Genomic DNA, 230686 nt, shown 5'->3' on the forward strand with positions numbered 1-230686 from the left:
TCAGCGGGAGAGGGGTGACGGCGGGTATGCCCGCGCCGGCGGGGGCGACTGATTGCGCCATGACAGCTCCTGTGGGAACACGCGTCCCGTTCGTGGTGCCTCGGACGACCGGGGGCGGGTCTGACTTCCCGCGGCTTCGCGGGTACACAGTGGCGCGACCGTGCCGGATTCCCACCGGCTTCCGTCCACCCGTCGTCATGAACGAGGGGACCATACCGCTCGGCCGCCCCCACCGCCACGGCCTCTTTCGCACTGGACCGCGCCGGCCGGGCGTGATGTGGTGCTCATGACGAACAGAGGGTGGCGGGGCACCCCGGCGCCCGGCCACCGCCGCCGGACGGAGCACTGACGGTGACCTCTCCGACCCTGCGGGTGATGTTGGTCTCACCCGCCCTCAACGCGGCCCTGCGCGAAGCCCGGTTCGACGGGGACACCCCGCTCGACGCGGCCGGCGTCCGCGCGGCCCGGGCGGCCGCCCCGCACCTGCCCGCCGCCGACCGGTACGCCGCCGGGGGCTCGGCCCGCTGCCGCGCCACCGCCCGGGAGTTGGGCCTCCCCGCGCCCGGCGGCCTCGGGGTGGCGCCCACCGGCTGGGAGCTGGGGCGCTGGGCCGGGCGGCGGCTCGACGAGGTGGCGGCGGCCGAGCCGGCGGCGGTGGCCGCCTGGGCGGGCGACCCGGAGGCGGCCCCGCACGGCGGGGAGAGCCTGCGCGGACTGCTGGGGCGGGTCGGCGACTGGCTCGCGGCCGGGGCGTGGGGCGGGACCCAGACGCCGGCCGCGAGCCCCGTGCGGCTGCTCGCCGTGGTGGAGCCGGCCGTCGTCCGCGCCGCCGTCATCCACGCCCTGGACCTCCCCGCGCGCGCGTTCTGGCGCCTGGACACGGGCCCGCTGACGCTGACCACGCTCACCGGCCGCCCGGGGCGCTGGAACCTGGCGACCGGTCAGCCCCTCGCCCCGGCGGGGGCGGTACGCGGGGCGGGGTGACCGCTCCCCCGCCCCGGCCGCCCGGCGTTCCTGCCCGTGCGGGACGACCGGTCAGGCGCGGAACTCGGCGGGGCGCTCCGGCTGCGCGGCGTCCAGCAGCCGGCGGACCTCCTCGGCGTCACCCCGGCTGCCGTAGACGGGGGTGCCGGGCTGCTGGCGCCAGGAGTCGTCGAGGGTGCCCGTGTCGACGGTGTCGAAGCCGAGGGCGTCGATGAGGTCGCGGACGACCTGCTTGGCGGCCGGGTCGTCGCCCGCGACGGGCAGGGCGTGGCGGTGCGGGGTGCCGGGCTCGGTCCCGCGGTCCAGGAGGTCCTGGGCGTAGGTGCCGTTGAACGCCTTGACCACCGGGTGGCCGATCTGGGCGCTGACCCAGCGGCTCTCGGGGAGCCCGTCCTCGATGGCGTCGATGCGGCCGTCGCGCTGCCGCGGGTAGTAGTTGTTGGTGTCGACGACGACGGCGCCGGGCACGGCCCCTTCGAGGAAGCCCTCGGGCAGGTCGGGGACGTTCTTCAGCGGAACGGTGACCACGACCAGTTCGGCGCCGTCGGCCGCGTGCGCCGCCTCGGCCGCGGTGGCGCCGGTCTCCTCGGTGAGGGCGCTGAGCGTCTCGGGCGAGCGGGAGTTGGCGACGGTGACCTGGTGGCCGAGGGCGGTGAGGCGGCGGGTGAGGTTGCCGCCGATGTTGCCCGCTCCGATGATGCCGATCCTCATGTCAGACCTTCCGACGGTGCTGCGGTGGGCGGACGCCCGCACGGCGCGTCCTGCCGGAACCCCGGCGGGGGCTCCTGACAGGCCCTCAACAGCAAATCGCGGCGCACCTATTCCCGCCTTCTCGGGATTCATCACTCTTTTGAGGGGCGTGAGCGGCGCATCGGGCGCGCCGAGGCGGCGTACGGGCGTCGGCACGACCGTCCCGGGTAGGCCGTGGGGACGAGAGACCGCACCGGCGACCACAGGAGGCAGGGACCGTGCTGCACGGCATCGACATCAGCTCCCACCAGAAGTCGTTCGAGACCGACGGCGTCGACTTCGTCTTCATCAAGGCGACCGAGGGCAGGTCGTACGTCAGCCCGCAACTGGCCGACCAGACCAAGCGGGCCCGCGACGCCGGGTGCACGGTCGGCTTCTACCACTTCCTGTGGCCGGACAACATCAAGGCGCAGGCGGAGTATTTCCTCTCCGAGACCGAGGAGCGCGAAGGCGACCTGCTGGCCCTGGACTGGGAACGCACCGGCGACGGCACGGCCGCGAGCAACAAGGAGAAGGACACCTTCCTGCGCGAGGTCAAGAAGCTCCGCCCGGACCACCGCGTCCTGCTCTACTGCAACCGCGACTTCTGGCTCAACCGGGACACCACCTCGTACGCGGGCGACGGCCTGTGGATCGCGGACTACGTGGCGAAGGGCAAGCCCCGCATCAAGGCGGACTGGTGCATCCACCAGTACACGGACAGCCCGCTGGACAAGAACGTCGCCGCCTTCGGCGACCGGGAGGAGCTGACGGCCTGGGCCCGCCGCGGCTGACGGACGCGGCGGAGCGCGTCACCCCTTCCCGAACGGCAGGAGCCGGCGGCCCGCCGCGCCGTCCGGTGCGGGACGGCGCGGCGGGCCGGGGCGCGGCGGGCCGCCGGAAACGCTCGCGGCATCGGAACGTCTCAGGCGGCCGGTCACCGGCCGGTCGCCGCGAAGGCCCCGCCCGTCGCGGGCCGAGAGGCCGGACGCGTCACCGGGTGGCGGGCGTCAGCGGCGCCGCCAGGGCCGGTACCCCGGGTTGTCGACGCACTCGGACATGATCTCCTGCTTGGCCGTGCGGTCGATCGGGCACGCCCCCACGATGAACTCGCTGCGGATGCCGCCGGCGAAGGCCACCTCACGCTGCTCGGCCCACCGGTGGGTGTCGCCGATGGTGCGGTTGACGTCGATGCCGCCGGGCGCGTCGATGTAGTAGTTCCAGTCGCTCTTCCACTGCTTGTACAGGTCGTGGTCGTAGGAGGTGGAGACGTACGGGGACGGCTGGTTGACCAGGACGTACGCCTCCAGGTCGTACTGGCCGTCGACGGTGTCCTTCGGCAGGAAACCCTCGTGGAAGATGACGGCGGGCGCGCGGCCGTCGGCGCGGTAGAGCTGGGAGCAGTTGTCGCGCAAGGCCGGTGCGGGGGTGATGCGGCCCGCGTCCACCCGGCGGTCGGCGGCGGCGGCCAGGGGGTCGTCGACGACCGGGCAGTTCGCGGCGGCGCGCGGCGCGGCCGGGGCGGCGGCGGGGGTCGCGGGCTCGGCGGCGGAGACGGCGGGGGCGGCGAGCAGCGCGGACAGGGACAGGGTGAGCGCGGCGGCACGGCGGCGCAGGCGGGTCATGATCACGCGGGCACGATCAAGGACGCCTCGGTCGTGGGCGGGGACCGCCACCCGATGGTGGTGTGTCGCGGGCGCGGAGCTGACGACCGCCACCGGCCTCCCGTCCGGATCATGTCAATCGGCGGGTTTTCCGGGCTCGCGCCTGCCTTTCTTGCGGCGCGTGGCCGAACTCACCATAGATTCTCGACCAGGCGTTACCATTTGTCCGCATTCGTCCGCTAGGACGCTTTGGCCGCGAGGGCACCTCTCTGCCATAGTCGGGGACACGGCCCCCATTGACCCGGGCGAGGCTGTCCTCGACGTCGCGGACCACACCCCTTTGCCCGCGGCGTTCCCAGAAACCCCCGCAGCGCCCCACCGACGGCGACAGGGGGTTTCTGCGTGTCCGGACCCCTCAGCGGTCGACGACCCGCAGTTCGAACCAGACGTACTTGCCGATGGGCAGCAGGTCGGCGCCCCAGCGGTCGGAGAGCTTGTCGACCAGGAAGAGACCGCGCCCCCCGAGGTCGGTGGGGCGGACCGGCAGCACGCAGGGCAGGCCGCGCGAGGGGTCGCGTAACTCGACCTTGATCCGGCCGCGGGTACGGGTGATGCGAAGGGCGAAGCCGCGGGCGCCGGTGTGCAGCACGGCGTTGCCGACCAGCTCCGAGGCGAGCAGGACGGCGACCTCGCTCAACTGCGGACCGAGGCCCCATTGGTGGACGACGACGAGCCGGGTGAGCCGCCGCACGGTGCGCGCCGCGTCCGGCCGGGAGTCGATGTACACCTCGCCGTCCGCCGGGCTGCCGTACCGCGCCAGCGCCTCACGCGCCTGCTCGTCCTCCACGGCCGGCCCTCGCCGGTCCGCGACCATGCCGCCTCGTCGCTGCGGCTGCTCGATGCCCTCCAACCCCGCCATGCGCACCATCATGGCCGCCGATAGGGCCGTTCGGGCCCGTTCCCGGGGAATAGGACCCGCGCATCGCCACGGTGACGGACGGCTCCAGGCATGTGCCGCAGGCATACCAAGGGCGGTCATGTGCGCACTGACCTGCACTTACACACCGTCCGAGATCGGTCACCGGAGGTCACGGACGGGGCGGGGCCGGGAGGGGGCCGGGCCCCCCGAACGGGGGCACTCGCGCGCGGTTCACCCTTCGGGGCGTCAACTCCGTCCCGCGTCCGGGGAGTTGACATGCCCCCTCGGAGTGCCGCGCCCGGCCGCCGACCGACCGGAGAAGGGCCTCAGGCGCCGGGCTCGGACTCCCCGGTGCCTGAGGCCCCCGCGCGGGACGGATCAGAGGAACCGGGCCTTGCCCGGGCCCTCCTCGACGAAGCTGCGCATACCGCGTTCGCGGTCCTCCGTGGCGAACAGCCCGGCGAACCACGTGCGCTCGATGGTGAGGCCGGAGTCGATGCCGGTCTCCAGACCGCCGTCCACGGCTTCCTTGGCGGCGCGCAGCGCGATGGCGGGCCCCTCGGCCAGCCGCCCGGCCCAGGCGCGGGCCGCCTCGTACACCTCGGCGGCCGGGACGACCTGGTCGGCGAGGCCGATCCGTTCGGCCTCGTCGGCGCGGACCTGGCGGCCGGTGAAGATGAGGTCCTTGGCCTTGGACGGCCCGATGAGCCGGGGCAGCCGCTGGGTGCCGCCGGCGCCGGGGATGAGGCCGAGCAGGATCTCGGGCTGCCCGAACTTGGCGTTGTCGGCGACGATCCGGTAGTCGGCGCAGAGCGCCAGCTCGCAGCCGCCGCCCAGGGCGTACCCGGTGACGGCCGCGACGACCGGCTTCGGAATGCGGGCGATGGCGGTGAACGCCTCCTGGAGGCCGCGGGAGCGCGCGATCATCGCCGCGTGGTCCATCTCCCGCATCTCCTTGATGTCGGCGCCCGCCGCGAAGACCTTCTCGCCGCCGTAGAGGATCACGGCACGGACGTCGTCGCGGTGGGTCACCTCCTCGGCGAGGGACTTGAGCCGGTCCTGGACGGCGATGTCCAGGGCGTTCATCGGGGGACGGTCGAGCCGGATGGTGCCGATGCCGTCGGCGACGTCGAGATGCACAGTCATGGCGGGCAGGCTATCGGCCGCCCGGCGGCTCCCCGGTGGGGACCCGGGCACGCCCGTGGGCCCGGCGCAGGAGCGGCCGGGCCCACGGGAGAGGGTGGCGGATCAGCCCTCGGGCTGGGGGTTCCACTTCTTCCAGTCGAGGTTCCAGGCGTTGAGCCCGTTCCACCACTGGATCTCCTTGTCGTCGGAGTTCTTGACCACGACCACGTCGCCGATCATCGAGTTGTCGTAGAACCAGGCGCCGGGTGCCTTCTTGTCCCAGCCGCCACGGCTGTCGCGCAGGCCGACACAGCCGTGGGAGGCGTTGTGGTTGCCGAAGGCGCCGCCGGACCAGTAGTTGCCGTGGATGAAGGTGCCGGAGGTCGACAGGCGCATGGCGTGCGGCACGTCCTTGATGTCGTACTCGCCGCCGAAGCCGACGGTCTCCCCGTTCATCCGGGTGACCTGGTGCTTCTCGGTGATGACCATCTGGCCGTTGTAGGTGGGGGTGCCGGGGGCGCCCGCGGTGATGGGGATGGTCTTGAGCAGTTCGCCGTCCCGCTCGACCTTCATCGTCTTCTTCTTGGCGTCCACCGTGGAGACCTGCGAGCGGCCGATGGTGAAGGTGACCTTCTTGGCCTGCTCGCCGTAGACGCCGGGCCTGCCCTCGACGCCGTCCAGGTTGAGTCTGACGGTGACCTCGGTGCCCGGCTCCCAGTACTCCTCGGGCCGGAAGTCGAGGCGGTCGTTGCCGTACCACTGGGAGCGGATCTCCACCTCGGGCTCGGCGGTGACGGTGACCGCCCGCTCGACCGCCTCCGGCGCGGTGATGCCCCGGGTGAACCGGAGCGAGACCGGCATGCCGACGCCGACCTTGGAGCCGTCCTCCGGGGTGAAGTGCCCGACGAAGGTGTTCTCGGGGACCAGCGTCGTGAACGTCTGGTCCTTGGCGGACTCCCGGCCCTCACTGTCCTTCGCCACCGCGTGCACCTGGTACTCGGTCGCCGCCGCGAGGTGGTGGGCCGGCTTCCAGGAGGCACCGTCCTTGGCGACGGTCCCCTCGATCTCGTTGCCCTTGCTGTCGGTGACCTTCACCGAGGACAGCTTGCCCTGCTCGGCGGTGATCTTCAGCGCCCCGCTGGTCGCCACCGACTCGGCGCCGTCCTTCGGCGCGATCGACACGACCGCCTCCGACGGGGCCGTTCTGTCCGCCGCCGGCTTGCTCCCGCCGCCCTTGCCGTCCTCGGCCACGCCGTCCCCGCCGGAGCCACAGGCGGTCAGCGCCACCAGCATCGCCCCCAGCACCAGGCTCATCGCGCCCCGCGCACGCCCGGCGCGTACGCCAACCGACGCCCCCGATATCGGTCGCCCGTCCACAGTCTGTCTCCCCTCGCACGGCCTGCCCCCAGGCCCGCACTTGTGCGCCTGATCCGCGCCCGCCCAGCGCCGCGCCCGGATCGGTCACGGGGCGGCACTGGGTAGATAACCACACAGCTCAGGGGGGTGACCCCGGAGGGATGTCACCGTTCGGTCCCAACTGGCCGACGAGGGCCGCGGGTGACGCCGAGCGGGGTCAGCCGAGCGCCGAACCGGCTCGCCACTCGCGCCAGTCGAGGTTCCAGCCGCCCAGCCCGTTGTCGGGCGCCACGGTCCGGTCGTCGGAGTTGACCACCTCGACCACGTCCCCGATCAGGCTCCGGTCGTAGAACCAGCCGGCCGGGGTGGCGTGGCCGCCGCCCTTGACGTCGCGCAGCCCGACGCAGCCGTGGCTGACGTTGCTGCGGCCGAAGACCGAGTCCCCCGCCCAGTAGTTGCCGTGCAGGAAGGTGCCCGACCGGGTCAGCCGCATCGCGTGCGGCACGTCCGGGATGTCGTACTCGCCGCCGTAGCCGACCGTGGCCCCGTCCATCCGGGTGACGTCGAGCATCTCGGTCACCACCATGCGGCCGTTGTACGTGGTGGAGCCCGGCGCCCCGGCGGTGACCGGCACCGTCACCGGCTCCTCTCCCGCGCGGACCACCCGCATGGTGTGCGCGGCGGCGTCGACCGTGCTGACCTGGCTGCGGCCGACGGTGAAGGTGAACGCCTTGCGCTGGAGGCCGAAGACCCCGGGCGCGCCCTCCACGTCGCGCAGTCCTAGGGCGACGGTGACCTCGGTGCCGGGCTCCCAGTACCTCTCGGGCCGGAAGTCGAGCCGGTCACGGCCGAACCAGTGCCCGGCCACCGGCACCTCGGGGTCGGCGGTGACCCGCACCGCGCGCTCGACGGCCATCCGGTCGGCGATCTCCCGGTTGAACTCCAGCGAGACGATCATGCCGGTGCCGACCGTGGCGCGGTTCTCCGGCGTCACGTAGCCGATGAACCGCTCCCGGGGCACCACCGTGGTGAAGGAGGCGTGCCGGGCCGCCCGCCGCTCCCCGTCCGAGGCGACGGCGTGCACGGTGTACTTGGCGGCCAGCGCCAGCACGCCGTCCACCGGCCGCCAGCGCCGCCCGTCGCCGGACAGCTCCCCGGGCACCGGCTCCTTGCGGGCGTCGCGTACCCGGACCACCTTCACCGACTCCAGCCGCCCCCGCTCCACCCGCACCTCCAGCGGCCCGTCCGGCCCCACCCCCACACTGCCGTCCGAAGGGGTGATGGTGATCCGCACCGGCCGGCCGGGCCCGCCGCCCGCCGGGTCGTCGGCCGGGCCGCCGCCCGCCCCGCACCCGGCGAGGGCGGCCACCAGGGCCAGCACCGCCGCCGCTGCCGCTGCTGCGCGCCGAGCGCGCGTCCTGTCGTTCTTCACGACGGATGCAACGACAGGCCCCCGCCGGGGGAAACGTCACCCTGGTGCACGCCGCCACTTTCGGCCCAGCGGCAGTACGCAGGCTCCGGCCTGGGCAGGAACAGTGCAGCAGGACCGCGTACGGGCGGCGCCGGGACCCGTCGGCACCGTGCCGGTCCGTCGGAGTCGCGGGAGGCGGACAGGTGTCGAGCGCAGCCGAACAGCGAATCGTCCAGGACGGACCGGGACCGCCGTCGCCCGGCGCCTGTCCGCCCGGCCCGGGCCGCGGCCCGTCGGCCCCCGGCCCACCGGTCTGGCCCGGCGCCCCGCACCCTCTGGGCGCCCGCCCGCGCACCGGGCCCGGCGGGGTCACCGGTACCAACTTCGCGCTGTGGGCGGGCGGTGCCGAGGCCGTGGAGGTCTGCCTCTTCGACGAGGACGGCACCGAGACGCGCCGCCCGCTGCCGGAGTTCACGCACGGCATCTGGCACGGCTTCCTGCCGGAGGTCGGCGCCGGGCAGCGCTACGGCTACCGGGTGCACGGTCCCTGGGACCCGTGGACCGGCGCCCGCTTCAACCCGGCCAAGCTCCTCCTCGACCCCTACGCCCGGGCCGTCGACGCCCCGCGCGGCGCCGACTACCGGCGGCTGCCGCCGGAGGTCTACGGCCACGTCCGCGACTGGCCGCAGCAGGAGTACGCCGACACCGTCCGCGACGACCGGGACTCGGCGCCGTACGTCCCGAAGGGCGTCGTCGTGCGCGACGACGGGCCCGACGAGTGGCGCGACGACGTGCGGCCGAAGACGCCGTGGGCCGACACCGTCATCTACGAGCTGCACGTGCGCGGCTTCACCATGCGCCACCCGGACATCCCCGAGAAGCTGCGCGGCACCTACGCGGGGCTCGCCCACCCGGCGGCCGTCGCCCACCTGGTGGAGCTGGGGGTGACCGCGGTCGAGCTGCTGCCGGTGCACCAGTTCGCCCACGAGGACCACCTGCTGCGGCGCGGCCTGGGCAACTACTGGGGCTACAACTCGCTGGGCTGGTTCGCGCCGCACGCCGCGTACGCCGCGGGCGGCACCACCGGGCAGCAGGTCGGCGAGTTCCGTGCCATGGTCCGGGCACTGCACGCGGCGGGCATCGAGGTCATCCTCGACGTGGTCTACAACCACACCGCCGAGGCCGGGGAGCTGGGCCCCACCCTCAGCCTCAAGGGCATCGACAACGCCGGGTACTACCGCCTCCAGCAGGACGCCCGCCGCTACGCCGACTACACCGGCTGCGGCAACACCCCGCACGTGGTCCAGCCGCACGTGCTGCGGCTGATCACCGACTCGCTGCGGTACTGGGTCACCGAGATGGGCGTGGACGGCTTCCGCTTCGACCTGGCGGCGGCGCTGGCCCGCTCCTTCCACGACGTGGACATGCTCTCGCCGTTCCTCGCGGTGATCGCCCAGGACCCGGTGCTGCGCCGGGTCAAGCTGATCGCCGAACCGTGGGACGTCGGTACGGGCGGCTACCAGGTGGGGGCCTTCCCGCCGCTGTGGACCGAGTGGAACGACCGCTACCGCGACGCCGTCCGCGACTTCTGGCGCGGCGCCCTGCCCGACGTGCGCGACCTCGGCTACCGCCTCTCCGGCTCCAGCGACCTCTACGCCTGGGGTGGCCGCCGCCCGCACGCCTCCGTCAACTTCGTCACCGCCCACGACGGCTTCACCCTGCGCGACCTGGTCTCCTACGAACGCAAACACAACGAGGCCAACGGCGAGGACAACCGCGACGGCACCGACGACAACCGCTCCTGGAACTGCGGCGCCGAGGGCGAGAGCGACGACGCGGCCGTCACCGCCCTGCGCCACCGCCAGCTCCGCAACCTGCTGACCACCCTGCTGCTCTCCACCGGCGTCCCGATGCTCACCGCCGGGGACGAGATGGGCCGCACCCAGGGCGGCAACAACAACGCCTACTGCCAGGACGACGCGACCAGCTGGGTCGACTGGTCGCTGCGCCAGGAGCCGGCGTGGGCGGACCTGCTGGCCCTGACCCGCCGTCTGATCGCGCTCCGCCGCGCCCACCCCGTCCTGCGCAGCCGCTCCTTCTTCGCCGGCCGGGCCCAGGCCGAGGACGGGCTGCGGGACCTGGCCTGGTTCACCGCCCGGGGCGGCGAGATGACCGAGCGCGACTGGTACGCCCCCACCGGCACCCTCGCCCTCTACCTCTCCGGCCGCGACATCCCCGGCCGGGACGAACGCGGTACGCCGGTCACCGACGCCGGCTTCCACATCGTGCTGCACGCCGGGCACGCCCCCGTCGAGGTCACCCTGCCGGGCGCCCCCTGGGCCGAGGCGTACGAGGTGGCCGTCGACACCGCCGCCGAGCAGCAGACGGCCGAGCCGGGCACCGTGCATCCCGGCGGCGCGAGGATCACCGTGCCGGGCCGCTCGGTGCTGGTGCTGCGGGTCCGCGAGTGAGCCGGGGCGCACCCGCCGGCCGGGCGCGCCCCCTCACTCCCAGCGGAACCAGCGGATCGCGCCCAGCGACAGCGCCGCGCCCCACAGCGCGGCCACCGCCAGGTGCGACCAGGACGGCCAGTCACCGGCGGCGGCCTGGTCGAGGGCCTGCACGGCGGCGCCGAAGGGGGTGAAGGAGACGATCCGGGCCAGCACGTCCGGCATGGCCTGGATCGGGAGCCACACGCCCGCGGTGAACATCGACGGGAAGAAGACGACCGAGCCGATGGCGGTGGCGATCTTGGTGGTGGGGGCGACGGCGGAGATGAACGCGCCGAGCGCCAGCGCGCAGACGATGGCCAGCAGCAGGGCCAGCAGGTAGCCGGCGGCCTGCCCGGGCAGCGCCACGTCGAACACGGTCCGCCCGGCCACGATCACCAGCACCGCGGAGACCAGGGAGGCCCCGCCGTGCAGACCCATCTGCGCGCCGAGCACCGCCTGCGGGCGGACCGGGGTGACCGACATCCGGCGCAGGATGCCGCGTTCGCGGTAGCCGGTGATCACCGGGGGCATCGCCTGGAGCCCGGCCATGATCATCGCGAGCACCACGGAGACCGGCACGTACAGCTCGATGATCCGCTGCCCGCCGTTGGCCGGGTCGGGTTCGCGGAAGCCCGGGATGGCGCCGAGGATCGCGAGGAGCAGGACGGGGAAGCCGAGGATCCAGAAGAGGCTGCCCGGTTCGCGCAGGAACAGCCGGGTCTCGGTGCGCAGCACGGCTCGGCCGGGCGACGCCTTGCGGGCGGGGGCGGCGGCGCTGCTCATGCGGCTTCTCCTGTCAGGTCGAGGAAGGCGTCGTCGAGGGTGGCCTCGACGATCCGCAGCCGGTGCGGGGTGGTGCCGGTGCGGGCGAGGAGGGCGAGCAGGCCCGTCACCGTCTCGTCGGTGCCGGTGAGGGTGAGCGCCCCGTCGCGCTCCTCCCGGGAGGCGAGCCCCGGCAGCGCGGCGAGGTCGGCGGCGTCCAGCGGCGCGGAGGGCGTGAAGGAGACGACGACGGCTCCGGCCGCGCGGCTGACCAGCCCGGCCGGGGTGTCGAGGGCGGCGACGCGGCCGCCGTCGATGACGGCGATCCGGTCGCAGAGCCGCTGGGCCTCCTCCATGAAGTGGGTGACCAGCAGGACGGTGACGCCGCTGTCGCGGACCTCCTCGATGAGCGCCCAGGTCTCCCGGCGGGCGCGCGGGTCGAGGCCGGTGGTCAGCTCGTCGAGGACGACGACGCGCGGGTTGCCGATGAGGGCCAGGGCGATGAACAGCCGCTGCTTCTGCCCGCCGGAGAGCTTGGCGAAGCGGGTGCCGAGCTTCTCGGTGAGACCGAGGCGTCCGGCGAGGGCACGCCAGTCCGCGGGGTCCGGGTAGCAGGCGGCGTAGAGCTGGAGGGCCTCCCGCACGGTGATCTTCGGCTGGAGCTCGCTCTCCTGGAGCTGGGCACCGAGGACCCGGGTGACGGCGTCCCGCTCACGCACCGGGTCGTACCCGGCGACGCGGACCGTTCCGGCGTCGGGGTGGCGCAGACCCTCGACGCACTCGACGGTGGTGGTCTTCCCGGCGCCGTTGGGGCCGAGGATGCCGAAGATCTCGCCCTCCTCCACGGTGAAGGAGATTCCGTCCACGACCACGCGGCCGCCGTACGCCTTGCGCACTCCGCTGACTTCGATGATGGGCATGGACGGGAGTCTGCCGTCACCGTGTGACGCGAGCCTCATCCGATCGGATGACGTCCGGCCCTGGGCGTCCCCGGAGGCGCGGGGCCCGGGTGCCAGGGGCAGGTCCCGGGGCCGAGCCCGGCTGGGTCAAAAGTCGCTGGTCGGTGTCAGGTGCGAACCGTACGCTCACTGCTGATGTCTGACTCTCCTTCGCTCCCCGAGACCGCCCCGGCGGCCGCCTCCGGCGCGCCGCCCGGAAGACCCGAGCCGTCGGCGGTGCGCTCGCTGCTGCGGCTGTGGCCGTACGTCCGTCCCGCCCGGGCGCGGCTGGTCACGGCCGTCTTCGTCGCCATCGTCGCCTCCTGCGTCAGCCTGGTCATCCCACTGGTCCTCAAGTGGATCGTGGACGGCCCGGTGGCGGGCGGCGATCCCGGCGGAGTGTGGCTGGGCGCCCTGCTGCTGCTCGGCATCGGTGTCGCGGAGGCACTGCTCTTCGGCTTCCGCCGGTGGCTGGTGGCGCGTCCGCTGGCCCGGGTGGAGGCGACGCTGCGCGGCGACCTCTTCGCCCACATCCAGCGGCTGCCGGTCGCCTTCCACGACCGGTGGGCCTCGGGCCAGCTCCTGTCGCGCGGCACCACCGACCTGATGATGCTGCGGATGTTCCTCGCCTTCCCGCTGACCTTCCTGGTGGTCAACGGCGCGACGATCCTCGTCGGCATGGCCGTCCTGCTGGTGCAGGAGTGGACGCTCGGCCTGGTGCTGCTCCTCCCCGTCCTGCCGCTGATCGCGGTCTGCTCGCTCTTCGAGTCCCGTTACGCGCGGGTGGCCAGGCAGGCCCAGGACCAGGCGGGCGACCTGACGACGGTGGTCGAGGAGAGCGTCCTCGGCATCCGGATCATCAAGGGGTTCGGCCGCCACCGCAGCCAGGCGCGGGCCTTCCGCGAGCAGTCCCGGCGACTGCGCGCGACGGAGCTGGCCAAGGCCAGGCTGCTCGCCTCGATCTGGGCGGTCATCGTGATCCTCCCGGAGCTGGCGCTGGGCGCGGCGCTGGTCCTCGGCGTCGTCCAGGTGGCCGACGGCGGCCTGTCGGCGGGCACCCTGGTGGCCTTCCTGACGACGGCGCTGGCGCTGCGCTGGCCGGTGGAGTCGATCGGCTTCCTGCTGGCGATGTGCCAGGAGGCGGCGACGGCGACCCGGCGGTACTTCGAGGTGATCGACACGGCCCGCGAGTCGGAGGGACCGGACACGCCCCGGGACACGAGGCCGGCCGGCGTGGCGCCGGAGCCGGCCGGGCCCGCCGACGGCCTGCGCTTCTCGGGCGTCGTCTTCCGCTTCCCCGACGCGGCACCGGACTCCCGGCCGGTGCTGGACGGCGTCGACCTGCACATCCGCTCCGGAGAGACGATGGCGCTGGTCGGCGCGACCGGCAGCGGCAAGACGGCGCTGACGGCGCTGGTGCCCCGGCTGCACGAGATCACGGCCGGGCGGATCACGCTGGACGGGCAGGACATCACCGCGCTGACCCGGGCCGAGCTGCGGTCGCGGGTGGCGCTCGCCTTCGAGGAGCCGACCCTCTTCTCGGCGACGGTCGGGGAGAACGTCCTGATGGGCGCGGACGGTTCGGCCGGCCAGACCGAGTTGCGCGGCGCGCTGGAGGTGGCCCAGGCCGACTTCGTCGACCGGCTGCCCGGCGGCACCGCGACGCAGGTCGGCGAGCAGGGGCTGAGCCTCTCCGGCGGTCAGCGGCAGCGCCTGGCCCTGGCCCGGGCCGTCGTCGGAGGACCGCGCTTCCTGGTGATGGACGACCCGCTCTCCGCGCTCGACGTGCACACCGAGGCCCTGGTCGAGGAGGCGCTGCGCCGGGTGCTGAAGGGCACGACGGCGCTGGTGGTGGCGCACCGCCCGTCGACGGTGCTGCTGGCGGACCGGGTGGCGCTGCTCTCCGGCGGCCGCGTCACCGCCGTCGGCACCCACCAGGAACTGCTGCGGGAGAGCGCCGAGTACGCCTGGCTGATGTCGGGCGCGGACGCGCCTTCGGACCAGGACGCGACGGGCCCGGCCGAGACGGCGAAGGGAACGAACAGATGACGACCGAGTCCCGCCCGCAGGAGGACCCCGCCGAGCGGACCGGGCCGGACGGCACCCGCCCTCCCGGCACCGCCGCTCCGGCCGCCCCGGTGCCGCCGGACGCGCCCGCCGTCCCGGCGCCCGACCCGTTCGACCAGGACGACCTGCCCACCCCGCCCGGCGCGACGGGTTCGCTGCTGCGCTCCCTGCTGGCGCCCATGCGGGCCCGGGTCGGGTTCGTCGTCCTGCTGCTCCTGCTCCAGCAGGCCGCCATCCAGGCCGGTCCGCTGCTGGTGGCGTACGCCATCGACCAGGGGGTGCCCGCGGTGCGGGAGGGCCGGTGGGGGCCGCTGGTGGCGGTCGGCGCCGGATACCTGCTGTGCGCGCTGGCCGGCGGGCTGCTCCAGTACGCCTTCCTGATCCGGTCGGCGGTGGTCAGCCAGGACGTCCTGCTCGACCTGCGGGGCCGGATCTTCCGGCACGGGCAGGCGCTGAGCCTGGACTTCCACGAGCGGTACACCTCGGGGCGGCTGATCTCCCGGGCCACCACCGACGTGGAGTCGCTGCGCGAACTGCTCGACGAGGGTCTCCAGGAGCTGGTGATGGTCCTGGTGTCGTTCGTCTACATCGGCGGCATGCTGCTCTGGCTGGACCTGGGCGTCGGCTCGGTGGCGGTCCTCTCCTTCGTCCCGCTGTACCTGCTGGTGCGGCTCTACCGGCGCCGGGTGGGCCGGGTGTACGCCCGCAGGTCGACGGCGATCGCGCGGGTCATCGTCAAGTTCACCGAGACGGTCAACGGCATCCGCCCGGTCCGCGCCTTCCGCCGCGAGCAGGCCAACGACCGGGAGTTCGCGGAGCTCAACCGCGCCCACGAGCGTTCCAACGGCGACGCGCTGCTGGAGATGGCCCGGTACGTGATCGGCTCCCGGCTGGTGGCCAACACGGCGGTCGCGGGCATGGTGCTGTGGGGCGCCTGGCGGGTCGCGGACGGCGCGCTCGCCCTGGGCGTGCTGGCCGCCGCGGTGCTGTACATCCGTCGGCTGTACGACCCGATCGACCGGATGGCGATGTTCCTCAACGCCTACCAGTCGGCCGCCGCCTCCCTGGAGAAGATCGCGGGCCTGCTGGCGCAGCGCCCGGCCGTCCCCGAGCCCGAGGCACCGGCCTCCCTGCCCGCCCTGGCGGGTGCGGCACCCGGGCGGACCGTGGAGTTCGCCGGGGTCTCCTTCGGCTACCGCACCGGCGGTGAGGTGCTGCCCCGCTTCGACCTGCTGATCCCCGCCGGACAGACGGTCGCCGTGGTCGGCTCCACCGGAGCGGGCAAGTCGACGCTGGCCAAGCTGCTGGCCCGCTTCTACGACCCCTCGGCCGGCCAGGTCCGGCTGGACGGCGTGGACCTGCGGGAGCTGGCCACCCCCGAACTGCGCCGCGGAGTGGTGATGGTGACCCAGGAGGCGTTCCTGTTCTCCGGCACGGTCGCGGAGAACATCGCCATCGGCCGCCCCGACGCCACCCGCGCCGAGGTGGAGGCGGCGGCCCGGGCCATCGGCGCCCACGCGTTCATCACCGCGCTGCCCGACGGCTACGACACGGACGTGCGCAAGCGCGGCGGGCGCATCTCGGCGGGCCAGCGCCAGTTGGTCGGCTTCGCCCGCGCGCTGCTCGCCGACCCGGCGGTGCTGATCCTCGACGAGGCGACCAGCTCCCTGGACATCCCCGGCGAACGGGCGGTGCAGCGGGCCCTGGACACGGTGCTGCGCGGCCGCACGGCCGTGGTGATCGCGCACCGCCTGTCGACGGTGGAGATCGCCGACCGGGTCCTGGTGATGGAGGGCGGCCGCGTCGTCGAGGACGGCACCCCGGCAGAACTCCTCTCGGGCACCGGGGTGTTCGCGGGACTGCACCGGGCGTGGCGGGAGAGTGTGGTGAGCTGACGGCCCGTCGCCGTCCTCGGCCGCGCGGGGTGCGCGGCCCCGTCCCCCGTCGCCTGCCGGGGGGACGGGGCGGCCGCCCGCGGAAGGGCCGGTGGCCGGGGTACCGGCCATCGGGGCTCGCCCGCGCCGGGGCGCCGGTCCGGGCCTCCAGGCGTACGGCTCTCCTCCGCGGCGGGGCCCGGTTCCTGGTGGACGAGTGGCGCGCGAACGGCCCTGCTCGTGGGTGGACGCCCCGGGACAGGCGCCGCATAGCGGACTCCGGCCACCTCTGGGCGGACGATTTCCGGCCAACCTCCGGCCGATGCATGGCATGTACACGCCATGAATGGCACGCTTCCTCCGCACGGACCGCACGGTTCACACCGACCGCACACCACGCACCGCAACCGCACCACCGCAGCACGCACCCGCCCGGAGCGCCCCACGCATACCGGTCGGGGCGAACAGACGTACCCGCACCGCTACTTCCCCACCCGGACCGCAGCCATGCGGCCCGGTCCCCCACATCCGGCCCGGACGCCCGCCGTCCTGACCGGTCCTCACCAGGGAGCGCGCGTGACCCCCCACATATCCCGCCGCCGTACCGGCCTCGCCCTGTCCACCGCCGTCGCCGCCGGCGCACTGCTCGCCGCCGGGCTCTCCTCCGGCGGGGCCGTCGCCCAGCCCGCCGCCGACAAGGTGCCCGCCGCCGCCCCGGCCGCCCTCTCCGCCAACGCCAAGGCGGGCCTGCTCGAAGAGGCCGACTCCGCCAAGGCGGCCACCGCCCGGTCGATCGGCCTCGGCAGTCAGGAGAAGCTGGTCGTCCGTGACGTGGTCAAGGACCGCGACGGCAGCCTGCACACCCGGTACGAGCGCACCTACCAGGGCCTGCCCGTGCTCGGCGGCGACCTCGTGGTGCACACCGACGCGTCCGGCGCCACCGACGGCGTCACCAAGGCCGTCGAGGCCGAGCTGAAGGTGGACACCGTCACCACGGCCGCCACTCCGAAGGGCGCCCGCAAGGTCGTCTGGGCCGCCCAGGGCACGCCGAAGCTGGCCTTCGAGAAGGTCACCAGGGCCACCAAGAAGGACGGCACGCCGCAGGAGCTGCACACCGTCACCGACGCGGCCACCGGCAAGCGGCTCTTCCAGTGGGACGCCGTCCACGCCGGCACCGGTGAGAGCCAGTACAGCGGCACCGTCGAGATCGGCACCACCGCCTCCGGCAGCGGCTTCGAGCTGACCGACGGAGAGCGCGGCGGCCACAAGACGTACGACCTGAAGAACGGCTCGTCCGGCACCGGCACGCTCTTCACCGACGACGACGACAAGTGGGGCGACGGCACGCCGGGCGACCCGGCCACCGCCGCCGTCGACGCCGCCTACGGCGCGGGCGCCACCTGGGACTACTACGAGCAGGTGCACGGCCGCTCCGGCATCAAGGGCGACGGCGTCGGCGCGTACTCGCGGGTCCACTACGGCGACAACTACGTCAACGCCTTCTGGACCGACAGCTGCTTCTGCATGACCTACGGCGACGGCGACGGCAACGCCGCCCCGCTCACCTCGCTCGATGTCGCCGCCCACGAGATGACGCACGGCGTCACCTCGGTGACGGCCGGGCTGATCTACTCCGGCGAGTCCGGCGGCCTCAACGAGGCGACCAGCGACATCTTCGCCACCGCGGTGGAGTTCCACGCCGACAGCGAGGGCGACGTCCCGGACTACCTCATCGGCGAGAAGATCGACATCAACGGCGACGGCACCCCGCTGCGCTACATGGACGAGCCCTCGAAGGACGGCTCCTCCGAGGACTACTGGTACGACGGCATCGGCAACGTCGACGTCCACTACTCCTCGGGCGTCGCCAACCACTTCTTCTACCTGCTGTCCGAGGGCAGCGGCGCCAAGGAGATCAACGGCGTCTCCTACGACTCGCCGACCGCCGACGGTGAGCCGGTCACCGGCATCGGCATCGAGAAGGCCGAGCAGATCTGGTTCAAGGCGCTCACCCAGTACATGACCTCCACCACCGACTACGCGGCGGCCCGCGAGGCCACCCTGGAGGCGGCGAGCGAGCTGTACGGCGCGGACTCGGCCGAGTACCAGGGCGTCGATCGCGCCTGGGCGGCGGTCAACGTCAGCTGACCTGAGCCGGGGGAGGGCCGCGGCCCCGCCCCGCACGGACCGCGGCACCCGGGGCTGAGCGCTCGCCCCGGGTGCCGCTCCGTCGTGGTCCGCGCCCGCGCGGGTCAGCGCAGCAGCACGCCCGCCTCCTGCCCGGCCGCCTCCGCAGGGACCGCGATCAGCCCCATCTCGGCGCCGGAGGCCAGCAACCGGTGGCTGGGCAGCACCCGGACGGTGTAGCCGAAGCTGCCGGTGCGGTCGAGGGCGAGCGGGCCCTCGAAGGTCCAGCGGCCGTCCAGGTCGGGGCCGCCCGGCGCGGGCTTCAGCGGCACCCGGGTGGCGCCGCTGATCCGGTCGTCGCCGTCGACGTGCCCGGAGACGGCCTGCACCTCCACGTCCTCGGGCGCCAGCCCACCGAGACGGACCCGCACCCGCAGGGCGAGGGTGGCGCCGAGCTGGGCCGGGGACTCGGCGCCCTCGGGCCCGTCGGCGCCCGCGTCCACGTGCTCGACCGCGACCTGGGCCCAGCCGGCCCGCACCCGCTCCTTGTACGCGGCCAGTTCACGTGCCCGCTCGGGGCCGAGCGCGCGGTGGGCGCGGGCGGCCGGGGCGTACAGGGTCTCCACGTACTCGCGGACCATGCGGCCCGCGATGACCTTCGGGCCGAGCCGGGTCAGGGTCTCGCGGACCATGCCGATCCACCGGTCCGGCAGGCCCTCGCGGCCGCGCTCGTAGAAGCGCGGGGCGACACGCTCCTCCAGCAGCTCGTAGAGGGCGGCGGCCTCCAGCGCGTCGCGGCGCTCGGTCTCCTTGGCGGTGAGGTGGCCGTCGCCCTCGGCGGTGGGGATGGCCCAGCCGAAGTCCGGGTCGTACCACTCGTCCCACCAGCCGTCGAGGACGGAGAGGTTGAGGCAGCCGTTGAGGGCGGCCTTCATCCCGGAGGTGCCGCACGCCTCCAGCGGGCGCAGCGGGTTGTTGAGCCACACGTCGCAGCCCGGGTAGAGCTTCTGGGCCATCGCCATGCCGTAGTCGGGCAGGAAGGCGATGCGGTGGCGGACCCCGGCGTCGTCGGCGAACCGCACCAGTTCCTGCACCAGCCGCTTGCCGCCGTCGTCGGCCGGGTGCGCCTTCCCGGCCACCACGATCTGCACCGGCCGCTCCGGGTGGAGCAGCAGCGCCCGCAGCCGGTCGCGGTCCTGGAGCATCAGCGTGAGCCGCTTGTACGAGGGCACGCGGCGGGCGAAACCGATGGTCAGCACCGACGGGTCGAAGGCGGTGTCGATCCAGCCCAGTTCGGCCGGGCCCGCGCCGCGCTGGCGCCAGCCGGCGGCGAGCCGGGTGCGGATCTCCTCGACCAGTTGCCCACGCAGGGTGCGGCGCAGCTCCCAGATCTCCTGGTCGGAGATCTGCCCGATGGCGTCCCACCGGTCGGGGCCGCCGACACTGAGGGCCTCCTCGGCCCGGCCGGGGCCGATCCGGCGGGCGCCGAGCCGCAGCACCTCGGGGGCGACCCAGGTGGGCGCGTGCACGCCGTTGGTGACCGAGGTGATCGGCACCTCCTCGGCGTCGAAACCCGGCCACAGCCCGGCGAACATCTCCCGGCTGACCTGGCCGTGCAGGGTGGAAACGCCGTTGGCGCGCTGCGCCAGGCGAAGGCCCATCACGGCCATGTTGAACAGGCCGGGGTCGCCGCCCGGGTACGTCTCGGTGCCCAGCGCCAGGACCCGCCCGGTGTCGATGCCGGGCAGTTCCGCGCCCTCACCGAAATGACGGGCGACCAGGGAGCGGTCGAAGCGGTCGATCCCGGCGGGCACCGGGGTGTGGGTGGTGAAGACCGTTCCGGCGCGCACCACCTGGAGGGCCTGGTCGAAGTCGAGGCCGGGGCCGTCGGGCGCGGGCGCACCCAGTTCGTGGACGCGCTCCAGTCCGAGGAAGCCGGCGTGGCCCTCGTTGGTGTGGAAGACCTCGGGGGCCGGGTGGCCGGTGAGGCGGCAGTAGGCGCGCACCGCGCGGACGCCGCCGATGCCGAGCAGCATCTCCTGGTGCAGCCGGTGCTCGCTGCCGCCGCCGTAGAGCCGGTCGGTCACCTCGCGGGCCGCGGCGTCGTTGTCCTCGACGTCGGAGTCGAGCATCAGCAGCGGGACGCGGCCGACCCTGGCCTGCCAGACGCGGGCGCGCAGCACGCGGCCGCCGGGGAGGGCGAGGCGGATCAGGGTGGGACTGCCGTCGGCCTCACGCAGGAGGGTCAGCGGCAGCTCGTCCGGGTCGAGGACGGGGTAGTGCTCCTGCTGCCAGCCGTCCCGGGAGAGGGACTGGCGGAAGTACCCGTGGCGGTACAGGAGCCCGACGCCGATCAGCGGGACGCCGAGGTCGCTGGCGGACTTGAGATGGTCCCCGGCGAGGATGCCGAGGCCGCCGGAGTACTGCGGCAGGGCCGCGGTGACGCCGAACTCCGGCGAGAAGTAGGCGACGGCGGCGGGCAGGGAGCCCTCCTGGCGCTGGTACCAGCGGTCGCCTTGCAGGTAGTCGGTGAGGTCGTCGACGGCGGCGGCCACGCGGAGCCGGAAGCGCCGGTCGGCGGCGAGGGTGTCGAGGCGTTCGGGCGGGACGGCGGCGAGCAGCCGGACCGGGTCACCGGTGGCGGCCCAGCGGGCCGGGTCGACCGACTGGAAGAGCTCGCGGGTCTCCGCGTGCCAGGACCAGCGCAGGTTGCGGGCCAGGTCGCTGAGGGGGCGGAGGGGTTCGGGGAGGACGGGACGCACGGTGAATCGACGCATTGCCTTCACGGTTCCACCTTCGCAGGATTCGTCCGCTTTTGCGGCGCGGCTCGCATCATCGGACGTCAGGACCGGACGGCGACAGGGTGCTCGGGGGGAGCACGCCACGGCCTGACGGTGCGTCGGCGGCGACCGCGGGGGCGCTCGCCGCACGGGCTCGCCCACCCCGGCCGTCGCAACAATTGCACAACCTTTACCAGTGCTTCACGACGTATTCGCCCCGTTCTCCCCCTTCTTGGCCCGTTGCCCGGGCGGGGTCGGCCCGACACGCTGACGGGCAGACACCGCCGGGTCCGCGATGGGCGGGCCCGCGGCGTCGACAGGAGGAGGGGACTCGCAGATGAGCGAGGTCATACGTATGCCGCGCCGGACGGTGGCCGTGGCCGCCGCCGCGGTCGCGGCGCTGGCGGCGGGCACTCTGCCCGCCCAGGCGGCGCCCGCGGGGCCGGGGGGCCCGAAGCTGAGGCTGGGGACGGTCCGTCAGGCCGACAACCCCCGCGACGTGGTGCGCGGCAGTTACATCGTGACGCTGAAGTCCGGCACCAAGGCCCCGTCGGCCGCCGGTGCCCGGATCGCCGCCCGGTACGGCGGCAGGATCAGCCACACCTACACCCGCGCCCTCAACGGGTACGCGGTCGAGCTCGGCCCCGTCCAGGCCCGGCGGCTCGCGGCGGACCCCGCCGTGGCCTCGGTCGCCGAGGACGTCCGGCTGCGCGCCTCGGCCACGCAGACCGACCCGGTCTGGGGCCTGGACCGGATCGACCAGCCGGCCCTGCCGCTGGACAGCCGGTACACCTCGCCGAACGGCGGCGGGGCGGGCGTCACCGTGTACGTCGTCGACACGGGCGTCCGGATCAGCCACAAGGAGTTCGGCGGCCGGGCCCGCAACGGCTACGACTTCATCGGCAAGGACAAGGTCGCGCAGGACTCCAACGGCCACGGCACCCATGTCGCGGCCACCGCGGCCGGCGCCACCTACGGCGTGGCGAAGAAGGCCAAGGTCGTGGGCGTGCGCGTGCTCAACGCCAACGGCGAGGGCACCCTCGCGCAGGTCATCGCGGGCATCGACTGGGTGACCAAGAACGCCGTCAAGCCCGCCGTGGCCAACCTCAGCCTCGGTGGCGGGGTCAGCGTCGAGCTCGACAAGGCGGTCCGCGCCTCGATCGCCTCCGGCGTCACCTACACGGTGGCGGCGGGCAACGAGGGGATTCCGGCCGGGGCGCTCTCGCCCAGCCGGGTGAAGCAGGCCATCGTCGTCGGGGCGACCAACCGCTGGGACGAGCGGTCGTACTTCTCGAACTGGGGTCCCGCGGTGGACCTGTTCGCGCCGGGTGAGGACATCAGGTCCGCCTCGCACAAGAGCGACACCGGCACCGTGTCGTTCGACGGGACCTCGATGGCGGCGCCGCACGCTGCCGGGGCGGCCGCGCTGTACCTCGCGGCCCACCCGAAGGCGACGCCCGCGACGGTCGAGAGGGGGCTCGTCGGCAAGGCCGCCGCGGGGCAGATCCGCGACAGCCGGATCGGGTCGCCCAACCGGCTGCTCCAGGTCTCGCCCTAAGGGGCGGGCCGTCGGCCCGCGGGCCCGGGGGACGTCCAGCTCCCGGCCCGCGGGCCGTCGCCTGTTCCCCCTCCCGCCGGCCAGGACCGGGACCTCCCGGCCGGGCCCGGCTTCGACGCGCCCCCGCTGCGACCGGACGGTCACCGGTGGGCCCGGGGAGGCGCGCCGGGACGGCCCCCCGGACCGAAGCTCGCCGGCCGGCTCGGGCGTGCCTCCGGGCCCGGGGGCGGCGGGCGGCGGGCGGTGGCGCCTCTTCCGTCACCTCGGGCCCAGGGGGCACAGCGGTTTCCACCTGGAGTTCCTCCTGAGGGCACATGCCAGGGGCAGCGGAGGCCGCGGATTCCGGGGTACGTGTCAGCAGGCCGGCGGGAAGCGGATTGCCCGCCCTTCGGGTGGGGCAAGGCTGTTCCGTACTCCCGCGCACCGCTCTCCCGCGCGGCCCCGCCGGCCCCGTCCGGCCCGGTGCGGCGGTCTCGCCCCAGGCACCCGGCGCACGCCCCGGCGCGTCCCCCGACGCGCGGTCGCAGCCACCGGCAAGGAGCCTCCATGCCCCCAGCGCGTCCCCTCTTGAGAACCCCGGCCCTCCAGAGCGTCAAAGGGACGGCGGAAGCTGCCGATACAGAGGTCGACGGCCGGGACGCCCGCGTGCCCGGCCACCCCCGTACCCGCACGATCCACAGGTGATGCCGTGAATTCCCCCATTGGACGCATCCCCGTCCTCGACGTCCGGCCGCTCGTCCACGGCGGCAGACGCCCCGCCAAGTCGGTGAGCGGCGAATCCTTCGAGATCACCGCCACCGTCTTCCGCGAGGGGCACGACGCCGTCGCCGCCAACGTGGTGCTGCGCGGCCCCGACGGCCGCGGCGGCCCCTGGACGCCGATGCGCGAGCTGGCGCCTGGTACCGACCGCTGGGGCGCGGTGGTCGCCCCCGTCGACGAGGGGCACTGGACGTACTGGGTGGAGGCGTGGGGCGACCCGCTGACCACCTGGCGCCGTACCGCCGCCGTGAAGGTCCCGGCCGGGATCGACACCGAACTGGTCCTGGAGGAGGGCGCGCGGCTGCACGAGCGGGCCGCCGATGGCGTGCCGAAGGCGAAGGGCCGCCGGGAGTCGGTGCTCGCCGTCGCCGACGCGCTGCGGGACACCTCGCTCGGCGCCGAGCAGCGCCTCGCGGCGGCCCAGGAGGCGCAGGCGGTGGCGGCGCTGGAGCGGTACCCGCTGCGGGAACCGCTGTCGGCCTCCGAGCCGCTGCCGCTGCTGGTGGAGCGCAGGCGGGCGCTGTTCGGCTCCTGGTACGAGTTCTTCCCGCGCTCCGAGGGCGCCGTGGTGCCCGAGGACGGCGGTCCGCCGGTCTCCGGCACCCTGCGGACGGCGGCGGCCCGGCTGCCCGCCGTCGCGGCGATGGGCTTCGACGTGGTCTACCTGCCGCCGATCCATCCCATCGGCACCACCCACCGCAAGGGACGCAACAACTCCCTCACCCCCGGCCCGCACGACGTGGGCGTCCCGTGGGCGATCGGCTCGGCCGACGGCGGGCACGACGCGATCCATCCGGAGCTCGGCACCTTCGAGGACTTCGACGCGTTCGTACGCACCGCCACCGAGCTGCGGCTGGAGATCGCGCTGGACTTCGCGCTCCAGTGCTCGCCGGACCACCCGTGGGTGACGGAGCACCCGGAGTGGTTCCACCACCGGCCCGACGGATCGATCGCGTACGCGGAGAACCCGCCCAAGAAGTACCAGGACATCTTCCCCATCGCCTTCGACAAGGACATGGACGGCCTGGTCGCGGAGACGCTGCGGGTGCTGCGGCTGTGGATGGGGCACGGGGTGCGGATCTTCCGCGTCGACAACCCGCACACCAAGCCGGTGGTCTTCTGGGAGCGGGTGATCACCGAGATCAACCGGACCGACCCGGACGTCGTCTTCCTCGCCGAGGCGTTCACCCGGCCCGCGCTGATGCACGCGCTGGCCGCGGCCGGCTTCCAGCAGTCGTACACGTACTTCACCTGGCGCAACGGCAAGCAGGAGCTGACCGACTACCTGACCGAGCTGAGCGGGGACGCGGCCGCGTACATGCGGCCGAACCTCTTCGTCAACACTCCGGACATCCTGCACGCCTACCTTCAGCAGGGGGGCCGGCCGGCCTTCGAGGCGCGGGCCGTGCTGGCGGCGACCCTCTCGCCGAGCTGGGGGGTCTACGCCGGCTTCGAGCTGTGCGAGGCGCGTCCCCTGCGCGAAGGCAGCGAGGAGTACCTGGACTCGGAGAAGTACCAGCTGCGTCCGCGTGACTGGGCGGCGGCCGAACGGGAGGGCCGCACGCTGGCCCCGCTGCTGACCGCGCTGAACCGGATCCGGCGCCGCAATCCGGCCCTCCAGCAACTGCGCGACCTGCACTTTCATCACACCGACAATGACGCGCTGCTCGCCTACAGCAAGCATTCGGGTGGCAATACGGTCCTGACGGTCGTCAACCTCGACCCGCACCACACCCAGGAGGCGACGGTCTCGTTGGACATGCCGCGCCTCGGCCTCGGCTGGGACGACACCACACCGGTGCGCGACGAGCTCACCGGCGAGACCTATCACTGGGGCAGGGCCAACTACGTGCGTCTGGAGCCGGGCGTCTCGCCCGCGCACCTGTTCGTCCTGCGACCGTCCTCACCGATCGGAGGGTCACCCACACCATGATCGTCAACGAACCCGTTCAGGACACCTTCGAGGACACCCCTGCCAAGGACCGTGATCCCGAGTGGTTCAAGCGAGCCGTCTTCTACGAGGTGCTCGTCCGGTCCTTCCAGGACAGCAACGGCGACGGCATCGGCGACCTCAAGGGCCTCACCGCCAAGCTCGACTACCTCCAGTGGCTGGGAGTGGACTGCCTCTGGCTGCCGCCGTTCTTCCAGTCGCCGCTGCGCGACGGCGGCTACGACGTCTCGGACTACACGGCGGTGCTCCCGGAGTTCGGCGACCTCGCCGACTTCGTGGAGTTCGTCGACGCGGCCCACCAGCGGGGCATGCGGGTCATCATCGACTTCGTCATGAACCACACCAGCGACCAGCACCCGTGGTTCCAGGAGTCGAGGCGCGATCCGGACGGCCCGTACGGGGACTACTACGTCTGGGCCGACGACGACAAGCAGTACCAGGACGCCCGGATCATCTTCGTCGACACCGAGGCCTCGAACTGGACCTTCGACCCGGTGCGCCAGCAGTACTACTGGCACCGCTTCTTCTCCCACCAGCCGGACCTCAACTACGAGAACCCGGCCGTCCAGGAGGAGATCCTCTCCGCGCTGAAGTTCTGGCTGGACCTCGGCATCGACGGCTTCCGCCTCGACGCCGTGCCCTACCTCTACGCCGAGGAGGGCACCAACTGCGAGAACCTCCCCCGGTCGCACGCGATGCTCAAGCGCGTCCGCGCGGAGATCGACGCCCACTACCCGGACACCGTCCTGCTCGCCGAGGCCAACCAGTGGCCGGAGGACGTGGTCGACTACTTCGGCGACTACGCCGAGGGCGGCGACGAGTGCCACATGGCGTTCCACTTCCCGGTGATGCCGCGCATCTTCATGGCGGTCCGCCGCGAGTCGCGCTACCCGGTCTCGGAGATCCTCGCCAAGACCCCGGCCATCCCCTCGGGCTGCCAGTGGGGCATCTTCCTGCGCAACCACGACGAGCTGACCCTCGAAATGGTCACCGACGAAGAGCGCGACTACATGTACGCCGAGTACGCCAAGGACCCGCGGATGCGGGCCAACATCGGCATCCGGCGCCGCCTCGCCCCCCTGCTCGACAACGACCGCAACCAGATCGAGCTCTTCACGGCCCTGCTCCTGTCCCTGCCGGGCTCACCGATCCTGTACTACGGCGACGAGATCGGCATGGGCGACAACATCTGGCTCGGCGACCGCGACGCGGTACGCACGCCGATGCAGTGGACGCCGGACCGGAACGCCGGGTTCTCCTCCAGCGACCCCGGCCGGCTCTTCCTGCCCACGATCATGGACCCGGTCCACGGCTACCAGGTGACCAACGTCGAGGCCGCCATGTCCTCGCCCTCGTCCCTGCTGCACTGGACCCGGCGCATGATCGAGATCCGCAAGCAGAACCGTGCCTTCGGACTGGGTTCGTACACCGAGCTGCCCTCCACCAACCCGGCCGTCCTCGCCTTCCTGCGCGAGGCCCCGCCCGGACCGGACGGGGAGGAGGACGACCTCGTCCTGTGCGTGCACAACTTCTCGCGGTTCGCCCAGCCCACCGAGCTGGACCTCCAGTCCTTCGCCGGTCGCCACCCGGTGGAGCTGACCGGCGGGGTGCGCTTCCCGGCCATCGGTGACCTGCCGTACCTGCTGACCCTGTCGGGCCACGGCTTCTACTGGTTCCGCCTGCGCAAGGAGGCCGCGGTCGCGGCCGCCTCGCCCTGACCGAGGCGCCGGCCGCCCGAGGTGTCCGGTGCGGGACGGTTACGGCCCTCCCGCACCGGGCACGCGTAACCGCACACGCGCGCAGAATCCGGGCGCGGCGGGTTCGGGGAGCACCTTCCCGGACCCCGGCCCGGAGCACCGAGCCCGCCCCTCCCACGCTCCCCCGCCCCGCACCGTCCGGGGCACCGTCACCGCCCCGTACGCCCGCGTCTGCGGCCGATGAGGGGACCGGGCGCACCGCCGGACCGTCAAATGCCGCAATCCGGGTCACTGGCAGGCGATATTGGGGTGTACCCGGGGAAAGGACGCGACGCCGCCAATGTCGGATGCCTCCAGCACGCTCGTTCCTTCCCCAGCGTCCGGGGGGCTGCTCGCCTCCCTGGACCCGCTGCTGCGCCCCTGGCTGCCGAGGCAGCGGTGGTTCGCCGGAAAGGGCCGCCCCGTCACGGGCTTCACCCTGGTCGCCGCCACCGAACTGCTGCCGGGCGGCCCGTCCGGGCAGGACGGCCCCGGCCTGCTCCACCTCCTGGTCCGCGCCCAGCAGCCGGCCGGCCCCGGCCCGGGCGCCGCCACCGACCCGGGCGACACCTACCAACTCCTCATCGGGGTCCGCCGGACCCTGCCGCCCCGCCTGGCCCCCGCGCTGATCGGCCGGCCGGCCGACGGGCCGCTCGCCGGCCAGGCCGTCTACGAGGCGCTGCACGACGCCCGCCTGACCGAGGTGCTGCTGGAGCGGCTGCGCCTGCCCGGGCGGCTCGGGGCGCTGCGCTTCGCCCGCGCCGGAAAGGCGGACATCCCGGCCGGGCTGCCGGCCCGGGTGCTCGGCGCCGAGCAGTCCAACTCCTCCCTCGTCTACGGCGAACGGCTGATCCTCAAGCTGTTCCGCCGGGTCGTCCCCGGCGTCAACCCGGACCTGGAACTGCCCCGCGCGCTGGCCGCGGGCCGTTCCACCCGGGTGCCCGCACCGCTGGCCTGGCTGGAGGCCGACGGGGGCGACGAGCCGCTGGTCCTCGGCGTCCTCCAGCCGTTTCTGCGCGGCTGCGAAGACGGCTGGGAACTGGCGCTCGGCGCGCTCGCCCGCGGCGAGGACTTCGCCGGCGAGGCGCGGGCGCTCGGCCGGGCCACCGCCGAGGTGCACGCGGCGCTGGCCGAGGCGCTGCCCACCGTGACGCTGGGCCCGGCCCGGCTGGCGGCGCTGGCCACGCAGATGGCCGAGCGGCTGGACGCGGCCGCGCAGGCGGTCCCCGCGCTCCACCGGCACGTGCCGGGTCTGCGTACCGCGTTCGAGGCGCTGGCCGGTCCGGGCGTGGCCGACAGCGCGCTGACCGCCCAGCGGGTCCACGGCGACCTGCACCTCGGGCAGTGCCTGCGCGGCCCCGACGGCCACTGGTCGCTGATCGACTTCGAGGGCGAGCCGGTGAAGCCGCTGGCCGAGCGCCGGCTGCCGCAGCCTCCGGTCCGCGACGTGGCCGGCATGCTCCGCTCCTTCGACTACGCCGCCCGCTCCCACCAGCCGTGGGCGCCCGAGTGGGCCGACCGCTGCCGGGACGCGTACTGCGCCGGCTACGCGGAGGCACACGGCCACGACCCGCGCGACGAACCGGTTCTCCTGCGCGCCTACGAGACCGACAAGGCGGTCTACGAAGCGCTCTACGAGGCCCGGCACCGGCCCGACTGGCTGCCCGTCCCGCTGGCGGCGGTGGAGCGGCTGGCCGCCCCCGTCCCGGTGGGGGCGCGCGCCGCCACGGACGGACCGTTCGGCTACGGCCTGGACTGATCCGTACGGCCGGTGCCGCTCCCCCGCCCTCGTCGCGCCGGGTCCCCGCCCCGGTCTCCGCCGGAGCGGCCCGCCCGCGCGCCGCCCACCGCCCCCTGCCACCCGATCCGCCCCGGTCCGGCCCCGAGCCGGTCACCGCCCACCGTGCCGAGGAGGCCCTCCCCGTGACCCCCCGTCCGCCCGCCCCCGAACCCTCCGACGCGGCCGAGCCGCAGACTCCCCTGGTCCCCGCCCCGGCCCGTGGGGAGGACCGGGACACCGAGACGCCGGCCGCCGCCCCCGGCCCCGAGGGCGCCGCGAGCACCGGTACCGGTCCGACGGCCGCCACCGCCACCCGCACCCGCCGGGCCCCGGCTCCCGCACCCGGCACCGACAACGAGGACGTGGCCCGCGCGCGCACCGGCCGCCCCCGCTCCACCAGGTCCGGCAGCGCGGGCAAGCCCGCCGAGGCGGGCGCGGAGACGTCGCGCGAGCCGGCCTCGGCGCCCGGGGAGCCGGCCGCCGGGGACGCCGCCCCGAAGACCAGGACGACGTCGCGGACCAGGACCAGGACCACCGCCAAGGCCGGCACCGCGACCACCGCGAAGGCCGCCACGGCGGCCGGGGCGAAGGGCACCGCCAAGGCCACCGCGAAGAGCGGCGCCAGGACCGGTGCCCGGACGGGGGCGAAGACCGGCGCCAAGACGGCCGCGAAGGCCGGCGCCAAGGCCGAGGCCAAGGCCGGCCCGGAGCCGAAGGCCCCGGCCAGGTCCCGGGCCACGGCCCCGGCGACGCCCGGCCGCACGCCCGCCGCCCGTACCCGGCGCCCCCCGCTGGCGACCCCGCCACCCGCCTCCCCCTGCGCGCCGCACCCGGACGACCGGGACCGCCTGCTCCACGGCCACCACCACGACCCGCACAGCGTGCTCGGCGCGCACCCGGTCGAGGGCGGTGTCGTGGTCCGGGCGCTGCGCCCGTACGCCACCGGTGTCACGGTCGTCGCCGAAGGGGAACGCGTCGCGCTCACCGACGACGGGGACGGCTTCTTCTCGGGCCTGCTGCCGGCCGGCGCGGTGCCCGACCACCGGCTGGAGATCACCTACCCGGAGCCGGAGGGCGGCGGCAGCCACACCCTCACCACCCCCGACCCGTACCGGTTGCCGCCCTCGCTCGGCTCCTTCGACCTGCACCTGATCGGTGAGGGCCGGCACGAGGAGCTGTGGCGGGCGCTGGGGGCACGCCCGATGACCCACGAGGGGGTGACCGGCACCCGGTTCACCGTCTGGGCGCCGAACGCGCGCGGCGTGCGGATCATCGGCGACTTCAACTTCTGGGACGGCACGGCGTACCCGATGCGTTCGCTGGGCTCCAGCGGCGTCTGGGAGCTGTTCGTGCCCGGGGTCGGCGAGGGGGCGCTGTACCGGTTCGAGATCGCCCGGCCGGACGGCTCGCTGACCCGCCGCTCCGACCCGATGGCCCGCCGCACCGAGGTGCCCCCGGCCAACGCCTCCGTGGTCGCCGACTCGCACCACACCTGGGGCGACGGCGCGTGGCTGGCCCGGCGCGGGCAGACCCCGGTGCACGAGGCGCCGTTCTCCGTCTACGAGGTGCACCTCGCCTCCTGGCGGCCGGGGCTGACCTACCGCGAACTGGCCGAGCAGCTCCCCGCGTACGTCAAGGACCTCGGGTTCACCCATGTGGAACTGATGCCGGTCGCCGAGCACCCCTTCGGCGGCTCCTGGGGCTACCAGGTGACGGGCTTCTACGCGCCGACCGCCCGGCTCGGCACTCCGGACGACTTCAAGTACCTGATCGACGCCCTGCACCAGGCCGGCATCGGGGTGCTGATGGACTGGGTGCCGGCGCACTTCCCGCGCGACGACTGGGCCCTGGCGGAGTTCGACGGGCGGCCGCTGTACGAGCACCCGGACCCGCGGCGGGCGGCGCACCCGGACTGGGGGACGCTGGAGTTCGACTACGGCCGTACCGAGGTGCGCAACTTCCTGGTCGCCAACGCGGTGTACTGGTGCGAGGAGTTCCACATCGACGGGCTGCGGGTCGACGCCGTCGCCTCGATGCTCTACCTCGACTACTCGCGCGAGGACGGCCAGTGGTCGCCCAACGAGTACGGCGGGCGGGAGAACCTCGACGCGGTCGCCTTCCTCCAGGAGATGAACGCGACGGTCTACCGGCGGGCCCCCGGCGTGGTCACCGTCGCCGAGGAGTCGACGGCCTGGGACGGCGTCACCCGGCCCACCCACCTGACCGGCGAGGGCGGCCTCGGCGGCCTCGGCTTCGGGCTGAAGTGGAACATGGGGTGGATGCACGACTCGCTGGAGTACATGGCGAAGGAGCCGGTGCACCGCAAGTACCACCACGACGAGATGACCTTCTCGATGGTGTACGCCTACAGCGAGAACTACGTGCTGCCCATCTCGCACGACGAGGTGGTCCACGGCAAGCAGGCCCTCGTCTCCAAGATGCCCGGCGACTGGTGGCAGCAGCGCGCCGGCCACCGGGCCTATCTCGGCTTCATGTGGGCCCATCCCGGCAAGCAACTCCTCTTCATGGGGCAGGAGTTCGCTCAGGGCTCGGAGTGGTCGGAGGCGCACGGCCCGGACTGGTGGCTGCTCGACGAGGCGTACGGGGCGGCGGCCGACCACCGGGGCGTGCGCGACCTGGTCCGCGAGCTGAACACGGTCTACGGCGCCACTCCCGCGCTGTGGCAGCGCGACACCGACCCGGGCGGCTTCGCCTGGGTCGTCTCCGACGCCGCCGAGGACAACGTCCTCGCCTTCCTCCGCCTCGACCACCGGGGCGCGCCGCTGCTGGCGGTCAGCAACTTCTCCCCGGTGGTCCGCCACGGCTACGCCCTCGGCGTGCCGGACGCCCACACGGTGTGGCGGGAGGTCCTCAACACCGACCAGGAGCGGTTCGGCGGCGGGGGCGTCGGCAACCCGGAGCCCCTCGGGGCCGAGGAGCCCGGCGCCCACGGCCGCCCGGCCGCCCTGCGGCTGACCCTGCCGCCGCTGGCCACCCTCTGGCTGCGGCCGGCCTGACCCGCCCGGTACGCGCGGCCCGGCCCCGCCCCGTCTCGGGCGCGGGGCCGGGCCGCGGCGTGTGTCCAGGTCAGCGCCCGAGGGCGCGCCGCAGGGTGAGCCCGTGGTGGACGCGCAGGCGGCGCAGCTCCCACAGCGCCAGGCAGGTGACGGTGAGCGGACCGCCCCAGAGCAGGAAGGCGGCGACCTTCTCGGGGGCGTCGCCGTACTTGCCGGTCACCAGGTCGACCACGAGGTTCACCCAGACGAGGGCGACCGAGACCAGCGGAGGCACCACTTCGTGGACGTCGGCCGTGCGGAAGACGTTGGCCACGGAGTTGGCCAGGGCGCCGAGGCCGAAGAAGACCAGCCAGGCCATGGCGAGGACCAGCCAGAGCCCGCTGCCGGTGACGTCGCCGCCCGGCTGGGTGAAGGCCACCGCGAGGACCGCGACGAGCGAGACGAGCAGCGAGAGCAGGACGCAGAGCGGCCCACGCGCCCGGCGCAGGTAGATCCGGCGCAGCCCCGGCCGGGCCGCCTTGACGAAGACCGCGAGCGTCACGGGGACGACCAGGACCAGCACGACGCAGTTCTGCACCAGCTGGACCCAGGGCGCGGTGACCGCCTCGACGGCGTCGGCCACCTGGTAGACCAGCGCGACCCCGAGCACCACCACGAACCCCGCGAACGCCCGCATCCGCTGGACCACCCGGGTCGCCGGGTCGTCGACCCGGTCGGGGCGCGAGGGCCGGCAGAGCCGCCGCGCGGCGACCGGCGGCAGCAGCCACCCCAGCCAGGTTCGCAGGAACCCGCCCCGGGAGGGCACCACCAGCGGGGCGTCGGCGGGACCGGGCGGCGCGTACGGGACCTGGGCCGGGAAGCCGTGGCCCGGGTAGCCGTGGTGCCCGCCGCCGGGAGGCCCGTAGGGGCTGCCCTGGCCGTACGGGGCGTACGGACCGTACGGATCGCCGCCGGGTGGGTAGGGTCCCGGCCCCGCTCCTGGTCCGTTCGTGGTGGGTCCCGCCATCGTTCCCCCGAGTCCGTGGCCGCCGTGCCGTGCCGTGCCGCGCCCGGGCCGCCTGACGGGGCGGTCGCGGACGCGGCCAGAGGATAGCGCGGGCGGCCGACGGGGCGTCAGCGGGTTTCGACCGTCCCCGGGTCGGCGAGGGCGGCGGGCAGGTCACCGGTGTGCAGCAGGCCCAGGGTGCGGGTGGCGCGGGTCAGCGCCACGTACAGGTCGCTGGTGGGGACGGCGGCCGGTTCCACCACGAGGACCGCGTCGAACTCCAGCCCCTTGGCCTGGCGCGGGGTCAGCAGCACCACCGGCCTGGTCAGGTCGGGCTCGCCCCCGGCGGTGACGTCCAGCCTGGCCGCGAGCGCCTCGTGCAGGGACGCCGGGGCGATCACCGCGAGCCGCCCCTCCTCGGGGGCGTCGGCGCGGGCCGCCTCGGCGACGGCCGCCGGGAGACCCTCGGGGGTGGTCCGGCGCGACCAGGGACGCCGGCCGGTGGAGCGGACCGAGGAGGGCGGGGTGAAGCCGGGGTCCTCGGCGCGCAGCAGGGCCCCGGCGACGGCCATGATCTCCTCGGGCGTGCGGTAGTTGACGCCGAGCCGGGTGTACTCCCAGCGTCCGGGGACGTACGGGTCGAGGATGGCGCCCCAGTCGCCGAGGCCGCCCCCTTCGGCGGTCTGGGCGGGGTCGCCGACCAGCGTCATGGAGCGGGTCGGCGAGCGGCGCATCAGCAGTCGCCAGGCCATCGCGGAGAGTTCCTGCGCCTCGTCCACGATGATGTGGCCGAAGGCCCAGGTACGGTCGGCGGCGGCCCGCTCGGCGGCCGTGCGGTGGTCGGCCTCCTCGTGGCGTTCGGCCATCCGCTCGGCGTCGATGACGTCGTGGGCGCCGAGCACCTCGGAGTCCTCGTCGTCCTTGTCCTCGAACTCGTAGGTCCGGGAGGCGTAGGCGACCTCCAGGACGCCCTGGGCGTAGGCGATGCGTTCCTGCCGTTCGGCCTCGGCGGCGGCGCGGGCGGCCGAGTCGTCCTCGCCGAGGAGTTCGGCGGCCTCGTCCAGGAGCGGCACGTCGGCCGGGGTCCACTCCCCGCCCTCGCGGCGGATCGCGGCGGCCTCGCCCTCGGGCAGGTGGGTGGGGTCGGCGAGATAGCCCGTGAGGAACTCCTCGGGGGTGAGCTGGGGCCAGAGCGAGCCGATGGCCGCGTGGACCTCCGGGCTGGCGGCGATCTCCTTGGCGAGCTGGGCCACGTCGGAGGCGTCCAGCAGGTTGGGGCCGCCGTAGGGATCGGCGCCGAGGCGGTCGGTGAGCTGGGCGGTGAGCGCGTCGATGATCCGGAAGGCGAAGTGCGGGCGGGCCAGGTTGTGCGGCAGTCCGGCGGCGCGGGCCCGCTCGCGCGCCTCGGTGGCCGTCGCGCGGTCCAGGTGGAGGGTGCCGTAGTCGTCGTGGTCGATCTCCAGCACCTCGTCCGGCACGGCCTGCCGGTCGGCGACGGCCCGGGCCAGCGCCTCGGCCATCTCCGGCCGCCCCTTGACCTCCGCGGCCCGGGCGGTGTCGGCGCCCCGTGCCTGGACGCCGGGGAACAGCTCGCCGAGGGTGGCGAGCCAGACGCCGGTCTCGCCGAGCGAGGGCAGTACCTCGCCGATGTAGCCGAGGAAGGCCGGGTTCGGGCCGACGACGAGCACGGCGCGGCGGGCCAGTTGCTCCCGGTGGGCGTACAGGAGGTAGGCGGCGCGGTGCAGGGCGACGGCGGTCTTGCCGGTGCCGGGGCCGCCCTCGACGACGAGGACGCCCTGGTGCGGGGCGCGGATGATGCGGTCCTGCTCCGCCTGGATGGTCTGCACGATGTCGGCCATCCGGCCGGTGCGGGCGGCGCCGAGCGCGGCGAGCAGGACGGCGTCGCCGTTGGGGTCCTCGTGGCCGGTGCGCCGCTCGTCGCCCAGGTCGAGGATCTCGTCGTGCAGCGCGGTGACCGCGCGGCCCTCGGTGGTGAGGTGGCGGCGCCTGCGCAGCCCCATCGGGGTGTGGCCGGTGGCCAGGTAGAAGGGCCGGGCGACCGGTGCCCGCCAGTCGATGAGGACCGGAGTGCGTTCGGCGTTCTCCTCCCGGATTCCGATACGGCCGATGTGCCGGCTGGTCCCGTCCCGGAAATCCAGCCGGCCGAAACAGAGCCCGGAATCCACGGCGTCCAGCGCCGCCGCGGTCAGCCCGTGCTCGGTGACCGCCACGTCCCGTTCGAGCCGGGCCTGCTGCCCCGTGGTGACCTGCGACAACGACGTTCGGACGGCGTTGTCCTCAGCGGCGCGACGGGCGTCGAGGAGGGTGTACAGGTGGGTGACGAAGGACTGCTCCGCCCGCAATTCCGCGTCGTCCCCGCGCTCTGCGCGATTCCCCTGCCGCTCGGTTGACAATGCGACTCCTCGCCGGTTAAGATGGCTTCATCAGGTGTTTTTCTGCGCCCATTCGAAGGAAAGCAGAAACATCGAATATACGCAGCGAAAGCCCCTGGACGTCAAATCGTCCGGGGGCTTTTTCTTCGCTCTTCGGCTCTTCCTCCCTCCGCCGCCCGCGCGAGCCGCCGGGTGTCCGCGACGCGGTCACCGGGGGCGGTGGGTGCGGGGTGCAGCTATCCTGCGCGGTCGGCTCCCTCGGGAAAGACGGGCCACCATGGACGGGACCCCCGGCGACCGGCGCGGGCGCGTCGTCGCCGCGCTCGACGGCGCGAGCATGTCGCGCCACGCCACGGGCCAGACGGTCCTCGACAGCGTCGACTGAACCGTCCGGGCCGGCGAGCACTGGTCTCTGCTCGGCCCCAACGGTGCCGGGAAGACCGGCATCCTGCGCCTCGTGGGCGCGACCGCCTTCCCCACCACGGGCACGGTCGAGGTCCTCGGCGACCGCCTCGGCCGCGTCGACGTCCGGGAACTGCGGGCCCGCATCGGCCACGTCTCCACCTCGCAGCGCGTCCCGCGGGAACTGCCCGGCCACGCCGTGGTCCCTCACCGGGCACACCGGCACGGTCCAGCCGCTGTGGCGGAAGTACGGCGACGACGTCCGCGAGCGCGCCCGCGCGCTGCTCGCCGAGCTCCGGATCACGGAGCCGGCCGACCGGACGTACGGCGTGACGCCACGCGAACGCCCCCGGCGGGGGGTCCGGGGGCGTTCGCGGGCCGGGCGGTGGGGGGGGATGCCCGGTCCGGGGCGCGCCGCGCCTCGGGGGGATGTGAGGCGCGGCGCGAGGTGTGGGTCAGGTGCTGGACTTCTGGAGGGGGACGCCGCCGTCGGCCGGTCCCGCGGCGGGCTCGGGGGTGTCCTGGGCCAAACCGTCCTTGACCGGCGGCGCCTCGACGTCCTCGGGGGCCGGACCGCCGTGGCCGTCGTCGACCAGGGTCTTCTCGTCGAAGGGGATCTCCCCGGCGAGGACCCTGGTGACGCGGTCGCGGTCGATCTCCTTGGTCCAGGTGCCGATGAGCAGGGTGGCCACGGCGTTGCCCGCGAAGTTGGTCATGGCGCGGGCCTCGGACATGAAGCGGTCGATGCCGACGATCAGGCCGACACCGTCGACCAGCTCGGGCCGGTGCGACTGGAGACCGCCCGCCAGGGTGGCGAGCCCGGCGCCGGTGACGCCCGCCGCGCCCTTGGAGGCGATGATCATGAAGAGGAGCAGGGAGACCTGCTCACCCACGGAGAGCGGGTTGCCCATCGCCTCGGCGACGAAGAGGGAGGCCATCGTCAGGTAGATGGCGGTGCCGTCGAGGTTGAAGGAGTAGCCGGTCGGGACGGTGATGCCGACGACGGGCTTGGAGATGCCCAGGTGCTCCATCTTGGCGATGAGGCGGGGCAGCGCCGACTCCGACGAGGAGGTGGAGAGGATCAGCAGGAACTCGCGGCCCAGGTACTTGAGCAGCTTGAGGATGTTGACCCCGGTGCAGATGCGCAGCAGCGCGCCGAGCACGACGACCACGAAGACCAGACAGGTGACGTAGAAGCCGATCATGATGACGGCCAGCGACTTCAGCGCGTCGACGCCGGTCTCGCCGACCACCGCCGCGATGGCGCCGAAGGCACCGACGGGGGCCGCCCACATGATCATGGCGAGGACCCGGAAGACCAGCCGCTGGATGTGGCCGATGCCGGCCAGGATCGGCTCACCGGACTTGCCGAGGGCCTGCACGGCGAAGCCGACCAGGAGAGCGATCAGCAGGGTCTGGAGGACCTCGCCGCCGGTGAAGGCGGAGACCATGGTGGTCGGGATGATGCCGATGAGGAAGTCGACGGTGGACTCGCTGCCGTCGCTGGCCTGGGCCTCGCCGGCGCCGCGCAGCTCGTCGGTGAGCTGCATACCGTGGCCCGGCTCCAGGAAGTTGCCGACGACCAGGCCGATGGCGAGGGCGACGGTCGACATCACGATGAAGTAGCCGAGGGCGAGACCGCCGACCGCACCGACCTTCGCCGCCTTACGGACCGATCCGACGCCCAGCACGATCGTGCAGAAGATGATCGGCGAGATCATCATCTTGATGAGGTTGACGAAGCCGGTGCCGAGCGGCTTCAGCTCGACGGCCAGCGACGGGGCGGCGAAGCCGACGAGGATGCCGAGCACCACCGCGGCGATCACGGCGATGTACAGGTAGTGGGTTCTGTCCCGTTTGGCGGCAGCAGCCACGGGGGCCTCCTTGGACGTCGTCGTCGGGATGCGGACCTGCCTCGGGCGGCTGCCCGGCGCAGGACGTGCAAGCGACGCTCCAGGCCCGGGGCGGGTGAGCGGGACATGCCTGCACAACGCTCAGTGCGTGCGGCTCACGTGCTGGCGGTGCCGCGACTCTTTCGCAGGCTGTGAGGGCGGTCACCCTTGCGTTCATTTAGTTCGCGCACTTCCGGCCAGGCAGACTGTCCGGCATGCCCCTCCGTCGTCCCCGCAGCCTCGCCGGTCAGCTCTTCGCGATGCAGGTGTTCCTGGTGGGCCTGCTGATCCTCGGCTGTGTCCTGTTCGCGTTCCTCTCCGACCGGCGCCAGGCCGAGGAGGCGGCGGGCCGCCAGGCGGGCGCCACGGCCCGCGCGGTCGCCGACTCCCCCTCGGTACGCGAGGCGATCCAGGCCGGCGGCGACCCCTCGCGCGTCCTCCAGCCGTACGCCGAGGAGGTCCGCCGGGACGCGGACGTCGACTTCGTCACCATCATGGACACCGACGGCATCCGCTGGACCCACCCGGACGAGGGGCAGATAGGCGAGCGCTTCCTCGGCCACACCGAGGAGGCACTGAGTGGCCGGACCCTCCAGGAGACGTACACCGGCACGCTCGGGCCCTCGGTGCGGGTGGTCACCCCGATCCGGGCCGACGGCGAGGTGATCGGGCTGGTCAGCGCGGGCATCACGGTCGACCAGATCGCGGCCCGGCTGCGCGACCAGGTGCTGACGCTGCTCACGGTGGGCGGGCTGACCCTGGCGGTCGGCGGGGTCGGCACGTACGTCATCAACGCGCGGCTGCGCCGCCACACCCACGACATGGACGCCGCCCAGCTCAGCCACATGTACGCCTACCACCAGGCGGTCCTGCACGCCGTGCGCGAGGGCCTGGTGATGCTCGACGGGCAGCGCAGGATCGCGCTGATCAACGACGGGGCGCGGGAGCTGCTCGGGCTCGCCCCGGAGCACGGCGTCGGCGACCGGGCCGACGAGCTGGGCCTGCCCGCCCCGCTGACAGGGGCGCTGCTGGCGGCCGAGCCACGCGTCGACGAGGTGCACCTGAGCGCCGACCGGGTCCTGGTGGTCAACACCTCGCCGGTCGCCGCCGGTGAGCAGCGCGGCACCGTCGTCACCCTGCGCGACCACACCGAGCTCCAGGCGCTCACCGGCGAGCTGGACTCCGAGCGCGGCTTCTCGCAGGCGCTGCGCTCGCAGGCGCACGAGGCGGCCAACCGGCTGCACACCGTGGTCTCGCTGATCGAGCTGGGCCGGGCGGACGAGGCGGTGGAGTTCGCCACCGCCGAACTGGAGCTGGCCCAGACCCTCACCGACCAGGTGGTGCAGGCGGTCGGCGAGCCGGTGCTGGCCGCGCTGCTGCTGGGCAAGACGGCGCAGGCCAACGAGCGCGGCACCGAGCTGACCGTGCACGAGGACAGCCGCCTGGACGACGGGGTGCTCCCGCCGGAGCTGCCCGCCCGCGACCTGGTCACGGTGCTGGGCAACCTGATCGACAACGCGATGGAGGCCGTCTCCGCCACCCCGGGGGCCCGGATCGCGGTCACCGCCCGTGCCGAGGCCGACGGGCTGCTGCTGCGGGTCGCCGACAACGGCCCGGGCGTCCGCGACGGCGAGGAGGTCTTCCGCCGGGGCTGGTCGACCAAGGACGGCGGCGGCCGGGGCCTGGGGCTGGCGCTGGTCCGGCAGACGGCCGAACGGCACGGCGGTACGGTCAGCGTGGGCGAGGCCCCGGGTGGCGGCGCCTCCTTCGAGGTACGCGTCCCGTTCTCCTCCCCCTCGGCCGGGCCCCCCGCGCGCACCGGCGCGGGCCCGCCCGCGACGGCCCCGCAGCCGACCCCCGCCCCGACCGACGAAGCCCCCTTGGAGAGCCGCAGATGACCGCCCACCACGACCGGCCCGCCGGCTACGACGGCGCGGGCGCGCCCCGCGGCGGGCAAGGCGGTCCGGGCCCGGTACGGGTGCTGGTGGTGGAGGACGACCCGGTGGCGGCCGACGCGCACCGGACGTACGTGGAGCGGGTGCCCGGGTTCACCGTGGTGGGGGTGGCGCACTCGGGGGCCGAGGCGCAGCGCGCGCTGGAGCGGTTCCCGGTCGACCTGCTCCTGCTCGACCTGTACCTGCCGGACGGGCACGGTCTCCAGCTGGCCCGCTCCCTGCGGGCGGCCGGGCACCGGGCGGACGTGATAGCGGTGACCTCGGCCCGCGACCTGGCGATCGTCCGCGAAGGGGTGTCGCTGGGCGTGGTCCAGTACGTCCTCAAACCGTTCACCTTCGCGACGCTGCGGGACCGCCTGGCGCGGTACGCCCAGTTCCGCACCGCCGTCGGGGAGGCCAGCGGCCAGGCCGAGGTGGACCAGGCCCTGAGCGCCCTGCGGGCCCCGCAGCCGGCCGTCCTGCCGAAGGGCCTCAGCGCCCCCACCCTGGAACGGGTGACCAGCGCCCTGCGCGGGGCGCCCGAGGGCCTGACGGCGGCGGCCACCGGCGAGGAGGTCGGGATCTCCCGCATCACCGCCCGCCGCTACCTGGAGCACCTGGTCACCGCGGGCCGCGCGGTACGCGCCCCGCAGTACGGCACCGTCGGGCGTCCGGAGCTGCGCTACCGCTGGCAGTGAGCGCCACCCGGGCGTCCCGTGTTCGCGCACGCGAGGACGGCGGCGCACCGGACATCCTGGCGCGCCGCCGTCGGCGGTGGTCGGGGAGCGGTTCAGAAGACCGATTCGGCCTCGTCCATGCGGTCCTGCGGGACGGTCTTGAGCTCGGTGACCGCCTCGGCCAGCGGGACCATCTCGACCCGGGTGCCGCGCAGCGCGGTCATCCGGCCGAACTCCCCGTGGTGCGCGGCCTCCACCGCGTGCCAGCCGAAGCGGGTGGCGAGGACGCGGTCGTAGGCGGTGGGGCTGCCACCGCGCTGGACGTGGCCGAGGATGACCGGGCGGGCCTCCTTGCCGAGGCGGTGCTCCAGTTCACCGGCGAGCGCGTTGCCGATGCCGTGGAACCGCTCGTGGCCGTACTGGTCGATGGCGCCCTTGCCATAGGCCATGGTGCCCTCGGCCGGGTGGGCGCCCTCGGCGACGCAGATGACGGCGAACTTCTTGCCGCGCGCGAACCGCTCCTCGACCATCTTGACCAGGTCGGCCGGGTCGAAGGGCCGCTCGGGCAGGCAGATGCCGTGGGCGCCGCCGGCCATGCCGGACTCCAGCGCGATCCAGCCGGCGTGCCGGCCCATCACCTCGACGACCATGACGCGCTGGTGCGACTCCGCGGTGGTCTTGAGCCGGTCGATGGCCTCGGTGGCGACACCGACGGCGGTGTCGAAGCCGAAGGTGCGGTCGGTGGCGGAGATGTCGTTGTCGATGGTCTTCGGTACGCCGACGACCGGCATCCCCGCCTCGGACAGCAGCCGGGCCGCGGTGAGCGTGCCCTCGCCGCCGATCGGGATCAGCACGTCGATGCCGAGTTCGCGGGCCAGTTCCGGGGCGTTCTCGCAGGCCTCGGCGAGACGGCCGCGCTCCAGGCGGGCCGAGCCGAGGATGGTGCCGCCGCGGGCGAGGATGCCGCTGACGGCGTTGAGGTCGAGGGGTCGGTAGCGGCGGTCCAGGAGGCCCTTGTAGCCGTCCTCGAAGCCGATGACCTCGTCGCCGTGGTGCGTGACGGCGCGGTGCACGACCGAGCGGATCACGGCGTTCAGGCCGGGACAGTCGCCGCCTGCGGTGAGGATTCCGATACGCATCGTGCTGTCTCTCCTGCTCGATACTGGCCGTTCGTCCGTGTCGCGGCCCGGGCCCGGGTCCGTCCGGCGCGGCTGCGGCGGAGCGGCCGCCGGGGAGACGGACCGGTGCGAATTCTGACACGGCGGCCTTCCCGTCCGTGTCCCAGGTCACGTGCGGCGCACCTGGCACCGCCCGGCCGGTCGCGCGGGGTCCGGGCTCCGCCGCGCTCCACCGGCCGCCTGCCCCGGCCGCGGGCCCTCACCCCTGACCGGCGGAGCGTCCACGCCGCCGAACAGGAGCCGCCGCCCGCACACCGGTATCGTCGGAGTGCATACCGTAGCAAAAGCGGCACCACTCCACTCCGGGTTCCGGAAGGCGGCCCCTCGTAAGGATCCGGCGGCGGCAGGGGTCGCGTCCGCCGAGGATGGGCAGGCGACCGGAGGAGCACAGACGTACGCATCGGGCTCCCGGCCGGCTGCGGCGCGGGACCAGCGGAAGGAGCGGACGCGTGGCACGCAGCGTGTACCTCGGCAGCACCGACCGGGGCGACGGCCGCCAGGTCTTCGAACTCGGTCTGATGGAGCTGCTGACCCGCCGGGTCGACCGGGTGGGGGTGTTCCGGCCCCTGGTGCACGACGGTCCCGACCGCCTCTTCGAGGTGCTGCGCGGCCGCTACCGGCTCAGCCAGGACCCGGCCACCGCCCACGGCATCGACTACCGCGAGGCCGCGGGCATCCAGGCCGAGCAGGGCACCGACGCCCTGGTCTCGCGCCTCGTCGACCGCTATCTGGCCGTCGCCCGGGAGTACGAGGTGGTCCTGGTCCTCGGTACCGACTACGCCGACACCCAGCTCCCGGACGAACTGGCGCTCAACGCCCGTCTCGCCAACGAGTTCGGCGCCTCCGTGCTGCCGGTGGTCGGCGGGCGCGCGCAGAGCGCCGAGTCGGTCCGCGCGGAGGCCCGCAACGCCTACCGCGCCTACCACGCGCTCGGCTGCGACGTACTGGCCCTGGGCGTCAACCGGGTCGCGGCCGGGGACCGCGAGGCCGTCGAGGAGTGGCTGCGGGCCCGCCTCCCGGTGCCGTGCCACGTCCTGCCCGACGACCCGGCGCTCTCGGCGCCGACCGTCCGGCAGATCACCCGCGCCCTGGACGGGACGGTCCTGCTGGGCGACGACACCGGGCTCGCCCGGGACGTGCTCGACTTCGTCTTCGGCGGCGCCACCCTGCCGACCTTCCTGCACGCGCTCACCCCGGGCTGCATGGTGGTGGCCCCCGGCGACCGGGCGGACCTGGTGGTGGGGGCGCTGGCCGCGCACAGCGCCGGCACCCCGCCGATCGCCGGGGTGCTGCTGACCCTCGGTGAGCGGCCGGGGGCCGAGGTGCTGACCCTCGCCTCGCGGGTGGCGCCGGGCACGCCGGTCGTGTCCGTACCGGGCAACAGCTTTCCCACCGCGACCCGCCTGTTCACCCTGGAGGGCCGGCTGGACGCGGCGACACCGCGCAAGGCGGAGACCGCGCTCGGCCTCTTCGAGTCCTGGGTGGACACCGAAGAGCTGCTGGACCGGATCTCGGTCGGCTCCACCGACCGGGTCACGCCGATGATGTTCGAGCACAAGCTGCTGGAGCGGGCCCGCGCCGACCGCCGCCGGGTGGTGCTCCCGGAGGGCACCGAGGAGCGGGTGCTGCGCGCCGCCGACGTGCTGCTGCGCCGTTCGGTCTGCGACCTGACCCTGCTCGGCCCGGTCGACACCATCCGCAAGAAGGCCGCCGACCTCGGCGTGGACATCGGCGGGGCGGAGCTGGTCGATCCCCAGGAGTCGGAGCTGCGGCGGCGGTTCGCCGAGCGGTACGCCGCGCTCCGCGCCCACAAGGGCGTCTCCGAGGAGCTGGCGTACGACGTGGTCGCCGACGTCAACTACTTCGGCACGCTGATGGTCGAGGAGGGGCTGGCCGACGGCATGGTCTCCGGTTCGGCGCACTCCACGGCCGCCACCATCCGGCCCGCCTTCGAGATCATCCGGACCCGCCCGGACGCCACCCTGGTCTCCTCGGTCTTCTTCATGTGCCTCGCCGACCGGGTACTGGTCTACGGGGACTGCGCCGTCAACCCCGACCCGAACGCGGTGGAGCTGGCCGACATCGCCGTGCAGTCGGCGCTGACCGGCGCCCGCTTCGGTGTCGACGCGAAGATCGCGATGCTGTCCTACTCGACCGGCAGCTCCGGTGCGGGCGCCGACGTGGAGAAGGTGCGCGAGGCCACCGAACTGGCCCGCGAGCGGCGCCCGGACCTGCTGATCGAGGGGCCCATCCAGTACGACGCGGCCGTCGAGCCGACCGTGGCGGCGGCCAAGCTGCCCGGCTCCCAGGTGGCCGGGCAGGCGACGGTACTGATCTTCCCGGACCTCAACACCGGCAACAACACGTACAAGGCGGTGCAGCGTTCGGCCGGGGCGGTGGCGGTCGGCCCGGTCCTCCAGGGCCTGCGCAAACCGGTCAACGACCTCTCCCGGGGCGCGCTCGTCCAGGACATCGTCACCACCGTCGCGATCACCGCGGTGCAGGCCCAGGAGAGCGGCGCGTGAGCGCGCCCGGGACCCGGGGCCCGCACCGGGAAGGAGACAGCACGTGAGTACCGAGCAGGGGCCGCTTCCCCGCCGCGTCCTCGTCCTCAACTCCGGATCCTCGTCGGTCAAGTACCAGCTCCTCGACATGACCGACGGCAGCCGGCTCGCGGTCGGCCTGGTGGAGCGGATCGGCGAGGCCGCCTCGCGGCTGGTCCACACGCCGCTGACCGGTGGGTCCGGCGAGCGGCGGGAGCGGTCCGGGCGGATCGGGGACCACCGTCAGGCGCTGGAGGCGGTCGCCGCCGAGCTGGCCGAGGACGGACTGGGCCTCGACTCCCCCGAACTGGCCGCGATCGGCCACCGGGTGGTGCACGGCGGGCGGCGGTTCACCCGGCCGACCGTCGTCGACGACGCGGTGCTCGCCGAGATCGAGCGGCTGGTGCCGGTGGCTCCGCTGCACAACCCGGCCAACCTGATGGGCATTCGCACCGCCCGCGAGCTGCGCCCGGACCTGCCGCAGGTGGCCGTCTTCGACACCACCTTCCACACCACGATGCCGGAGTACGCAGCCCGGTACGCCATCGACCGGGAGACCGCCGACGCGCACCGGGTGCGGCGCTACGGCTTCCACGGCACCTCGCACGGCTACGTCACCCGCAAGACCGCCGAGCTGCTGGAGCGGCCTCCGCGGGAGCTGAACCTCATCACCCTCCACCTGGGCAACGGCGCTTCGGCGGCGGCGGTCCGCGGGGGCGTCTGCGTCGACACCTCGATGGGGCTGACGCCGCTGGAGGGGCTGATGATGGGCACGCGTTCGGGTGACATCGACCCGGCCGTCGTCTTCCACCTGAAGCGGGTCGCCGGGATGGAGACCGACGAGACCGACGCCCTGCTCAACCAGCGCAGCGGCCTGCTCGGCATCTGCGGGGACAACGACATGCGCGAGATCACCCGGCGCATGGACGAGGGGGACGAGGACGCCCGGCTCGCCTTCGACATGTACGTCCACCGGCTGAAGAAGTACATCGGCGCCTACGCGGCGGTCCTCGGCCGCCTCGACGCGGTGGTCTTCACCGCGGGAGTCGGGGAGAACGCGGCCGCGGTGCGCCAGGCGGCGGTGGACGGTCTGGAAGGGTTCGGGATGGCGGTGGACCCGGAGCTGAACGCGGTCCGCTCCGGCACCTCGCGGCTGATCTCGCCCGGCTCCTCGCGGGTGGCCGTCGCGGTGGTGCCGACCGACGAGGAGATGGAGATCGCCGAGCAGACCTACGCCCTGGTCGGACCGGATACCCGGCCGGCGCCGGAGGGCGCCGACTCCCCCGCCCGACCGCCCGGCTGAGCACCCGTCCGCCCATATGTATCTTCCGCCAGATGGAATATTCCGCACGGAAACAAACCGATAGGATCGCCCCATGCGCCGTTCCAAAATCGTCTGCACGCTGGGCCCCGCCGTCGACTCGTACGAGCAGCTGAAAGCGCTCATCGAGGCAGGCATGAACGTGGCCCGTTTCAACATGAGCCACGGCTCGCACGCCGAGCACGAGGACCGGTACCGCCGGGTCCGGCAGGCGGCCGCGGACACCGGCCGGGCGGTGGGCGTCCTCGCCGACCTCCAGGGCCCCAAGATCCGGCTGGAGACCTTCGCCGAGGGTCCGGTCGAGCTGGTGCGCGGTGACGAGTTCACCATCACCACGGAGGACGTGGCCGGCGACAAGTCGATCTGCGGCACCACCTACAAGGGGCTGCCCGGCGACGTCGCCAAGGGCGACCCCGTCCTCATCAACGACGGCAACGTCGAACTGAAGGTCACCGCGGTCGACGGCTCCCGCGTCCGGACCATCGTCATCGAGGGCGGGGTCATCTCCGACCACAAGGGCATCAACCTGCCCGGCGCCGCCGTCAACGTCCCGGCCCTCTCCGAGAAGGACATCGAGGACCTGCGCTTCGCCCTGCGCATGGGCTGCGACCTGGTCGCCCTCTCCTTCGTCCGGGACGCCGAGGACGTCAAGGACGTGCACAAGGTGATGGACGAGGAGGGCCGCCGGGTCCCGGTCATCGCCAAGGTCGAGAAGCCGCAGGCGGTCGCCAACATGGAGGCGGTCGTCCTCGCCTTCGACGGCGTCATGGTGGCCCGCGGCGACCTCGCGGTGGAGTACCCGCTGGAGAAGGTCCCGATGGTGCAGAAGCGCCTGGTGAGCCTCTGCCGGCGCAACGCCAAGCCGGTGATCGTGGCGACCCAGATGATGGAGTCGATGATCACCAACTCCCGGCCGACCCGTGCCGAGGCCTCCGACGTCGCCAACGCCATCCTGGACGGCGCCGACGCGGTGATGCTCTCCGCCGAGTCCAGCGTCGGCGCTTACCCGATCGAGACGGTCAAGACGATGTCCAAGATCGTCGTCGCCGCCGAGCAGGAGCTGCTCTCGCGCGGCCTCCAGCCGCTGGTCCCGGGGAAGAAGCCGCGCACCCAGGGCGGCGCCGTGGCCCGCGCCGCCGCCGAGATCGCCGACTTCCTCGGCGCCCGCGCCCTGGTGGCGTACACCAAGTCCGGGGACACCGCCCGGCGGCTCTCGCGCTACCGCGCCGCCCAGCCGATCCTCGCCTTCACCACGGACGAGGCCACCCGCAACCAGCTCACCCTGAGCTGGGGCGTGGAGAGCCACGTCGTCGACTACGTCGACAACACCGACGCGATGGTGACGCAGGTCGACGACGAGCTGGTCGGGCTGAAGCGGTTCAACGACGGTGACACGGTCGTCATGACCGCCGGTTCGCCCCCCGGTGTGCCCGGCACGACCAACATGGTCCGGGTCCACCACCTCGGCTCCCGCGGCTGACCCCCCGGCTCCGCCGGGCCGGCACTGCCCCGCTGGGCCCGGCGGCACGAGCGTGGCCCGCGTCCTCGGCTGAGGACGCGGGCCACGGTCTTGTGCGGCTCCCGGACGGTCGGGGGCGACGGCCTGGTCAGTCGCCGTCGGTGAAGTAGTTCTGGAGGCCCGGCACGGTGAGCGTGCCGCCGAACTGACCGGCCTGGACCACCTTGACCTTGGTGAAGAAGGCGAAGGGCACGTTCAGCGGGGGCGGGCTCTCGGGGTTGAAGGTGATCGGGATGAGCCCGAAGAGGTTCCCCTTCAGCTCCTCGGTGTACATGGTGACCTCGCCGTCCCTGATCGTCGAGGTCGAGCCCGACGCGGCCCGCACGTGGCCGGTCTGCCCCTTGGGACCGACGGTGAGCTGGTGCAGGTCCTTGATGTCCGTGGTCTTCGCCGTGAACTTCAGGACCGGCTTCACCGTGCCGCTGTACGTCTTGACCTTGACCACGCCGTGGTAGTCGAGGCCCCCCAGCGTCAGCCGGCTGCTCTCCAGCCGCCACGGATCGTCCGGCAGGAGCGGGATGCCCGGCTCCAGGTCGAGGTCGGCGAGGGCCTTCGGGTCCGGCGCGCACGGGTCGTCGTCCGCACCGCCGACGGCACCCTGTGCCCCTGCCGCCAGCTCACTGACCGAGACGCCGTTCTTGCGGGCGGCCTCCTCGATCTCCTTCTTCAGCTGCTCGGCGGGGCTGAGAGCGGCCTCCTTCTCGGCCTCGGCCTTCTCAGCGGCCTCCTTCTCGGCCTTCGCCTTGTCGGCCGCCTTCTTCTCGGCGGCCTTCTTCTCGTCCGCCTTGTCGTCGGCCGCCTTCTTGTCCGCCGCGCCACCGGAGTCCGCCTGGCCGGCGTCCTTCTCCGGCTCCGCGGTACCGCCCGGGACGCCGTCGGCCTTCTCGGAGGCGGAGGGCTCCGGCTCGGGCTCCTCGGACTTCTTGTCCCCGGGGGTGAAGAGGTCCCTGAGCGCGTCGCCGACGCCCAGCGGGTCGAGCGGGTTGCGGGTCTTCTCCGGCTCCGGCTCGGCGGTGGGCTGCTCGTCCGCCGGATCGGGCGCCGGCTTCTTGCTCCCGGTGCCGCCGTCGGCCGGGGCCGACGCGGAGGCGGACGGGGTGGGCGTGGCGCCCGGCGAGGCCGGCTCGGAGGCGCCGGGCTCGGGGGTGGGCCTCGCGTCCGGCTCGGCCGACTCGGACGGCTCGTCGGAGCGGGTGACGCAGGGGCCCCCGCGCGGGATGTCCGCCTTGTCGTCGGCCAGGGCCAGCTTGGGTGTCAGTCCCATGCCCACGAAGACCGCCGTGGGCATCGCGGCCAGCGCGAACGCCTTGCCCGCGGGTATCTGGAGCTTCGTCAGCAGCGACTTCCGGGGGGCCGCGTGACGCGGCCCGGTTCTGCCGAGGGCTTTACCGCCCTCGCCGGCAGCCAGTTGCGCCTCGTCACCCCGCACGGTGCCTCCCGCCGTTGGTCTCAAGTGTCGTGCCGTCCACCGGGGCGCTCCCGCCTCCGGTGACCGGCTCCGGCTTCGGCGCGGCAGACTGGACGACCGGACCGGCCGGCTCCTGCTCCGGCCTGGCCTCGGCCGGCTGCGCGCCCTGCCCGCTCCCCTCGGGAGCGGTCGTGCCCGGAGCCCAGGAGATCGAGAGGGCCCCGCCGAACATGGCCAGCAGGAACCCGATCAGGAACCCGCCGAGGTTGGACACCGGTATGGAGACCAGCGCGAGCAGGATCGCCGCGACGCCCGCGAACACCCGGACGATGGACTGGAACCACATCGTCAGGCCGAGCGTGATCAGCAGCAGGCCGATGATCAGCGATCCCGCGCCCGTCGGGGTGCCCATCCGCAGGCTCAACTGCCCCAGCGTGAGCTGTGCGTACGGCAGATAGGCGATGGGGATGCCGCCCAGCATCGTCAGCAGGCCCGCCCAGAACGGACGGGTGCCGCGCCACATCCGGAAGCGACGCCGCCAGTAGTGAAATCGGTCGCTCAGCCCTGGGGACTCGGCGCTCATGGAAAACAGCTCCCTGGAACCGGCAATGCGTGGAGAGAAGTTGGAGTGGCGGGCGGGGAACCCGCCGCGGCGCTCCGGGGCTCACGCCCCGGGCGCGCCGCGGCCTGCTCCGCGCCCGCCGAGGGAGCGCTTAGTAGCACTCCTTGACGCCCTTGTGCAGCTTCATGCTGAGACCGCTCAGCTTGAAGGTTCCGGCGGTGGTCGCCCACGCCGTCTGCTTGACGTTCTTCAGGGTGGCCGAGTCGGCCTCCTGCGAGAAGCCGTACGGGTTGGCCTGGTCACCCTTCTTGATGCCAGGGCCCTTGGTGCTCTCGCCGGCGGCCACACCGATGTTGATGTTCTTGAACTCGGCGTCGGCGTCGAGCTGGGCGACGTCGATGTAGAGGTTCTCGGCCTCGACCGGCGCCTTGCCCGTACCGGCCTTCAGCTGGAGGCTGATGGTGCCGATGAGCGGCACGTCCGGCGTGACGACGGACTGGCACATGTTGTTGATCTGCGCGGTCTTGAACGCGGAGATCGCGACCGGGTGGGCGCCCTTCTTGCCCTTCAGGTCGTAACCGGTGTCCACACCGCCGTACTGGACGAACCCGTTGCCGACGAGCTTGTCGGCCGACACCTTGAACGACTGGCCGGACACGGCGAACGACGCCGCGAGCGCGCCCTGCGACACGGCCACGCCGATCGCCGCGGTAGCGGCGACGGTGGGCACCATGACGACGGCGAACCGCTTCCATCTGGTCCCGCCACGAGCCACGGACTCCATGACATTCCTCCTTCTCGGACGTACATCTCCGGCCTCTGACTGCTCCCGAATGGGCGGCTCAGCCGGGCAGGGATGGGAGAAGTGCTACGTCCTCGGCAAGGAGAGCGCCTACGACCGCGCACGCCACGCCTCGTGGGCGCGGGGTGTCCGGTTCGGCGGCGATCACCCCCGAGCGACAACCACTGGCCACGCCTCGCACGGGGATGCGCAGCCGGTTCGGACAGGCCCTGCCGTCGGCAGAGACCCCCCTGTCCAGGCCGGGACCCGCGGTCTCGACCTGCTCGGTGGGGACCCAGAGAACCCGTGACCCGGATGGCTGCCGGGGTGCGGGGAATGGACCGAGCGTCGCCGATCGTGGTGCATTCGGGGCCCGGGCACAAGGGGTTCGTTACCGGCTGGTAACGGCTGGACGGCCGGAGCGCGGCACAGCGGTACCGAGCGGGTACGGACGGTACCGCGAGGGCGGGTGACAAATCACCACTCGGGATGACAGAGCGGGATGGACGACGAGGCCGGACTTACTGCGAGTAACAGCGGCCGCGATTACCAAGTTTTGGTAAAGCGCGGCCGCTTGGGTCTCTCTGTCGTCAAATCGCTCCGCGCGCCACAGGAGCACGCGGAGACGGGTCAGGCACTCAGAACAGCACCCGCGCCAGGGCGGTACGGGCCGCGGTCACCCGCGGATCCTCGGCGCCGACCACCTCGAAGAGGTCGAGCAGATGGAGGCGGGCCTTGTTCCGGTCGTCCCCCGCGGTGACCCGCACGGTGTCGACCAGCCGGCCGAAGGCGTCCTCGACGTGGCCGCCCACCAGATCCAGGTCGGCGGCGGCGGTCTGCGCGGCGACGTCGGCCGGGCGCTCGGCGGCGTCCTGGCGGACCTGCTGCGGGTCCAGGCCGCCGACGCGGCGCAGCAGTTCGGCCTGGCCGAGGCCGAGCTTGGCCTCGGTGTTGGCCGGGTCGTCGGAGAGGACGTTCTGGTAGGCGCGGACCGCGCCGTCGAGGTCACCGGCGTCCAGCGCCTGGACGGCGGCCTCCAGCAAGGCGTCGTACGGCCCGGCGGGCTCCTCGGGGACGGCGGCGGGGTCGCCCGCGTCGGAGCCGGGGTCGACGGTGAGGCCGGTCAGACCGAACCGCTCCTCGCCCACCTGGATGAGCTGGTCGAGGGTCTCCCGGATCTGCGCCTCGGGGGCGGCGCCCTGGAAGAGGGGCAGGGCCTGGCCCGCGACGACGGCGAAGACGGCCGGGATGCCCTGGATGCCGAACTGCTGCATCAGCGTCTGGTTGGCGTCGACGTCGACCTTGGCCAGCAGGAAGCGGCCGTTGTACTCGTGCGCGAGGCGTTCCAGCAGGGGGCCGAGCTGCTTGCACGGCTCGCACCACTCGGCCCAGAAGTCGATGACGACCGGGACCTCGGTGGAGCGCTGGAGGACGTCGCGTTCGAAGCCGGCCTCGGTGACGTCGATGACCAGGCTCGACGCGGGTACCGCACCGGTTCCGCCCTGTCGGGCGGCTTCGGCGCGGGCCTGCTCGGCCTTGGCCTTGGCTTCCTGGGCCTGCTTCACCGCGGCGAGGTCGACGACTCCGCTCATGGACATGTTCCGTGGCTGCATGCGTACATCCTCCCCCCTCCGCGCGCGTGGTGGGAAACCCGTCGAACGGCGGACGGCGGCGATTCCCCTGCGCCGGTGAACCGGCGCCGTACTGCTGCCGCATGGCGTGCTGTCGTGCTGCTCCGGCCGGAGCCGGTCCGGCGCCGGGTCCCCACCCGCGCCTGTGGTTGTCGCCCGTGGATGCGCACGAGCTTTCGCTACGGGTCGTAGCGTAACTGCCAAAGGCACTCCGTGTCAGGACGGGGTGGGTGATCCGGGTCACGGCGCGGGCACATACTGACCGTTCGGTAGCTCTGGATACAGTCGCTGCCATGCAGAGCCGCACCCCTCCCGCCCGCACCGGGCGCCCGCGCAGCGCCACGGCGGACGCCGCGATTCTGGCCGCGACACGGGAGGCCCTCGTCGAGATCGGCTGGTCCCGGATGTCGCTCGGCGACGTGGCCCAGCGGGCCGGGGTCGCCAAGACCACGCTGTACCGGCGGTGGGCCGGCAAGAACGAGCTGGTGGTGGACGCGGTCGCGGAACTCTTCGACGAACTGGTGCTTCCGGACGGCGACAGCCTCGCCGCCGACGTGGTCGGCGTCGTCCTCCAGTTCGGCGAACTGCTCCAGCGCCCCGAGACCCGCACGGCGCTCATGGCGGTGGTCGCCGAGTCCACCTCCGACCCGGCGCTCAGGCTGCGCATCCGCACCGCCATCGTGGACCGCCAGAAGCGGCTGGTCCTCCAGGGCCGCGAACGCGCCCAGCGCCGCGGCGAACTCCCCCACGACACCGAGCCGGCCGTCGCCGAGCAGCACGCCGACCTGATCTTCGACGTCATCGCCGGCACCGTGGTCCACCGGGTCCTGGTCAGCGCGGAGCCGGTGGACGAGGTGTGGGCCCAGGCGCTGGCCGGACTGCTGATCGCCGGGCTGCCGGCCGCGATGGGCTGACCGGGCCCCGGATGCGGGCGGTGCCCAGGGGGCCGACGATGAGAACGTCCCCCTTTCCCTCTCCCAGGGAGCGCCATGATCGTCAAGAAGCTGCACGACAAGGGGCTGAAGAGCGAGCACGCCTACGCCGCCGCCTTCGCCTCCATCGGTCTCTCCGTCTGCTCGTGGGCGGCCTCGCTGAAGGCCGAGTCCCGCGGGATGGACCGGGCCGACCGGTGGGGGATCTACGTCGGCGAGTGGGCACCGACCTTCTTCGGCCTGGGGCTGGCGCTGGCCGGCTACGAGGCGGCCGAGGAGATCACCGTGGTCGACTTCGAGGCGTAGCGGTGCCGAGGCCCGAAGGCCGCCGCCCCCGGAGCGGGGAGCGGCGGCCTTCGCACGGCCGCGCCGGGGGACGGTCAGAAGCCGGGCGGCTCGGTGTAGACGCCCCACTCGTCGCGCAGGGCGTCGCAGATCTCGCCGAGGGTGCCCTCGGCGCGGACCACGTCGAGCATCGGGGCGATCATGTTGGCGCCCGAGCGGGCCGCCTCGACCATCTCGGCGAGCCTCGCGCGGACCACCGCGTCGTCCCGGCGGGCCCGGCGCTCACCCAGCTCGCGCACCTGCTCACGCTCGACCTCGTGGCTGACCCGCAGGATCTCCAGGTCTCCGGTGACGGAGCCGGTGTGGGCGTTGACGCCGACGACGCGCTTGTCGCCCTTCTCCAGCGCCCGCTGGTACTGGAAGGCCGACTCGGCGATCTCGCCGGTGAACCAGCCGTCGTCGATGCCGCGCAGGATGCCGGAGGTCATCGGGCCGATGGGGTGCTGGCCGTCGGGGTGGGCCAGGACGCCCCGGTCGCGGATGCGGTCGAAGATCTTCTCGGCGTCCGCCTCGATCCGGTCGGTGAGCTGCTCGACGTACCAGGAGCCGCCGAGCGGGTCGGCGACGTTGGCGACGCCGGTCTCCTCCATCAGGACCTGCTGGGTGCGCAGGGCGATCTCGGCGGCCTGCTCGCTGGGGAGGGCGAGGGTCTCGTCCAGAGCGTTGGTGTGCAGCGAGTTGGTGCCGCCGAGGACGGCGGAGAGCGCCTCGACGGCGGTGCGCACCACGTTGTTGTACGGCTGCTGGGCGGTGAGCGAGACCCCGGCGGTCTGCGTGTGGAACCTCAGCCACTGCGCCTTCTCGGTCCGCGCGCCGTAGACCTCCTTCATCCAGCGGGCCCAGATGCGGCGGGCGGCGCGGAACTTGGCGATCTCCTCGAAGAAGTCGAGGTGGGCGTCGAAGAAGAAGGAGAGGCCGGAGGCGAACTCGTCTATGTCCAGCCCGCGGCTGAGACCCAGCTCCACGTAGCCGAAGCCGTCGGCGAGGGTGTACGCCAGCTCCTGGGCGGCCGTCGCCCCGGCCTCGCGGATGTGGTAGCCGGAGACGGAGAGCGGCTTGTAGGCGGGGATGGTCCGCGCGCAGTGCTCCATCAGGTCGCCGATGAGGCGCAGATGGGGCTCGGGCGGGAAGATCCACTCCTTCTGGGCGATGTACTCCTTGAAGATGTCGGTCTGGAGCGTGCCGTTGAGCACCGCCGGGTCGACGCCCTGACGCTCGGCGGCGACGAGGTACATGCAGAAGACCGGCACGGCCGGGCCGGAGATCGTCATCGAGGTGGTGACGTCGCCGAGCGGGATGTCCCGGAAGAGGATCTCCATGTCGGCGGCGGAGTCGATGGCGACGCCGCAGTGGCCGACCTCGCCGAGCGAACGCGGATCGTCGGAGTCGCGGCCCATCAGCGTCGGCATGTCGAAGGCGACCGAGAGTCCGCCGCCGCCGTTGGCGAGGATCATCTTGTACCGCTCGTTGGTCTGCTCGGCGTTGCCGAAGCCGGCGAACTGGCGGATGGTCCAGGTGCGGCCCCGGTAGCCGGTGGGGTGCAGACCGCGGGTGTAGGGGTACTCCCCCGGCCAGCCGATCCGCTCGAAACCCTCGTAGGTGTCGCCGGGCCGGGGCCCGTAGACGGGCTCGACCGGGTCCCCGGAGAGCGTGGTGAAGTCGGCGTCCCGCTTGCGGGCCCGGTCGTAACGGGCCTGCCAGCGGCGGCGGCCCTCCTCGATGGCGTCAGCGTCCATACCCTCAAACTACTAGGACGTCCTAGTACCTGTCGATGGGGAACGGCCATCCGTGCGGGAGGCGCCCCCCCATGGGGAACGCCGGAGCCCCCGGAAGCGGCGGGCTTCCGGGGGCTCGGGGCGGTGCGTGGGACGCGGGCCTCAGGCGCGGGCCTTGGCCTCGGCCGGGACGCGGTCCTGGACCAGCGGCTCGACCTCGCGGGTGATCCTGCGCTCCACGAAGAAGGCGACGAGGGGGATGGTGCCCGAGAGGAGCACCCACAGCAGCTTGCCGACCGGCCACTTCGCCTTGGCACCGAGGTCGAAGGCGAAGATCAGGTAGATGATGTACAGCAGGCCGTGGACCTGGGAGATCACGAAGGTGACGTCGGCCCCCTTGTCGAAGCCGTACTTGAACACCATGCTCACGCAGAGCACGAGCAACATGACTGCGGTGACATAGGCCATGACCCGGTACCGGGTCAGCACGCTGCGTTTCATGGCACCGAGCCTAACCGCACCGCCCACGCGATCTTGCGGCGCCCCGGGGCTTGTTCACCCCGTGGTGCGCGCCCTACGGAGCGTCCTCGAAATCCTGTGCGGCGACCCGCAGCGGGCGCAGCATCGCGAAGATCTCCGCGCACTCCTCGGCGTCGTAGGCGCCGAGGCCGAACTCCATCGCCATCAGGTCGCGGGTGGCCGCCTCGACCATCTCGCGGCCCTGCTCGGTGATGGCGGCGAGCGTGCCGCGACCGTCCTGCGGGTTGGGGCGCTTGGCGACCAGGCCGGAGCGGACCAGCCGGTCGACGGTGTTGGTGACCGAGGTCGGGTGGACCATCAGCCGCTCGCCGATCTTGGACATCGGCAGCTCCCCGGCGCGCGAGAAGGTCAGCAGCACCAGCGCCTCGTACCGCGCGAAGGTCAGGCCGTACGGCTTGACGACGGCGTCGACCTCGGCCAGCAGGATCTGGTGGGCGCGCATGATCGAGGTGATCGCGGCCATGGCGGGCACGGGCCCCCACCGTTCCCGCCAGCTCTCGTCGGCGCGGGCGATGGGGTCGAAGGGGAGGCTGAGCGGCTTCGGCACGGGCACGACCCTACCGGCCGGTCATATCGCGGTCAGCCCCGTCTCGCCCTTCGGTCGGTCCGGGCTTCCCGGCCGGGCGGCGGGCGGCCTCGGGCCCGGCGGCGGGGCCGATCGGGGGGACTTGCCGCGCGGGGCCGCGGCCTCGCCCCTGACCTGGGCCGTCCCGGTGCGAAGATCGCCCGGGCGTGCCCGTCCCCGCCGGGCGGCCCCGGTGTTCCGGGGACCCCGGGGCCTCGGCGGTCCGCCCCTTCGCACGTCCGTCCGTCCCCCAAGGAGGCTGGGGAATGTCCCGGCTGATGCGTCTGCCCGCCCGGCTCACCCGCCCGCTCCTGCCGCTCGGCCTGCTGACCCTGCTCGCCGCCACCCCCGCCTGCACCGGCGACGACTCCGCCCCCGACGGCCGCGAGGCGGAACCCTCCCGCTCGGCTGCGGCCGCGGTGGCCGCCCCCGAGTTCTGGGTCGACCCCGAGTCCCCGGCCGCCGTCGAGGCGGCCCGGCTGCGGGTCGAGGGCAAGGAGAACCAGGCGGCGCTGCTGGAGCGGATCGCCGAGCAGCCGGCCGCCGTCTGGCCGGCCGGGGACGACCCGGTGCCGGCGGTCCGCCGGGCCACCGCCGGGGCGGCGAGGTCCGGCTCCACCGCCGTGCTGGTCGCCTACAACGTGCCGCACCGCGACTGCGGCCAGCACTCGGCGGGCGGGGCCGCCGACCGGGCGGCGTACGGGGAGTGGATCGACGCGTTCGCCTCGGCGATCGGGGACAGCGAGGCCGTGGTGGTGCTGGAGCCGGACGCGGTGCCGCACATGGTGGACGGCTGCACCCCCGCCGAGTACCACGAGGAGCGGTCCACGCTGATCTCCGGCGCCGTCGAGCGGCTGAAGCGGCAGCCGGGCGTCAAGGTCTACCTGGACGCGGGCAACCCGGCCTGGATCGAGGACCCGGAGAAGATCGCCGGGCCGCTGCGCCGGGCGGGGATCGCCGAGGCGGACGGCTTCTCGCTCAACGTCTCCAACTTCCAGACCGACACCGCCACCCGCGCCTACGGCAAGGCCCTCTCCGACCGGCTCGACGGCGCCCACTACGTGGTGGACACCAGCCGCAACGGCAACGGGCCGCTGGGCGCGGTGGGGCAGGACGCCTGGTGCAACCCGCCGGGCCGCGCCCTCGGCACCCCGCCGACCACCCGCACGGGCGACCCGCTGCTCGACGCGTACCTGTGGATCAAGCGGCCCGGGGAGTCCGACGGCGCCTGCCGGGGCGGCCCCTCGGCGGGCACCTGGTGGCCGGAGTACGCGCTGGGGCTGGCGCGCAACACCAAGGGGTGAGCCGGGGCGGGCGCGTGCCCGGCCCCGGCCCGGAGGGTCAGCCGACCTTGATCCAGCTCGCCTCGGACGGCGTGCCGTCGGCGGTGTTGACGAAGACCATGTACCAGCCGGGCGGTACCAGGGTCGGGTCCTCCGGCACGGTGAAGGTGACCGAGTCCTCGGTCTTTCTCAGCTCCACGTCGATGGAGCGCTGCTCGACGTCGGTGGTGTGGGTGACGGCGCTCGGCCGCATCAGCCGTGCCTTGGTGATGGCGCCGGCGTCCTTGGTCGGGAAGGTGGCGGTGGCGCCGTACTTCACCTCCTTCGGCCCCTCGCCGAGCGTGGGCCGCTTCCCGTCCGCCTTGTGCAGGTAGGGCGGGGTGAAGACCTCCATGCGCTGCTCGAAGGTGCCGAGCTTGGTGTTCTCCTTGTTGCCGAAGAGCGAGTCGGAGCCGAAGGTGGCCACCCGCCCGTCGGGGAGCAGCAGCGCCTCGGAGTGGTAGTTGCGGCCGACGGTCGGCTCGGCGGCCGGCGAGAAGGAGTTGGTCCGCGGGTCGTAGAACTGCGACTTGAAGATGTTGGAGGCGCCCCGGCCCCGGTAGTCGTAGGAGCCGCCGGTGGTGAAGACCGAGTCGTCGGGCATGATCACGCTGTTGAGGTACCGGGTGCCCTGCGGGAGGTCCGGGCCGGGCTTGAAGACCGGGTTCTCCTCCTTGAGGTCGATCACGGCGGTGCGGCGGGTGGACTTCTCCGACTCGCCGACTCCCCCGCCGCCGAGCACCATCACCTTCTGGTCCTGGGCGGGCGGCAGCAGCACGGAGGCGGAGGTCTCCGTCTGGTCGAGGTCGGTGAGGCCCGGAACCTTCTGGAAGGTGTTCTTCTCGATGTCCCAGATCCCCGGCTCGCGCCCCTTCTCGGCGGGGCCGTACCCGGCGTTGGAGGCGGGGTAGAACAGCTTGCCGCCCTTGGTGAGGAAGAGCGCCGGGTAGGTCGGGAAGTAGCGGAAGGGACCCTTGGACCACTTCTTCGTACGGGGATCGTAGATCTCGTTGTCGCCGGGGTCGATCACGCCGACGTCGTCGAGGCCGGAGACGGCCAGGACCCGGCCGTCCTGGAGGGTGACGAGCGTCGGGTACCAGCGGGCCTTGTCCATCGGGTCGACCGGGATGTACTTCTCGGCGACCGGGTCGAACTCGTAGGCCGAGCGGATGCCCTGGTAATCCTGCTTGTCGAGGCTGATCTTCTCGGCGATGCCGTAGGTGTTGTCGGCGTCCTCGCCCTTCAGCCCGACGATCTCGTACTGGGCGGCGCCCTTGCTCGCGTACTCGTCGCCCTTGCCGGTGGCCTCCACCCACACCCGTGCCTCGCTCGCGGTGACGGTGACCTTGTCGGGGCCGCCACCGCCCTTGCGGCCGGCGCCGCCGCCCTCGACCTTCTTGACCGCCCTGGGGACCGTCACGTCGAAGCTGCTGACGTACTCGACGCCGGTGGGTGAGCGGAACCGGGTGCCCTTCTTCAGGGTCACCTCCTTGTCCGGGTTCTCGTTCTTCACCCGCATCCCGCCGCCGGCCCGCTCCACCGCGCCGTCCAGCACCTCGTAGCGGGCGGTGCCGCCGGCCACCAGGAGGCGGCCGTCGCCGAGCTGGGAGTGACCGGAGCAGAAGAGGTCCTCCGGGGTCTCGACCTTTTTGAAGGTGTCGTCGCTCGGGTCCCAGAGCACGGTGTCGAAGGTGCCCTTGTCGAAGTTGGCCCGGTCGTTGCCGGACCCGGCCACGATGAGGACCTTGCCGGTGTGCAGCAGCGCCGCGTGGATGGCGTTGGTCTTGTACTCGTCGGGGATCGACACCTGCTTCCAGGAGCCGTACTTCTTCTGGTAGGCGGGCTGGGAGATCTTGTACTGGTGGTACTGGTCCTGCGCGAAGGAGATCGCGGCGGGGGCGTTCAGGCCGGCCAGGACGGCGACGCCGCCGACGCCGAGCGCGGTCTTCTTGAACTTCCCGGACGGCCGGTAGGCCATGGCTCAGTTCCCTCCGGTCGGGGTGCTGGTGACGAGGGCGGCGGTGGCGGGTTCCACCTCGCCTGTGGTGGTCGCGGTGGCGGTGGCTGGGGCGCTCCGCACGGCGGCGAGGGCCGCGAACGCGCGGCGCCGCTCCAGCAGGCCGGTGCCGTACCAGACGGCGACCGGCGCCAGGGAGATCGCCAGGCCCAGGAACGCCCAGGTGCGCATCGCCACGTGGGTGTGGCCGAGGACGAAGGAGGCGGCCAGGGAGCCGGCCAGCACCCCGGCCCAGAAGAGGTGGATGCGGAAGGTCGCCGGCTGGTCGGCACTGGCGTCGGCGCCCTTGGGGGTGATGACGAAGCGGCAGGGACGGCGCAGCAGGGCCGCGCCGAGCGACTTGAGGTAGATCGGCGCGCAGAGCGCGGACATCCCCATGCCGGCCAGCCCCCCGGAGCCGCGCGGCTCGTGCGGCGAGACGTTGTGCCGCCGGTTCCACAGGTACAGCCCCACCTGGAGGGCGGCGGCGTCGCTGTAGAGCATCAGCCAGACCGAGGCCGCGACCTCGGTGCCGGAGGCCCCGAACCAGAGGAAGAGCACGCAGCTCGTGACGCCGAGCAGCCAGTTGACGGCCGTCATCGGGTAGTAGACGAGCATCAGCGTGTAGGACAGGAGCCGTCCCGGCGGCATCGAGAACGGCGCTTTCCGGTACTGCTTGAAGAGCGTCTCGTACGTCCCGCGCGACCATCGGAGCTGCTGGGTGAAGAAGTCCGTCCAGGAGGCGGGGCCCTCGCCGACGGCGAGCACGTCGGGGGTGTAGACGGAGCGCCAGTGACGGCCGGTGAGCGGGTTGCGGGTGCGGTGCAGCTCGAAGCCGGTGGCCATGTCCTCGGTGATCGAGTCGTAGAGGCCGCCGATCTGCTTGACGGCACTGACCCGCACCACGTTGTTGGTGCCGACGAACATCGGCGCCCGGTAGCCGTTCCCGGCCCGCTGGATCAGCGCGTGGAAGAGGAACTGCTGCGACTCGGCGGCCTTGGTGACCGGTGCCGTGTAGTTCCCGTAGACCTGCGGGCCGACGACGAAGGCGACGTCCGGATCGCGGAAGTAGCCGAGCATCCGCTCCAGGAACTCCGGCAGCGGCACGTGGTCGGTGTCGACGGAGGCGAAGAAGTCGTAGGAGTCGCCGTGCATGGCGATCCAAGCGTTGTAGTTCCCGTGCTTGGTACGGGCCTTGTGGACGCCCTCGGGCCGGTTCCACTCCGGGACGCCCCACCGGGTGAAGTGCCGCACGCCCAGCTCCGCGCAGAGCGCCCGGGCGTCGGGGGCGTTGCCCTCGTCGAGCAGCCAGACGTCCAGCGGACCGTCGTGCCGCAGCCGGACGGCGCCCTGGAGGGTGGCCCGCACCATGGCGAGCGGTTCCTTGCCGGGGACGTAGGTGGTGAGGAAGGCGACGCGGGTGCCGGGTTCGGGGGTGACCGGGACGGGGTCGCGGGCCATCAGCGTGGCGTGGGCGATGGAGACGACGTTGACGAGCATGAAGAAGCCGATGAGGCCGATCGCGGTCAGCATCGTCCGGTCGAGCACCACCAGCCAGGTCTCGCCGCCGTCGCGGTCGGTCCAGTGGCTGGGCCAGACCAGGTAGACCATGAGCAGCCCGGTCAGCAGCGGGGCCAGCGTCATCAGCAGGACCGCCCGTATCCGGTGCGGCTCGGCCGCCAGCAGCCTGCGGTACTCGACGCGGTAGTCGGAGGCGGGCTCGGTCAGGGGACCGGCTATTCGGCTGTGGGTGTCGTAGTCGTAACCGTCCGGCCGCACAACGCCCTCCACATGTTCGACGACGGGCCAGCAAGCCCTACGAGACGTCACCCCCCTTGCCCTGTCGATCCGGACGCCGCCGTGCGGGCGGCGGGGGCTGGCAACCGGGTGACGGGTCACCCGGTCGCCGGGGGCGGGGCGGAGGAGGGGGTAGGGCGGGCGGCCGGGGCGAGGGAGTCCCGGTTTCCGGGTCGGTGGCGGTCGCGGGCGGGGCCGGACCGCTGTCGCGCCCGGATGACACGCTGCCGCCCATGGCTTCGACGCCTGACGCCGGACTCCGCGCGGAACCCGTGCGCGCCGCGCTGACCGGGGACGGCCTGGAGCACGACTGGATGCCGGGCGAGACGTATCCGGCGTGCGACTTGTGGCCGCCTGAGGCGCCGGGAACCGCCGGTGACCGGCCGGCCGGGCGGCAGCCGGCCGAGCGGCCGCCCCTCATCGCGTGGGCGGTGACGACGGCGGGCGACCTGGTGTGCCGGCTGCCGGAGGAGGACGACCCGGATCAGTGGCCGTTCGCGGTACGGGGACGGCACGTGGGACCCGAGCACCGGGTGATCGTCCCGCACGGGACGAGCGGCTTCCTCCTGGGCCTTTTCCACGCGGAACCGGACAAGGGCCCACTGAGCGACAGCGGCCTCCGGGACGAGCCGGGTCCTCGGTTCATCAGCGAAACGGCGAAGGAACGGAGGCGCGCCGAGGGCATCCACCCGTGGACGGGAGAACCCGGCCCGCTGGCCGGGATCTCGTTCGACGACTTCGTTCGACGACTGAGAGGGACGCTGCTCGTGGCGTCCACCGAATGCGAGGGCCCGGCCTCAGCGGCAGCACACCGCTGGGGCCGGGCCCTCGCCCGTGTCGCCGAGGTCACTCCCCCAGGTACCGCTCCACCGTCTCCACCTTGGAGACCAGCCCGCCGGTGACGCCCGGGCGGATGTCGGCCTTCATGACGACCGAGACGCGGGGGGCTCGGGCCTCGACGGCGGCGACGGCGCGCTTGACGACGTCCATGACCTCGTCCCACTCGCCCTCGACCGAGGTGAACATGGCGTCGGTGCGGTTCGGCAGGCCCGACTCGCGGACCACGCGGACGGCGTCGGCGACGTACTCGCCGACGTCCTCACCGACGCCGAGCGGGGTGACGGAGAAGGCGACGATCATGCCGTGGCCTCTTCCTGGCTCTTCTCCTGGCGGGCACGGGCGGCGATGGCGGCGTCCACGGCGCCCTGCGCCTCCTCCTTGAGCTTGCGCTCGGCGTAGAAGCCGCCGAACGGCACGACCGAGAGGGCGAAGTACATCGCGGCGCGGCCGAAGGACCACTTGGTGCGGTTCCAGGCGTCCAGCCAGAACAGGACGTAGAGGACGAAGAGGAGCCCGTGCAGCGCCCCCATGGCCGGGACCGCGTTGAAGTCGGTGGTGCGCTTGAGCACCGAGCAGACGAGCAGCAGCAGGAACGACACGGCCTCGGGGGCCGAGACGAGGCGCAGGCGGCGGAGTGCGGAAGCGGTCTTGATGTCCACGAGGGGGCAACCTTCGAGGTCGGGGGCCGGGCAGAGCACGGACGGAACGGGCCGGACGGACGGAGCCCGCGGGACGATCTTGTGAACGCGTGCACAAGCTCCGGTGCCATTGTGGCAGCTTCCTTTGCCCGCTCTTGAACCAGGGGGCCCCGGGCGGGGCGGCGGAGTCGTGCGGCCTGTGCGCGGGGGCGCCGGACGGTTACGGTCGGGGCGTGGCTGAGTTCCGACTGCAAGGCAGCGCGATGCTGGTGGCCCGCCTGACCGGCGACACGGTCCGGGCGAAGAACGGGTCGATGGTCGCCTACGACGGGCGGATGACGTTCAAGAGGCTCACGGGAGGCGGCAACGGCCTGCGCGGCATGGTGACCCGGCGCCTCACCGGCGAGCAGATGGAGGTCATGGAGGTGAGGGGCGAGGGGACCGTCTGGTTCGCGGACAGCGCCCGGGACGTCAGCCTGGTCCACCTCTCCGGCGAGACCCTGCACGTGGAGGCGGACAACCTGCTCTGCACCGACGGCGGGCTGCGCACCGGCACCTCCTTCACGGGGCTGGGGGGCGCCGCGCAGGGGAACGGGCTGTTCACCACGACCGTGGAGGGCACCGGGCAGGCGGCGGTGATGTCGGCCGGCCCGGTGGTGGCGCTGCGGGTGAGCGGCGCGTACCCGCTGACCGTCGACCCGGGGGCGTACATCGCGCACCAGGGCGGGGTACGGCGGAGTCTGCAGAGCGGGGCGGGGGCGCGGACGCTGTTCGGGGAGGGCGGCGGCGAGGCGTTCCAGCTGCGGTTCGAGGGCGAGGGCGTGGTGTACGTGCAGCCGAGCGAGCGGGCGACGTTCGGGGGTGACCTCTGATGGGGTTCCGCGAGGTGAACCACAAGATGATCGAGGCGACGGTGGTGCCGGGCACCCGGCTGTACAGCCAGCGCGGCGCGATGCTCGCCTACCGGGGCGAGGTCTCCTTCACCCCGGACATCGGGAGCGGCCAGGGCGGCGTCATGTCGATGATCGGCCGCCGGGTGGCGAACGAGGCGGCCCCGCTGATGACGGTGGAGGGCAGCGGCACGGTCCTCTTCGGCCACGGCGGCCACCACGTCCAGGTGGTGGAGCTGTCGGGGGACACGCTGTACGTCGAGTCGGACCGCCTGCTCTGCTTCGAGGGGAGCCTGCGCCAGCAGACCGTCTTCCTCGGCTCGCAGGGCGGGGTGAGGGGCATGGTGCGCGGCCAGGTCTCCGGACAGGGCCTGTTCACCACGGCGCTGACCGGGCACGGCGCGGTGGCGGTGATGGCGCACGGCGGCGTGGTCGAGGTGGAGATCGCGCCCGGGCGGCCGGTGCACGTCGACCCGCAGGCGTACGTCGCCCACCACGGGGACGTACGGAACAGACTGACGACCGCGATCGGCTGGCGGGAGCTGGTCGGCCGGGGCTCGGGCGAGGCGTTCCAGCTGGAGCTGTCGGGGAGCGGTGCGGTGCTGGTGCAGGCGTCGGAGGAGAAGCTGTGAGCGCGTTCGCGACGGCCGGCGGGAGGGGGCCGGGGGTCTTCGACCCCGCCACCCTGCCGGGTGACGACAACGTCAACCCGTACACCTTCTGTGTGGAACTGGCGGGCGGCCGCTGGTTCCTCCAGAAGGGCAGGATGATCGCCTACTACGGGCAGATGTCCTTCAACGGTGTCGGGTACGGACCGCTGGACGCCCTGGTGCGCTCCGCGTTCCACTCGCCGATGCACGCCGCGGACTGGGTGGTGGCCGAGGGGACGGGGAAGATGCTGCTGGCCGACCGGGCCTTCGACGTGAACTCCTTCGACCTGGACGACGGCAACCTGACGGTCCGTTCGGGCAACCTGCTCGCCTTCGAGCCGAGCCTCTCGCTGAAGCAGTCGATCATCCCCGGCTTCCTCACGCTGATCGGCACCGGGAAGTTCGTGGCCGCCTCGAACGGCCCGGTGGTCTTCATGGAGCCGCCGCTGCGGGTGGACCCGCAGGCGCTGGTGGGCTGGGCGGACTGCCCGTCGCCGTACCACCACTACGATCACGGTTATCTGCGCGGGGTCCTCGGCGGGGTCCGGTCACTGACCGGGCTCGGCGGGGCCTCCGGGGAGGAGCACCAGTTCGAGTTCAGCGGGGCCGGGACGGTACTGCTCCAGTCGACCGAGAAACTGCTGGACGACCGGGCGACGGGAGCGGTGCCCGGCGAGGCCGGGGTGCCGCCCGGCCGGTGAGGGGAGGGGTGTGGCGTGCGGCATCCGGCGGCCGCGACGAGGTCTCCGCTCGGTGAGCGGTACCTTGCGGAGTGTGACGTCGAACGCCTGCTCGCCTCCCGGGCCGCGATGCACCCCTCGCCACCCTCATTCGTTGATCTTTCAACTTTTTAGGTAGAATCCCCCTATGGAGACCGAAACGGCGACGCGCTGGCTCAGCGAGACGGAGCAGTGCGTCTGGCGCACCCACCTGGATGTCAGCCGCCTGCTGATGCACGAGCTGGAGAAGGACCTCCAGCCGTTCGGCCTGACCAACAACGACTACGAGATCCTCGTCAACCTCTCCGAGGCCGAGGGGCAGCGGCTGCGGATGAGTGACCTCGCCGAGGCCACCCGGCAGTCCAAGAGCCGCCTCTCGCACCAGATCACCCGGATGGAGAAGGCCGGCCACGTCCGCCGCGAGCACTGCGAGTCCGACCGGCGCGGCCTCTTCGCCGTCCTCACCGAGACCGGCGCCCGCACCATGGAGGAGGTCGCCCCGCACCACGTGGCCTCCGTCCGCCGCCACTTCATGGACCACCTCTCCCCCGAGGCGCTGGCCGAGCTGAGCCGGGCGCTCACCCCCGTCGCCGAGCACCTGCGCGGCCGGCCCGCCCGGAGCTGACCCGGGGCGGGCCGGTTCCCGGTCGCGGGCCCGGCGCGCCCGGGCCACGCTGGTGCCGGGCGGACCAGCCGGTCCGCCGTGAGCCCGTGGAGGACCGTGCCGTGAGTGAGCCGCCCACCACCGCCCCGCAGACCGTCGACGTCCGGGACGACACCACCGCGAACCGCTACGAGGCCCGTGTCGGGGACAGGCTCGTGGGCACCGCCCGGTACCTCCGCACGACCGGGCTCATCGCCTTCCTCCACACCGAGGTGGAGCCGGAGTACGAGAGGCGCGGGGTCGGCGGTGTCCTGGTGCGCCGCTCGCTGGACGAGGCCCGCGCGCAGGGCGCCGCCGTCCTCGCGGCCTGCCCGTTCTACGCCGGGTGGATCTCCCGCCACCCCGCCTACCGGGACCTGCTCCACAGCGAGCGGAGCCGGGCCGCCGACCGGGGAAGGCCGTGACTTCCGAGCCCGCCGCCCGCCCGGGCCCGGCCCGGCTCCCCGCCCCGGCGACCCGGTCCCTGGAGGGCGACGGCATCGTCGTCGGCCACGAGGTGTGCCGCCGGCCGCCGGCGGCCCGGTGTGTGCGCGGCCGGCCCGCCTTCCCCGCCGGGCGCGGGCGGTGGCTCCGGGCCCGTGACGCCCCCGCGGCCGGTCTGCCGGAGACGGTCGAACGCTGCCCGGCCGGCGCCCTGCGGCACCACCGCCCCGGCGCCGGCCGCGCCTGACGCGGCTACGAGGACACCAGCGGCAGCCGGAGCTCGAACAGGGCGCCGCCCTCGGGGGCCTCGCGGACGTGCAGGGTGCCGCCGTGCCGGGCGGCCACGTCGCGGGCGATGGCGAGGCCGAGACCGGCGCCGCCGTCGTCGCGGCTGCGCGCGTCGTCCAGACGGACGAACCGCTCGAAGATCCGCTCCCGCTCCGGTCCGGGCACCCCCGCGCCGTCGTCCGCGACCGAGACGACCGCCTCCGGCCCGTCGGCCCGTACCCGTACCTCGACCCGGGAGGTGCCGTGCCGCTGGGCGTTGTCGACGAGGTTGCCGACCACCCGCGCCAGCTGGCCGCGCGACCCGGCCACCTCCACGGCGGCCCCGCCGTGCACGGTGACCGGCAGCCGGTCACCGGCCCGCTGGGAGACCTCCTCGCGGACCAGCGCCCCGAGGTCGAGCCGCCCGCCGGTGGGCCGCTCCCCCGCGTCCAGCCTGGCCAGCAGCAGCAGGTCGGCGGCGAGCGCCTGGAGCCGTACGGTGTCCTCCACGGCGCCCGCCACGTCCAGCAGTTCGGGGTGGGCGAGGCCGACCTCGAGCTGGGTGCGGAGCGAGGCGATGGGGCTGCGCAGTTCGTGCGAGGCGTCGGCGACGAAGCTGCGCTGACGCTCGACGGACGCCTGGAGCGCGGTGAGGGTGGCGTTGGTGGCGCGGGCCAGCCGGGCGATCTCGTCGTGCGTGGCCGGTTCGGGGACCCGCCGCCCGAGGTCCTCCGACGCGGTGATCGCGGCCATCTCTCGGCGGATGCCCTCCACCGGCTTGAGGGCGCGCCCGGTCACGCCCCAGGTGACCCCGGCGACCACCACGAGCAGCAGGGGCAGGCCGATCAGCATGACCGTCTGCGCGGTGCTCACCGCACCCTGTTCGGCGGCGAGCGGGGCACCCGCCCAGACGGTGAGGCGGTCGTCGTCGTTCTCCACCTCGACCGCCGAGAAGCGGTAGTCGGCGGTGTGCCCGTCGACGGTGGCGGTGCCCTCGCCGCGCTCGACCTCGTCGGAGATCTCCCCCGCCTCCAGCCGGTCCCCGTCGTCGTCCTCGTCGTCGCCCCCGCCGCCCGGCTCGCGCAGCGCCCCGGGGTCGGGGTGGACCGCCCCGGTGCCCGTCCCGCTGATCCGCTCCAGGTCGTCGCTGACGGCCAGCAGGCGGCCCTTGGAGTCGACCACCTGGACCGGACGGTCCTCGTCGTCGGGCAGGTCCAGGTCCTCGTAGGCGGTGCGCGCCGCCACCTTCGAGGCGACCTGACGGGCCGTGGCGTCGGCCTGGGCCGCGGCCTCCTGGATGAGGTTGGAGCGCAGCGACAGCAGCACGGCGGTGCCCGCGGCGACGAGCGCCACCGCCACCACGAGGGTCGCGCCGATGGTCGCCCGGGCCCGTACCGAACCGAAGAGCCGCTTCACCGGCCCGCCTCCAGGCGGTACCCCATGCCGCGCACCGTGCGGATGGCCTGGGCGCCGAGCTTGCGGCGCAGGGCACTGACGTAGACCTCGACGATGTTGGGGTCGCCGTCGTAGGCGAAGTCCCAGACGTGCTCCAGGATGTCGGACTTGGAGACCACCTGACCGGCCCGGAGCACCAGTTGCTCCAGCACGGCGAACTCCTTGGCGGTCAGCGCGACCTCCTCGCCGTCGCGCTGCACCCGGCGGGCCGCGGTGTCCACGCGCAGCCCCCCGACGGTGTGCACCGGGGAGGCGCCGGCCCCGGCCCGGCGCCGCAGCAGGGCCCGCACCCGGGCGACCAGCACCACGTAGCTGAAGGGCTTGGTCAGGTAGTCGTCGGCACCCGTGTCGAGCCCCTCGGCCTCGTCGTACTCGCCGTCCTTGGCGGTCAGCATCAGGATCGGCACCTCGTTCCCGGCGGCGCGCAGGGCGGCGCAGACCCGGTAGCCGTTCATGCCGGGCAGCATGATGTCCAGGACCAGCAGGTCGTACGGGCTCTCGCTGGCCCGGTGCAGTCCTTCCAGCCCGTCGTGGACGACGTCCACGGCGTACCCCTCGGCGGTCAGCCCCTTCGCCAGGGACAGGGCCAGCCGCTTCTCGTCCTCCACGATCAACAGGCGCATACGCCAAGCCTCCCAGAGCCTGCCTGAAGCCTTCTTCAGCCTCCTTCAGCGGGGCTTCAGCCTCCCTTCGGCACAGTGTTGTCCGTACCGCAGACCACTGCCTTACGGGAGGAACCACCATGAAGCGCAACGCCGTCATCGCCGCCCTCACCGCCGTCGCCGTGATCGGTGGGGGCGCGGCCGCGGTCGCCGTCAGCTCCGGCGACGAGGCACCCGCCACCGCCGCCTCCGCCGACCGCGTCGGTCTCGTCTCCGAGCAGGGGCCGACCGCCACGGCCGACCGCGACGACGACCAGGACGACGACCGCGACGACCGCGACGACCGCGACGACAAGGGTGCCGCCGCCGGCCCGGGGAACGTCACGGCCGCTCAGGCCATCGCGGCGGCGCTGAAGCACACCTCCGGGACCGTGCTCTCCGCCGACCTCGACGACGACGGGGACGCCCGCTGGGAGGTCGAGGTCGCCACCGGCGGCAGCACGGTCCACGAGATCGACGTGGACTCCACCAGCGGGAAGGTCCTGCGGGCCGAGACCGACCGGGACGAGGACGACGCGGCGGCGGAGCTCGCGGCCGTCAAGGGCGCCAAGGTGTCCGCCCGGGACGCCGTGGACGCCGTCGACGGGGCGGTGACCTCGGTCGAGTTCGACGACGGGCGCTGGGAGGTCGAGGTCGGCGAGACCGACTGGACGGTGCCGCTGGACGCCCCGCGCGCCTCCCGCGAGGGGTGAGCGGCCACCCAGGCGGCCCACCGGGCGCGCGGACCGGCGCGCCCGGCGGCACAGTGGGGAGCGCGGTCGGCCCCGGCGCGCCGAAGCCACGGTCGGCTCCGCCCCCGACGGGTCCACGGACCGGCCCCCGGGGAGGCATCGAGGGGGCTACCGGGAGGAAGTCGTGGACAAGACGCCATTGGGGAAGTTCGCGGAGAACCTGCTGCGCCGACGCTCGGGCGCCTCGCACGACGCCGAGCGGGCGGGCGAGCCGATCGCCTTCGGCCTGGAGGGCCCCCTGGTGCTCGGTTTCGTGGAAGGCGGGCTGGACACCGCCGACGAGGCCCGGCTGGCCGAGGAGGTCGCCAAGACCCTCCCGCTGCGCTGGTCCCTACCCTCCCGCGCCCTGGAGCGGCTGAACCTCCTCTCCAACCACCTCGGCGGCGAACGCGGGCTCCTGGAGTGGCTGGACGGGCACCCGGGTCTGCCCCGGCTAACGGCCCGCCTCCTGGTGCTGGTGGACGGTCTGGAGCGGTACACCGACGACCCGGCCGTCGTCACGGCGGTCCGCGACTTCCGGGCCGGGCACGGCCTCCCCGAGGAGTTGCGCGGCGTGCTGCCGCCCGCCACCAGCGCCGAGACCCTCAGCGACCTCTCCTCCCGTCTCGACCGGCAGCTCTTCGACCACGATGTCGAGGGGGCGCGGAGCCTCGGGCTCGCGACGAGCCGGTGGCTGCGCGACGCGGCCTCGGCCGCCACCTCGCCCTCCCCCGGGCTGACCGAGATGGGAGAGGTGATGGCGCGGCTGCACGAGGACCTCGCGGCGGCGTCCACCTGACCGCGCGCGCTTGCCCCGTCCGGCCGCGCCCCGCTGGTCGGCGGGGCCGGACGGTGGTGCGATGGGGACCGCGGAGGGGGCGCCCGGGGCACCGGTCACCGGGTGGCGACCTGGCACCCCGGAGAGGCCCCCATGAAGACGCACCGCCCGCCCCTGCCGCCGTTCCCCGGCTCAGTTCCCCCCGCCCCGGCCCGGCCCGTCGGGGCACGCGTCGGGCGCACCGCGCCCCGTCTCCTGACCGCCGTCGTGGCCACCGGCACGCTGCTGGCCACCGCCGCCTGCTCCGGCGGCCAGAGCGCCCCGGCCGCCCGCCAGAGCGCCGCCCCGGTGCGCCAGGCCGAGGACTCCCCGTCCCCGTCCCCCTCGGCGACACTGACGGACAAGAGCGCCCGCGAGGCGCTGATCACCGAGGCCGACATCGAGGAGCAGTGGAGCAAGGCCAAGGACCCGGGGTCCTGGCGGGACTCCCTGCTCCTCGGCCAGGTGGACGCCGCCGAGTTCCTCACCGGCAAGAGCGACGCCAAGGAGTGCCAGGGCCTGGTGGACGCCCTGTACGACGACACGCTCCTCGGCAAGCCCTCGGGGCCGTCCGCGCTCGCCGGTTTCCAGCAGGGCGAGCAGCGGCTGCTCTACCAGGTCGGTGCCTACGACAGCACGGACCTTCAGAAGTCGATGAAGTGGCTCGGCACGCTCCCCGAGTCCTGTGACACGTTCACCCTCACCGGCGAGGGCGGCGGCAAGCGGTCCGTCGAGGTGGTCGAGGCGTCGCTGCCCAAGGTGGGCGAAGCCCGGCAGGGGTTGTCGGTGCGGGTGAAGGGGGACAGTGACGGCCAGCCGGTCACGCTCAGCCTGGACGTCGCCGCCGTGCGGATGGGCACGGACGCCTTCACCGTCATGAACGGCGGCGTGGACGGAGCGGACCCCTCCACCACGAAGAACGCGGTGCAGCAGGGCGCCCACCGGCTCGAGGAGGTCCAGGCGGGACGGACCCCCGCCCCCACGCCGAGCACCATCGAGTAGACGGCGCCCCGGCCCGCCACGGCGCCGGGGACGCCGAACGGCCCGTGCCGACCGGTGGTGAACCGGGCGGCACGGGCCGTTCGGCGGTGCTGTTCAGCCCTCGCGGTTGTCGCGCAGGAGCCGGCGGATCTCGGTGAGCGTGCGCTCGTCGAGACCGCCCCGCCCGCCGGTTCCGGTCAGGGCGTCCACCTGCTCGGCGGTACGGATGTCGTAGGCCCGCTCCTCGTCCGCGCCCGGCACCGAGCGGTACGCCTCCTTGTCGGAGAAGCCGACGACCACGTCCACCACCTTGGCGATGAGCCAGGTGACCACGAAGGAGTAGGCGGCGACCGCGAGGATGGCGACGACCTGGCGCCACAGCAGCGAACCACCGCCCCCGTAGAAGACGCCCTCCTTGCCGGCGACGCCCTCGGTGGCGAAGAAGCCGACCATGAGCAGGCCGACCAGGCCGCCGGCGCCGTGCACGCCGACGACGTCGAGGGTGTCGTCGACGTTGATGCGGTACTTCAGGGTGATGGCGAAGGCGCAGACCAGGCCGGCGACCAGACCGGTGATCAGCGCGCCGACGGGGTCGACCTCACCACAGGCCGGGGTGATGGCGACCATCCCGGCCACCGCCGCGGAGCCGACCCCCGTCATGGTCACCTTGCGGGTGCGCCAGTACTCCACCAGCGGCCAGGTGACCATCGCACCGGCCGCGCCGAGCTGGGTGTTGATGAACGCGGTCGCGGCGGTGCCGGTGTCGCGGACGGCGGAGCCGGCGTTGAAGGCCAGCCAGCCGAACCACAGCAGCGCCACACCGATCATGACCAGCGGGATGTTGTTGGGACGCGGCTCCTGTCGCCGGAAGTCCCGGGGGCCCCGGACGACCAGGGCCGCGGCCAGCCCGGCGATCCCGGAGTTCATCTCCACCGGCAGACCGCCGGCGAAGTCGAGCGCGCCCAGGTGGTGCGTGATCCACCCGCTGTCGGTGTCGAAGACCCAGTGGGCGAGCGGCACGTACACGAGCAGCAGCCACAGGGCCGAGAAGACCAGCCACCCCCGCATGGTCGCCCGGCCGGCGATCGCCCCGCTGATCAGCGCCACCGTGACGATGGCGAAGCCCATCTGGAAGGTGGCGTAGATGTACGTCGGGAAGGAGCCGGTCAGGGTGTTCGGCTCGATGTCCCACATGAGGACGTGGTCGAGGTTGCCGATCAGCCCGAGGCCCCCGACGTCCGGGCCGAAGGCGAGCGAGTACCCGATGAGGAACCAGAGGATGGTCACGAAGCACAGCGAGGCGAAGCTCATCTTGAGCATCACCAGGACGTGCTTGGTCCTGACCATGCCCCCGTAGAAGAAGGCGAGAGCCGGTGTCATCAGCAACACCATCGCCGCGGCGGCCAACATCCAGGCGGTGTCGCCCGAGTCGTAGGCCGGCGGCATGGGCGCGGGGGCGGTGATCATGGACAAGGTCTCCTGATCGACGGGACCTACTGTTTACGCAGGTCGGGGGCGGGATGGCCGAGGAGCAGGCGGCGCACCGCGTCCCAGGCCGTGTGGACCGCCGCCGTGACGCACGGCTGCTCGTGGCCGAGGATCCGGGTCCAGGCCCCGCACGCCTCGGGCAGGACGCTGGTGCCGTGCAGCACGTCGGCGTCCGCCAGCGACCGGTGCAGGGTGTCGGCGATCTCCTGGGCGGGCCGCCGGGTGCTGACCACGTGGACCGAGGCGACGTGGTCGTGCCCGGCGAACACCCCGGGCCCGGTCACCCCGCCGACGTCCTCGGGACGCAGCCTCATGGTGTCCACGGCCAGCAGCGTGCCGTCCGGACGCCGGATCTCCAGGTCGCTGGTGAACACGGTGTACTCGTGCCGTTCGCCCCGCGCCAGGCGCCCGCCGGTGACCGTCTCGGCGTAGACGACCGTGGCCGTCTCGTCGGCGGTCACCACCGAGCTCTGGTGGAAGCGGGACCCGGCGAAGGGGATGACGGCGTCGGGGAGGTACTCGACGTAGGCGCCCTCACCCGCGGTCAGGTGGACCCGCTGCGTCGCGTAGTCGTGCTCCATCCGGTAGACCTTGGTGGCGGCCTGGGTCGTGAACAGGGCCTGGGTCCCCGGGCCGCACACCAGGTCCTGGCGGTAGCGGTCGGCCTGGGCGACGCCGCCCCCGGTGGCCATCACATAGGTGAAGGCCATGCCGGGGACGGCCGGGTCGACGTAGAGCGGCCGCATGATCTGCAACGGCGTCTTCTGGTAGCGGCCGACCAGTTCCGTACGGTCGCCGCGCAGGGCGAACTCCAGGTCGAGGACGCCGACCTTGGCGGGAGAGCCCGGCCCGAGCGTGTCGGGCCGGGAGGCGAGAGCCGAGACCTCCGCGGGGAGGACGGCGATTTCGTAGTGCTCGGGGGCGAGCCGGTCGCGGACGGCCCTCACGTCACACCAGTACCGTGCGCCGGGACTCCAGGTACGCGACGACCTCGTCCACGCCCTTGCCGGAGAGGCAGTCGGTGAGCTGCACCGGCCCCTCGCCGCGCACCCGGTGGGCGTCCGACTCCATGACGTTGATGTCGGTGCGCACGTACTGGGCGATGTCGATCTTGTTGATGACCAGCAGGTCGGAGTCGGTGATGCCCGGCCCGCGCTTGCGGGGCATCTTCTCGCCCTCGGCGGTGTCCAGGACGAAGATGAAGAGATCGACCAGGGCCGGGCTGAAGGTGAGGGTGAGGTTGTCGCCGCCGCTCTCGTACAGGAGGATGTCGATGTCGGGGTGGCGCTCCAGCATCTCGGCACCGGCGGCCAGGTTCATCGTCGGATCGTCGCGCACGGCGGTGTGCGGGCAGGCCCCGGTCTCGACACCCACGATGCGGTCGCCGTCCAGGAGTCCGTCGAGGGTGCGCCGGATGTGCTGGGCGTCCTCCTGGGTGTAGATGTCGTTGGTGATGACCCCGGGCCGGCGCCCCTGGTCGATGAGGATCGGGACGATCGCCTCGATGAGGGCGGTCTTCCCGGAACCGACGGGTCCGCCGATCCCGACCCGCAGGACGTTGTCGCGCATGGTGCTTCCTCTCTGGTACCGGCAGGGCCGGTTCAGCTTGCGAAGAGCCGGGCCTCGGCCCGCTCGTGGCGGGCGGACATGACGTCCGCCGCGAAGGTGGTGGCCCCGAGGTCGCCGAGACCGCGGGCGAGTGCCCGGTCGGTGGTCTCCTCGATGACCGGGGCGGTCCGCCGCAGCAGGACCTGGGCCAGGCGGTGGTCGGTCAGCCGCAGCCGCAGCGCCGCGCCGGCGAAGCTCGCGCAGAACGCGAACAGGTCGGCGGCGACCGCCTGCCGGACGGGAACCCCCGTGGCCGCGTAGACGACTCCGGCGGCGACCGCCTGGGTCCCCGGCGCCCGGCGCGCCTCCACCTCGCGGTGGTAGCGGTCGATCCCCGGCTTCTGGAAGACCTCGGCGGCCAGGTCGAGCAGTTGGCGCCCGGTGCGGGTCGCCGCGCTGCGCATCTCGCGGTTGAGCTTGGTGGCGTTCAGCCGCTGGTCCACGGCGGTCACCGCCTCCCAGTCCCCCGCCGTCGCGGCCCGGTGGGCCAGAGCCAGCGCCGTGGCGTCGCAGGGGCCGACGCCGTGGCGCAGCAGGTCGTTCAGGAGGACCGGGAGGGATGCGCGGTCGACCGCGCCGGCCTGCGCGAACCCCTCCAGGCTGTGGGACAGCGTGTAGAAGCCGCTGGGGAACGCCGAGTCGGTGAGCTGGAGGCTGGTCAGCAGGTGGCCCAGGGCCGTCACCGGCGTCCCCGGGCCGCGGGCGGAACCGGCTCCCTCAGCACTCTCGTCGCGGTACACGCGCTCAGGCCAGGAAGAAGAGCTGGTTGAGCGGCAGCTTCTGGGCCGGGTCGATGGTCACGACCTCGCCGTCCACCGTGACCTTGTACGTCTCGGGGTCCACCTCGATCTTCGGCAGGGTGTCGTTGCGGACCATCGAGTGCTTGCCGATGGTGCGGGTCTTGCTGACGGGCAGCACCCTGCGTTCCAGACCGAGCCTCTCGGGCACCCCGGCCGCGATCCCGGCCTGCGACATGAAGGTGACGTGGGTGGCCTGCATCGCCTTGCCGTACTGGCCGAACGAGGGCCGGTAGTAGACCGGCTGCGGGGTGGGCAGCGAGGCGTTGGGGTCGCCCATCTGGGTCCAGGAGATGATGCCGCCCTTGATGACCATCTTCGGCTTGGCCCCGAAGGAGTGCATGGGCCACAGGACGATGTCGGCGAGCTTGCCGGTCTCCAGCGAGCCGACGTGGTCGGAGATGCCGCAGGCGATGGCGGGGTTGATGGTGACCTTGGCCAGGTAGCGCAGCACCCGCTCGTTGTCGTTGCGCGCGGAGTCCTCGGGCAGCGGCCCGAACGCCTCCTTGCACACGTGCGCGATCTGGAAGGAGCGGGTCACGGACTCGCCGACGCGGCCCATCGCCTGGGAGTCGGAGGAGACGATGCTGATGATGCCCCGGTCGTGCAGGACGGTCTCGGCGGCGATCGTCTCGGCACGCACCCGGCTGTCGGCGAAGGCGACGTCCTCGGGGATGTCGTGGCTGAGGTGGTGGCAGACCATCACCATGTCGAGCAGCTCGTCCACGGAGTTCTTCGTGTACGGCAGCGTCGGGTTGGTGGAGGAGGGGAGCATGTTCGGCTCGCCGGTGACGCGCAGGATGTCCGGCGCGTGGCCGCCGCCCGCCCCTTCGCTGTGGAAGGTGTGGATGGTCCGGCCGTTGATCGCCGAGCGGGTGTCCTCGAAGAAGCCGCCCTCGTTGAGGGTGTCCGTGTGGATGGCCACCTGGACGTCGTGCCGGTCGGCGACGGAGAGCGAGTTGTCGATGACCGCGGGCGTCGAGCCCCAGTCCTCGTGGACCTTGAGCGCGGCGGCGCCGGCCACGATCTGTTCGTCGAGGGCCTCGGGGCGGCTGCCGTTGCCCTTGGCCATGACACCGAGGTTGACCGGCAGGTCCTCGGCGGACTGAAGGATGCGGGCCAGGTTGAAGGGGCCCGGGGTGCAGGTCGTGCCGTTGGTGCCGTCGGTGGGGCCGGTGCCGCCGCCGAAGAGCGTGGTGATGCCGTTGCTGAGGGCCTGCTCGCACTGTTGCGGCGAGATGAGGTGGACGTGGGAGTCCATCGCCCCGGCGGTGGCGATCAGGTGCTCCCCGGCGATGACCTCGGTGCCCGTGCCGACGACCAGGCGCGGGTGCACGCCGTCCTGGGTCTGCGGGTTGCCGGCCTTGCCGATGCCCGCGATGAACCCGTCCTTGACGCCGATGTCGCACTTGATCACGCCGAGCACCGGGTCCATGACCACGGCGTTGGTGATGACCAGGTCCAGGGCGCCCTGGGCGGCGGTGGCCTGGGGGTCGGAGGACATGCCGTCGCGCATCGTCTTGCCGCCGCCGTACACCACCTCGTCCCCGTACGAGCCCTCGCGCACGTCCTTCTCGACCTCTACGACGAGATTGGTGTCGGCGAGCCGGAACCTGTCGCCCACGGTGGGGCCGAAGAGGTCGGCGTACTGCTTGCGGGAGAGGGTCGGCATGTCAGTGGGATCCCTTCTTGTTCTTCTTGGCCTCGCTCTTGTCCGAGTCCGCGCCCTTGTGGCCGGTGGGCCCGGCGTTGATCTGCCGGCCGTCGGCGCGGGCGCCGAGGAAGCCCAGCCGCTCGGCCCGGCTCACCGCCTCCGCGCAGGCGGTCTGCGAGCGGACGCTGCCGTTGAGCAGGCCGCTGAAGCCGTGCAGCCGGCCGGTGCCGGCGTAGGTGCACAGTTCGACCTCGTGGGTGCCGCCGGGCTCGAAGCGGACGGCGGTGCCGGCGGCGATGTTGAGGTGCATGCCGATCGTGGCGTCGCGGTCGAAGTCCAGCGCGGAGTTGGCCTCGAAGAAGTGGTAGTCGGAGCCCACCTGGACCGCGCGGTCACCGGTGTTGCGGACGGTGACCTTCAGGGTGGGGCGACCGGCGTTGATCTCGATCGGTTCGTCGGCGTACTGGTAGCGCGGGGGAAGCGTCATCGCGGACTCCTGTGTGAGGGGACGAGGTCGGGAGCGGATCCCTGATGCTCGACGGGGGACTCCCCCGCCGTCCTCGGTGCGGGGGACAGTGCCCGGTGGTGGTCGCCACCGCCGTCCGGGCCGTGGCCGTGGCCGTCGTCGGCACCGTGGGAGTGACTGTGGCCGTGCCCGTGCCCGTGCCCGTGGCTGTGCCCGTGGCCGTGGGCGTGGCTGTGGGCGTGACCGTGGCCATGGCTGTGGCCGTGCCCGTGGTCGTCCGGGCCGTGGCTGTGGGCGTGACCGTGGCCATGGCTGTGGCCGTGCCCGTGGTCGTCCGGGCCGTGGCTGTGGGCGTGACCGTGGTCGTGGTCCGCGGCCAGGGCGCGGTCCACTCCGTCGTCGCCGGAGCGCTCGTACCGCTCCCGTGCCTGGCGGACCCGCGAGGCGAGCACCCCGGCGGCGGCGGACGCCGACAGCAGCGGCCCGCCGTACTCGGCGTGCGCCACGCCCGCCGGCTCCGGCACCGCCCAGGCGGCCGGCAGCACGACGGCGCCCGGCGCGCCGAGCGCACGGCAGCGCCACACGCCCTCCGCCAGGTCCGGAGCGCCGCCGAGCAGGGCGACCTCGACGACGCGGTGCCGCCCGTACTGGCCCACCAGGCGGGCGGTGCGGAAGAGGTCGGCGTCGCTGAACGGGTCGCCCGAGGGGGCGGTGACCAGCAGGGCCCGGTCGTCGGGGACCCGGTTGGCCAGCGTGCGCAGCCAGCCGACGAGGTGAGCGGTGGTGCCGAACGGCTCGGCCAGCAGGGTGCCGGCCCGCTCTCCCGCGTCGAGGGCGAGCAGGGTGCGGGCGGCGTCGGCGACGAGGGAGGGATCCCGTCCGAGGGTCATCGGCACCACGCAGACCCGTTCCCCGGCGGCCCGAGCGGAGCGGACCTCGCGGACCAGCTCCCGCCCGCCGCCCACGCGGGTGACCTCGGGTCCCAGCACGCCGGCCAGGGCGGCCGCCCCGTCGCTCTCGTGACCGCCGACCGCGATCACCCGGTCGGTCATCTCAGCCGCCGATGGGGTCGTGGCAGGAGACGAGCTTGTTGCCGTCGTCGAAGGTGGCCTCCACCTGGAGCAGCGGAAGCATCTCGCGCACTCCCGGCATGGTGCCGTCCTCGTCGACCACGTGCCGGCCCAGCTCCATGCAGTCGGCGACGCTCTTGCCGTCGCGGGCCCCCTCCAGGATGGCTTCGGTGATCAGCGCCACGGACTCGCTGTAGTTGAGCTTCAGCCCACGTTCGCGGCGCTTGTGGGCCAGGTCGGCCACGACGTAGATGAGGAGCTTGTCGATTTCCCGGGGTGCAAGGTTCATGGCTGCCTTCCTCGATGGACGTGCCGCACGGTGTGCGGGGGCTCAGGACTTGTCGTCGGCGATCAGGGTGATCCGCGGCAGCAGCGGCACCGCCGCCAGCAGCGCCCAGGTGGTGATGTTGAAAGGCCAGGTGAAGGTGTGGCTGCCGAAGACCTTGAAGAGCACCGACAAGGAGGCCGTCAGGCCGGTGCTGGCAGCGGCGGCCACCACGGTGTAGAGGTGGTTCCACGGGGTGGACCGCAGCAGGACCACGCCGAAGGCGAGGCTGGTGAGGACGGCGTTGTAGCCGTAGATCCCCTCGCCGATCAGGGCCGCGGGGGCGCCGAGGGCCCACGCGGTGAGCAGACCGACGACGCTGCCGATCACGGCGAAGATCCCGACTTTCCAGCCCGCGAGGAAGAGGCCGACCAGCATGATCAGGCCCACGTACCAGGTGCCGGCGAAGAAGATCTGCGAGAAGTTGGCGAAGAAGCCCTGCCACAGGTCGGTCCAGCTCACGACGGGGCTCTTGGGGACGGCCGGGGTGATCGCCGTCGCCGGAGTACCGTGCCAGACCCGCTCGAAGGACGGCGCCCCCAGGACCATGACGAGCGCCACGAAGCAGAAGGGCCCGGTGAACGCCTTCAGCCCGAAGGGGGCCAGCAGGCGGCCGAGGGTCGCGGTGACCAGGGTGCACATGACGGCGGCGACGACGGCCAGGACGTAGCTGGACGGGTGGTTCCCCAGGTAGACCACGATCGCGATGGCGCCCAGGACACCGCAGTAGGACATCAGGCCCTGGGTGACGGTGTCGTGGTGGACGTTCAGGAACTGGGCGGTGAGCGTCGAGACCACCGCGCCGATCGTCGCGAACAGGCCCATCTCCCAGCTCTCCACCCACAGGGCGGCCAGGATCAGCAGCGAGGTCCACACGCTGGGCTGGAAGTCCACCTGCCCCACGCCGCGCAGAGAACCGAGCCCGAACGGCTTCAGGCCGGTCGGGGCCGGAGCGGCCTCGGGCGTCACGGACGGTGAGGCCACTGATTCTCCTTCGATGAGCCGGAAATACGCCGAACGGGGTGCGCCCGCAGTGCCCCGGGCACGGCGAAGAAGCCAGACGAGGAGCACCGGATAGCGTGACCATATGCACCTTTTGGGCGGTACGCACCTCCATCCACACCCTGATCACTCACCCGGCTCACAACTCCCCGTCGTCGCCGTGGTCGCCCTCGGGGGGGCCGTGGGGGCCGCCCTCCGCTACGGCGCGGGCCGCATCTGGCGCAACGGCTCCGACGCCGCGCTGCTGTGGCACGAGGGCACGGCCGCCTTCCCGTGGACGACGCTGCTGGTCAACGTCGTGGGCTGCTTCCTCATGGGCGTACTCGCCGTCGCCCTCAAGGAGCGCTTCACCGGCGCCCCCCGGCTGCTCAACCCGATGCTGGGCACCGGGGTGCTCGGCGGTTTCACCACCTTCTCCTCGTACACCGACGACGCACGGCGGCTCATCGAGAACGACCAGCCGCTGACCGCTGTCGGCTACCTGCTGCTGACGGTGGCCGCCTGTCTGGTGGGCATCGCCCTCGGGGTGGCGCTGACCCGCCTGGTGCTCACCGGCGCGGTGGCGGAGAACCGGCACGAGGGCGGTGCCTGATGGGTGAGTGGTTCCTCGTCCTGGCCGGCGGAGCCGTCGGCGCGCCCGCCCGCTACCTGATCGGCGTGGCGGCCCGCGACCGTCTGCCCGCCTCCTTCCACTGGGGCACCTTCCTGGCCAACATGGCCGCCGCCCTGCTCCTGGGCTTCCTCGTCCAGGCCGGGACCCAGGGCGCGCTCGGCGCGACCGGGCAGGCCCTGCTGTCCACCGGCTTCTGCGGCGCCCTGTCCACCTGGTCCACCTTCTCCAAGGAGGTGCTGGCCCTGACGGACGCCCGGCGCCTCGCCCGGGCCGGCGGCTACCTGCTGGCCACGGTCGCCTTCGGGCTCGGCCTGTCGTTCGCGGGCGGTGCGCTGGCCCAGGCCATCTGGTGACCCCTCGCCCGGACGGCACGCTCCGGCGCGCGCTGCGCCGGCTGCCCCGGCCACCCTCGCTCGACCGGGGGCGCGCCGTCCGGGCCCTGCTCGCCTTCGCCCTCGCCTTCGGGAGCGTCACCGCGGTGGCGGGCGTGGAGTACGGCGCTTTCGCCGCGATGGGCTGCTACCTCGACGCCTACGGCAACCGCGACCCCTACCCGCGCCGGGCGACGCTGACGGCGCTGCTCACCGGCGGGTTCGTGCTGTCCTTCTTCGCCGCCTCGCTGGCGGCCGGGCACACCTGGGCGATGGTGGCCGTGCTCTCCCTGGTGGCGGTGGCCGCCACCCTCTTCGTCGACACGCTGGACCTGAGCGGGCCCGGGGGCTACTTCGTCGTCCTCGTGGCCGCCCTCGGCGCCTTCCTGCCCCCGGCCGACCCCGCCGAGGCCGCCGTCCGCTCGGGCCTGGTCGGACTCGGTGCCGCCTGTGCCTGGCTGTTCGGGACGATCGGCACGCTCACCTCCCCCCACCGGCCGGAGCAACGGGCGGCCTCCACCGCGCTGAAGGACGTCGCGGCCTTCGCCCGGGCGGCGGCCGGGGCCGGGCCGGGCCCGCCGGACGGCCCGCTCGCCGACGCCCGGCAGCGCGCCTGCGCCTCACTCCACCGGGCGTGGACGGCACTGGACGAGACCCGGCCGGGGTGGCGCCGCCGCGGACCGGACGCCTTGCGACTCGCCCTGCACACGCTGCTGACCCGCCTCGAAGGCGTACTCGAGGTGGTGGAGGACAGCCTCTGCGAGGACGGCGCCCCTGTCCCGGGGCCGTGGCCGCGCCTGCTGCTGGACACCGCGGGGCAGGTGCGCGCGGGCCGCGTCCCCGACCCGTGGCCCGGGCCGGCCGCCGCCCCGGGCGGACCCGCGCCGTGCGCGGCCACCGCGCCGTGGCCGGCGCCGTTGCCACCGCGCAGGAGACCGGGCGACGAGGTGCGGCGGCTGTACGCGCCCTCGTCGCCGTTCCCGGCCGTCGCGCTGCGGGTGGGCCTCGCGGTCGCGGGCGGCACCACCATCGCGGCCCTGGTGCCGGTCCTGCATCCGGCCTGGGTGGCGGTGGGCGCGGCGGCGGCGCTCCAGGGCGGCCCGTGGCGCCGGCCGACCTGGCGTTCCGGATGGCGGCTGGCCGGTACCGTCCTGGGCGTCGGGCTGACCGCTGCCGCCTTCCACTCCTACGAGCCCGGGGTCTGGGTGACCGTCGCCCTGGCCTCGGCCGGCCACGCCCTGTACCGGGGCCTGCCCCGCTCCTCGCTCTTCGTCCGGACGATGCTGAGCACCCCCGTCGCCCTGCTGATCGCCGACGCCGCCACGCTGGGCAGACCCGGCCTCGGCGACCTCGCCACGTACCGTCTGCTCGACGTGAGCCTGGGCCTCGCCCTCGGGATGGCCACCACCCTCCTGGTGCGGGGCATCCCCGTCCGCCGGGTGCGCGCGGCGGTCCAGGGGGCCGTCGCGGCGACGGCTGCCGCGCTCCTGGACCGGCTGCGCACCGGCTCGGCCGATCCCCGGTCCCTGGGGAAGGCATGGGAGGCGCTGGCCGCGCTGTGGACGATGTACGCCGCGGTGCCCGCCGAGGAGATCCGCACCACCCGGACCGCCGCCCAGCTCTGGCCGACCCTGCTGGCCCTGCGCCGCCTGCTCGCCTGGAACCTGCTGGCCCCGCCCGGCCTCCTCGGGCCCGGGGAGGCCGACCGCACCGGCGCCTACCTGGACGCCCTGTCCACCGCGGCCGGCGCCGGGCTGCCCGGTTCCCCCGAGATCCGCGCCGCCCTCCCCTCTCCCTCGCTCCCCGGCCATCCGGACCTGGCCCGGCGGCTCGCGGACCTGCACCGCGCCCTCGCCTCCTCGCCGCCCGCCATCACCGGCCGGCGCCGGCGTGGCGGACACCTCTGGCGCCGCGTGCTCAGGCGCCGGTGACCGTGCCCGGCGCGACCGCCGCCAGCAGGGCGTCCGCCGCGGCGTAAGGCGACAGCTCCCCGGCGGCCACCCGCCCGGCCAGCACCCCGGTCCGCGCGTCCCCGGCGAGATCCGCGATCCGCGACCGGAGCGCGGTCACCGCGATCGTCTCGATCTCGCGCGCGGCCCGCGCGGCCCGCCGCTCGCCGAGCACCCCGCGCTCCTCCATCCACCCCCGGTGCTTCTCCAGCGCCCCGACCAGCTCGTCGACGCCCACCCCCTTGGCCGCCACGGTCTTCACGATCGGCGGCCGCCAGTCCCCCGCGGCGCGGGCCTCGCCGAGGCCGAGCATGTGGTTGAGTTCGCGCGCCGTGGCGTCGGCCCCGTCGCGGTCGGCCTTGTTGACCACGTAGAGGTCGCCGATCTCCAGGATCCCGGCCTTGGCGGCCTGGACGCCGTCGCCCATGCCGGGTGCGAGCAGCACCACGCTGGTGTCGGCCTGGGCGGCGATCTCCACCTCGGACTGCCCGACGCCGACGGTCTCCACCAGGACCACGTCGAACCCGGCCGCGTCCAGCACCCGGATCGCCTGCGGGGCCGCCCAGGCGAGACCTCCCAGATGGCCGCGGGTGGCCATGGAGCGGATGTAGACCCCGGGGTCGGAGGCGTGGTCGGACATCCGGATGCGGTCGCCGAGCAGGGCACCCCCGGAGAACGGCGAGGACGGGTCGACGGCGAGCACCGCCACCCGCTTCCCGGCCGCCCGGTAGGCGCTGACCAGCGCCGAGGTGGTGGTCGACTTGCCGACGCCGGGCGAGCCGGTGAGCCCGACCACGTAGGCGTTGCCGGTGAACGGGGCGAGCGCGGCCATGACGTCCCGTAGTTGCGGCGAGGCCCCCTCGACCAGCGAGATCAGCCGGGCCACGGCCCGCGGCCTGCCCTGTCTGGCCTGGGCGACGAGGGCGGGGACGTCCTGCATGGCTGCTCCGTTCACCTGACGACGTACGACGAGGATCAGATCCCATCAAAAGCGCGGCCCGGCCCCTCGCACGGGGGCCGGGCCGCGCCGGTGCTCAGCTCCTGGGGACGCGGACGATCAGGGCGTCGCCCTGGCCGCCGCCGCCGCACAGGGCGGCCGCGCCGGTACCGCCGCCGCGCCGCTTCAGCTCCAGCGCGAGGTGGAGGACGAGGCGGGCGCCGGACATGCCGATGGGGTGGCCGAGCGCGATGGCGCCGCCGTTGACGTTGACCTTGTCGGAGGTGACCCCGAGGTCCTTCATGGACTGGACGGCGACGGCGGCGAACGCCTCGTTGATCTCGATGACGTCGAGGTCCCCGACGGTCAGGCCGTCCTTCTTCAGCGCGTGCGCGATGGCGTTGGAGGGCTGCGACTGGAGGGAGTTGTCGGGGCCGGAGACATTACCGTGGGCGCCGATCTCGGCGATCCACTCCAGACCCAGCTCCTCGGCCTTGGCCTTGCTCATGACCACCACGGCGGCGGCGCCGTCGGAGATCTGCGAGGAGGAGCCCGCGGTGATGGTGCCGTCCTTGGCGAAGGCGGGGCGCAGCTTGCCGAGCGACTCGGCGGTGGTCTCCGCGCGGATGCCCTCGTCCTTGGCGAAGACGACCGCGTCGCCCTTGCGCTGCGGGATCTCCACCGGGGTGATCTCGGCCTCGAAGACGCCGTTCTTCTGCGCGGCGGCGGCGCGCTGGTGGGAGAGGGCGGCGATCTCGTCCTGTTCGGGGCGGGCGATGCCGAGGCGGGTGTTGTGCTTCTCGGTGGACTCGCCCATCGCGATGTTCTCGAAGGAGTCGGTGAGCCCGTCGTGGGCCATCGCGTCGAGCATCTCGACGGCGCCGTACTTGTAGCCCTCGCGGGACTTGGGCAGCAGGTGCGGGGCGTTGGTCATGGACTCCTGACCGCCCGCGACCACCACGTCGAACTCCCCGGCGCGGATCAGCTGGTCGGCCAGGGCGATGGCGTCCAGGCCCGAGAGGCACACCTTGTTGATGGTGAGCGCGGGCACGTTCATGGGGATGCCGGCCTTGACGGCGGCCTGGCGGGCGGGGATCTGGCCGGCGCCGGCCGTCAGCACCTGGCCCATGATCACGTACTGGACCTGGTCGCCGCCGATCCCGGCCCGGTCCAGGGCGGCCTTGATCGCGAACGAGCCGAGGTCGGCGCCGGAGAAGGACTTGAGCGAGCCGAGGAGCCGCCCCATGGGCGTACGCGCGCCGGCGACGATCACGGAGGTGGTGCTCTGGGTTCCAGTCATGGCCGTGGGCCCCTTTGCATCAATGGTGCGGAGTGAACGAGGGTTTACGTCAATGTACTGAGCGGTACGCCCCGGGGTCACCGGGCTTACGGTGTGATCGCGCGCACGTTGCGTAACCGGGCCGGGCGCGCTGCACTGGCTCCATGCTGACGCGTATCGACCACATCGGAATCGCCTGCCACGACCTCGACGCCACCGTCGAGTTCTACCGCTCCACCTACGGCTTCGAGGTGTTCCACACCGAGGTCAACGAGGAACAGGGCGTGCGGGAGGCCATGCTGAAGATCAACGAGACCTCCGACGGGGGTGCCTCCTACCTCCAGCTCCTGGAGCCCACCCGCGAGGACTCGGCGGTCGGCAAGTGGCTGGCCAAGAACGGCGAGGGGGTGCACCACCTCGCCTTCGGCACCGCCGACGTCGACCAGGACGCCGCGGACATCCGCGAGAAGGGCGTCCGGGTGCTCTACGACGAGCCCCGCAAGGGCTCCATGGGCTCCCGGATCACCTTCCTGCACCCCAAGGACTGCCACGGGGTACTGACCGAACTCGTCACCTCCGCACCCGAGGAGTCGGCGGAGCACTGATCGGACACCTGATTGGCCGGTAGGGTTGGGGGGCGGCCGTCGCTCTCACGCGGACGGCCGCCGGGCCGGGGTCCGGGTTTCAGAGCGGCAGCGCCGGGCGGCAGTCCGGGGCCGCGGGCGGTCTGACACCATTTCCCCCGGAGCCTCGTCCCTCAGCGGACGGGGTTGTTCGGAGTTTTCGCGACCAGGGGACGGATGGGACCGCGCAGTGCGGGGCTACGAAGGCCAGGAGCGCCACCGAGCTGACGACCACCTCTCTCGGTTCGAAGCCGAGATGGACCGGCTGAAGACCGACCGGGAGAAGGCCGTTCAGCACGCCGAGGACCTCGGCTACCAGGTCGAGGTTCTGCGTGCCAAGCTGCACGAGGCCCGACGGGCGCTGGCGACGCGTCCCCACTCCTACGACACCGCGGACCTCGGCTACCAGGCCGAGCAGATGCTGCGGAACGCCCAGGCCCAGGCCGACCAGATGCGCGGCGACGCCGAGCGCGAGCTGCGCGAGGTCCGCTCCCAGACCCAGCGCATCCTCCAGGAGCACGCCGAGCAGCAGGCCCGCCTCCAGGCGGAGCTGCACACCGAGGCGGTCAACCGGCGCCAGCAGCTCGACCAGGAGCTGGCCGAGCGCCGCGCCACCGTCGAGTCCCACGTCAACGAGAACGTCGCCTGGGCCGAGCAGTTGCGGGCCCGTTCCGAGTCACAGGCCCAGCGGCTGCTGGACGAGTCCCGCGCGCAGGCGGAGCAGTCCCTCGCGGCGGCCCGCGCCGAGGCCCAGCGGCTCACCGAGGAGGCCCGCCGGCGGCTCGGTGAGGAGGCGGAGAACGCCCGGGCGGAGGCGGAGGCACTGCTGCGCCGGGCCCGCGCCGACGCGGAGCGGATGCTGAACGCCGCCTCCCAGCAGGCGCAGGAGGCCACCGACCACGCCGAGCAGCTGCGTACCTCGACGGCCACCGAGACCGACCAGGCGCACCGCCGGTCGGCGGAGCTGACCCGGGCCGCCGAGCAGCGGATGTCGGAGGCGGACGCGGCGCTGCGCGAGGCGACCTCGCGCTCCGAGAAGCTGGTGGCCGAGGCGGAGGCCGCCGCGGCCAAGCGGATGGCGGCCGCCGAGGCCGCCGGTGAGCAGCGGACGAAGACGGCGCGGGAGCAGGTGGCCCGGCTGGTCGAGGAGGCCACCAAGGAGGCCGAGGCGGTCCGCGCCGAGGCCGAGGAGCTGCGCCGGCGCGCGGTCGCCGAGGCCGAGAAGGCGCGTGCGGAGGCGACCGAGAAGGCCCGTGCCGCGGCGGCCGAGGACTCCGCGGCGGCGCTGGCGAAGGCGGCCAGGACCGCCGAGGAGGTGCTCCAGAAGGCGTCGAAGGACGCGGAGGAGACCCGGCGGTCGGCCTCCGAGGAGGCCGAGCGGCTGCGCTCGGAGGCGGAGTCGGAGGCGGACCGGCTGCGGGCCGAGGCGCACGACCTCGCCGAGGAGCTGAAGGGCGCCGCCAAGGACGACACCAAGGAGTACCGCGCCAAGACCGTCGAGCTCCAGGAGGAGGCCCGGCGGCTGCGCGGCGAGGCCGAGCAGTTGCGTGCCGAGGCGGTCGCCGAGGGCGAGCGCATCCGGTCCGAGGCGCGCCGCGAGGCCCTCCAGCAGATCGAGGAGTCGGCCGGCACCGCCGAGGAGCTGCTGACCAGGGCCCGCGAGGACGCCGCCGAGGCCCGGGAGGCCGGCGAGGCGGACGGCGAGCGGACCCGGACGGAGTCGGCGGAGCGGGCGGCCGCGCTGCGCAAGCAGGCCGACGAGGCGCTGGAGCGGGCCCGCACGGAGGCGGCCAGGCTGGGCGAGGAGGCCGAGGAGGCCGCCGCCCGGACCCGCGAGGAGGCCGATCAGGCCGCGCGGGAGCTGCGCGAGGAGACCGAGGAGGCGGTGCGGGCCCGTCGCGAGGAGGCCGACGCCGAACTGGTGCGGCTCCGCGAGGAGGCCGAGCAGCGGGTCGTCTCGGCCGAGGAGGCGCTGACCGGGGCACGCGCCGAGGCGGCCCGGCTCCGCAAGGAGGCCGCCGAGGAGGCGGAGCGCACCCGCACGGAGGCGGCCGAGCGTGCCCGGACCCTCAGCGACCAGGCGGTCGAGGAGGCCGAGGCGCTGACGGCGACCGCGGCCGAGGAGGCGGCGGCGTCCCGCGCCGAGGGCGAGGCGGCCGCGGTGCGCCTGCGCGCCGAGGCGTCCGAGGAGGCCGAGCGGCTGAAGGCCGAGGCCCAGGAGGCCGCCGACAAGCTGCGCGCGGAGGCCGCGAGCGCGGCGGAGCGCACGGAGACGGAGGCCACCGAGGCGCTGGAGCGGGCTCAGGAGGAGGCGGCCCGCAGGCGGCGTTCGGCCGAGGAGGCGCTGGAGTCGGCGCGTGCCGAGGCCGGGCAGGAGCGCGAGCGGGCCCGGGAGCAGTCCGAGGAGCTGCTGGCCTCGGCGCGCAAGCGGGTCGAGGAGGCGGAGGCCGAGGCGGCGCGGCTGGTCGAGGAGGCGGACCGGCGGGCCAGCGAACTGGTGTCGGCCGCCGAGGCGACCGCCCAGCAGGTCCGGGACGCCGTCTCGGGTCTCCAGGAGCAGGCGCAGGAGGAGATCGCCGGGCTGCGGTCGGCGGCGGAGCACGCCGCGGAGCGCACCCGTACCGAGGCGCAGGAGGAGGCGGACCGGGTCCGTTCCGACGCGCACGCGGAGCGCGAGCGGGCCGCCCAGGACGCGGCACGGCTGCGCGCGGAGGCGGCCGAGGAGCTGGAGACGGCGCGTTCGCTGGCCGAGTCGGCGGTCGCCGAGGCGACGGCGGAGTCGGAGAAGCTGCGCGCGGACGCCGGGAGTTACGCCCAGCGGCTGCGGTCGGAGGCGTCGGAGGCGCTGGCCTCTGCCGAGTCGGACGCCGCGAAGACGCGGGCCGAGGCCCGTCAGGACGCCAACCGGATGCGTACCGAGGCGGCCGAGCAGGCCGACCGGCTGGTCTCCCAGGCGGCCGAGGAGGCCGAGTCGCTGGGGGCGCGTTCCACCGAGGAGGCGGAGCGGCTCGGGGCCGAGGCGCGGGCCGAGGCCGAGCGGACGGTGACCGAGGCCGCCGGCGAGGCGGAGCGGCTGCGGGCCGAGGCGGCGCGCGCGGTGGCGGCGGCCGAGGAGCGGGCCGCCTCGGCCCGCGAGGAGGCGGAGCGGGTCGAGTCGCAGGCGCTGGCGGCGGCCGAGGAGCTGACCTCACAGGCGCGCGCCGAGGCGGACCGGACGCTGGACGAGGCGCGGGCCGACGCCAACAAGCGGCGCTCGGAGGCGGCCGAGCAGGTCGACCGGCTGCTGAGCGAGACCGCGGCCGAGGCGGAGAAGCTGACCACCGAGGCCCAGCAGGCGGCGCTGAAGGCGACGACGGAGGCCGAGGCGCGGGCCGACTCGATGGTGGGCGCGGCCCGCGCGGAGGCCGAGCGGCTCGTCGCCGAGGCCACCGTGGAGGGCAACGGCCTGGTGGAGCGGGCCCGTACCGACGCCGACGAACTGCTGGTGGGCGCCCGCCGGGACGCCACGGCGATCCGTGAGCGCGCCGAGGAGCTGCGCGAGCGGGTCACCACGGAGATCGAGGAACTGCACGACCGGGCCCGCCGCGAGTCCTCGGAGGCGATGCGCACCGCGGGCGAGCGGTGCGACGCGCTGGTCAAGGCGGCCGAGGAGCAGGAGGCGAAGGCCCGGGCCGATGCCAAGGAGCTGCTGGCGGAGGCCGGTTCGGAGGCCGGCAAGGTCCGGATCGCCGCGGTGCGCAAGGCCGAGGGGCTGCTCAAGGAGGCCGAGCAGAAGAAGGCCGAGCTGGTCCGCGAGGCGGAGCAGGTCAAGCGGGAGGCCGAGGAGGAGGCCGAGCGGGTCGTCGCCGAGGGCCAGCGCGAGCTGGAGGTGCTGATGCGCCGTCGGGCCGACATCAACCAGGAGATCTCCCGCGTCCAGGACGTGCTGGAGGCCTTGGAGGGCTTCGAGTCCCAGCCGGCCGGCAAGGCCGCTCCGAACGGTTCCGGAGGGAGCGTCAAGGCCGGTGCCTCGGCGGGCGGTTCTCGTTCGGGTGGCAAACAGGGCGAGAACTGACGGGCCGACGGGACCAAGGGCCCGGTCACAGCGTCACCAGGGGGCCGTCCCCGGCCACGGGGGCGGAAAACTCGTACACGACGGCGTGGGAGGTGCGGTAATGGGCCGGTTCTGGGCCGATCTGGCAAGGGCTCCTACCGTCAGCCACCCAAAAGGGGTGTCATTCTCCAGATCAAACGGGCATCCGCTCGATGACACGCCGCTTTGGCCCCTAGGATTCCCTCTATCACCTCACCGGTCCCATTCGACAGGAACCCCATGAGCGACACTTCCCCCTATGGCTTCGAGCTTGTGCGGCGTGGGTACGACCGCGCTCAGGTGGACGAACGCATCTCCAAGCTCGTCTCCGACCGTGACAGCGCCCTCACCCGCATCACCGCTCTGGAAAAGCGCATCGAGGAGCTGCACCTCGAAACGCAGAACGCGCAGGCCCAGGTGGCCGACGCCGAGCCGTCGTACGCCGGTCTGGGCGCCCGGGTAGAGAAGATCCTCCGCCTCGCCGAGGAGGAGGCGAAGGACCTGCGCGAGGAGGCCCGTCGCGCCGCCGAGCAGCACCGCGAGCTGGCGGAGTCCGCCGCGCAGCAGGTGCGTAACGACGCGGAGGCGTTCGCCACCGAGCGGAAGGCGAAGGCGGACGACGAGGGCGTCCGGATCGTCGAGAAGGCCAAGGGCGAGGCCAACGCGCTGCGTGCCGAGGCCCAGAAGGACGCGCAGTCCAAGCGCGAGGAGGCGGACGCCCTCTTCGAGGAGACCCGCGCCAAGGCCGCGCAGGCCGCCGCCGACTTCGAGACCAACCTCGCCAAGCGCCGCGAGCAGTCGGAGCGGGACCTGGCCTCGCGTCAGGCGAAGGCGGAGAAGCGCCTCGCGGAGATCGAGCACCGGGCGGAGCAGCTGCGCCTGGAGGCCGAGAAGCTGCGCACCGACGCCGAGCGCCGTGCCCGCCAGACGGTGGAGACCGCGCAGCGCCAGGCGGAGGACATCGTGGCCGACGCCAACGCCAAGGCCGACCGCATCCGCAGCGAGTCCGAGCGCGAGCTGGCGGCGCTCACCAACCGCCGCGACTCGATCAACGCCCAGCTCACCAACGTCCGCGAGATGCTGGCCACGCTCACGGGCGCGGCCGTCGCCGCCGCGGGCGCCCCGGCGGCCGAGGACGACTCCGCCTCGCGCGGCGTCCCGGCCCAGCAGTCCCGCTGACCCCGGCGCCGTCGCCGGCTCTCCGGCGCGGCACGGGTCCTGGCCCCCGTCCCGGTCCGTCCGGGGCGGGGGCTTCGCGCTGCCGGGTTGCGGCAACCGGGCCAAGCCCACGGGCGCGGTGGGCGGGCCGCCCGTAGCCTCGACGCATGATCGAGCTGTCGGGGCTGACGAAGCGGTACGGCGAGAGGGTGGCCGTCAACAATCTGACGTTCACGGTGCGCCCGGGCATCGTGACGGGGTTCCTCGGGCCGAACGGCGCGGGGAAGTCCACCACGATGCGGATGATCCTCGGGCTGGACCGTCCCTCGGCGGGCGACGTACGCGTCGAAGGACGGCACTACGCCGAGTTGCACGACCCGCTGCGGCAGATCGGGGCGCTCCTCGACGCCAAGGCGATGCACGGTGGCCGCACCGCCCACCACCACCTGCTCTGCCTCGCCCAGTCCAACGGCATCCCCGCCTCGCGGGTCACCGAGGTGCTGGACATCGTCGGGCTCACCCCGGTGGCGAGGAAGCGGGCCAAGGGGTTCTCGCTCGGCATGGGGCAGCGGCTGGGCATCGCGGGGGCGCTCCTCGGCGACCCGCGCATCCTGATGTTCGACGAGCCGGTCAACGGGCTCGACCCCGAGGGCATCCACTGGATCAGGAACCTGATGAAGTCCCTCGCCCACCAGGGCCGCACGGTCTTCGTCTCCTCGCACCTGATGAGCGAGATGGCGCTGACCGCCGAACATCTGGTGGTCATCGGTCAGGGCCGGCTGATGGCCGACACCTCGATGGCCGACTTCATCCGGGACAACTCGCGCGGTTACGTGCGGATGCGCTCCCCCGAGCGGGAACGGCTGCTGGACGTGCTGCACGCGGCGGGGTTCGCGGCGGGCGACGGGCCGGACGGCGTGGTGGAGGTCGACGGGGTGCCCGCGGCCGAGCTGGGGGAGCTGGCCGGCCGGGAGCGGCTGGTGCTGCACGAGCTGAGCCCGCAGCAGGCTTCGCTGGAGGAGGCGTTCATGCAGCTGACCGCCGGTTCGGTGGAGTACCACGCGCACGACGGGGACCCGGGTGCGACGGCCGGCGGGGCCCGGCCGCCGGGCGGCGCGACCGGAGCGGGCGGGGACCGGTGGGGCGCCGGCTGGGGCGGTCCTGAGCAGCGGAGGAGGAGCTGACATGGCCGTGACCCAGGTGGTCCGTTCCGAGTGGACCAAGATCCGCTCGGTCCGGTCGACGGTGTGGACGCTCGGTCTCGCCGCCGTGGTGACGATCGGGCTGGGCGCCCTGATCAGCGCACTCTCCAGGAGCGAGTACGACAACCTCTCCCCGCGCGACCAGCTGACCTTCGACCCGACCTTCATCAGCTTCGCCGGGCTGAGCCTCGGGCAGTTGGCGATGGTCGTCTTCGGGGTGCTGGTGGTGTCGAACGAGTACAGCACCGGCATGATCCGGATGTCGCTGGCGGCGGTGCCGCAACGCGGCGCCTTCTTCTTCGGCAAGGTCGCGGTGGCGACGGCGCTGGCGCTGCTGGTGAGCCTGGCGACGACGTTCGCCACGTTCTTCCTCGGGCAGGCCCTGCTCGGCCCTCTCGCGGCCTCCGTCGGCGACCCCGGCGTGCTGAGGGCGGTCGTGGGGGCCGCCCTCTACATGACGCTCATGGCCGTCTTCTCGATGGGCGTCGCCGCGATGCTCCGCTCCCCCATGCTCTCCCTCGGCATCCTCGTCCCCTTCTTCTTCCTCGTCTCCTCGGTCCTCGGCGCCGTCTCGGCCACCGAGAAGGTCGCCCGCTTCCTCCCCGACCAGGCCGGCTCCAAGATCATGCAGGTGGTCACCCCCCTGAACGACGACACCCCCTACGGCCCCTGGGGCGGCCTCGGCATCATGGCCCTCTGGGCCGCCGCCGCCCTCGCCATCGGCTACGCGCTACTACGCCACCGGGACGCCTGAGGCCGCCCCTTCCAGCCCGGCCGGCGCTTGAGGCCACCATGCCCCGCGGGTCACAACGCTCCGGCCCCGCCCCGATCAGCCGGCCGGCGCCTCAGGCCCCCGGCCCCACCCGGCAGGCAACTTTCACTTGGCCGGAACCGAACGCCGGTGACTATCCTCCTTACGTTGACGGGGACGAACCCCGGCACGGAACGCTGTCGACGGGTGCGGGGAGCACATGATCGAGGCCATCGGCCTGACGAAGCGCTACGGCGCGAAGACCGCCGTCCAGGACCTTTCCTTCCAGGTGAGGCCCGGCACGGTGACCGGCTTCCTGGGCCCGAACGGCTCCGGCAAGTCCACGACGATGCGCATGATCGTCGGCCTGGACCAGCCCACCGGCGGCCACGTCACCATCGGCGGCCACCCCTACCGGCACGTCCCGAACGCCCCGCGCCAGGTCGGCGCCCTGCTCGACGCGAAGGCCGTGCACGGCGGCCGCTCGGCCCGCAACCACCTGCTCTGCCTGGCCCAGCTCTCCGGCATCCCCGCCCGCCGGGTCGACGAGGTCCTGGGAGTGGTGGGGCTCCAGGACGTGGCGCGGCGCCGGTCGAAGGGGTTCTCCCTCGGTATGGGCCAGCGGCTGGGCATCGCGGCGGCGCTCCTCGGCGACCCGCAGGTGCTCCTCTTCGACGAGCCGGTCAACGGCCTCGACCCGGAGGGCATCCTCTGGGTCCGTAACCTCATGCAGTCGCTGGCGGCCGAGGGCCGCACCGTCTTCGTCTCCTCGCACCTGATGAGCGAGATGGCGCTGACCGCCGAACACCTCATCGTGATCGGCCGGGGCCGGCTGATGGCCGACATGAGTGTGCGCGACTTCATCGCGGCGAACGCCGCGGGGTTCGCCCGGGTCCGCGTACCGGACCGTGAGCCCGGCGCCCGCGAGAAGCTGTCGGCGGCGCTGGCGCGGGAGGGCGGCCAGGTGCTGCCGGAGCCGGACGGCGCGCTGCGGGTGGCGGGACTGCCGCTGCCCCGGATCAGCGACGTGGCCCACGGGGCGGGGGTGCGGCTGTGGGAGCTCTCGCCGCACCAGGCCTCGCTGGAGGAGGCGTACATGCGGCTGACGCAGGGGGCTGTCGACTACCGCTCGACCGACGACCAGCGGACCGGGCTGCGCGAGGTCGCGACGGAGGGCGGCGTTCCGGTCGCGGCGCCGCAGCCGGGGGCGGGCCAGCCCGGCTGGTACGCGCCCCCGCCGCCGCGCCAGGAGCCGGCCCGCACGGACCCGGACGCCCGGCCTGCCGGGGCACCGTTGCCGACGGTGCCCCCCGCCCCCGAACTGAGCAAGAGCGACACCGAGGATCCGCGATGACGACGTCGACCCCCCAGCCGCAGCAGCAGCCGCCGCAGCCGGGCGCGCTGCCGGGCGCGATGTACACCTCGCCGATCCCGGTGCGCCCCGCCCATCTGGGGCACGCCCTGGCCTCGGAGTGGACCAAGATCCGCTCCGTCCGCTCCACGCTGTGGACGCTCGGTGTCTTCGTGGCGCTGGTGGTCGGGATCGGCCTGCTGGTGGCGTGGAAGTCCGCGGGGAGCGACTTCTCGGACGTGCCGTACACGGTCCCGGCCCTGATCGGGCTGTTGCTGGGGCAGGTCTGCCTGACCACGCTCGGCGTGCTGGTGGTCACCTCGGAGTACGGCACGGGGATGATCCGCACCACCTTCACGGCGGCGCCGCAGCGGCACCGGGTGCTGGCCGCCAAGTTCCTGGTCTTCTTCGCGCTGGCCTACGTGGTCTCGGTGGTGTCGATCACCGTGGTGGGGCTGGCCACCGCCGCGATGAACGTGGTGCCCGAGGGTTCCGGACAGGACTGGGGCACCACCGCGCTGACCGGCGCGCTGTACGTCTCGCTGCTCGGGGTGCTGGGGCTGGCCGTCGGTTCGATGCTGCGGCACTCGGCGGGGGCGATCACCGTCATGCTCGGCCTGGTGCTGGTCCCGGCGATCATGCCGGCCTTCCTGATGATGTCCGACTCCCTGCGCGGTGTCGGCGAGGTGATGCTGGCGTACAACGCCCCGAACGCGCTCTCCGCCCTTTTCGGCCTGCCCATGTACGACAGCGCCTCGCACGGCGTCCCGCAGCTTCTCGCCCTGCTGGGTCTGACGGTGGTGGCGATGGGCGGCGCCTTCGCCCTGCTGGAGAAGCGCGACGTGTGAGCCGTGTGAGCCGCGCCGGTCAGTGGCGCGGGGCGTTCCGGGACCGCTGCACCCTCGTGGTGCGGCGGTCCTTCGCGTTCCAGCAGGCCTTGTGCCAGTGGCGGCGCTCGTCGACGCCGGAGTGCTCGGGCCAGGCCACGACGTGCGGCAGCCCGGCGGGGAGCTCCTGGTCGCAGCCGGGGCAGCGGTAGCGCTTGCCCGCGGCGGAGGCGGGGCCGGAGCCGGAGACGTGCCGGACCGACCACTGCTCGCCACGCCAGCTCTCGGCCGACTGGAAGCCGTACCGCTCGCCCGGTTCGTCGTCGCCGCCGGCCCGCCTGCCGGTGGCGCGGGCGGGCTTGGGGCGGTTCTTGCGCGGGGACACGGGGCACCTCACGATCTGCTGTACGGCGGTCACGGCGTCCCCGCCAGAGTACGCGCCGCTCGTTCACGGCAGGCGCCCGTCGGAGCGCCGCACGCCCCCTTCAGGCCCTTTCCCGCCCCTTCCGTGCGCCGACCGCACCTCCGGGAAATCCCCATAATCCGCCAATCCTCTTGCCAGGCCGTGCCTTTGGCACGTGTCAGGCGTTGTTGCCAGGCAGGGGGGAGTGCCGTGTCGGGCACCAAGGAAGCAGGATGCGTCATGCACGTGGGAAGTTTTGTACTCGGTGGTCAGTTCCCGGGCCAGGGCCAGGGCGAGGCGCTGCACCGTGCCGTGCGCTCGGCCGAGGCCGCCGAGGAGTCGGGCCTCGACACCGTCTGGCTGGGCGAGCACCACTTCGTGCCGTACGGCACCTGCCCCTCGGCCACCACCCTCGCCGCGCTGCTGCTGGGCCGGACCCGGCGCGTGCGGGTGGGCACCGCCGTCAGCGTGCTGCCCACCACCCACCCCGTCTCGCTGGGCGAGCAGGCGGCCCTGCTCCACCTGGCCGCGGGCGGCCGGTTCACCCTGGGTGTCGGCCGTGGCGGCCCCTGGGTGGACCTGGAGGTCTTCGGCGCGGGTCTGGCGGCCTTCGAGGAAGGGTTCCCCGAGGCGCTGGACCTGCTGCTGCGCTGGTTGCGCGAGCCCCGGGTGGGTGCCTCGGCCGAGGGCGGGCGGTACGCCTTCCGGGAGGTGGCGGTGGTGCCGCGCCCGGCGGAGTCCCTGGACGGGCTGCCGGGCCCCGAGGTGGTGGTCGCCTGCACCTCGCCGTCGAGCGTGCGGCTCGCCGCCGAGCGGGGGCTGCCGATGCTGCTGGGCATGCACACCGGGGACGCCGAGAAGGCCGAGATGGTGGCCCTGTGGCGGCGGCACGCCCGCGAGGCGGGGCGCGGCGGCGACGAGATCGCCGGGGCGGCGCACGTCTCGGCGGGCGTCGCCCAGGTCGAGGACGGCGCCGGGCGGGCGGCCGAGACGCTGGTGAAGGCGATGCCGGGCTGGTTCGAGCTGGGGCTGGGCGCCCATGTCACCGTCGACGGGCGGGCGCGGGCGATGCGCGACCCGGTGGCGTACACCGAGTTCCTCTGCTCCATCCATCCGGTGGGTCCGCCCCGGATGTGCGCGGACCGGCTGGCGGCGACCGCCGAGGCGACCGGGATCGACCGGTTCGCGCTGCTGGTGGAGGGGTCGGGCGACCTGGCCGGGACCGAGGAGAACATCCACCGCCTCGGCCGGGACGTGCTGCCGCTGCTGCGCTGAACCCGCCGTGCGGCGGCCCCCGGTGGGGGCCGCCGCACGGCGGGTGCGCGTCACGCCCGTCGGCACGCCGAAGGCGCCGGCGGCCGGGAACTCAGCAGTCCCTGAGCTCCGGCGACTGGTTGAGCAACTGGCCCCGGATCGAGGTGAAGCGGGTGTGCCGCTCGTCGGAGTCGGAGGAGAGCGGGAAGACCGCCACACGGTGGCAGTTCTGGAATGCCAGGCGGACCCCGAAGTGACGCTGGAGCGCCCCCCGGATGGCGTCGCTGGCCAGGGCGCGCAGCAACTGGCCGCGGGCCTGCTCGTCGGGCGGCGGCGTCTGGTTGTCGGCGAAATCGCCGCCGTCGACCTTCAGCTGGGCGACGAGCTTGCTGATCATGTCCCATGCGTAGGGCAGGGAGGTCCGGACGCAGTCGACGAAGGCGGCTTCGTCGACCTCGCCTCGCTCGGCCTGTTCCAAGAGGGCCGGTGAGACGTCGAGCGACATGGGTTCTCCTCTCGCACCCCCGTCTGACGGGGGCTGACGGACGGGGCTGGAGTTCGCGCACACGCAGCGTGCACGCATGGCAACCTCCCGCTGCCACGTTATGCAAGGAGACCGGCCCGCACCAGGAGAATGCACACACAACCGGCCAGCGATGAACGGGGCTTCCCGGGCGAATCGCGTCCGGTGCCGCCCGTCGAGTAGCGTTGCCGACCATGCGTCTCGTCATCGCCCGCTGCTCCGTGGACTACGCGGGCAGGCTCACGGCCCACCTCCCCTCCGCCCCTCGCCTCATCCTCGTGAAGGCCGACGGCAGTGTCTCGATCCATGCGGACGACCGGGCGTACAAACCGCTCAACTGGATGTCGCCGCCGTGCACCCTCAAGGAGGGCGACGGGGACGTCTGGACGGTGGTGAACAAAGGCGGGGAGAAACTCGTCATCACCATGGAGGAGGTCCTGCACGACTCCTCACACGAACTCGGCGTGGACCCGGGCCTCATCAAGGACGGGGTGGAGGCGCACCTCCAGGAGCTGCTGGCGGACCGGATCGAGACCCTCGGCGACGGGTACACGCTGATCCGGCGCGAGTACCCGACCGCGATCGGGCCCGTCGACATCCTCTGCCGGGACGCCTCCGGCGCGACGGTCGCCGTCGAGATCAAGCGGCGCGGCGAGATCGACGGGGTGGAGCAGCTGACCCGCTACCTGGAACTCCTCAACCGCGACCCGCACCTCGCCCCCGTACGCGGCGTCTTCGCCGCCCAGGAGATCAAGCCGCAGGCCCGCGTCCTCGCCACCGACCGCGGCATCGGCTGCACGGTCCTGGACTACGAGGCCCTGCGCGGCATCGAGGACGACAAGCTGCGCCTGTTCTGACCGCTTCAGGCGGCTTTCGCCGCCGCGGCGCCGGCGGTGGGTGGGCCCTCCGTCGCGCTCACCCGCTTCGCGCGCCACGCGCGAGGGACGGCTCGCCGGCGACGTGCCCCTTTGGCTCAAACCGCGGGCCTGCCGGCGGTGCGGGCCGGCGGAACAGGCACGGCCGCGCCATGACGTGCGGGCGGCAGGCCGCCAGAACGCCCCCGGCTCCCCGGCCGGGGGCGTTCCGCGTGCGGGTGCTACGAGATCTGGCCAGGGGCCGGTTCGGGGGCCGGGCCGCTGGCCGAATGGTCCGTCCCGGGGTCCGGGGGCTCGGGGTCCGGGTCGTCGCTGGACGGGGGCGGGTCGCTGGGCTCCGGGTCCTCGGTGGACGGGGGCGGGCTGCTCGGCGGCCTGCTGGAAGACGGCGGCGGGGAGGGCGACTTGGTGGTCGGCTTCCCCGACGGGGAGGTGGTCGGGCGGTCGCTGGGCGAGCTGCTCGGCTCCTCCGAGCCGGTTCCGGAGGGCGAGGCGCTGTCGCTGGGCGTCGGGTCGTCGGGGGTGCCGGTGACGCCGTCCTCGCCCGGGTCGGTGCTGGGCGGGGCGTCGGCGGGCTGCTCGGCGTCCGTGTCGTCGACGGCCTCCTCCTCGGGCACGGTCTGCTCGGTGGTGACCCGGTCGACGGAGGCGGGCTCCTCGTCGTCGCCGTTGATGGCGCCGAGGGTGACGACGGTGCCGAGGACGGCGACGAGCAGGGCACCCGCTCCGGCGGCGACCAGGTTGCGCCGGGCGCCGGTGAGGGCGGCCCGGCCCGGCCTGCCGTCCGTGGCGGCCACGACGGTGTCCTCGGTGCCGCTCCGGCCGGCGGGCGGGCCCGGACGCTGCACCAGGGTCACCCCGGCGGGCGGCGTCGGCCTGGGCATTCCGGCCGGCAGGGTCGCCGGGGCGTCGCGGCGCGGGGGGACGGGCGGCCCGTCGGGGGCCGGGGTGGCGCGTGTCACCGGCACCGTCGCCCCGGAGCGGTCGGCGACCAGCGCGAGGGCGCGGCGGCCCGCGACGGTGCCGCGCTTGTCGGCGAGGGCGCCGCGCAGCGCCACGGCGGCCTCCAGCTCGGCGCGGGCCCGGTCGAGGCGGTTCCGGCAGAGCGCGAGGACGCCCAGCTCGTGGTGGAAGTACGCCTCCTCGGCGACCTCGCCGCAGAGACGGGCGGCCTCCTGGCCGGCGCGCAGCACCCGCTCCCAGGCACCCCAGGCGAGTCCGGCGGCGAGGGCGGGGGCGACGGTGCGGGCGAGCAGCACGGCGGTGGCCTGCCGCGCCGGGTCCTGGCCGCCGACGAGGGCGGTGAGCGCGGCGAGGACCGCGCCGGACTCGGCGGCGGCCCGCTCGGGGGTGACCGAGGGGTGGCCGGTCCACCAGGTGTAGTGCTGGGCGGCGGTGTGGGCCCGCTCGCCCTCGTCGGCGTACCCCTCGGCGGCGAGCTGCTCGGTGACGCCCGCGGCGAGGCGGTAGCGGTTGCCGACCGGCGTGACCAGGCCGCAGTCGAGGAGTTCGGTGAGGGCGGCGTCGGCGTGGGTGTCGCCGATCAGGGCGGGCAGGTGGGCCTGGTGCGGGACCTCGCCGCCGAGCGCGTAGGCGAAACCGAGGGTCTCGCGGGCCGCCTCGCTGAGCCGGGAGGCGAGGAGGGCGGCGGGGGCGGCGCCCTCGGCGACGGTGGGCAGCGGCGCGTCGGCGGAGCCGGACTCCTCGCGGATCAGGTCGCGCTGGTGGAGCAGGGCGCCGGCCTGGACGAACCGCAGCGGCAGCCCCTCGGACTCGAACCAGAGGTCGCCCGCCCAGGACACCTCGTCCTCGCTGAGCGCCCGGCCCGCTCCCTGGGCGAGCAGGGACAGTCCGCCGGAGCGGCCGATGCCGTCGAGGGCGACCTCTTCGACGTGGGCCTCGCCGGGCGCGGGCGCGTCGGGGGTGCAGGCGAGCAGGACGGCGCACTCGGGGGTCGCGGCGAGGAAGGCGTCGAGGGCGGCGCCGCCGAGGTCCGCGTCGTCGATGAGGACCACCGCGCCGATCTCACCGGCGAGTTCGGCGAGCAGGGCGGGGCCGGGGCGGTGCGCGGGCAGCAGGTGGACGGTGGCGCACAGGGCGTGCAGCAGTTCGTCGGCGCTGCGGTGGTGGCCGTCGAGGCGGACCACGCCGTCCGGGGCGAGCCCTTCGCAGCGGGCCGCCACGGCGTCCAGCAGCACGGTGCGGCCGGAGCCGCGGGTGCCGGTGAGGCGGACGGAACGGCCCTGGGCGAGGAGCGAGACGAGGGTGTCGCGTTCGCGGTCGCGTTCCAGCAGCCGGTGGTGGGTGCGGGGGACGCCGGGCGGGGCCGGCGGCCGGCCGGCGGCGGCGAGCGCGGCGCGGTCGTCGGGGGTCCGGCGGACCGGCGGGCTCGGGTGGCGGCCGGGCGGGCAGACCTCGATCTCGCTGCCGTCGACCGGGTTGACGGTGACGAGATGGCCGCCCGCGACGAGTTCGACGGTGCGGACCCGGGGCGGAACGGGCTGGCCGAGGTCGGGGCCGTGCGGCGGGCGGGGCCGCCGCTCGGCGGGGGCCGGCTGCGGGTCGCCGGGTATGCGGTGCGGGTCGCCGCCGTCCCGCTGGTGCGGGTCCCGGTGGTTCGGGTCCATGGCTGAAGCCCCCATAGCGTCGTGCCGTACCGCGTTCCCGGCCGCTCACCCTCCGGTCCGGGGAGCGGGTGCCGCGGCCCCAGGCCGGTGCGGCGCGCCGGGTTCTCCGCTGCCGCCCGGAGACGTGGGGCACCGGACGTGAGGACAGCGGACGGGACCGAACCATAAGCCTTCGGCCAGTATCCAGGAACAGGCGGGGTGGGCCGGGGCCCGGGAGGTCACGGTCTCATGAGGATTGTGCGCTGATCCCTCGGGAACGCCCGGATTGGCCACCTCCGGTTCGGCTCCCCCCTACGCGCGTGCCCCCTCGCCCCTGGTGCCGCTCCCCCGCCGTCGCTCAGGCACGGGGCAGGGAGTCGAGGCCGATGCCGCCCTCGATGGCGAGGATGCGGTGCAGGCGGGTGGCGACCAGGAGTCGTTGCATCTGCGGCGGTACGGAGCGCAGGACCAGGCGGCGTCCGCAGCGGCCTGCGCGGCGGTGGGCGCCCATGATGACGCCGAGCCCGGTCGCGTCCCAGGAGTCGAGGGCGGCGAGGTCGAGGACGAGGTCCCCCGCGCCGTCGTCCACGGCGCCGTGCAGGACCGTCCGGGCGTCCGCCGCGCTGCGGACGTCGAGGCGGCCCCCGACGACCAGCTCGGCGTGGTCGCCCCTGATGTACATATGCGCTCCCCGGGATCGCTGGCGTCGGCTGCGGAGACCGGCTCCGCGGGCGGCTCGGTCAGGGCCGCCGGTGCCCCGGGGTGGCGAAGGGTCCGGCGGACTCCGGGGAGCCGGGTGGGCCTCCGGAGCCGGGTGCCGCCCCGGGTGGGTGGTGTGGTGTCACTGCGTATGTCACTGCAACTGACTGGCTCATGCACACAGAAGTTGCCGCCTGTGAGCGAACCGATACCGAATTCACCCGTGGGGGTGAGGGCGGTGCGCCGCCGTGGCCGGTCCGGCGGAACCCAGGTGCGAGGGTGCCCCGTCCGTGCGGTGGCGGGCATCGCCCTGGGTGGGCGCGGGGGCGCTCCCGCGGCGGTGCGGGCGGGCCCGCGCCGCCGAGGCGCGGGCCCGGCGGAGTCAGTACGAGTAGAAGCCCTCGCCGCTCTTGCGGCCGAGGTCACCGGCGTCGACCATGCGGCGCATCAGCTCCGGCGGCGCGAACTTCTCGTCCTGGGACTCCGTGTAGATGTTCTGGGTGGCGTGCAGCAGGATGTCGACGCCGGTCAGGTCCGCGGTGGTGAGCGGTCCCATGGCGTGGCCGAAGCCCAGCTTGCAGGCGATGTCGATGTCCTCGGCGGTGGCGACGCCCGACTCGTAGAGCTTGGCGGCCTCGACGACCAGGGCGGAGATCAGCCGGGTGGTGACGAAGCCGGCCACGTCGCGGTTGACGACGATGCAGGTCTTGCCGGTGGACTCGGCGAACTCCCGGGCCCTGGCGAGGGTTTCGTCGCTGGTCTTGTAGCCGCGGACCAGTTCGCAGAGCTGCATCATCGGCACCGGCGAGAAGAAGTGCGTACCGACGACGCGCTCCGGCCGCTCGGTGACGGCGGCGATCTTGGTGATCGGGATGGCGGAGGTGTTCGAGGCGAGCACCGCGTCCTCGCGGACCAGCTTGTCGAGGGCGCGGAAGATCTCGTGCTTGACGTCGAGTTGTTCGAAGACCGCCTCGACCACGATGTCGGCGTCGGCGGCGCCTTCGAGGTCGGTGGTGGTGGTGATCCGGCCGAGCGCGGCCTCGGCGTCCTCAGCGGAGAGCTTGCCCTTGGCGACGAACCGGTCGAAGGAGGACTTGATGCCGTCCGTCCCCCGGGTCAGGGCAGCGTCGGTGACGTCGCGCAGGACGACCTCCCAGCCCGCCTGGGCGGAGACCTGAGCGATTCCCGAACCCATGAGTCCGGCTCCGATGACGGCGAGCTTGCGTGCCACGACATCCCCTAACGCACTGTTTGCCTCTGTCTCTTCGGCGGAGAGTAGCGGTCCGGGGCCGCCCGTGGGGCGGTTGGTAACGCGCATCACGTCTCAAGGGGCGGACATCACACGGGCGGGGGACGGACCGGGCACGGCGTGCCGCCCGCCGGCGGGACGGCGTCATTACGCTGGCCGCATGGTCAATCTGACACGCATCTACACGCGCACCGGGGACAAGGGCACCACCGCCCTCGGCGACATGAGCCGCACCGCCAAGACCGATCCGCGCATCGCCGCCTACGCCGACGCCAACGAGGCCAACGCCGCCATCGGCACGGCCCTGGCCCTCGGCGATCTGCCCGAGGACATCGCCAAGGTCCTGCTGCGGGTCCAGAACGACCTGTTCGACGTGGGCGCGGACCTCTCCACGCCGGTGGTCGAGGACCCGGAGTACCCGCCGCTGCGGGTGGAGCAGTCGTACATCGACAAGCTGGAGGCCGACTGCGACACCTACCTCGAACAGGTCGAGAAGCTGCGGTCGTTCATCCTGCCGGGCGGCACTCCGGGCGCGGCCCTGCTCCACCAGGCGTGCACCGTGGTGCGGCGCGCCGAGCGCTCGACGTGGGCGGCGGCCGAGGTCTTCGGCGACACGATGAACCCGCTCGCCGCCACCTACCTCAACCGCCTCTCCGACCTCCTCTTCATCCTGGCCCGGGTGGCCAACAAGGAGGTCGGCGACGTGCTGTGGGTGCCGGGCGGGGAGCGCTGAGGGGGCGCCAGGTCCGAGCCGGGAGCGGGGCCTTTGGCCGGCTGGGGGCCGTCTTCACGTCCCGTGCGGTGTCCGCGGTGGCCGGCGACTGCTCCCGGCGTGCCGGAGGAAGGTCGTCGTGGCGGAGCTGCTCGGGCCTTCGGCCGGTGCGGCGAGAGTGCGTTCCGGGCGCCGTGCGGGACGTGCGGCCACCACCTGCCGGCCGGCGTCCTCGGCGTCCGCCGGGGCGGCGGGCCCCTGCACCCCGCCCCCGTCGGCCCCGCGCTTCGGCTTCTTCGGCCACAGCACGTACGACAGCGCGATCAGCCCGTGGATGAGGACCACTCGCCCGGCCACCGCCTGCCAGGAGGTGAGGGAGGCGGTGCGTCCGGGGTCGCCGACGTACCAGACGCCGGCCTGGAGCAGGGCGGCGGCGACGGCGGCGCCGGCCACGGTGCGCAGCCAGAGCCTCACCTCGTGGCGGGCGCGGGCAGCGCCGAAGCGGGGCGGCTTGACGGGCGGCGGGCCGCCGCCGAGGCGGTGGCGGGCGTGGCCGTCGAGCCAGCGGACGGTGTAGTGGCCGAAGGCGAGGGTGTAGCCGATGTAGAGCGCCGCCAGGCCGTGCTTCCAGTCGGGGGCCGCGCCCGCGCGCAGGTCGAGCACGGTGACGACGAGGAGGACGACCTCCAGCAGCGGTTCGCAGAGCAGCACGGCGGCGCCGGTGCGGGGCATCTTCGCCAGGTAGCGCAGGCCGAGTCCGGCGGCGAGGAGGACCCAGAAGCCCACCTCGCACAGGACGATGAGCGTGACGATCACGGTGGGCTCCCTGGGGCTTCGGCGGGCGGGCCGGACGGCGGAGCGGCCCGTTCTGCCCTTCCATCCTCGGGCGCGGGCGGAGGCGGGGCGTCGTCGCGGCAGACGATCCGGGCCTGCGCCTTTCGATGTAGCGGCGGGCGCCGGAAGGGCCCGGCGGGTCCGCGCGGACGGCCCGGGCGCCGTGTTGGATGGGTACATGGTCCCGCTGCCGCCCCGCCCGCACCGCGACGACGTGCTGATCGCGCTCGCCGGTCTGCTCGGCGGGCTGCTCCTGTGGGCGCTCGGCCTGCACACCCGGATCGCGGCGCCCACCCTCCCGGCCGGCAACGACGCCGCCTGGTCGCTGCTGCCGCTGGCGGCGACGGCCGGCGCGGAGCTGCTGCGCCGGACGTGGACGGGGTGGGCGCTGGCGGTGGGCACGGTCGCGCTGGTCGCCGACCAGTTCACGGTGGGCTCGCTGGCGACCGTGATCATGTACACGGACCTGGTCTACGCGGCGGTGCTCTACGGCCCGCCCGCCCGCGCCCGGCGGCTGCCCGCCGCGACCGGCCTGGTCACGGTGGCGGTGACGCTGGCCGTGCTGGCCTGGTTCCGGCAGCCGCAGGCACTGCTGGTCGGCGTGGTGGTCGGCGTGGTGTCCTTCGGCCCGGCGACCACCGGGGCGATGCTGCGCAACCACCGGGAGGCGGCGGCCGCGGCCCGGCTCCGCGCCGAGCAGACGGCGCTGCTGGCCGAGATGGACCGGGTGCAGGCGGTCACCGACGAACGGGCCCGGATGGCGAGGGAGTTGCACGACCTGGTGGCGGGCCACCTCTCGGCCATCGCGATCCACTCCACGGCGGCGCTCTCCCTGGACGACGAGGCCACCACCCGGCGGGCGCTCGGGGTGATCCGCGAGAACAGCGTCGACGGCCTGGCCGAGATGCGGCGGCTGATCGAGGTGCTGCGCGCCGAGGGCGATCCGGACGCCCCCTCGGTGCCGCCCACCCTGGACGGGCTGGGCACCCTGGTGGAACAGGCCCGCGCCAACGGCCTGGACGTACGGCGCTTCACCCCTCCCCCGGCCGGCCCGCCGCTGCCGGCGCCGGTCGGGCTCGCCGCGTACCGGATCGTGCAGGAGTCGCTGACCAACGCGCTCAAGCACGGCGCCCCCGGACCGGTCGACGCCGTGCTGGACCGGTCGGAGGGGACGTTGACGGTACGGGTCCGCTCGCCGCTCGGAAGGGACGCCGGGCCGCGGGCACCGGGGTCGGGGGCGGGGCTGGTGGGGATGCGGGAGCGGGCGGAGTTGCTGGGCGGCGGCTTCTCGGCGGGGCCGGTGGGCGAGGCGGGGCCGGGTGGCGGGCGCCGGTGGGAGGTCAGGGCGGTGCTGCCGCTGGGCGAGGGGCACGGCCGCTTCCCGGGGGCGGGCTCCGGCCCGGGGGACATCGACGACGAGCGGGAGGGGTGAGGCGCGGTGGTGATCCGCGTGGTGGTGGCGGAGGACCAGTCGGCGGTGCGGGCCGGGCTGGTGCTGATCCTGGGCAGCGCGCCGGACATCGAGGTGGCCGGTGAGGCGGCCGACGGCGAGGAGGCGGTGCGGCTCGCCGAGGAGCTGCGCCCGGACGTGGTCCTGATGGACGTGCAGATGCCGCGGCTGGACGGGGTGTCGGCGACGCGGCGGGTGGTGGCGGGCGGCTGGGCCGACGTGCTGGTGCTGACCACCTTCGACCTGGACGAGTACGTCTTCGGCGCGCTGCGGGCGGGTGCTTCCGGTTTCCTGCTGAAGGACACCGACGCCCCGGCGCTGCTGGCGGGGGTGCGCACGGTCGCCGCGGGCGAGGGCATGATCGCTCCGGCGGTGACGCGGCGGCTGATCGCCGCCTTCGCCGCCGGCCGCGCACCGCGCCCCGCGGGGGCCGAGCCGCCGGAGCTGGCCGCCCTCACCCGGCGCGAGCGCGAGGTGCTCGGCTGCCTGGGCGAGGGGCTGTCCAACGCGCAGATCGCCGCGCGGCTCAAGATGGCGGAGGCGACGGCCAAGACCCACGTGAGCCGGGTCCTGGGCAAGCTGGAACTGCGCAGCCGCGCCCAGGCGGCCCTGCTGGCCAAGGAGTTGGGCCTGTGACCAGAGGCGGGTCCGGCACGCGACCGACACCCCGCCCCCTCGGCGGAGACACAACCCCCGCTTGATCCACACCTCTTGACCACTGGTCCAGACCTTTCTACTCTCGCCCCACTGCGGGTGGGCACATCAGGCCATCGGTGCTCACGGATGTCGCAGCTCCCCACCTCCGTATGCCCGGACCTCCTTGAGGAGTACGCCTTGAGATCGGCCCACCCCGCGAACGACGGCTCCAGCAGCCGCCGCAGACCCCTCCGGCGGCTGAGCAGACGCGGCCTCGCCGCCCTCACCGGCCTGGCGATCCCCTTCGCCGGCCTGGTCGGCCTCGCCGCCCCCAGCCAGGCGGCCGACGCGCCGAGCGCCTCGTACACCAGGACGCAGGACTGGGGCACGGGCTTCCAGGCCCGGTGGACGGTGCAGAACACCGGTGACGCCCCGATCAGCGACTGGACGCTGGAGTGGGAGTTCCCCTCCGGCACCGAGGTGACCCTGCCCTGGGAGGCGGAGGTCAGCAACGACGGGAACCACTGGACCGCCAGGAGCCGCCCGTGGAACGGCGCCCTCGCCCCGGGCGCCTCCACCACCTTCGGATTCAACGGCACCGGCGACGGCGCCCCGACCGGCTGCAAGCTCAACGGCGTCCCCTGCGAGGCTGCCGAGCAGCCGGAGGACACCCCGCCCACCGCGCCGGGCACCCCGGCCGTCGGCAAGGTCACCAGGAACGCGGCCACGATCTCCTGGGAGGCGGCCACCGACGACCGGGGGATAAGGAACTACGAGGTGCTGCGCAACGGCAGCAAGGTCGCCACCGTGACCGGCCGCACCTTCACCGACCACGGCCTGGCGCCCGGCACCGACTACTCGTACACCGTCCGGGCCCGCGACACCGCGAAGCAGACCGGCCCCTTCGGCGGCGCCGCCAAGGTGCGCACCAAGGGGAAGGCGGCCCCCGCTCCGAAGTCGCCGATCACCCTCGGCTACTTCACCGAGTGGGGCATCTACGACAAGGACTACCAGGTCAGGGACTTGGTGACGTCCGGCTCCGCCGAGAAGATCACCCACATCAACTACGCCTTCGGGGACGTCCAGGACGGCAAGTGCGTCGCCGGCGACACCGAGGCGGCCTACGGCAAGGTGTTCACCGCCGAGGAGGCCGTGGACGGCGTCGCCGACCGCGCGGACCAGCCGCTGCACGGCAACTTCAACCAGCTCCGCAAGCTCAAGGCCGAGTTCCCGCACATCAAGGTGTTGTGGTCGTTCGGCGGCTGGAGCTGGTCCGGCGGCTTCGGCGAGGCCGTCAAGGACCCCGCGGCCTTCGCCGCGTCCTGCCACGACCTGGTGGAGGACCCGCGCTGGGCCGACGTCTTCGACGGCATCGACCTCGACTGGGAGTACCCGGGCGCCTGCGGACTGACCTGCGACGACTCCCCGCACGAGGCGCTGGCCGACATGATGCGGGCGATGCGTGCCGCGTTCGGCACCGACCTGCTGGCGGCGGCCATCGCGGCCGACGCCTCCGAGGGCGGCAAGCTCGACCGGGCCGACTACGCGGGCGCCGCCCAGTACGTCGACTGGTACAACGTGATGACCTACGACTACTTCGGCGCCTGGGCGGCCGAGGGGCCGACCGCGCCCCACTCGGCGCTCACCCCCTACCCCGGCATCCCGGGCGAGCGGAACACCTCCTCCGCCACCATCGCCAAGCTGCGGGCCGACGGCGTCCCGGCCGAGAAGCTGCTGCTCGGCATCGGCGCGTACGGCCGCGGCTGGACCGGCGTCACCCAGGACGCCCCGGGCGGCACCGCCACCGGCCCCGCCGCCGGCACCTACGAGGCGGGCAACGAGGACTACCGGGTGCTGGCCGAGAAGTGCCCGGCCACCGGCACCGTCGGCGGCACGGCGTACGCCAGGTGCGGCGAGGACTGGTGGAGTTACGACACCCCCGAGACGGTGGCCGGCAAGATGGCCTGGGCGCGGGAGCAGCGGCTGGGCGGCGCCTTCCTCTGGGAGTTCAGCGGCGACGGCGCCAAGGGCGACCTGTTCGCCGCCATGTACGAGGGACTGCGCTGACCACACGGGCGTACGCCCGGGACTGACCCTCTTTCACGGCCGTCCGCCGCGGCACCGGACCTCCGGTCGCCGCGGCGGGCGGCCGTGGCCGCGCGCGCCCCGTTCCGCGCGCCAGGCCGCTTCCGGCCGAACTTTCCTCTGGTCCAGACCTCTTGACCTCTGGTCCAGACCTTTCTACTCTCGCCCCACTGCGGTGGGCACACCAGGTCGTCGGTGCTCACGGGCGTCGCAGGGTTCCACCCCCATACGTCCGAACCTCTTGAGGAGTACGCCTTGAGTACGGTTTCCCCCAGCACCGACGGCTCCCGCAGCCGTCCCAGAGCCCTCCACCGCTTCCTCAGACGCGCGCTCGCCGTGCTCGTCGGCCTCGCGGTGCCGTTCACCGGCATGGTCGGCCTCGCTGCCCCCACCCAGGCCGCCGAGGCCGCCGCCGACCCCAGCGCCTCCTACACCAGGACGCAGGACTGGGGCAGCGGCTTCGAGGGGAAGTGGACGGTGAAGAACACCGGCACGGCCCCGCTGAACGGATGGACCCTGGAGTGGGACTTCCCCGCCGGCACCAAGGTGACCTCGGCCTGGGACGCCGACGTCACCAACAACGGTGACCACTGGACCGCCAAGAACAAGAGCTGGGCGGGGAGCCTCGCCCCCGGCGCCTCGGTCAGCTTCGGCTTCAACGGCACCGGCCCCGGCACCCCCTCGGGCTGCAAGCTCAACGGCGCCTCCTGCGACGGCGGCAGCGTCCCCGGCGACACCCCGCCCACCGCGCCCGGCACCCCCACCGCCTCCGACGTCACCGAGAGCTCGGTGAAGCTCTCCTGGAAGGCGGCCACCGACGACAAGGGCGTGAAGAACTACGACGTCCTGCGCGACGGCGCCAAGGTCGCCACCGTCACCGCCACCACCTGGACCGACCAGGGCCTGACCGCCGGCACCGACTACTCCTACTCGGTCCAGGCCCGCGACACCGCCGACCAGACCGGACCGGTCAGCGCCCCCGTCAAGGTCACCACCCGCGGCGAGGGCCCCGGACCGGGCCCCGGCCCCGGTGAGAAGATCAACCTCGGCTACTTCACCGAGTGGGGCGTCTACGGACGCAACTACCACGTCAAGAACCTGGTCACCTCCGGCTCCGCCGAGAAGATCACCCACATCAACTACTCCTTCGGCAACGTCCAGGGGGGCAAGTGCACCATCGGTGACAGCTTCGCCGCCTACGACAAGGCCTACACCGCCGCCGAGTCGGTGGACGGCGTCGCCGACACCTGGGACCAGCCGCTGCGCGGCAACTTCAACCAGCTCCGCAAGCTCAAGGCCAAGTACCCGCACATCAAGGTCCTCTGGTCCTTCGGCGGCTGGACCTGGTCCGGCGGCTTCACCGACGCGGTGAAGAACCCGGCGGCCTTCGCCAAGTCCTGCCACGACCTGGTCGAGGACCCGCGCTGGGCCGACGTCTTCGACGGCATCGACCTCGACTGGGAGTACCCCAACGCCTGCGGGCTGAGCTGCGACAGCTCCGGCCCGGCCGCGCTGACGGACATGGTCCGCGCGATGCGCGCCCAGTTCGGCTCCGACCTGGTCACCGCCGCCATCACCGCCGACGCCAGTTCCGGCGGCAAGCTCGACGCCGCCGACTACGCGGGCGCCGCCCAGTACTTCGACTGGTACAACGTGATGACGTACGACTTCTTCGGTGCCTGGGACAAGACCGGGCCGACCGCGCCGCACTCGGCCCTGACCTCCTACACCGGCATACCCAAGGCCGACTTCACCTCGGCGGCCGCCATCGCCAAGCTCAAGGCGAAGGGCGTCCCGGCGAGCAAACTGCTCCTCGGCATCGGCTTCTACGGCCGCGGCTGGACCGGCGTCACCCAGGACGCCCCGGGCGGCACCGCCACCGGCCCGGCCACCGGCACCTACGAGGCGGGCATCGAGGACTACAAGGTCCTCAAGAACACCTGCCCCGCCACCGGCACCGTCGGGGGCACCTCCTACGCCAAGTGCGGCAGCGACTGGTGGAGCTACGACACCCCCGCCACCGTGAAGACCAAGATGACCTGGGCCAAGGACCAGGGCCTCGGCGGTGCCTTCTTCTGGGAGTTCAGCGGCGACACCGCCAACGGCGAACTGGTCTCCGCGATCGACTCCGGCCTGCGCTGACCGGGAGCCCCGCGGGCCGGCGCCCCGCCTGCTCCCCCGCACCACCTCCCCCGGACGCCGGGGGGACGGGAACGCCCCCCGTCCCCCCGGCTCTTCTCGTACCCGGCGCCTGTCCCCGGGCATGAAAAAAGCCCCTCCCCGCGAGGGAAGGGCCGCCGTGTCGCACCCACCAGGGCCGTCCGGTCAGGGTCCCGCTCAGGCCACGTTGACCCGCTGCCCCGGAGGCGCCGCCTCCAGCCAGGCCAGGAACCCGGTCAGGGCGTCCTCGCTCATCGCCAGCTCCAGGCGTACGCCGCGATGGCGGCAGCCGAGCACGAGCGCGTCGGAGAGGAGCGCCAGCTCCTCCTCGCCCTCGGGAGCACGCCGGTCGACCACCTCGATCGCCGAACGCTCCAGCATCCGTTTGGGACGCGGAGAGTACGAGAAGACCCGGTACCACTCGACGCGGTCCCCGTTGTAGCGGGCCACCCCGTACTGCCAGCCCTTGCCGCTCGAGTCGCCCTTGTCGGGGGCGTCCCAGCGCAGCGAGCAGTCGAACGTGCCGCCCGACCGCTGGATCAGGCGGCGCCGCAGTCCGAAGACCAACAGCCCCAGGGTGACGAGCACGATCACCAGTCCGCAGACAAGCAGAGCGAGGAGCATCGGCACCGACCTCCTCGTCTTCCGTAGCGGAACTCGTTTCTCACCTGCATCGCCTCAGCCGCGGCACGGTCCGGAGACTTCCGGACCGTGCCGCGGCTGAGGCGCGTCGTCGACTTCAGCGCCCGGTCAGCGCGAGGCCACCGCCCGCAGGCGGACGTCGGCACGGCGATGGGCGGCCTCGTCGGCCTCCGCCTTCGCACGCTCCAGCGCCCGCTCCGCACGCTCGACGTCGATCTCGCCGGACAGCTCGGCAATCTCCGCCAGCACCGACAGCTTGTCGTCGGCGAAGGACAGGAAACCACCGTGCACCGCGGCCGCGACGGTCTTGCCGTCGGCGGTGCGGATGGTCACGGGGCCCGATTCCAGCACACCCAGCAGCGGCTGGTGACCGGGCATGATGCCGACGTCGCCGGTGGTCAGACGTGCCACGACCAGGGTGGCCTCGCCGGACCAGACGCTGCGGTCCGCGGCGACCAGCTCGACATGCAGCTCAGCAGCCAAGAGGGGCTCCTCGGGTCACCACCCGGCGGGTCGGCCGGGTGTTGGGACGAATTCTAGTGGGCTCCGGACGGAGGCCGGCGGCCGCCCCGCGAGGGGCGGGCCGCGGCCCTCCGTCCGGTCGGGTCGAGGGGCCGGTCACCCGGCCCGCCGACTTCAGGAGACGCCCAGCTCCTTGGCGTTGGCCTTCAGGTCCTCGATGCCACCGCAGAGGAAGAACGCCTGCTCGGGGAAGTGGTCGTACTCGCCGTCGCAGATCGCGTTGAACGCGGCGATCGACTCGTCGAGCGGCACGTCCGAACCGTCCACGCCGGTGAACTGCTTGGCGACGTGGGTGTTCTGCGAGAGGAAGCGCTCGACACGGCGGGCACGCGTGACGACCAGCTTGTCCTCCTCGCCCAGCTCGTCCATGCCGAGGATGGCGATGATGTCCTGGAGGTCCTTGTACTTCTGGAGGATCCCCTTGACGCGCATCGCGGCCTCGTAGTGGTCCTTCGCGATGTACCGCGGGTCCAGGATGCGGGACGTCGAGTCCAGCGGGTCCACCGCCGGGTAGATGCCCTTCTCCGAGATCGGGCGCGACAGCACGGTCGTCGCGTCCAGGTGGGCGAAGGTGGTGGCCGGGGCCGGGTCGGTCAGGTCGTCCGCGGGGACGTAGATCGCCTGCATCGAGGTGATCGAGTGACCGCGCGTCGAGGTGATGCGCTCCTGGAGGAGGCCCATCTCGTCGGCCAGGTTCGGCTGGTAACCCACGGCGGACGGCATACGGCCGAGCAGCGTGGAGACCTCGGAACCGGCCTGCGTGAAGCGGAAGATGTTGTCGATGAAGAACAGCACGTCCTGCTTCTGGACGTCGCGGAAGTACTCGGCCATGGTGAGGCCGGCCAGCGCGACGCGCAGACGGGTGCCCGGGGGCTCGTCCATCTGGCCGAAGACCAGCGCGGTCTTGTCGATGACGCCGGACTCCGCCATCTCCTCGATGAGGTCGTTGCCCTCACGGGTACGCTCACCGACGCCCGCGAACACCGACACACCGTCGTGGTTGTTGGCGACGCGGTAGATCATTTCCTGGATCAGCACGGTCTTGCCGACACCGGCACCGCCAAACAGACCGATCTTGCCGCCCTTGACGTACGGGGTCAGCAGGTCGATGACCTTGATGCCGGTCTCGAACATCTCGGTCTTCGACTCGAGCTGGTCGAAGTTGGGCGCCTTGCGGTGGATCGCCCAGCGCTCGCCGACGTTGGCGTTCTCCTCGGGCTTGTTCAGCACCTCGCCGAGGGTGTTGAACACCTTGCCCTTGGTGAAGTCGCCGACCGGGACGGTGATGCCCTCGCCCGTGTCGGTCACCGGGGCCTGGCGGACCAGGCCGTCGGTGGGCTGCATCGAGATGGCGCGGACCAGGCCGTCACCCAGGTGCTGGGCGACCTCGAGGGTCAGCGTCTTGAGCGCGCCGTCCTGGGCCGGGTCGGCGACCTCGACGGTCAGCGCGTTGTAGATCTCCGGCATGGCGTCGACGGGGAACTCCACGTCGACGACCGGGCCGATCACCCGGGCGACGCGGCCCGTGGCAACGGCCGTCTCAACAGTGGTGGTCATTACTTGTCACTCCCCGCGTTCGCGTCGGCCAGCGCACTGGAGCCACCGACGATCTCGCTGATTTCCTGGGTGATTTCGGCCTGGCGGGCCGCGTTGGCAAGGCGGGAGAGCGTGTTGATCAGCTCTCCGGCGTTGTCGGTCGCCGACTTCATCGCGCGGCGCGTGGCGGCGTGCTTGGAGGCAGCCGACTGGAGCAGCGCGTTGTAGATACGGCTCTCGACGTAGCGGGGCAGCAGGGCGTCGAGGACGTCCTCCGCCGACGGCTCGAACTCGAAGAGCGGCTTGGCGTCGCCCTTCGTCCCCGACTCCGCGGCGACCTCGTCGAGGGCGAGCGGGAGCAGGCGGTCGTCGATCGGCGTCTGCGTCATCATCGAGACGAACTCGGTGAAGACGATGTGGAGCTCGTCCACACCACCCTCGGCCGTCTCCTTCTCGATGGCCGCGATCAGCGGCGCGGCGACCGCCTTGGCGTCCGCGTAGGAGGGCTCGTCCGTGAAGCCCGTCCACGAGTCCGTCACGGTCCGCTCGCGGAAGGCGTAGTGGGCCATGCCACGGCGGCCGACGATGTACGTGTCGACCTCCTTGCCCTCCTTCTCCAGCCGGTCCGTGAGCAGCTCCGCCGCCTTGATGGCGCTGGAGTTGAACGCGCCGGCCAGACCGCGGTCGCTGGTGAGCAGCAGCACCGCGGCACGGGTCGGCTTCTCCACCTCACTGGTCAGCGGGTGGTCGGCGCTCGCCCCGGCCGACACGGCGGTCACCGCGCGGGTGAGTTCCGTCGCGTACGGCATGGAGGCGGTCACCTTGCGCTGTGCCTTGATGATGCGCGAGGCGGCGATCATCTCCATCGCCCTGGTGATCTTCTTCGTCGCGGTGACGGACCGGATGCGACGCTTGTAGACCCGGAGCTGCGCTCCCATGAGTCAGGTCCCTTCCGTCGTCACTTGGCCGCGGTCGTCGGAGCGTCCTCGCCAAGAAGCGTGCCGTCCGAGGTCTCGAACTGCTTCTTGAACGCGGCGATGGCGTCGCCGACCGCCACGAGGGTGTCGTCCGACATCTTGCCGCCCTCCTTGATGGAGGTCATGAGGCCCTGCTCCTGGCGGTGCAGGTAGTCGAGGAGCTCGCGCTCGAAGCGGCGCACGTCCTCGACCGGCACGTCGTCCATCTTGCCGGTGGTACCGGCCCAGACGGAGACGACCTGGTCCTCGGTGGGCATCGGCTGGTACTGGTCCTGCTTGAGCAGTTCCACCAGACGCTGACCGCGGGCGAGCTGCTGCTTGGACGCGGCGTCCAGGTCCGAGCCGAAGGTCGCGAAGGCCTCCATCTCACGGAACTGGGCGAGGTCCAGACGCAGTCGGCCGGAGACCTGCTTCATCGCCTTGTGCTGGGCGGAACCACCCACGCGGGAGACGGAGATACCGACGTTCAGGGCCGGACGCTGGCCGGCGTTGAACAGGTCGGACTCCAGGAAGCACTGGCCGTCGGTGATGGAGATGACGTTGGTCGGGATGAACGCCGAGACGTCGTTCGCCTTGGTCTCGACGATCGGCAGACCGGTCATCGAGCCCGCGCCCATGTCGTCGGAGAGCTTGGCGCAGCGCTCCAGCAGACGGGAGTGGACGTAGAAGACGTCACCGGGGTACGCCTCGCGGCCCGGCGGGCGGCGCAGCAGCAGGGAGACGGCGCGGTAGGCGTCGGCCTGCTTCGAGAGGTCGTCGAAGATGATGAGGACGTGCTTGCCCTCGTACATCCACTGCTGGCCGATGGCCGAACCGGTGTAGGGCGCCAGGTACTTGAAGCCGGCCGGGTCGGACGCCGGGGCGGCGACGATGGTCGTGTACTCCAGCGCGCCGGCCTCTTCCAGGGCGCCGCGCACGGAGGCGACGGTCGAGCCCTTCTGGCCGATGGCGACGTAGATGCAGCGGACCTGCTTGTTCACGTCGCCCGAGCGCCAGTTGTCGCGCTGGTTGATGATCGTGTCGACGGCCAGCGCGGTCTTGCCGGTCTGCCGGTCACCGATGATCAGCTGGCGCTGACCGCGGCCGATCGGCGTCATGGCGTCGACGGCCTTGTAGCCGGTCTCCATCGGCTCGTGCACCGACTTGCGCTGCATGACCGTCGGGGCCTGCAGCTCGAGGGCGCGGCGACCGGTGGACTCGATCTCGCCGAGGCCGTCGATCGGCTGCCCGAGCGGGTCGACCACGCGGCCGAGGTAACCCTCGCCCACGGGCACGGAGAGGACCTCACCGGTACGGGTGACCGGCTGCCCCTCCTCGACACCGCTGAACTCGCCGAGGACGATGGCACCGATCTCGCGCTCCTCGAGGTTGAGGGCGAGACCGAGGGTGCCGTCCTCGAACTTGAGCAGCTCGTTGGCCATGGCCGAGGGAAGACCCTCGACCTTGGCGATACCGTCGCCGGCGACGGTGACCGTACCGACCTCCTCGCGCGAGGCCGCGTCCGGCTTGTACGCCTGGACAAAGTTCTCCAGCGCGTCCCGGATCTCCTCCGGCCGGATCGTGAGCTCCGCCATCTGGGTTCCCTGCTCTCCTTGTTGGGCCCGAAGTTCTTAGGGGGATCTGGGGGCTCCCCCAGAAACTCTGCATCTCTGCACGGCCCAACTCGGGCCGTTGATCTTGCTTCTGTTCTCTGACCGGGTACGTCCGGCGTCAGCCGGCCATCCGCCGACTCGCCTCGTCGAGACGGTCCGCGATGGAGCCGTTGATGACCTCGTCACCGACGTGGACCTTGATGCCGCCGACGACGGCGGGGTCCACCTCCAGGTTGAGGTGCATCGGGCGGCCGTAGAGCTTGGCCAGGGACGCGCCCAGGCGCTGCTTCTGCGGCTCGCTCAGCGGCACCGCCGAGGTCACCGTGGCGACCATCCGCCCGCGGCGCGCGGCGGCCAGCCGGGACAGGGACTCGAGTCCCTCTTCCAGGCTACGGCCACGCGGCCGGGTGACGAGCCGGGTGATCAGCCGGACCGTGACCTTGTCGGCACGGGTGCCGAGAAGGGAGTCCAGCAGCCCGGCCTTGGCGGCGTCCGAGGCGGCGGTGTCCGTGAGGGCGGCCCGCAGCGCGCTGTTGGAAGAGACGATCCGGGAGAACCGGAACACCTCGTCCTCCACGCTGTCGAGGGCGCCACGGCGCTGGGCCTCGGTGAGGTCGGCGTCGGCGGCCAGCTCCTCCAGGGCGTCCACCAGGTCGCGCGAACGCGACCAGCGGGTGCGCACCATGCCGGCCACCAGGTCGGCGGTGGTACCGCTGACCTGGCCGCCGAGGAGGCGCTCGACGAGCTGGGCCTTGGCCGCGCCCTCCTGCGCCGGGTCGGTGAGAACCCGGCGCAGCGAGACCTCGCGGTGGAGCAGCGCGGTGACGTCGGCCAGCTCGGCGGCGAGCGAGCCGGCGTCGACGGACGGGGTGTCCGTCAGCGCGTCGAGACGCTCACGTGCGGCAGCCAGTGCCTCTCGGCTCGCTCCGTTCATCGCGTGGCCTCGGCCTTCGTCGCGGCGTCGTCCAGTCCGTCGAGGAACCGGTCGATGGTGCGGCTCTGGCGGGCGTGCTCCTCCAGCGACTCACCGACGATCTTGCCGGCGAGCTCGGTGGCGAGCTGGCCCACGTCCTGCCGCAGCGACTGCGCGGCAGCCTTGCGGTCGGCCTCGATCTGCGTGTGACCGGCGGCGATGATCTCCTCGCGCTGGCGCTGGCCTTCCGCGCGCATCTCGGCGATGAGCGTGGCGCCCTGCTCCTGTGCCTCGGAGCGCAGCCGCGCCGCCTCGTGGCGGGCCTCGGCGAGCTGTGCCTTGTACTGCTCCAGCACGCTCTGGGCCTCGACCTGAGCCGCCTCGGCCTCCTCGATGCCACCGACGATCTTGTCGTGGCGCTCGTCCAGGACCTTGTTGATGCTCGGAAGCAGCTTCTTGGCGAAGACGAAGAAGATGATGGCGAAGCAGAGCAGGCCGATGACGACCTCGGGCCAGACCGGGAGCAGAGGGTTCTGCGGTTCCTCGGCAGCCAGGTACATCATGGTGGACCTTTCTGTCTTGATCGGGCTTTAGGACCGAACCGCCACTTAGCTGAGGATGAACGGAACGACGAAGCCGATGAGGGCGAGGGCCTCGACGACGGCGAAGCCGAGCAGCATGTTCTGACGGATCAGGCCGGCGGCCTCGGGCTGGCGGGCCATGGCCTGGACGCCGTTGCCGAAGATGATGCCGACGCCGACGCCGGGGCCGATCGCGGCGAGGCCGTAGCCGATGGTGCCGATGTTGCCGGTGACGGCCGCGAGGGTCTCAAAAGCAGCAGACATGTCCGTGGTTCCTTCTCTTAATGGGCCGGTGGGAGGTCTTTTCCACCGGACGTCTTAGGGGTGGTGGAGGTGGCTTCGGTCGCTCAGTGCGCTTCTTCGAGCGCCTGGGACAGGTAGGTCGCGGTCAGCACGGTGAACACGTAGGCCTGGAGCGCCTGGATGAACATCTCGAAGACGGTCAGGACCAGGGTCAGCGCGAACGACGCGGTGGCGTAGACCGTGCCGAGCAGGGTACCGAGCATGTACCACGTGGCGATCGTGAAGATCAGGATCAGGATGTGACCCGCGAACATGTTCGCGAAGAGCCGGACCGCCAGGGTGAAGGGACGAACGAAGATGTTCGACACGAACTCGATCGGCGTCAGGATGACGTAGATCGGCTTGGGCAGGCCGCTGGGCACGCAGAGGTTGCGGATGCCACCGACGAAACCGTTCGTCTTGAAGGTCACCGTCATGTAGACGATCCACACCATGAGGGCGAGACCGACCGGGAAGGCGATGACCGAGTTGACCGGGAACTGCGCCAGCGGGATCAGCGCCCACAGGTTCAGGATCCAGACGAAGAAGAAGAGGGAGACCAGGAAGGGGACGAAGGGCTCGCCCTTCTTGCCGATCGTCTCCCGGGCGATGCCGCTCCGGACGAAGTCGTACAGGATCTCCGCGACCATCTGGAACTTGCCCGGCACCAGCTTCGGCTTCGCGAACGCCGCCCAGAAGAAGGCGAGGATGACCACCGTGCCGATCAGGGCCAGCAGCATCGGCTTGTTGAAGTCGACCGGCCCGACGCTGAAGATCGGGTCGAACAAGAACGACCACACGCTCGGAGCCGGGAAACCGCAATCCTTGAAGAGGTGGCAGTCGGTCTCGAAGGCGAGCAACTGGTCACTACTCACCGCGAGCTCCTTCGATATGACGCATAGGTACGGCTTCCTCGATGTGTCGGCGTGGGACAGGACCACATGGCGGCACTGGACTGGGTGTCGCGGGAGGACGGAGCGTCCGGCGTGACGGCACTGGGCCCCGAAAAGACGTGGGCTGGATCAGGTGTCGTCCCGCACAACACCCGCTGCTCCGCACGAATCGCTCTCGGCGACGGACGATAGCAGCCTTCGGGTGCGGACTTTATCCGGCCCCTACTTACGGGGGCCGGCTCCATCGCGCCCATCAGCGACGCTCCGGCCCGGCCGGGGCGTCCTCTGATTCGGTCTCGACGTACAGGGTCTTGACGCGGGTGTGCGCCCACGCCTGTCCGGCGATCCACACGAGCACGCAGGCGAGCATCGTGAGGCCGAACACCCGTCCGTCCATGAACGTCGCGTCACGGAAGACCGCGAGCAGGATCGCCATCACCAGGATCTGGGTCGTGTAGACCAGCAGTCCGGCAGCCATGAACAGCTCCGACCACCGTCGTCCGATCACACTCATCGCCTTCAGCCCCACACCGAAGAAGGCGAGGGTGAGGACGGTGCCGACGGCGCCCCCGATGGCACCCTGCGCCCCCACCGTGATGCCGCCGATGAGGGTGCCCAGCAGTCCGGCACCGAATGACGGGATCGCGGCGCCGCGCAGAATTCGGGCGTCGTTCGACAGCATGAGTGGATCTCCAGCAGGTGACAGAGAGAGACGGACCTGAGGGCGTACCGAGCGTAGACGGAGCGCTGAGCGCTCCGGACCCGACCCGTCACTTGCGGGCCGCTCACCCTCAAGGTCGAGCTCTCGTGAACGGTATCACAAGCTTTTTGATGAGTCTTTTACTCGGCAGGTGTGCCACCTGTCACACGTGAGGGGTAACCCGCGCGTATGTGCGCGACGCGTGGCACATTGCCTGGTAATGCGCATTTTGCCTGTTCGGGTGTGCGAGAACGGACCCGCCCCGGCGGCGCCGGGACCACGGCGCGGGCGTCACGTACGCGAGCTGTCGGCCTTCTCGCGGCCGCCGTCACCCCGTGGACCGAAGCGCGAGCGCTCACCGACGGCCGTCGCACCGTTCGCACCTGCGACGCCCACGGTCACCCGCGCCGGCGGCTCGGTCCCCTCGGCGCCGGGATCGCCCTCCGTGACGCCCCCCTCCTGCCGGGGACCGGCCGAGATCCGGCGCCGGTAGCGCGGCGGCACGAAGGCCTCCGCCCAGCGCGGGGCACGCGGCGTGAAGCGCGGCAGCAGGAGCAGGACCAGGCCCACCGCGCTCAGCGCGGCCACACCCAACGCCACCCACATCGACGCCTCGTTGACCGAGTAGGCGAGCGCCCCGAAGGCGATCAGCGCCGACCAGAAGTACATGATCAGCACGGCCCGGCTGTGCGAGTGGCCGATCTCCAGCAGCCGGTGGTGCAGATGCCCCCGGTCGGCGGCGAACGGCGACTGGCCCCGCCAGGTCCGCCGGACGACGGCCAGGACCAGGTCGGCCGCGGGCACCGCGATGATGGTCAGCGGCAGCAGCAGCGGCATGTAGACCGGCACCGTCTGGTGCACCGCCGCCTTCTCCGAACCGGCGAACAGGCCCATGGCGTCGGGGTCGACCTGGCCGGTGATGGAGATGGCCCCGGCCGCCAGGACCAGGCCGATCAGCATGGAGCCGGAGTCGCCCATGAAGATCCGCGCGGGGTGCATGTTGTGCGGCAGGAAGCCCACGCACATGCCCATCAGCAGGGCCGCGAAGAGCGCGGCGGGCGCCGCCGCCTCCAGGCCGTAGCCGTACCAGATGCGGTAGGCGTGCATGAAGAAGGCGGTGGCCGCGATGCAGACCATGCCGGCGGCGAGGCCGTCGAGGCCGTCCACGAAGTTCACCGCGTTGATGGTGATGAGGACCAGGGCGATGGTCAGCAGATTGCCCTGCCAGCTCGTCAGCAGCACCTGCCCGACGCCCGGCACGGGCAGCCACAGCATGGTCAGCCCCTGCATCACCATCACCCCGGCGGCGATGAGCTGACCACCGAGCTTGACCAGGGCGTCGATCTCGAACTTGTCGTCCAGGACCCCGATCAGCCAGATCAGGGCGGCGCCGGAGAGCAGCGCGCGCGGCTCGTTGGAGTCGAACGCCTCGCTCAGATTGGTCAGGTGGTCCGCGACCAGCAGCCCGGCGCACAGTCCGAAGAACATCGCGATCCCACCGAGCCGCGGCGTGGGCTCCCGGTGGACGTCACGGGCCCTGATCTCCGGCATGGCACCGGCCACGATCGCGAATTTCCGCACCGGCCCCGTCAACAGATACGTCACCGCAGCCGTGATGCAGAGCGTCAGCAGGTATTCACGCACGGGCTTCCCCACAAAAATCGCTGGCCATCCAGGCCCACACCCTAGCTTCGGGTGCATGCCCGCCGGGACTTTCGGGTAGCGACGTAGTTTGCCCGCTGCCGGTTCCCGGCCGTTCCGTCACGCGCGTCCGCGCCCCTTCTCCCCCGGTACGCCCTTCGGCTGCGGGACCGGGCTCCCCCGGCCGCCTACCCCGGATCCCCGGAGAGGCGACCCGCGGGTCCGTCCGGCCCTGGCGGCGCCGGGCGGCGCCTGGCGGGCCGCTCTCGCGCCCTCTCAGCCGCTGGGCCGGCCGACGCCTGTCAGCGCCGTCAGCACCGGCTCCAGGGCCACCTGGATCTCCTCGCCGACCGCCTGGAAGAACGGCATGGGCGCCCCGTACGGATCGAGCACCTCGTCGGCCTCCACCGAGGGCGCCAGCAGCCAGCCCCGCAGCGCCGCGGCCGCCTGGACCAGGGCCCGCGCGCGGCCCACCACGCCGCCGTCCCGCGGATCGGGCAGGGTCGCCGGGTCTATCGCCCGCACCAGTCGCGTGAACTCTTTCAGCGTGAAGGTGCGCAACCCCGCCGAGTGACCCATGGAGATGACCTGCGCCCGGTGGTCCCGGGTCGCGGTCAGCACCAGATCGGCCCTGATGACGTGCTCGTCCAGCAGCTCGCGGCCCCGGAACCCCGCCGCGTCGGCGCCCAGCGAGGCGAGCACCGCCTCGGCGTTGGCCTCCATCGGAGCGCCCTCGTGGCCCCACGTGCCGGCGCTCTCCACGATGACCCCGCCGACGCCGCTCTCGGGGCCCTCGTCGAGCCCCACGAGCCCCAGCCGGTCCGCCAGGGCATGACGCGTCAGCCGCTCGGTGATGGGCGAGCGGCACACGTTGCCGGTGCTGACGTGGAGGATGCGGAAGGTCCCGCCGAGCGGCTGTCCCGCTATGCCACGCCCCTCAGGGACGATCAAGAGGCCACCTCTAGCTTGGGGACCACCTTGCGCAGTTCGTCGGCCTCGACGGCACCGGCCCGCAGCAGCACCGGCACCGCGCCGGTCACGTCCACGATGGAGGACGGGACGATGCCCGGCGTCGGCCCGCCGTCCAGGTAGACGGAGATCGCGTCACCGAGCATGTTCCGGGCCGCCTCGCAGGTCTCCGGCGAGGGGTGCCCGGTCAGGTTGGCGCTGGAGACGGCCATCGGGCCGACCTCGGTCAGCAGCTCGATGGCGACCGGGTGCAGCGGCATCCGCACCGCCACCGTGCCCCGGGTGTCGCCCAGGTTCCACTGGAGGGAGGGCTGGTGGCGCGCCACCAGCGTCAGGGCGCCCGGCCAGAAGGCGTCGACCAGGTCCCACGCCGTCTCCGAGAAGTCCGTCACCAGGCCGTGCAGCGTGTTCGGCGAACCGATCAGCACCGGCGAGGGCATGTTCCGCCCGCGCCCCTTGGCCGTCAGCAGATCACCGACGGCCTCCGCGCTGAACGCGTCGGCCCCGACGCCGTACACCGTGTCCGTGGGCAGGACGACGAGCTCCCCGCGACGCACCGCCGAAGCGGCCTCCCGCAGCCCGGTGACCCGGTCGGTCGCGTCGTTGGTGTCGTATCGGCGTGCCATCGCTAGCGCTCCCTCGTGATTGTCGTTCGTACGCCCCCGGGGCGCCTGAACCGTTGTCGAGCCACCCGACGTGCTCGACCGCCGCGCTCCGCGCGCGCGACGGGGGTCTTGGCGACGACGCGCCTCCTCGGCCCACTCCCGCCCGGGGCTTCGCCCCGGGCGGTCGCGGTGGGCGCCGGTCGTGGGGTGCGGGCGTCCGCGGGCGTCCGTGCCGGTGTGGTGGTGCCGCCGGTCACGGCAGCGCCTTGCGGGCCGTGGCGAAGCGGGGGCGGTTGTTGAGGTCGGGGTGGTCGGCGGCGTCGGCCCAGCCCTTCTCCTCGGTGAAGATCCACGGGACCTGGCCGCCCTGGGTGTCGGCGTGCTCGACGACGACGATGCCACCGGGGCGCAGCAGCCGGTGGGCGGTGCGTTCGATGCCGCGGATGGTGTCCAGGCCGTCCTCGCCCGAGAACAGGGCCATCTGCGGGTCGTGGTCGCGGGCCTCGGGGGCGACGTACTCCCACTCGGTGAGCGGGATGTACGGCGGGTTGGAGATCACCAGGTCGACCTGGCCGTCCAGTTCGGGCAGGGCGCTGAAGGCGTCGCCCTGGTGGAGGCGGACCCGTGAGCCCTCGACGTTCCTCCGGGTCCACACCAGGGCGTCCTCGGACAGCTCCACGGCGTGCACGGTGGAGCGTGGGACCTCCTGGGCCAGGGCGAGCGCGATGGCGCCGGAGCCACTGCACAGATCCACCACGAGCGGCTCGACCACGTCCATCGCGCGGACCGCGTCTATGGCCCAGCCGACCACCGACTCGGTCTCCGGCCGCGGCACGAACACCCCGGGGCCGACCTGGAGTTCCAGGTACCGGAAGTAGGCGAGCCCGGTGATGTGCTGGAGCGGTTCGCGGGCCTCGCGGCGGGCGATCGCCTCCCAGTAGCGGGCGTCGAAGTCGGAGTCCTTCACGGTGTGCAGGGCACCCCGCTTGACCTGGTGGACATAGGCGGCCAGTTCCTCGGCGTCGTTGCGCGGGGACGGCACGCCGGCGTCGGCCAGCCGCTGGGTGGCCTGGGCCACCTCGGCGAGCAGCAGGTTCACGGGGTCCTCCAGCCGGTCCGTACGGGGTGAAGAGGGAAGGTCAGGCGGCGGCGAGCTTGGCCGCGGAGTCCGCGTCGACGCAGGCCTGGATGACGGAGTCGAGGTCGCCGTCGAGGACCTGGTCGAGGTTGTACGCCTTGAAGCCGACACGGTGGTCCGAGATGCGGTTCTCCGGGTAGTTGTACGTCCGGATCTTCTCGGAGCGGTCGACGGTGCGGACCTGGCTGCGACGGGCGTCGGCGGCCTCGCGCTCGGCCTCCTCCTGGGCGGCGGCCAGCAGCCTCGAACGCAGGATGCGCATGGCCTGCTCCTTGTTCTGGAGCTGGCTCTTCTCGTTCTGGCAGGAGGCCACGACCCCCGTGGGCAGGTGCGTGATGCGCACCGCGGAGTCGGTGGTGTTGACGGACTGGCCGCCGGGCCCGGAGGAGCGGTAGACGTCGATCCGCAGGTCGTTGGCGTTGATCTCGACGTCGATCTCCTCGGCCTCGGGCGTCACCAGGACACCGGCGGCGGAGGTGTGGATACGGCCCTGCGACTCGGTCGCGGGCACCCGCTGGACGCGGTGGACGCCGCCCTCGTACTTCAGCCGGGCCCAGACGCCCTGGCCGGGCTCGGTGGCGCCCTGGCCGCCCTTGGTCTTCACGGCGACCTGGACGTCCTTGTAGCCGCCCAGCTCCGACTCGGTGGAGTCGATCAGCTCGGTCTTCCAGCCGACGCGCTCGGCGTACCGCAGGTACATCCGCAGCAGGTCCCCGGCGAAGAGGGCCGACTCGTCGCCTCCGGCACCGGCCTTGATCTCCAGGATGACGTCCTTGTCGTCGCTGGGGTCGCGGGGGACCAGCAGCAGCCGCAGCTTCTCGGTCAGCTCCTCGCGGGCGGCTTCCAGCTCCTTGACCTCGGCGGCGAAGTCCGGGTCGTCGGCGGCCAGCTCGCGGGCGGTCTCGATGTCGTCCCCGGTCTGCTTCCAGGAGCGGTACGCGGTGACGATCGGCGTCAGCTCGGCGTAGCGCTTGTTGAGCTTGCGGGCGCCCGCCTGGTCGGCGTGGACCGTCGGGTCGGCGAGCCGCTTCTCGATGTCGGCGTGCTCGCCGATCAGTTCCTCGACCGCCTCGAACATCTTCGGGCTCCTGGTTCCTGCTGGTGACTGCGGGGCTGGATGGCGGCGGGGCCGGGGGCCGGGCCGCTCAGAACGGACAAAGCGCCGGTCCCGGCCGCCCGTGGAGGGCGGCCCGAGGACCGGCGCAGTGGCTCGCTACTTCTTGGTGCCGGCAGCCTTGCCGAAGCGGGCCTCGAAGCGGGCCACACGGCCACCGGTGTCGAGGATCTTCTGCTTGCCCGTGTAGAACGGGTGGCACTCGGAGCAGACATCGGCGCGGACGGTGCCGCTGGCGATGGTGCTGCGGGTGGTGAACGCCGCCCCGCAGGTGCAGCTCACCTGGGTCTCGACGTACTCGGGGTGGATGTCGCGCTTCAAGGTGTCTCCTAGTTCCGGGAGGGCGCCGGGTCGTGGGTGCGGTTTGCTCTCACGTGAACCGGGGCCGACGGTCCAGTCTGCCAGGGACCGCCGCATCTCCCAAAACCGGGGTACCGCCCCCGGTATTCCCCGGCCCCCGTCCACCCGGCCGAGGCCCGCCCGCCCGGCCGGCTCCGGCCCGGCCGGCGCTTGAGGCCGTTCGGTGGGCGCGGGGACCGCTCGGCCGCCCCAGGGCCGGCCCCGCCCCGCCCCACGTGTCCGGCTAGCCGGCACTGACCACGTCGTCGATGCCGGCCTTGTCCCCCGCGGACCCCTCGGTCGCGGAGGCGGGCACCCGCTGGTCGGCGCGCAGCGCCTGCCAGACCTGCGCCCCCGCCTCCTCCTGCGGCAGCACCCGGTTGGCGTCGGCGGGGTCGTACTCGACGGGCAGCGTCAGCATCTCCGTCCCCGCGGGCTTCAGCCCCTTGAGCCCTCGGGCGAAGTCGAGCAGGGCGGGCACGGAGTCGAGTTCCGCGTCGGTGGTCAGCGACTTGGTGGACGCGTCGGCCACCCCGTACAGCTTCTTCGGGCTGGTGAGCAGCCCCATGTCCTGCACGCGGTTCATCAGGGCGGTGAGGAAGGTCTGCTGGAGCTGGATGCGGCCGAGGTCGCTGCCGTCGCCGACGCCGTGCCGGGTGCGGACCAGGCCGAGGGACTGCTCGCCGTCGAGGGTGTGGGTGCCCCGGTCGAGGTGGAGGCCGCTCTTGTCGTCGTCTATCGCCTTGCCCGTGGTGATCTCGACCCCGCCGAGCCGGTCGATGATCTCCTGGAAGCCGCTGAAGTCGACCTCCAGGTAGTGGTCCATGCGGATGCCGGACATCTGCTCGACCGTCTTCACCGCACAGGCCGGACCGCCCGTCTCGTAGGCGGTGTTGAACATCTGCCGCTGTCCGCCCGCGACCGTGGCGCCGTCCTCGGTGTCGCAGTCGGGGCGGGTGACGAGGGTGTCGCGCGGTATGGAGACCACGGTGGCCTTCTTCCGGCCCTCGTGGAGGTGGACGACCATCGCCGTGTCGGAACGCGCGCCGCCCTCGTCGCGGCCGTACTTGCCGTTGTCGCCGGAGCGCGAGTCGGAGCCGAGCACCAGCAGGTCGAGGGAACCGTCGTCGACCTCTTCGGGGCGTTCGCTGCCGAGCGCGGCGTTGATGTCGACGCCGTGGAGGTTCCCGTTGAGCTTCACGTACGCGAAGCCGAGCCCGGCGCCGCCGACCAGGATGCCGCCCGCGGCGGTCCAGGCGGCGGCGAGGACCACCTTGCGACGACGGCTGCGCGGGCGGCGGCGCTGCCCGGTGGGGCGCATCCGCCGGGCCCGCGGGACGCCCGCGCCGTGCACGGGCGTATCGCCGTCCTGACTGGTCTGCTCGGCCATTGCTCCTCAGTCCCTCGTGTCCGTCGTCGGCGGGCGCTCCCCTGCTTGTCCGGGGGTGGGGGTCCGTCGGTCGTTCCCTGCTGGGCGGGCGGAGTCCGTGGCACGGGACGGCCTGGGCCCACCGGCCGCCCGTGAACCCACCGGGAGGCACGGTGGCGGCCACGCACCACGGGTGTTCGCTTGTCCGACGGCGAAACCTGAAGAAGGGTTGCACAGGGGCCTGTGAGCACTGTGTGAGCGGACCGGCCGGCGAAGAGGCCGAGGGCGCCCGCGCGTACCGCCTCGACCTGGGGTTTCCTCGCCCCCGAAGATCACCTTTGCGGGTCTTTGCGGCCGGGGGGCGTGTGGTCAAGGTCTCGCCGGGCACCGGTCCGCGGCGGCTGGGGGCGGCGCCGCCGTCCGCGCCGGTCACGGGAGCACGGCGCTACGCGAAGCGCCCCCGCCACCGAGGTGGAGGGGGCGCTTCGCGGTCCGCCGGGCGTACCCGGCGCGAGCCGGTCCGTCAGTCGTTGCCGCCGGCGGTCGGCGTCGTCTTCTGGATCTGGAGCAGGAACTCGGCGTTCGACTGCGTCTTGCGCATCTTGTCGAGCAGCAGCTCGATCGCCTGCTGCTGATCGAGCGCGTGCAGCACCCGGCGCAGCTTCCAGACGATGCCCAACTCCTCGCCGCTGAGGAGGATCTCCTCCTTGCGGGTGCCCGAGGCGTCGACGTCGACGGCCGGGAAGATGCGCTTGTCGGCGAGCTTCCGGTCGAGCTTGAGCTCCATGTTGCCGGTGCCCTTGAACTCCTCGAAGATCACCTCGTCCATCCGCGAGCCGGTGTCGACCAGCGCGGTGGCCAGGATGGTCAGCGAGCCGCCGTCCTCGATGTTGCGCGCCGCGCCGAAGAAGCGCTTCGGCGGGTAGAGCGCGGTCGAGTCGACACCACCGGAGAGGATGCGGCCGGAGGCGGGCGCGGCCAGGTTGTAGGCGCGGCCCAGGCGGGTGATCGAGTCCAGCAGGACGACCACGTCGTGGCCCAGCTCCACGAGGCGCTTGGCGCGCTCGATGGCCAGCTCGGCGACGGTGGTGTGGTCCTCGGCGGGCCGGTCGAAGGTCGAGGAGATGACCTCGCCCTTGACCGAGCGCTGCATGTCGGTGACCTCTTCGGGCCGCTCGTCGACGAGGACGACCATGAGGTGGCACTCGGGGTTGTTGTGCGTGATGGCGTTGGCCACGGCCTGCATGATCATGGTCTTGCCGGTCTTCGGCGGGGCCACGATCAGACCGCGCTGGCCCTTGCCGATCGGCGACACGAGGTCGATGATCCGCGTGGTCAGCACGCCCGGGTCGGTCTCCAGGCGGAGCCGGTCCTGCGGGTACAGCGGCGTCAGCTTGTTGAACTCCGGGCGGCCGCGGCCCGATTCGGGGGCCATGCCGTTGACGGAGTCGAGGCGGACCAGCGCGTTGAACTTCTCGCGGCGCTCGCCGTCCTTGGGCTGGCGGACCGCGCCGGTGACGTGGTCGCCCTTGCGCAGGCCGTTCTTGCGGACCTGGGCGAGTGAGACGTACACGTCGTTCGGGCCCGGCAGGTAGCCGGAGGTCCGGATGAAGGCGTAGTTGTCGAGGATGTCGAGGATGCCCGCGACGGGGATCAGCACGTCGTCCTCGTGCACCTGCGGCTCGCCGACCTCGTCGCGGCCCCGGCGGCCCCGGCGGTCGCGGTAGCGGCCGCGGCGCCCGCGGCGGCCGCCGCCGTCGTCGTCGTAGCCGTCGTCGTGGCGGTCGCGGTTCTGGCCGCCGCCCTGCTGCTGGCGGTTGCCGCCGCCCTGACCGCCCTGACCGCCTTGGCCGCCCTGACCGCCCTGGCCGCCGTCGTCGCCCTTGCGGCGGTCGCGGTCCCGGCCGCCGCGCTCGGAGCGGTCGCCCCGCTCGCGGTCGCCGCGGTCGCGGTCCCGGCGGTTCTGGCGGTCGCGGCGGCCCTCGCCGCCGTCCTGCTGCTGGCCGGAGCCGTCGTCGCCGCGGCCCTCGCCCTTCTGGTCCTGCTGCTTGGCGGAGCGCTCCTGCTTGGCCTCGGCCTGCTCGGGACTGCCCGCCTCGGCGGTGGCGCGGCGGCGACGGCGCTCACCGGCCGGCTGCTCGTCCCCGGCACCCTGGCCGGGGATGTCGATCTGCTGCTGGTCCTGCTGGTGGGAGTCCTGCTGGGGCTCGGAATCGGCCTGCTCGGCCGCCTTGGCCGGCTTCTTCTCCGCGGCCTTGGCGGGCTTCTGGGCCGGTTCGGCGGCGGTCTCGGCCTCGGCCTCGGCCTCGGCCTCGCCGGTACGGGCCTTGGAGGTGGCCCGGCGCTTCGGCTTGGCGGCGGCCTCGGTGTCGCTCTTGGCCGGCGCGGCCGCGCCGCCACCCGCCTGCGCTTCCTTGATGACCTCGATCAGCTGGCTCTTGCGCATCCGCGCGGTGCCCCTGATCCCGAGGCCCGAGGCGACCTGCTGAAGCTCGGCCAGCACCATGCCCTCGAGGCCGGTGCCGCGGCGCCGCCGGGAACCGGCCGCAGGCGCCGCTGAGGCGTCCGTGGCGGGCGCGGCAGCGGAATCGACCGTGCTGTCGGCAGTCACGCCCATCAGATCGGTGGTGTCGCTCACGAAGGGTCCTTCCCTGGAGCGGACGTCGGCCTGTCTGGCTCGGCGACCGGTTGTGCTGTCCGGCAGGTCCTCGGTGTGCGGATGTGCCGGGGCGATGGTCCGCCTGAGGCGGCGGAGGGATTCACTGGGTTCGCTGGCGATCGGCTGTGCCCGAGCCGTGGCGCCGATGTGCTGTGGCACGCGGCGGCTCTCTCACGCCAGCTCCGGAGCATGCTCGGCGCTGCTCAGTGCGGGGCACAGGGCAGTTTGGGAGGCTCCCGGAAGAATGTCTGTCCCGAACGGGGACAAGAAGCACCTCGCCGTGCTGAGGTCGGGTGCAGTCTTGAGATTAACACTACCGGCTCCCACACATATTCCCCCTCTCTACGGTGCGGCGCCGCACATCACGGCGCCAGCGGCAGCACACCGGCACCCGACAGGTCGAGTGCCAGCCGATTCGCGGCCCAGCCGTCCCCGGCCAGGCGGGCGACCTTCTCCGCCGCGCCGTCCGTGGCGAAGGCCAGTACGGTCGGTCCCGCGCCGGAGATGACCGCCGGGACGCCGTCCGCCCGCAGCCGCTCCACGAGAGCGGTGCTGTCGGGCATGGCGGGCGCCCGGTACTCCTGGTGCAGCCGGTCCTCGGTGGCGGCCAGCAGCAGCTCGGGGCGCCTGGTCAGGGCCTCGACGAGCAGCGCGGCGCGGCCCGCGTTGGCGGCGGCGTCGACGTGCGGGACGGTGCGCGGCAGCAGGCCGCGGGCGGTCTCGGTGAGGACGGGCCTGCCGGGGACGAAGACGACCGGCACCACCGAGGGGTCGGGCTCCATCCGGATGGCGCGGGCGGCTCCGGAGTCCGTCCACGCCAGGGTGAATCCGCCGAGCAGGCAGGCCGCGACGTTGTCGGGGTGGCCCTCGATCTCGGTGGCGAGTTCCAGCAGCGCCGCGTCGTCGAGCTTGGCCTCGGCGCCTATCGTCACGGCGCGGGCGGCGACGATGCCGGCGCAGATGGCGGCGGAGGAGGAGCCGAGGCCCCGGCCGTGCGGGATGCGGTTGGCGCAGACGATCTCCAGTCCGCGCGGCTGTCCGCCGAGGAGGTCGAAGGCGGTGCGCATCGACCGTACGAGCAGGTGGTCCTCGTCACGGGGCAGCGTCTCGCTGCCTTCGCCCGCGATGTCGACGTGCAGCCCGGAGTCGGCCACGCGGACGACCACGTCGTCGTAGAGCCCCAGCGACAGGCCGAAGGCGTCGTAGCCCGGTCCGAGGTTGGCGCTGGTGGCGGGGACGCGCACCCGGACGGCGGCGGCTCGGAAGGCGGGACCGGCCATCGCTTTGATGACTCTCCTTGTGACAGCGATACGTGCGGGACGTACGGGTTGTTCGGCGGGCTGGGGCGCGGCGCGCGGCGTTGGTGTCTGGCGGGACTCTGGCGGGATCTCGGCGGTGTCTTCCCGTCGGCGGGGGCGGACGCGCACCCGGCTGCGGAATCACCCGTGGCCAACACGGCGGCAGCACTCCGACTCGGGCGGCGACGCGGGTTGGTACAGCCTATCGAAGGAAGGTTGCCTGGCGACACAGGGCGCACGGGAGGCGCACGATGCGTGTCGTGGGGACCGTTGTGCACCCGTTCCGCACGCTTTCACGGCGTACGCCCGGCCCGGCCACCCTCTTCGCCACGTCCGCGGCCGGTCGCGCCCGGGGGCGGACCGGCCGCGGACGTGGCGGTACGGGGATTACGCGAGCCCGAGACGCTCGGCGGCGGCCGCGGCGTCGACCGGGACGGTGAGCGGCTGCGGGGCCCCGGCGACGGCCCAGTCGGGGTCCTTCAGGCCGTTGCCGGTCACCGTGCAGACGATGCGCTGGCCCGGGTCGACCTTGCCCTGCTCGGCGGCCTTGAGCAGCCCGGCCACCGAGGCGGCCGACGCCGGCTCCACGAAGACGCCTTCCTGCGAGGCCAACAGGCGGTAGGCCGAAAGGATCTGACGGTCGGTCACCTCGTCGATGAACCCGCCCGACTCGTCGCGCGCCTGGACGGCGTACTCCCAGGAGGCCGGGTTGCCGATCCGGATGGCGGTGGCGATGGTCGCCGGGTCCTTGACGACCTCGCCGCGGACCAGCGGCGCCGAGCCGGAGGCCTGGAAGCCCCACATGCGCGGCGTACGGGTCGAGACGGCGTCGGCGGCGTACTCGCGGTACCCGCGCCAGTAGGCGGTGATGTTGCCCGCGTTGCCGACGGGCAGGACGTGGATGTCGGGGGCGTCCCCGAGGAAGTCGACGATCTCGAAGGCGGCGGTCTTCTGGCCCTCGATGCGCACCGGGTTGACCGAGTTGACCAGCGCCACCGGGTACTGCTCGGAGAGCGCGCGGGCCAGCGTCAGGCAGTCGTCGAAGTTGCCGTCGACCTGGAGGATCTTGGCGCCGTGCACGAGGGCCTGGCCCATCTTGCCGAGGGCGATCTTGCCCTGCGGGACGAGGACGGCGCTGACCATCCCGGCCCGTACCGCGTAGGCGGCGGCCGAGGCGGAGGTGTTGCCCGTGGAGGCGCAGATGACCGCCTTCGCACCTTCCTCCTTGGCCTTGCTGATGGCCATGGTCATGCCCCGGTCCTTGAAGGAGCCGGTGGGGTTGGCCCCCTCGACCTTCAGGTGGACCTCGCACCCGGTGCGCTCGGAGAGCACCTGCGCGGGGACGAGCGGCGTCCCGCCCTCACGGAGCGTGACCACCGGCGTCGTGTCGGAGACGGGCAGCCGGTCCCGGTATTCCTCGATGATTCCGCGCCACTGGTGGGTCATTGCTGGTTACTCTCCTTCAACCCGCATGATGCTCGCGACACCGCGGACGGTGTCGAGGTTCCGCAGCGCCTCGACGGTTCCGCTCAGGGCGGCGTCGTGAGCGCGGTGAGTGACGACGACGAGGCTGGCCTCGCCGTCCTTGCCCGACTGGCGCACCGTGTCGATGGAGACGCCGTGCTCGGCGAAGACCGTCGCCACCTGGGCGAGGACACCCGGCTTGTCGGCCACGTCGAGGCTGATGTGGTACCGCGTGACCACCTTGCCCATGGGGCTGACGGGCAGCCGGGTGTACGCGGACTCGCCGGGGCCGCGCGAGGCGGCGAGCCGGTTGCGGCAGACGGCGACCAGGTCGCCGAGGACGGCGGAGGCGGTCGGCGCGCCGCCCGCGCCGGGGCCGTAGAACATGAGCTGCCCGGCGGCCTCGGACTCCACGAAGACGGCGTTGTACGCCTCGCGGACGGAGGCCAGCGGGTGGGAGAGCGGGATCATCGCGGGGTGCACCCGGGCGGTGACCGACTCTCCGTCGGCGGCCCGCTCGCAGATGGCGAGGAGCTTGATGGTGCAGCCCATCCGCCGGGCCGAGGCGATGTCGGCGGCGGTGACCTCGGTCATGCCCTCGCGGTAGACGTCGTCGAGGCGGACCCGGGTGTGGAAGGCGATCCCGGCGAGGATGGCCGCCTTGGCGGCGGCGTCGAAGCCCTCGACGTCGGCGGTGGGGTCGGCCTCGGCGTACCCGAGCGCGGTGGCCTCGTCCAGCGCCTCCTGGTACCCGGCGCCGGTGGAGTCCATCTTGTCGAGGATGAAGTTGGTGGTGCCGTTGACGATGCCGAGGACACGGTTGACCTTGTCGCCGGCGAGGGACTCGCGCAGCGGGCGGATCAGCGGGATGGCTCCGGCGACGGCGGCCTCGTAGTAGAGGTCCCGGCCGTTCACCTCGGCGGCGGCGTGCAGGGCGGCGCCGTCCTGGGCGAGCAGCGCCTTGTTGGCCGAGACGACCGAGGCGCCGTGCTCGAAGGCGGTGGTGATGAGGGTGCGGGCGGGCTCGATACCACCGATCACCTCGACCACCACGTCGATGTCGCCGCGTTTGACCAGCGCCGTCGCGTCGGTCGTGACCAGGGAGGGGTCGATGCCCTCCCGGACCCGGTCCGGGCGGCGGACGGCGACTCCGGCCAGTTCGACCGGGGCGCCGATCCGCGCGGCGAGGTCGGCGGCATGCGTCGTCATGATGCGCGCCACCTCGGAGCCGACCACCCCGCACCCAAGGAGCGCCACCTTCAGCGGACGCGCACGCATCATCCGACCCACGCCTTTCATCGGAGCCGCAGCTCTCGGGAATCCATCAGTCGCTCCAGTCTCGCCCACCCATCCGGACTTTCCGCAGAAAGTCCGGATGATGAGACGAGTATTTCATCAGCCGACATCGAGCCGCAGGAGATCCTCCTCCGTCTCCCGGCGCACGACAACCCGTGCCGAGCCCTCGTCCACCGCGACCACGGGCGGTCGCAACGCGTGGTTGTAGTTGCTGGCCATGGAGCGGCAGTAGGCGCCGGTGGCCGGCACGGCGAGCAGGTCACCCGGCGCGACGTCCGCCGGGAGGAACGCGTCGCGCACCACGATGTCGCCACTCTCACAGTGCTTGCCGACCACCCGTACCAGCATCGGCCCGGCGTCGGAGGTGCGCGAGGCGAGCGAGACGGTGTACTCGGCGTCGTAGAGCGCCGTGCGGATGTTGTCCGACATCCCGCCGTCGACCGAGACGTACGTCCGCAGGCCCTCCAACGGCTTGACGGTCCCCACCTCGTACAGCGTGAAGGCGGTCGGCCCGACGATCGCGCGGCCCGGCTCCACCGAGATGCGCGGGGTGGCGAGCCCGGCGGCCTCGCACTCACGGGTGACGATCTCGCCGAGCGCCTTGGCGATCTCGTGCGGCTCGCGCGGATCGTCGTCGGAGGTGTACGCGATACCGAGGCCGCCGCCGAGGTCGATCTCGGGGAGTTCGACGCCGTGCTCGTCGCGGACCTCGGCGAGCAGTCGCACGACGCGGCGCGCGGAGACCTCGAAACCGGCCATGTCGAAGATCTGCGAGCCGATGTGCGAGTGGATGCCGATGAGTTCCAGCCCGTCGAGCTTCAGCGCCCGGCGGACCGCCTCGGCGGCCTGGCCGCCGGCCAGCGCGATGCCGAACTTCTGGTCCTCGTGGGCGGTGGCGATGAACTCGTGGGTGTGCGCCTCGACGCCGACCGTGACCCGGATCTGCACCGGCTGGCGCACGCCCAGTTCGTCGGCGATGTGCGCGACGCGGACGATCTCCTCGAAGGAGTCCAGCACGATCCGGCCGACGCCCGCCTCGACGGCCCGGCGGATCTCGGCGGGCGTCTTGTTGTTGCCGTGGAAGGCGATCCGGGCGGCCGGCATCCCGGCGTCCAGCGCGGTGGCCAGTTCACCGCCGGAGCAGACGTCGAGGTTGAGCCCCTCCTCGTGCAGCCAGCGCACGACGGCGCGGGAGAGGAAGGCCTTGCCGGCGTAGAAGACGTCGGCCTCGCTGCCGAAGGCCTCGCGCCAGGCGCGGCAGCGGGCCCGGAAGTCGCTCTCGTCGAGGAAGAAGGCGGGGGTGCCGAACTCCTCGGCGAGCCGGGTCACCGGCAGCCCGCCGACGCTCAGTGCGCCGTCCTCGTCGCGGCGGACGGTACGCGCCCACACCTTGGGGTCGAGGGCGTTGAGGTCCTCGGCGGGGGCGCTGTAGTGGCCCTCGGGCAGGACGTCGCCGTGGCGGGGCCCGGCGGGGTGGGCGGAACGGCTCATGATGCGGTCTCTCTCACGGTCACAGGTGGTCGGGTGCGCTGATGCCGAGCAGGGACAGGCCGCCGGCCAGCACCGTCCCGGCGGCTTCGGCGAGCGCGAGCCGGGCGCGGTGGGCGGCCCCGGGTTTCTCCCCGCCACGGGGCAGCACGTCGCAGGCGTCGTGGAAGTCGAAGAAGGCGTCGGCGAGCGTCACCAGCCGCCGCGCGAGCCGGTCGGGCGCCCCCTTGCGCGCGGCCGCCGCGAGCACCGCCGGCTGCTCCCCGAGCAGCCCCGCGAGCACCCGCGCGCCGGCCTCCGGCACGGGCCCGGCCTCGGGCACGAGGCCGAGCGCGGCCCCGTTGCCCACCAGCGCCCGGGCACGTGCGTGCGCGTACCGCACCCGGAACAGCGGATTACGCGCCCGCTGCTCCAGCACCTCGACGCCGTGCGGCAGGTCGTGCGGCGCGGGGTGCAGCAGCGCCCAGCGCGACCCGTCGGCCCCCAGCACAGCCTCGTCCCGCCCCGCACCGGCGGGCACCGGCGCGGCTCCCCCGCCCCGCACACTCCCACCCTGCGCCCGCACCAGCCGCCCGGCCGCCTCGGCGACGACCCGCGCCCGCAGCTCACTCCCGTCCGGTACGGCGACGGGCCCGGCCTCGCGCAGCGCGTCCCCCCAGCCGTACGCCTCGCCCTCATCACCGATCCGCGCGACCAGAGCACCGACGGAATCCCCCGCCAGCGTCACGTTCAGGAACCCGGGCCCGGTCACCTCGACCCCGGCGACGCCCGGCTCGGCGGCCAGCCTGCTGCGCAGCACCTCGGCGACCTCGCGCGGCGGCCGCCCGGCCTCCCTGGCCAGCCGCAACGCCACATTGCTCGCCCACTCCCCCACCCCACCGGGCCCAGGCCGCTCGACCACCACCCGCTCGGGCACGGCGACCGCCAGCTCTCCCCCGTCCACGGCGGAACGCACCGCGCTGAGCACGGCACGGGAGAGGTCGGCGGGAGTCACAGGGCAAGGGTAGGGAGACGGGGGGCGAAGAGGCGAATTGGTTCCGGATGGTGGGCTCGGCTGCGGCGCCGGCCCATGCCTCGGGGGCGTCTCCTGGAGGTGGGCTCGGCTGCGGCGAGGTCCGTGCCGACGGCGTCCAGGGGTGGGCTCGTCTCCGGCGGGCACGGCGCCGGAGGCGTTCGAGGGGCTCGGCGCCGACGGGCTCGGCGCCGACGGCATTCCAGGGGCTCGTCTCCGGCGGATGAGAGCCGGAGGCGCCCCGAAGAGAGGGCGGGCGCGTCCGGCGCGGTCGATCGCGGCGGCGTTCGGAGGGTGGCTCGACTCCGGCGGGGCAGGTCTCCGCGGCACCCGAGGGGGCGGCTCTCCCCCGACGGCCTGGTCCGGGCGGCGCCCGAAGGGGCCGGCCCGTCTCCGGCGGGCTCAGTCCCGGTGGGGTCCCCAGGAGAGCCTGTCCGTCTGCGACGGGCTCAGTCCCCAGCTCGGTCCAAGGGGTGCGTGCTCTCCCGAGGGGGAACTCCCGCATGGGCGCTTCGGAGGGCGGTGGGGCTCCGCCACGGGCGGGCCCGCAACGGCAGAGGAACCTCCGGCACACCTCAGCCCTGCGTACTACGCCCGGCCCCTTCGGGGAACTCGCCTTCGTCCTCGTCGTCCCTGTCGCCGGGGTCCACGGGCCCGGGCGCCTGGCGCCGCTCCCGCAACTGTCCGACGACCCGCACCAGTTCCTGGGGGTCGAACGGCTTGGCCAGGAACGCGTCCACCTCGGCATCGGCCGCCCCCTGCGCGCCGCCGCCCCCGTCGCACCCGCTGACCATCAGGATCGGCAGGTCCCGCGTCCGCTCGTCGGCCCGCAGGCGGGCGGCGGTCCGTATCCCGTCCAGCCTCGGCATGACCACGTCCAGCGTCACGACGTCCGGCCGCACCCGGTGCACCATGTCCAGGCAGTCGGCACCGTCGACCGCGGTCACCACCTCGAAGCCCTCCAGCTCCAGGTTGACCCTGATCAGTTGCCGAATCACCTTGTTGTCGTCGACGACAAGCACTCGGCCGCACATGCCCGGCACACCTCAGAGAGTAGGACGCCCCCTCCCCCGCCGCCCCCGTTTTCCCCACTTCCGCCCGCGAGGGTGACCTTCCTCCACCCCACCCTGAAACCCGTTCCGACCCACCCCCGACAAGCTGGTAGTGTTCAACCCGTCGCCGAGCAACACCGGCGGACGCCCCCGTAGCTCAGGGGATAGAGCAACGGCCTCCGGAGCCGTGTGCGCAGGTTCGAATCCTGCCGGGGGCACCTTGCATGAGGTGCCCAAAGACCCCGTCACCAGCGGAAACGCTGAGGCCGGGGTCTTCGCGTATGCAGGGCAGGAGCAGCCACGTCCAACTCCCCACCCGGATTCGGGCACGGCAACCCGCCGTTCTCCGCCGACACCCCGACCTAGTCTCCCAGTCACGTGCTCCTCGCCCGCCCAGAAGTCGCCGACGGCAATGCCCCGACCTCCCGGCAGGCGACCATCACGACGGCGCCCGGGCCCGGCTCGGCCCCCAGCGCCCGGCCGGCCGGGGCCGAAGCCCCCGCAGCCGGCGAGCTTGGCGGGGCAGCTCCTGCCCCGCCCCGCAGCTGGAGCCCGCCGCTCGGGTGGCTGACTGCATGGGGGCTGCGGAGCCTGAGCGACCGGTCATCGCTCTGTCGGCGCGACCACTCCCGCTTCCAGGAGAAACGGGCTCGGCTCTCCGGTCCATGAGACGTACAGACCGTCCCGGGCACGAGTGCAGGCGACGAAGAGCAGACAGCGTTCGGCCAGCAGGTCCGTCTCGTGCTGGAGGCTGTCGACCTCAGGAGGCGTGATCGCCCTGGGGTAGGGAAGTGCGCCTTCGCGCACCCCGATGACCGCGACATACCGGTACTCGAGACCCTTGAACGCGTGCATGGTGCCGACGTTGACAGCGTCGGCGGGTGAGGTGTCCCCCCGCAGGCGGGCTGCGGGAATGCCGGCGGCGCGGAGGGCCTCGACGGCTTGGTCACCGTTCTTCTTGAAGCGTGCGGTGATACCGATGTCGGACGGCTGGACGCCGTTGGCGAGCCAGGTGCGGACGCGGGCGGTCAGAGCCGCCATCTCGGCCTCGGACGTGTCCGCGCGATGGACCTCGGGACCATTGCCTCGCAGCGAGGAGCGGTAGCCGAGAAGTGTGTCGTGACGGGAGTCGTCGGCGAGGTCGTCGAAGGGGCGCCCGTGGAGAAGGGCCGTCGACCAACTGAGGATCTCGTGGGTGGATCGGTAGTTCTTGCGCATCCGCGTGGAGCGGCCTGCCACCTTGACCCCGACGCTCTTCAAGGAGACCTTGCAGTCGTAGATGCGCTGGTGCGGGTCACCGGCGATGAACAGGTCGTCGGGGCGCTCGGGAGCCGCGGCCCGGAGCAGGCGCCACTGGGCGGGGTGGAGGTCCTGGGCCTCGTCGACGACGACATGGCGATACCGGGGGCCTGTCTCGCGCAGTCGGTCGGCCGCCTCGGAGCAGGTACCGAGGTAGGTGCGCAGATGATCGGCGGCCAGCTTCTCGGTGAACTCATGGACAGTGCGCCAGACGGCCGCCCGGGACGAGGCCGGCAGGGCGCTCCCGCGGCCCTTGCGGTCGGCGGCCGTGTATGCCTCGACGGTACGGAGGTCCTGTGCGAGCAGTACGTGCTTGTACTCCTGAGCCAGGAACTGAGGCGTTCCGTTGCACCCGGTCGCCGCTGCCGCGGCTTCCCATCGGGCGGTCTCCTCCTGCGAGTGGATCGGCCTGCGGGAGGTGGAGAGGACACGCGCGGCGAATGAGTCGACCGTCATGATGTCGACCCGGGCCCGCAGCGCCTCGTCCTCGACCAGCCCGGCAAGGCCGTTGCGCAAGGCGGCGACGAGAGCGGTGGTGTAGGTGGTGAGCAGAACGCGTTCCCCCTCGCGGAGGTGGCGCAGGAGGTGGCGTACCCGGTGCAGGGCGACGACGGTCTTGCCGGTGCCAGGTCCGCCGGTCACCTGGGCGGGGCCGGAGTACGAGGGCCGGTAGGCCACCTTGTGCTGGGAAGGGTGGAGGAAGACGCGCCACGCCTCGAACGGTTTGTCGAGGATGTCGCGGAGCTCGTCGGAGGCCGTGACGACGGCGATACGGGTGCGGGTGTGGCGGATCGCGGTGTCGTAGTCCGCGGGATCCACCGGCTGGACGGCGGCCTGGTCTGCGAGGTGGAGGGAGACGACGTCGCGCCAGACCTCTTCCACGGTGAAGCCGGCCGCCAGATACTCGAGGACTTCGCGCTGGTCCTGCGGGAAGTGCGGGGCGAACACTTCCAGTTGCTCCACGTCGGTCAGAACGCGGGCCTGGCGCAGCGTGGTCGCGTCGACGCCCAGGGCAGCGAGGTCGCCGTCGGAGAACTTCGCGAACAGCCGTCTCTCGGGCGAGGGAGCGATGCGCTCGTAAGCCGGGGCGAGCTGCTCCAGGGTGGCCATGTCCCGGATCTCCACCGCTCGGGTCACCGTGTTGATGCTGGCCTTCTGCTTCAGAGCCCAGGCGATGGCCTTGTCGTGTGGCATGACTCGCAGCAGGACGTAGGTGTCGCCGCCCTCCGGTGCCAGGACGACACCGCGAACGCCCTGGGAGATGCGGATGGTACGGATGGGGCTGTACCTGTCCTTGCTCCCCGTAAGCGCTTCGAGGCGCAGCCCCTTGTCCTTGCGAAGCTGGTCGTGGGTGAGCTGCTCGAACTTCTCCCAGGTGTCGAAAACGCCCTGCCTGACCGTGGGCTGGAGCTTGTTGAGCTGGGCGCAGAAGGCGATGTCGAAGGCCAGGTGGGGCACGGGTGGGGCTCTCCTCGTCATGGCGTGCTCTCGGAGGTGTGGCACCTCGGTGGCGCCACACCTCTCCGCGTGGCCGCGGTCAGTCTGCCGCGGACTCCTCGTCGGGGGCGTTCTCCAGCTCGTCCAGGGCTCGCCGGGCGAGATCGACCAGGGTGTCTCCGCCCTTGACCGCCCAGCGGGCAGGGCCCTGGTTGGCGACCGGCCGGTTCTTCCAGTCGGCCAGCTCCCACATGTGGGTGATGAGCCCGGACGGCGAGTACTGCTTGCCGTCGGCCGCCCACAGGAGCGGCTTGGTCCGGTGGTTCAGCCACGTGGCGCGCGAGCGGCGGGGGTCCTTCTCCAGCCACTCCCTCAGAGCGGCCTGTTCCACAGGGAAGGCCGTGTGCAGGGTCAGCGGCGTCTCCTCCGGGAGGAGACCGTGGTCGATGATGACCTTGACGGCGTTGGGCCGCCTACGCTTCCGCTGGGCACTGGTGCGGCGGTAGGTGTCCGGGACGGGCCCGCTCTGCGGTCCCCGCAGAGCGTTGACGACATCGTCGGCGAGCTCACGGCAGCGGTCGGCGTCGGCGCACACGGCACGAATCTGGGAGCGCGAGGTGTAGCGGGCATCGATGGCGGCGGCCAGGGCAGGCAAGAGCTGCTCGACGAGCTCAGGAGCACGGCTCGTCGCGGACTCGGCCCAGCTGAGGCCGGGATCGGGCTCGTCCATGGCTTCGGCGCCCAACAGGCGGAACACCAGGTGCGTGAGGAGGTACACGCCGTGTTCCGTCAGGGCTGCTCCCCGGCGTTCGTAGCGGGGGCGCAGCCGGTGCAGGGTCTTGCGTACCGTACGCAGCACCTGTACGGCGTTCCACACGAGGTAGGGGCTGGGCTGCGGACGGAACAGCACGTCGTAGATGCCCTGGGAACCTCTCTCCCACAGCACGTCCAGGGTGACCGCCATGCGGGCCGCGTACTGGCTGTCCGAGTGGACGCAGCCGAGGGCACAGGCAGCCTCGACGACCGAGCACCCCGTCTCCTCCGGAGGTTCGAGTTCACTGCGGCGGACGCTGTAGTCCAGACCGAGTTCGGCGCGCATCTCCTCCATGAGCGAGGCCTGCACCGGATCCAGAGCGATGAAGTCGCGTGGCTCCACCTTGTTCTGCCGGTTGGTGGCCTGAGTGATCTCCTTGGCGAACTTCTCGGACTTTCCGGTGACGATGATGCGGACGCCGACCTGGGCGACGGCCGCGTCGTCACCATCCGCCAGTGCCTCCGCGACCGACCGGACGGTCTGGGCTCCGTTCACGACGCTGGCGTTGCGGAGAGTGAGTCCGAGCGGGTACCTCTCCGGGGCCCGCATGGACTGGTGGGTCTTCTCCGCCTCCTCACAGAGCACGGTCACGCCGTTGTTGAAGTACCAGAAGTTGCCCGGCTCCTCGGTGAGCGTCTGGATCAACGCGCTGTTGATGGGGGTGCGGCCCAGCGGATTGCGGATGTTGAGGTTGAAGAGGCTGTCACCGTGCTCGAGCCACTGAGCCACACACTCCGCCGGTACCTGCCCCTGATAGGAGACGTGCGGCGAGCTGACCGAGTACCAGGGGAAGAGTTCCGCCTGGAGATCGACCTTCTTGGGAGCGATGTCCTCGCGCACCGAGGCCCACACTTCGCGGGAGAGGATGATGCGGTGGTCGAGGACCTCGCCGTTTCGGTTGAACTCGTTTTCTCCCACCTTGATGGCCTGGCGGAAGCCCTCGGTGACGTCGTCGGCCCGCATCAGCACGATGACCTGGGTGACGGTGACGGGTCCGCTCGCCATCACGGCCTTGGCGCGCTCCGCGAGCACCCGGCCACGGGGGTTGAACTCCGCGAAGTCCTCGTCATCGATGAGCCGGAGTCCGGTGAGGAGTTCCTGGACCGCGGAACGGTCGCTCGACGCCCTGCCGTGGGCACTCCATTTGGCCTGCACGAGGTAGACGTGCTTCTCGGGCTTCTCGACCACGGCGATGGCGTCGATGCCCTGGTCCGCCATTCCGTCGATGACGGTGTAGGCCGCCTCCTGCGGAGTCCAGCCGGTGACCATGCGTACCGCCTGCGCGGTGAGGGCGCGCGAGAGGAGCCGGGGGGTGCGTTCCTGCTCGGGTTTCCCTTCCAGGTCGCCGACGTCCAGCAGGTCCTCATAGGTGGTGCGCAGCGCCTTCTCCACCTGACGCACCTGAAGTGCCACATCTGCGTGGGAAGCCGAGGTCTTCTTCGCGCTCACGTGTTGTTCCCTCCCCAAGGGCCGCGCGCCCGCGCCGCTGTCACCCTTTGTCGATCGGATGATCGCACATCGTCACCCCGGGCTGTCGAGTGTCGTCCTCGCGCGTCAGCCCTGGGGAAGATCCGGCCCGAAGCGGATCACCGCGAGGATGTCGGCGATCTCGACGGTGAGTTCGTCGTCCGGGCCCTGGACGACGAGCAGGTCCGCGTGGAGGGGCTCCAACAGGGCGAGGGCTTCCGCGGTTTTGCCTTGGGCGAGGAGGAGCATGGCGATGTCCCGGCGGAGCACGACGGCCCCTTCGCTGACGTCGCTCTCCGTCGTGCGGATCAGGTCGAGAACCGCGCGGAGGTCGGCCAGTGCCTCTGTCGCCTGGCCGAGTTCGGCGCGGCAGCGGGCGGCCTGGGCGCGGCAGTCGAGGGCCTGTCGACCGGTGGGCCCGACCGTCCGGGCGTAGGCGCCCGCGAGGGTCTCGAACTCCGGGAGGGCGGCGCGGAAGTCGCCACCGAGGAGCAGGCTGACAGCGCGCCGGGTGCGCAGGGCCAGTACGGCTCTGTGGTCCGCGCCCAGGGCCCGGGCGGCGCGGTCGGCCATCTCGCCGGCGACCTCGGCGGCCTGCGCGAAGCGCTCCTCGTCCATGAGGGCGTCGTAATGGGTGTGGACTTCCCTGATCTCCTCGCGCAGTTCTTCGGAGAGGAGGCCGGGCACCGGGTGCGCCGGCGCCGGGGCCCCCGGAGCGGGCTGTGGCGCCGGTGCGGCAGCACGCGACCGTGGGGCGTAGGGCTGCCGGAAGAGGCGGGTGGGGTCGGGCATCTGCCGCGGAACGCCGCCCCGGGGTTCGGGCCGCTCCCCGGGTGCTGGAAGGAAGGGACGCAGCCGCTCGTACACTTCCTGGCTGTCGGCGGGGCGTTCCCCGGGGTCCTTGCGCAACAGGTGCAGGACGAGGTCTTCGAGGCCGGCGGGCACCTCGGAGCGGAGTTCCCGGAGCGGGGTGGGGGCCTGGGTGACGTGCTGGGTCATCAGCGCGTACTCGCCCTCACCGGGGAACAGGAGCTGGCCGCTGAGGAGTTCGTGAAGGACGCAGCCCAGGGCGTACAGGTCCGCGCGGGGAGTGATCTGGCCCTTGCGGATCTGCTCGGGCGACATGTACTGGTAGGTGCCGAGCAGGCTGCCGGTCGCGGTCAGCTTGGTGACGTCGGTACGCAGCATGGCGGCGATGCCGAAGTCGAGGACCTTAACGGTGCCGTCGCGAGCGACGATGATGTTGGACGGCTTCAGGTCGCGGTGGACGACCGGTACGTCATGGGCCCAGGAGAGCACGGTGGCGACCTGGGCGGCGACGGCTGCCGCCCAGCCGATGGGAAGCGACGGCGCCACCTCCCCGGGGATGGGGCGCAGGTACTTCGTGAGGGTGACGCCGTCCACCAGCTCCATCACCAGGTAGAGGTGGTGGAAGCTCTGGTCGAGGACGGCGTCGAAGACCTGCGGGACGCCGGGGTGCTGGATGCGGGCGGTGACCCGGGCCTCACGCTGGAAGCGCTTCTCGAACTCCACGGCCAGCGCGGGAGAGGTGACGGACTCCCGCCGGATGAGCTTCACCGCGACGGGGCGGTCCAGGACTGCGTCGTACCCTCGCCACACGTGGCCCATGCCACCGCTGCTGATCGGCTCCAGGAGTTCGTAGCGTCCCGCGATCTGCTGTTCCGGCACTGCGTCCCACGTCCCCGTTCCTCACCCGGCGTCCGTACTGTCCCGTGCCGGTACGTGTTTGGTGCGTTCCAGTTTCGGCGGTGGGGTGATCTTCCGTCCAGCCCTTGCGAGTCGGCCGGTGGGGCGGAGGGGCGGAGGGTCCGCTGCGGTCGCGCCGCCCGTCCGCTTCGCAGGGGGCGGGCGACGCGAGCACCGAGGAGTGGTACGACCGGCCCCCTCACCCCTGCTGGCAAAGGCGCCCCGGAGCCCGGAGTGGGGCCAGGCGCGCCCCCGTCCAACGCGCCGGGCCCGTGCCCCGTCGACTAGTCCAAGCCCTCCTCATCACGGATCATCCGCCAGGCCGCGCGGCGGGCGCTGCGGTCCAGGTTGGACTTGAAGCTGGAGTCGGCGGCGAAGTATCGGCGGCCCAGATCCGCGGTGTGCGAGATGTGATCCATCATGTTCTCGTTGAACTTCTTGTCCCAGACGACGGCGAAGTTCTCCTCGTCGTTGACGAGGGCGGCCGCCTTGACCTTCGGGTCCTCCTTGGTGGCGAGGAAGGCCGGCAGGACGTCCGCCTCGGTGAAGTCGGTGCCGAACTTCTCGTTGAACCGGTCGATCAGTTCGGACAGCAGCGACTTCTCGGCCTCCTGGGCGCCGCCGGCGCCGTCGCCGAAGCCCTTCAGCTCCGCGGGTCCTTCGGGGCTCAGGGACACGTCCACTTCGCCGGTCCTCACGACCCGCAGGTGGCTGAGGTCGATCTCCCCCACGTCCACGCCGCCGTCCGCGCGGCGGGGCAGGCGGTTGAGGAGGTGGCGGCCGTACAGGTGGAGGCGTTCCAGCTCGGGGTCCTGGTAGGGCACGATCTGGGCGAGGAAGCCGTACTTGCGCACGTAGTCGTGGAGGTCCGCGCGGAAGTCCTCGGCCGCCTCCACACTGTCGTCGTCGTCCGGGTCGTCCAGGAGAGCGGTGAAGCGGGCCACGGCCGGGCCGAGCAGCCGGTACAGCTCGGCGTGCCGCTTCTCCCACTTCGCCTGCGAGCCGGCGGCCTTCTCCTTCGCCGCGAAGTAGGCCGCGGCGAACGCGTCCATCTCCTGCTCGGTGATGACCGGGGCCCCCATGACGCGGCCCTGGGCGGTGTAGAGGAGGTTGGGGTCCGAGGGGAGGGTGTGCGCCTCCTCGAAGTACGGGCGGAAGGCGTCCTGGATGTCCTCGGCGTCGTTGACGAAGTCCAGGACGGCCAGGTCGGCCTGGGACTTGCGGTCCGCGGTGCGGTTGAGCCGGGAGAGGGTCTGGACGGCGGAGATGCCGGTCAGCTTCTTGTTGACGTACATCGTCGTCAACAGCGGCTGGTCGAAACCCGTCTGGTACTTCTCCGCCACCACCAGGATCTTGTACTCGGGGTCGCCCTTGCCGCCGGCCTTGACGGCCTTGTCGTCAGCCCGGGTGTAGCCGAACGCCTTCGGCAGGGCGCTCTCGGCGATGCCGCCGTTCTCCTTCGTCTCCGTGGTCTCCTCGCCGTCGAGGGTGAGGGAGCCGGAGAAGGCGACGAGGACACCCAGGTCCGGGTACTTCGTGTCGTACTCGCGATCCTTGATGTAGCTCTTGATCGCGCGCGCCATCTGCACGGCCGACTGCCGGGAGGCAGTCACCACCATGGACTTGGCCCGGCCGCCGAGCCTTCCCCGCGTGTGGGTGACGAAGTGCTCCACGATGACCTGTGCGTGCTGGGAGACCGTGTGGTCGTGGGTGAGGGCGAAGCGGGCGAGGAGGCTGTTGGCCTTCGAGGGGTCGACCTCCATCTCGTCCGGGTTCTGGTTCACCAGCTTCCAGTACGTGTTGTAGGTGACGTAGTTGCGGAGTGGGTCGAGGATGAACCCCTCCTCGATCGCCTGCCGCATGGAGTACGTGTGGAAGGGCCGGTAGACCTCCTTGCCGTTCTCTGGAACCGGGGCGCCGAAGAGTTCCAGCGTCTTCGCCTTCGGGGTCGCGGTGAAAGCGAAGTAGGAGAGGTTGGCGGCGCGGCTGCGCTCCACGGCCTTCTTCTTGAGCTGGTCGTCGACGGTCGCGGTGGTGGCGCCCTCGTCGTCGGAGTCGGAGTCGAGTCCCAGGTCACGGAGGGCGGAGCGGACGGCCGTGGAGGCGTCGCCGGACTGGGAGGAGTGCGCCTCGTCGATGACGATGGCGAACCGGCCGCCCTTCAGCTCGGTCGGGTTGCGCTTGAGGTAGTCCAGCAGGGCCGGGAACGAGTGCAGGGTGACCGTGACGATCTTGCCCGTGTCGCGGGCGAGGGCGCGGGCCAGCTGCTCGCTCTTGGCACCGTGCCTTTCGTCGATCTTCACCACCAGGCCCTCAGTCTGGGAGAACCCGCCGACGGTCTCCCGGAGCTGGGCGTCGAGGTTGCGGCGGTCGGTGATGACGATGATCTTGTCGAAGACCGGTTCGCCGGGTGCGATCCGCCCGGCCGCCAGCGCCTCGGTGTCGAGGGTGCGCGGGTCGTTGTCCGCGTGGAGGTCGGAGAGGCGGTGGACCAGCCACCCGATCGTGTTCGACTTGCCGGAACCCGCGGAGGCCATCACCAGGTAGTTCTGCCCGGCGCCGTGGGTCGCGGCGTGGGCGGCCAGCTTACGCACCGCGTCCCACTGGTGGAAGCGCGGGAAGATGGTGGACCGGGTGGAACCTCCGCCGGGCGTCCGGTGCTTCTGCTGGTGGACGTAGCGGTGGAGCAGGTCCAGCCAGTTGTCCCGTTCCCAGAGCTGCTCCCAGAGGTACGAGGTGGCGTACGTACCGAACGCGGTCGGCGCGGGGTTGCCGGCGCCGCCGGGCTGACCGGGTCCGTTCGAACCGGTGTTGAGCGGGAGGAAACGCGTGGCCTTGCCGCGGAGCTGGGTCGCGACGAAGACGAGGTCGGGGTCGACGGCGAAGTTGGCGACGACCCGGCGGGTGAAGATCAGCTCGGTCGGGTCGCGGTCGGCGCGGTACTGCTCCTTGGCGCGTTCGACGCCCTGGCCGGTGAGCGGGTTCTTCAGCTCGGCGGTGGCCACGGGGATGCCGTTGAGGAAGAGGGCGAGGTCAAGCTTGTGCCCCCAGTCCGTCTGCTTGGTCGCGTAGGGGAGCTCTCGCACGACCGTGAGACGGTTGGCCCGGTAGCCGTCCAGGATGGAGTCGTCGGCGACGAGGTTCGGCTTGAAGTAGGCGACGCGGATGAGGACACCGCGGTCCTTCACGCCGTTGCGCAGGACGTGGAGCAGGCCGTTCTCGGAGATGGCCTTGTCGAGCCGCTGCGCGAAGCCGCGCTGGGCCTCGTTGGGGTCGCCGTAGACCTGGCGGAGCCGGTGCCACTCGTCGGGCTGGGACCTGCCGATGAACTCGAAGAGTTCGCCGGTGTTCAGGCCGATGTCCGGCCGGTACTCCGCCGGGCTCCCCTCACGCCAGCCGCGCTCGCAGAGGGCGGCCACTATGGCGGAACCGAAGGCGTTCTCGTCGTGGGCGGGGCTCATACGCGGGTGACTCCGTCCGTTACGTCGGTCACGTTCCGGCCACTGGCGGTGGAGACGTCGAACTGGCCGGTTACTGCGGCGGTGATGAGGGCTTGGCGGCGTTCGGCGAGGAGGGCTCGTTGTCGGCGGAGCAGAGCGCGCGCCTCAGCAATTACACGCGCTCCCTCTTCGACCTGCGCAACGAGCTCCTTCTGCCTTTCAATCGCCGGGAGAGGAACCGGGAAGCTCAAGATCTTTCTACTGTTCGTAGAAGCGAGATTCGTCGTCTTACTTCCTGTACTTTCGAAATAGCAGCGACCATGAAGGGTTTGCGTCAACAGGGAAAGATAGCGGGCGTCCAGAACTGCGCTATCTGGCCGCAAAACGAAGACATGGTTCTGATGGAGGCAGTCAGGGATTTCTCCACCCCAAACAGCCCCCCTCCCGAGCTTATCTAGGTCGCCGCCCTCCGTCATAAGCACATCACCTCGACGCAGAGTGCAACGATCCGCAACTGCACGCGGCACCGTGATCTCGCTAACTGAATCCAGTTCAAGTCGGCCAGCTTGAACATTCGCCACGCGAAGATATGGGCGAGTAACCACATCTCCCGCCAAATTCCGCGCACCATCTACTGTAAGGCCGTTCTGAATCCGACAAAGATAGCCGAGTTTCACCAAGGGCGGGTCATCAGAGGCATCGGGCAGCCAGGAGTACATGGAACCGCCTGGAGAGTGGTCAAGCGTGCCGGGAAGTAGGCTTTCAGAAAGAGAAGCATAGCGCCTCTCTTCCAGCCTAGCTTCCTGCTCCTCCCGCAACCCCAGCAGCCTGTCAATGCGCACGGTCTCGGCATCAAGAAATTCGGCGATACGGATTTGCTCACCGCGAGGCGGCAAAGGGGTAAGGGCTTCACCGAGACGGTCCCGGTTCAACTCGGTTTGATTGGTGGCACCGACAGCCAATACTACTTGCAAGTAAGCCTGGAAGGTGCCCGACCCCAGCCAATAGTAGAGGAACCGAGAATCCAGCAGACCAGGCTCCGCCCTGGCAAGGGTCACATGGCTATCAGCCATGCAAGGAGCCCCGTCCGGGGCTTCAGAAAAGTATCCGACTCGACCCAACGTCCCAGTGCCGGTCGAATTGACCAGAACATCGCCTTCTTGGAGACGGCCTCTCAACCCGGAGAAACTTCCATCGTAATCGTGGAATCGAGTGCGCCTCCAGTCGATACCGGCCAGCTGATTGGACGCCTGACTGATCGCCCTTACGGGGCCAGCGTCGACGTAATTCGGCGCGGTTCCTCGGCTCAGCACGGAGGTAACGTGCTTGAGAGGAGCCGCAGACCAGTGATGCGGCAACGCAACACCAAGGACAGTACTCATTCGGTAACCTCCCCCAACAGCCCCTGAATCTCCGCCTCCAGCGCCTTCAACTCCGCATCGATCTCCGCCAGCGGCCTCGGCGGCTCGTACACGTAGAAGTGCCGGGTGAACGGAATCTCGTACCCGGTCTTCGTCTTCGCGTGGTCGATCCACGCGTCCGGAACGTGCGGCAGCACCTCGCGCTTCAGGTACTCCTCGACGTCCTCCCCCAGCGGCACGTTCTCGAAGTCGCGCAGGTCCGCGTCCGGCTCGGGCTCTCCCTTCACCCTCTGCACCTCACCCTCCGGGTCGCGCACTCCGACCGCCTCACGCATCGCCTTCGCGAACGGCGCCCCGCTCGGCCACAGCAGCCCAGCCGCCACCACCGCGTCCTTCATGGCCACGAAGGCCTCGGACTTGGTTGCCCAACTGGAGCCCAGCAGCGTTCGTACGGCCCCCACGAAGGCGTCCGCGTCGGCCAGCTTCTGCACCGGCTTCGCCGCCGCCAGCGCGGTCAGCGTCTCCTCGGTCACCTCGAAGCGGAGCTTGAGCGGGCGCTCGACCGTGATGCGCTGGTAGCCGAAGGCCTCGTTGTCGAAGACCTTGACCTTGGCGTGCATGGGGTGATTCTCATCGCGGGCGGCGTTGACTGCCTCGCCGTAGAGGCGGGTGATGTCGCCGATGTGGTCGGGCCGGCCGTTGGCGCCGTCGCCCAGTTCCTTTCGCTTGTCCCCGAGCGACTTGCGCATCTTGACCCACTGGTCCCGAGCGTCCAGGAGGACGACCTTGCCCTTGTGGTCGGGGGACTTGCGGTTGGTGAGAATCCAGAAGTACGTGGAGATGCCGGTGTTGTAGAAGAGCTGGTCGGGGAGGGCGACGATCGCCTCCAGCCAGTCGTTCTCCAGGATCCACCGGCGGATCTCGGACTCTCCGGAGCCCGCGGCGCCGGTGAAGAGCGGGGAGCCGTTGAAGACGATGGCGATACGGGAACCGCCCTTGCCCTGGGCGTCCACCGGCTTCATCTTCGAGATCATGTGCTGGAGGAAGAGAAGCGAGCCGTCGTTGATCCGCGGCAGCCCCGCGGCGAAGCGGCCGGCCTCGCCGAGCGTCTTGTGCTCGTACTCCACGTCCTCCTTGACCTTCTTCCACTCCACGCCGAAAGGCGGGTTGGCGAGAAGGTAGTCGAAGCGCCTGCGGCCGTGGCCGTCGTTGTTGAACGAGTTGCCGGGAGCGACGTTCTCCGGGTCCTGGCCCTTGATCATGAGGTCGGACCGGCAGATGGCCCAGGACTCGGGGTTGAGCTCCTGCCCGTACAGCTCGACGTCGGCGTCCTCGTTGAACTTCTTGATGAAGTCGTCCGCCGCTGAGAGCATGCCGCCGGTGCCGCAGGCCGGGTCCATGACGGTGCGGACCGTACCGGGGAGGGTGAGGGCGTCGCCGTCGGGGGCGATGAGGAGGTTCACCATGAGCTTGATGACCTCGCGCGGGGTGAAGTGCTCACCGGCGGTCTCGTTGGACTGCTCCGCGAAGCGCCGGATCAACTCCTCGAAGACGTAGCCCATGTTGTGGTTGGAGACGCGCTCCGGGTGGAGGTCGAGGTCGGTGAACTTCCCGATCACCTGGTAGAGCAGCCCGGCGTCCGCCAGCTTCTTGACGTGCTGGCCGAACTCGTAGGTCTCCAGCACTTCGCGGGCGTTCTGCGAGAAGGCCGCCATGTAGATGCGGAGGTTGTCGGCGGCCGTGTGCTGGTCGGCGGCGATCTTCTTCAGCGTCAGCGTGGACGTGTTGTAGAAGGAGTGACCGGAGGCCTTGCGGAGGAAGCTGTCGGCGTTGAAGCCCTCCAGTTCCTTGTACTTGGCCGCCTCGGCGGCGACCACGTCCCGCGTCGGCTCAAGGACGCATTCCAGGCGGCGCAGGACCGTGAACGGCAGGATCACCTTGCCGTAGTCGGACTGCTTGTAGTCGCCGCGCAGGAGGTCGGCGACGGACCAGGCATGGTTCGCCAGCTCCGTGTGCTTGCTGCTGTCCAAGGGAGTTCCCCGTGTTCCTTCCCGTCCGTCCGCCCCGGGCGGAGCGGAGGATTCAGTGTGGTCGTCGGCCGGCTTGTGGAGGGAGCCGTTTCAGTCGAGCGTCCGAGTTCGGGCGGTGACGCCGGACGGCGGCGCCACCGCACCGGAGGCTAGCCCGGCCGCCAGGGCGCTCGCAGCTTCCTCCGAGGTGGCGGAGGCGAGGCGAGCGGCAGTCCGCAGCACGTGGAGGCGGCGGAACGCCTCGCCGTACCGGCGCTGCTGCTCCAGCGGGAGCAAGGGGAGACGGAGGCGGCCCGAGTTGACGTTGACGATGGTGGAGCCGGTGGAGGCGGTGGCGATGTTGTCCTCCGCAGCGGCGAACCCGGCGAGGAACCAGCTGTCGAGGCGGGCCGGATCGGGCCGCAGGAGGTTCAGGTGCGGGCCGAGCAGAGCCCCTGCCTCCGGCTCACCCGCCACCCTGGCCCGGGGTCCGCCTCGGGAGGCGGAAGCCCGCAGGACGATGTCGCCGGGGGCGATCACGTGCATCGGGCCGGCGTGCGGATGAGGGCCCGTCCCCGAGGGCGGCTCGCCTGCGGCGATGTCATCGACGGTCAGGACCGGGCGATCGGGTGTGGTGTCCGATTCCGTCCCGAGGGCGGCGCCCCCCGTGTCACGCGCGGCCGGGCCCTTCAGCAGGGTCAGCGCACCTCCTCGTACGAGGTCGGCAACGGTCGCCGTACGCCAGCCTTGGTCCGGCGCGGTCAGCGGCCACTCCCGCGTCACCTGCTCCGAGGCCGCCAGCAGAGCGGCGGCTTCTCCGGTCAGGCGGTCGCGGAGACCGTCGAGCCGGGCCACGAGCACCTCCGGCGCCAGATCGGCTGAGGTCGTGCGGACATGGCGAGCAGGGGTGAGGTCGACGGTGTCGCCCAGGAGGTCCACGACCGGCACGACGCGGGCGACAGCAGGCTCACCGGGGTAGCCGACGGGGTCGTCGGTGAAGGCGGTCCAGACGTTCAGGACGCGTTCGGTCAGCTCGGACCAGTCAGCACGGATCGCTGGGCCCCGCCGCGCCGCCGCGCCGTCCCGCTGCTCCGGCTCCGCGTTGACGAACAGCACCGAGGGGCGCTCCGGTCCGCTCGGGCGCGGGCGCTGAAGTACCCAGAGATGAAGTCCGACGTGGAACGGGTGGGCCGCTCCCGCCGGAAGGGAGACGACGGCGCGGAGGGCTCCGGTGCGGACCAGTTCGGCACGGACGCGGCGGCCGGAGGCCCGTGAGGCGGGGGCGGGTGGCAGCAGGATGACGGCGTACCCGTCAGGCCGGAGGTGGGCCAGGGCGTGCTGCACCCAGGCGAGTTCGGACTCGGCGCGGGGCGGGACCCCGTAGGCCCAACGGGGGTCATAGGCCAGTTCGTCGTGGCCCCAGTCCCGGTCGCCGTAGGGCGGGTTGCAGAGCACCGCGTCGACAGCGAGGGCCGGGTAGGCGTCGGCGCGGAGGCTGTCGCCCGTTTCCACGCGCACGAGATCGGGGGGCAAGGGCCTCCCGTCAGCTCCGGCGAGACGTAGCCGGGCAGAAGCTCGCCCGGCCTGTACGGGGACGAGATCCTGCCCGTGCAGCGCGATCGCGCCGTGCCGGCGGGCCGCGGCGAGCAGGGTGCCGCCACCGCAGGCGGGGTCGAGGACGGTCCGCGCCGCCTCCGGGAGGAGACGGGCCATGAGGTCGGCCAGCTCGTCGGGGGTGGGGTAGGTGCCACCGACCGTGCTCTCCTCCAGTTCGCGTTCAGCGAGGACGCCGAGGGCGGCGTCCGACCCCGCCTCGTGGACACAACGGACCAAGGCTGCGAGCACTGCGCCGTCGTACGTGGCGGACGAGAGCGCTCCGCCGCCCGGGCCCCTCTCCACCAGCTCCACCACGAGGTCGAACAGCGGGGCGGACTCGGTGGGCTTGAGCCGCAGAGCGGTGCGCAGCTCCTCCTCCGGTGAAGCGGCAGCCGTCAGCCCGCGGTTCCGTAGCCAGGCCCGGACTGCGTGGAGGTCGTAGAGCGGGCTGCTCTCCGTACCTCCGTCGGGCGACGGGAAGTCCTCATGTCGGCGGCGCCAGTTGCTGACGGTGGCACGGGTGACCCCCGCGATGCGGGAGATCTCCGCGGCCGTCACCCGCACCGGAGACGGCGCGGTGCGCGAGGGCTGCTGCTGGGGCATGAGGAGATGGCTTCCTGGTGTGGGGGCCCGGCTGGGGGACGGCGCCACCAGGTAACCGGCAGCGACTAGCTGGACTTTACAACACCCGCCCTCATTCACAACAGGGTTGACAGTGCTTTCACGCAACTGTTTACTCTTTCCAGCTCACCCCGTCACCGATCGATGACTGTACGTGCATACCGGTGGCGCTGTCCCGCCCCGGATTCCCGCACCGCCCACTGGAGGTATCCCATGCGCCTGACCATGCCGACCACGGTGATCGAGGGGACTCCCATCACCGTCATGCCGTTCCGGGAGAACGCGGTGATCGGGACGGTCTCCCTCCCCGCCCTTCTCCAGATCGTCCCGTCCCCGCGCCGAGAGGAGGACCCCAAGGCGCTGAGCTCCGCGTCCGGCCAGGTCCGCCAGCACGCGGAGATCCGGTCCCAGGTCCAGCGCACCCTGAAGGCGACCGGGAAGGGCAGGAACGCGACCTCGTACGCCGAGTACATCGCGGCCGGGCTCAACGGCGAGTGGGGCGACGCCTGGTCGCTTCCTCCGATCACGTTCTGGCACGCCGGGGAGGTCGCGGCGATCAGCGAGGAGTTGATCGCCGGGACGGGGCTGCGCACCATCACGGTGGCACCTGGCGCCACCGTCGTCGCGGTCGACGGCGAGACGCAGCTCACCGCATGGCACGACCTCTTCGACAACCCCGAGCGCTTCGGGCTGGCGTACGGACAGCTCGTGGCGGTGCGCATCCCGTTCGAGATGTACCTGGGCCTGTCCGCCGCCGACGCGCGTCAGGTCTTCCACGACCGGAACGTCCTGGGCGTCGACGTCTCGAAGAACCTGTCCATGTCGATGGACCAGCGGGACCTGGCGACGCGTCTGGCCCACCGGGTGGCTGACGCCGTCAAGGTGGAGATCGACGGTCGGGTCATTCCGTTCAGCAAGCTCGTCAACGCCAGCAAGCGCCAGGTCGGTCGCACCGACCCGGAAGTGGTCACGCTCTCCGCGCTGCGGGCACTGGTCGTCACGACGATCTTCGGGCGTGGCGGACTGAACCTCTCGTCGGAGACGATCGGCGAGGCGGAGCTGCCGCGCGGGGCCGACGCCTCCCTGGTCGAACGCACCGTCGTCGCCGGCCTGGCAGGGCTCATCTCCGAATTCGCGGACACCTTCCTCGCACGCCAGGCGATCACCGCCCCCGCCGTCATCGCCGGCATCGGCGTGGCCGCACATCGGACCATGCCGTGGGCGGACTCGCTCAACGGCGGGCTCCACCCGGACGATCTGCGAGGACTGCTCTCCAGCGTGTGCTGGGAGCGGCAGGCCGCGTATTGGGAAGGCATCGCGGCCAAGACGGGCACGTCCGGCCGCCTCAACTTCAGCGGTGGCGTGAAGGACTCCGGCGGACGCGTGGCTGACGCCATCCTGTACCCGTCGACCGAGGCCGGCCGGAAGGTGCGGGGGCTGGCGGCCTGACGTCCTGCACGATGGCGCACGACATGCATCCGGCGGCCCGTCCGCGGGGATGCCTCAGGTCCGGCGACGACGCCGTGGGAGAAGAAACCGAGGGGACACCGGGCGGCGGCAGAAGCACCGGGTGGGCTCAAGAGGATGAAGGGGCAGGAGAACTTTGCAGAGCAATCTGATCCAGAGCAAGGTCATGACCGTGGAGGAGGTCTTCACCGGACGCCAGTACCGCCTCGACACCTATCAGCGGGAATTCACCTGGGGCCGCTCGGACGTTCGCCGCCTCATCGATGACTTACGCAAGAAGTTCTCGGCCAACTGGCGCCTGGAGCACGACCGCACCCGAGTTGCGCGCTACCAGCCCTACTTCCTCGGCCCGTACGTCTACCACGAGGAAGACCGGACAACGTATCTGGTGGACGGACAGCAGCGGATCACCACCCTGCACCTGATGTTGATCTACCTGCGCGAGCTTCTGCGCGCCCAGGACCTCGAAGACGAAGCCGGCCGGCTCACGAGCCTCATCAAAAGCCGGAAGTACGGGCGCTCCGTGCACACCCTGGACATTCCGGACCGTTCGGTGTTCCTGGAAGAGGTCTTCACAGAGAAGGGATTCTCCCTTCCCGATGATGCCCCGGGCGCGCTCCGCAAGCTGTGGGAGGCGTCATGCGTCTTCCAGGAGGAGTTCCCCGAGGAGTTGCGCGGAGACGCGCTGCCCTACTTCGTGGATTGGCTGCTGGAAGGGGTATGTCTCGTCGGGATCCAGGCGGGCACCTCCGAACAGGGGTGGGAGATCTATGAGTCCATGAACGACCGCGGAGTGCGGCTGGGCCCGATCGACCTCCTCAAGAGCTTTCTGCTTTCCAAGATCGACAAGGCGCCAGACGGTGCGGACAAGGTCTGGCGTCGGACCGTCTCCGAACTGGCGGCTGTTGACGTGAACGCGCCGAGCGACTTCCTCAAGACGTTCCTGATCGCGCGGTTCGCCCGCATCCCTACCTCGGACGACTCGTCCTCCACCGACGTCGAGAAGATCAGCGGCCCGTTCCACACGTGGGTCAAGGAGAACGCGTCGGCCTTGGGGCTGATCCGCTCCTCCGACCACCGCGCCCTGATCGACGAGCTGGAAATCTACGCGAACCACTACCGGACACTGGCAGCCGCCGCACGCGCCTACGTCCCCGACCTGGCCAGTGTCTTCTTCAACGCCTACAACGGCATGTCGATCCAGACCGCGCCCGTTCTGGCAGCGGTCCATCCCCGCGACTCCTTGGCCACCTGCAAGGCCAAAGCCAAGCTGGTCGCCGACTACCTCGACCTCGTCCTCGTCCGGCGCCTCGTCAATGACCTGCCGTGCTCGCCGGCCGACCTCGACCAGGAGGCGGTGAGGCTTGTCGGCCTGCTGCGCGGTGGGCTGGACGTCAGCAGACTGCGCGAGGTCCTGGCTGAGGAGATCGCGCGGCTCCCGTACGACTTCGACGCCATGAAGACCTATGGGCTCCGGTCGAACAACAGCCGACAGGTGCGCTACCTCCTCGCACGACTCACCGGCTTCGTGGAGTCCTCCTGCTCGCGAAGTGACGAGATGGGAGCCTACCTGGACGGTCGGCGTCCCTTCGAGATCGAGCACATCTGGGCCAACCGTTTCGAGCGGTACCAGCCCGAGACGAAGAAGCGCCCGGTCTTCGACTCCTACCGCAACCGCCTGGGCGCGCTGCTCCTGCTGAAGAAGTCGGACAACGCCAGCTACCAGGACCTGCCGTACGAAGAGAAGGTCGACTACTACCAGCGCCAGAACCATCTCGCCGGCTCTCTGCACGTCAAGCACCGGGAACGCAATCCCGACTTCAACAAGTTCGTGCGCACCCGGAAGCTCGACGGGCTGCTGCGCCCCTTCCCCAAATTCACCATGTCGGCGATCGAGGAGCGGCAGAAGCTGTATCAGAAGCTCTGCGAGATCGTCTGGGACCCGGCGGCGGCCTTCGGCACGCCCGCGATCCCCACTCAACGCGTCGATCGCTCGCGTACACGGACCCGGGCCCGGTACGACGTGGCCATCACTGATCTCGTCGCGAAGGGCATGCTGCCTCAGGGCGTCCAGCTCGTCGGCAGCCGTCGCGGAGTGCGGTTCGGAGCCGAGGTCCTGGATGACGGGCGCATCAGAGTGGATTCAGGGGAGACGTTCGGCTCGCTCTCCGCGGCGGGTGAATTCGTCCTCCAGTCTCAGTCATGTGCCGGGTGGAACTTCTGGCGGGCTCGCCTCGGGGACCACGAGGTGAAGCTGGTGGATGTCCGGCGCGAGGCCCTGGAGCAAGGGCTGGTCTGACCACGTCGCCACCCCGTCTCCACGCAACCAAGGCCGTCCCCCTCCGGCCGAGGGTGGGCCGCGCATGTCCGGTCCGGGGAGTCGTTGCCGGCTCGCCCGGCGCCATGAGCGGACGGCGGTGTCCCTTCGCAGCGGGGACACCGCGCCGGCGGTTTGGCGAGGTCGCGTGGCGGCGTAGGCGTGGTAGCGCGGGCGGCCGGCAGGTGCGGTGCGCGCCGCCCCGCCGGTCCGGGGGCGGCGGCGGGCGCGGGGCGTCACGGTGGTGTCGCCCAAGGCCGATACGGTCAGCCCGCCAGGCCGCCCAGTTCCGTCCCGGCGGGCAGCACCCGGACGAGCTTCTTGTTGACGAACTCGCGCATGCCGAGGTGGCCGAGTTCGCGGCCGTAGCCGGAGCGCTTGATGCCGCCGAAGGGGAGGTCGGCCTGGGTGGAGGTCGGGTGGTTGATCCAGACCATGCCGGTCTCGATGCGCTCGGCCACGCGGCGGGCGCGGTCGGTGTCGGCGCAGAAGACGGTACCGCCGAGGCCGTACTCGCTGTCGTTGGCCAGGGCGACGGCCTCGTCCTCGTCGGCGGCGCGGTGGACGACGGCGGCCGGGCCGAAGAGTTCCTCGGCGTAGGCGCGCATGCCGGGCTCGACGCCGGTGAGGATGGTCGGCTCGACGTAGGCGCCGGGGCGGTCGACGCGCTTGCCGCCGATGACCAGTTCGGCGCCCTGGCGGACGGTCTCCTCGATCTGCTCGACCAGGGTTTCGGCGGCGCCCTCGGAGGAGAGCGGGCCGAGCGTGGTCGACTCGTCGGCCGGGTCGCCGGGCTCCAGCCGGGCGAAGGCGGACTTCAGGCCGTCCACGAAGGCGTCGTAGTGGGCGTCGAGGACGATGAAGCGCTTGGCGGCGACGCAGCTCTGGCCGGTGTTGGCGAGGCGGCCCGCGGCGGCGGCCTTGACGGTGTGCTCCAGGTTCTCGCCGTCCAGGACGACGAAGACGTCGCTGCCGCCCAGCTCCAGCAGGCTGGGCTTCATGTTGGCCCCGGCGCGCTCGGCGACCTTGGCGCCCGCGCCCTCGCTGCCGGTGAGGGAGGCGCCGCGCACCACGCGGCTGTCGATGATGCGGGAGACCTCGTCGTGGCCGACGAAGAGATTGGTGTACGCACCCGGGGGCAGACCGGCGTCCTGGAATATCTTCTCCAGGGCCAGCGCGGACTGGGCGCAGATCCCGGCGTGCTTGACCATGACGGTGTTGCCGAGGACGAGGTTGGGCCCGGCGAAGCGGACGACCTGGTAGAGCGGGAAGTTCCACGGCATCACGCCGAGCAGCACTCCGAGCGGCTCGCTGACCAGGTACGCCTCCCCCTCCTCGACGTCGAGCGGCTCGGGGGCGGCGAACTCGGGGCCGTACTTCGCGTAGTAGGTGAGGATCGAGGCGGCCAGGTCGACCTCGCCGCGGGCCTCGGAGATCAGCTTGCCCATCTCCTCGGTGACGATCTGGGCGAGCGCCTCCTTGCGCTCCAGCATCAGCTCGCCGGCGCGTCCGACGGCCGCCGCGCGGTCCTCGATGGTGCGGGCACGCCACTCGCCGAAGGCCTGGTGGGCCGCTTCGACACGGACGTCCACCTCCTTGCCCTCGATCTGCGGGAACTCCGCGACGGTCCTCCCGGTGGCCGGGTTGACCGTGGCGAACGTGCTCTTGCTCTGCTCCGTCATGATGACCTCGCGTCGGCTGATGGGTCGGGCGCGGCTTCCGCTCCGGCCGCCGGATCCTCAGGCGGGCGTTCGGCGCTCCGCGGGCCGGTCCGGTACGGGTGCTGCGCGCGCAGCGACCGTGACTCTGTGCGGCCGGTGGCACCTCATGCGTGACCGGCGCCCCTCACTCCGCACCCGTCCCACGGTGTACCCGCGCGCAAAAGCGGTAAACCGGAACAATCGCCTGTGCGTCAGGCCGACAGGGACGAGCCGCGGGCCGGGCGGCGGCGCGGCAACGACAAAGCGCCCCGGCTCCCCACCTGGCGGTGCAGGGGGAACCGGGGCGCTCCGCCGGTGCGGGGGCGGCCGTCCCGCGGGGATGCGTTCAGGCGTGGGCCTCTTCGCCCGGCTCGGCGTGCCGGGGCCGGCCCTGGGCCTGACCGGCGGCGGGCGCCGGCCCGGAAGCCGGTCCGGAAGCCGGTCCTGCGTGGCCGCCCTGGCCCGACATGCCCTCTCGCGCGGCAGTCTGCTCCTGGCCGGGAGCGGGCCCGCCCGGGCGCGGGGCGAAGCCCTGCGGCGCCGGAGCGCCCTGCGGGGGACGCGGGCCCGAGGAGGAGCCCTGCTGACCCGCGCCGCCCTGGGCCGCGGCGGCGAAGCCCTGCGCCGAGGCGGGACCGGGGCGGGCCGGGCCGGGAGGCTGCGGGCCGGGGCCCTGCCGCCCCTCGGGCGCGCCCTGGCCGGGAGCCTGCTGCCCCGGAGCGCCGGAGCCTCGCCGGGGGGCGGGCATCCCCGCGACCGGGTTGCCGGGACCCTGCGGGCCGGGGCCCTGCGGTGGGCGCTGCTGCTGCTCGGGGCGCCGCGGCGGGAGGATGCTGCTCCAGTCGAGGGCGCTCTGAGCCTCCAGACGGGCCTGGTCGGCCACTCGGCGCGTCTCGGTGAGGACGTCGCCTTGCTCGCGTACCAGCTGGTCGTAGATCGGAGGATTCGGTGACACTTCGGTGGATCTTCCCTTGTGCGGTCGTGCCGACGAGCGGCGGTGCAGTCGCCCACCGTACTGGGTGGCGCCCGCTCACTCCTCGGCGAGCATCCCCGAACGGAGTCGGGTGAGGATGCGCGACAGCAGCCGGGAGACGTGCATCTGCGAGATGCCGAGCTCGGCGCCGATCTGCGACTGGGTCAGCTCTTCGCCGAACCGCATTTCCACGATGCGGCGTTCACGCTCGTCGAGGGTCTCCAGGAGAGGGGCGAGCGCGTGCAGGTCCTCGACCAGTTCCTGGGCGGGGTCCGGGGCGCCGAGGGTGTCGGCGAGCGAGCGGGGGCTGCCGCCGGCGCGGTTGTCGTCGCCGGACTCGGTGGGGACGTCGAGCGAGCCGGCGGTGTAGCCGTTGGCGGCGACGAGGCCCTCGACGACCTCCTCCTCGGTCCGCTCCAGCTTGGCGGCGAGCTCCTTGACGGTGGGCTCGCGGTCCAGCTCGGCGGCGAGCGACTCCTTGGCCTTGGCCATGTCGACCCGCAGCTCCTGGAGCCGGCGCGGGACGTGCACGGCCCAACTGGTGTCACGGAAGAACCGCTTGATCTCGCCGACGATGTACGGCACGGCGAAGGTGGTGAACTCCACCTCGCGGGAGAGGTCGAAACGGTCGATCGCCTTGATCAGGCCGATGGTGCCGACCTGGACGATGTCCTCCATCTCGCCCTGGCCGCGGTGGCGGAACCGCCCGGCGGCGTAGCGGACGAGGGAGAGGTTCATCTCGATGAGCGTGTTGCGTGCGTACTGGTGCTCGGGCGTGCCCTCCTCCAGTGTCTGGAGCCGGTCGAAGAAGATCTTCGACAGGTCTCGGGCGTCCTGGGGGGCGATCTTGCCGCCGTCCTCCACCCAGGGCAGGTCCGCGGCCGCGGCGGGACCGCCGGCCGGGGCGGCCTCGGTCCCCTTGACCTGTCGTCCCGCTTCAGTCTGTGCGGACATCGCCGTCATCAGTACCCCTCCTCTTTCGTGCGTGGCCGGTCACCAGTGGGCCTGCGACCCGCGTGCCCGGTCAACCTGCCCCGAAACCAGCGACCTTGACATCACTGTTCGATAACGGCGCCTTCCCGCGACAAGGCCGGCCATGCACGCGCGCACCAGACTTCTCTGTGCGATACGCAACTGAGCCGCCGGGAACTACCGGTTTCGGCCAGGAAACGCCGCTTCCCGGCCACCCTCGCACGCTCGCGCCACCCGGCGGGGAGGCGGGGGTGGTCCGCTCCTCTCCCCCGGTCCCGGGCGGCGCACCTGACGTCCGGTCACCCCGGGACGGCCGCGCGTGTCACCCCACCGGCCCACCCCCCGCGCGCCCCGCGGTGGCGAGGCGGTGTCGCCCGGGGCCGCGCACCGGCGGTGTCCTATCGTGGGCGCGGGCAGGCCGGGCCGCACGCCTCCGGGCCCCGCCCGGGACGGCTCCGGCGCCCCCGCACCGCCGAGCCCGACCGAGCCAGGAGTCCCGTGCCATGACCTCCGCGCCGCCCGCCGCCCGTCCCCCTTCCGGTTCCCGAGGGCACCGCCGCCGCAAGGTGGTCGCCGCGCTGGTGCTGGTCGCCGCGCTGGTCGGCGGGACCTTCGCGCTCGCTCTCGACGGGCAGCGCGACCGGGAGCGCGAACGCTCGGAGCGGACCGCGACCGAGGCCGGCTCGGGGGCGGGCGAGCGCGACGAGGCGCTGCTGCGGCTGGCCCGGCGGGAGAAGGGCGACCCGATGGCGGTCGGGGACGTCGACGCGCCGGTGGTGATGATCGAGTACAGCGATTTCCAGTGCCCTTACTGCGGCCGGTTCGCGCGGGAAACCAAGCCGGCGCTTCTGCGGGAGCACGTCGAGGAGGGCGTGCTGCGCATCGAGTGGCGCAACTTCCCGCTCTTCGGCGAGGAGTCGGAGCGGGCCGCGCTGGCCGCCTGGGCCGCCGGGCAGCAGGGCAAGTTCTGGGAGTTCCACGACCTGGCGTACGCCGAGCCGCGCAAGCGGAACTCCGGGGCCTTCTCCGAGAAGGCCGTGGTCGCCATGGCGAAGAAGGCAGGCGTCGGCGACCTCGAACGGTTCCGGAAGGACCTCGGCGGGGCCGAGGGGCGGGCCGCGCTCGAACGGGACCGGCAGGAGGGCTCCGGCCTCGGTGTCAGCAGCACCCCCGCCTTCCTCGTCAACGGGCAGCCCATCCTGGGCGCCCAGCCCGGCTCCGCCTTCACCGAGGCCGTCGAGACGGCCGAGGCGGACGCCCGGCGCAACAGCGAGGCCGCCGGGCCGGGCGCCGAGGAGTCCTCCAAGTGACCGAGGCCGGGCTGCTGATGGCGTTCCTCGGCGGCCTGCTGGCCCTGCTCAGCCCCTGCGGCGCCCTGCTGCTGCCCGCCTTCTTCGCCTACTCCTTCACCGGGCCGACCCGGCTGCTGCTGCGCACCCTGTTCTTCTACGCGGGGCTCTGCGCCACGCTGGTGCCGCTCGGCGCGGCGGGGGCCTTCGCGGGGCGGCTGCTGGTCGGGCACCGCGAACTGCTGGTGGCGGTCGGCGGGTGGACTCTGGTGGCGCTGGGGCTGGCCCAGATCGCGGGCCTGGGCTTCGGCTCGCGCCGGATGCAGCGGGCGGCGGGGGCACGCCGCGACGGCTCCGCGCTGTCGGTGGCGGCGCTGGGCGCGGTCTACGGGCTGGCCGGGTTCTGCGCCGGGCCGATCCTCGGCTCGGTGCTGACCGTCTCGGCGGTGGGCGGCGACCCGGTCCGCGGCGCGCTGCTGCTGGCGGTGTACGCGCTGGGGATGGCGGTGCCGCTCTTCCTGCTGGCGCTGGCCTGGGACCGCTTCGAGCTGGGCCGCAGGCGGTGGCTGCGCGGTCGGGCGGTGCGGCTGGGACCGCTCACCGTGCACTCCACCTCGGCGGCGGGCGGGCTGCTCTTCGTGCTGACCGGAGTGGCCTTCCTGGTCTTCGACGGGATGGCCTCGCTCGGCTCCGTGGTCGACGTGGAGACCGGGTTCGCCTGGGAGGAGCGGCTGGCCGAGGTGGGCGCCCTGGTCTCCGACCGGACGGTGCTGCTGGCCCTCTGCGCGGTCGCCGCCGCCGGCGCGCTGGCGGTGCTGCTGCGCTCCGGACGGCGCGCGGCGGGCCCGGTGCCCGGCGAGGCCGACGCCGAGAGGTCCGAGGAGCACCGTGAGGCAGCGCCGTCCGGCGGGGGCGGCTGAGCGCCGGGCCGCGGTACTCAGGTACTTACGCGGATGTCCCCGCCCGCGCGGCCCGGCGAGGGTGGGGCGCATGAAGAGAGTGTGGACGACCCTCAAGTGGACGGCGGCGCGCGCCGTGCTGCGGACCGTCGGCCGGGCGAGCCGTGGCATCCGGATCGGCTACCGCTTCGGTTTCGACAGCGGCGTGATGCTGGACCACGTGTACGAGAACCGGGCCCGCGGCGTGCTCGGCGTGGGCCGCGTCATCGACCGGGTCTTCCTGGACGCCGTCGGCTGGCGGGCGGTCCGGGCCCGCCGGGAGCTGCTGAGCCGGGTGCTGCGCGAGGAGATCGCCCGCCGCGAGGGCGAGGTCTTCCTGCTCGACGTCGCCGCCGGGCCGGGGCGCTACCTCCAGGACCTGGTCGAGCAGACTCCCCCGGGCCGCCTCCGGGTCCTCTGCCGAGACCTGGCCCCGGCGGGGCTGCGCAAGGGCGAGGCGATGGCGCGCGAGCGCGGGCTGGCCGGGATCACCTACCAGGTGGGCGACGCGCTGGTCCCCGTACCGCCCGAGGGGCGGGCGCCGGACGTCATCGTGGTGTCGGGGCTGTACGAGCTGCTGCTGGACGACGCCGAGGTGCGCCAGTCGATCGAGCGGCTGCGCGGGCTGCTGGCCGAGGACGGGGTGCTGGTCTTCACCACGCAGACCCGCCACCCGCAGCTCGAACTGATCGCGGGTGTGCTGACCGACCGCGACGGCGAGCCGTGGATCATGAAGTGCCGGGACATGGGGCAGGCCGAGGACTGGGCGGCGCGGGCCGGGTTCAAGGAGGTCAGCAGCAGGCGGGAGCGGGTCGGGCTCTTCACGGTGACGCTCTGCCGGGCGTGAGCCGCCGCCCCGGCGCGGGGGCCGGGGCGGTCCTGGTCAGGCGGAGCGCTTGCGTGAGGAGGCCGTCTTCTTCTTGGTGCCGGAGGAGGAGGCGGCCTTCTTGGTGCCGGAGGAGGCGGCCTTCTTGGCTGTGGAGCGGGAGGAGCCGCTCTTGGCGCGGGACGACGAGGAGGACGAGGACGAGGACGAGCCGGACTTGCCGGACTTGGCGGAGCCGGAGCGGCCGGACGCGGTCTTCTTCGCCGGGGCCGACTTCTTCTTCGCCTCCGAGCCGGAGCCGGTCTTGGCGCGGCCGTCCGTCTTGCGGCGCGAGCTGAGCGAGGTCACCTCGGCGTCCTTCTCCGCCTTGTCGCCACTCTCCCCGGCCTCGCCGTCCTCGCCCTCGCCCTCGCCCTCGCCCTCGCCCTCGCCGCGGGAGCGCCTGGCCTCGCGGACGCTGCTCTCCAGGGCGGACATGAGGTCGATGACGGTGCCCTCCCCCTTGGCCGACTCCTTCTCGGGCTCCGGTTCGCGGCCCTCCACCTTGGCGGTGACCATCTCCTCGACCGCCTCGCGGTAGTCGTCGTGGAGCGAGTCGAGGTCGACGTCGCCGAGGGTGTCCATCAGCGCGTCGGCGAGGTCCAGCTCGGCGTCCCGGACGGTCACGTCGGTCTCGGGGGCGGCTTCCTGGGGCGAGCGGATCTCGTCGGGCCAGTGCAGGGTGTGCATGGCGATCACCTCGTCGACGACGCGGAGCATGCCCAGGCGCTCGCGGCCCCGCAGGGCGAACTTGGCGACGGCCACCCGCTCGCTGCGTCGCAGTGCCTCGCGGAGGAGGGCGTAGGGCTTGGCGGCGGGGGCGCCGTTGACCATGAGGTAGTAGGCGTTGCCCATCTGGAGGGGGTCGATCCGGTCGGCCTCGACGAAGGCGACGATGTCGATCGTCCGGGTGGTGGGGAGGGGCAGGCTCGCCAGGTCCTCCTCGGTGATGGGGACGATGGTGCCGTCCGCGTCCTCGAACCCCTTGCCGATCTCGGAGGAGGGCACCTCCTTCTCCTCCAGCTCGCACACCTTGCGGTAGCGGATGCGGCCGCCGTCCTCGGTGTGGATCTGGCGGAACGAGACCGCGTGGTTCACGGTGGCGTTCGCCAGCTTCACGGGGATGCTGACCAGCCCGAACGAGATCGCGCCGTTCCATATCGACTGCACGCTGAGCACCTTCCCGGCCTCGCGCCCGGCGCGGGGCTCGTGCGCCGCGTGGGTCCTGGATGGGTTGATTGGTGAGGTATCGGCATTGTGCGGGGTTTTCGTGCGATTCTCATCGTATGACGCCCATCACCCACGTGGAGGGGCGGCGGCTCGCGCTCAGCAACCTCGACAAGATCCTCTACCCGGCCACCGGCTTCACCAAGGGGGAGGTGCTGCACTACTACGCCTCCATGGCGCCGGTCCTCCTGCCGCAGCTGCGGGACCGGCCGCTCTCCTTCCTCCGCTATCCGGACGGCGCGGAGGGGGAGACCTTCTTCGCCAAGAACGTGCCCCCCGGTACGCCCGACTGGGTGCGGGTGGCGACCGTGCCGCGGTCGGCGCGGGACACCACCAGCGCCCGGCAGGTGGTCGTGGACGACCTGCCGTCGCTGATGTGGGCGGCCAACCTGGTGACCGAGTTCCACACGCCGCAGTGGCGGGCCAAGGACCCCGGCGAGGCCGACCGGCTCGTGCTGGACCTGGACCCGGGCGCCCCCGCCGGGATCGCCGAGTGCTGCGAGGTGGCGCTGCTGCTGCGGGAGCGGCTGGCCGCCGACGGGCTGACCGCCTGGGTGAAGACCTCCGGGTCGAAGGGACTGCACCTGCTGGTCCCCCTGACCGGCGCACCCTCCCGCGCGGTGACCGCGTACGCGAAGGAGCTGGCGCTGGCGGCCACGCGCGAGGCCCCCGAGCTGGTCGTGCACCGGATGGCGAAGCGGCTGCGCGCCGGGAAGGTCTTCGTCGACTTCAGCCAGAACTCCGCCTCGAAGACGACCGCCACCCCCTACACCCTGCGGGCCCGACCGCACCCGACCGTGTCGGCCCCGCTGACCTGGGAGGAGGTCGCCACCCGGGGCGAGGGCCCCCTGCCCGGCCTGCGGATCGAGGCGAGCGAGGCCCTGGCGCGGGTGGAGCGCCACGGCGACCTGCTGGCACCGCTGAGCGACGGGCGGGCGGCGGCGCCGCTGCCGGGGAGCTGACGGCCAACTCCGTTCGCGGGCCGCGATGTCCGGGCCCGGGTAACCCGCCCGGCGGACCGTTCCGGCGGACGGCCTAGCTGACGGTCCGTGCGGTGGCAGGACCGACATGCCCGTCATAGCGTCAGATCTGTCGGAACAACAACCCCGTTCTCCCAAGGAGAGATTCATGTCCCTGCGGTCCCAGGTCATCAAGCTCGGCACGCTCGCCGCCGCCGGCGCTCTCGGCACCCTCGCCTTCGCCGCCCCCGCGGGCGCCCTCTCCCCGACGGCGGACGAGGCGTCCCAGGCCGCCGTCGCCGCCCCCAAGGTCTACAAGGGCCGGGTCATCGCGAAGACGGGCCTGATCCTGCGCGACGCCCCGACCCGTGGCGGCGCGGCCGTCGGCACCGTGCCCTACGGCAAGGTCGTCGACATCCGCTGCAAGGTCGAGTCGCGCGACGTCGTGGACGGCAACCCGCGCTGGTACCTGCTGACCAACGGCACCTGGGCCTGGGGTTCGGCCCGCTACATCGAGAACATCGGCGAGGCCCCCCGCTGGTGCTGACGTGAGCCCGGGACACCCAGGAACCCGGCCGGAGCCCACGAGGCACCGGCCGGGCTCCGGCATGTTCCGGGCGGCCCCCGCCGCGGGGGAACACGACCGCCCGGAACATAACGGAGCAGGCCGGACATCACGCCCGATACTTGCTACGTTCCCGCCATGACCGGAACGACGACCGGCCCGACCACCGACCCCCCGCCGCCCCCGGTCGCCCCGGACACCGGACCCGCCGGCCCGGCAGCCGTGGGCGGCGGGCGGCGCGGCACCGAGTTCCTCCTGGTCCTGATGGCCCTCCTGCTCTCGGTCTCCGGCTACCTGGTGGTGGGCCTCACCCTGGACGGCACGGCCCCGCCGGACACCCTGCGCTACGGCGGCGGCCTCGGCGCGCTGGCCCTGCTGGCGCACGGGGCCGTCCGGCTAGCCGCCCCGTACGCCGATCCACTGCTGCTGCCCATCGCGGTGCTGCTCAACGGCATGGGGCTGGTGCTGATCCACCGTCTGGACCAGGAGACGCCGCACGACCAGGCGGCCGGGTCGCAGCTGATCTGGTCGACCGCGGGGGCGGCCCTGTTCATCCTGGTGGTGCTGCTGGTCCGCGACCACCGGGTGCTCCAGCGGTTCACCTTCCTGTCGGTGGCGGCCGCGCTCGCGCTGATGGTGCTGCCGGTCCTCTTCCCCCCGGTCAACGGCGCCCGCATCTGGATCAGGTTCGGCGGCTTCTCCTTCCAGCCGGCCGAGTTCGCCAAGGTCCTGCTCGCCGTCTTCTTCGCCGGGCACCTGGCGGCCGGGCTCGCCGTGCTCCGCGACACCGGCCGCAAGGTGTGGGGGGTGCGGCTGCCGACCGGGCGCGCTCTCGGTCCGGTGGCGGCGGTGTGGCTGCTGAGCGTCGGAGTCCTCGTCCTGGAACGCGACCTCGGCACCTCCCTGCTCTTCTTCGGCCTCTTCGTCGTGATGCTGTACGTGGCGACCGGCTGGACGGGCTGGATCACCGTCGGGCTGCTGCTGGCCGGCACCGGGGCGTGGGCGGTGGGGCGGCTGGAGCCGCACGTGCACGCCCGCGTCGCCGACTGGCTGCACCCCCTCGCGTCGATCGAGGCGGGGGAGGGCTCCAACCAGCTCGCCCAGTCGCTCTTCGCCTTCGCCTCCGGCGGCCTCCTCGGCACCGGCCTGGGTGCCGGCCACTCGGTCCTCATCGGCTTCGCCGCCAAGTCCGACTTCATCCTGGCGACCGCAGGGGAGGAGCTGGGCTGGGCGGGCCTGGCCGCGCTCCTCGTGCTCTACGCGCTGCTGGTGGAGCGGGGCTTCCGCTGCGGGCTGGCGCTCGGCGACCCGTTCGGGCGGCTGCTGGCGACCGGGCTGGCCTCCATCGTGGCGCTCCAGGTCTTCGTCATCGCGGGCGGGGTGACCGGGCTCATCCCGCTGACCGGCATGGCCATGCCCTTCCTCGCGCAGGGTGGCTCCTCGGTGGTGACCAACTGGGTGATCGTGGCGCTGCTGATCCGGCTCAGCGACGCGGCCCGCCGTCAGGCGCCCGGCCCTTTGGAGGAACCCCGGTGACCCGGTGCGTCCGCCGCGCGGGCGTGCTCTGCCTGCTCCTGCTGCTGGCCCTGCTGGTCCACACCGCCCGCCTCCAGCTCCTCACCGGCGCCGAGCTCACCGACAGCTCCGCCAACCGCCGCACCGCCATCACCCGGTACGCCCAGCCGCGCGGCGAGATCCTGGTCGACGGCCGCCCCGTCACCGGCTCCCGCGACACCGGCGAACTCCTGCGCTACGAGCGGACCTACACCGACGGCCCGCTCTACGCCCCGGTGACCGGCTTCGCCTCCCAGCAGTACGGCACGAGCCTGCTGGAGGAGGCCGAGGACGGCCTGCTGGCCGGCACCGACCCGGCGCTGGCCCCGCTGCCGTTCTGGAACGACCTGACCGGTGGCCGCAGCCCCGGCGGCCGGGTCGCCACCACCGTCGTGGCGGCCGTGCAGAAGGCGGCGTACGAGGGGCTCGCCGGGCGCAAGGGCGCGGTGGCGGCGCTGGAGCCGGCCAGCGGCCGCGTCCTCGCCCTGGTCTCCTCGCCCTCCTACGACCCGGGGCGCCTCTCCGGCACCGGGCCGGCGGCGGCCGGGGCGTGGCGGGAGCTGACCCGCGCTCCGGACGAGCCGATGCTCAACCGGGCCATCCGGCAGACCTACCCGCCCGGGTCGGCCTTCAAGGTGGTGACGGCGGCCGCCGCCCTCGACTCGGGCACGGTCACCGACCCGGACGCCCCCACCCGCTCCCCGGACCCGTACACGCTGCCGGGCAGTGAGACGCGGCTGAGCAACGAGGTGGAGGGATGCGAGGACGCCTCGCTGCGGTACGCCTTCCAGTGGTCGTGCAACACGGTCTTCGCGGGGCTCGGGGTGCGGGTCGGGCCGGGCGGGATGCTGGCCGCCGCCGAGCGGTTCGGGTTCAACGACCGGGGGCTGCGCATCCCCTCACCGGTCGCGCCGAGCACCTTCGCCACCGACATGGACGACGCGCAGCTGGCCCTCTCCTCGATCGGCCAGTACGACACCCGGGCCACACCGCTGCAGATGGCGTCGGTGGCGGCGGCCGTGGCGGCGGGCGGCGCGGTGCGCCCCCCGCGGCTGGTCGAGGCGACCACGACCGGGGCCGGTTCGCCGGTGTGGACCGGCGGCCCGCCCGGCTACCGCCAGGTGATGAACGCCGGAACGGCCTCGGTGCTGCGGCAGATGATGCGCGACGTCGTCGAGGACGGCACCGGCAAGAACGCGGCGATCGAGGGCGCCGAGGTCGGCGGCAAGACCGGCACCGCCCAGCACGGCGTGGGCAACGCGGGTGTCCCGTACGCCTGGTTCATCTCCTGGGCGCGTGCCGAGGACGCGATCGAGCCGGCGGTGGCCGTCGCCGTGGTGGTGGAGGACGAGGAGGCGCGGCGGGAGGCGATCAGCGGCGGCGGGACGGCCGCGCCGATCGCCCGGGCGGTGATGGAGGCGGCACTGGACCGGTGAGCCCGCGCCGCCTCCGTGGCCGGGCCGGTCAGCTCTCGGCGCCCGCGCGGATGGCCGCGTCGACCTCGCCGACCCGCTCCCGCTCCTCGGCGGCGAACCGCTCGGCGTCGAGCTTCTCGGCGATCTCCTCGTCCTGGGCCATCAGCAGGTCGAGGTTGTGGTCGCCGAGGTCGAAGACGCCCAGGTCGACGTAGGCCCGCTGGAGGCGCTCGCCCCACAGGCCGATGTCCTTGACGCAGGGGACGATCCGGCTGAACAGCAGTTTGCGGAAGAGGTGCAGGAACTCCGACTGCTCGCTGTACTCGAGGGCCTCGGCCTTGGGGATGCCGAAGTTCTCCAGCACCTCGACGCCGCGCAGCCGGTCGCGCATCAGGTAGCAGCCCTCGATGACGAACTCCTCGCGCTCGCGCAGTTCGGCGTCGGTGAGCTGGCGGTAGTAGTCGCGCAGCGCCATCCGGCCGAAGGCGACGTGCCGGGCCTCGTCCTGCATGACGTAGGCGAGGATCTGCTGGGGCAGCGGCTTGTCGGTGGTGTCGCGGATCATGCCGAAGGCGGCCAGCGCCAGCCCTTCGATGAGGACCTGCATGCCGAGGTAGGGCATGTCCCAGCGGGAGTCGCGCAGGGTGTCGCCGAGGAGCGACTGGAGGTCGTCGTTGACCGGGTAGAGCATCCCGATCTTCTCGTGCAGGAAGCGCCCGTAGATCTCGGCGTGCCGGGCCTCGTCCATGGTCTGGGTGGCGGAGTAGAACTTGGCGTCCATGTCGGGGACGGACTCCACGATGCGGGCGGCGCAGATCATCGCGCCCTGCTCGCCGTGGAGGAACTGGCTGAACTGCCAGGAGGCGTAGTGCCGCCGCAGTTCGGCCTTGTCACGCTCGGTCATCCGCGCCCAGTGGCGGGTGCCGTGCAGGGTCAGCGCCTCGTCGGGGGTGCCGAGGGGGTCGTACGGGTCGACCTCCAGCTCCCAGTCGATGCGGCGGGCGCCGTCCCACTGCTTGTCCTTGCCCTTCTGGTACAGCGAGAGCAGGCGGTCGCGGCCCTCGTCGTACTCCCAGCTGAAGCGGGCGGCGCCGGTGGCCGGGACCTGCCACAGGGGGTCGGCGGGGGGTCGGGTGTAGAGATCACGGGTCGACACGGTGGCACTCCTCCACTCGGTCCGAGGGCGTGCCGCGCACCGGTCCGGGCAGCGGCGCCCGCTCGCAGGCTCACACGCCCGGGTGGCGTGGTCAACCAGGCGTGCGGGGGAATTCCGCGGTGCGGGACCCGGCACCGGGCCGGTGCTGTAACCCTGGGTTACCCCCAGGTCGGGGAGGTGCGCTCGGAACGTGGAGTTTCAGCCGTCAACCGGCCGGGAGGGGGGCCGCCTCGCCGGCCGGGCTCACGGGGAGCCCGGCCGGGCGACCTTAGTAGCGGACGACGGCCGCCACCCCGCCGTCCTCCGCGAGGGTGCCGTCGGGGACGAACCGGACCTGCGCGTCCCCGTCGAGCGCCGTCTCGATCAGGGTGTCGACGATGTCGGTCTCGGCGGCGAGGCCGACCTCGACGTCCAGCGGCGGCTCGGTCTCCTCGGGGACCTCCCGGAGGTGCAGACCGCCCGCCTCGTCGATGTGGCCGACGGCCGCGAAGTTCTCCTCCACCAGCAGCAGCGAGACCCGGCGCTCGGCGACCATCGTCCACACCTCGGGCAGGCCGCCGGCGAACCGTTTGGCGCTGCGGGCGTCGTCGAGCGCGGCCATGTCCTGGCGGACCAGTTCCCCGGCCCACTTCTCACGCGCGGGGACGAGCCGCTCGGAGAGCTTCGGCCCGCTGTCCGTGTCCTGCCCCGCCAGCTCGACGCGTCCGGCCGGCCGGGAGGCGTGCCGGGAGGTCGCGTCGAAGCGGGAGAGCACCTCCACCCCGCCGACCACGAACAGCGGCAGCGGCTGGGCGTCCAGCGCCCGGCTGAGCCGTTCGTCCACGTCGCTCATGTACTGCCGCAGCCGCTCGTCGCGGATGGCGCTGGGGCTGCGTCCGTAGAGCGGGCCCGGGACGGCGTCCTCGGGGTCGGGGATCTGCGGCGGCGCGGGGAAGCCGTGGTCCTCGACCTCCGTCAGCCGTTCCCCCTCGCCGATCCACAGGCGGCACATCTCCTGGTCGAGGACGAGCACGTAGTACGGGCGGGCGTGCAGGCGGGCGGAGACCAGCGAGCGGGTGAGGTAGGTGTCGGAGAAGACGATCCGGGTGGGCACCTCCACGGGGGTGGTGAGCTGCCACGTCCGGAGCTCCTCACCGGGGGACACCAGCAGGAGCAGCCCGTCCCCGGCGTAGACGATGTCCTCGAAGTCGCGGAAGGTCTCCTCGCTCAGCTTCCCCTCCAGTTCCAGCCGGGCGTCGCGCTCCACCTGGGGGTCCTCCCGCAGGCGTTTGCGGGCCTCGGAGAGGAGGTTGCGCAGCCGGATGAAGTCCTGGTCGCGCTCGGGGCGGGCCCGGTGCGTCGGCATGAGCAGCGAGACCGCCGGGTAGGGCCGGGGCCTGCGCAACTCCTTCAGCACGGCCGGGGTCAGTTCGCTGGTGTGCATCGACGGCTCCCAGTGCGCTATCGGCGAAAGGTCCACTCCAGGGGAACACCGGCGGGGTGATCCCGCGACTCGCGTGCCCGGCGGCCGGGAGGGAAAACGTGCCGCCCGTACCGCCCGCCGGGCACCACGCGTGAGTGACACTGGACAGGTGAGAACCCAGGACACCGCCTTCGTCGGAGGGCCGCTGGACGGCCGCGTACTGCCCGTCGTGACCGGGCTGACCGGCCAGGTCCCCGCCCGCTACGAGGTGCCGGTCCCGGAGGGCGAGACCCTCGTCTACCTCCGCGAACCGGCCGCCCGCGGACGGCGCACCGGCATCGTGCGCGGCTGGATGTACGTGTACGCGCCCGACACCCCGCCCGGCGGGCACCGGGTGCGGTGGCCCTGGTCGAGGCGGACCGGCCGCGACTGACCCGGGCCCGGTGCGGCGGAACGGGTGACTGCGCCCCCGGGGTGGACCAGCAGCGGGCGCGGACCGGCCCCGGCACGGCCAGGCTCACGGGTACGGGGGCGGAGGGCCCGCCCCGCTCGGGAGGTGCGCGGGTGTCGGGCAGATGGAGGGCCGCGGCGACCGCGGCCCTGGCGGCGATGGCGCTGGGAGCGGCACCGGGGGCTCCGGCGGCCCCCGATCCGGCGGGCGGCAGCCCCGCCCAGCTGCTGACGGAGCTTCAGCGGCTCCACCGGGAGCTGGGCGAGGCGACCGAGACGTATCAGGCGACCGCCCGGACCCTCGCCGAGCGTCGCGCCCGCAACAAGCGTCTCGGTACCGGTCTGGCCAAGGCCAGGATCGCGCTGGCCGAGGGGCGGGACGCGGCGGGGCAGCTGGCGCGGCGGCAGTACCAGGGCGTCGTGGAGGTCCCCCCCACACTCCGGCTGCTGCTGGCCGCCGACGCGCAGGGCGCCCTCGACCAGGAGCACGTGCTGCGCCGGGCCGCCCGTGACCGGGTGGCGACGGTGCGGCGGCTGGCCGTCGCCGAGCGGCGTGCCTCGGGGCTGGCCCGCGAGGCGCGGGCGGCCCTCGACGAGGAGCAGGTCCTGGCGGCCCGGCAGCGCGGCCAGCACCGGGCGGCACGAAAGAAGCTGGACGAGGTGACGGCGCTGGTCTCCTCCCTCTCCCCGGACCAGCTCGCCGAGGTGGACGGGCTGGAGGCGGAACGCGGCGAGGAGGCCCGGCGGGACCTGGTCGCGGCCGGCGGCCTCAGCTCGGCCTCCGCGGCGCCGACCCGGCGCGGGGAGCGGGCGGTGCGGTTCGCGGTGGACCAGATCGGCAAGCCGTACGTGTGGGGCGCCGAGGGCCCGGACTCCTACGACTGCTCGGGACTGACCCAGCGGGCCTGGGCGTCGGCGGGCACCGGGGTACCGCGCACCAGCCAGGAGCAGTGGGCCGGACTGGACCGGGTCCCGCTGCGCGAACTGCGCCCCGGCGACCTGGTCGTGTACTTCCCCGAGGCCACCCACGTCGCCCTCTACCTAGGCGACGGCCTGGTCGTCCACGCCCCCCGCCCCGGCGCCGACGTCAAGGTCTCCCCCGTCGCAGCAAACCCGGTCCTCGGCGCGGTCCGCCCCGACCCGGACGGCCCCCCGGTCCCGGAGTACGAGCCGCCGGCCCTGCCGGAGGGGGCGCGCGACGGGGCGGACACGGGGTACGCCGAGGAGACGGCGCCGGAGGGCTGAGACGCCCCACGCCTCTTCCCGGCCGTACGTCGGGTGGGCGGGACCGGCCTTCGGCACGGTGGGTCGGCCAGCTCCCGTGCCGGGGGCGCGAGGGCGGCTCCGGTACCGGACCGCGGGACGCCCCTGCCGGCGGTCAGCGGGGCCGGCTTGAGGATGATCCGGTCGATCTCCGCGTGGAGCGAGCCGGCCGGCTTGCCGCCGCCGACCAGCCAGCGGTCCCTGCCCTCCTCCCCCTCGACGGCGTCGCCCAGCTCGACGGCCTCGCCGGGGGCCTGCTCCGGCGCGGTGGAGAAGACCAGGTGGCGCAGGCGCGGGTAGGTGTCGTCGGTCCGGCCGCGAGCACCGTGTCGTGGCAGGCGCGCCCTTCGAGCACGGTGTCGACACCCCGGCGGGCACGGCGGTCGTCCCGGAGGCCGGGGGACCCGCTCGGCACCGGCCCTGAGGTACGCCGGGAGCCGCCCCCCGGGACGTTCCGGTGGGCGGCTCCTCGCGTGGTGCCCGGGTGCTCGGGTCAGGCGGCGTCCGCCTGGGCCACCTCGGCCAGGTACGCCTCCGTCTTCTCCGGGTCGAAGAAGAAGTTCTCGAAGTCGGCCGGGTTGTCGAAACCGTTGGCGAAGCGGTCGGCGACCTGCTGGTACCTCATGCCGGAGCCGATCAGCTTCAGCACGTGCTCCGGCGCGGTGCCGAGCATGGCGTTGGTCCACTTCACGACGTGCCGGGCGGTCTCCCAGTAACCGTCGAAGGTGGCCTGCATCCACTCCTCGTCGAACGGGCGGTCACCGCGTTCGAGGATCGAGGAGAGGTAGGAGGCGGCGCACTTGGAGGCCGAGTTGGAGCCCTGTCCGGTGACCGGGTCGTTGGCGACGACCACGTCCGCCACGCCGAGGACCAGGCCGCCCGAGGGGAGGCGGCCGACCGGCTTGCGGACGGTCGGGGCGTACCGGCCGGCCAGCGTGCCGCCGGCGTCGGTCAGCTCGACCTGGGTGGAGCGCGCGTACTCCCAGGGCAGGAACTTCTCCAGCAGCTCCAGGGTGAGCGCCAGGTGTTCGGAGGGGTCCTTGACGCCCTGGAAGGCGTCGAGGGGTCCGCCGGGTATGCCCTCCCAGAACAGGATGTCGGCCCGTCCGGAGAGGGTGTACGTCGGCATGACGAAGAGTTCGCCGACACCGGGCACCAGGTTGCAGCGGACCGCGTCGAACTCCGGGTGCTCGGGGCGCGGGCCCATACCGTGCACGTAGGCCACGGACAGGGCGCGCTGCGGGGTGCTGAACGGGGAGCGCTCGGCGTCCCGCTCGAACATGGAGACCAGTTCGCCCTTGCCCGCGGAGACCATGACCAGGTCGTAGGCGCGGGCGAAGTAGTCGAGGTCGGAGACGGCGGCGCCGTGGATGACGACCTGTCCGCCGCGCTCGGCGAAGGTCTCCATCCAGCCGGCCATCTTCACCCGCTGGTCCACCGACTGGGCGTGGCCGTCGAGCATGCCGACCCAGTCCACGGCGCGCGAGGAGTCGGGGGCGGCCACGGAGACGCCGAGTCCCTTGATCTTCGGGGCCTGGGACTCCCAGAAGTTGGCCTGTATGTCCCGCTCGTGCTGGAGGGCGGTGTGGAACATGCACTGGGTCGACATGACCCGTCCGGTCCGGATCTCGTCCGCGGTGCGGTTCGACATGAGGGTGACCTCGTAGCCGTTCGCCTGGAGCCCCAGGGCGAGCTGGAGCCCGGACTGGCCGGCTCCGACGATCAGTATTCTCCGCATGGCGGGTTCTCCTTGCGTCGCGCGCGCCGCGGCTGCTCCGCCGCGGCGCGCCTGCTGCTATTCCGGGGTGACGTCGAGCGCGTGGCCGACCAGCGCGAGCAGCGTCTCGACGGCCGAGACCCGCATGCGGGCGTCCATGACGATCACAGGGATCTGCGGCGGCACTGTCAAGGCCTCCCGCACGTCATCGGGCTCGAACTTGGTACTCCCGTCGAAGTGGTTGACGGCGACGACGTACGGCAGCCCGCAGCTCTCGAAGTAGTCGAGGGCCGGGAAGCAGTCGGAGAGCCGCCGGGTGTCGGCGAGGACCACGGCGCCGATGGCGCCGCGCACCAGGTCGTCCCACATGAACCAGAACCGCTGCTGCCCCGGTGTGCCGAACAGGTACAGGACCAGGTCGTCGTCGAGGGTGATGCGGCCGAAGTCCATGGCGACGGTGGTCGTCGTCTTGTCCGGTGTCTCGGTGAGGTCGTCGGTCTCCTCGCTGGCCTGCGTCATCAACGCCTCGGTCTGCAGGGGAGTGATCTCCGAGACCGTCGTGACGAGCGTCGTCTTGCCGACACCGAAACCGCCCGCCACCACGATCTTGGTGGCTATGGGGGCCCGGGTCTTGTCCCGCTGCCACGGCTGGAGGGTCTCCTCCGACTCGTCGGCGGGGAGGAGGTCAGAGACGGCGGAGTCCATTCAGCACCCTTTCGAGCAGTGCGCGATCGGGCTGGCCCGGGCCGTGCCCGTTGCCGTACACGCGGATCTTTCCCTGATCGGCGAGGTCGCTCAGGAGCACCCTCACCACGCCGAGCGGCATCTTCAGCAGCGCCGCGATCTCCGCGACGGTGCGCATGCGGCGGCAGAGCGCCACGATCGCCTGCGTCTCGGGCATGATCCGGGCCAGGCCGAAGGTGCCGTTCGGCAGTTCCTTGCGCTCCTCGGGTGCCTCCAGAGCGGCGACGAAGGTCTCCACGAGCAGGACGTGCCCGAACCGTGTGCGCCCGCCGGTCAGTGAGTACGGGCGGACGCGGCCGGGTTTGCGGTCCCCGCCCCGGCGGGGCAACTTGGCGGTGCTCACTTGGCGCTCTCCATCGACTGGCGAAGTTCACTGCGGAGTTCGGGGGTGAGCACGTGCCCGGCCCGGCCCACGAACAGCGCCATGTGGTAGGCGACGACGTTCATGTCGCAGTCGGGGGTGGCGTGGACGCCGAGCAGCGAGCCGTCGCTGATGGACATGACGAAGAGGCTGCCCTCCTCCATCGCGACCATCGTCTGCTTGACGTCGCCCGCGTCCATGAGCTTCGACGCCCCGATGGTGAGACTGCCGACACCGGAGACGATGGTGGCGAGGTCGGCGCTGGAGCCTTTCGGACCCTGCGGGGTCTCTCTCTGCTCGGGCTCGTTTCTCCCCGGGTCGGAGGAGAGCAGCATCAGCCCGTCGGAGGAGACCACCGCGACCGAATTGAGGCCCGGCACCTCCTCCACGAGGTTGGTCAGCAGCCAGTGCAGGTTCCGTGCTTCTGAGCTGAGACCGTTCTGACGGGAAGTAGCGGATGTCGGACTGGACGCAGTCAACTGCGAGCCTCCTCGGCTGAGTCCCCCTGAGCTTCACCGGTTGGTCCTGCCAGGTCCGGCTGCTCCGCGATCTCTGCTTCGACATCGCGGCGGCCGGCCTGGGCCCCCGAGTGGAATCCGCCGAGCCGGCGCCGCAGTTTCTCGGCGTCGACGCCACCGGCGCGCTTCTTCGGCGCGGCGGCCGGGGCGGTCAGCTTCGGGGTGCGCTTGGGCAGTCCCTTGTCCGTGACCCGCTCGGCGGGTTCGGCGGGCTGCTGGTCGAGGGCCGGCCTGGGGGCCGGCACGGAGTCGGACGGGGCGGCTGCCTCGTCCGGGGTGCGCTCGTGCGCGTCGGGCCCTATCGCGTACGGGCCCGGGACGGCGGGCCCGGCGGCTTCGCGGGGCTCCTCGGCGGCGGTCCTGCCGCCCGCCTCCCGCTCGTCCTGGCCGGCCTCGTCGGCGGCGTCCGCCAGGTCCTGGGCGGGCTGCTCGCGGCGCGGGGACGGGAGGTACAGCTCCATCGTCGTCTCGGGCGACGCCTGGGCCTTCGCCTCGGCCGGGGCGGCGTCGGCGTCAGGGCCCGCGTCGGCGTCCGCCTCGCCGCTCTCCTCGTCCTGCCGCGCGGCGGTGTCCCGGGGGCCCGCCCCGGCGTCGGTCGCCACCGGAGCGGCCTCGTCCCCGGTGGACCCGGCCGGCGTGTCCCGCGTGGGCGCGCCCGGCTCCTCACCGTTGGACCGGGCAGGTTCGTCCTCGGCCGGGGCGGCGGCCTCGTCGTTCTCCTCGCCCGGGGCGGCCTGCCCCGCCTCGGCCCGGGCCTCGGCCTCGTCCCGGGCCCGTACGGCCCGTTCGGCTGCGGCGATGACCCGGTCGGTGGTGCCACGGGCCGGGGTGTCCTCGTCCGGGGTGTCCTCGTCCGGGGTGTCCCGGCGCGGGGCGGGCAGGACGTTCGAGTTGGCCTCGGCGTCCGCGCCGGCCAGCTGGACCGGGGCCGAGCCGCCGGAGGCGTCGGCGGAGGCGGGCAGGGTGCCCGAGGGGGCGGCGGCCAGGATCGACTTGGGCAGCACCACGACGCTGGTGACGCCGCCCTGCTGCTGGGTGCGGAGCTGGACGCGGATGCCGTGCCGGGCCGCGATCCGGGCCACCACGTACAGGCCGAGTCCGAGTCCGCCGTCGCCGTCCGGCTCGTAGAGGCCGTCGGTACCGACGCGGGCGAGGCGCTTGTTGAGTTCGGCGAGGCGCTCCTCGGACATCCCGATGCCCTCGTCCTGCACGGAGAGCATCACCTCGCCGCTCTCCAGCAGCCAGCCGGAGACCTCGACCTGGGCGTCCGGCGGGGAGAACGAGGTGGCGTTCTCCATCAGCTCGGCGAGCAGGTGGCTGAGGTCGTCGGCGGCGAAGCCCGCGAGGTGCGCGTGCGGGGGCAGCGCGGAGATGCGGATGCGCTCGTACCGCTCGGTCTCGCTGACGGCGGCGCGGGCGACGTCGACCAGCGGGACGGGGCCCGCGTGGCTGTGGCCGTGCTCGGCGCCCGCGAGGACCAGCAGGTTCTCGCTGTGGCGGCGCATCACGGTGGCGAAGTGGTCGAGCTTGAAGAGGGTGGCGAGGCGGTCCGGGTCCTGCTCGCTGTCCTCCAGGTTCTCGATGACCGTCAGCTGGCGCTCGACGAGACCGAGCGAGCGCAGCGCCAGGTTGACGAAGGTGCCGTGGATGGACTGGCGGGCCCGTTCCAGGTGGGCGGTGGAGGCGGCCAGCTCCTTGCGGAGGGCGTCGCGCTCCTCGGCCATCGAGACCCGCTCGCCGACCAGGTGCTTGCGGTCGGTCTCCAGGCCGGTGAGCCGCTCGTGCAGCCCGGCCAGGTGGGCGTGCAGGGCGTTGACGGAGCGCACCACCTCGGCGAACTCGTCGTTGCGGCCGGTGAACTTGAGGGGCTCCTCGCCCGCCGGGTCGGCGGCGAGGCGGGCGGTGCCCAGGCGCAGCACGGCCAGCGGCCGGGTCAGCGAGCGGGCCATGCCCATGCTCATGCCGACGGCCAGCAGCAGGCAGAGGCCGACGAGGCCGATCTGGACCTCCAGCGCCAGCACGTCCTCGTCGCGCTGCTCGGCGAGCTGCCCGGTGCGCGCCGCCGCCAGCGCGTTCTCCACCCCGCGCATCTGCTCGATACGGGCGGTCAGGGCGGCGTCGACCTTGGCGGGCTTGAGCGCGGCGTCCTCCTCGGAGAGGGTCGGCGCACCGGTGAGCCGCGCCAGGTACTTCTCGGCGGTGGTCACCTCGGGCCCGCTGACCGTGTTCCGGTACGAGGCCTTGTTCTCCGGGGAGGCGCCCCGTTCGAACGCCGCCAGCGCGGCCCGCTCGGCGACCTGCGCCTGCTGGGCGGCGGCGCTGAGCGCGTCACGGGTCCGGGTCTCCTCGGCGGTCCCGGCCTGGGTCTGCACGGGCAGGCCGGTGGCGGGGTCGATGCCGGTCTGCGAGGTGCTGCTCGGCACGGCGAGGGCGGCCAGCAGCAGGCCCCGGGTGGCGGTGGCCTGCTCGACGGCCCGGTCGAGGTCGGTGAGGGCGAGCCGGCCGGGACCGCTGCGGGTGGGGAGCTTGGCGACCAGCTCCTGCGCGGTGCCGTGGAGTTCGTCGATCGCGGTGGCGTACGCGTTGTGCGCGTCGAGGGCGTCGCCCTTGCCGGTCAGCGCCTGGCGGCGGACCGAACCGATGGTGTCCAGGGTCTCCCGCAGGGTGTGCGGGGCGCCCTCGCGGATCTCCTCGATCTGCCGGTCGACCCGGGAGCTGCGCTTCTCGGAGAGGCCGCTGCCCTCGGGGCGGCCGGCCGCGATGTACGCGGTGACCTCGTCACGCTCGTCGGCCAGCGAGTGGGAGAGCGTCACCGCCTGCTGGGTGAGTTCGGAGAACTCGACCAGTTCCTGGGCGTCCGTCGCCTGCCCGGAGGCGGCGACGACCGAGGGGACGCCGGCGCCCGCGACAGCGGCCGCGACGACCGCGACAGCGATGATCAGGCGGTTCCGCACGCGGGCCTTGCGTGCGGGACGGGCGGCGGCTTCGGGAGTCGGGGCGGAAGCGTCCGACTGGTTGCCCGTCCGGCCGTCCTTGTCCCGAGACCTCTTCTTCTGCACCGGTGCTCGCATTCTTGACTCGTCTACCCAAGGGCCCGGGTGACGTCCTGTCAGCACGAGCTCCCTTCCGGAACGGCTCTCGACCCTCCCAGTGCGTGTGAGCAGTGGTCGCGCATCGTCTGCCGGGCCACCCGAAGGAGTGAACATCGACCGGGAGTTGGCGGGCAAGTCTCCCCCTCCCCCGCTGACGACGCACACGGGGCGCCGGTTGGACGTTACCCGTCCGCTTTGGCAGGATGCCCCGCCCCCGTGGAGCCAGAGTCGATCATTCCAGGGAAAACCCGGCGGCGCGGCCGAGCGTGCGTCACCTCCCGCCGCGGCCAGAGCCCATCATGCAGACTGTGCCGGTGCACATCGACCTGACAACGGAACCCGGGGCCCCGGATCACCCGAACGAGGACTACTGCTCGGTCGCGCTTCCCGCACTCGGGCACGGCGGTTGCCTCGTACTCCTGGACGGCGTCACACCGCCTGCCGGGGACGACGGGTGCGTGCACTCGGTGCACTGGTTCACCGCGCGGCTCGGCGGAGCACTGGGTGAACTGTCCGTTTCCCGCCGGGACATGACGCTCGAAGAGATTCTGGCGGAGGGGGTCGCGCGTACCGCCGAAGCGCACAGTTCAACCTGTGACCTTTCTCACCCCCGGACGCCGCAGGCGACCGTGGTGCTGGCGCGCTGGGACGAGGAGAGCGTCCAGCACCTCGTCCTCTCCGACTCCACGCTCCTGCTCGAACGCGCCGACGGGGCGCTCGTCCCGGTCCAGGACGAGCGCCTCGACACGCTCCCCTCCCCGGTCCCCGAACTGCGGGCAGCCGTGCGGGCCCTGCCCGACCACACCCCGTTGCCGCAACGCGAGGCGGCCGTACGGGAGTACATGGACGCCGTGGAGTCCCTCCGCAACACCGACGAGGGCTTCCACACGGCGGCGGCCGATCCCGCCGTCGCCCGGCTCGCCGTCACCGGCAGCACACCCCGCGCGGACCTCCGCTCCCTGACGGCGCTCACCGACGGCGCCACCCGCTGGGTCGACCGCTTCGGCGGGACCTGGGCGGGCACCCTGGACCTCGTCCGCACCCGCGGCACGGCCCACCTCGTCCAGGCCGTCCGCGACCTGGAACACGCCGTCCCGTACCCCCGCGGCAAACGCCACGACGACGCCACGGCGGTGCACGTGGTCCTCTGAGGCACCGGACGGCTCCCAGGGCCCGGCTCCGCCCCGAGCACGCTCGCCGTCCCCGGCGGAGCCACGGCCCACCCGGGGCCCGACCGCCGCTCAGGGCCACCTCCTCCCAGACGCTTACGAGCCGCGCGGCCCGGCCGGCGCTTGAGCCGCACGAAAGCCCGGCCGGCGCCCGAGGCCGTCGGTGACGGCCGGCGGCCGGGTCGCCGGCCGTGCGAACAGCCGATCGCCCCCGGGCCCGGCCCCGCCCGGCGCTTGGCACCACCCGCTCCCCGGCCCGGCCGGCGTGCACGGGGCCGGGCCGCGCACGCCCGGCCCCGTCGACGGACCAGCGCGCGGCCCCGGTCAGTCGGGGTCGGTCAGCACCCCGTTGAGCCTGCCGAGAAGCCGGGCCAGCTCCCCCACGTCCCGCCGGTCCCAGTCGGCGAGCCGGCGCACGTAGACCCCCCGCCGGGCCGCGGCCACCGCGGCCACCCGCTCCGCCCCCAGCGGCGTCACCCGCAAGAGGGACGCCCGCCGGTCCGCCGGGTCCGCCGTCCGGTCGATGAGGCCGAGTTCCCCCATCCCTCCGAGCTGCCTGCTGATGGTGGCCTTCCCGACGCCCATGTAGGCGGCGAGGTCGGTGGCGCGCTGGGGCCCGCCCTCGATGAGCCGTACCAGGAGGCCGTAGGCGGCGGGCTCCAGTCGGGGGTGGACCGCCCTGGCCAGTTCCCGCTGCCCGGCTCTGGCCCGCCGGAAGAGGAGGGAGAGTTCGCGCTCCAGGGTCAGGAACTCCGTGTCCGCCTCGCCGTCAACACCCATGTACCGATTTCCGTCCCTGAAAGATTTCCCCGCGCCGGGGCCGGTCTCCCAGCTTGGCGCAGTCCGCCGCAGGAGTAGACCACCGGCGGCCCGGCGACCCCCTTCCGCGCCGGGGTCCACGCGCGTAGCTTTCATGCGGCATGCACACGTCAGACCTTCCCCCCTCGACACCCTCGGAGGCCCCCCATGCCCGTCCGCAGACCCGGAGTCCGACGTTCCCGCTTCACCGCGGCCGGGGTCCTCCTCGCCGCCCTCTCCCTGCTGGTGACCCTGCCCTCGGCCGCGCACGCCGCGGACCGGCCCGAGCGGGGCGAGGCGTACATGGGCATGGGCGTGATCGAGCACGACGGGCAGAGCGGCGCCCCCGGCGTCTCACCGCTCGCCGAGCAGACCGAGGGCGTGGACGTCTCCAGCCACCAGGGCAACGTCGACTGGGGCGCCCTGTGGAACAGCGGCGTCAAGTGGTCGTACGTGAAGGCCACCGAGGGCACGTACTACAGGAACGAGTACTTCTCGCAGCAGTACACCGGCAGCTACAACGTGGGCATGATCCGCGGCTCGTACCATTTCGCGACGCCCAACACCACGAGCGGCGCCGCCCAGGCCAACTTCTTCGTGGACAACGGCGGCGGCTGGTCCCGCGACGGCAAGACCCTGCCCGGCGTGCTGGACATCGAGTGGAACCCGTACGGCGACCAGTGCTACGGCCTGAGCCAGTCGGCGATGGTCAACTGGATCCGCGACTTCACCAACACCTACAAGGCGCGCACCGGCCGCGACGCGGTCATCTACACCGCGACGAGCTGGTGGACCGCCTGCACCGGCAACTACGCGGGCTTCGGCTCCACCAACCCGCTCTGGGTCGCCCGGTACGCCTCCTCGGTGGGCACGCTCCCGGCCGGCTGGGGCTTCTACACGATCTGGCAGTACACCTCCACCGGCCCGATCGTCGGTGACCACAACCACTTCAACGGCGCGTACGACCGGGTCCAGGCGCTCGCCAACGGCTGAGCCCGAGCGGCCGCACGCCCCGCTTCCACGCACGCCGAAGAGGCCCGGTGACCTGGTCACCGGGCCTCTTCCGGCTCCGGCGCGAGGGTGCGGAAATCCTTTCGGGACGAGGCAACCCTTCAGCTATGCACTCCATCTATACACGGCGTGAACACTCTTTCGCACAGCCTGGCCGCTTCCAGCGGCCCCACCGCACCCCGCGCCCGCCGCCCGCGCCGCACCCGCCGTACCGCCGTGGCCGCGCTGGCGCTGGCCGCCCTCACCGCGCTCAGCGCCTGCACGCCCGGCACGGTCGCCCCCGCCGACGAGCGGGCCGACGCCCACGAGGCGGGCGGCGACGGCAGACCGGGGGCCCGGGTGAAGCTCGCCAAGGGGGAGGTGGACTGCGCGGTCGCCAAGTGCATCGCGCTGACCTTCGACGGCGGCCCCGGCAAGGACACCCCCGAACTCCTCGACCTGCTGAAGCGCGAGGAGGTGCCCGCCACCTTCTTCCTGCTGGGCAGGAAGCACATCGAGAAGTACCCGGAGACGGTCACGCGGATCGCCGAGGAGGGCCACGAGGTGGCCAACCACACCTGGAACCACCCGCGCCTGACCGAGATCGAGCCGGAGGAGATACGCGAGGAACTCACCCGCACGCAGAAGGAGATCGAGCGGCTCACCGGCTCCGAGCCCACCTTGATGCGGCCGCCGCAGGGCCGCACCGACGACACGGTCGCCGAGATCACCGAGGAGCTGGGGCTGGCCCAGGTGCTGTGGTCGACGACGGCGAAGGACTACTCCACCGAGGACTCCGGCCTGATCACCGAGCGCACCCTGGAGCAGGCGGGCCGGGACGGCGTCATCCTGCTGCACGACATCTACAAGGGGACCGTCCCGGCCGTGCCGGCCATCATCCGGTCGCTGAAGAAGGACGGCTACACCTTCGTCACCGTCCCGCAGCTGATGGCCCCGGCGAAGCCGCGGCCGGGGACGGTCTACCGCCCCTGACCACCCGGCCTGTCGGCCCCCGGAGCCGGGCGTCCGGCGACACGGCGAGACCCGGGCCGGGCCCTCGGAAGGGACCCGGCCCGGGCTCAGGACGGCCGCCCGGCGACCCGGCGGATCAGGCGGCGGCCGGGACCGCCACGCTCGCCGGGGCCAGGGCGATCTCCAGGACCTGCCGGACGTCGCTCACCGGGTGGACGTCGAGCCCCGCCAGGATCTCGTCGGGGACGTCGTCCAGGTCGGCCTCGTTCCGCTTGGGGATGACCACGGTGGTGATGCCCGCCCGGTGCGCCGCCAGCAGCTTCTGCTTGACGCCGCCGATCGGGAGCACCCGCCCGGTCAGCGACACCTCGCCGGTCATCGCCACGTCGGTGCGGACCAGCCGCCCGGAGAGCAGCGAGGCGAGGGCGGTGGTCATGGTGACACCCGCGCTCGGCCCGTCCTTCGGGACCGCTCCGGCCGGGAAGTGGATGTGCACACCCCGGTCCTTCAGGTCCGCGACGGGCAGCTCCAGTTCGGCGCCGTGCGAGCGCAGGAAGCTCAGCGCGATCTGCGCCGACTCCTTCATCACGTCACCGAGCTGACCGGTCAGGGTCAGTCCGGAGGCGCCGGTCTCCGGGTCGGCCAGCGACGCCTCGACGTAGAGCACGTCCCCGCCGGCGCCGGTGACCGCCAGGCCGGTGGCCACGCCGGGCACCGAGGTCCGGCGCTCGGCCGGGTCCTGGGCGGACTCGGGCACGTGGTGCGGCCGGCCGATCAGGCCGCGCAGCTCGGCGTCGGTCACGGTGAACGGAAGCTCCCGCTCCCCCAGTTCGTGCTGGGCCGCGACCTTGCGCAGCAGCCGGGCCACGGAACGCTCCAGGTTCCGTACACCGGCCTCGCGGGTGTACTCGCCGGCGAGCTTGCGCAGCGCCGAGTCGGCCAGTTCGACCTCGCCGGGCTCCAGGCCGGCCCGCTCCAGCTGGCGCGGGAGCAGGTGGTCGCGGGCGATGACGACCTTCTCGTCCTCGGTGTAGCCGTCGAGGCGGACCAGTTCCATCCGGTCGAGCAGGGCCTCGGGGATGGCTTCGAGGACGTTGGCGGTGGCGAGGAAGACCACGTCGCTGAGGTCGAGTTCGACCTCCAGGTAGTGGTCCCGGAAGGTGTGGTTCTGCGCCGGGTCGAGGACCTCGAGCAGCGCCGCCGCCGGGTCGCCCCGGAAGTCGGAGCCGACCTTGTCGATCTCGTCGAGCAGGACCACCGGGTTCATCGACCCGGCCTCCTTGATCGCCCGGACGATGCGGCCGGGCAGCGCGCCGACGTAGGTCCGCCGGTGGCCCCGGATCTCCGCCTCGTCGCGCACGCCGCCGAGGGCGACGCGGACGAACTCGCGGCCCATCGCGTGGGCGACGCTCTCGCCGAGCGAGGTCTTGCCGACGCCGGGCGGGCCGACGAGGGCCAGCACGGCTCCCCCACGCCGTCCGCCGACGACGCCGAGGCCCCGGTCTGCGCGGCGCTTGCGCACCGCGAGGTACTCGGTGATGCGTTCCTTCACGTCCTCCAGGCCCGCGTGCTCGGCGTCGAGCACGGCCTGCGCGCCGGGGATGTCGTACGCGTCCTCGGTGCGCTCGGTCCAGGGGAGTTCCAGGACGGTGTCGAGCCAGGTCCGTATCCAGGAGCCCTCGGGGCTCTGGTCGGAGGCCCGCTCCAGCTTCTCGACCTCCTTGAGGGCGGCCTCGCGGACCCTCTCGGGGAGGTCGGCGGCCTCGACGCGGGCGCGGTAGTCGTCGCTCTCGTCCTCGCTCTCGCCGTTCAGCTCGCGCAGTTCCTTGCGGACGGCGTCGAGCTGGCGGCGGAGCAGGAACTCGCGCTGCTGCTTGTCGACGCCCTCCTGGACGTCCTTGGCGATCGTCTCGGCGACGTCCTGCTCGGCGAGGTGCTCGCTGAGGTGCTCGGTGGCGAGCTTCAGCCGGGCGACCGGGTCACCGGTCTCCAGCAGCGCCACCTTCTGCGCGGTGGTCAGGAAGGGCGAGTACCCGGCGTTGTCCGCGAGGGCTCCCGGGGTGTCGATCTGCTGGATGCGGTCGACCACCTGCCAGGCGCCGCGCTTCTGGAGCCAGGAGGCGGCCAGCGCCTTGTACGCCGTCATCAGCTCGGTCACCGAGCCGGGCAGCGGCGAGGGCACGGTCTCCTCGACGGGCGTGCCCTCGACCCAGAGCGCGGCCCCGGGCCCGGTGGTCCCGGCCCCGATCCGCACCCGGCTGCGGCCGCGCACCAGCGCGCCGGGGTCGCCGTCGGCCAGCCGCCCGACCTGCTCCACGGTGGCGAGGACGCCGACCGCGGCATAGGTGCCGTCGACCCGGGGGACGAGCAGCACCTGCGGCTTGCCCCCGTCCGGCCCGGCCGCGGCCTGCGCGGCTTCGACGGCGGCCCGTACATCGGTTTCGTTGAGGTCCAGTGGCACGACCATCCCGGGCAGCACCACTTCGTCGTCGAGCGGCAGCACCGGAAGAGTCAGCGGTGTGATGGCCTGGGACTCAGCAGCCATGATCTCCCCTTCGGCAGTCAAGTTGAGCTATACCGACTCAATGATTCTGCACCGCCAGGTGTTCCCCGAAGGGTGTTCGCTGTGAGCGAACCCGCGACCGGCCCGCCCGGAAGGCCGCCGGGACCGAAAGGCCCTTCCTCACACCGGGCAACACCACGGCGACCGTGCGGATTCCTGCCGGGCGCGTCGCCCCAGGGTGCCGAAAGCCGGGCGCGGAGCGTCAAGCGTGAGCATCACCGCAGGTCAGGGAAGTGACCTCGCGACCGGACTAGCCGGGAGCAACCCGCCTCGCCGGACACGGGCGCCGTCGCCCGGCACGGCGTCGACGCAGAGGCGCGGGTGCGAGGCGGCGGAGAGCGCGCGGCGGCGCCGGGTGCGGCTGGGGGTGGTGAGCGTCGGCCCGCCGCTCACCAAGCCGGGCGACTCAGCCCTTCGCGCGGCCCTGGCTGAGGGGCCGGGGCGCGCGTCGCCGACCTGACGTCCCGCCTCCTCGCGGAGCGGCGTCGGGTGAGCGCGCACGCCCATCCGCCGAATCGCCCGTTGATCACCTTCACCGGGCGATCGACATCTTCGGAACCGGCGGCCTGGGGCGCGCCCCCACCGGATCGGCCTGCTGCCGCTCGCGGCGGGCGGGCTCGCGCCCGGAACGGTCGGCGCCGCGCCGGTCCCGCGCCGCTTCGGCGCGAGCATGTCCCTGCCCGTCGCCGGGCTGCCGGCCCCCGCCACCGGACTGCCGGTCCCCGGCGCCGGGCCGGGCGCGGCCATGCCGGTGGCCTCCAGCGCGATCATGGGCGACGCCCCGGTCCGCCGGGCGCGGGTGGCCTCGTCGGTGGAGGAGGGTCGTACGAGTTCGGCGGCCTGATCGCGGTGGCGCCGCTCGGGAGTCTGCCGTCGGCCGTCCACTCGGCCACGCTTCGGCTTCCGCCGGGCGTTCCCGGGAGGGCGCGGGACAGCCTGGGTCCGGCGCCGACGCCGGCCGGGGAGGGCCCGGGGCGGCCCGGGCCCTGATCGCGCCACCGCCGCGGAGGCGCTCGACGGGGCGTACGGAGCGGTGGTGCCGGTGGCGGCCGGGGTGCCGGCGCGGTCGCCACCGGGGGGGGCGCCGCCACGACCCTGGCTCGGCGCCCTCCGGGCCGGCGTCGTCCTCCTGGCCGGCTGACGCGTGGCGGCGGGCCCGGCCGAGGGTGGCCGGGCCCGCCGCGGGGTGCGTACGTGCCGGGGTCAGTCCGTGCCGGACTCGATGGCGGCGCGGTCGAGCGCCGTCTCCTCCTCGGAGGTCTCGCCGCGCGAGGCGATGGCCTCGGCGCCGCCCTGGTCCATGGCGCCGATCAGGCCGGTCGAGGCCGCCTGGGCGGCGCCGATGGTGGGGTGCTCGGTGCCGACGATGCCGATGCCCGCGTACTGCTCCAGGCGGGCGCGGGAGTCGGCGATGTCGAGGTTGCGCATGGTGAGCTGGCCGATGCGGTCGACCGGCCCGAAGGCGGAGTCCTCGGTGCGCTCCATGGAGAGCTTGTCCGGGTGGTAGCTGAGCGCCGGGCCGCGGGTGTCGAGGACCGAGTAGTCCTCACCGCGCCGCAGCCGCACGGTGACCTCACCGGTGATCGCGGAGCCGACCCAGCGCTGGAGCGACTCGCGGATCATCAGCGCCTGCGGGTCCAGCCAGCGGCCCTCGTAGAGCAGCCGGCCGAGGCGGCGGCCCTCGTTGTGGTAGGCGGCGACGGTGTCCTCGTTGTGGATGGCGTTGACGAGGCGCTCGTAGGCGAGGTGCAGCAGCGCCATGGCGGGGGCCTCGTAGATGCCGCGGCTCTTGGCCTCGATGACCCGGTTCTCGATCTGGTCGGACATGCCGAGGCCGTGCCGGCCGCCGATCGCGTTGGCCTCCATGACGAGGTCGACGGCGGAGGAGAACTCCTTGCCGTTGATGGTGACGGGGCGGCCCAGTTCGAAGCCGATCGTCACGTCCTCGGTGTCGATGTGCACCGCGGGGTCCCAGAACTTGACGCCCATGATCGGGTCGACCGTCTCGATGCCCGTGTCCAGGTGCTCCAGGGTCTTCGCCTCGTGGGTGGCGCCCCAGATGTTGGCGTCGGTGGAGTACGCCTTCTCCGTGGAGTCCCGGTAGGGCAGCTCGTGGGCGAGCAGCCACTCCGACATCTCCTTGCGGCCACCCAGCTCGGAGACGAAGTCCGCGTCGAGCCAGGGCTTGTAGATCCGCAGGTGCGGGTTGGCGAGCAGGCCGTAGCGGTAGAACCGCTCGATGTCGTTGCCCTTGAAGGTGGAGCCGTCGCCCCAGATCTGCACCCCGTCCTCCAGCATCGCCCGCACCAGCAGCGTGCCGGTGACGGCGCGGCCCAGCGGCGTGGTGTTGAAGTACGGGCGCCCGCCGGAGCGGATGTGGAACGCGCCGCACGCCAGCGCCGCCAGCCCTTCCTCGACCAGCGCGGCACGGCAGTCGACGAGACGGGTGATCTCGGCGCCGTAGGCGGTGGCCCGCCCGGGCACGGAGGCGATGTCGGGCTCGTCGTACTGGCCGATGTCGGCGGTGTACGTGCAGGGGACCGCGCCCTTGTCACGCATCCAGGCGACGGCGACCGAGGTGTCGAGTCCGCCGGAGAAGGCGATGCCGACGCGCTCGCCGGCGGGCAGGGAGGTCAGGACTTTGGACATAGCAAGAGTATGCAACGGAACGTATGCTCATGCAACGTCGGCAGGTGGGGGCTCGCGGGAAGCGCCTCGCCCCCTCCGTGAGCGATCGGGCGCGCGGCAGCTCGCCCGAACACACGGGAGACGACCACACGACGACACACAGGCGACCTGGCGGTAACAAGCTGACCGGGGGGCAAACGACACTTCGCTCACACATACCCCAGGCATACCCCATAACAACCTTGTTGTGGTTTCGCTATCTACATAGAGTCCCCACTCGTCCGCCACGAACTGATCAGGCCGAAGAGCGGCCTGCCGGGGCGGATGAGGGATTTGGGGGCTTTACATGAACGTGAAGAAGTCGTTGACCACCACGCTGGGCGTCACCTCGGCACTGCTGCTGGCCGCAGCGCCCGCCCACGCCAACTGGACGAGCTCCATCGGCAGTGCGGGAACCGGATTCGAGTCCCGCCGCTGGGCGGACAAGAGCTACTCGCAGATCTGGTTCAAGGGCTGCACACGGCAGGGCGGCTCGGAGAACAGCGTTGACGTGGGGATGTGGCGGGACGTCTCGCTCCAGCCCGACCACTTCTACGGTTCGAAGCACTTCACCGCCTGCTTCAGCAGCAGCACCTCCAACAGCATGGGCGAGTGGAACGGGCTCGCGGACGGCAGCTACTACTTCAAGCTCGAGTCGGTCGGCGGAGGAAAGAACGGACTCCTCTGGGTCAACACCGTGACAGTTGACACCACGCTCGCCGACAGCTGACTCTCATCCGCAGCCAGACGAGGGGCGCCCACCGAGGGCGCCCCTCGCTCCCTTCCAGAACGTGGAGAACAAGTGAAGGTACGCACGCTGCTGCGGGCGAGCAGTGCCACACGGGCAGCCCCCTTCGCCCTAGGCATCGTTCTCGTCTACTTCTACTTCGGCAGCGGCCTGCCTCCCGCCAGCACCTTCGGCGACGCACCTGCCTTGGTCGCCTGGCCGCTCGCCGCGACCGCCCCTCAGGCCTACGCCGTCGCAGCGGCACTCGGCGCATGGGAGGCCGGCCGGCTCGCCAAAGCGGAAGTCTGGCAACTGGCCCCGTCGCGGTCCCGCTGGGTGATCGCCGCCCAGCAATTGGCGCCGCCTGTTGCCCTGGCCTGGGCCATGCTGATACTGGGCCCACTTCTCGCGTTCCTCCACTTCGGAACGTGGCCGACCATCGTCAGCCTCGGGCCGCTCCTCACGGGATTCGTCCTGTCGGCCGGGTTCGGCATCATCGGATTCGGCGTGGGCAACCTACTCCCCCCCATCGTCGCCGCCCCACTGACGGGGCTCGCCGTGTTCATCCCGGTGAGCTGGTCCTGGGCTTCCGGGACATGGTGGCTGCGCCACGTGTCGGGACTTTTCGGTGACGTTCCGTCCTTCGGCGAAGCGATCCCCTTGACCACGTTGACCCCGCCCCTCCTCCTGGTGGCGGGGCTGGCCCTGGGCACGTGCGCCTTCTGGGTCCGCCAGGCCCCCATGGCGGTCCGGGTCCCTCTCGGGGCCGCTATCGCGTTGCTGGGGACGTTCAGCGCCTACACCTGGACACACGACTGGGGCCCGAAGCCACCCTCCACCTCGGTGAACGTCGCTCTGAGCTGCGCGGGACACCGGCCCGAGGTCTGTATGCCCACCAAGACCGCCGATGATCTGGCCACGGTGCGGGCCACGACCGCCAAGGTCATCGGTGATCTCCGCGAAGCGGGTGTCAACATCACCCCAGAACGCGTCACCGACAGCCTCGCCGAGGGCAGGGACCCGCGGCCCTCCACACCAGACGTGTGGCACGTAGGCCTGACCCGCGCGTCGGAGGCCGGGGCACTGCCGTCAGCACTGCTCGCGACCGCCATGCAGCCGCCGTGTGCGAAGCCCGACGTGCTCCAGACACGGAAGCTCATGCTCTGGGGGGCCGACATCATCGGGCGCGGGGCGGCATACCAGGAGTGGCTGGCCAAGGAGTCGGAGCCCATACCCGCCAACACCCCGCAGGCCAAGCAGTCAGTCCTCACCGAGGTGAAGAACGTGCTGGACAAGCCGACGGTGTCCCAGCAAGCGTGGTACGTGGAGACGATGGCTTCGGCGTGCCAGAAGGGGTCCCAGTGATCTGGCTCAAGGCCCGCCGGGCCCACACGGCGCTTCCGGCCGGCCTGCTCGCCCTGTTCGCGCTCGTGTTGCTGGTCCAGGACAGCGAGATGGTGCTTCCTTCTCTCCTGTCCGGGCTCCAGGGCACCCCAATCCTCCTCACGGCCCCGGTGGTCATCACCACCGCCCTCATCTTCTGCCTCAACTCCCGCCTCCCCTCTGCGGAAATCTCCGGGACCCGGCGCGTAGCCGCCCTTGACGTCGCCCTGACTGCCACCTACCTCCTCGTGGTGACAGTGGGGTGCATGGCTCTCGGTGAACTCCTGAGTTCCACGGAAGCGGTCGCGGTGGGCCGGAACTCCGCCTTCCTCGTCGGCCTCGCACTGTGTGCACGCCCATGGGCCGGGGAAGCGGCGACCTTCGTCCCGGTCGCCTGGGTCGTGGTCGTGCTGGTCCTCGGTTTCCGCCCTACGGGCGACCCCTACCCGTGGACAGTCACCCCCGAGCCCGTCGGCGCTCCGCACGCGGCAGTCGCGGCCGTCCTGGTTCTGGTGGCCGGGCTCGCCGCTCTCTACTCGACCTCCAGGAAGATGCCATGACCCTCGCACTGCGCGACTGCACGTTCGCCTACCGAAGGCGCCGGCCGACCCTCCGCAACTTCTCCTATGAACTCCCCCAGGGCCTGACCATCCTGCTCGGACCCAACGGAGCCGGAAAGTCCACCCTGCTCCGGCTCGCCGCCTCCGTGACCCACCCCCAGTCGGGCAGCGTCACCCTGGACAGCTTCTCCAGCCGGGACAAGGAGTTCCGGCACCACGTGGCCTGGATGCCCCAGAACATCACCCCCATGCCCTCGCTCACCTGCCGTGAGTACGTGGCGTACGTGGGCTGGCTCAAGGGCATGACGCGGAGCGAAGCCTGGCGCGAGGCGCGCAGAGCACTCGCGCGAGTCGAGCTGACCGAGAAGTCCGATGTACGGTCCAGTCAGCTCTCGGGCGGCCAGTTGCGCCGGGTCGGCGTGGCATCGGCGCTGGTGCACCAGGCACGCGTACTCCTGCTCGACGAACCCACCGCGGGTATGGACCCACGCCAGCGCAGAATTTTCCGCGACATCCTCACCAGCCTCACGGACGAGGTCCAAGTCCTGCTCTCCACCCATGACGTGGGCGACCTCGCCGAGGAGGCCGACCATGTCACCGTGCTCAGCGACGGAAAGATCCTGCACTCCGGGACCACGCCGTCGTTCCTCGGTCTGGCACCGCGGGGGACCGCGCCAGGCAGAACGGCGGAGGGTGCGTACATGAGCCTGCTCCACCACGACGGGTGAGCTGAGTCACACCAGGGCAGGTCGCACCTTCACTCAGCCGCCGGAGATTCGGGGCAGGCCGAATTCCCTCGCATGCCTACCGGCGCTTGGCGAGAATCACCACCAGCAGCCAGCACGTCCGCCCCGGAGGTCACCGCCATGCCCGCCCCGCACCCCGCCCCCTCGCCCGCCGCCCCCGAGGTGCTGGACCGCCGGGAGGGCCCCTACGGGGAGGTGGTGCTGCGGCGGCACGGCGGGCTGCTCCAGATCATCGCCAACGGCACGTTCCTGATGGACACCTCCGACGGGCGCTCCGAGCGGCTGCTGGTCGACCTGGCCCGGGACGCGCTGGGCGGACGGAAGGAGCCGGGGGTGCTCATCGGCGGTCTGGGCGTCGGCTTCTCGCTGGCGCACGCGTCGGCCGACCCGGCCTGGGGGCGGATCACCGTCGTGGAGCGGGAGCCCGCCGTCATCGACTGGCACACCAAGGGCCAGGCACCGCCGCTGGCGGGGATCTCCGGCGCCGCTCTCGCCGACCCCCGCACCGAGGTGGTCCGCGCCGACCTGCTGGAGCACCTGCGGACCACCACCGCCACGTACGACGCGCTCTGCCTCGACATCGACAACGGGCCCGACTGGACGGTCACCGAGGACAACGGCGTGCTGTACGCGCCGGCCGGTCTCGCCGCCTGCGCCGCGCGGCTGACCGTCGGCGGGATCCTCGCCGTCTGGTCCGCCCGGCCGTCCGCCGCTTTCGAAGGAACATTGCGTAAATGCGGATTCCGGGCGGTCCGTACCGAAGAGATCCCGGTTGCCCGGGGCGTCCCTGACGTGGTGCACCTCGCTGTCAAGGCCGCGTAGCCCCGAGCCCCGTCCAGCCCTTACGCTGCTCACCATCCCCCGGATCTCCCACGAGGTCCGGCACACCAACCAGGCGCACTTCCAGGGGCGGGCGATGGAGCACACACAGACCTCCCACAACGGCAATTCGGCGGCGTCGCCGGGTGCACAGCGCCGGGTGCTGGTGGTCGAGGACGACACCACGATCGTCGAAGCCATTTCCGCCCGGCTGCGGGCCGAGGGCTTTCTCGTGCAGACGGCGACGGACGGTCCGGCGGCGGTCGACACCGCCGAGGCGTGGCAGCCCGATCTGCTGATCCTCGACATCATGCTGCCCGGCTTCGACGGCCTGGAGGTCTGCCGCAGAGTCCAGGCGCAGCGCCCGGTGCCGGTGATGATGCTCACGGCCCGCGACGACGAGACCGACATGCTGGTCGGGCTCGGCGTCGGCGCGGACGACTACATGACCAAGCCGTTCTCCATGCGGGAGCTGGCGGCCCGGGTGCACGTCCTGCTGCGCCGCGTCGAGCGGGCGGCACTGGCCGCGGCCACCCCGCGCAGCGGCATCCTCCGCCTCGGCGAACTGGAGATCGACCACGCCCAGCGCCGGGTACGGGTGCACGCGGAGGACGTCCACCTCACGCCCACCGAGTTCGACCTGCTGGTCTGCCTGGCCAACACCCCGCGCGCCGTCCTCTCCCGCGAGCAGCTCCTCGCCGAGGTGTGGGACTGGGCGGACGCCTCGGGCACGCGCACGGTGGACAGCCACATCAAGGCGCTGCGACGGAAGATCGGCGCGGAGCGCATCCGCACCGTGCACGGTGTCGGCTACGCGCTGGAGACGCCGACGCCATGAGCGGCCCGGCGGCCCCCCAGGGCGGGTACCGGCCCTTCTCGGTGAAGACGAAGCTCGGCGCGCTGGTCGTCATCTCCGTGCTGATCACCACCGGGCTGCTGATGGTGGCGGTCCGCACCGACACCGAACTCCGTTTCATCACCGTCTTCTCGATGATCGCCACCCTGCTGATCACGCAGTTCGTGGCACACGGACTGACGGCCCCGCTGGACGAGATGAACTCGGTGGCCCGGTCCGTGTCGCACGGCGACTACACCCGCCGGGCACGCGGGGCGGACCGCCGCGACGAGCTGGGCGACCTGGCGCTCACCATCAACCGCATGGCCGACGAGCTGGAGTCGCAGGACCTGCACCGCAAAGAGCTGGTCGCCAACGTCTCACACGAGCTGCGCACCCCCATCGCGGCGCTGCGGGCGGTGCTGGAGAACGTCGTGGACGGCGTCTCGGCGGCCGACCCGGAGACGATGCGCACCGCGCTGAAGCAGACCGAGCGGCTGGGCCGGCTCGTCGACACCCTGCTCGACCTCTCACGCCTCGACAACGGTGTCGTCCCCCTGCGGTCGCACCGCTTCGAGGTGTGGCCGTACCTGTCGGGGGTGCTGAAGGAGGCCAACCTGGTCGCCTCGCAGCGCCGGACCACCTCCGGCTCGGGCAACCACAGCCGGACCGACGTCCACCTGATCCTGGACGTGGAGCCGCTGGACCTGACGGCCTGCGCGGACGTGGAGCGGCTCCACCAGGTGGTGGCCAACCTCATCGACAACGCGGTCAAGCACTCCCCGCCGAGCGGCGCCGTCACTGTCCGTGCCCGGCCGGGGCACGGCCCGCAGTCGCTGGAGCTGGAGGTGCTGGACGAGGGTCCGGGCATCCCCGAGTCGGAGTGGCACCGGGTCTTCGAGCGGTTCAACCGGGGCAACGCGGCCAAGCCGCACGAGCCCGGCGCGGACGGCGGGACGGGGCTCGGCCTGGCCATCGCCCGGTGGGCGGTGGATCTGCACGGCGGACGCATCAGAGTGGCGGAATCCGCACGTGGCTGCCGTATTCGCGTCAGCCTGCCGGGGCTGCCCGAGGCACACGGCTGACCCCCGGGTGGCGTACTGTTCATAGCGGTAACGCAGTAACGACGTGCCAACTGACAGGGATGCGGGCCCGAGGGACCGCAGCCGAGCGCGGAGGCGTCCGGGCTGGAGGGAAATCCCGCTTGTTTCCCGCCAATCAGAGCCCCGAAACCCGGGATCTGGTGTGACTTTCACGACGGATGCCCGGCCCGGCCTGCACCTCTCGGTGACGAAGGCGTAGCCTTTATTCCCGCTGTCCACCACCTTGTGAAGCGGAAGAGGGCGGTTGCCGCCGTGTCGCCACAGTCCCCCAGTAATTCGAGCGTCTCGACCGACCAAGCGGGGCAGGCCAAGAGTCCTGCCGCCGCCTTCGGGTCGAACGAGTGGCTCGTCGACGAGATCTACCAGCAGTACCTCCAGGACCCGAACTCGGTAGACCGAGCCTGGTGGGACTTCTTCGCCGACTACAAGCCCGGCGGAGGTGGCGCCGCTCCCGTGGAGACCGCGGCCCCGTCGGCGGCGACCTCGCCCGCTCCGGCCAAGCCCGCCCCGGCGGCCAAGGCCCCCGAGGCGAAGCCGGCCGCCGCCCCGCAGGCCGCGGCCCCCGCGAAGCCCGCGGCGAAGGCCCCGGCCGAGAAGGCGGCGCCCGCCAAGACCGCTCCCGCCAAGACCGCCCCGGCCAAGCCCGCCGCGAAGGCCGCCGAGCCGGCCGCCGCCGCGGAGGGCCCGGAGTACGTCACACTGCGTGGCCCCTCGGCCGCGGTCGCGAAGAACATGAGTGCCTCGCTGGAACTGCCCACGGCCACGTCCGTGCGCGCGGTGCCGGTCAAGCTCCTCTTCGACAACCGCATCGTCATCAACAACCACCTGAAGCGCGCCCGGGGCGGGAAGATCTCCTTCACGCACCTGATCGGCTACGCCATGGTGCAGGCCATCAAGGCCATGCCGTCGATGAACAACTCCTTCGCGCAGAAGGACGGCAAGCCGACGCTGGTCAAGCCCGAGCACATCAACCTCGGGCTCGCCATCGACCTGGTCAAGCCCAACGGCGACCGCCAGCTCGTCGTCGCGGCCATCAAGAAGGCCGAGACCCTCAACTTCTTCGAGTTCTGGCAGGCGTACGAGGACATCGTCCGCCGTGCCCGGGACAACAAGCTGACGATGGACGACTTCTCCGGCGTCACCGCCTCGCTGACCAACCCGGGCGGCATCGGCACCGTCCACTCGGTGCCGCGCCTGATGCCCGGCCAGTCGGTGATCCTCGGCGTGGGCGCGATGGAGTACCCGGCGGAGTTCCAGGGCACCTCCCAGGACACCCTGAACAAGCTCGGCGTCTCCAAGGTCATGACCCTGACGTCGACCTACGACCACCGGGTCATCCAGGGCGCCGCCTCCGGCGAGTTCCTGCGGATCGTCGCAAACCTGCTGCTCGGCGAGAACGAGTTCTACGACGACATCTTCAAGGCGCTGCGCATCCCCTACGAGCCGGTCCGCTGGCTCAAGGACATCGACGCCTCGCACGACGACGACGTCACCAAGGCCGCCCGCGTCTTCGAGCTGATCCACTCCTACCGGGTCCGCGGCCACGTCATGGCCGACACCGACCCGCTCGAGTACCACCAGCGCAAGCACCCCGACCTCGACATCAACGAGCACGGGCTGACGCTCTGGGACCTGGAGCGCACCTTCGCGGTCGGCGGCTTCGCCGGCAAGTCGATGATGAAGCTCCGCGACATCCTCGGCGTCCTGCGCGACTCGTACTGCCGCACCACCGGCATCGAGTTCATGCACATCCAGGACCCGAAGCAGCGCAAGTGGATCCAGGACCGGGTGGAGCGCGGTCCGGGCAAGCCCGAGCGCGAGGAGCAGCTGCGCATCCTGCGTCGGCTCAACAGCGCCGAGGCGTTCGAGACCTTCCTGCAGACCAAGTACGTCGGCCAGAAGCGGTTCTCGCTGGAGGGCGGCGAGTCCGTCATCCCGCTGCTCGACGCGGTCCTCGACTCGGCGGCCGAGTCGCGCCTGGACGAGGTCGTCATCGGCATGGCCCACCGCGGCCGCCTCAACGTCCTCGCCAACATCGTCGGCAAGTCGTACGCGCAGATCTTCCGGGAGTTCGAGGGCAACCTCGACCCGAAGTCGATGCACGGCTCCGGCGACGTCAAGTACCACCTGGGCGCCGAGGGCACCTTCACGGGCCTGGACGGCGAGCAGATCACGGTCTCCCTCACCGCCAACCCCTCCCACCTGGAGGCGGTCGACCCGGTGATGGAGGGCGTGGTCCGCGCCAAGCAGGACATCATCAACAAGGGCGGCACGGACTTCACCGTCCTGCCCGTCGCCCTGCACGGCGACGCCGCCTTCGCGGGCCAGGGCGTCGTGGCCGAGACGCTCAACATGTCGCAGCTGCGCGGCTACCGCACCGGCGGCACGGTCCACATCGTCATCAACAACCAGGTCGGTTTCACCGCCGCGCCGGAGTCCTCGCGCTCCTCGATGTACGCCACCGACGTGGCCCGCATGATCGAGGCGCCGATCTTCCACGTGAACGGTGACGACCCGGAGGCCGTCGTCCGCGTCGGACGGCTCGCCTTCGAGTTCCGCCAGGCGTTCAACAAGGACGTCGTCATCGACCTGATCTGCTACCGCCGCCGCGGTCACAACGAGTCGGACAACCCGGCCTTCACCCAGCCGCTGATGTACGACCTGATCGACAAGAAGCGCTCGGTGCGCAAGCTGTACACCGAGTCGCTGATCGGCCGGGGCGACATCACCCTGGAGGAGGCGGAGCAGGCGCTCCAGGACTTCCAGGGCCAGCTGGAGAAGGTCTTCACCGAGGTCCGCGAGGCCACCTCGCACCCGGTGCAGCACGAGCCGGAGGGCCCCGAGGCGGAGTTCCCGGTCGCGGTCCAGACCGCGGTCTCCGCCGAGGTCGTCAAGCGGATCGCCGAGTCGCAGGTCAACATCCCCGAGCGGGTCACCGTCCACCCCCGTCTGCTGCCGCAGCTCCAGCGCCGCGCGGCGATGGTCGAGGACGGCACGATCGACTGGGGTATGGGCGAGACCCTGGCCATCGGTTCGCTGCTGATGGAGGGCACCCCGGTGCGCCTCGCCGGCCAGGACTCGCGCCGCGGCACCTTCGGCCAGCGCCACGCGGTCCTCATCGACCGGGAGACCGGCGACGACTTCACGCCGCTGCTGTACCTCTCGGACAACCAGGCCCGCTACAACGTCTACGACTCGCTGCTCTCGGAGTACGCGGCGATGGGCTTCGAGTACGGCTACTCGCTGGCCCGTCCGGAGTCGCTGGTGCTGTGGGAGGCCCAGTTCGGTGACTTCGTCAACGGCGCGCAGACCGTCGTTGACGAGTTCATCTCCTCGGCCGAGCAGAAGTGGGGCCAGCACTCCGGTGTGACCCTCCTGCTGCCGCACGGCTACGAGGGCCAGGGCCCGGACCACTCCTCGGCCCGTCCGGAGCGGTTCCTCCAGCTCTGCGCGCAGAACAACATGACGGTCGCGATGCCGACCCTCCCGTCGAACTACTTCCACCTCCTGCGGTGGCAGGTGCACAACCCGCACCACAAGCCGCTGGTGGTCTTCACGCCGAAGTCGATGCTGCGCCTGAAGGCCGCCTCGTCCAAGGCGGAGGAGTTCACGACGGGCGGCTTCCGCCCGGTCATCGGCGACGACTCGGTGGACGCCTCGCAGGTCCGCAAGGTCGTCCTGTGCGCCGGCAAGGTCTACTACGACCTGGAGGCCGAGCGGCAGAAGCGCGGCGTCACGGACACCGCGATCATCCGCGTCGAGCGGCTGTACCCGCTGCCGGGTGCGGAGCTCCAGGCGGAGATCGCCAAGTACCCGAACGCCGAGAAGTTCCTGTGGGCCCAGGAGGAGCCGGCGAACCAGGGCTTCTGGCCGTTCATCGCGCTCAACCTGATCGACCACCTGGACCTGGGTGTCGGTGCCGACCTCCCGGCGGCCGAGCGGCTGCGGCGCATCTCGCGTCCGCACTCCTCGTCCCCGGCGGTCGGTTCGGCCAAGCGCCACCAGGCCGAGCAGGCCCAGTTGGTCGCCGAGGTCTTCGACGCCTGACCCCGGTCCGTACCGGCCTGAGGCCCGCTCCCGCTCCGGCGGGGCGGGCCTCAGGGCTTCTCGCGGCTCGGGCTCGGCCGCGAGGGCCGGGCTCAGGTGGAGTACGGCTCGAAGTCCCAGTAGGGGCGGTTGCGGGAGCGGGCGGAGATGGTGTGGACGTGCTGGGCGCCGAGGACGGCGGAGAAGTCCTGGAGCGCCTCGTCCTCGATCTTCTCGGCCTCCTTGCGGCGGCGCAGCCCGCGCAGGTCGGCGGCGTGCGCGACGCGCGCGGACAGGGTCAGCGGGTGGGTCCGGCCGAGGGACTCGGCGGCCCGGTCGACGGTGGCGCGGGAGAGTTCGGCGGCGGCCTCAGGGTCGCCGACGACGTTGCGGACGGCGGAGACGTTGAGGGCGCAGCCCAGCGTCCAGGGGTGGAGGTCGCCGACGGCCCGGGCCATGTCGGCATACGCCTGCTCGGCCGCGCGGGCGTACTCGCGGCGCTCGCCGACGTTCCTGAGGACGAGGGCGTGGTTGGCGCGGACCCCGGCGACGAAGGGATGGCCGGGGCCGAGCAGCGCGGTGTAGCGGCGCAGCACGGACTCGCCCAGTTCGCGGGCGTGGTCGACGTCGCCGTGCTCGCGGGCGTGGCAGCTCTGGGAGACGGTCAGGCGCAGGGTGAGCGGGTGGTTCTCGCCGACGGTGCGCTCGCAGCGGTCCAGGAGGTCGGCGAGTCGCAGGCCGGCCGCCTCACGGTCGCCGAGGCGGTAGTGGCACAGCGCGAGGTTGTGCTCGGCGTCGAGGGTGACCGGGTTGTCGCGGCCCATCACCAGGCGCTGTTCGCGGACGTTCCTGGCCTGGAGCGACTCGGCGTCCTTGTAGCGGCCGACCAGCCGCAGGTCCAGGGCGTAGGAGTGCTCGGAGGAGAGCGTCCAGTTGTGGCGCGGCCGCAGGAGTTCGCGGCGGCGCTCCATGGTGTCCTTGTCGAGGGCGAGGGCCTCCTGGTAGTGGCCGAGCAGGCGCAGCGAGACGGCGACGTTGTTGCGGGCGCTGAGGGTGCGGGAGTCCTGGTCGCCGAGGAGTTCGCCGTAGGCGTCCATGATCTCGGTGGACAGTTCGTACGCCTCCTCGTAGCGGCCCAGGCCTCTGAGGTCTGCGGCGAGTCCGCTGGAGGCGCGCAGGTAGGCGAGGTCGCGGGGGCCTTCCAGGACGCGCAGGCGCTCGGTCGCGGCGCGCTCGATGAGCTCGGTGCCGGCGAAGTCGCCGCCGGCCCGCAGGAGGTTGGCGTAGTGGTGGACGAGGTCCCAGATGCGGGGGTGCTCGTCGCCGATCAGGCCGCGCCAGATCTCCAGGGTGCGCTCTCCGAGGGCGACGCCGGTCTTGTACTCGCCGGAGAGGTAGAGGTAGCGCAGGCAGTTGAGGACGAGGTTCTGCACGGCGGGGTCGGTGGACTGAAGCGCCTGGGCGTGGTCGAGGTGCGGGACGATCTCGGCGTACCGCGGCCACAGGCGGGTGTCGGTGGGGCGGCCGGGGTCGGCGGCGGCCAGCGCGGCGCGGACCACCTGGGCGAAGGGTTCGCGGTCGGCCTCGGAGAGGTCGCGGTGGACGATCTGGTGGACCATCCGGTGGAGGTAGAACGCCTCGCCGGGCAGGGCGGCGTCGTCGCCGGAGAAGTCGTGCGAGTCGCGGCTGACGACGGAGTACTGGCGGAGCTGGTTGACCGCGCGGTTCCACAGCAGGGGGTCGCGGAGCAGCCCGGCGACCGGCTCGGGCGCCTCCTGGGGGGCGAGGTCGCGCAGGATGCGGACCGGGATGGTGCCGGGGGCGAAGAAGGTGCACAGGCCGAGCAGGGCGACGGACTCCGGGACCGTCTCACGGAGCTTGTTGAGCAGTATCGACCAGGCGGTCTGGAAGGCGAGCGGGAAGTCCTGGGAGACCTTGACGATGTCCTGGTCGATGCCGCCCTCCAGGAGGGCGATGTAGTCGTCGATGGAGAGGTCGGAGTCGTTGAGCCAGCCGGCCGTCTGGTCGAGCAGCAGCGGCAGGTCTCCGAGGGCCTCGGCGAGCCGCTGGGCGTCGGCCCGCCCGAGCCGGGGGGCGCGGCGGCGGACGAAGGCCACGGACTCGGCGCGGTTGTAGACGCCGATCTCCAGCATGCGGCTGTTGTGCTCGCCCCATTCGGGGTTGCGGGAGGTGATGAGGACGTGGCCGGGACCGGTGGGGACGAGGTCGGAGATCTGGTGCGGCTCGTCGGCGCCGTCCAGGACGAGCAGCCAGCGGCCGTAGGGCCTGCCGCGGCGCAGCGAGTCGCGGACGGCGCGGAGTCGCTCGCCGTACTCGGGTCCGGTGTCCAGGCGCAGCGCGGTGGCGAGTTCGGCGACGCGCAGGCGGAAGGAGGCGCGGCTCTCGGCGTCGACCCACCAGACGACGTCGTACTCGGAGCCGAAGCGGTACACGTACTCGGCGGCGAGCTGGGTCTTGCCGACGCCGGGCATGCCGTGGAGGGTGACGACGCCGGTGCCGCGTGCGGCGTCCTGGAGGATCTGGTGGGCGTCGGTGAGGATGCGCTCGCGGCCGGTGAAGCGGGTGTTGCGGCGCGGGACGCCGCCCCAGACCTCGGAGGTGTCGAGGGGGAAGCGGGGGGCGCCCTCGGGACGGGGCGCCTGCACGGGGGTGTCGGGCAGGCCGAGGCGGGTGAGGACGCGGCGTTCGGCCTCGTCGGCGCCGATGCCGGTGAGGTTGACCGCGGCGAGGGCGGAGGCGGCGGTCGGCAGGGAGCCGGTGGTGACGGAGACGGCGGCGAAGCGGCCGGAGTGGGTGGCGGCGACCTCGCGCAGGGCGGCGTTCCACTCCTCGTGGGTGCGCGGGCCGAGCTGGACGTACCAGCCGGAGAGGACGATCAGGACGGGGCCCGGGGCGAGGGTGAGGTCGCGCAGCGAGTCGACGAGCGGTTCCCGGACGGAGGGGTCCCAGCGCTGGAGGGCGACGCCGTGGCCACGCCGCTCCAGCAGGCCGCCGATCCAGGCGGCCCAGGCGCGGTCGAATCCGGCGAAGCTGATGGTCACGGGGTGCGGCGCGCCGCCTTGGGGACTCCCCGCCTCCGGCGTGAGGAACTGACTCATGGGCCCTCTCCTGCTCCTCTTGATGCGTCGACGGGTCCGGCGGCCGGCACGTCCGGCACGGACGCTCGCGGCGCGGTCCCCCTGGGCCGATGACCGGCCTGGCGTGCCGGACATCCTCCGTTCAACTTCCCACAATTGCAGCAGTGTTCACGGCCCCGCACGGGTGATTCCCGGAAGAGCGTCAGGAAGGGCTCATTCCGTTGTGGCGCTGGATCCAGAGCGCCCGGGTGGTGGCGACGTAGGCGACGGCCCGGGCCAGGTGCTCGGCCGGCACCTCGGCCTCGGTGAGCCGGGTGTACGCCGTCACCATGCCCTCGGCGAGGGTGCGTCCGGCGGGCGTCAGCGCGTCGGAGCCGACGAGGACGGGCAGGGCGGCGCCGACCTGCTCGCGGCGGCGGGCGTGTTCGGCCCAGGCGCGCTCGCGGGCGGGGCCGGGCGGGGCGCCCTGGGCGTACCGCAGCCACCAGTCGGCGAGCGCGAGATGGCTGTAGACGCCGTGCCAGAGCCCGTCGAAGGGGCGTGGGTCGGGCCGCCAGGGGGCGAAGTGGCGCGGCGCGGGGCCGGCTCGGTGCAGCGGGGTGAGGGCGGCGAGCGCGGCGAGTTTGACGTGCTGCGACTCGTGGACGAGGGTCTCGGCGAAACCGGCCGCGTCCGGCGGCTCACTGCTCAGCACGGCGCCGAAGGCCTCCCGCCGCGTCCCGCTGCAACTGCCCGGCGGCGGCTCGCCCCCGGCCCCGCCGCCCGGCGGTGCCAACGGCACCAGGCAGCGCAGCAGGGTGGCGGCCTCGCTGATCCGGTGCGGGCCGCCGTGGGCGAGCGCGGCGCCGGTGCCGGACCAGGCGCCGCCCCAGCGCTTGCGGGCCAGGTCGTCGAGGTCGGTGATCCCGGTGAAGCCGGGCTCGCGGGGGTGGCGTGGTACGCGGTACGGGTCGAGGTCGTCCAGCGGCACCGGGTGGCCGCCGGGGACGAGCGGGGGCAGGGCGTGCGCGGCGCGCCAGGCGGGGGACGCCGCCCAGGCCCCGTGGCCGCGCTGCGGGCGGACGGTGACGGTCCGCCGGTCCGGCGCGCGCAGCACGAGGCGGCCGCCGCTGTGGTGGGCGTCGACCGGGACGGTGCCGGGGGCGGTGCGCAGGGCACCGAGGGTGGGCAGGGCGAGGGTTCCGCCGGTGGCGGTGAGCCGCAGGCGGAACGGCAGTCCGGCGCGGACCGCCGCGGCGGCGGCGAGCGGGGCCAGGTGGCCAAGGGTCCGGGCGGTGGCGGCCCGGTCGGGCGGTCCGGCGCCGGTGAGCAGGGCGAGGGCGTGTTCGGCCCAGGGCCCGACGAGCGGGGCGAGCAGCAGGGAGCGGACGGTGGCGGCCCGGTCGGGCGCGGCGCGTTCGGCGGCCTCCAGCAGGGCCCAGCTCTCGGCGAGGGAGCGCCGGGCGGCGGGTGGGCAGCGGTCGGCGGGGGCGGTGTCGGCGGCGTCCAGGACGGCGCGCAGCAGCAGGAGCCTGCGCCGGTCCTGGTCGCGGGCGAGGAGCCGCAGCGTGGCCGGGGAGCCTTCGGTGCATCCCAGTTCGTACAGGACGTGGTGGGGGACGGGCTGGGTCACCGCGTTCCTCCTTCCCCGGCCGTGGTGGGGTCACGGGCCGGTCCGGTGCCGGTGGCGCGGGCCAGGGCGGCGGCCACGTGGTGGAGGAACCGCTGCTGGTCGGCGCAGTAGACGCTGGGGTGGCGAAAGCCGCTCCCGGCGCGGTGGCGGTGGGCGTAGTGGCCGCCGCCGCAGGCGTGCAGGAGGGGGCAGGCGCGGCAGTCGGCGGCCAGGGCGGCGGGGCCCGACTGGCGGGCGGCGACGCCGGGGTGGGCGAGGGCGTCGTCGAAGGAGTTCCGGTCGAGGGCCAGTCCGGTGGCGGCGGCGCCGGGGTAGGCGGACTTGAGGGAGTCGGTCTGTTCGAGGGTGCCGTCGGTCTCGACGACGACGGCGGTGAACGGGTCGAGGCCGAGCGACTCGGTACCGGCCGGCAGGCCGAGCAGGGCGGCCACCGCCTCCTCGAAGAGCCGTACCCGGGTCTCCCGCCGCCCGGCGGCCCACCACCGGTCGAAGACGGCGTTGAGCCAGTCGCCGTACGGGGCGGGGGTGCCGGGTGCGGCCCGGGCGGGGCGGCCGGGGGGCGGGTGGAGGCCGGGGGGCGGGGCGCTCCAGTTGCCGTGCGGCAGCAGCAGGTCGACGGCGGGCGGCCGCAGTTCGAGCAGCGAGGTGTAGACGTCGAGCGGGTCGAGCGCCGGGTCGACGACGAGCAGGATGCCCGCGTAGGCCTCGGGGGCGTGCTCGGCGAGGAGCCGGGTGCCGCGCACGGCGGCGGGCCAGGAGGGGCGTCCGGCGTGGTCGACCCGGGCGGTGTTGTGGCGAGCGCGGCCCCCGTCGAGGCTGACGCCGACCGCGATACGCGCCCGGGCCAGCGCGCGGACGCGGGCGGCGGTGAGCAGCGTGGCGTTGGTCTGGAGCGTGACCCGCGCCCGGGTGCCCGCCGGGAGCCGGCGCCGGACCAGGCCGGCGAAGGCCGCGAGCCGGTCCGTACCGGCCAGCAGGGGTTCGCCGCCGTGCAGGACGAGGGAGACGGCGGGCAGGCGGTGGGCGGCGGCGTGCTCGGCGATCCGCTCGGCGGTCAGCGCGAGCACCGTGTCGGAGGCGGCGGCCGGACGCGTCCGCCAGCCCGTGTCGGGGCCCTCGTAGAGGTAGCAGTAGCGGCAGGCCAGATTGCACCGCCCGTGGACCTTCACGATGAACTGGCGGAACGGGTACGGAGGTCCGGCGCCCGCCCGCGGGCGCGGCGGCGGCACTGGTCGTGGCATCGGCACCCCCGTGTCGTCCGCCCGCCCGTCCCGGGCACTGGCCGTCTCCCCGTGCCCCTCCGGCCGGCCCGACCCGGATGGTGCCCGGCGCGGGACCGGCCCGAAACCGGGGCGCGCCGCCGCTGTCCTGTTGGCTCGGTTCCGGTGGGGGAAGGTGGCTGAAAGGCGCGGGGCGGGGGAGGAGTGCGCGCGGAACGCGTGCGCCGGCCGGGTCAGGAGCGAATGTGCCCCCGGGGCCTGGCACCACCCCACCGCGGACGGCCCCGCCGAGGTCCTCGCCGCCCTCCCGGTCGGGGGAGGACGGCGTCGTGGGTGTGCGCGGGGCGGGAGACGGCGCGCGGCCTCGCCCTCGGAAGGAGCCGTTCCTTTCGAAGGAGTCGTCCCCTCAGAAGGAACTGTTGAAGTTCCAGAGCATCTCGCGCGGGCCCGACGTCCGCTCGCGGAGCTCGTCGAGGAGGTCGTCGAGGACCGGATGGTCCAGGGTCCGCAGCGACTCCAGGTCGAGTTCGAGCAGGTCGGGGAGGACGGCTGCCCCTCCCGGCGGTCCGGCAGGAGCCTGGGACGGCGGCCCGGCAGGCTCGGCGGCGAGCGGCCGGGAGGGCGGTGCCTGGTGGGCGGAGTCGGGCATGGCGGTCCTTCCTTTCCCGGGGCGGCCGACGCCTCCTCAGGCGAGCTCGGCCAGGCGTTGCGCCGTCTGCCGGGGCGTCGGCTCGACGCTGGGGCGCGTGCCGGGCGGGAGCCGGCGCCAGGCCCGGTGGGCGGCCCCGTACGCCTCGCGCGCCGCGCGCGGACGCCCCGCGGCCTCATAGGTCATACCCCGCCAGTGCTCCGCCTGAGCGCCCAGCGTCGCGGATTCCGCGGCGGACCGCTCCGAATCGGCCTCCTCGCGGGCCCGCCGGGCGGCGTCGGCGGCCGCCCGGAAGGCGTCCGCGGCCTCGTCCAGGCGGGCGGGCCTGCCGAGGGTCTGGGCCGCCTCGAACCGGGCCTGGCCCACCTCCAGCAGGCAGCGCGCGCTCTCCAGCGGCCCGTCGGCCTCCTGGGCGGCCAGGCCGAGCAGGTGCTCGCCCTCGCGCAGGTCCACCCGGTCGCCGGTGAGCCGGTGCCGGGCCATCAGGCCGCGCCCCAGCAGCACCAGGCGGCGGGCGAAGGCCCGGTCGCCGCGCGGGGTCTCGGCACGGCAGCCGCGCAGCACCCGGACCGCCGCCACCACCCGCTCCAGCCGCTCCTCGCGGGTGCCGTCGCCGAGCAGGGCGCGCCGCAGCAGCGCCTCGCCCCACTCGGCGAGCAGCGCCGCGTGGGCGGGCGCGTCGCGCGGGATGCCGGGGGCGGCCTCCTCGAACCGGGCGGCGGCGCGGACCAGTTCGACCGGGTCGCCGCTCTCCTCGTACCGGGCGGTGTGGACCCGCCCCGCGCGGGTCAGCAGGGCCGAACGGCGGCGGGCCGACGGGGGCGGGGTGGCGCGCAGGGCCGCCTCGACGCGGTCGGCGGCCTCCTGGTGGTGCTCGGGCCCGGCGCGCAGCAGGGCGTCGGTGAGGTCGAGGAGGGCCCTGTCCCGCTCGGCGGGCTCCAGCGCTCCCGCGTCGGGGCCGCCCGCGCCGGCCCCGACGACCGTCCGCAGGGCGCGGGCCGCCTGCCGGGCGTGGGCGCGTGCCTGGTCGCCCGCCTGTCCGGCACCGGCCAGCCGCAGCAGGGTGCGGCCGTGGGCCAGGGCGAGCGCCGGGGGGCGGTGGTGCTGGTCGGGCCAGATGTCGGTGAAGGCCTCGAGCATGCCGACGGCGGCCTGGAGCAGGGAGCTGTCGCCGCCGAGGCGCCACTGGGTCTCCAGGGCGCGGACGCGCGCCAGGGTGAGGCGCAGCGCCTGCTCGGGACCCAGACCGGGGGCGGCGCAGGCGACGGCGTACTCCCGGTCGGCGCGGCGCAGCAGGTCGAGGGCCTCGTGCCGCTCGCCCCTGCGGCGCCGGTCGTCGGCGGTGGCGTGCAGGGTGGCGGCGAGGATGTCGCGGTGCCCGGCGCGGCCGGTGGCGTCGTCGGCGGTGGCGCGCTCGGCGGCCTCGCGGGCGGCGGTGAGCAGTTCCCGGCCGCCCTGGACGCGCCACAGCCGCAGCACCTCGCGGGCGTACCGGGCCCACAGGGCGGCGTCGGCCGGTGCCGGGCTGTTCTCGGCGGCGCCGCGCAGGAGTTGGACGGCGTCCATCAGGTACTGGACCATGCCCTCCTCCTCGTACCGCCGGGTGAGGGCGGCGGCGGCCGCCAGCGCCGGGTGGTCCTCGCCGCCGGGACCGGGCGAGGGGGAGGTGTGGTGCAGGGGGACGGTCATGAAGCGCTCCAGCACGTCGGCGGCGACCTCGGCGAAAGGCTGCGGGACGGTGGGGGCGTTCTCCTCGCCGGAGTCGGCGGCGTCGGCGGCCGCGCCCCGGCCGGGGCCGCCGGGGCGTCCGGCGGCGGGGAGCGGGCCGGTGGCGGTGGAGCGGCCGAGCTGGGCGTGGGCGAGGGCGGGGAAGTTGGGGCCGCCCTTGCCGAAGCGCTGCTCGACGTACTCGGAGCAGTGTTTGAGGACGAGCATCGCCTCGTCGCGGCCGAGCGGGCCGAGCAGCGCCTGGCGCACGCCGGGCGCGAAGTCGTACCACTGCTCCGGCTCGTCGCCCGCCGGGCCCGTGCCCGGTTCGTCGGCGCGGACGAGGAGACCGCTGAGGAGGACCTCGGCGAGTTCGGCGGGCCCGGAGGCGGGCAGCATCGTGCGCTGGACCAGTTGCATGACGGGGAGGCTGAGGGGGGCGGCGGCCAGGCAGACGGCGAGCCGTCCGGCGGTGGGTGAGGCGGTGGAGCGGAACCGGCTGACGAGTTGGAGCGGGGTGAGGGTGCGCCGGGCGCGGACGGGCCGGGCCGGTTCCTGGCCGGCGCTGACCCAGCCGACGGCGCCGGGGGTGCGGGCGGGTCCGGTGCCGGAGAGCAGCCGGGCCCAGGAGCCGAGGGCGGCGGCGGTCGGCGGCAGTACCGGGACGGGGCGGGCGCCCGGCGGGGGCGGCGGCCCGTCGGAGACGACCTTGAGCAGTCCGGCTCCGCTGACGCCCTGCCCGCGCCGGAGCTCACCGAAGGTGACGTGGAGGCGGGTGCGCGGCCACAGGCGCTGCGGCAGCGGCTGGAGGACGGCGACGGGCCCCTGCCCGGCGAGACGGTGCAGGGTGCGGTGGGCGGCGCCGCTGTGCCACAGGGGTCCGGCGCAGTCGCTGACCAGGAGGGTGACGCGGCGTCCGGTGGCGTCGACCAGGCGGTCGGTGGAGTGCAGGGGGGCGCCGTCGCGGCGCGGGCTGCGGCTGACGGCGGCGCGGCCGTCCTCGGTGGCGTGGAGGTAGCGGACGTGCAGGTCGCGGAAGGCGCCGAGACCGCCGAAGACCTCGCGGAGTTCGTCGAAGAGGCGCTGCCACACCCGCATCGAGCCGGAGGCGTCGAGGACCAGCTGGAGCAGCGCGTCCCGACGGGTGACGGGCCGGAAGACGGGCAGTACCAGTCCCCCGGCGCGGGCGGTGAGTTCGGCGGTCGCGCCCTCGTCGAGCGCTTGCCTGCGCGGGGCGGCGCCGGTGCGGTACGCCTGGAGCGGGCGCAGGGCGCGCTGGAGCCTGAGCGGCGAGACGAGTACCGCGGCGGCGGGCACGCCGACCGGGAGGGCGCCGGTGTCCGGGCCGCCGTCGGCGGTGCCGCCGGCCGGACGGGTGTGCAGGCGGACGCGGGGTTCTTGGGCGGGCTCGCTCCCGGGGCGAGGCGGGGCGGGGGGCGCGGTCGGCGTGCCGGGGCCCGGCGGGGCGGGGCTCGGCCGGGCCCCGGTGCCGGCCGGGGACGGCGGCTCCGTACGGGCCGGCGGGTCGCCGGCCGGGGCGGGGGCCCGGCGGCCGGTACGGCCGGTGCGGCCGGCGAGCCAGAGGGCGTCGAGGAGGTGTTCGGCGTCGACGTCGAGTCCGGCGCCGCGCAGCCGGGCCACCAGCTCGGGCAGCGGGTCGGGGGGTGCCTGCCGCCGCGGCGGGACGGGGGGCCGGTCAGGGCGGCCGTCCGGGCCGTGGCGGGCCGAGGCTCCGGTCATGCTCGCTCACCTCGGCCGGTCGAGTCGCTGGATGAGCAGGTCGGCGAGGCGCTCCCGGTCCAGGTCGGGGGCGGTCTGGGTGAGGTGGAGGGCGTTGAGGAGCTGGTCGGCGGCGAGGAGTTCGCTGCGGGAGCGCTCCAGGAAGCGCAGGATCAGGTCGTTGCCGCCGCGTTCGCGGTCGCGGCCGAGGTGGGCGCGGACGAAGCTGGCGAGCCGGGCGTGGTCGGGGCGGCCCAGCTCCAGGTGGATGCAGCGGCGCATCAGGGGGGCGGGGAAGTCGCGTTCCTCGTTGCTGGTCAGGACGGTGAAGGGGAAGGCGGTGCACTGCACGCGCCCGTCCTTCACGGGGACGCGGCGGCCGTCGTGGGTGAGGACGTGGGCGGTGCGGCCGGGCAGCCGGTCGGAGATGCGCTGGAGTTCGGGGATGGTGAACTCCCCCTCCTCCAGGACGTTCAGGAGGTCGTTGGGCAGGTCGATGTCGCTCTTGTCGAGTTCGTCGATGAGCAGGACGCGGGGCAGTTCGCCGGGGAGCAGGGCGGTGCCGAGCGGACCGAGGCGCAGGTAGTCGCCGATGGACTCGACGGAGCCGGGGGCGCCCGGTTCGGTGGCGGTGCCGCTGTGCGCGGCGATCTGCACGTCCTGGAGCCGGGCGATGGCGTCGTAGTGGTACAGCCCGTCCTGGAGGGTGGAGCGGCTGACGACGGGCCAGCGCAGCACCTCGCCGAGGCCGAGTTCGTCGGCGACCGAGTGGGCGAGGCTGCTCTTGCCGACGCCCGGGCCGCCGGTGACCAGGAGGGGGCGGCGCAGGTGGAGCGCCGCGTTGATGACCTCGAGTTCCTCGGCCTCGGGGCGCAGCGAGACGGCCTGTTCGCGGTAGGCGCCCAGGCGGCGGGTCTCGGTGGTGCCGGCTCCCTCGCGGCGGCGGAAGTCCCGCCAGGGCGGCGGGTCGGGCAGCCGGAGGATGCCGTCGTGGGGCTCGCCGGCGCCTCGGTAGATGAGCCACTCGCCGGACTCGTCGGTTGCGCTCATGGCAGTCCTCGTCCTCGCTGGGTCGCACAGGTCTCGGGCGGCCGGGCCCCGGTGGGCCGGCCCTTCGGCGCCGGTTCGCGGCTCACGGTAGCGAGCCGTACGGCGGGTCGTCAGGTGGTTGTTCAGAGTGGGGCGAACAGGTCGTCGGAGCCGGGCAGGGGATGGTGCGGATCGTCGTACAGCAGGGCCAGGCCCTCCGCCCAGAAGCAGTCGGTACGCCCCTCACCCACGGCGGCGCGCAGGGCGTGGACCAGGCGCGGGAGGCGCTGGGCGGTCCGGGCGCGGGCCAGTTCGGCCTCCGCGCGCCGGTGGAACTCGTCGCACATCCGCTCCGGCCCGCCCCCGCCCCTGCGCCACAGGGCGACCCCGAAGCCGCCGTCGACCAGCCGGGTGAGCGCCTCTGCGGAGCCGGGGTGGCCGTGCTCCCGGTAGTGGCAGAGCAACGGCACCGACGCGTGGGCGAGGGAGCGCAGTTGGGCCGTCGACGGTACGTCTGCCCGCACTCCCGCCTCGCAGTCCAGGACCCGGCCCCGGATGCCGGGGGCGAGCGGGGCGTCGTCGTGGGTCCAGCGCCAGCGGTCGTACCGGTCGGTGACGGCCGCGTCGGACCCGCCGCCCGCGCCCGGCGGCTCGGCGGGGCGGACGACGACCGGGCGGAGCCGCCCCAGCGGCGGACCGCCGGGGTGGGCGGGCCAGGTGTCGACGGGCAGGCCCAGTACGTCCCGCTCCAGGGCGACCTGGAGCAGGGCGGGGGCGCGGGACTCGTCGGCGAGGGCGAAGGCCCTGGCGAGCGGCCCGGCCAGGCGCGCGGGAAGGTCGGCGAGGGCGGTGCCGGTGTGGTCGTCGTGGAGCGGTTCGGGCTCCGGCGGGTCGGGGGCGCCCTCGGCGGCCGGGGCTCCGGCGGTCCCCGGCGCGCCGGGGGCGGGGAGCAGGCCGACCCGCCAGTCGAAGCTGTCCGGTTCCCACGGGCGGCGGGTCAGTTCCAGCAGGACGCTGTGGCGGGCGCCCTGGACGGAGGCCGGGGGCGGCGGGGGCACGGGGGCCGCGGCGTGGCGGCGCAGTTCGGCGGTGATCTCGCCGCGCACCGGTCGGTCGAGGGTGGCGGTGGTGCGGTGCAGCCAGGTGCGCAGGGCGGCCTCGGCCTCGGCGGTGCCGGGGTCGTGGCGGGCACGCGGGACGTGCAGCACGGCGACCACGTACCGCAGGACGGAGAGCCGGCGGCCCTCGTCGGTGGCGTGGCTCTCGTAGAGCCCGCCGAGGCCGTCGCGCCAGGCGCGGGGCGGCGGAACGGTGCGGGCGGCCGACGCGCCCCCGGACACCGAGCGGAGCAGCGCCGCCAGGTCGGCGGTGGAGGTGGGTGGCGGCAGTTCGCCGAGGGCGCCGAGCAGCCGGGTCCGCTCGCGCGGGCCGAAGGGCACGGTGCGGGCGCCGTCCAGGACGGCCTGGGTGTCGGCCCAGGCGGGCGGCGCTCCGTCCCGGTCCGCGTGGCGCAGCCGGTCGCGGTGGAAGCGGTCGTGGCCGCGCAGGACCTCCTGGTAGAGGTCACCGGGCTCGGCGGCGAGTCCGGGGGCCTCGGTCCGGGCCGCGTCCTCGGCGTGCGCCGGAGCGTGGTCCTCGGCGGCGTACGCCTGGGTGTGCGCGCCGGGGCCGGCCGGGGCGGGGGCGGCGGCGGGCGGGGGCGCGAGGGAGACGGGCAGGTGGCGGAGCTGGCCGGTGCGGACCGCCGTGCCGCCCTGCTCCCGGGTGCGGCGGGACTTCACCAGGGCCACCACCTCGCCCCGGTGCGGGTCGAAGACGGGCCCGCCGGAAACCCCGTCGGGCAGGTCGTCGTCGCCGAGCCGCAACTCCTCGTCGGCGCCCCAGCCGATCCGGCCGAGGACGGTGACGGTCCCGTCGTACCGGCTGAGGCGGCGTCCGGCGCGGAACCAGCCGGCGAAGCCGAGCAGCGGCCCGGAGCGGCCGCCCCCGGGACCGTGGTCGGTCAGTGGCTGCTCGGCGAGGTGGACGCAGGCGTGCTCGGTCGGCTTCCGGAGCCGGATCAGCGCGAGGTCCGGCGCGGCCCAGCCGTCACCGGGGCGGGGCGGGGTCCCGGGCAGCGCGACCGCGACCTCGCCGGGCACCACGGCGGGCGGACCGCCTGGCTCCGGCTCATGGACGACGTCCACGTGGCCCCCTCCCTCCGCGAGCGCCACGTGGGCACAGGTCAGCACCCAGTTCGGCGCGACGAAGAAGCCGCTTCCGAGAAAGGTCCGGACGCCCTCGTCCGGCCCGCTGGGGTCATACCCGGGCCGCCGTCCATGGATGCGTACGGTGGCCGCCGCGATGAGGTGTTCCAGGGGCGGTTCGTCGCCCAGCGCCGCGCCGGTGGCGCCCTCCCCTGTCACGGAACCGCCCCGGGGTCGCCCCCCTCGTCCCCTGGCTGCGCCGGTGCGCCGGAGGGTGCGCCCCCCTGGTCCGGCCGAGCGGGCCCGGCGGCGCCCGGCGGGGCCGCGTCGGTGAGTTCCGGCGGACCGCCGTTCTGCCAGGTCAGGGTGACGGTGAGGGCCGCCTTGGCCTCGCCGTCGGCGAGCAGCCCCACGACCTTGCCCGCCTTGCCGGTCAGCTCGATCCCGAACTCCACACTGACCTCGTCGGGCCGCACCGCCCGCAGCCCCTCGGCGACGGACCGGGCGACGCCCGTGATCAGCCCGCCGAGCCCGGCCACCTGCGCCTGGACCCGCTCCCCCGCCCGCCCGGCGAACCCGGCGTCGGTGTACAGCGGCGCCCCGTCCGGCAGCTCCAGCTCGTCCGCCTGCGATATCCGGGCCCAGACCGGCGTCCCGTCCGGCAGTTCGACGTACGCGACCCTCGACTCCCCCGCCTCCCCGGTCCCGGTCATCCGGCCCCCCTCCCGGCGCCGGGAGGGGGCAGATGCCTCCCGCGCCGGGGCGCGCCCGGGTGTGCGGCACGCGCCGTGCGCGGGCTTGCCATGTGCTGTGCGGTCATGCTGAGGTCCCCCGTCTCCCACGTCTCCCCTGTACCTGCCCGCGGGGGGTGCAGGGTAGCCCCCGGTCACCAAGGTGGCGAGGGCCCGGCCGCTCGCGCGGGGGCCCGCCTATCATGGGCCGGCGGCCCGCGCCGGCCGCTCTCACCCCCTGCGACCTGTGACGGAGCACGCCCATGTACTTCACCGACCGCGGCATCGAGGAACTGGAGAAGCGGCGCGGCGAGGAGGAGGTCACCTTCGAGTGGCTCGCCGAACAGCTGCGCACCTTCGTCGACCTCAACCCCGACTTCGAGGTCCCCGTCGAGCGCCTCGCCACCTGGCTCGCCCGCCTCGACGACGAGGACGAGGACGAGTAGCCCGGCGACGGCCGGCCCCGGCCGCGCACCCGCCGCGTCCGCCCCGGCCGGAGGCCGACGGTCCCGCCCGGCCGGGCCGGTGGGCGGCACCGGGACGCCGGTACGTCGTCCCGGGCCGGGCCGCGATCCTCCCGGACCCGGTCGTCAGCAGGTCCGGCGACTCCCCCGCACGTGTCCGGCCCGGCCTTCAGACCGGCGCTCCGTCTGCCGCAAGGGCCGCCCGGCGCCCGCACCGACGCTCCCCCCGGGGTCACCGCGCCCCCTCGGCCCGGCCGGACCGGGGCCCGCTCTCTCCCCTCGGCCCGGACCAGCTCGTGGGCGGCACCCGGACAGACGCCGTCGTGTGCTGCCGGCCCGTACGTCCGGCCCCTCTCCACGTCACCAGCCGCGCCCCCGTCCTCTCAGGCCGCCTTCGCGCCCGGACGAGGTGATGCTCTCCGTGCAGGACGAGGGCATCGGCATGTCCGAGGAGCGCCACGCCGAACTCGACAAGCGCCTCGCCCGCGTCGGTACCGACGGCCCTCTACGAGCCGCCGCGGCGCGCCGACGACACCCGGGGGCCGCCGGCGAGGCGGGCACGCGAGCCAGGTGCCGGAGATGTGCGCTCGGCTCCTGGTGCGCGAGTCGGGTCCCCGGGACACGCGTACCGCTGGCGGCGCACCAGCCGCCCACGCTTCCCGCGACCGCCCGACCGTCCCGGCCGGTCCGGTCAGTCCGGTCAGTCCGGTCAGTCCGGCGGAAGCGGCACCCGTAACCCGTCCCGGACCCGGTCGTAGGCGAGTCCCGCGAGCCCCTGCACCACCAGCACCCCGCCCACCACGCACCACGCCCCGCCGCGCCGTCCCAGCCCCCACAGGCCGAGGGCACCTCCCGCGACCAGGTGCCCCACGGCCAGCACGCGCGCCCGGCGCCCGCGCATCAGCGGTCCGACCACGCTGGCCTCGACCAGTTCGGGGCGTACGACCTCCCGCCATCCGGCCCGGTCGGCCCGTCGTACGCCCCGCGCGGTCCTCGCCGCCTCGGCCAGCGCGCCGGCCGGGCGGAACGGCACCAGGCCGGCCGGCAGGGCGAGACCGGCGTGGGCCAGCACCGCGAGCACTCCCCGGAGCCGGGCGGCGGCGTCCGCCTCGGGGTCCGGACGGGTAAGCCCGTCGAGCGCCGCCACGGCGAAGACGGGGTCGAGCCCGAGGCGCGCGGCGAAGGTCCGCATCGCCTCGTCCTCCCCCGCGGGGGTGCCGTCGGCCAGCCACACGTAGCCCACGGATCTCCGGACGCCGGAGGCCAGACCGAAGCCGGCGCGGTCGGCGTCCCACCAGAGGGCGAGAACCGGCCAGGGTGCTCCCACCGCGAGGGCGGTCGCCCAGCCGGTGAGCACCAGGTCGACCGGCTCCTCGTCCCCCTGCCAGGACAGGTCGTACGGCACCAGCGCGCTCCACCCGGGCCCCGCGGGGGCGAGCAGCAGGGGGCGCCTGAGCAGCCCGGCGGCCGGGGCCACGGCGTCCGGGCCGGCCCGGCAGAGCAGCAGTCCGCCCGTGCCCCGCAGGGGCTGTTCCCGATTCCGCGCGGCGTCCTTCGGCATGGGGCCCACGCTAGGACAGACCCGCCCATCGCGCCTTTTCGGCCACTTTTCCCCCGTCGGCCGTTCCTCCCGCCGACCGGCCTTGACTTCGCCCGAGCGCGATATATCGTGTGTTCCAGGTGATGCGATATGACGCGTCGCCGCGCGCCAGGCCGAGGAGGTCAGCACCATGTCCGAGTCCCCACACACCTCGTCACCCGTGCCCGGGGCGGGAGCCGATTCCCCCCGGGGCGCGGACGGCGGGCCGGGCGACGGCGCGTGGTCCGTGGACGCCCCGCGCCGGATGTCGTTCGAGGGCCCCCTGACGGCACTGCGCGTCCGCGTGATCAACGGCGCGGTGAACGTCGTGGGCTCCCCCGACCTGGCCACCCACCTGGACGTCTCCGAACTGTCGGGCCGTCCGCTCACCGTGCGCCGCGAAGGCGGGACCCTGACCGTCGAGTACGAGGAGTTCAGCTGGCAGGGGCTGCGGCGCCTGATCGAGCGCGGCGAGCTCCCCGACCCGCGCGCCCTGGACCACCGCGCGGTGGTCTCCGTCGCCGTGCCCGACTCCGTCCGGCTGGACGTCCGGGCGGTCGGCGCGGACACCGTCGTCTCCAACATCGCGGGCCCGGCCGACGTCAAGGCCGTCTCCGGCGAGACCACCCTGGTCGGCCTCTCCGGCACGGTGCGGGCGGACACCGTCACCGGCCGCGTCGAGGCGCACTCCGTCACCGGCCCCCTCACCGTCGCCTCGGTCTCCGGCGACCTGACGGTGGTGGACGGCACCAGCCCCACCCTCCGCGCCGACTCGGTCAACGGCGACATGATCGTCGACGTCGACCGGACCGGCTCCCCCGCCGACATCGCGCTCTCCTCCGTCTCGGGTGAGATCGCCGTCCGCCTCCCCCACCCGGTGGACGCCCGCGTCGAGGCCAGCACCACCAGCGGCTCCCTCTCGCACGCCTTCGAGGAGCTCCGCGTCTCCGGCCAGTTCGGCATGAAGAAGATCACCGGCGAGCTGGGCGCGGGCAGCGGCCGCCTGAAGGCGAGCACCGTCTCCGGCTCGATCGCCCTCCTGCGGCGCCCCTCCTCCGACGCCGGACCGAACGACAAGAAGGTGCTCTGACATGCCCCCCGTTTTCGCCCACGGCCGCCTCCGCCTCTACCTGCTCAAGCTCCTCGACGAGGCCCCCCGCCACGGTTACGAGGTGATCCGCCTTCTGGAGGAGCGTTTCCAGGGCCTCTACGCCCCCTCGGCCGGCACGGTCTACCCGCGCCTGGCCAAGCTGGAGGCCGAGGGCCTGGTCCGCCACACCACGGAGGGCGGACGCAAGGTCTACTCCATCACCGAGGCGGGCCGTGCCGAACTGGCCGACCGCCAGGGCGAGCTGGCCGACCTGGAGATCGAGATCCGCGACTCGGTGGCCGAGCTGGCGGCGGAGATCCGCGACGATGTCCGGGGAGCCGCGGGCGACCTCCGGCGCGAGATGCGCGCGGCCGCCTCGCGCAGCCGCGACGGCGCGGACGGCGGGTCCGGCACGGCGGCGGGCCCCGACGACACCGAGCGGGAGTCCTGGCGGCTGGCGAAGGAGGAGTTGCGCCGGGCAAAGCAGGAGTGGAAGGAGCAGGCCCGCCGCGCCAAGGACGAGAGCCGCCGCGCCCGCCAGGAGGCGGAGCGCGCCCGCGACCAGGCACGCGAGGCGCAGGCCAGGGCCCGCGAGCAGGCCGGCCAGGCCCAGGAGGAGATGCGCCGGATGGCCAGGCGTGTCCAGGACCAGGTCCAGGAGCACTTCACGCGCGGCGACTGGCCGACGGGCGTGCGTGAAGGGCTCTCCGAACTCGGCAAGGAGTTCGCCCGGTTCGGCTGGGGCGCCGAGAAGCAGGCCCCCGGCGAGCAGGAGCGCCCCACGCCACGCCCCGAGGAACCCGTCTTCGAGACTCCCGGCCCGGAGAGCGACGCCTTCTCCTACGCCCCGGACTGGTCCACCGAGCCGTCCTCCGGCGACCCGGCACGCGACCTGGACCGCCTCCTCGACCGCTTCCGCGACGACATCCGGGACGCCGCCCGCGACCACGGCGTGACCGAACACCAACTCCGTGAGGCCCGCCGCCACCTCTCCGCGGCCGCCGCCCACATCGGCGTGACCCTCAGGGCCTCCGCCGCGGAGGAGAGCCGGGAGGACGGGCGGGAACACGGACGGAACTGACCGACCGGGCGAAGGGGCCTCGCGCGGCGGGCGGGCGCCGGGCGAGGTCGCGCGGTTCGTCCCGTCCGGTGCTGGAGGGGGGAGCCGGACCAGCGTGAGGTTCTCCTCGCCGAAGGGCGCGCCGGCGTCGGTGGGACGACAGCAGGGTGAGCTTCGGCGCGGCTGCCTGCCGTGAGGTCGTCGCTCACCGCGTGATCGAGGGTGCCGCAGGGGCCGGCTGCCCCCGCCCACCCGGGGCTCCCCGCGGCCGGAGGAGCGCCGAGCGCGACCTGGCGGCTCTCCGGCCGAGACGCGCCCGGCTCGGGCACCGCCGTCTGGTCCGCGCGCGGACGATGACCGTTCCGCCCGAGAAAGGGAGGGGCGCGTTCCGGCGTGCCCCTGAGCACCGAGGCCAGATCGTTCGGGCGCTGCTCACCGCCCCCGACGCCACCATCCGCGCCCGGCTGCCCGGCTGCGCGACCCCGGCTGCCCGGCTGCCCGGCTGGGAACGCGGCTCGGAGCCGGAGGCCAGGAGTTGAAGGACGGCACCCGCGAGGTCCGGCTTCTTGGGGAGCGGGCACCGCGGACACGCTGCGCGTGCGACCGGCGGTCGCGCCGTGGCGGGCACCGGGCGCACGGTGGCTCCGCGGTCTGCCGCGGCTGACCCGCGTCTTCGGCCGGGCCCTGCGCCGTGCCGCGCACGGTGAACGGCCGCGGGCCGACGACGGGTGTCCGGCCCGGCCAGGCGGCCAGTACGAATGCTCCCTCGCTGCTCTCAGCCTGTCCCGCCCCGGAGAGGCCCGGTTCACGGGGGTCCGCCCGTCAGTCGCCTCCCGGCCGGGTGGGGCGGTACGGCTATCCCTCCCGCGGGAGCTCCGCCGTCTCGTCCGTGGCCAGCCGGGCATGACGTTCGACGTCGTAGCGCCGGTCGCCGTAGCGGAGGCGGGCTCGTTCCAGGCCCTCCACGGTGAAGCCGGCGCGGCGGGCGACGGCGCAGGAGGCGGGGTTGTCGGTGCGGTGGCCGAGTTCGAGACGGAAGAGGCCCAGTTCGGTGAAGGCCCAGTCGGCGAGGGCGCGCAGGCCGGTCGTGGCGACGCCCCGGCCGCGTGCGGAGGCCAGCGTCCAGTAGGAGATCCACCCTGTCTGGTGGACGGGGTCGACGGCGCCGACGGTGACGTTGCCGAGCAGGCGGCCGGGGTCCGCGTCCCCCGGGCCCGGCCGGCCCGGTCCGAGTACCGCGAAGGAGAACTCCCGCCCGGCCTCCCGGGCGGTGCGGCGGTCGGTGATCCAGCCGGCGGCCTCGGCGAGGGTGGTGACGGGGCGGCCGCTCTGCCGGGCCATCTCCGCCGTGGCGAAGGCGCCCAGCACGGTGGGGGCGTCGGACGGTTCCCAGTACCGCAGTCGTACGCCGCGGGCCTGCGGCAGGGTGGCCGGGCCGCCCCCGGTGGTCTTCGGGTCCGGCGGCGGTGTGCTCGGCCCTGCCGCCCTCGCCCGGCTCATTCCGTGCTGAGGACGATCTTGCCGAACTGGTCGCCCGCGGCGAGCCGGGTGAAGGCGTCGCGGGCCCGGTCCAGCGGCAGGACCTGGTCGATGACCGGGCGCACGCCGGTGGTGGCGCAGAAGCTGAGCAGGTCCTCCAGTTCGTCCTTGGAGCCCATGGTGGAGCCCACCACCTTCAGCTCCAGGAAGAAGATGCGGGTCAGTTCGGCGTGCGAGGGCCGGTCCCCGCTGGTGGCGCCGCTGATGACGAGGGAGCCGCCGGGCCGGAGCGACTTGACCGAGTGCGACCAGGTGGCGGCGCCGACCGTCTCGATGACGGCGTCGACCTTGTGCGGCAGGCGGGCACCCGGCTCATAGGCCTCGACCGCGCCCAGTTCCACGGCCCGCCTGCGCTTCGCCTCGTCGCGGCTGACCGCGTGGACGCGCAGGCCCGCGGCGCTGCCGAGGACGATGGCGGCGGTGGCGACGCCGCCGCCGGCGCCCTGCACGAGGACGGAGTCGCCCGGGCGCACCCCGGCGTTGGTGAAGAGCATCCGGTAGGCGGTCAGCCAGGCGGTGGGGAGGCAGGCGGCCTCGGCGAAGGAGAGTTCCCTGGGTTTGGGCAGGACGTTCCAGGTGGGGACGGTGACCTGTTCGGCGAAGGTGCCCTGGTACTTCTCGGTGAGGATCGAGCGCTGCTCGCGCGGGCCGACGCCGTGGCCGCTCTGGCCGATGACCGAGTGGAGGACGACCTCGTTGCCGTCCTCGTCGACACCGGCGGCGTCGCAGCCGAGGATCATCGGCAGCTTGTCCTCGGCGAGGCCCACGCCGCGCAGCGACCAGAGGTCGTGGTGGTTGAGCGAGGCTGCCTTGACCTGGACCGTCGTCCAGCCCGGGCGGGCCGTGGGGGCGGGGCGCTCGCCCAACTCAAGGCCGTCGAGGGGCTGGTCGCGGTCGATGCGGGCGGCGTAGGCGGCGAACATGCCCCGACCTTAGGGCGGGCCGCCCTGCGACGGAACCACCACGCGGTGTGACCCGCCGCTCATCGGCGTCCGAGGCGCCGGGGACGCGGGCGCCGGGGCGGGGCGGGCCTGAGCCCCGGGCCGCCGGCATCGTCGCCATCGGCCCGGCGGCCTCGCCATGCGCGGGGACTCCCTCGGACTGCGGGGTAGGTGGGTGGCCCCTGTCGCTGGTGGCCTCGATCGCCGGCCGGCCTGTCACGCGGGCCCGGGTCGCACGAGAGCGGCCGGCGTGACAGGCCGGCTCCACCGCGCCGCACGGCACAGCCCCGGCCCGGAGTGTCCTGGCGGACACCCCGGCCGGGGCTGTGGCGGCCCCCGTTCCGGCGCGGTGCTCGGCGTCGGAACGGCGGGGAGGCGGGTCAGCGGCGGGCCACTCCGGCCGCGCGGGCGGCTTCGGCGACGGCGGCGGTGACGGCGGGGGCCACGCGCTCGTCGAAGGGCGAGGGGATGACGTAGTCGGCGGAGAGCTCGTCACCGACCACTCCGGCCAGTGCCTCGGCCGCGGCGATCTTCATCGACTCGGTGATGCGGGAGGCCCGCACCTGGAGGGCGCCGGCGAAGATCCCCGGGAAGGCGAGGACGTTGTTGATCTGGTTGGGGAAGTCGCTGCGCCCGGTGGCGACGACCGCCGCGTACTTGTGGGCGATGTCGGGGTGGACCTCGGGGTTCGGGTTGGCCATCGCGAAGACGAAGGCGCCCGGCGCCATCGAGGCGACCGCGGGCTCGGGGACCGTACCGCCGGAGACACCGATGAAGACGTCGGCCCCGTCGAGGGCGTGGTCGAGGGAACCGACGAGTCCGGCGCGGTTGGTGATCTCGGCGAGTTCACGCTTGACCTCGGTGAGGTCCTCGCGGTCCCGGCTGACGATGCCCTTGCGGTCGGTGACGGTGACGTCGCCGACCCCGGCCTCCAGGAGGAACTTGGCGATGGCCGCCCCGGCGGCACCGGCTCCGGAGATGACAGCACGCAGGTCGCCCAGCTCGCGGCCGGTGAGCTTGGCGGCGTTGCGCAGGGCGGCGAGGGTGACGACGGCCGTGCCGTGCTGGTCGTCGTGGAAGACGGGGATGTCGAGCCGCTCCTGGAGCTTGCGCTCGATCTCGAAGCAGCGGGGCGCCGAGATGTCCTCCAGGTTGACGCCGCCGAAGGACGGGGCGAGCCGCACCACGGTGTCGACGATCTCGTCCGCGTCGGTGGTGGCGAGCGCGATCGGGACGGCGTCGACCCCGCCGAACTGCTTGAAGAGGATGGCCTTGCCCTCCATCACGGGGAGGGATGCCTCCGGCCCGATGTCGCCGAGGCCGAGCACCGCGGTGCCGTCCGTGACGACCGCGACGACCTGCGACTTCCAGGTGTAGTCGTGGACGAGTTCGGGCTGCTCGGCGATGGCGCTGCACACCTTGGCGACGCCGGGCGTGTAGGCGAGGGACAGGTCGTCCCGGTCCCGGACCGGGACGGTCGCCTGGACGGCCATCTTGCCGCCGCGATGCAGCGCGAAGGCCGGGTCGAACGAGTCGAGGGGAGAGTTCTCCCCGTCCGGTTCCGGCGCGCTGTCGCTGCGAGGATTGACGATCTCCGCTGCCACGTTGGTGACCCCTTAAGTCATGGGCGTTCGAGGGTTGGCCACCCCCGGGATGGGGGGTGGGCGGGCACCGCGTGCGTTCCGTGACCGGGCGGATGGGCCCGCCTCCACACGGGGGAGGTCGCACGCGCGGACGCGCCGCACACGCGTCCTGAGCCCCGGATGAGGGGTGTAACCGTCTTTTCTACCTGATCGCGGTGGCGCGTGCCGAGCCGAATCGGCCACACCGTCCGCTCACATGTCCGACTTCACGGGAACCTCCCCCGACGCCACTTCTCTGTCCCACATGGCGAGATGCGCGGTATGCGCGTGAGCAAGGTAACGACCCGGGCAGGCATGACGGATGCCCGGGGAACACAGGGCTGTTGGGGCAGCGGGTGGACCCGTTATCCGATTTTGACATGGGCGGCACCTCGCTCCCCTCGGTCCGAATGGCAAGATGCCACCCATCGCACGAGGTCGCGACACCCGAAGGTGTGTGCCAACGACCCGTCGGCCACCCTCGCCATCCGCTCACCTGTCGGAGGAATCCCTCATGACCGCCAGCATCACGCGTCGCCCCCGGCCCCTTCGCTCCCGTCTCGCCGCGGCCGGCGCGATCACGGCCGTGGGCGCCCTCCTGCTCACCGGCTGCGGCGACCAGACCGCGGGCGCCGAGGACTCCGGCGAGAAGAAGGAGACGGCCGCCCCGCTCGCCGGCAAGCTCCCGAAGAAGTACCAGGACAGCGGCGTCGTCAAGGTCGGCTCGGACATCGCGTACCCGCCGGTGGAGTTCAAGGACAAGGACGGCAGGACCGTCGGTCTGGACGTGGACCTCGCCGCCGCGCTCGGGGAGCAGCTCGGAGTGGAGCTGAAGTTCGAGAACGGCACCTTCGACACACTCCTCGGCGGCCTGCGCTCCAAGCGGTACGACATCGCGATGTCGGCGATGACCGACACCAAGGCGCGCCAGGAGGGCCTGGACTCCGAGACCGGGAAGAAGGTCGGCCAGGGCGTCGACTTCGTCGACTACTTCACCGCCGGCGTCTCCGTCTACACCAACAAGGGCAAGGACCAGGGCATCAAGACCTGGCAGGACCTCTGCGGCAAGAAGATCGTCGTCCAGCGCGGCACCGTCTCGCACGACCTGGCCAAGGCCGAGTCGAAGAAGTGCGAGAAGGGCGAGATCAAGATGGAGACCTTCGACAACGACCAGCAGGCCCAGACGCGGCTGCGCTCGGGCGGCGCCGACGCCGGTTCCTCCGACTTCCCGGTCGCCGCGTACGCGGTGAAGACCTCGGGCGGCGGCGACCACTTCGAGCTGGTCGGCGAGCAGGTCGAGGCGGCGCCGTACGGCATCGCCATCTCCAAGTCCAACCCGGAGCTGCGGGACGCGATCAAGGCGGCGCTGGACGCGATCATCGAGAACGGCGAGTACCAGAAGATCGTCGAGAAGTGGGGCGTCGAGGACGGCGCGGTCACCGAGGCGGTCGTCAACGGCGGCAAGTGACCCCTCCGGCGTCGCTGAAAGGCAACACCTGTGTCTGCTGACATCCACAAGAAGGACCCGGAGGCCACCCCTCCCGGTCCGGCCCCCACCCAGGCGGCTCCCATCAAGGCCGTCCCGGTCCGCCACTACGGCCGCTACGTCTCGGCGCTGATCGCGCTCGCGGCGCTCGGCTCGGTCGTGTACGCGTTCTCCGAGGGCGACATCAACTGGGCCTTCATCCCGGACTACTTCTTCAACGACCGCATTCTCAGCGGTGTCCGCGAGACGCTGGTCCTGACCTTCCTCTCGATGGTCATCGGCGTGGCCGGCGGTGTGCTGCTGGCGGTGATGCGGCTGTCGAAGAACCCGGTGGTCTCCTCCATCGCCTGGTTCTACATCTGGTTCTTCCGGGGCACCCCGGTCCTGGTGCAGCTCTTCGTCTGGTTCAACCTCGGCTTCGTCTTCGAGTACGTGAACCTCGGCCCGTTCTACAAGGACGAGTGGTCGGACTTCATGACGCCGTTCCTGACGGCGTTGCTCGGCCTCGGCCTCAACGAGGCCGCGTACATGGCGGAGATCTGCCGGGCCGGTCTGCTCTCGGTCGACGAGGGCCAGACCGAGGCGGCCCACGCGCTCGGCATGAGCCAGGGCAAGACGCTGCGCCGCATCGTGCTGCCGCAGGCGATGCGCGTGATCGTGCCGCCCACCGGCAACGAGGTCATCAACATGCTGAAGACGACCTCCCTGGTGGCGGCCGTCCAGTACTACGAGTTGTTCAAACACGCGCAGGACATCGGCATGACCTCCGGCGCCACCGTCGAGGCGCTCTTCCTGGCCGCCACCTGGTACCTGATCCTCACCTCGGTCCTCAGCGTCGGCCAGTACTACGTCGAGCGGTACTACGCCCGAGGCTCGCTGCGGCAGCTGCCGCAGACCCCCTGGCAGAAGGTGCGCGCGCACCTGACCTCGCTCTCCAGCCGCTCGGAGGTGACCCGATGACCGCCATGGTGAAGGCCGAGGGCGTCCACAAGTCCTTCGGCCAGGTCGAGGTGCTCAAGGGCATCGACCTGGAGGTGGCCACCGGCGAGGTGTTCTGCCTCATCGGCCCCTCCGGCTCGGGGAAGTCGACCTTCCTGCGCTGCATCAACCACCTCGAGAAGATCAACGCCGGACGGCTCTACGTCGACGGCGACCTGGTCGGCTACCGGCAGAAGGGCGACAGGCTCTACGAGCTGAAGGACGCCGAGGTCGCCCTGAAGCGCCGGGACATCGGCATGGTCTTCCAGCGCTTCAACCTCTTCCCGCACAAGACGGCGCTGGAGAACGTGATGGAGGCGCCGGTCCAGGTCCGGGGCGTCGCCAAGGCGGCGGCCCGGGAGCGGGCCGGGCAGCTCCTGGAGCGGGTGGGCCTCTCCGACAAGGCGGGCAACTACCCCTCGCAGCTCTCCGGCGGCCAGCAGCAGCGCGTGGCGATCGCCCGCGCGCTGGCGATGGACCCGAAGCTGATGCTCTTCGACGAGCCGACCTCGGCACTCGACCCGGAGCTGGTCGGTGAGGTGCTGGACGTGATGCGCCAGCTCGCCGAGGAGGGCATGACGATGATCGTCGTCACCCACGAGATGGGCTTCGCCCGGGAGGTCGGCGACTCGCTGGTCTTCATGGACGGCGGCGTGGTCGTGGAGGCGGGCGATCCCCGCGAGGTGCTGACCGACCCGCGGCACGAGCGGACGCAGTCGTTCCTCTCGAAGGTGCTCTGAGCCCGGCGAGGCCGTCAGGCCCGGCACGCGTACGGGGGCGGTACGGAATCGTGGTTCCGTACCGCCCCCGCGGCGTCGCGCACCGGCTCCCCGGTTACTTCAGCCCGAGCACCATCGCGTCCGACGGCGACTGCCAGACCGTGCGGGCCTCGGTGAACCCGGCCTCGCGCAGGGTGCGGGCGTGCCACTCGGCGGGGGGCGTGTCGCCTTCGGCGTGCTCCCCGTAGATCTCGAACCGGCGGGCGGTCGGCCCGGCCAGGACCGGGTCGGCGGCGGCCAGCCGCCACCAGGTGGACCAGTCGACGGCACCCTCCGCCTTGGCTTCCTCCATCCGGCGGTGCCGCAGCTCGCGTTCGGCGGCGTTGATCCGCGGGGTGGCGGGGTCGGGCATGTGGTCGGCGTTGAGGAAGACGCCGCCGTCGCGGACGATGCCGGCGATCTGGCCGTAGAGGGCGGCGAGCGGCTCGGTGTGCAGCCAGTGCAGGGCGGTGGCGGTGAGGACCGCGTCGTAGCTGTCGTGCGGGAGCAACGCGGGCCAGTCGGGGTCCTTGAGGTCGGCGGTGACGAAGGTGACCCGGTCGTCCCCGGCGAAGGTTCCCTCGGCGATGGTGAGCAGCGCGGGGTCCAGGTCGACGCCGGTACTCTGCGCCTTCGGGAACCTCTTGAGGAGCCGGTCCGTGATACTTCCCGTGCCGCAGGCGAGGTCGAGGACGCGCGGTTCGGGGCCCGCCGCCGCCTCGACCATGTCGAGCATGACGCGGAAGCGCTCCTCGCGGTCGGGGAGGTACCACTCCTGCTGCTGGTCCCAGCTGATCTGCCAGGCGGCCCAGTCGGTCCCCGGGGTGGCTCCGGTCTGCACCGCAGCCGCGTCGGCGGTACCGGTCGGCGCCGTCTCTGCGTCCGTCATCCGAACTCCTCCGTAGCGTAATACCCTAAAAGCGGAGCTAGCCATTACATCTGCCTGCCCGACCGACCCTAGACCGAGCCCGTAAGGACTACAAGTGGAACTCGCCTCTTACTCGGATTACGCCCTGCGTCTGGTCAACAGCGAGGAACCGGCACGGGGCACCGACACCCTCACCTCCGTCGACGCGGTACGCGCCCTCTTCGGTACGAGTACCCAGGCGGCCCGCCGGGCCACCGACGCGGACGTCACCCGCTTCCGCGCGGTGCGCGGCCGGCTCCGCGCGGTCTTCGAGGCGGCGGCCGACGGCGACGAGCGCCAGGCGGTGCACCTGCTCAACGCCCTGCTGCTGGAGTTCCCGGTGAGCCCGCAGGTCTCCGGCCACGGTGAACTCGACGCCGAGGGCCGCCCGGACTGGCACATGCACCTGGCCGACCACCCCTCCAACGCCACCAGCGGCTACGCCGCCATCGCCGCGATGGGGCTCGCCTTCCACCTCACCGAGTTCGGCGCGGACCGGCTCGGCCTCTGCGAGGCGGCGCCCTGCCGCAACGCCTACCTCGACACCTCCACCAACCGCTCCCGGCGCTACTGCTCGGACCGGTGCGCGACCCGCGCCAACGTCGCCGCCTACCGGGCCCGCAAGCGCCGCGAGAGCGACACCTCGGAGCGGACCGGGCGGACCGCCGAGTAGGCCCAGCCGAGCGTCGCCCGCACCCCGCGCACCGGCTCACGTCCGTGACCCCCGGTGGGGCGCGGCCGCAGCCGGGCCGTGACCCGCGCCAGCACCATGGCGCGCGGCACCACCCCGTAGACCGTGCTGTCGCCGCCCGCGAAGGCGTTGTCCCCCAGCACCCACCAGCCGCCCTCACGTCGCTCCACGGCGCGCTTGACGACCAGCAGGTCCTGCTGGAAGGGGTGGCGCAGGATCACCACGTCACCCGGGCGGACGCGAGCGCCGTACCTGACCAGGAGCCAGTCGCCGTGCTCCAGCGTCGGCACCATGGACGGGCCGTCCACCTCGACCATCCCGAACCGCCCCCGGCCGCGCCACCCGCGCGCCGTCCCGGCGGCCCCCGCCTCGCCTCGTCTGATCGCCACTTCTCGCCCTTCCGTCCGCCTCACTCGCCTACCCGCCCATACTCCCGGCGGCACCTCCCCGGTCCCACTCTCACCCCGTCCTTTCGCCCTAGGCCCCCGGGGGCGACCGAGAAAACCCGCCCCTCACGGAGTAGTGTCACCTGCGAGAAGACGATCACGAGGAAGGACAGCACCTCATGCTTTCCCGCCTGTTTGCCCCCAAGGTGAAGGTCAGCGCCCACTGCGACCTGCCCTGCGGCGTGTACGACCCGGCCCAGGCCCGCATCGAGGCGGAGTCCGTCAAGGCCGTCCAGGAGAAGATGCAGGCCAACGACGACCCGCAGTACCAGACGCGCGCCATCGTCATCAAGGAGCAGCGCGCCGAGCTGGCCAAGCACCACGTCTCGGTCCTGTGGAGCGACTACTTCAAGCCGCCGCACTTCGAGAGCTACCCGCAGCTGCACCAGCTGGTCAACGACACCTTGAAGGCCCTCTCGGCCGCCAAGAACTCGTCCGACCCGGCCTCCGGCCAGAAGGCCCTGGACCTCATCGCCGAGATCGACCGCATCTTCTGGGAGACCAAGAAGGCGTGATCCGGTGACCGGCCCGGCGTGACGGGCCGGACCACCCACCGACCGCACCCGGTCCGCGGGACGCCCACCCGGCGTCCGTCGCGGGCCGGGTGCGGTTTTTCCCGCGCGGCCCACGCGCGGAGACGTAGGGTCCCGCTCATGATCATGCGGATACGGGGCGTCGTCCTGCCGGAGCGCGTGGAGCGGACCTTCTGGACCGACGGGGAGGTGCTGCGCACTGAGCCGCCGGCCGGGCGCGGGGCCGGCCGCGAGGTGGAGACGGTGGTGGACGGGGGCTGGCTGGTCCCGGGACTGGTCGACGTGCACACGCATCCGGGGGCCGAGGAGCCGGAGCACGGTTTCGACGAGGCGGCGCTGCGGCGGCATCTGGAGGCACACCGCGACGCCGGGGTGCTGCTGGTGCGTACGCCGGGGACGATGCGGCGGATGCCCGGCTGGGTCGACACGGAGCCGGGGCTGCCGCGGGTCCGGTCGGCCGGGCGGTGGCTGGCGACTCCGGGGCGGTTCTTCCCCGGGGTGGGGCGCGATCTGCGGGAGGACCGACTCCCGGGCGCCGCCGTGGAGGAGGCCACCGCGGCGTCCGGCTGGTGCAAGATCATCGGCGACTGGCGGTGGGACGAACCGGCCGTGCCGCTGGACGTGATGACCGCGGCGGTCGACGCCGTGCACGCGATCGGCGGCCGGGTCGCCGTGCACTGCCAGACGGCCGAGGGGTCGCGGAACGCGGTCCTCTCCGGGGCCGACAGCCTCGAACACGGCATGCACCTCGACCCCGGGCTGCTGGAGCTGATGGCTCGCCAGGGCACGGCGTACATCCCGACGCTGGGCGCCTTCGCCGAGAGTGCGGAGGTGTGGCGGGGCCGGGAGCGGAGCGCCAAGCGCTCGGCCTGGCTGGCCGGGTGGGAGGGGATGGTGGCCAACGTCCGGGCCGCGTACGAGGCGGGCGTCACCGTCCTCGCCGGGACGGACACCTTCCCCTGCGGCACCGTCGCCGCCGAGTCCCGGCAGTTGTTCGACGCCGGGCTGCCCGCCGGGGAAGCGGTCGGTGCGGCCTCCTGGACGGCCCGGAAGTGGCTGGGCCTGCCCGGCCTCGCCGACGGGGCACCGGCCGACCTGGTGGCGTACGACCGCGATCCGACCGCGCACCCGGAGGTGCTGGGGCGGCCCGCGCGGATCGTACTGCGGGGGAGGGTGGTGCGGTAGGGGGCAGGACGGCCCGTCAAGCAGGATCGGCGAGAGTCTCGCGGACCAGGGCCAGGACCTCGTTCTCGCCGAGCCCCAGTGAGCGGGCCTCGGCGACCAGGGCGCGGGCGTGCGGGAGGAGGGCGGCGCGGCCGGTGACCGAGTCGGTGCGGCTGACCACGGCGCCCCGTCCGCGCCGGAGTTCGATCAGCCCCTCGTCGCGCAGCCGCTGGTAGCCGCGGAGCACGGTGTGGACGTTGACACCGAGGGAGTCGGCGAGGGTGCGGGCGGCCGGGAGCCGGTCGCCGGGGGCGAAGCCGCCCGAGGCGATGGCGGCGCGGGCGGCGGCCGCGACCTGGTCGCCGAGCGGCACCGGGGAGCCGGGGTCGATGTGGAACAACATGGTCAGCGGGTCTCCGGGCGGCGTTCGGCCAGCGTGTTGAGCAGGGCGGCGGCCGTGCCCGCGTCGTCCACGGTGACGGCGAACTCCCGCCCGTCCCCGGTCCTGCGCACCACGAGCGCCTCCCCCGAACGGTAGATCAGCCCGGACCGCTTGGGCGTCACCCGGTACCCCCAGCCGCCGAACTCGCCCAACGGGTTGACCGACCGGGTCCGCGCGGTGACCACCTGGTCGAGGGGGACGCTCAGCCGGGGCCAGGGCAGACCGGAGAGGCGCACGGTCAGACCGCGCTGGTCGACGGTGACGTCGGCCTGGGCCATCAGCACGAGCGGGAGGCCGCTCAGCAGCAGTACGATCCCGGCCCACCAGGACGTGCCGGAGACCAGCAGCAGGGCGGCGGCGACGCACAGGGTCACCAGGCCGGCCAGCAGCAGCGGCCACGAACCGGTACGCCGCGCCCACCCGGCGCGCCCGTGCCGCGGCAGGTCCAGCCGCTCGGCGCCGGAGGACTCCCGGTCCGGCGGCCAGGCGGGGACCAGCCCCCTGACCAGCGCGTGCCCGAGGAAGCCAGCGGTCAGGGCCACGGCGAGGGCGGCACCGAAGTGCCAGAGGGGCAGGCGGACCTCGGCCGGGTCGGCGGCGTCCGCGTTGAGCTGGAGCAGCAGGACGGATATCGAGCCCAGGAAGGCCGCGAGCCCCCACCCCATCGCGGTCGCCATGCCCGTACCGGCTCCGCCGCCCCGGGCTCCCCTCACGACCAGCACGATCCAGGCCGCACCACCGAGCAGCAGCAACGCGGCCACGGTGACCAGGAACTGCGCCGGGCTCTCGAACCGGTCCGGCACCCCGCCGGCGCCGAAGTGCACGGCCAGCCGGGCGGGGAGCCGGTCGCTCGCCGCGGCCTGGACCCCCGCCGCCAGGGCCGAAGCGGCGACGAACGGCAGGGCGACGAGGGCGACGAGCCGACGGGGGACACGGGCGCGGCGGCCGGTGGCGGTCATGGGCTGCTCCTCCGCTGGCAGGGGTACCGGCTCGGGCACGCGTCCCGGCCTCACCGGGGACCGCTGGAGACCAAGCCTCTTGTTCGCATTGAACTATAACAACCCGCGAGCGGCGAGGAGGGGCGACCCTAGCCACCTCGTCGCCGGTGCGCCGGGGCGTCAGTGCGGTGGAGTGTCTGTGCCGTGGTGCATCAGCGCCGGGGGAGCGTCAGCCCCGCGGGATGTGAGTGCCGTGGGGTGTCGGTGCCGTGGGGCGAGAGCGGGGACGTCGTGGTTCAGGCGCGGTGGAGAGGCGGGGTGGGCGGCATACCGATCGACGGGCAGCGGGTCGCGGCGGAGATTCCTCCGCGCGCTCCACGACGACTCCTTGTTCCCGGACCGGGCCCTGGACAAGGGCGCCGCGATCCTCACCGCCCCGCGCGAGCGGATCGGGGCGAGATGCCGCCCGGCCTCCACGCCCTCTACGCACTCACCGACGCCGCGACAAAGGCGTTCAACGCGCTGGAGACCGGGTCCGAAGCGGCCGGCAACGAGATCGAGACCACCGCCCACGAGGAGGTCGCCGAGGAGTTCCGGCTCATCGCGACGGCTCACGGCTACCTGGACGCGGACCCCGAACGCCTCGTCAGCGCCCGGGACTGGTGACCGCGGAAGCCGGCGGACCGGCCGGCCTGCGGGAGGCGGGGGTCAGCCACCGCTGGCGGGCTCCCGCCACCCGGGCCGGTCGGACGGCGTCGACGGTCCGTGCGAGCCGGCGCGGCCCGCCGCGCCCGACGAAGCCCGGGCGGGGGTGCGGCCCGCGGCTACGGGTGCGCGCGGGCGGAGTCGTCACAAGTTCCGGCGCCATCGCGGGCCGGCGCCGGCCCGGACCGCTCCCGGACGGGTCAGCCGGTGGGGCGGCGGGACGGGCCGAGGCCGCTCAGTGCGTCACGGGCTCCCGCCACATGGGCCACATCAACGGCCCCTCAGGCAACCGGAGCGGCTCGCCGCGGTCGGCGAAGCCGAGGCGGAGGTAGAGCTCCCGGCTGCGGGCACTGCTGGCCTCCAGGTAGGCGGGGAGGCCGTCCCGGTCGCACTGTTCGAGGACGGGGGTGAGGAGGGCGGTGCCCAGGCCCTCGCCCTGCCGGTCCGGGGCGACGGCGACCAGCAGCAGATAGGCGTGGGCGCGGCCGGTGGGGTGGATCGCGCCGGTGAGGCGGCCGACGAGTTCGGCGCGCTCGTTGTCCGGGTCGGCGGTACGCCTCATGAGGGCGGGCATGTCGTCCTCCTCCTCGGGCTCCCCGGCCGGGACCGAGAGCCACAGGGCGGCGGCCGAGCCGTCCTCCAGCAGGTCGACGCGCCCCCCGGCGAGCGCCGCGTCCAGGAAGCACCCCATGAAGACGCCGTGGACGGCCCGGCGGTGCTCCTCCTCGGGGAAGACCCAGCTGCTCACCGGGTCGTGGTGGAAGGCGGTGTCGAGCAGGGCCGCCACCCGGTCCCGGTCCGCGGCCCCCGCCGTACGCGTCGCCACTCCCACAGTCGCCCCCTTCTCCCCCGCCCGCCGGGCGGTCCGGCCGCCACCCGGACGGCCCACTGCCACCCCGGTACGCGCACCACGGTCACGGATCGGCCCCGGCCCGGGAGAATCTGTCAACTCCCTGCCGCCATAGGCCCGTTGCAGCGTAGGGCATCCAGTAGCCCGACGGGTGGGGATCAGGACGCCTCCGGGGAGGGCGGCCCGGCCTCAGTGGGAGCGACGGGTGACGAACTCCGCCAGCGAGAGCAGCCCGCCCGCCCGGGCCGGGTCGGGGACGGCCAGCGCCAGTTGCTGCACGGCGCGTCCCATCCGGTCGGCCGCCTCCGCCTGCGCCCAGTCCCGCCCGCCGGCCGCTTCCACCAGCGCGACGGTGCGGGCCAGTTCGTCCGGCTCGGGCGGCCCGGCGTACCGTTCCGCCAACTCGGCGCCGGCCGCTGTGCCGGAGGTGAGGGCGGCGACGACGGGCAGGGATTTCTTGCGCGCCGTGAGGTCCGCGCCGGCAGGCTTGCCGGTGCGCGCGGGGTCGCCCCAGATGCCGATGATGTCGTCGATGAGCTGGAAGGCGAGCCCGGCCTCGCGACCGAAGGCGTCGAGGGCGGCGATCTGCTCCGGCCCGGCGTCGGCGTGGAGCGCGCCGAGGGCACAGGCGCAGCCGAGCAGCGCGCCGGTCTTGGACTCCGCCATGGTGAGGCACTCGTCGAGGGCGACCTCGGTGGGTGCGCGCTCCTCCAGGGCGCAGTCGGTGTGCTGGCCCGCGCAGAGCTCCACCACGCAGCGGGCCAGGCGGGCGACGGCCGCGCCGGCTCGTGGGTGGGGGTCCTCGGCCAGCCATTGCTGGGCGAGGGACTGGAGGGCGTCCCCGGCGAGGATCGCGTCGGCGTCGCCGAAGACGGTCCAGGCGGTCGGCCGGTGACGGCGGGTGCGGTCCCGGTCGATGACGTCGTCGTGGAGGAGGGTGAAGTTGTGGGTGAGTTCGACGGCGGCGGCACTGCGCAGGGCGCGCTCGGGCCTCCCGCCCAGAGCGTGCACGGCGGCGAGCACCAGCGCCGGCCGTACCGCCTTCCCGCCGTTGGCCCCGGCGGCGGACCCCGCCTCGTCCTCCCAGCCGAAGTGGTAGCGGGCGACGCGGCGTATCGGCGCGGGCAGGGTGTCGACCGCCCGGCGCAGTTCGGGCCCGACCACCGCCCTCGCCTCGTCCAGGATCTCCGCGGCCTCGTGGCTGTGGGTTCTGCTCTGCGTGGTGTGCGTCATCGGTGTTCCCTTCTCCCCGGTC

Annotated in this window: 186 protein-coding genes, 1 tRNA gene and 1 pseudogene (1 of these 188 only partly in view); 81 read left to right on the top strand and 107 right to left on the bottom strand. The window is 73.0% G+C overall.

The annotated features are described in order from the left end of the window. Positions 1–61: the 5' portion of a CbtB domain-containing protein gene (locus Sdia_RS25330; protein WP_100455034.1), read on the bottom strand. The gene continues 158 nt to the left of window position 1, outside the view; only the first 61 of its 219 coding nucleotides appear in the window; it begins with the start codon at positions 59–61; the stop codon falls past the left edge of the window. A gap of 314 nt (positions 62–375) precedes the next feature. On the opposite strand from Sdia_RS25330, the gene Sdia_RS25335 reads away from it, so the two are divergent. Continuing rightward, positions 376–984, top strand: a complete 609-nt coding sequence (locus Sdia_RS25335) for a histidine phosphatase family protein (RefSeq protein ID WP_189499826.1) — start codon at positions 376–378, stop codon at positions 982–984. 51 nt (positions 985–1035) lie between these two features. Here the strand turns inward: Sdia_RS25335 and Sdia_RS25340 are convergent, their stop codons facing one another. Next, positions 1036–1827: an NADPH-dependent F420 reductase gene (locus Sdia_RS25340; RefSeq protein ID WP_262417748.1), complete on the bottom strand. Its 792-nt coding sequence runs from the start codon at positions 1825–1827 to the stop codon at positions 1036–1038. A gap of 125 nt (positions 1828–1952) precedes the next feature. On the opposite strand from Sdia_RS25340, the gene Sdia_RS25345 reads away from it, so the two are divergent. Next, a complete protein-coding gene (locus tag Sdia_RS25345; RefSeq protein WP_100455032.1) occupies positions 1953–2507 on the top strand; it encodes a glycoside hydrolase family 25 protein in 555 nt (184 codons plus the stop codon). Positions 2508–2723: 216 nt separating this feature from the next. On the opposite strand, the gene Sdia_RS25350 is transcribed toward Sdia_RS25345, so the two are convergent. The 5 genes from Sdia_RS25350 to Sdia_RS25370 all read right to left on the bottom strand — a co-directional run bounded on the left by Sdia_RS25350 (position 2724) and on the right by Sdia_RS25370 (position 8149). Further along, a complete protein-coding gene (locus tag Sdia_RS25350; protein WP_185393428.1) occupies positions 2724–3344 on the bottom strand; it encodes an ADP-ribosyltransferase in 621 nt (206 codons plus the stop codon). A gap of 388 nt (positions 3345–3732) precedes the next feature. Further along, positions 3733–4191 (bottom strand): ATP-binding protein, encoded by a 459-nt coding sequence (locus Sdia_RS25355; RefSeq protein ID WP_100455030.1) that lies wholly within the window; start codon positions 4189–4191, stop codon positions 3733–3735. Positions 4192–4614: 423 nt separating this feature from the next. After that, positions 4615–5382 (bottom strand): enoyl-CoA hydratase/isomerase family protein, encoded by a 768-nt coding sequence (locus Sdia_RS25360; RefSeq protein ID WP_100455029.1) that lies wholly within the window; start codon positions 5380–5382, stop codon positions 4615–4617. A 102-nt stretch (positions 5383–5484) separates the two neighbouring features. Then, positions 5485–6738 carry a L,D-transpeptidase gene (locus Sdia_RS25365; protein WP_189499757.1) on the bottom strand — a complete coding sequence of 418 codons (1254 nt, stop codon included), beginning with the start codon at positions 6736–6738 and terminating at the stop codon, positions 5485–5487. A gap of 196 nt (positions 6739–6934) precedes the next feature. Further along, positions 6935–8149: a L,D-transpeptidase gene (locus Sdia_RS25370; protein WP_115068077.1), complete on the bottom strand. Its 1215-nt coding sequence runs from the start codon at positions 8147–8149 to the stop codon at positions 6935–6937. Between the two features lie 182 nt (positions 8150–8331). On the opposite strand from Sdia_RS25370, the gene glgX reads away from it, so the two are divergent. After that, positions 8332–10599 (top strand): glycogen debranching protein GlgX, encoded by a 2268-nt coding sequence (gene glgX / locus Sdia_RS25375; RefSeq protein ID WP_189499758.1) that lies wholly within the window; start codon positions 8332–8334, stop codon positions 10597–10599. A 33-nt stretch (positions 10600–10632) separates the two neighbouring features. Here glgX and Sdia_RS25380 read toward each other — a convergent pair whose 3' ends face one another. Then, positions 10633–11403 (bottom strand): ABC transporter permease, encoded by a 771-nt coding sequence (locus Sdia_RS25380; protein WP_115068076.1) that lies wholly within the window; start codon positions 11401–11403, stop codon positions 10633–10635. Continuing rightward, positions 11400–12302 (bottom strand): ABC transporter ATP-binding protein, encoded by a 903-nt coding sequence (locus Sdia_RS25385; protein ID WP_100455024.1) that lies wholly within the window; start codon positions 12300–12302, stop codon positions 11400–11402. The genes Sdia_RS25380 and Sdia_RS25385 overlap by 4 nt, the downstream gene beginning before the upstream one ends. 174 nt (positions 12303–12476) lie before the next feature. Between Sdia_RS25385 and Sdia_RS25390 the strand changes: the two genes are divergently transcribed. From Sdia_RS25390 to Sdia_RS25400, 3 genes are all read left to right on the top strand, one after another. After that, entirely contained in the window at positions 12477–14369 is a 1893-nt protein-coding gene (locus Sdia_RS25390; RefSeq protein WP_229830070.1) for an ABC transporter ATP-binding protein, read from the top strand. After that, positions 14366–16282 (top strand): ABC transporter ATP-binding protein, encoded by a 1917-nt coding sequence (locus Sdia_RS25395; protein WP_189499759.1) that lies wholly within the window; start codon positions 14366–14368, stop codon positions 16280–16282. The genes Sdia_RS25390 and Sdia_RS25395 overlap by 4 nt, the downstream gene beginning before the upstream one ends. 555 nt (positions 16283–16837) lie before the next feature. Further along, on the top strand, positions 16838–18409 hold the full coding sequence (locus Sdia_RS25400; RefSeq protein ID WP_189499760.1) for a M4 family metallopeptidase: 1572 nt from the start codon (positions 16838–16840) through the stop codon (positions 18407–18409). Between the two features lie 104 nt (positions 18410–18513). Here Sdia_RS25400 and glgP read toward each other — a convergent pair whose 3' ends face one another. Beyond that, entirely contained in the window at positions 18514–21174 is a 2661-nt protein-coding gene (gene glgP, locus Sdia_RS25405) for an alpha-glucan family phosphorylase (protein WP_181843964.1), read from the bottom strand. Between the two features lie 331 nt (positions 21175–21505). Here glgP and Sdia_RS25410 point away from each other — a divergent pair, with 331 nt between their 5' ends. The 5 genes from Sdia_RS25410 (at position 21506) to glgB (ending at position 31969) form a co-directional block, all read left to right on the top strand. Beyond that, the gene (locus tag Sdia_RS25410) at positions 21506–22726 is read left to right on the top strand and encodes a S8 family peptidase (RefSeq protein WP_189499761.1); all 1221 of its coding nucleotides are present in this window, start codon (positions 21506–21508) and stop codon (positions 22724–22726) included. 688 nt (positions 22727–23414) lie between these two features. Next, complete coding sequence (locus Sdia_RS25415) at positions 23415–25418, top strand: alpha-1,4-glucan--maltose-1-phosphate maltosyltransferase (RefSeq protein WP_115068073.1); 2004 nt, start codon at positions 23415–23417, stop codon at positions 25416–25418. Beyond that, a complete protein-coding gene (treS, locus tag Sdia_RS25420; protein WP_100455018.1) occupies positions 25415–27154 on the top strand; it encodes a maltose alpha-D-glucosyltransferase in 1740 nt (579 codons plus the stop codon). The genes Sdia_RS25415 and treS overlap by 4 nt, the downstream gene beginning before the upstream one ends. Before the next feature lie 319 nt (positions 27155–27473). After that, positions 27474–28931 (top strand): maltokinase N-terminal cap-like domain-containing protein, encoded by a 1458-nt coding sequence (locus tag Sdia_RS25425; RefSeq protein WP_100455017.1) that lies wholly within the window; start codon positions 27474–27476, stop codon positions 28929–28931. Between the two features lie 164 nt (positions 28932–29095). Beyond that, positions 29096–31969, top strand: coding sequence for a 1,4-alpha-glucan branching enzyme (glgB, locus tag Sdia_RS25430; protein WP_115068072.1), 2874 nt, complete (start codon positions 29096–29098; stop codon positions 31967–31969). A 70-nt stretch (positions 31970–32039) separates the two neighbouring features. On the opposite strand, the gene Sdia_RS25435 is transcribed toward glgB, so the two are convergent. Next, the gene (locus Sdia_RS25435) at positions 32040–32975 is read right to left on the bottom strand and encodes a hypothetical protein (protein WP_229830071.1); all 936 of its coding nucleotides are present in this window, start codon (positions 32973–32975) and stop codon (positions 32040–32042) included. Between the two features lie 107 nt (positions 32976–33082). Continuing rightward, positions 33083–35368, bottom strand: coding sequence for a HelD family protein (locus Sdia_RS25440; protein WP_115068071.1), 2286 nt, complete (start codon positions 35366–35368; stop codon positions 33083–33085). A gap of 256 nt (positions 35369–35624) precedes the next feature. Between Sdia_RS25440 and Sdia_RS25445 the strand changes: the two are divergent. Next, positions 35625–36081: pseudogene (locus tag Sdia_RS25445) on the top strand (ATP-binding cassette domain-containing protein); the annotation flags it as partial. A 123-nt stretch (positions 36082–36204) separates the two neighbouring features. Here Sdia_RS25445 and Sdia_RS25450 read toward each other — a convergent pair. After that, positions 36205–37623, bottom strand: a complete 1419-nt coding sequence (locus Sdia_RS25450; RefSeq protein ID WP_115068070.1) for a cation:dicarboxylate symporter family transporter — start codon at positions 37621–37623, stop codon at positions 36205–36207. Positions 37624–37901: 278 nt separating this feature from the next. Between Sdia_RS25450 and Sdia_RS25455 the strand changes: the two genes are divergently transcribed. Then, positions 37902–39539: a sensor histidine kinase gene (locus Sdia_RS25455; protein WP_100455140.1), complete on the top strand. Its 1638-nt coding sequence runs from the start codon at positions 37902–37904 to the stop codon at positions 39537–39539. Continuing rightward, positions 39536–40273, top strand: a complete 738-nt coding sequence (locus Sdia_RS25460; protein ID WP_100455013.1) for a response regulator — start codon at positions 39536–39538, stop codon at positions 40271–40273. Before Sdia_RS25455 ends, Sdia_RS25460 begins: the two co-directional genes overlap by 4 nt. Positions 40274–40365: 92 nt before the next feature. On the opposite strand, the gene Sdia_RS25465 is transcribed toward Sdia_RS25460, so the two are convergent. Next, on the bottom strand, positions 40366–41391 hold the full coding sequence (locus Sdia_RS25465; protein ID WP_100455012.1) for an ATP-dependent 6-phosphofructokinase: 1026 nt from the start codon (positions 41389–41391) through the stop codon (positions 40366–40368). 488 nt (positions 41392–41879) lie between these two features. On the opposite strand from Sdia_RS25465, the gene pta reads away from it, so the two are divergent. The 3 genes from pta (at position 41880) to pyk (ending at position 46774) form a co-directional block, all read left to right on the top strand. Continuing rightward, positions 41880–43955 carry a phosphate acetyltransferase gene (gene pta / locus Sdia_RS25470; protein WP_189499762.1) on the top strand — a complete coding sequence of 692 codons (2076 nt, stop codon included), beginning with the start codon at positions 41880–41882 and terminating at the stop codon, positions 43953–43955. A 43-nt stretch (positions 43956–43998) separates the two neighbouring features. Beyond that, a complete protein-coding gene (locus tag Sdia_RS25475) occupies positions 43999–45276 on the top strand; it encodes an acetate kinase (RefSeq protein WP_189499763.1) in 1278 nt (425 codons plus the stop codon). Positions 45277–45349: 73 nt separating this feature from the next. Beyond that, positions 45350–46774: a pyruvate kinase gene (gene pyk / locus Sdia_RS25480; RefSeq protein ID WP_189499764.1), complete on the top strand. Its 1425-nt coding sequence runs from the start codon at positions 45350–45352 to the stop codon at positions 46772–46774. Between the two features lie 127 nt (positions 46775–46901). Here pyk and Sdia_RS25485 read toward each other — a convergent pair whose 3' ends face one another. From Sdia_RS25485 to Sdia_RS25500, 4 genes are all read right to left on the bottom strand, one after another. Beyond that, a complete protein-coding gene (locus Sdia_RS25485) occupies positions 46902–48242 on the bottom strand; it encodes a hypothetical protein (RefSeq protein ID WP_100455008.1) in 1341 nt (446 codons plus the stop codon). Further along, positions 48232–48804 carry a DUF6114 domain-containing protein gene (locus Sdia_RS25490; RefSeq protein ID WP_100455007.1) on the bottom strand — a complete coding sequence of 191 codons (573 nt, stop codon included), beginning with the start codon at positions 48802–48804 and terminating at the stop codon, positions 48232–48234. The genes Sdia_RS25485 and Sdia_RS25490 overlap by 11 nt, the downstream gene beginning before the upstream one ends. A 130-nt stretch (positions 48805–48934) precedes the next feature. Next, on the bottom strand, positions 48935–49567 hold the full coding sequence (locus Sdia_RS25495) for a DUF6230 family protein (protein WP_100455006.1): 633 nt from the start codon (positions 49565–49567) through the stop codon (positions 48935–48937). A gap of 635 nt (positions 49568–50202) precedes the next feature. Then, complete coding sequence (locus Sdia_RS25500) at positions 50203–51177, bottom strand: tetratricopeptide repeat protein (RefSeq protein WP_100455005.1); 975 nt, start codon at positions 51175–51177, stop codon at positions 50203–50205. 311 nt (positions 51178–51488) lie between these two features. Between Sdia_RS25500 and Sdia_RS25505 the strand changes: the two genes are divergently transcribed. Continuing rightward, positions 51489–52109, top strand: a complete 621-nt coding sequence (locus tag Sdia_RS25505) for a TetR/AcrR family transcriptional regulator (RefSeq protein WP_100455004.1) — start codon at positions 51489–51491, stop codon at positions 52107–52109. A 75-nt stretch (positions 52110–52184) separates the two neighbouring features. Continuing rightward, complete coding sequence (locus Sdia_RS25510; protein WP_100455003.1) at positions 52185–52433, top strand: hypothetical protein; 249 nt, start codon at positions 52185–52187, stop codon at positions 52431–52433. Between the two features lie 74 nt (positions 52434–52507). On the opposite strand, the gene icmA is transcribed toward Sdia_RS25510, so the two are convergent. The 3 genes from icmA to Sdia_RS25525 form a co-directional block, all read right to left on the bottom strand. After that, on the bottom strand, positions 52508–54208 hold the full coding sequence (gene icmA, locus Sdia_RS25515; protein ID WP_100455002.1) for a coenzyme B12-dependent isobutyryl-CoA mutase large subunit: 1701 nt from the start codon (positions 54206–54208) through the stop codon (positions 52508–52510). Between the two features lie 141 nt (positions 54209–54349). Next, positions 54350–54688: a DUF3817 domain-containing protein gene (locus tag Sdia_RS25520; RefSeq protein WP_100455001.1), complete on the bottom strand. Its 339-nt coding sequence runs from the start codon at positions 54686–54688 to the stop codon at positions 54350–54352. A gap of 73 nt (positions 54689–54761) precedes the next feature. Then, positions 54762–55274: a MarR family winged helix-turn-helix transcriptional regulator gene (locus Sdia_RS25525; protein ID WP_115068236.1), complete on the bottom strand. Its 513-nt coding sequence runs from the start codon at positions 55272–55274 to the stop codon at positions 54762–54764. 284 nt (positions 55275–55558) lie between these two features. On the opposite strand from Sdia_RS25525, the gene Sdia_RS25530 reads away from it, so the two are divergent. Further along, positions 55559–56596 (top strand): glycoside hydrolase family 6 protein, encoded by a 1038-nt coding sequence (locus Sdia_RS25530; protein WP_100455000.1) that lies wholly within the window; start codon positions 55559–55561, stop codon positions 56594–56596. Between the two features lie 37 nt (positions 56597–56633). On the opposite strand, the gene glxA is transcribed toward Sdia_RS25530, so the two are convergent. From glxA to Sdia_RS25550, 4 genes are all read right to left on the bottom strand, one after another. Continuing rightward, entirely contained in the window at positions 56634–58592 is a 1959-nt protein-coding gene (gene glxA / locus Sdia_RS25535) for a radical copper oxidase GlxA (RefSeq protein WP_100454999.1), read from the bottom strand. 3 nt (positions 58593–58595) lie between these two features. Further along, positions 58596–60389, bottom strand: a complete 1794-nt coding sequence (locus tag Sdia_RS25540) for a glycosyltransferase family 2 protein (protein ID WP_115068066.1) — start codon at positions 60387–60389, stop codon at positions 58596–58598. Positions 60390–61253: 864 nt separating this feature from the next. Next, positions 61254–61547 carry an MTH1187 family thiamine-binding protein gene (locus tag Sdia_RS25545; protein WP_100454997.1) on the bottom strand — a complete coding sequence of 98 codons (294 nt, stop codon included), beginning with the start codon at positions 61545–61547 and terminating at the stop codon, positions 61254–61256. Beyond that, entirely contained in the window at positions 61544–61906 is a 363-nt protein-coding gene (locus Sdia_RS25550) for a DUF3817 domain-containing protein (RefSeq protein WP_100454996.1), read from the bottom strand. Before Sdia_RS25550 ends, Sdia_RS25545 begins: the two co-directional genes overlap by 4 nt. Positions 61907–62148: 242 nt before the next feature. On the opposite strand from Sdia_RS25550, the gene Sdia_RS25555 reads away from it, so the two are divergent. The 6 genes from Sdia_RS25555 to Sdia_RS25580 all read left to right on the top strand — a co-directional run bounded on the left by Sdia_RS25555 (position 62149) and on the right by Sdia_RS25580 (position 65478). Further along, positions 62149–62757, top strand: a complete 609-nt coding sequence (locus Sdia_RS25555) for an AIM24 family protein (RefSeq protein WP_100455138.1) — start codon at positions 62149–62151, stop codon at positions 62755–62757. Continuing rightward, entirely contained in the window at positions 62757–63407 is a 651-nt protein-coding gene (locus Sdia_RS25560) for an AIM24 family protein (protein WP_100454995.1), read from the top strand. Before Sdia_RS25555 ends, Sdia_RS25560 begins: the two co-directional genes overlap by 1 nt. Continuing rightward, positions 63404–64126, top strand: a complete 723-nt coding sequence (locus Sdia_RS25565; protein ID WP_100454994.1) for an AIM24 family protein — start codon at positions 63404–63406, stop codon at positions 64124–64126. The genes Sdia_RS25560 and Sdia_RS25565 overlap by 4 nt, the downstream gene beginning before the upstream one ends. Positions 64127–64292: 166 nt before the next feature. Next, positions 64293–64769, top strand: a complete 477-nt coding sequence (locus tag Sdia_RS25570) for a MarR family winged helix-turn-helix transcriptional regulator (RefSeq protein WP_100454993.1) — start codon at positions 64293–64295, stop codon at positions 64767–64769. 101 nt (positions 64770–64870) lie between these two features. Next, positions 64871–65212, top strand: coding sequence for a GNAT family N-acetyltransferase (locus Sdia_RS25575; RefSeq protein WP_100454992.1), 342 nt, complete (start codon positions 64871–64873; stop codon positions 65210–65212). After that, complete coding sequence (locus Sdia_RS25580) at positions 65209–65478, top strand: ferredoxin family protein (protein WP_100454991.1); 270 nt, start codon at positions 65209–65211, stop codon at positions 65476–65478. Before Sdia_RS25575 ends, Sdia_RS25580 begins: the two co-directional genes overlap by 4 nt. A gap of 5 nt (positions 65479–65483) precedes the next feature. Here Sdia_RS25580 and Sdia_RS25585 read toward each other — a convergent pair whose 3' ends face one another. Then, positions 65484–66914, bottom strand: a complete 1431-nt coding sequence (locus tag Sdia_RS25585) for a sensor histidine kinase (RefSeq protein ID WP_185393424.1) — start codon at positions 66912–66914, stop codon at positions 65484–65486. Beyond that, positions 66911–67576 (bottom strand): response regulator transcription factor, encoded by a 666-nt coding sequence (locus Sdia_RS25590; protein WP_100454986.1) that lies wholly within the window; start codon positions 67574–67576, stop codon positions 66911–66913. The genes Sdia_RS25585 and Sdia_RS25590 overlap by 4 nt, the downstream gene beginning before the upstream one ends. A 119-nt stretch (positions 67577–67695) precedes the next feature. Here Sdia_RS25590 and Sdia_RS25595 point away from each other — a divergent pair, with 119 nt between their 5' ends. The 3 genes from Sdia_RS25595 to Sdia_RS25605 all read left to right on the top strand — a co-directional run bounded on the left by Sdia_RS25595 (position 67696) and on the right by Sdia_RS25605 (position 70144). Continuing rightward, entirely contained in the window at positions 67696–68307 is a 612-nt protein-coding gene (locus Sdia_RS25595; protein WP_189499765.1) for a PepSY domain-containing protein, read from the top strand. 163 nt (positions 68308–68470) lie between these two features. Further along, a complete protein-coding gene (locus Sdia_RS25600; RefSeq protein WP_229830075.1) occupies positions 68471–69124 on the top strand; it encodes a hypothetical protein in 654 nt (217 codons plus the stop codon). Between the two features lie 132 nt (positions 69125–69256). Then, positions 69257–70144, top strand: coding sequence for a hypothetical protein (locus Sdia_RS25605; protein ID WP_229830076.1), 888 nt, complete (start codon positions 69257–69259; stop codon positions 70142–70144). A 93-nt stretch (positions 70145–70237) separates the two neighbouring features. On the opposite strand, the gene Sdia_RS25610 is transcribed toward Sdia_RS25605, so the two are convergent. From Sdia_RS25610 to Sdia_RS25650, 9 genes are read right to left on the bottom strand one after another with little or no spacing between them, the layout of a single operon-like run. Continuing rightward, entirely contained in the window at positions 70238–71590 is a 1353-nt protein-coding gene (locus Sdia_RS25610) for an ammonium transporter (RefSeq protein WP_100454982.1), read from the bottom strand. A 26-nt stretch (positions 71591–71616) separates the two neighbouring features. Further along, positions 71617–72558 (bottom strand): urease accessory protein UreD, encoded by a 942-nt coding sequence (locus tag Sdia_RS25615; RefSeq protein WP_115068062.1) that lies wholly within the window; start codon positions 72556–72558, stop codon positions 71617–71619. A gap of 1 nt (position 72559) precedes the next feature. Continuing rightward, on the bottom strand, positions 72560–73180 hold the full coding sequence (ureG, locus tag Sdia_RS25620; protein ID WP_115068061.1) for an urease accessory protein UreG: 621 nt from the start codon (positions 73178–73180) through the stop codon (positions 72560–72562). 32 nt (positions 73181–73212) lie between these two features. Then, positions 73213–73959, bottom strand: coding sequence for an urease accessory protein UreF (locus tag Sdia_RS25625; protein WP_189399981.1), 747 nt, complete (start codon positions 73957–73959; stop codon positions 73213–73215). 4 nt (positions 73960–73963) lie between these two features. Beyond that, positions 73964–75688, bottom strand: coding sequence for an urease subunit alpha (ureC, locus tag Sdia_RS25630; protein ID WP_100454974.1), 1725 nt, complete (start codon positions 75686–75688; stop codon positions 73964–73966). 1 nt (position 75689) lies between these two features. Continuing rightward, positions 75690–76157 (bottom strand): urease subunit beta, encoded by a 468-nt coding sequence (locus tag Sdia_RS25635; RefSeq protein WP_100454973.1) that lies wholly within the window; start codon positions 76155–76157, stop codon positions 75690–75692. Beyond that, positions 76154–77188 (bottom strand): sirohydrochlorin chelatase, encoded by a 1035-nt coding sequence (locus tag Sdia_RS25640; RefSeq protein ID WP_189499766.1) that lies wholly within the window; start codon positions 77186–77188, stop codon positions 76154–76156. The genes Sdia_RS25635 and Sdia_RS25640 overlap by 4 nt, the downstream gene beginning before the upstream one ends. A 1-nt stretch (position 77189) precedes the next feature. Beyond that, a complete protein-coding gene (locus Sdia_RS25645) occupies positions 77190–77495 on the bottom strand; it encodes an urease subunit gamma (RefSeq protein WP_100454968.1) in 306 nt (101 codons plus the stop codon). A 42-nt stretch (positions 77496–77537) separates the two neighbouring features. Continuing rightward, positions 77538–78515, bottom strand: a complete 978-nt coding sequence (locus Sdia_RS25650; RefSeq protein WP_229830079.1) for an urea transporter — start codon at positions 78513–78515, stop codon at positions 77538–77540. 103 nt (positions 78516–78618) lie between these two features. Between Sdia_RS25650 and Sdia_RS25655 the strand changes: the two genes are divergently transcribed. From Sdia_RS25655 to Sdia_RS25665, 3 genes are read left to right on the top strand one after another with little or no spacing between them, the layout of a single operon-like run. Then, a complete protein-coding gene (locus tag Sdia_RS25655) occupies positions 78619–79125 on the top strand; it encodes a fluoride efflux transporter FluC (protein ID WP_100454965.1) in 507 nt (168 codons plus the stop codon). Next, a complete protein-coding gene (locus Sdia_RS25660) occupies positions 79125–79499 on the top strand; it encodes a fluoride efflux transporter FluC (RefSeq protein ID WP_100454964.1) in 375 nt (124 codons plus the stop codon). The genes Sdia_RS25655 and Sdia_RS25660 overlap by 1 nt, the downstream gene beginning before the upstream one ends. Next, entirely contained in the window at positions 79496–81448 is a 1953-nt protein-coding gene (locus Sdia_RS25665) for an FUSC family protein (RefSeq protein ID WP_229830080.1), read from the top strand. The genes Sdia_RS25660 and Sdia_RS25665 overlap by 4 nt, the downstream gene beginning before the upstream one ends. Here Sdia_RS25665 and meaB read toward each other — a convergent pair. Both meaB and Sdia_RS25675 read right to left on the bottom strand, forming a co-directional pair. Then, positions 81435–82406 carry a methylmalonyl Co-A mutase-associated GTPase MeaB gene (gene meaB, locus Sdia_RS25670; protein ID WP_100454962.1) on the bottom strand — a complete coding sequence of 324 codons (972 nt, stop codon included), beginning with the start codon at positions 82404–82406 and terminating at the stop codon, positions 81435–81437. The genes Sdia_RS25665 and meaB overlap by 14 nt on opposite strands. 94 nt (positions 82407–82500) lie before the next feature. Continuing rightward, a complete protein-coding gene (locus Sdia_RS25675) occupies positions 82501–83703 on the bottom strand; it encodes an acetyl-CoA C-acetyltransferase (protein WP_100454960.1) in 1203 nt (400 codons plus the stop codon). A gap of 143 nt (positions 83704–83846) precedes the next feature. Here Sdia_RS25675 and mce point away from each other — a divergent pair, with 143 nt between their 5' ends. From mce to Sdia_RS25710, 7 genes are all read left to right on the top strand, one after another. Then, the gene (mce, locus tag Sdia_RS25680; RefSeq protein ID WP_100454958.1) at positions 83847–84287 is read left to right on the top strand and encodes a methylmalonyl-CoA epimerase; all 441 of its coding nucleotides are present in this window, start codon (positions 83847–83849) and stop codon (positions 84285–84287) included. 208 nt (positions 84288–84495) lie between these two features. Next, positions 84496–88359 carry a polarized growth protein Scy gene (gene scy / locus Sdia_RS25685; protein ID WP_185393421.1) on the top strand — a complete coding sequence of 1288 codons (3864 nt, stop codon included), beginning with the start codon at positions 84496–84498 and terminating at the stop codon, positions 88357–88359. Between the two features lie 258 nt (positions 88360–88617). After that, positions 88618–89556, top strand: coding sequence for a coiled-coil domain-containing protein (locus Sdia_RS25690; protein ID WP_100454952.1), 939 nt, complete (start codon positions 88618–88620; stop codon positions 89554–89556). A 146-nt stretch (positions 89557–89702) separates the two neighbouring features. Further along, positions 89703–90719, top strand: coding sequence for an ATP-binding cassette domain-containing protein (locus Sdia_RS25695; RefSeq protein WP_115068058.1), 1017 nt, complete (start codon positions 89703–89705; stop codon positions 90717–90719). A 1-nt stretch (position 90720) separates the two neighbouring features. After that, positions 90721–91491: an ABC transporter permease gene (locus Sdia_RS25700; RefSeq protein ID WP_115068057.1), complete on the top strand. Its 771-nt coding sequence runs from the start codon at positions 90721–90723 to the stop codon at positions 91489–91491. A gap of 217 nt (positions 91492–91708) precedes the next feature. After that, entirely contained in the window at positions 91709–92842 is a 1134-nt protein-coding gene (locus Sdia_RS25705; protein WP_189499767.1) for an ABC transporter ATP-binding protein, read from the top strand. Then, on the top strand, positions 92839–93687 hold the full coding sequence (locus Sdia_RS25710; protein WP_189499768.1) for an ABC transporter permease: 849 nt from the start codon (positions 92839–92841) through the stop codon (positions 93685–93687). Before Sdia_RS25705 ends, Sdia_RS25710 begins: the two co-directional genes overlap by 4 nt. Positions 93688–93706: 19 nt before the next feature. On the opposite strand, the gene Sdia_RS25715 is transcribed toward Sdia_RS25710, so the two are convergent. Further along, on the bottom strand, positions 93707–94051 hold the full coding sequence (locus Sdia_RS25715) for an Rv1322 family protein (protein WP_100454940.1): 345 nt from the start codon (positions 94049–94051) through the stop codon (positions 93707–93709). Between the two features lie 258 nt (positions 94052–94309). On the opposite strand from Sdia_RS25715, the gene Sdia_RS25720 reads away from it, so the two are divergent. After that, positions 94310–95344 (top strand): LLM class flavin-dependent oxidoreductase, encoded by a 1035-nt coding sequence (locus Sdia_RS25720; protein WP_100454938.1) that lies wholly within the window; start codon positions 94310–94312, stop codon positions 95342–95344. A gap of 91 nt (positions 95345–95435) precedes the next feature. Here Sdia_RS25720 and Sdia_RS25725 read toward each other — a convergent pair whose 3' ends face one another. Continuing rightward, complete coding sequence (locus tag Sdia_RS25725; RefSeq protein WP_100454936.1) at positions 95436–95828, bottom strand: SCO5389 family protein; 393 nt, start codon at positions 95826–95828, stop codon at positions 95436–95438. Between the two features lie 212 nt (positions 95829–96040). Between Sdia_RS25725 and nucS the strand changes: the two genes are divergently transcribed. Continuing rightward, complete coding sequence (gene nucS, locus Sdia_RS25730) at positions 96041–96703, top strand: endonuclease NucS (RefSeq protein WP_181843961.1); 663 nt, start codon at positions 96041–96043, stop codon at positions 96701–96703. A gap of 239 nt (positions 96704–96942) precedes the next feature. Here nucS and Sdia_RS25735 read toward each other — a convergent pair whose 3' ends face one another. The 3 genes from Sdia_RS25735 to Sdia_RS25745 form a co-directional block, all read right to left on the bottom strand. Next, entirely contained in the window at positions 96943–99348 is a 2406-nt protein-coding gene (locus tag Sdia_RS25735) for a P-loop NTPase family protein (RefSeq protein WP_115068055.1), read from the bottom strand. Positions 99349–99685: 337 nt separating this feature from the next. Beyond that, a complete protein-coding gene (locus Sdia_RS25740) occupies positions 99686–100009 on the bottom strand; it encodes an STAS domain-containing protein (RefSeq protein ID WP_100454928.1) in 324 nt (107 codons plus the stop codon). 399 nt (positions 100010–100408) lie between these two features. Beyond that, positions 100409–101257 carry a 3-hydroxyacyl-CoA dehydrogenase family protein gene (locus Sdia_RS25745; protein WP_100454926.1) on the bottom strand — a complete coding sequence of 283 codons (849 nt, stop codon included), beginning with the start codon at positions 101255–101257 and terminating at the stop codon, positions 100409–100411. A gap of 178 nt (positions 101258–101435) precedes the next feature. Here Sdia_RS25745 and Sdia_RS25750 point away from each other — a divergent pair, with 178 nt between their 5' ends. Beyond that, positions 101436–102008: a cob(I)yrinic acid a,c-diamide adenosyltransferase gene (locus tag Sdia_RS25750; RefSeq protein ID WP_095711964.1), complete on the top strand. Its 573-nt coding sequence runs from the start codon at positions 101436–101438 to the stop codon at positions 102006–102008. A 54-nt stretch (positions 102009–102062) separates the two neighbouring features. Here the strand turns inward: Sdia_RS25750 and Sdia_RS25755 are convergent, their stop codons facing one another. Then, positions 102063–102803, bottom strand: a complete 741-nt coding sequence (locus Sdia_RS25755) for a hypothetical protein (protein WP_229830082.1) — start codon at positions 102801–102803, stop codon at positions 102063–102065. Positions 102804–102999: 196 nt separating this feature from the next. Between Sdia_RS25755 and Sdia_RS25760 the strand changes: the two genes are divergently transcribed. The 4 genes from Sdia_RS25760 (at position 103000) to Sdia_RS25775 (ending at position 109134) form a co-directional block, all read left to right on the top strand. After that, positions 103000–104253, top strand: a complete 1254-nt coding sequence (locus tag Sdia_RS25760; protein ID WP_115068054.1) for a sensor histidine kinase — start codon at positions 103000–103002, stop codon at positions 104251–104253. A gap of 6 nt (positions 104254–104259) precedes the next feature. Then, entirely contained in the window at positions 104260–104907 is a 648-nt protein-coding gene (locus tag Sdia_RS25765; protein ID WP_100454920.1) for a response regulator, read from the top strand. A 198-nt stretch (positions 104908–105105) separates the two neighbouring features. After that, on the top strand, positions 105106–106974 hold the full coding sequence (locus Sdia_RS25770) for a glycosyl hydrolase family 18 protein (protein ID WP_189499769.1): 1869 nt from the start codon (positions 105106–105108) through the stop codon (positions 106972–106974). A gap of 273 nt (positions 106975–107247) precedes the next feature. Continuing rightward, a complete protein-coding gene (locus Sdia_RS25775; RefSeq protein ID WP_189499770.1) occupies positions 107248–109134 on the top strand; it encodes a glycoside hydrolase family 18 chitinase in 1887 nt (628 codons plus the stop codon). A gap of 195 nt (positions 109135–109329) precedes the next feature. On the opposite strand, the gene Sdia_RS25780 is transcribed toward Sdia_RS25775, so the two are convergent. The 24 genes from Sdia_RS25780 to Sdia_RS25895 form a co-directional block, all read right to left on the bottom strand. Further along, entirely contained in the window at positions 109330–109776 is a 447-nt protein-coding gene (locus tag Sdia_RS25780) for a DUF2550 domain-containing protein (protein WP_100454915.1), read from the bottom strand. A 126-nt stretch (positions 109777–109902) separates the two neighbouring features. Next, positions 109903–110277 carry a F0F1 ATP synthase subunit epsilon gene (locus Sdia_RS25785; RefSeq protein ID WP_100454913.1) on the bottom strand — a complete coding sequence of 125 codons (375 nt, stop codon included), beginning with the start codon at positions 110275–110277 and terminating at the stop codon, positions 109903–109905. A 153-nt stretch (positions 110278–110430) separates the two neighbouring features. Next, positions 110431–111873 (bottom strand): F0F1 ATP synthase subunit beta, encoded by a 1443-nt coding sequence (gene atpD, locus Sdia_RS25790; protein ID WP_100454911.1) that lies wholly within the window; start codon positions 111871–111873, stop codon positions 110431–110433. Next, positions 111873–112790 carry a F0F1 ATP synthase subunit gamma gene (locus Sdia_RS25795; RefSeq protein ID WP_100454908.1) on the bottom strand — a complete coding sequence of 306 codons (918 nt, stop codon included), beginning with the start codon at positions 112788–112790 and terminating at the stop codon, positions 111873–111875. Before Sdia_RS25795 ends, atpD begins: the two co-directional genes overlap by 1 nt. Before the next feature lie 20 nt (positions 112791–112810). After that, entirely contained in the window at positions 112811–114403 is a 1593-nt protein-coding gene (gene atpA, locus Sdia_RS25800; protein ID WP_189499771.1) for a F0F1 ATP synthase subunit alpha, read from the bottom strand. A 136-nt stretch (positions 114404–114539) separates the two neighbouring features. Further along, positions 114540–115355, bottom strand: a complete 816-nt coding sequence (locus Sdia_RS25805) for a F0F1 ATP synthase subunit delta (protein ID WP_100454903.1) — start codon at positions 115353–115355, stop codon at positions 114540–114542. Beyond that, the gene (locus Sdia_RS25810) at positions 115352–115897 is read right to left on the bottom strand and encodes a F0F1 ATP synthase subunit B (protein WP_100454901.1); all 546 of its coding nucleotides are present in this window, start codon (positions 115895–115897) and stop codon (positions 115352–115354) included. Before Sdia_RS25810 ends, Sdia_RS25805 begins: the two co-directional genes overlap by 4 nt. Before the next feature lie 45 nt (positions 115898–115942). Then, on the bottom strand, positions 115943–116179 hold the full coding sequence (gene atpE, locus Sdia_RS25815) for an ATP synthase F0 subunit C (protein ID WP_003950878.1): 237 nt from the start codon (positions 116177–116179) through the stop codon (positions 115943–115945). An 83-nt stretch (positions 116180–116262) separates the two neighbouring features. Next, positions 116263–117090 carry a F0F1 ATP synthase subunit A gene (gene atpB / locus Sdia_RS25820; protein WP_100455133.1) on the bottom strand — a complete coding sequence of 276 codons (828 nt, stop codon included), beginning with the start codon at positions 117088–117090 and terminating at the stop codon, positions 116263–116265. 253 nt (positions 117091–117343) lie between these two features. Then, positions 117344–117772, bottom strand: coding sequence for a Cg1360 family ATP-synthase-associated protein (locus Sdia_RS25825; RefSeq protein WP_100454898.1), 429 nt, complete (start codon positions 117770–117772; stop codon positions 117344–117346). A gap of 309 nt (positions 117773–118081) precedes the next feature. Then, positions 118082–119434 (bottom strand): MraY family glycosyltransferase, encoded by a 1353-nt coding sequence (locus Sdia_RS25830; RefSeq protein WP_189499772.1) that lies wholly within the window; start codon positions 119432–119434, stop codon positions 118082–118084. A gap of 273 nt (positions 119435–119707) precedes the next feature. Further along, positions 119708–120382 carry an arsenate reductase/protein-tyrosine-phosphatase family protein gene (locus tag Sdia_RS25835; protein ID WP_100454893.1) on the bottom strand — a complete coding sequence of 225 codons (675 nt, stop codon included), beginning with the start codon at positions 120380–120382 and terminating at the stop codon, positions 119708–119710. After that, positions 120379–121026, bottom strand: a complete 648-nt coding sequence (locus tag Sdia_RS25840; protein ID WP_100454891.1) for an L-threonylcarbamoyladenylate synthase — start codon at positions 121024–121026, stop codon at positions 120379–120381. The genes Sdia_RS25835 and Sdia_RS25840 overlap by 4 nt, the downstream gene beginning before the upstream one ends. Positions 121027–121258: 232 nt before the next feature. After that, the gene (prmC, locus tag Sdia_RS25845; protein ID WP_124288172.1) at positions 121259–122104 is read right to left on the bottom strand and encodes a peptide chain release factor N(5)-glutamine methyltransferase; all 846 of its coding nucleotides are present in this window, start codon (positions 122102–122104) and stop codon (positions 121259–121261) included. Positions 122105–122144: 40 nt separating this feature from the next. Further along, complete coding sequence (prfA, locus tag Sdia_RS25850; RefSeq protein WP_100454886.1) at positions 122145–123221, bottom strand: peptide chain release factor 1; 1077 nt, start codon at positions 123219–123221, stop codon at positions 122145–122147. Positions 123222–123356: 135 nt separating this feature from the next. Further along, positions 123357–123578 (bottom strand): 50S ribosomal protein L31, encoded by a 222-nt coding sequence (gene rpmE / locus Sdia_RS25855; RefSeq protein WP_003950867.1) that lies wholly within the window; start codon positions 123576–123578, stop codon positions 123357–123359. Between the two features lie 262 nt (positions 123579–123840). After that, positions 123841–124986, bottom strand: a complete 1146-nt coding sequence (locus tag Sdia_RS25860; protein WP_124288171.1) for an LCP family protein — start codon at positions 124984–124986, stop codon at positions 123841–123843. 502 nt (positions 124987–125488) lie between these two features. Further along, complete coding sequence (gene rho / locus Sdia_RS25865) at positions 125489–127603, bottom strand: transcription termination factor Rho (protein WP_115068048.1); 2115 nt, start codon at positions 127601–127603, stop codon at positions 125489–125491. Between the two features lie 383 nt (positions 127604–127986). Continuing rightward, complete coding sequence (thrB, locus tag Sdia_RS25870; RefSeq protein WP_100454879.1) at positions 127987–128904, bottom strand: homoserine kinase; 918 nt, start codon at positions 128902–128904, stop codon at positions 127987–127989. A 405-nt stretch (positions 128905–129309) separates the two neighbouring features. Beyond that, on the bottom strand, positions 129310–130368 hold the full coding sequence (gene thrC / locus Sdia_RS25875; RefSeq protein ID WP_100454876.1) for a threonine synthase: 1059 nt from the start codon (positions 130366–130368) through the stop codon (positions 129310–129312). 6 nt (positions 130369–130374) lie between these two features. After that, on the bottom strand, positions 130375–131667 hold the full coding sequence (locus tag Sdia_RS25880; protein WP_115068046.1) for a homoserine dehydrogenase: 1293 nt from the start codon (positions 131665–131667) through the stop codon (positions 130375–130377). A 114-nt stretch (positions 131668–131781) separates the two neighbouring features. Further along, positions 131782–133173, bottom strand: coding sequence for a diaminopimelate decarboxylase (gene lysA / locus Sdia_RS25885; RefSeq protein ID WP_100454872.1), 1392 nt, complete (start codon positions 133171–133173; stop codon positions 131782–131784). Between the two features lie 19 nt (positions 133174–133192). Continuing rightward, the gene (nrtL, locus tag Sdia_RS25890) at positions 133193–134164 is read right to left on the bottom strand and encodes an ArgS-related anticodon-binding protein NrtL (protein WP_189499773.1); all 972 of its coding nucleotides are present in this window, start codon (positions 134162–134164) and stop codon (positions 133193–133195) included. Positions 134165–134757: 593 nt separating this feature from the next. After that, positions 134758–135216 carry a response regulator gene (locus tag Sdia_RS25895; RefSeq protein ID WP_100454868.1) on the bottom strand — a complete coding sequence of 153 codons (459 nt, stop codon included), beginning with the start codon at positions 135214–135216 and terminating at the stop codon, positions 134758–134760. A gap of 164 nt (positions 135217–135380) precedes the next feature. Between Sdia_RS25895 and Sdia_RS25900 the strand changes: the two genes are divergently transcribed. After that, positions 135381–135452: transfer RNA gene (locus Sdia_RS25900), tRNA-Arg, on the top strand. 385 nt (positions 135453–135837) lie between these two features. Here the strand turns inward: Sdia_RS25900 and Sdia_RS25905 are convergent. From Sdia_RS25905 to Sdia_RS25935, 7 genes are all read right to left on the bottom strand, one after another. Next, entirely contained in the window at positions 135838–137991 is a 2154-nt protein-coding gene (locus Sdia_RS25905; protein WP_189499774.1) for a UvrD-helicase domain-containing protein, read from the bottom strand. 79 nt (positions 137992–138070) lie between these two features. Next, positions 138071–140233, bottom strand: a complete 2163-nt coding sequence (locus Sdia_RS25910; RefSeq protein ID WP_189499775.1) for an AIPR family protein — start codon at positions 140231–140233, stop codon at positions 138071–138073. Positions 140234–140338: 105 nt separating this feature from the next. Next, the gene (locus Sdia_RS25915) at positions 140339–141940 is read right to left on the bottom strand and encodes a serine/threonine-protein kinase (protein ID WP_189499776.1); all 1602 of its coding nucleotides are present in this window, start codon (positions 141938–141940) and stop codon (positions 140339–140341) included. A gap of 302 nt (positions 141941–142242) precedes the next feature. Further along, positions 142243–145419 (bottom strand): type I restriction endonuclease subunit R, encoded by a 3177-nt coding sequence (locus Sdia_RS25920; RefSeq protein ID WP_189499777.1) that lies wholly within the window; start codon positions 145417–145419, stop codon positions 142243–142245. After that, a complete protein-coding gene (locus Sdia_RS25925; RefSeq protein WP_189400005.1) occupies positions 145416–146780 on the bottom strand; it encodes a restriction endonuclease subunit S in 1365 nt (454 codons plus the stop codon). The genes Sdia_RS25920 and Sdia_RS25925 overlap by 4 nt, the downstream gene beginning before the upstream one ends. Further along, positions 146777–148789 (bottom strand): type I restriction-modification system subunit M, encoded by a 2013-nt coding sequence (locus Sdia_RS25930; RefSeq protein ID WP_189400007.1) that lies wholly within the window; start codon positions 148787–148789, stop codon positions 146777–146779. Before Sdia_RS25930 ends, Sdia_RS25925 begins: the two co-directional genes overlap by 4 nt. A gap of 90 nt (positions 148790–148879) precedes the next feature. Next, the gene (locus Sdia_RS25935) at positions 148880–150967 is read right to left on the bottom strand and encodes an N-6 DNA methylase (RefSeq protein WP_229830083.1); all 2088 of its coding nucleotides are present in this window, start codon (positions 150965–150967) and stop codon (positions 148880–148882) included. Between the two features lie 231 nt (positions 150968–151198). Here Sdia_RS25935 and Sdia_RS25940 point away from each other — a divergent pair, with 231 nt between their 5' ends. After that, positions 151199–152434: a DNA sulfur modification protein DndB gene (locus Sdia_RS25940; protein ID WP_189400010.1), complete on the top strand. Its 1236-nt coding sequence runs from the start codon at positions 151199–151201 to the stop codon at positions 152432–152434. 154 nt (positions 152435–152588) lie between these two features. Beyond that, complete coding sequence (locus tag Sdia_RS25945; RefSeq protein WP_189499778.1) at positions 152589–154751, top strand: GmrSD restriction endonuclease domain-containing protein; 2163 nt, start codon at positions 152589–152591, stop codon at positions 154749–154751. 284 nt (positions 154752–155035) lie between these two features. On the opposite strand, the gene Sdia_RS25950 is transcribed toward Sdia_RS25945, so the two are convergent. The 3 genes from Sdia_RS25950 to Sdia_RS25960 form a co-directional block, all read right to left on the bottom strand. Continuing rightward, a complete protein-coding gene (locus tag Sdia_RS25950; protein WP_100454862.1) occupies positions 155036–156451 on the bottom strand; it encodes an NAD-dependent succinate-semialdehyde dehydrogenase in 1416 nt (471 codons plus the stop codon). 364 nt (positions 156452–156815) lie between these two features. Further along, complete coding sequence (locus Sdia_RS25955) at positions 156816–157424, bottom strand: hypothetical protein (protein WP_229830084.1); 609 nt, start codon at positions 157422–157424, stop codon at positions 156816–156818. Between the two features lie 75 nt (positions 157425–157499). Further along, the gene (locus tag Sdia_RS25960; RefSeq protein ID WP_370464547.1) at positions 157500–158405 is read right to left on the bottom strand and encodes an RNA polymerase sigma factor SigF; all 906 of its coding nucleotides are present in this window, start codon (positions 158403–158405) and stop codon (positions 157500–157502) included. 512 nt (positions 158406–158917) lie between these two features. On the opposite strand from Sdia_RS25960, the gene Sdia_RS25965 reads away from it, so the two are divergent. From Sdia_RS25965 to Sdia_RS25975, 3 genes are all read left to right on the top strand, one after another. Beyond that, positions 158918–159724, top strand: a complete 807-nt coding sequence (locus tag Sdia_RS25965) for a DsbA family protein (RefSeq protein ID WP_100454860.1) — start codon at positions 158918–158920, stop codon at positions 159722–159724. Continuing rightward, positions 159721–160623 carry a cytochrome c biogenesis CcdA family protein gene (locus Sdia_RS25970; protein WP_229830087.1) on the top strand — a complete coding sequence of 301 codons (903 nt, stop codon included), beginning with the start codon at positions 159721–159723 and terminating at the stop codon, positions 160621–160623. Before Sdia_RS25965 ends, Sdia_RS25970 begins: the two co-directional genes overlap by 4 nt. Positions 160624–160693: 70 nt before the next feature. Continuing rightward, positions 160694–161488 (top strand): class I SAM-dependent methyltransferase family protein, encoded by a 795-nt coding sequence (locus Sdia_RS25975; RefSeq protein WP_100454857.1) that lies wholly within the window; start codon positions 160694–160696, stop codon positions 161486–161488. Positions 161489–161524: 36 nt separating this feature from the next. Here the strand turns inward: Sdia_RS25975 and ku are convergent, their stop codons facing one another. Continuing rightward, positions 161525–162676 (bottom strand): non-homologous end joining protein Ku, encoded by a 1152-nt coding sequence (ku, locus tag Sdia_RS25980; protein ID WP_189499779.1) that lies wholly within the window; start codon positions 162674–162676, stop codon positions 161525–161527. A 116-nt stretch (positions 162677–162792) separates the two neighbouring features. Between ku and ligD the strand changes: the two genes are divergently transcribed. The 4 genes from ligD to Sdia_RS26000 all read left to right on the top strand — a co-directional run bounded on the left by ligD (position 162793) and on the right by Sdia_RS26000 (position 167247). Continuing rightward, complete coding sequence (gene ligD / locus Sdia_RS25985) at positions 162793–163695, top strand: non-homologous end-joining DNA ligase (protein WP_189499780.1); 903 nt, start codon at positions 162793–162795, stop codon at positions 163693–163695. Positions 163696–163861: 166 nt separating this feature from the next. Beyond that, a complete protein-coding gene (locus tag Sdia_RS25990) occupies positions 163862–164239 on the top strand; it encodes an SH3 domain-containing protein (protein WP_100454851.1) in 378 nt (125 codons plus the stop codon). A 156-nt stretch (positions 164240–164395) separates the two neighbouring features. Then, a complete protein-coding gene (locus Sdia_RS25995; RefSeq protein WP_115068041.1) occupies positions 164396–165793 on the top strand; it encodes an FtsW/RodA/SpoVE family cell cycle protein in 1398 nt (465 codons plus the stop codon). Next, positions 165790–167247, top strand: coding sequence for a penicillin-binding transpeptidase domain-containing protein (locus Sdia_RS26000; RefSeq protein ID WP_100454848.1), 1458 nt, complete (start codon positions 165790–165792; stop codon positions 167245–167247). The genes Sdia_RS25995 and Sdia_RS26000 overlap by 4 nt, the downstream gene beginning before the upstream one ends. Before the next feature lie 28 nt (positions 167248–167275). Here Sdia_RS26000 and Sdia_RS26005 read toward each other — a convergent pair whose 3' ends face one another. Together Sdia_RS26005 and Sdia_RS26010 are read right to left on the bottom strand one after the other, a co-directional pair. Beyond that, positions 167276–168382 carry a ferritin-like domain-containing protein gene (locus Sdia_RS26005; protein ID WP_100454845.1) on the bottom strand — a complete coding sequence of 369 codons (1107 nt, stop codon included), beginning with the start codon at positions 168380–168382 and terminating at the stop codon, positions 167276–167278. 268 nt (positions 168383–168650) lie between these two features. Beyond that, a complete protein-coding gene (locus Sdia_RS26010; RefSeq protein WP_100454844.1) occupies positions 168651–169805 on the bottom strand; it encodes a baeRF3 domain-containing protein in 1155 nt (384 codons plus the stop codon). A gap of 148 nt (positions 169806–169953) precedes the next feature. Here Sdia_RS26010 and Sdia_RS26015 point away from each other — a divergent pair, with 148 nt between their 5' ends. Together Sdia_RS26015 and Sdia_RS26020 are read left to right on the top strand one after the other, a co-directional pair. Further along, on the top strand, positions 169954–170217 hold the full coding sequence (locus Sdia_RS26015) for a DUF8847 domain-containing protein (RefSeq protein ID WP_100454842.1): 264 nt from the start codon (positions 169954–169956) through the stop codon (positions 170215–170217). Positions 170218–170393: 176 nt separating this feature from the next. Next, positions 170394–171479, top strand: coding sequence for a C40 family peptidase (locus Sdia_RS26020; protein ID WP_189499830.1), 1086 nt, complete (start codon positions 170394–170396; stop codon positions 171477–171479). 511 nt (positions 171480–171990) lie between these two features. Here the strand turns inward: Sdia_RS26020 and Sdia_RS26025 are convergent. Genes Sdia_RS26025 through Sdia_RS26045 form a run of 5 tightly spaced genes read right to left on the bottom strand, consistent with a single transcriptional unit; the run spans position 171991 to position 177908 of the window. Continuing rightward, positions 171991–173235, bottom strand: a complete 1245-nt coding sequence (locus tag Sdia_RS26025) for a styrene monooxygenase/indole monooxygenase family protein (protein WP_164382427.1) — start codon at positions 173233–173235, stop codon at positions 171991–171993. A 57-nt stretch (positions 173236–173292) separates the two neighbouring features. Continuing rightward, a complete protein-coding gene (locus Sdia_RS26030; RefSeq protein WP_100454834.1) occupies positions 173293–173919 on the bottom strand; it encodes a GTP-binding protein in 627 nt (208 codons plus the stop codon). After that, positions 173900–174301 carry a DUF742 domain-containing protein gene (locus Sdia_RS26035; protein WP_100454832.1) on the bottom strand — a complete coding sequence of 134 codons (402 nt, stop codon included), beginning with the start codon at positions 174299–174301 and terminating at the stop codon, positions 173900–173902. Before Sdia_RS26035 ends, Sdia_RS26030 begins: the two co-directional genes overlap by 20 nt. Then, on the bottom strand, positions 174298–174798 hold the full coding sequence (locus Sdia_RS26040; RefSeq protein WP_100454830.1) for a roadblock/LC7 domain-containing protein: 501 nt from the start codon (positions 174796–174798) through the stop codon (positions 174298–174300). Before Sdia_RS26040 ends, Sdia_RS26035 begins: the two co-directional genes overlap by 4 nt. Further along, complete coding sequence (locus Sdia_RS26045) at positions 174795–177908, bottom strand: sensor histidine kinase (RefSeq protein ID WP_276529957.1); 3114 nt, start codon at positions 177906–177908, stop codon at positions 174795–174797. Before Sdia_RS26045 ends, Sdia_RS26040 begins: the two co-directional genes overlap by 4 nt. 320 nt (positions 177909–178228) lie before the next feature. Between Sdia_RS26045 and Sdia_RS26050 the strand changes: the two genes are divergently transcribed. Further along, positions 178229–179080: a hypothetical protein gene (locus tag Sdia_RS26050; protein ID WP_100454825.1), complete on the top strand. Its 852-nt coding sequence runs from the start codon at positions 178229–178231 to the stop codon at positions 179078–179080. Positions 179081–179422: 342 nt separating this feature from the next. Here Sdia_RS26050 and Sdia_RS26055 read toward each other — a convergent pair whose 3' ends face one another. Then, on the bottom strand, positions 179423–179878 hold the full coding sequence (locus Sdia_RS26055; RefSeq protein WP_115068031.1) for a MarR family winged helix-turn-helix transcriptional regulator: 456 nt from the start codon (positions 179876–179878) through the stop codon (positions 179423–179425). Between the two features lie 186 nt (positions 179879–180064). Here Sdia_RS26055 and Sdia_RS26060 point away from each other — a divergent pair, with 186 nt between their 5' ends. Together Sdia_RS26060 and Sdia_RS26065 are read left to right on the top strand one after the other, a co-directional pair. Further along, entirely contained in the window at positions 180065–180889 is an 825-nt protein-coding gene (locus Sdia_RS26060) for a lysozyme (RefSeq protein WP_100454821.1), read from the top strand. Between the two features lie 147 nt (positions 180890–181036). Beyond that, positions 181037–181879, top strand: coding sequence for a polysaccharide deacetylase family protein (locus Sdia_RS26065; protein WP_370464548.1), 843 nt, complete (start codon positions 181037–181039; stop codon positions 181877–181879). 115 nt (positions 181880–181994) lie between these two features. Here the strand turns inward: Sdia_RS26065 and lon are convergent, their stop codons facing one another. After that, positions 181995–184403, bottom strand: coding sequence for an endopeptidase La (lon, locus tag Sdia_RS26070; protein WP_100454818.1), 2409 nt, complete (start codon positions 184401–184403; stop codon positions 181995–181997). Positions 184404–185091: 688 nt separating this feature from the next. Here lon and Sdia_RS26075 point away from each other — a divergent pair. Then, complete coding sequence (locus Sdia_RS26075; RefSeq protein WP_181843959.1) at positions 185092–185265, top strand: hypothetical protein; 174 nt, start codon at positions 185092–185094, stop codon at positions 185263–185265. Positions 185266–185624: 359 nt separating this feature from the next. On the opposite strand, the gene argG is transcribed toward Sdia_RS26075, so the two are convergent. Continuing rightward, positions 185625–187070: an argininosuccinate synthase gene (gene argG / locus Sdia_RS26080; protein WP_115068030.1), complete on the bottom strand. Its 1446-nt coding sequence runs from the start codon at positions 187068–187070 to the stop codon at positions 185625–185627. 325 nt (positions 187071–187395) lie between these two features. Between argG and Sdia_RS26085 the strand changes: the two genes are divergently transcribed. The 8 genes from Sdia_RS26085 (at position 187396) to Sdia_RS26120 (ending at position 197308) form a co-directional block, all read left to right on the top strand. Beyond that, positions 187396–187818 carry a hypothetical protein gene (locus Sdia_RS26085; protein ID WP_189499782.1) on the top strand — a complete coding sequence of 141 codons (423 nt, stop codon included), beginning with the start codon at positions 187396–187398 and terminating at the stop codon, positions 187816–187818. A gap of 72 nt (positions 187819–187890) precedes the next feature. Then, the gene (locus tag Sdia_RS26090) at positions 187891–189180 is read left to right on the top strand and encodes a hypothetical protein (protein WP_189499783.1); all 1290 of its coding nucleotides are present in this window, start codon (positions 187891–187893) and stop codon (positions 189178–189180) included. Next, on the top strand, positions 189177–189758 hold the full coding sequence (locus tag Sdia_RS26095; RefSeq protein ID WP_189499784.1) for a hypothetical protein: 582 nt from the start codon (positions 189177–189179) through the stop codon (positions 189756–189758). Before Sdia_RS26090 ends, Sdia_RS26095 begins: the two co-directional genes overlap by 4 nt. Further along, positions 189755–190486, top strand: a complete 732-nt coding sequence (locus Sdia_RS26100) for an ATP-binding cassette domain-containing protein (protein ID WP_189499785.1) — start codon at positions 189755–189757, stop codon at positions 190484–190486. Before Sdia_RS26095 ends, Sdia_RS26100 begins: the two co-directional genes overlap by 4 nt. Before the next feature lie 138 nt (positions 190487–190624). Next, positions 190625–191326 (top strand): spermidine synthase family protein, encoded by a 702-nt coding sequence (locus Sdia_RS26105; RefSeq protein ID WP_189499786.1) that lies wholly within the window; start codon positions 190625–190627, stop codon positions 191324–191326. Positions 191327–191420: 94 nt separating this feature from the next. Next, positions 191421–192161 carry a response regulator transcription factor gene (locus Sdia_RS26110; RefSeq protein WP_100454802.1) on the top strand — a complete coding sequence of 247 codons (741 nt, stop codon included), beginning with the start codon at positions 191421–191423 and terminating at the stop codon, positions 192159–192161. Continuing rightward, entirely contained in the window at positions 192158–193243 is a 1086-nt protein-coding gene (locus Sdia_RS26115; RefSeq protein WP_100454800.1) for a HAMP domain-containing sensor histidine kinase, read from the top strand. Before Sdia_RS26110 ends, Sdia_RS26115 begins: the two co-directional genes overlap by 4 nt. Positions 193244–193513: 270 nt before the next feature. Further along, a complete protein-coding gene (locus Sdia_RS26120; protein ID WP_115068025.1) occupies positions 193514–197308 on the top strand; it encodes a multifunctional oxoglutarate decarboxylase/oxoglutarate dehydrogenase thiamine pyrophosphate-binding subunit/dihydrolipoyllysine-residue succinyltransferase subunit in 3795 nt (1264 codons plus the stop codon). A 92-nt stretch (positions 197309–197400) separates the two neighbouring features. On the opposite strand, the gene fxsT is transcribed toward Sdia_RS26120, so the two are convergent. The 8 genes from fxsT to Sdia_RS26160 all read right to left on the bottom strand — a co-directional run bounded on the left by fxsT (position 197401) and on the right by Sdia_RS26160 (position 211220). Beyond that, positions 197401–200406, bottom strand: a complete 3006-nt coding sequence (gene fxsT, locus Sdia_RS26125; protein WP_100454797.1) for an FxSxx-COOH system tetratricopeptide repeat protein — start codon at positions 200404–200406, stop codon at positions 197401–197403. Between the two features lie 181 nt (positions 200407–200587). Continuing rightward, positions 200588–201997, bottom strand: a complete 1410-nt coding sequence (locus tag Sdia_RS26130; RefSeq protein ID WP_100454794.1) for an aKG-HExxH-type peptide beta-hydroxylase — start codon at positions 201995–201997, stop codon at positions 200588–200590. Continuing rightward, a complete protein-coding gene (locus tag Sdia_RS26135; RefSeq protein WP_229830091.1) occupies positions 201994–203238 on the bottom strand; it encodes an FxsB family cyclophane-forming radical SAM/SPASM peptide maturase in 1245 nt (414 codons plus the stop codon). Before Sdia_RS26135 ends, Sdia_RS26130 begins: the two co-directional genes overlap by 4 nt. A 385-nt stretch (positions 203239–203623) precedes the next feature. Next, positions 203624–203866, bottom strand: coding sequence for an FxSxx-COOH cyclophane-containing RiPP peptide (fxsA, locus tag Sdia_RS26140; RefSeq protein WP_100454792.1), 243 nt, complete (start codon positions 203864–203866; stop codon positions 203624–203626). 36 nt (positions 203867–203902) lie between these two features. Beyond that, positions 203903–207313, bottom strand: a complete 3411-nt coding sequence (locus tag Sdia_RS26145; protein ID WP_189499788.1) for an SAV_2336 N-terminal domain-related protein — start codon at positions 207311–207313, stop codon at positions 203903–203905. Between the two features lie 6 nt (positions 207314–207319). After that, positions 207320–208342 (bottom strand): AAA family ATPase, encoded by a 1023-nt coding sequence (locus tag Sdia_RS26150; RefSeq protein WP_100454787.1) that lies wholly within the window; start codon positions 208340–208342, stop codon positions 207320–207322. A gap of 122 nt (positions 208343–208464) precedes the next feature. Beyond that, positions 208465–210726 carry a VMAP-C domain-containing protein gene (locus Sdia_RS26155; protein WP_189499789.1) on the bottom strand — a complete coding sequence of 754 codons (2262 nt, stop codon included), beginning with the start codon at positions 210724–210726 and terminating at the stop codon, positions 208465–208467. After that, positions 210723–211220, bottom strand: coding sequence for a CU044_2847 family protein (locus Sdia_RS26160; RefSeq protein ID WP_100454783.1), 498 nt, complete (start codon positions 211218–211220; stop codon positions 210723–210725). Before Sdia_RS26160 ends, Sdia_RS26155 begins: the two co-directional genes overlap by 4 nt. 281 nt (positions 211221–211501) lie before the next feature. On the opposite strand from Sdia_RS26160, the gene Sdia_RS26165 reads away from it, so the two are divergent. Further along, entirely contained in the window at positions 211502–211684 is a 183-nt protein-coding gene (locus Sdia_RS26165) for a DUF6104 family protein (RefSeq protein WP_003961784.1), read from the top strand. Positions 211685–212411: 727 nt separating this feature from the next. Here the strand turns inward: Sdia_RS26165 and Sdia_RS26170 are convergent. Beyond that, positions 212412–213263, bottom strand: coding sequence for a hypothetical protein (locus Sdia_RS26170; RefSeq protein ID WP_100454780.1), 852 nt, complete (start codon positions 213261–213263; stop codon positions 212412–212414). Between the two features lie 169 nt (positions 213264–213432). On the opposite strand from Sdia_RS26170, the gene Sdia_RS26175 reads away from it, so the two are divergent. The 3 genes from Sdia_RS26175 to Sdia_RS26185 all read left to right on the top strand — a co-directional run bounded on the left by Sdia_RS26175 (position 213433) and on the right by Sdia_RS26185 (position 215970). Then, the gene (locus Sdia_RS26175; protein ID WP_189499790.1) at positions 213433–214371 is read left to right on the top strand and encodes a DUF4097 family beta strand repeat-containing protein; all 939 of its coding nucleotides are present in this window, start codon (positions 213433–213435) and stop codon (positions 214369–214371) included. Between the two features lies 1 nt (position 214372). Next, a complete protein-coding gene (locus tag Sdia_RS26180; protein ID WP_100454775.1) occupies positions 214373–215452 on the top strand; it encodes a PadR family transcriptional regulator in 1080 nt (359 codons plus the stop codon). 332 nt (positions 215453–215784) lie between these two features. Further along, entirely contained in the window at positions 215785–215970 is a 186-nt protein-coding gene (locus Sdia_RS26185; RefSeq protein ID WP_191835375.1) for a hypothetical protein, read from the top strand. A 316-nt stretch (positions 215971–216286) separates the two neighbouring features. Here Sdia_RS26185 and Sdia_RS26190 read toward each other — a convergent pair whose 3' ends face one another. The 3 genes from Sdia_RS26190 to Sdia_RS26200 form a co-directional block, all read right to left on the bottom strand. Continuing rightward, positions 216287–216931 carry a GNAT family N-acetyltransferase gene (locus Sdia_RS26190; RefSeq protein ID WP_100454773.1) on the bottom strand — a complete coding sequence of 215 codons (645 nt, stop codon included), beginning with the start codon at positions 216929–216931 and terminating at the stop codon, positions 216287–216289. Beyond that, positions 216928–217893 carry a zinc-binding dehydrogenase gene (locus tag Sdia_RS26195; RefSeq protein WP_115068018.1) on the bottom strand — a complete coding sequence of 322 codons (966 nt, stop codon included), beginning with the start codon at positions 217891–217893 and terminating at the stop codon, positions 216928–216930. The genes Sdia_RS26190 and Sdia_RS26195 overlap by 4 nt, the downstream gene beginning before the upstream one ends. Before the next feature lie 398 nt (positions 217894–218291). Beyond that, positions 218292–219515, bottom strand: coding sequence for an NAD(P)-dependent malic enzyme (locus Sdia_RS26200; RefSeq protein ID WP_100454768.1), 1224 nt, complete (start codon positions 219513–219515; stop codon positions 218292–218294). Positions 219516–220047: 532 nt separating this feature from the next. Between Sdia_RS26200 and Sdia_RS26205 the strand changes: the two genes are divergently transcribed. Genes Sdia_RS26205 through Sdia_RS26215 form a run of 3 tightly spaced genes read left to right on the top strand, consistent with a single transcriptional unit; the run spans position 220048 to position 222737 of the window. Then, positions 220048–221001, top strand: coding sequence for an ABC transporter substrate-binding protein (locus Sdia_RS26205; protein WP_100454764.1), 954 nt, complete (start codon positions 220048–220050; stop codon positions 220999–221001). Positions 221002–221031: 30 nt separating this feature from the next. Beyond that, complete coding sequence (locus Sdia_RS26210; RefSeq protein ID WP_100454763.1) at positions 221032–221979, top strand: amino acid ABC transporter permease; 948 nt, start codon at positions 221032–221034, stop codon at positions 221977–221979. After that, positions 221976–222737, top strand: coding sequence for an amino acid ABC transporter ATP-binding protein (locus Sdia_RS26215; protein WP_100454761.1), 762 nt, complete (start codon positions 221976–221978; stop codon positions 222735–222737). Before Sdia_RS26210 ends, Sdia_RS26215 begins: the two co-directional genes overlap by 4 nt. 94 nt (positions 222738–222831) lie before the next feature. On the opposite strand, the gene Sdia_RS26220 is transcribed toward Sdia_RS26215, so the two are convergent. Further along, positions 222832–223644 carry a class I SAM-dependent methyltransferase gene (locus Sdia_RS26220; RefSeq protein ID WP_100454758.1) on the bottom strand — a complete coding sequence of 271 codons (813 nt, stop codon included), beginning with the start codon at positions 223642–223644 and terminating at the stop codon, positions 222832–222834. Between the two features lie 94 nt (positions 223645–223738). Here Sdia_RS26220 and Sdia_RS26225 point away from each other — a divergent pair, with 94 nt between their 5' ends. Next, on the top strand, positions 223739–224335 hold the full coding sequence (locus Sdia_RS26225; RefSeq protein WP_100454756.1) for a CGNR zinc finger domain-containing protein: 597 nt from the start codon (positions 223739–223741) through the stop codon (positions 224333–224335). Here the strand turns inward: Sdia_RS26225 and sodX are convergent. After that, positions 224272–224742 (bottom strand): nickel-type superoxide dismutase maturation protease, encoded by a 471-nt coding sequence (gene sodX / locus Sdia_RS26230; protein WP_343239254.1) that lies wholly within the window; start codon positions 224740–224742, stop codon positions 224272–224274. The genes Sdia_RS26225 and sodX overlap by 64 nt on opposite strands. A gap of 176 nt (positions 224743–224918) precedes the next feature. Here sodX and sodN point away from each other — a divergent pair, with 176 nt between their 5' ends. Together sodN and Sdia_RS26240 are read left to right on the top strand one after the other, a co-directional pair. Next, entirely contained in the window at positions 224919–225314 is a 396-nt protein-coding gene (gene sodN, locus Sdia_RS26235; protein WP_100454754.1) for a superoxide dismutase, Ni, read from the top strand. A gap of 138 nt (positions 225315–225452) precedes the next feature. After that, complete coding sequence (locus tag Sdia_RS26240; protein WP_189499791.1) at positions 225453–226517, top strand: amidohydrolase family protein; 1065 nt, start codon at positions 225453–225455, stop codon at positions 226515–226517. A gap of 16 nt (positions 226518–226533) precedes the next feature. Here the strand turns inward: Sdia_RS26240 and Sdia_RS26245 are convergent, their stop codons facing one another. Both Sdia_RS26245 and Sdia_RS26250 read right to left on the bottom strand, forming a co-directional pair. Beyond that, entirely contained in the window at positions 226534–226899 is a 366-nt protein-coding gene (locus tag Sdia_RS26245; protein WP_100454748.1) for a GntR family transcriptional regulator, read from the bottom strand. A 2-nt stretch (positions 226900–226901) separates the two neighbouring features. Continuing rightward, positions 226902–227897, bottom strand: coding sequence for a DUF1648 domain-containing protein (locus Sdia_RS26250; protein WP_189499792.1), 996 nt, complete (start codon positions 227895–227897; stop codon positions 226902–226904). Positions 227898–228335: 438 nt separating this feature from the next. On the opposite strand from Sdia_RS26250, the gene Sdia_RS30425 reads away from it, so the two are divergent. Next, positions 228336–228542, top strand: coding sequence for a DUF5713 family protein (locus tag Sdia_RS30425; RefSeq protein WP_308435864.1), 207 nt, complete (start codon positions 228336–228338; stop codon positions 228540–228542). A gap of 274 nt (positions 228543–228816) precedes the next feature. Here the strand turns inward: Sdia_RS30425 and Sdia_RS26260 are convergent, their stop codons facing one another. Further along, the gene (locus tag Sdia_RS26260; RefSeq protein ID WP_100454743.1) at positions 228817–229413 is read right to left on the bottom strand and encodes a GNAT family N-acetyltransferase; all 597 of its coding nucleotides are present in this window, start codon (positions 229411–229413) and stop codon (positions 228817–228819) included. 207 nt (positions 229414–229620) lie between these two features. Continuing rightward, on the bottom strand, positions 229621–230664 hold the full coding sequence (locus tag Sdia_RS26265; RefSeq protein WP_100454740.1) for a family 2 encapsulin nanocompartment cargo protein polyprenyl transferase: 1044 nt from the start codon (positions 230662–230664) through the stop codon (positions 229621–229623). Positions 230665–230686 lie beyond the last annotated feature (22 nt).

This window comes from Streptomyces diastaticus subsp. diastaticus, from assembly GCF_011170125.1.
Lineage (GTDB): Bacteria > Actinomycetota > Actinomycetes > Streptomycetales > Streptomycetaceae > Streptomyces > Streptomyces diastaticus.

Excerpts from the sequence above, each read along its gene's own strand:
- Sdia_RS25335 (WP_189499826.1), top strand. The coding sequence starts at position 376 with ATGTTGGTCTCACCCGCCCTCAACGCGGCCCTGCGCGAAGCCCGGTTC.
- Sdia_RS25340 (WP_262417748.1), bottom strand. The coding sequence starts at position 1,827 with ATGAATCCCGAGAAGGCGGGAATAGGTGCGCCGCGATTTGCTGTTGAG.
- Sdia_RS25355 (WP_100455030.1), bottom strand. The coding sequence starts at position 4,191 with ATGGTCGCGGACCGGCGAGGGCCGGCCGTGGAGGACGAGCAGGCGCGT.
- Sdia_RS25360 (WP_100455029.1), bottom strand. The coding sequence starts at position 5,382 with ATGACTGTGCATCTCGACGTCGCCGACGGCATCGGCACCATCCGGCTC.
- Sdia_RS25380 (WP_115068076.1), bottom strand. The coding sequence starts at position 11,403 with ATGAGCAGCGCCGCCGCCCCCGCCCGCAAGGCGTCGCCCGGCCGAGCC.
- Sdia_RS25385 (WP_100455024.1), bottom strand. The coding sequence starts at position 12,302 with ATGCCCATCATCGAAGTCAGCGGAGTGCGCAAGGCGTACGGCGGCCGC.
- Sdia_RS25390 (WP_229830070.1), top strand. The coding sequence starts at position 12,477 with ATGTCTGACTCTCCTTCGCTCCCCGAGACCGCCCCGGCGGCCGCCTCC.
- Sdia_RS25395 (WP_189499759.1), top strand. The coding sequence starts at position 14,366 with ATGACGACCGAGTCCCGCCCGCAGGAGGACCCCGCCGAGCGGACCGGG.
- Sdia_RS25410 (WP_189499761.1), top strand. The coding sequence starts at position 21,506 with ATGAGCGAGGTCATACGTATGCCGCGCCGGACGGTGGCCGTGGCCGCC.
- treS (WP_100455018.1), top strand. The coding sequence starts at position 25,415 with ATGATCGTCAACGAACCCGTTCAGGACACCTTCGAGGACACCCCTGCC.
- Sdia_RS25425 (WP_100455017.1), top strand. The coding sequence starts at position 27,474 with ATGTCGGATGCCTCCAGCACGCTCGTTCCTTCCCCAGCGTCCGGGGGG.
- Sdia_RS25435 (WP_229830071.1), bottom strand. The coding sequence starts at position 32,975 with ATGGCGGGACCCACCACGAACGGACCAGGAGCGGGGCCGGGACCCTAC.
- Sdia_RS25455 (WP_100455140.1), top strand. The coding sequence starts at position 37,902 with ATGCAGGTGTTCCTGGTGGGCCTGCTGATCCTCGGCTGTGTCCTGTTC.
- Sdia_RS25460 (WP_100455013.1), top strand. The coding sequence starts at position 39,536 with ATGACCGCCCACCACGACCGGCCCGCCGGCTACGACGGCGCGGGCGCG.
- Sdia_RS25465 (WP_100455012.1), bottom strand. The coding sequence starts at position 41,391 with ATGCGTATCGGAATCCTCACCGCAGGCGGCGACTGTCCCGGCCTGAAC.
- pyk (WP_189499764.1), top strand. The coding sequence starts at position 45,350 with ATGCGCCGTTCCAAAATCGTCTGCACGCTGGGCCCCGCCGTCGACTCG.
- Sdia_RS25490 (WP_100455007.1), bottom strand. The coding sequence starts at position 48,804 with ATGAGCGCCGAGTCCCCAGGGCTGAGCGACCGATTTCACTACTGGCGG.
- Sdia_RS25495 (WP_100455006.1), bottom strand. The coding sequence starts at position 49,567 with ATGGAGTCCGTGGCTCGTGGCGGGACCAGATGGAAGCGGTTCGCCGTC.
- Sdia_RS25500 (WP_100455005.1), bottom strand. The coding sequence starts at position 51,177 with ATGCAGCCACGGAACATGTCCATGAGCGGAGTCGTCGACCTCGCCGCG.
- Sdia_RS25505 (WP_100455004.1), top strand. The coding sequence starts at position 51,489 with ATGCAGAGCCGCACCCCTCCCGCCCGCACCGGGCGCCCGCGCAGCGCC.
- Sdia_RS25510 (WP_100455003.1), top strand. The coding sequence starts at position 52,185 with ATGATCGTCAAGAAGCTGCACGACAAGGGGCTGAAGAGCGAGCACGCC.
- icmA (WP_100455002.1), bottom strand. The coding sequence starts at position 54,208 with ATGGACGCTGACGCCATCGAGGAGGGCCGCCGCCGCTGGCAGGCCCGT.
- Sdia_RS25520 (WP_100455001.1), bottom strand. The coding sequence starts at position 54,688 with ATGAAACGCAGCGTGCTGACCCGGTACCGGGTCATGGCCTATGTCACC.
- Sdia_RS25530 (WP_100455000.1), top strand. The coding sequence starts at position 55,559 with ATGTCCCGGCTGATGCGTCTGCCCGCCCGGCTCACCCGCCCGCTCCTG.
- glxA (WP_100454999.1), bottom strand. The coding sequence starts at position 58,592 with ATGGCCTACCGGCCGTCCGGGAAGTTCAAGAAGACCGCGCTCGGCGTC.
- Sdia_RS25545 (WP_100454997.1), bottom strand. The coding sequence starts at position 61,547 with ATGATCGTCGCCTTCTCCGTCACCCCGCTCGGCGTCGGTGAGGACGTC.
- Sdia_RS25555 (WP_100455138.1), top strand. The coding sequence starts at position 62,149 with ATGCTGGTGGCCCGCCTGACCGGCGACACGGTCCGGGCGAAGAACGGG.
- Sdia_RS25560 (WP_100454995.1), top strand. The coding sequence starts at position 62,757 with ATGGGGTTCCGCGAGGTGAACCACAAGATGATCGAGGCGACGGTGGTG.
- Sdia_RS25570 (WP_100454993.1), top strand. The coding sequence starts at position 64,293 with ATGGAGACCGAAACGGCGACGCGCTGGCTCAGCGAGACGGAGCAGTGC.
- Sdia_RS25590 (WP_100454986.1), bottom strand. The coding sequence starts at position 67,576 with ATGCGCCTGTTGATCGTGGAGGACGAGAAGCGGCTGGCCCTGTCCCTG.
- Sdia_RS25595 (WP_189499765.1), top strand. The coding sequence starts at position 67,696 with ATGAAGCGCAACGCCGTCATCGCCGCCCTCACCGCCGTCGCCGTGATC.
- Sdia_RS25605 (WP_229830076.1), top strand. The coding sequence starts at position 69,257 with ATGAAGACGCACCGCCCGCCCCTGCCGCCGTTCCCCGGCTCAGTTCCC.
- Sdia_RS25610 (WP_100454982.1), bottom strand. The coding sequence starts at position 71,590 with ATGATCACCGCCCCCGCGCCCATGCCGCCGGCCTACGACTCGGGCGAC.
- ureG (WP_115068061.1), bottom strand. The coding sequence starts at position 73,180 with ATGCGCGACAACGTCCTGCGGGTCGGGATCGGCGGACCCGTCGGTTCC.
- ureC (WP_100454974.1), bottom strand. The coding sequence starts at position 75,688 with ATGCCGACCCTCTCCCGCAAGCAGTACGCCGACCTCTTCGGCCCCACC.
- Sdia_RS25635 (WP_100454973.1), bottom strand. The coding sequence starts at position 76,157 with ATGACGCTTCCCCCGCGCTACCAGTACGCCGACGAACCGATCGAGATC.
- Sdia_RS25640 (WP_189499766.1), bottom strand. The coding sequence starts at position 77,188 with ATGACCGACCGGGTGATCGCGGTCGGCGGTCACGAGAGCGACGGGGCG.
- Sdia_RS25645 (WP_100454968.1), bottom strand. The coding sequence starts at position 77,495 with ATGAACCTTGCACCCCGGGAAATCGACAAGCTCCTCATCTACGTCGTG.
- Sdia_RS25655 (WP_100454965.1), top strand. The coding sequence starts at position 78,619 with ATGCACCTTTTGGGCGGTACGCACCTCCATCCACACCCTGATCACTCA.
- Sdia_RS25660 (WP_100454964.1), top strand. The coding sequence starts at position 79,125 with ATGGGTGAGTGGTTCCTCGTCCTGGCCGGCGGAGCCGTCGGCGCGCCC.
- meaB (WP_100454962.1), bottom strand. The coding sequence starts at position 82,406 with ATGCAGGACGTCCCCGCCCTCGTCGCCCAGGCCAGACAGGGCAGGCCG.
- Sdia_RS25675 (WP_100454960.1), bottom strand. The coding sequence starts at position 83,703 with ATGACTGGAACCCAGAGCACCACCTCCGTGATCGTCGCCGGCGCGCGT.
- mce (WP_100454958.1), top strand. The coding sequence starts at position 83,847 with ATGCTGACGCGTATCGACCACATCGGAATCGCCTGCCACGACCTCGAC.
- Sdia_RS25690 (WP_100454952.1), top strand. The coding sequence starts at position 88,618 with ATGAGCGACACTTCCCCCTATGGCTTCGAGCTTGTGCGGCGTGGGTAC.
- Sdia_RS25695 (WP_115068058.1), top strand. The coding sequence starts at position 89,703 with ATGATCGAGCTGTCGGGGCTGACGAAGCGGTACGGCGAGAGGGTGGCC.
- Sdia_RS25700 (WP_115068057.1), top strand. The coding sequence starts at position 90,721 with ATGGCCGTGACCCAGGTGGTCCGTTCCGAGTGGACCAAGATCCGCTCG.
- Sdia_RS25705 (WP_189499767.1), top strand. The coding sequence starts at position 91,709 with ATGATCGAGGCCATCGGCCTGACGAAGCGCTACGGCGCGAAGACCGCC.
- Sdia_RS25710 (WP_189499768.1), top strand. The coding sequence starts at position 92,839 with ATGACGACGTCGACCCCCCAGCCGCAGCAGCAGCCGCCGCAGCCGGGC.
- Sdia_RS25720 (WP_100454938.1), top strand. The coding sequence starts at position 94,310 with ATGCACGTGGGAAGTTTTGTACTCGGTGGTCAGTTCCCGGGCCAGGGC.
- Sdia_RS25725 (WP_100454936.1), bottom strand. The coding sequence starts at position 95,828 with ATGTCGCTCGACGTCTCACCGGCCCTCTTGGAACAGGCCGAGCGAGGC.
- nucS (WP_181843961.1), top strand. The coding sequence starts at position 96,041 with ATGCGTCTCGTCATCGCCCGCTGCTCCGTGGACTACGCGGGCAGGCTC.
- Sdia_RS25735 (WP_115068055.1), bottom strand. The coding sequence starts at position 99,348 with ATGGACCCGAACCACCGGGACCCGCACCAGCGGGACGGCGGCGACCCG.
- Sdia_RS25740 (WP_100454928.1), bottom strand. The coding sequence starts at position 100,009 with ATGTACATCAGGGGCGACCACGCCGAGCTGGTCGTCGGGGGCCGCCTC.
- Sdia_RS25750 (WP_095711964.1), top strand. The coding sequence starts at position 101,436 with ATGGTCAATCTGACACGCATCTACACGCGCACCGGGGACAAGGGCACC.
- Sdia_RS25760 (WP_115068054.1), top strand. The coding sequence starts at position 103,000 with ATGGTCCCGCTGCCGCCCCGCCCGCACCGCGACGACGTGCTGATCGCG.
- Sdia_RS25780 (WP_100454915.1), bottom strand. The coding sequence starts at position 109,776 with ATGCTCCTCGCTCTGCTTGTCTGCGGACTGGTGATCGTGCTCGTCACC.
- atpD (WP_100454911.1), bottom strand. The coding sequence starts at position 111,873 with ATGACCACCACTGTTGAGACGGCCGTTGCCACGGGCCGCGTCGCCCGG.
- Sdia_RS25795 (WP_100454908.1), bottom strand. The coding sequence starts at position 112,790 with ATGGGAGCGCAGCTCCGGGTCTACAAGCGTCGCATCCGGTCCGTCACC.
- atpA (WP_189499771.1), bottom strand. The coding sequence starts at position 114,403 with ATGGCGGAGCTCACGATCCGGCCGGAGGAGATCCGGGACGCGCTGGAG.
- Sdia_RS25805 (WP_100454903.1), bottom strand. The coding sequence starts at position 115,355 with ATGAACGGAGCGAGCCGAGAGGCACTGGCTGCCGCACGTGAGCGTCTC.
- Sdia_RS25810 (WP_100454901.1), bottom strand. The coding sequence starts at position 115,897 with ATGATGTACCTGGCTGCCGAGGAACCGCAGAACCCTCTGCTCCCGGTC.
- atpE (WP_003950878.1), bottom strand. The coding sequence starts at position 116,179 with ATGTCTGCTGCTTTTGAGACCCTCGCGGCCGTCACCGGCAACATCGGC.
- Sdia_RS25825 (WP_100454898.1), bottom strand. The coding sequence starts at position 117,772 with ATGCTGTCGAACGACGCCCGAATTCTGCGCGGCGCCGCGATCCCGTCA.
- Sdia_RS25840 (WP_100454891.1), bottom strand. The coding sequence starts at position 121,026 with ATGGCACGCCGATACGACACCAACGACGCGACCGACCGGGTCACCGGG.
- prfA (WP_100454886.1), bottom strand. The coding sequence starts at position 123,221 with ATGTTCGAGGCGGTCGAGGAACTGATCGGCGAGCACGCCGACATCGAG.
- Sdia_RS25860 (WP_124288171.1), bottom strand. The coding sequence starts at position 124,986 with ATGGCCGAGCAGACCAGTCAGGACGGCGATACGCCCGTGCACGGCGCG.
- thrB (WP_100454879.1), bottom strand. The coding sequence starts at position 128,904 with ATGGCCGGTCCCGCCTTCCGAGCCGCCGCCGTCCGGGTGCGCGTCCCC.
- thrC (WP_100454876.1), bottom strand. The coding sequence starts at position 130,368 with ATGACCCACCAGTGGCGCGGAATCATCGAGGAATACCGGGACCGGCTG.
- Sdia_RS25880 (WP_115068046.1), bottom strand. The coding sequence starts at position 131,667 with ATGATGCGTGCGCGTCCGCTGAAGGTGGCGCTCCTTGGGTGCGGGGTG.
- lysA (WP_100454872.1), bottom strand. The coding sequence starts at position 133,173 with ATGAGCCGTTCCGCCCACCCCGCCGGGCCCCGCCACGGCGACGTCCTG.
- Sdia_RS25895 (WP_100454868.1), bottom strand. The coding sequence starts at position 135,216 with ATGTGCGGCCGAGTGCTTGTCGTCGACGACAACAAGGTGATTCGGCAA.
- Sdia_RS25920 (WP_189499777.1), bottom strand. The coding sequence starts at position 145,419 with ATGAGCCCCGCCCACGACGAGAACGCCTTCGGTTCCGCCATAGTGGCC.
- Sdia_RS25925 (WP_189400005.1), bottom strand. The coding sequence starts at position 146,780 with ATGAGTACTGTCCTTGGTGTTGCGTTGCCGCATCACTGGTCTGCGGCT.
- Sdia_RS25935 (WP_229830083.1), bottom strand. The coding sequence starts at position 150,967 with ATGCCCCAGCAGCAGCCCTCGCGCACCGCGCCGTCTCCGGTGCGGGTG.
- Sdia_RS25940 (WP_189400010.1), top strand. The coding sequence starts at position 151,199 with ATGCGCCTGACCATGCCGACCACGGTGATCGAGGGGACTCCCATCACC.
- Sdia_RS25950 (WP_100454862.1), bottom strand. The coding sequence starts at position 156,451 with ATGACGGAGCAGAGCAAGAGCACGTTCGCCACGGTCAACCCGGCCACC.
- Sdia_RS25960 (WP_370464547.1), bottom strand. The coding sequence starts at position 158,405 with ATGACGGCGATGTCCGCACAGACTGAAGCGGGACGACAGGTCAAGGGG.
- Sdia_RS25965 (WP_100454860.1), top strand. The coding sequence starts at position 158,918 with ATGACCTCCGCGCCGCCCGCCGCCCGTCCCCCTTCCGGTTCCCGAGGG.
- Sdia_RS25975 (WP_100454857.1), top strand. The coding sequence starts at position 160,694 with ATGAAGAGAGTGTGGACGACCCTCAAGTGGACGGCGGCGCGCGCCGTG.
- ligD (WP_189499780.1), top strand. The coding sequence starts at position 162,793 with ATGACGCCCATCACCCACGTGGAGGGGCGGCGGCTCGCGCTCAGCAAC.
- Sdia_RS25990 (WP_100454851.1), top strand. The coding sequence starts at position 163,862 with ATGTCCCTGCGGTCCCAGGTCATCAAGCTCGGCACGCTCGCCGCCGCC.
- Sdia_RS25995 (WP_115068041.1), top strand. The coding sequence starts at position 164,396 with ATGACCGGAACGACGACCGGCCCGACCACCGACCCCCCGCCGCCCCCG.
- Sdia_RS26010 (WP_100454844.1), bottom strand. The coding sequence starts at position 169,805 with ATGCACACCAGCGAACTGACCCCGGCCGTGCTGAAGGAGTTGCGCAGG.
- Sdia_RS26020 (WP_189499830.1), top strand. The coding sequence starts at position 170,394 with ATGGCGCTGGGAGCGGCACCGGGGGCTCCGGCGGCCCCCGATCCGGCG.
- Sdia_RS26025 (WP_164382427.1), bottom strand. The coding sequence starts at position 173,235 with ATGCGGAGAATACTGATCGTCGGAGCCGGCCAGTCCGGGCTCCAGCTC.
- Sdia_RS26030 (WP_100454834.1), bottom strand. The coding sequence starts at position 173,919 with ATGGACTCCGCCGTCTCTGACCTCCTCCCCGCCGACGAGTCGGAGGAG.
- Sdia_RS26045 (WP_276529957.1), bottom strand. The coding sequence starts at position 177,908 with ATGCGAGCACCGGTGCAGAAGAAGAGGTCTCGGGACAAGGACGGCCGG.
- Sdia_RS26050 (WP_100454825.1), top strand. The coding sequence starts at position 178,229 with ATGCAGACTGTGCCGGTGCACATCGACCTGACAACGGAACCCGGGGCC.
- Sdia_RS26055 (WP_115068031.1), bottom strand. The coding sequence starts at position 179,878 with ATGGGTGTTGACGGCGAGGCGGACACGGAGTTCCTGACCCTGGAGCGC.
- Sdia_RS26060 (WP_100454821.1), top strand. The coding sequence starts at position 180,065 with ATGCCCGTCCGCAGACCCGGAGTCCGACGTTCCCGCTTCACCGCGGCC.
- lon (WP_100454818.1), bottom strand. The coding sequence starts at position 184,403 with ATGGCTGCTGAGTCCCAGGCCATCACACCGCTGACTCTTCCGGTGCTG.
- Sdia_RS26075 (WP_181843959.1), top strand. The coding sequence starts at position 185,092 with ATGTCCCTGCCCGTCGCCGGGCTGCCGGCCCCCGCCACCGGACTGCCG.
- argG (WP_115068030.1), bottom strand. The coding sequence starts at position 187,070 with ATGTCCAAAGTCCTGACCTCCCTGCCCGCCGGCGAGCGCGTCGGCATC.
- Sdia_RS26085 (WP_189499782.1), top strand. The coding sequence starts at position 187,396 with ATGAACGTGAAGAAGTCGTTGACCACCACGCTGGGCGTCACCTCGGCA.
- Sdia_RS26100 (WP_189499785.1), top strand. The coding sequence starts at position 189,755 with ATGACCCTCGCACTGCGCGACTGCACGTTCGCCTACCGAAGGCGCCGG.
- Sdia_RS26105 (WP_189499786.1), top strand. The coding sequence starts at position 190,625 with ATGCCCGCCCCGCACCCCGCCCCCTCGCCCGCCGCCCCCGAGGTGCTG.
- Sdia_RS26110 (WP_100454802.1), top strand. The coding sequence starts at position 191,421 with ATGGAGCACACACAGACCTCCCACAACGGCAATTCGGCGGCGTCGCCG.
- Sdia_RS26115 (WP_100454800.1), top strand. The coding sequence starts at position 192,158 with ATGAGCGGCCCGGCGGCCCCCCAGGGCGGGTACCGGCCCTTCTCGGTG.
- fxsT (WP_100454797.1), bottom strand. The coding sequence starts at position 200,406 with ATGAGTCAGTTCCTCACGCCGGAGGCGGGGAGTCCCCAAGGCGGCGCG.
- Sdia_RS26135 (WP_229830091.1), bottom strand. The coding sequence starts at position 203,238 with ATGCCACGACCAGTGCCGCCGCCGCGCCCGCGGGCGGGCGCCGGACCT.
- fxsA (WP_100454792.1), bottom strand. The coding sequence starts at position 203,866 with ATGCCCGACTCCGCCCACCAGGCACCGCCCTCCCGGCCGCTCGCCGCC.
- Sdia_RS26145 (WP_189499788.1), bottom strand. The coding sequence starts at position 207,313 with ATGACCGGAGCCTCGGCCCGCCACGGCCCGGACGGCCGCCCTGACCGG.
- Sdia_RS26150 (WP_100454787.1), bottom strand. The coding sequence starts at position 208,342 with ATGAGCGCAACCGACGAGTCCGGCGAGTGGCTCATCTACCGAGGCGCC.
- Sdia_RS26160 (WP_100454783.1), bottom strand. The coding sequence starts at position 211,220 with ATGACCGGGACCGGGGAGGCGGGGGAGTCGAGGGTCGCGTACGTCGAA.
- Sdia_RS26165 (WP_003961784.1), top strand. The coding sequence starts at position 211,502 with ATGTACTTCACCGACCGCGGCATCGAGGAACTGGAGAAGCGGCGCGGC.
- Sdia_RS26170 (WP_100454780.1), bottom strand. The coding sequence starts at position 213,263 with ATGCCGAAGGACGCCGCGCGGAATCGGGAACAGCCCCTGCGGGGCACG.
- Sdia_RS26175 (WP_189499790.1), top strand. The coding sequence starts at position 213,433 with ATGTCCGAGTCCCCACACACCTCGTCACCCGTGCCCGGGGCGGGAGCC.
- Sdia_RS26180 (WP_100454775.1), top strand. The coding sequence starts at position 214,373 with ATGCCCCCCGTTTTCGCCCACGGCCGCCTCCGCCTCTACCTGCTCAAG.
- Sdia_RS26185 (WP_191835375.1), top strand. The coding sequence starts at position 215,785 with ATGACCGTTCCGCCCGAGAAAGGGAGGGGCGCGTTCCGGCGTGCCCCT.
- Sdia_RS26190 (WP_100454773.1), bottom strand. The coding sequence starts at position 216,931 with ATGAGCCGGGCGAGGGCGGCAGGGCCGAGCACACCGCCGCCGGACCCG.
- Sdia_RS26195 (WP_115068018.1), bottom strand. The coding sequence starts at position 217,893 with ATGTTCGCCGCCTACGCCGCCCGCATCGACCGCGACCAGCCCCTCGAC.
- Sdia_RS26205 (WP_100454764.1), top strand. The coding sequence starts at position 220,048 with ATGACCGCCAGCATCACGCGTCGCCCCCGGCCCCTTCGCTCCCGTCTC.
- Sdia_RS26215 (WP_100454761.1), top strand. The coding sequence starts at position 221,976 with ATGACCGCCATGGTGAAGGCCGAGGGCGTCCACAAGTCCTTCGGCCAG.
- Sdia_RS26220 (WP_100454758.1), bottom strand. The coding sequence starts at position 223,644 with ATGACGGACGCAGAGACGGCGCCGACCGGTACCGCCGACGCGGCTGCG.
- sodN (WP_100454754.1), top strand. The coding sequence starts at position 224,919 with ATGCTTTCCCGCCTGTTTGCCCCCAAGGTGAAGGTCAGCGCCCACTGC.
- Sdia_RS26240 (WP_189499791.1), top strand. The coding sequence starts at position 225,453 with ATGATCATGCGGATACGGGGCGTCGTCCTGCCGGAGCGCGTGGAGCGG.
- Sdia_RS26245 (WP_100454748.1), bottom strand. The coding sequence starts at position 226,899 with ATGTTGTTCCACATCGACCCCGGCTCCCCGGTGCCGCTCGGCGACCAG.
- Sdia_RS26250 (WP_189499792.1), bottom strand. The coding sequence starts at position 227,897 with ATGACCGCCACCGGCCGCCGCGCCCGTGTCCCCCGTCGGCTCGTCGCC.
- Sdia_RS30425 (WP_308435864.1), top strand. The coding sequence starts at position 228,336 with ATGCCGCCCGGCCTCCACGCCCTCTACGCACTCACCGACGCCGCGACA.
- Sdia_RS26265 (WP_100454740.1), bottom strand. The coding sequence starts at position 230,664 with ATGACGCACACCACGCAGAGCAGAACCCACAGCCACGAGGCCGCGGAG.